Origin of the sequence: Aeromonas jandaei, from assembly GCF_037890695.1 — a bacterium.
Taxonomy (GTDB): Bacteria; Pseudomonadota; Gammaproteobacteria; order Enterobacterales; family Aeromonadaceae; genus Aeromonas; species Aeromonas jandaei.
In genome coordinates this window covers 3,132,801-3,363,486 of sequence record NZ_CP149571.1, presented here as the reverse complement: position 1 = coordinate 3,363,486, position 230,686 = coordinate 3,132,801, and the positions used below count along the sequence as shown (strand labels likewise).

Here is a 230,686-nt window from a genome sequence, read left to right as displayed (position 1 = left end):
GGCATTGACGATCTCATTCATCTACAACAACTCCTTTGTTGTTTTGTGTTGTACTTCCGGCGAGATCTCTGTCTCGCTCGCTGTCATTGTGTTACGCCAATTGTTAACAAATGAATTAACAGTTTGACGCTGTGGTGAAGTGTTCGGCAGGGCACGATAGTGCGCCATGCATGGGCTGTAACATATCGAGTTGTTCCGGCGCTTCCCAGCGAAAAATGTTGCGTTGTTGCAATTTTGTGAATTGACAACTGAGGTGCGATAATGGCATGCGCTATTTTCTGTGACCAGAGAGACCCGCTACCATGCTGATCTGCGTCTGCTGGAACAGCCAGGATCTCGTTAGCAAACAAAAGGCCAATCATGCAAATGTTCCCTGCTCCACTCGTTATCCGCGCTCCTTTACCATCGGATGCCACTGCCATGGCCCACCTCTTTACCCAACTAGGGTATGCTGCAGAGGCTGATGAGCTGCTGCCACGTCTGTTGGGGCTGGATGTGGCCACCCGCGTCTTGCTGGCCGAACAGGCTGAGAGGGTGGTTGGCGTGCTGGTATGGCACTGGCTGCAACCACTGCATGTTGCACCTGCATGGGGCCTGATCTCGGCGCTGGTCGTCGATGATGGTGCAAGGGGAGGTGGTATTGGTGCTGCGTTATTGTGCGAGGCCGAGCGTCAGGCTCGCGGAGCCGGATGCAGTCAGCTGGAGCTTTCCAGCAGCATCAAACGCGAAGCTGCCCACCGCTTCTATCTGGCACAGGCATATCAGGAGCGGCCAAAACGATTCGTCAAACTGTTGTAACAGAGAAGGAGTGTACGTGCTGGGATTGTTCAACTGGTTTCGTGGCCGTGGCACGGTGAAAATGAGCGAAGAAGAGGAAGATCAGTGGCTACGGGCGCTTGCTGTTGTGCCGATCTTGCAGGGGCTTACCGAGAGTGAGCAACAAACGCTGATAAGCCTGGGCCGTCAGCTGCTCAAGCGCAAAACCCTGACCCAGCTTGGGGTTACCTTAAGCGAGCGCCAGCAAGCTATTCTGGCACTGCAGGCGGCTCTGCCTATCCTGCATCTTGGCGTTGACTGGTATCGCGGTTTTCACGAGATCATCATCATTCCCGAGCCCGTGACCCGGCGCCAGGAGGTGCAGGATGAGTTTGGGCTGGTGAGGGAGGTGGAAGAGGAGAATGCCGGTGAGTCCTGGCCCCAGGGGCCGCTGGTACTGGCCTGGAGCGAGCTGCAGCTGGATGGTGACTGGGATGGCTTCAATCTGGTGATCCACGAGCTTGCCCACAAGATAGACATGCTGGGTGGCGAGGCGGATGGTGCACCGCCACTGCCGGGACATATGAGCCGGCAGGAGTGGCAGCAGGTATTCCAGGGGGCTTTTGATGCGCTCTGCCAGCAACTCGAGCAGGGCGAGGCTCCTGCAATCGACCCCTATGCGGCCGAGCATCCGGCCGAGTTCTTCGCGGTCTGCTGCGAGCACTTCTTTACCGACCCGTTGCGCCTGCGCAGTGTCTATCCCGAGGTTTACCGCCAACTGACACTGCTGTTTGGTCAGGATCCGGCGCGCCGTTTTCCGCCGACCCGCCTGCTGGCTGGGGATGGCGAGGGCATGCTGTTGTAAATCCCGATCAACAACATGGCAGATAGAAAAAAGGCACCCGAGGGTGCCTTGTTTCAAGCTTGAGCGTGCGCCAATCAGGCGGCGGCTTTCAGCTGGACTGCAGCGGCTTTCTTGTGATCGCCGATCGGCAGGATGGTGCGGCCATACTGTTCGTTCAGTACGGTAGCCATGGCCAGATAGATGGCGCTGGCGCCACAGATGATGCCTTCGAAACCGGCGATGGTGCCGATCAGGGTGCTGCCGGTGAAGTCACGGGCGGCCAGCAGGAAGAACAGCACGGTCAGGGAAGCGAACACGAACTGCTTCACGCGCGGGTAGTTGACGGTACCGATCAGCATGAACAGGGTGAACATACCCCACATCAGCAGGTACCAGCCCATGTAGGCGTGCGGAGTCGCTTCGGCCAGACCCATGGTCGGCATGACGAGCAGGACAACCAGGCTCAGCCAGAACAGGCCATAGGAGGTGAAGGCAGTCACACCGAAGGTGTTGCCGCGCTTGTACTCCATGATGCCAGCGATGATCTGGGCAATGCCGCCATAGCACAGGCCCATGGCCAGGATCATGGCACTGATGGGGAAGAAACCTGCGTTATGGATGTTCAGCAGAATGGTGGTCATACCGAAACCCATCAGACCCAGGGGGGCAGGGTTGGCCAATTTTTCGCTCACGTGGCGTTCTCCAAAAATAGAGGTGGGGTTAACAAAAAGACGCGCGATTTTAGGCAGCTTGTAAAACCGCCGCAAGGGGGGGAAGGGACTAAACCGTAAAAAAATTACGTATTTATTTGCACTGACGCCCAATTGTTCAGCAGGTCAGCCGGTTTCGTGAGCAAAAGGTGTCAAAATAGTTGAAGGCTTGTATTTTTATTACGCGCAGGCGAACCGGATGAGGAGAAGCTCACTCATCCAGTGTCAGTACCACTTTGGCCTCCTTGTCCTCTTCCTTGACCTGACTGTCCAGCACAAACAGCCGCTCTGGCGTGATCCCCTGGGCATCCACCAAAAACTCCTTGGTGTTTTGTGCCCGGCGCATGGCGAGATTGCGCAGGGACTTGGCGGTGATGAGTTGTTGCTCCTGCAGCAGGGCAACCGCCTGAGCCCGCAGCGCAGCGCTCTTTTCATCAAGATGCAGACGGTCGGCGAGATCTCCCAGATCTTCTCCGAAGCGATCTTTATAGGCTTGTGCCAGGGCGTCTTGCATATCCTTATCCTGCTCCAGCAGATCGAGATCGACCTGATTACCGGTGAGTTTGGCAAGGGCCCGCTCCAGTTTTTGCCGTTGCAGGATAGGGCGCTCTTCATTGAAGTTGACCTTGCCGCGGATATTCATGCTGAGCTTGGGGCGATCCTTGAGGGCCTGCGCCAGCTTGGTCAGCTTCTCTTGCTGGGTCTGGGTGAGATCCGGATCGCCCGGCAGAAAGGTGATCTCGTCGAGATCTTCACTGCCGCCAGCCAGAGAGGCGAGCAACGAGAAGGGTGAGGTGATCGCCTTGCTCAGGGTGTTGCCAAGCACATCCCAGAAGATGTTGCCGAGGCTGAAGTCAGGCTGGTCAAGATTGCCCTTCACCTTGAGGTTCATCTGGATGACACCGTTGGCATCGCTCAGCAGCGCGATGGCCAGACCGAGTGGCAGATCCTTGGCCTGTTCACTCTTGATCTTCTCACCCAGTTGCAATTTTTTGATGGTGATGTCGTTGTCTCCTTCCAGCCGTTTGCCTTCCAGCTTGTAGTGCAGTTTCACCGAGAGCTGCCCCTTGTCGATGGCGTAACCGGCATAGGTGCCCGAGTAAGGGGTAAAGGTGGTCAACTCCAGATTGTTGAAGGCGACAGCAATGTCGAGCACCGGGTCGGCGACCAGCAGGTTAGTACCGCCACGGATGGTCACCGGGGCGTAGCGATCCACCTTGCCATTGAAGGAGAGTTCGGAGCGCTGGCCCGGAATGTTGCTGATATGGCGGCTCTGACCGCCCAGCGAAGCGATATCAGCCACGAAATCCTGGCTCAGGCTGCGGTCGGCAAAGCGCAGGTTGCCCTGTTCGGTGCGCAGCTCATCGATGGTGAATTGAAATGCGGGTGCTGCTTTGTTGCTCTTGCTCTGGTGGGGGGCGGTTTTACCCTTGGCCGATGCAGGGGCGGTCAGCAGCAGTTGCTGGATATTGGTGACGCCATTTTCGTTGATCTCGATGCGGGCGAAGGGCTTGGTCAGCGCCACATCCTTGATCTTCATCTTCTGGCTGATGCCGTCGTAATCGAGGCCGGTCAGCTTCAGGTCATTGATCTCGAGCAGTCTCTGGTTATCGGCCCGATCGACCACCTTGAGGGTATGGACATCTAGCCCTCCTTGCAGAGTCAGCTTGCCCAGTTCCCCTTGCTCTGTGGTCGCCAGCGCCAGCTTGGTTTTGCTGCTGAGCTCGCCCTCTTTCACCTTGATCCGCACCAGATCGTTCAGATAGGGCTGGGCCAGCACAAGAGGAAGTGCCTGCTGGGTTATCTCGCCAGCGAGGGTAAAGGGGGCCAGGGTCAGCTGGCCATCAAAGGCGAGGGGACTCTTCTGGTTGAAACGGGTCGAGAGCGCCACTTTGCTCTGCTGTTCGCTCTTGCTGCCCAGCGGGCCTAATGCCAGCTGCAGGTCGGATAGCTGTCGTGCTAATGGTTTGCCACTGCTCGCTTCGGTGAGGGTGATATCCCCTTTGCTGATGGCAATCTGGTTGATCTGCCACTGCCATGGCTTGCTGGCGGGGGCCGGTTTCTCTTTTTTCTCTTTGCTCGGCTTGGCTGGTGGCTGATCGATCAATAGTTCGGCCAGATCCAGCTCCTGCCGCTCATTGAGGGTGGCCTTGAGATGTGGCTGTTGCAGGGTAATTTTGCCGATATGCAGGGATTGTTTGCTGCCATCCACAGCAAGTTCAGCGAGCGCTAGCTGGCTGAAGCGGGCAAACTCCTCACCCTTGTCGTGCTTCATTTGCCAGTTGTCTAGCGCCAGCTTGCCTTTGGACAATTGCCACTCGATCCCTTTCTTGCCGTTTTTCAGTTGATATTCAACCTCTGCACCGGCATTACCCCGGGTCAGCGCCAGCTTGAGATAGGGGGCCCAGAGTGGGGCAAAGGGCTTGATATCGAGTTGCTTGATGCTTGCCTTGCCCTGACCCATGCCGCTGGTGATATCCAGCTTGCCTTGGGCACTCAGCGGGCTCTTGCCGTTGAGAGTGGCAGCCAGCTGGTAGGCGGTGAGGTGTCCTGCGGATGTGCTCAGTCCCTCCAGTTGCAGCGCCAGTTTATCGAGCTTGAGCGAGGGCACCCAGCCAGGTTCGCTCTCCTTGCGCTTATCCAGATAGGCAAGCTGGCCATCGGTAAGCGCAATCCTTGCGATATCGACAATAACGGGAGCGGTTTCCGGTTCCGGCTCTGTTGCGGGTGTCGGTGCAAACAGAGTTGCCAGCGCATCGGTCAGGTTGAGCCGAACGTCCCCCTTTTTGTCACTCAGTCGCCGCACCAGCACCACCGGCCTGGTCAGCGCGACGTCGCTGAGTACCACGCGTTTTTGCTGCCAGCTTGCTTTGAGCTCGGGGATTACCTGCAGATGGTCAAAGCTGACCAATGGCTGCAGCTTGTCATCGAGCAGTGCACTGGGGCCGATGGCCAGAGCGGGGTGGCGCAAGCTGACATCGATCTCGCCAAGTGTGAGGTGAATGCCGTAGCGATCGGCCAGCCAGCCGGGCAGGTAGCGCTGGATCAGCCGCGGAGTTTGCCACAGCAACAGGGAAACGAGGATAAGGAGTAGCAGGAGTGCGTAGACCAGGTAGCGCAACCGGCGAGCTCGGGGGGATGCGGGCATGGTGGTCTCCATTTGATGCACTCCCATTCGGTTCCCGTCATGGTACCGAAAAGTCAGATAGTAATCATGGGGTTGCGTACTCTGATACGCCGTACTTTGTCCAAAGTCGATCCAGATCACCTGTTTGGCGCAGCTTGGCCAGCCACAGTTCCAGCTGGGCAGGGGTAATGCTGGACTCGGGATCAAAGATAGCGCGGTGCTGGTAGCGCTGGTCCCACTTTTGCGACACAAGCAGCTGCGCCTTTACCTCGGGGTTGCTGAGCAGATACTGGTTCAAATAGGAGATATTGAGGATGGCGATATCACCGCGTCCCTTGAGCAGGGCTTGCAGGGCACTGACATTGTCTTTGAACAGCGTGATGTCGAGATGGTTGTGCAAATAGACCGGATCTGCATTGAACTGGCCGATGCCGTAGTGATAACCGGTTACACCAATAAGGTGGTGGAGGGAAGGATCCTCGAAAAAACGCTGGTCTCGCCCGGGGGCCTTGAGGGCAACATACACTTCACCGCCGCCAAGAAATGGGGAGGTCATCTTGAACTTGTCGGTTTGCCAGCCCCACTTGCTGTCTTCAAACAGCATCAGCGAGAAACGGCCCAGATCGAGCGCCTTGTAACGATTGGCAGCCGAGGTGGGAACAAACACGAATCTTACCTCTTGCTGGATCTCGTTGAGCTTGGCGATGAGGTCCAGCGTCAGTCCTTCATAGTGGTCATCCGACACTTTGACCACGAACGGGGCATAAGGATAACCGCCGACCTTGATAAGGGGATGGCTCCAACCGGACAGACTGAACAGAAGTAAAAACCAGCACCAATATTTCATGGACGTCCCAGGGCAATTGCATAACCCCAGATTCGGTTAATCTGCTGCGCTTTTCAAGTTGTTAAGGGAATTAACACAGCGCTGTTCGGCAGCCTCCAGCTCGGCCATCACCATCTGGATATCCTCCAGTTGCTGGTACAGGGCACTGCGCTTGTTTTCGATCAGTCTGATCATGGAGTTGAGCTGGTTTTTGCTCGATTTGTCGGTGTCGTACATATCGAACAGCTCGCGGATCTCGGCCAGGCTAAACCCCAGCCGCTTGCCGCGCAGGGTCAGCTTGAGCCGGATCTTGTCCTTGTGGCTGTAGATGCGGGTCTGCCCCTCCCGCTGCGGGGTGAGCAGCCCCTCGTCCTCGTAGTAGCGGATAGTGCGCGGTGTGACATCGAACTCGTGGGCCAATTCCGAAATGCTGTAGGTGATCTCCTTGCCGGGCAGGGAACGAGACATGGTCATGACTCCTGTTGCTGGGCGTGTGGCTGGCAGAGGCGGGCGCGCAGCCGTTCGGCATTGGCGTGCAGGGCCTGACCGACCCGTGAGCCGTTGGGGCGGCCGAGCTGCTCGCTGACCCACTGGCCGGTTGCCGCCAGTTTGTCGAGATCCACCCCGGTCGTCATGCCTAGGCCGTGCAGCAGGTAGACCACCTCTTCAGATGCCACATTACCGGAGGCGCCCGGGGCATAGGGACAGCCGCCAAGGCCTGCTACCGAGCAGTCGATGGTGCGAATACCCCGCTCCAGCGCGGGCAGCAGGTTGGCCAAGCCCTGACCGTAGGTGTCGTGAAAATGGACCGCGAGCCGCCCCGCCGGGATCTCGTGCAGCACCGCATCCAGCATGGGCGCCACCGTGCCCGGGGTGCCGACGCCGATGGTGTCCCCCAGCGAAATTTCGTGGCAGCCGAGATCCAGCAACTGCTCGGCCATGGCGGCGACCCGTTTCGGGCGGGTCGGGCCATCGAACGGGCAGGCGATGACGGTGGATAGATAGCCGCGCACCTTGATGCCGAGGCGGCGTGCTTCCTGCACCAGCGGGGCGAAGCGCACCAGCGACTCCTCCACGCTGATGCCGATATTGGCGCGGGTAAAACCGTCGGAGCAGGCGGTAAAGAGGCCAATCTCGTCGGCGCGGGCGGCAATGGCAGCCTGCAAGCCTTGCAGATTGGGTACCAGAGCGCCGTAACGGGTCGGCCTCTTGCGTGGCAGTGCCTGAAAAAGTGCGGAGGAGTCTGCCATTTGCGGCACCTTTTTCGCAGAGACAAAGGCGCCGACCTCGATGCGCAGCAGACCGCTGTCTGCCAGTCGGGCGATGAGCTCTAGCCGCTGCACCAGCGAGAGGGTCGCAGCTTCATTTTGCAGGCCATCCCGCGGCCCCATCTCCACCAGACTGACCTTGTCATCCGGCATGGCTGCTCCTCTGTTCATGATCTACTCGCTTGTTGGTTGATGGCGTTCTCCTCTGGGGCTGCATCGGCAAAGCGCACCAGCACGGCCCCCTGGCTCACCTGATCACCCTGTTTGCACTGCAGGGCTTCAATTACTCCGTCCCGCTCTGCACGCAACTGGTGTTCCATCTTCATCGCCTCCAGCACCAGCAGGGGTTGCCCCTTGCTGACCGTTTGGCCGGGTTCGACCATTACGGCCACCACGATGCCGTGCATGGGGGCGATGGCGCCTTGTGCCTTCTCGTTTGCCTGATCATGGTGGTGGCTGTGCTGCTGATCATCGGCTGCGAAACGGATGCGCTGGCCCGCCATGGTCATGATGAAGGTTGCTTCCGAGCCTGCGACCGTCTGAATGGGGATCTGCTGCCAGCAGCCGCCATGCTGCAGCCGGATATGGTCATCGCCTTTTTGGTAGCAAAGAGTCTCCCCTTGCCACTCAAACTGGCCGCCATGATCGTCAAGGGTCAATACCCGGCGCTCATCACCGATGCGCACCGCCGCTGTCCAGCAGCGATCCGGCCCTAGCCGAAATCCACAGGCTTGCTGCCAGGGGGAGGTGCCCACAGGGCGGCTCGCCAGCCCGAGGGCAGCGAGCGGCCAGGCAAGTTCAGGAATGGGTTGCGCTGTGGTAGGGATGGGCCACTGGGTATGGTGGCCCATGGCCAGGACGTCAGGCTCTTCACACAGGCGCAGCAGCAGCGGGCCGTTGTGCACCAGCGGGCCGAGATCCAGCGCCGCCAGTGCATCGGCCAGTTTGGCGAACGCCTCGGCGCGGCTCTGGCCGTGGGCGATCAGCTTGGCGATCATGGGATCGTAATAGGGGCTGACCTCATCGCCAGCGGTGACGCCGGTGTCGATACGCACGCTATCCGGCCAGTGGAGCCAGTGGATGGGCCCACTGGCCGGTAGAAAACCGGCCGCCACATCCTCGGCGTAGAGGCGCGCCTCTACCGCATGTCCGCGCAGCACCACTTCCTCCTGAGTCAGTGGCAGCGGCTTGCCTTCGGCCACAGCCAACTGCCAGGCCACCAGATCCTGCCCGGTTACCGCTTCGGTGACCGGATGCTCCACCTGCAGCCGGGTGTTCATCTCCATAAAGAAGAACTCATCCTTGTAGAGCAGGAACTCGATGGTGCCAGCCCCCTGATAGTGGATGGCTTTGGCTGCGGCCACGGCCGCATCCCCCATGGCGCGGCGCAGAGCCGGAGAAATGTCTGGGGCGGGTGCCTCTTCGATCACCTTCTGATGGCGTCGCTGCAAGGAGCAGTCCCTGTCCCCCAAATAGATGGTGTTGCCGAGGCTATCGGCAAAGACCTGTACTTCCACATGGCGAGCCCGGGGCAGATAGCGCTCCAGCAGCACCAGATCGTCGCCAAAGGCGGCCTTGGCTTCACGTTTGACTGCCGCCAGCGACTCGTCAAAGTCAGCCAGCTGATCGACCCGGCGCATCCCCTTGCCACCACCGCCACTGGCCGCTTTGATAAGCAGCGGGAAGCCAATCAGGCTCGCCTGATCGCGCAAGAAGTCCGGTCGTTGATCCGTGCCGTGATAGCCGGGCAGCACAGGTACGCCGGCAGCCTGCATCAGCGCCTTGGCCCCCGATTTGTCGCCCATGGCGAGAATGGCGGCGCCGCTTGGGCCGACAAAGCGCAGGCCACGCTGCTCGCAGGTGGTGGCAAAATCGCTGTTTTCCGACAGAAAGCCGTAACCGGGATGGATGGCATCGGCGCGCGCCTCTTTGGCAATCTTCAGCACTTTGCCGGTGTCGAGATAGCTCTCTCTGGCCGGTGCGGGCCCCAGATGCCAGGCCTCATCGGCCAGACGGGTGTGCATGGCGTGGGCGTCGGCATCGGAGTAGAGGGCGATGGTGTGGATGCCGAGGCATTTCGCCGTCTTGATGATACGCACAGCAATTTCGCCGCGATTGGCAATCAGCAGGCGCTTAATCTGAGAGTGATGGGTCATGTCTCATCCTTGAAACGGGGACGCCAGGCGGGAGGACGTTTGTCGAAGAAGGCCTGCATCCCCTCTTGGGCTTCGAGCCCCACCCGAACCCGGGCGATGGTCTCGACAGTTTTCTCTTCGTGCAGGCGGGAAGGGTGGTCTTCTATCGCCGCCAGCAGCCGTTTGGTCTCTTTCATCGCTTCCGGCCCGTTGCGGCACAGACGCAGGGCCTGCGCCCGTCCCTCCGCCAGCAGTTGATCCGGTTGGCAGAGTTGATGCGCCACATTGAGCCGACATGCGGTGATTGCATCGAACGGCTCGGCACTGAGCATGTAGCGGCGCGCCTGACGCATTCCCATGGCACGTACCACGTAGGGGCTGATCACCGCAGGCACTAGCCCGAGGCTTACCTCTGATAGGCAAAAGCGGGCATTGTCGCTGGCCAGCACCAGATCGCAGGCACAGATCAGCCCCAGCGCCCCGCCATAGGCGGCCCCTTGCACCAGCGCCACCGTAGGGAAGGGGAGCTCGTCGAGGGTCTGCATCAGCCGCGCCAGTACCCGGGCGTCTTCGCGATTGTGCTCGAAATCGGCGTGGGCCAGATTACGCATCCAGTTGAGATCGGCGCCCGCGCAGAAGTGCTTGCCCTCGGCCCGCAGCAGCAGGGCGTGAGGACGTTCGGCGAGATCATGACCATGGAGATGGGCCAGATCATCGAGGCAGTCGAGCAGCCCCAGCATCAGGTCGGCATCAAAGGCGTTGTGGCGGGCCGGGCGCGACAGCACCAGCTCGGCCAGTGGGCCGTGCCGCTCCAGCCGAAACGGGTTCTGGGCTGAAGAGCTGAGTGCAGGGGAAGTGAGTGGATCGGACATATGCTTGCTCCTTACATCCGGAAGATGCCGTACTGCTCGGGTGCAATGCGGGCACCCTGACAGGCGGCCAGCGCCAGCGCCAGCACGGTGCGGCTCTGGGCCGGGTCGATGACGCCGTCATCCCACAGGCGAGCGCTTGCGTAGTAGGGGTGGCCCTGGCGCTCATACTGCTCTATCACCGGCGCGCGGATGGCGGCTGCTTCTTGCTCGTTAAGGCTCTTGCCCTCGGCAGCCAGCTTGTCCCGACGCACCTGCACCAGTACCCCGGCCGCTTGCTCGCCCCCCATGACGGAGATGCGGCTGTTGGGCCAGCTAAAGAGAAAATCGGGTTCATAGGCGCGGCCGCACATGCCGTAGTTGCCGGCACCAAAGCTGCCACCGACGATCAGAGTGATCTTGGGCACCCGGCTGCAGGCCACTGCGGTCACCAGCTTGGCGCCGTGCTTGGCGATCCCTTCGCGCTCTGCCGTGCTGCCCACCATAAAACCGGTGATGTTCTGTAAAAAGAGCAGCGGGATGGTGCGGCGGTTACAGAGCTGGATAAAGTGAGCGCCTTTCTGGGCGCTGTCGCTGTGCAGCACGCCGTTGTTGGCGAGGATCCCCACCTCCATGCCGCAAATACGGGCAAAGCCGGTTACCAGAGTGGTGCCGAACAGCGCCTTGAATTCGTCAAAGTCAGAGCCATCCACCAGTCGGGCGATCAGCTCCCGCGCATCGTAAGGGCGTTTGAGGCTGGTGCCCACCAGACCGTAGAGATCCTCTATGGGGTAGGTTGGCTCATCGTAGGTCGATGCCAAACCCGAGAGCGGAACATGGTCACTGCCCAGATGGGTGAGCAGGGTTCGGGCGATGGCTAGCGCGTGGGCATCGTCACGGGCCATATGATCAGCCACCCCAGAGTGGGCGCAGTGCACCTCGGCGCCGCCCAGTGCCTCGGCGCTGATCTCCTCACCGGTGGCGGCCTTGACCAGCGGCGGGCCGGCCAGAAAGATGGTGGCCTGCTCCCTGACCATGATCGACTCGTCCGCCATGGCGGGCACGTAGGCGCCGCCTGCGGTGCAGAGCCCCATCACCACCGCCAGCTGGGGGATGTTCTGGGCCGACATGCGGGCCTGGTTGTAGAAGATGCGACCAAAGTGATCCCGGTCGGGGAACACCTCATCCTGCATCGGCAGAAAGGCGCCGCCGGAATCCACCAGATAGAGGCAGGGGAGGCGCAGCCGCTCGGCGATGGCCTGGGCGCGCAGGTGCTTTTTCACCGTGAGCGGGTAGTAGGTGCCGCCCTTCACGGTGGCGTCGTTCACCACCAGCATACAGAGCCTGCCCGAGACCCGGCCGATGCCGGTGATGATGCCGGCGGCGGGCACCGGCTCGTCATAGACCTGCCAGCCAGCCAGCGCCGACAGTTCGAGAAACGGGGAGCCCGGGTCCAGCAGCTGATTGATGCGCTCGCGGGGCAGCAGCTTGCCACGGGCCTGATGGCGGGCGTTGTTGGCCGCGCCGCCTCCTTGGGCGATCTCGGCAATGCGGGCATGGAGATCGTCGACCAGCCCCTGCATGGCGGCCCGATTGGCTGCATATTCCGGGCTCGCCGTGTCGAGATGGGAGTGGATACGACTCATGCGTTCTCTCCCATCAGCTCGCGACCAATCAGCCAGCGGCGGATCTCCGAGGTGCCAGCACCTATCTCGTAGAGCTTGGCGTCCCGCAGCAGACGGCCGGTGGGGTATTCGTTGATGTAGCCGTTGCCGCCGAGCAGCTGGATGGCATCGAGCGCCATCTGGGTGGCATTTTCGGCGGCAAACAGGATAGCGGCGGCGCAATCTTTACGGCTGGTGCGGCCCTGATCGCAGGCGCTCGCCACCGAATAGACCAGCGCCCGGCTGCTGGCGAGGCGGGTATACATGTCGGCGAGCTTGCCCTGTACCAGCTGGAACTCGCCGATGGCCTGGCCAAACTGCTTGCGCTCGCGCACATAGGGCAGCACCACATCCATGCAAGCCTGCATGATGCCAAGGGGGCCTGCTGCCAGCACTACCCGTTCGTAATCGAGCCCGCTCATCAGCACCTTGACCCCGCCGTGCAAGGGGCCCAGCAGGTTCTCCTGCGGCACCCGGCAGTTGTCGAACACCAGCTCGCAGGTGCTGGAGCCGCGCATCCCCAGCTTGTCGAGTTTCTGGGCGGTGGAGAAACCGGGAGTGCCAGCCTCGACGATAAAGGCAGAAATCCCTTTGGGACCGGCACTGGCATCGGTCTTGGCATAGATGACGAAGGTGTCGGCATCCGGGCCGTTGGTGATCCACATCTTGTTGCCGTTCAGCACAAAGTGCTCCCCCTCGCGCACTGCGGTGAGGCGCATGCTGACCACATCGGAGCCTGCGCCCGGCTCGCTCATGGCCAGCGCCCCCACATGCTCGCCGCTCACCAGCGGGGGCAGGTAGCGCGCTTTCTGCTCCGGCGTGCCGTGGCGGTGGATCTGGTTGATGCAGAGATTGGAGTGGGCGCCGTAGGAGAGGCCGACCGAGGCGCTGGCGCGGCTCACTTGCTCCATCACCAGCACATGGGCCAGATAGCCGAGATTCACCCCGTCATACTCCTCCGCCACCGTGATGCCGTGCAGCCCCAGCTCACCCATCCGGGGCCAGAGATCACGGGGGAAGGTGTTGCTCTGATCGATCTCGCTGGCGCGCGGGGTGATCACTTTCTGGCAGAAAGCCGCGACCTGTTCGGTCAGGGCATTCAGGGTCTCATCCATCTGCATCCATGCTCTCCTTGCGGATATGACAGTCGGGTAGGAAGGTTGGTTCGACCTGCTAACCTAGCTTCACAGTTGGCAGTGGTCGGTCCATTTTTGTACTTCACTTCTGCCACAAGTTTACGTTAGCGTAAACGTAAATCAATTGTTAATCTGATGTGTGTCGATAAAGCGGTGGTAGTGAGATAGTCATCAGCTACCACGACAGCAGCGCCATAGTGGCAGATCCGAATGACCAGTGTGTGGGCGCCGCGTCATAAAGCACTAACTCAGGAAAATAAGCGCAGGGCAACAAGGGAGCGAACGACAAGATGGATTTTACCCTGACCGATGATCAACAGGCGTATGTGGAGGCGGCCGCCGCCTTTGCCGATGAGGCGCTCAAACCCCATGCCGCGCGCTGGGACAAGGAGCATGAGTTTCCGATCCCGACCATCAAGCAGGCGGCCGGGCTAGGTTTTTGTGGCCTCTATACCCCGGAGCAGTTTGGCGGATTGGGGCTGCCTCGCCTCGATGCGAGCCTCATCTTCGAGCGCCTCGCCATGGGCTGTACCTCGACCACGGCTTATCTGACCATTCACAACATGGTGAGCTGGATGCTGGGCAGCTGGCTGCCCACCGAGGTTGCCAAGGAGTGGGTGCCCAAACTGGCCTGCGGCGAGCTGTTGGGATCATATTGCCTTACCGAGCCGGGGGCGGGTTCCGATGCTGCGGCACTCAAGACCCGAGCGGTGCGCGAGGGTGACAATTATCTTATTGAGGGAACAAAGGTCTTTATCTCGGGAGCGGGCAGCAGCGATGTGCTGGTGGTGATGGCGCGCACCGGTGGTGAAGGTGCGAAGGGGATCTCAGCCTTTATGGTGCCGGCCAATGCCCCTGGCGTGAGCTATGGCAAGGCAGAAGAGAAGATGGGCTGGAATAGCCAGCCGACCCGGGAGGTTGTTTTCAATGAGGTTCGCATTCCTGCCTGCTATCGGTTGGGCGAAGAGGGGGAAGGGTTCAAGTTCGCCATGCAGGCGCTTGATGGGGGGAGAATCAATATTGCCACCTGCTCGGTGGGCACTGCCCAGCAGGCACTGGACGATGCGCTGGCCTATGTGCAGCAGCGCCAGCAATTTGGTCACCCGATCAGCGAATTCCAGAGCGTGCAATTTCGCCTGGCCGATATGGCGACCGAGCTGGCAGCTGCTCGTCTGCTGGTGCGTCAGGCGGCTGACAAGCTGGATCGCGGAGATCCCGACAAGAGTGCCTGGTGCGCCATGGCCAAACGGTTTGCCACCGATGTCGGTTATCGGGTCTGTGATGAGGCTCTGCAACTCTTTGGTGGCTATGGTTATACCCGCGACTATCCGCTCGAGCGCTACCTGCGCGATACCCGGGTGCATCGCATTCTGGAGGGAACCAACGAGGTGATGCGACTCATCATCGCTCGTCGGCTGCTGGCCGAGCAGGGGTTGGCGCTCATGTAGTGCTGGATGACACCTCAAGGGCACCAGCTTTGTGAGCCAGTCACAGGTTGGTTCCATGCAACTCTGTCATCATGGCTATCGCTCTACTGACAAGGACAAACGCAATGACAAGGATCAGGCTCGAATACAACGGCCACGTGGCCTACATCACCCTTGACCATCCGCCAGCCAATACCTGGACGCTTGCCAGTCTGCAAGCTTTCCTGCGGATGATGGAGGAGCTTGACAGCCGCCCCGATGTGGTGGCGCTGGTGATCCGCGGGGCTGGCGAGAAGTTCTTCTGCGCCGGTGCCGATCTCAACCTGTTTGCCGATGGCAATGTCGAACAGGCTCGTGATGTGGCCGACGCTTTTGGTCGTGCATTCGAAGCGCTGGCCCGTTTTCATGGCGTCACCATTGCGGCCATCAACGGTTATGCCATGGGTGGTGGGCTGGAAGTGGCGCTGGCCTGTGATATCCGCATCGCCGAACAGCAGGCGTTGCTGGGGCTACCGGAAGCATCTGTAGGCTTGCTCCCCTGTGCCGGTGGCACCCAGCGTCTCACCGAACTGGTAGGGCCGGGCTGGGCCAAGCGGCTGATCCTCTGTGGCGAGAAGGTGAGTGCATCCCTTGCCTATGAGATTGGGCTGGTCGAGGAGGTGGTGAAAACCGGGCAGGCGTGGGAGGCAGCCCATCAGATGGCCCATCTGGTGGAGCGCCAGAGTCCGAGTGCCCTGCGCGCCTGTAAGACCCTTATCAATCAGGGGCGCAGCGGCCCGCGCGATGCGGCATTGCCGCTCGAGCGAAGCCTCTTCCTCGAACTGTTTAATGATGCCAACCAGCGGGAAGGGGTGGCCGCGTTTCTCGAAAAGCGCGCCCCGCACTGGCAGTACCAAAAGCCGGATGGTGCAACCCATGAGTGAGCCAGTAAGTATTGCAACCCATCCAACGGCTGATGGCCACCAGATCGGGGTGTTGATTCTCGACAGCCCTGCGTCTCTCAACGCATTGAGCCTGCCAATGATCCAGATCCTGCAACAGACGCTAACCCGCTGGGAGCAGGATCCCGCCATCGTCTGCGTGTTGCTGCAGGGGGCAGGCGAGAAGGCGTTCTGTGCCGGTGGTGATATTCGCTCCTTTTATTACCGCAAGCAGGAGGTGAGCGGATCGGAACTGTTTGAATATGCCCGCGACTTTTTCGAGCAGGAGTATCGGCTCGATCACCACATCCACTGTTACCGCAAGCCCCTTGTCTGCGTGGCGGACGGCATCTGCATGGGGGGTGGGATAGGCCTGTTTGCCGGCGCCGATTTTCGGGTGGTGACCGAGAAGAGCCTGTTCGCCATGCCGGAGGTGACCATCGGCCTCTATCCCGATGTGGGGGCCAGCTGGTTTTTAAGCCGGATGCCGGGGCGACTCGGGCTCTGGCTTGGTCTGACCGGTGCCCGCTTCAACGGGAGTGATGCCATCGGCCTTGGGCTGGCGGATCACGCCATCGCCAGCAGCGAGCGAGCCGAGTTGTTGCACCGATTGGCGGCACTCGATTGGTCAGCCGGTTGTGAGCCCCGTGAGCAGATCGATCAGCTGCTGCGCGGCTTTCATAAAGGTGCCGCAGCGCAGTTGCCTGCGCCCATCCTGCTGCCCCATCAACCAAGAATCGATGACCTGCTGGCGGGGCGAACGTTGGCGGGAGTGTTGGCAAGACTGTTTGCTGCCCGATTTGACGAAACGGCGGGAGAGAAAGCATTTGCCCTGGCGCAGGAGAGCTGTCGCACCGGTAGCCCCATCAGCCGTGCCATCCTCTGGCGCCAATATTGGCAGGCTCGCCGTCAATCCCTTGCCGAGGTATTTGCCGACGAACTGACTCTCTCGGTCAACTGCGTGCTCAAGGGCGATTTTGTGGAAGGGGTGCGGGCGCTGCTTATCGACAAGGACAGGGAGCCCCACTGGCAGGAGCAGCCTGCCGAGGGGGATTGGCTGGACGAATTCTATCGCTGGCCCCATGGGCACAACCCGTTGGCACGCAAGGGCTAGGCTCTGCTCTGGCAGCTGCGGTGCTATCAAGAACGCAAGGAGCAAGCAGAATGACAAGGATCGGATTTATCGGGCTGGGCAACATGGGGGGACCCATGGCAGCCAATCTGGCCAAAGTCGGGCATACGGTGCAGGTATTTGATCTGGTTGCCCACAGTGTCGAGCGAGCCATTGCAGCGGGCTGCATTGCGGCAGGAGATGCCCGCGAAGCGGTGACCGACAGTGATGTCGTCATCAGCATGCTGCCTGCCGGTGAGCATGTGCGCAGCCTCTGGTTGGGCGAGAGTGATGGTGAACGGGACGGGCAGGATCTGCTGGCCGCTTTACCTGCCGGTGTGCTGGTGATCGACTGCTCCACCATCGATGTGGCCTCTGCCCGCCTGGTGGGGAGCGCGGCCCGTGCACGCGGCCTGCGCTTTATCGATGCCCCTGTCTCGGGCGGAGTTGCCGGCGCAGCGGCAGGCTCACTCACCTTTATTGTTGGTGGCGATGCTGCGGATTTTGATGCGGCCAAGCCCGTACTGGCCTGCATGGGGCTGAATCTGTTCCACGCCGGCCCCCTTGGCGCCGGGCAGATCGCCAAGATGTGCAACAACATGCTGCTTGCCATCCATATGGCGGGCACCGCCGAGGCGCTGGCGCTCGGAGTGAAGGAGGGGCTGGATCCGGCAGTGCTCTCCACCATCATGGGCAAGAGCTCGGGCAACAACTGGAGTCTGGATCGCTACAACCCCTGGCCCGGGGTGATGGAGAACGTACCGGCTGCCCGTAACTATCAGGGGGGATTTATGACCCGGCTGATGGTGAAAGACCTCGGGCTCGCCATGGCGCTGGCCGAGCATGCTCACAGCGCCGTGCCCATGGGAGCTCTTGCGCGCAACCTGTTTAATCTGCATGCGGCGAACGGAGAGGGAGAGCTGGATTTTTCCAGTATCGTCCGGCTTTATCTGGAAAAAGGCAGAGAGGGGTAGTGGTCGCCGGGCGCCATCTTGCGGCTTGCTGGGTTCAGACGATCATTACCGCTGGCATCACAAGGAGAGAGAATGGATATCAAGCAGAAAGTCATCGCTATTACCGGTGCCGGGCGGGGGCTGGGGCGGGCCATAGCGCTCAATCTTGCCGCTCAGGGGGCCGAGCTGGCGTTGATCGACCTGAATGCCAGCGATCTGGCCGTGACGCAGGCCGAGGTGCAAAGTCGTGGCGGACTGTGCTCCATTTTCGTCTGCAACGTGGCAAGCGAACCGGAGGTCGAGACCACCTTTGTCGCGATCAAGGCGCACTTTGGTCGGTTGCACGGGTTGATCAACTGCGCCGGCATTCTGCGTGATGGCATGCTGATCAAGGTGAAAGAGGGGGAAGTTGTAGAGAAGATGAGCCTGGCCCAGTGGCAGAGCGTCATCGACGTCAACCTCACCGGCACCTTCCTGTGCGGGCGCGAGGGGGCCGCACTGATGGCCACCGGCGGGGAGGGGGGGGTCATCATCAATATCTCCTCCATTGCCCGAGCCGGCAATATCGGCCAGAGCAACTATGCCGCCAGCAAGGCAGGGGTGGCTTCGCTGGTGGTGACCTGGGGGCGGGAGCTTGCCCGCCACGGTATCCGGGTGATGGGGATCGCCCCCGGGGTGTTCGCCACCGATATGACGGCCGCGATGAAGCCGGAGGCGATGACCCGGATGCAGCAGGCTATTCCGGTCGGCAAACTGGGTGAGGCGCAGCAGTTGGCCGAGACCGTTGCCTTCATCTTTGCCAACGATTACCTCACTGGCCGGATGATCGAGCTTGACGGCGGTCTGCGGCTGTAGACCTTTACCAAGATTTACATTGAGCCCTGACCTCGTGGTCAGGGCTTTTTTATGCACTCTTTTGAGTTCCAAAGGTACTGAATGGCGATGCATGGGCACCATCCGGGTCGCTCTGTGGCGGCAGAAATATGAGAAATATCAATGGGTCTCAGTTAATTTGAACCAGCTCACAGGCCCTTGAGGTCAGTGCTGTAAAATTGCGCGCGGTCAAGGTGGTGCATGTTTGACGATGCGAGGGATTGCGGTCGGAATAGTCATGCAATATAGTTGCCGCCTTTTTCACGGGTCCGGATTTTCAGCCCCTCCCATATCGCGCGCAGTATGAATACGGACGCTCTGCCGCCGCCTAATTAAACAGGATTGAGATGGACAAGAAACTAGGGCTTGGCGCCCTCATTTCGCTGGTGATCGGCTCCATGGTCGGCGCCGGGGTCTTCAGTCTCCCACAGAATATTGCTGCACATGCCAGCGCCGGGGCAGTCGCTCTGGGATGGGCCATCACCGGGGTCGGCATGATCTGCCTCGCGCTGGTCTATCAAAACCTCTCCATGCGTCGCCCGGATCTCGATGGCGGTATCTTCAGTTACGCCAAGGCCGGTTTTGGTGACTTCATCGGCTTCAACGCCGCCTGGGGTTACTGGCTCTGCCAACTGCTGGCCAACGTCTCTTACGCCATCGTGGTATTTAGCGCGCTCAGCTACTTCTTCGATACGCCGGGTCACGTCATCTTCGGCGACGGCAATACGCCGGTGGCCATCACGCTGGCCTCCATCCTGATCTGGTCGGTACACTCGCTGGTGCTACGCGGGGTGCAGGTGGCGGCTTTGGTTAACATCGTGACCACCATCGCCAAGATGGTGCCGCTCATCGTTTTCAGCGTGGCCATCCTGCTTGCCTTCAATATGAAGACCTTCACCCTGGACTTCTGGGGTCATGGCAACAGCGATCTCGGTTCCGTGATGGATCAGGTCAAGTCGACCATGAAGGTCACCCTCTGGGTCTTCATCGGTATTGAAGGGGCTGTGGTGGTCTCTGCCCGTGCCCGCCATCGCAAGGATGTCGGCCGTGCGACCGTGCTGGCCCTGCTGGGTGCGCTGGCGCTCTACGTGATGGTGACCCTCTTCTCGCTGGGGGTAATGACCCAGCCTGAACTGGCCCAGCTCAAGAACCCCTCTACCGCCATGATCCTGGAAGCGGTAGTCGGCCCCTGGGGCGCCTGGCTCATCAACATCGGTCTGGTGATCTCCGTGATGGGGGCTCTGCTGAGCTGGACCGTGCTGGCGGCCGAAGTGCCTTACATTGCGGGCAAGACCGGGGTCTTCCCGGCCTGGTTTGCCAAGGAGAACAAGAACGGCTCACCGCAGGTATCGCTCTGGTGCTCCACCTGTCTGGTGCAGACTTTCCTTATCATCATCTACTTCCAGAACAGTACCTATCTGGCGTTGGTCAACATCGCTACCTCGGCGGCGCTGGTGCCCTATGTCTTCTCCGGTGCCTATGGCCTCAAGCTGGCACTGAAAGGGGAGACCTATCAGGGTCAACCTCATCAGCGCAAGCGTGATCTGTTGCTGGCCCTGATGGCGACCATCTATGGCTGCTGGCTGGTTTATGCGGCTGGCGTCGAGTATCTGCTGCTGGTGGCGCTGCTCTACAGCCCGGGTATCTTCATCTACTGGAAGGCGCGTCAGCACCACGGTCTGCGTGGCCTCAACCGGCTGGAGCAGGGGATGACGGCGGCCTTGCTCGGTTGTGCCGTGCTGGCCTTCTACAAGGTGATGGACGGCACCATCCCCCTGAACTGACAGAGACAAGAGATGGCCCAAGGGCCATCTCTTCTTTTACACGCCGTCCGCGTCACAGGTGGTCGGCGTCGCCTCGGAAGGAATTTTTATGCTGTTTATGGGTTATCTGCTGCTGGGGGCTTTCGCCGGCATCCTGGCCGGACTGTTCGGGATCGGCGGCGGCCTTATCATAGTGCCGGTACTGGTGGTGAGCTTTCACGCGCAGGGGGTCGATCCCGATATCATCACCCATCTGGCACTTGGCACCTCGCTGCCGACCATGATCTTCACCGGTTTCAGTTCGCTGCGGGCCCATCAGGAGGCCGGAGCAGTCGACTGGGTGATGATCCGCAGGCTCGGTGCTGGCATGCTGCTTGGCGCCTGGCTCGGCGGCATGACCGCCAATCTGCTCAGTGCCAATACCCTCAACATCATCATTGGCTGCTTTGCCTGAACCATGGCGTTGCAGATGGGGCTCAACCTCAAGCCCAAAGCGGAGCGCCATCTGCCGGGAGCGCTCGGTACCGGTATCGCAGGTACCGTTATCGGCTGGATGTCGGCACTGTTTGGCATAGGTGGTGGTTCGCTCACCGTGCCCTATCTGAGCTGGAACAGCGTGCCGATGCGCAACGCGGTAGCGGCCTCTGCTGCCTGTAGCATGCCGATCGCGCTGGCGGGTAGCCTGAGCTATCTCTATGCAGGATGGGGGCATGCGGATCTGCCTGAGTGGAGTGTGGGCTACATCTATCTGCCAGCCCTGATTGGTATTGTGCTTACGAGTACCCAGTTTGCCCGGGTGGGGGCCAAACTGGCACACAGACTCTCTCCGCAGCGACTCAAGCAGGCGTTTGCCATGCTGATGCTGCTGGTGGGGGCGAAGTTCATGCTGTTTAGCTGAACCCTTGGCCAGTTTGTTGAAAAATAAGGCAAACGATCTGTTGAAAGGCAGAAAGCCATTGCATTGAACGCCCAGTTTGCCTATTCTCCTCGCCGGTGGTCCTATTGGTCCTCTCGCATTGATAACCCGTCGACCTGGTCAGGACCGGAAGGTAGCAGCCAAGGCGGGGGACTCGAGTGCCGGGATGTGGCTGGTAGGGCCACCACTTGTTTCTGCAATTCAATAAGTTAGCTTCCTAAAGCCCTTGGTCATCCACTTTGTGTGGACGATGAGGAGCTCATCAATGAATCTCTGGCTCAGTCCCCACGGCATCTGGTATTACCGGAAAGTCACCACGCTCCCCTGTGGTCGCCGCAAAGAGATCAAAAAATCCCTGCATACCCGAGACAAGCTGACGGCTTGCGCTGTTGTGGCGAAACCATGGCTTCTGTTGGTTCGACAGCACCTTGGCCTCTTGGTCAGGAGGGGCTAGGTTAATGGCTGCGTGATACCAAGTCGGAACAGCGTGGCTTCTGTCGTATCAGTCAGCTCACTGACCCCGACCACGCTCCATAGATCTTCCTCCAGCTTCTTCGCTTTGTGGATAGCAAATTTGGCTATGGTATCCAGCTCGTTGGCGACGAAATTGATGTCTGGTCGGCCGGTACGGGAGATGCCAACCAGCACTGAATAAAACTCACCCTGCTGTAATGCCTGCTCGATAAATTGCCGCTTTTCTTGCACGTTACCGAACGAGTTGGCGAGGCAGCTCTTGATTTGGGGCCAACCTGAGTTTGTTTGCTCGTACGATACGTAGACCTCTTCCTGCTTTGGTTTGTCATCTCGTTCCTGATGACGAAGCGGCGTCATCAGCACTTCTTTCAGCAAGTCCCCCTGAAACAGGGGATAGAGGTTGCCATGCTCCGGATTCGCAGTACAAACAGTGAGCACTCTTTGCAATGAACGTGGTTTGAGAGATTTGCCAATAGATGCCGGCTTCGGACTCCCATTGAGCTTGTTGACATAGAGTGGGGTGTTGAAAAGATGGCTGGTGTAAATATTGCGTAGAGCTCTGGCAAGTCCGCGATAGCGGCGGTGTTCCGGGGCTGTTTTCAGCTTTTTCTGGTTACTTTCGATAAGCAGAGTGAAGAACTGTCGGCCAATGTGGCGGGCTGTATCCCCTTCAACGCAAAGGTGCAACACAGTGCGTGTCATGTTGAGGCTGACCAACCGGTAAGGCAGATGCTGCAAGTCCATCGTTTTGGCCAGCTCCTGCAGCCGGGGCAGGGCAATGGTCACAACATCGTTTTTCTCACCGATAAAGGCCTCTTCCAGCTCAATTTGCATACCATGGGCGGAGATATCGCGGGTTAAGCCCTGCCAGGATCTGCCATTGTGGCTGATGGTTATCTCCGTTTTGTGGATGTAGCGTTGTTCTTTGCGTAGCTGAACATATTGCAGCAGCTCGATCTCGAAAGGCATGGGCTCTTGTTCATGACCAAATCGTTGCAGCTCGTTGGGATTGTTGATTGTCCCCCCTTCCTGACGGAACTCTTCTCGTTGTGCGTCGAGGCTGATCTCCTGCAATAAACCGCAATAACCTAGCTGTTTGATGCGCTCCAGCAACTGGATGTCATGTAATTGGGACTCTTCGAGCCCGACAATCTGGCCCAGATCCGCTTCTGCCAACTCACACAGTTCCAGTGAAAATTTATAGGCACGCCAGCTGGGGCGATGAGCACCCACCTGAAAGAACAGTTTGGTCAAACCACTTAGCCGTAACTCTTCTGATGTGGCCGAGAAGAAGTAGATTTTATTTTGTACTGTATGGGCAAAGCTGTAGATCAGCGTTTCTCTGGTGGCTCCCGGTGCCGGGCAGAGGCGTTTCATCCGGTCGGCCGAAAACAGTCCGGCCAGTGCGTCACGGTTTTTTTCGTCACGCCAGTACTCGAGAAGGTGCTGGTTGTTCTCGCTGCGCAGGGCTATCTCCAGCTTGGGGTTTGCACCCGAGCTAAAAAAGAGCGGTATGCCTGTCATGCGCGGTAGATAGAACTGCTCGTGCCCCTTGATGATCGCCGCGGAAAGCAGGTGATCGACGCTTATCCGATGATGGCCTTTATTGGCTTTGATAAACTCTTTGATAAAGGTATCAAAGGCCGGGTTGTCACCAGTTCGGATCAGTATTAGCCAGAATCGCCCCTCTTTATTCTCCTCACCCAGAATCTGGTACTGCACAGGTTGTTGTAATAGTGGATTGTTACTGTCGTGCTCCAAACCGGTAAAGATGACCTCTACCTGATCACCGGTTTGATAGGTCGGTAGATAAGGCACCGAGATACGAATGCCTTCAGGAGAAAGATCCGATGTTTTGGCCAGGAGTTTGGCACCCTCTTTGAGCCTGACCTCTACAGGTGAGCTGATATGCATACGCTCTTGGCGACGACCGTAATAACTGGCGAATGGGATAGTCTTGACTTCATATTGCTGGAAAGGGTTGGCCTGCGCCGTGGCTTTGCCTTTCACCCGGGCTTGCTGCCGCTGTTTTTGCCACAGCTGCATCACCTCGTAGACCCCCATCGTGTAGTCATCACGGTAAATGAAGCACTGGCTCTGGAACAGGCTGATCGCCTCAGCCGGCATGAAGTGGATCATGCCTTTAAATTCATATACTTGGCACTCATCTGCCAGGGCGTCCCGCATATCGATAACCCTGCGGCAGGAGGCGCATTTGCGCTGTAGCTCCATTTTGAGCAGAAAGCGTCCGTTATTGCTCTCAGACTCAGTGAGCTGTGCAAAAATGTCTGCGAAATTCTTTTTCCGCAGCTGGGGAATGAGTTGTTCAATCAACTTTTGTTGCTGTACTGGATCCATGTATTCCCACCGCAAAAGTCATTTTATGAACACAAATACAGATTATCTTGCCGTAAAAGTGAGGTGCAATCACGCTTGTTAGTATTGCATATCCTAACGACTCCTCATTATTCGCTAAAAGGCGTTAACAACACCGCCGGTATCTCATAAAGCTGCACTGTTCAACTTGTACATTTGGATACATATCGTCACCAACTACACACGGAAGTTCGTCGTACCCGGTCGTAGGATGAAGTCATGGAGAACGGCTCCATTACCCTAATAAGGAAAGTGACCATGAAAAAGATCATCCCCCTGGCAGTAGCTGCAGTTTTCGCCCTGACCTCTGGTTTCACCATGGCAGCTACCCCGACCAAGGCTGCAGCACCGCAAGCGACTCAAACCAAAGTCGTGAAAAAACAACATCATAAAACCAAGCATCATGCCAAAGCTCCGGCAGCCAAAGCAGCACCGGCAACCAAATAAGATTTTGGCTCCAGCAGAGTCACCAAGACCGCAAGCGCGAGTAAAGAGTTTGGTGGTAGTGAAGTAAGCGGAGAGTTGTAATAACAAGGGAGGCTGATGCCTCCCTTTCATATGTTTGTGCAACCGACAGAAGATCATGTCAGGCCGCTTTTCTGTATCTATCTCCACTCTGTAAAGCTCATGCATATCCTCTGATGTTTCATCATCTTCAATCAGTTCCACCTTTTTACTGCTACTTTCGCCAGCTTTAGGTTATCTCGCGCTTGCCGTCTCCTCCGGTTGCGTTGCAGGATTTCCTCAGCGCATTCGGGAGCAAACTGCCGCAGGAGCCGCCGCAAAATGGCTACATGGTCAACACCATGGCATAAATGAGCGCATTTTGATCAGCCAAGCCAGGGGCATCATTAACCTGGCTTTTCTTTTATCGACTTTTATCTTTCTTGATTCATCTCAAGTGAGCCCATGCAAACAAGAATAAATATCATTTTACAGTGTTGGTGCTCATATTTAAGTGCTGGTTAATTAACGTGGGTGACGTCAAGGTAAATATGGTGATGGATGTATTGTTAACAACTGCAACTATTTTTTGGTGTGTTCTATAAAAAAGGCATTGCCAAGCCGATGTCATTATCGAGACCAGTCGAATTGGTTCGGGTTTTTAAATGAATAGGAATGCATTATTGTGCGTAAAATGATCCAGTGAAGATATATTATCAAGTTGGGTCGGTGCAGTTTATAGAAATAGCCCTGTCGAAAAGGTATCACTCATGATGCAACCGATTAACCTGTTGCTGTGCTACTTGGAGAACCACTCCAAGCCGCCTCCGTGTTGGGCTCATGGGGCCTATGACAACTGGCGATGGCAAGGATGTATGCAAAATCGTGAGTAAAGGTATATGACATAAGGCATTTTTAACTTCGACTTCCCGCTTGTTGCATCCTCTTGTTATCTCTTCAGCTATTCATCTTGCTGCGGGGATTACATTAATCGAAAAATTCGACCTGGCTCGCTTCGCGATTAATTAAATTATATTCAATTAAAAACTTTAAATTTATGAAGGCATGATTATCCCTTTGGGGGTAAATGCGTTTGTTTGTGATATGACGCGCCCTGTAAATAGGTTCAATCCCTGTGGAATTGATAGAGATCAATACTGAGGAGTAGGTGAGTCCTTAGCATTTCCGCTGTTAAGCATTTATCAGACAAGTGCTCACTACGGGAATAAGAAGAATGGTCGAGGATAATTTTTTATCGGCTCATGGGATTAATCGCCGTGATTTTATGAAATTGTGCGCCGGGATGGCCGCAACCCTGGGATTAAGTCAGAATGCTGTCGCCAAGATGGCCACTGCGCTCACCAGCCCCGAGCGGCCGCCGGTGATCTGGATAGGGGCACAGGAGTGCACCGGCTGTACCGAGTCGCTGCTGCGGGCCACTCACCCCACCATCGAGAACCTGATCCTCAATACTATCTCCCTCGAATACCACGAGGTGCTCTCGGCAGCATTTGGCCATCAGGCTGAAGAGAACAAGCACAACGCCATGACCCGCTACAAGGGCAAGTATGTGCTGGTAGTAGATGGTTCCATTCCGCTCAAAGATGGCGGCATCTACTGCATGGTGGCCGGTGAGCCCATCGTCGACCATATTCGCCGCGCGGCTGCCGATGCGGCTGCCGTCATTGCCATCGGCTCCTGTGCCGCCTGGGGTGGCGTCCCTGCAAGTGGTGGTAACCCGACCGGCGCTGTCAGTCTTGAAGAGGCGCTCGGCAATATTGGCACTCCCATCATCAATATCCCGGGCTGTCCGCCCAATCCCCACAACTTTCTTACTACGGTCGCCTACTACATCACCTACGGCAAGCTGCCGGCGCTGGATGCCAAGAATCGCCCGCTGTTTGCCTATGAGCGGCTCATCCACGAAAACTGCGAGCGCCGTCCGCACTTCGACGCAGGTCGCTTTGCCAAGGAGTTCGGTGACGAGGGCCACCGTCAGGGCTGGTGTCTCTATCATCTGGGCTGCAAGGGGCCGGAGACCTACGGCAACTGCTCGACTCTGGAGTTCTGTGATATCGGTGGTGGCATCTGGCCCGTTGGTATCGGTCATCCCTGCTACGGCTGCAACGAACAGGGTGTCGGTTTCAGCAAGGGGATCTTCCAGCTTGCCAAGGTTGAGAATCCGACCCCGCGGGTCAACAAGCCCGATGTGGCCATTCAGGAGGGGGGTCATATCTCTCCCACTTCCACCGCGCTGATCGGCGGTGCCCTCGGGGTGCTGGTCGGGGTGAGTCTGATGACGGTGCGTGAACTCGGTCGCCAGCAGAAGCGCCATGAAGCCGGGCAGCATCCGTCACGGGAGGAGTAACCGTGAACAGACGCAACTTCCTCAAATTTGCCTCCGTCGGCGCGCTGGCAGCCGGGGCCACTGTGCCCGGCACAGCCCTGGCGGCTGCCAAAAACAAGCCACCCATTCCCGGTGCGCTTGGCATGCTCTACGACTCCACCCTCTGTGTCGGTTGTCAGGCCTGCGTGGCGGAGTGCCAGCGCCTTAACGGCAACCCGGCCAATCCGGCGGGCGAGCAGACCTGGTCCAACAACGACAAGCTGAGCCCCTACACCAACAACATCATTCAGGTGTGGAAGAGCGGCGCGGGCGAGCACAAGGATCAGCTGGTGGATGGCTATGCCTACATCAAGAAGCAGTGCATGCACTGCGTCGATCCCAACTGCGTCTCCGTCTGCCCGGTGCAGGCCCTTAAAAAAGATCCCAAGACCGGCATCGTTCACTACGACCCGAGCGTCTGTACCGGTTGCCGTTACTGCATGGTGGGCTGCCCGTTCGACGTGCCCAAATATGACTACGACAACCCGTTCGGGGCGATCCACAAATGCGAGCTCTGCAACCAGAAGGGGCTTGAGCGGATTGATCAGGGCAAATTGCCCGGCTGTGTCGAGGTATGCCCGACCGGTGCCGTTATCTTCGGCACCCGCGAGGAGCTGATGGCCGAGGCCAGGCGTCGCCTGCTGGCCACCCCGGGCAGCGAATATGCCTATCCGCGCCAGACTCTCAAGGCCAACGACCCCTACCTGCACGAGGTGCCCAACTACCAGCCTTACGTTTATGGCGAGAAGGAGGGGGGCGGTACCCAGGTGCTGGTGCTGGCCGGGGTGCCCTACACCAAGCTCGACATGCCCGATCTGCCGGAACTCTCCTCCGGTGCGCGCTCGGAGCATATCCAGCACACCCTCTACAAGGGGATGGTGCTGCCAATGGTGGTGCTGACCGGTCTCTCCGTCCTTATCCGTCGCAACACCAAGAACGGTCACGATGGTCACGATCAGGGCAAGGGGACGTCGGTCGATCAAGGCAAACAGCAAGGGGGCAAGGATCATGAGTAACCACAAGGCACATCCCCTTGGCGGCAAGCTGGTCAGCTGGCCTGTGCTGGTGCTGGCACCCTTTGCGGTGCTGTGCGGCATGCTTATCCTCAAGCGCCTGATCTTCGGGCTGGGCTCTGTGACCGATCTGAACGGGGGTTATCCCTGGGGTCTCTGGATCTCCTTTGACCTCTTGATAGGCACCGGTTTCGCCTGCGGTGGTTGGGCGCTGGCCTGGGCGGTTTACGTCTTCAACCGGGGCGAGTATCACCCGCTGGTGCGACCGGCCCTGCTGGCGAGCCTGTTCGGTTATTCGCTGGGCGGCCTCTCCATCACCATTGACGTCGGCCGTTACTGGAACCTGCCGTACTTCTACCTGCCCGGTCACTTCAACACCTCCTCGGTGCTGTTCGAGACGGCGGTCTGCATGACCATCTACATCGGGGTGATGGCGCTGGAGTTTGCGCCCGTGCTCTTGGAGAAGTTCGGCTGGAAAACCTCCATGGCGCGGCTCAACAAGATCATGTTCTTCATTCTGGCGCTGGGGGCACTGCTGCCCACCATGCACCAATCCTCGATGGGCTCGTTGATGATAGTGGCGGGGGAGAAGATCCATCCGCTCTGGCAAAGCTATGAGCTGCTGCCGGTCTTTTCGCTTCTGACCGCCTTCATCATGGGCTTTTCCATCGTGGTGTTTGAGGGCTCTCTGGTGCAGGCGGGGCTGGCGGGGCGTGGCCCCAACGAGAAGCCGCTCTTCTACAAACTGACCCAGGTGATCGACATCTTCCTGATCCTGTTTGTGGCGCTGCGCTTTGCCGAAATCGTCATCCATGACAAGTCGGAATACCTTTCCGAGTTCAACCGCTACTCCATTCTGTTCTGGAGCGAGATCGCGCTGATGATCTTCCCGCTGCTGGTGTTCCACTGGGACAAGAGCCGCCGGGACTCGCGCATGCTCTTTCTGGGAGCCCTCAGCATGCTGCTGGGTGCAGCCCTCTGGCGACTGGATTACTCCCTGATCGCCTTCAACCCCGGCAATGGCTACCACTACTTCCCCTCCGCGACGGAGGTGCTGATCTCCCTTGGCTTTGTTGCCATCGAAGTGTGTGCCTATTTGCTGCTGATCCGGCTGTTGCCGGTACTGCCATCACTTGAACGTGTTCACCAAGATTATCAGGCCCGAGGGAAAGCCAACGTATGAGCCAACGTATCACCATAGACCCCATCACCCGCATCGAGGGTCACCTGCGTATCGACTGTGAAATCGAAGGCGGCGTTGTCACCAAGGCCTGGTCGTCCGGCACCATGTGGCGCGGGATGGAGGAGATCGTCAAGGGCAACGACCCGCGCGATGCTTGGATGATAGTGCAGCGTATCTGCGGGGTGTGTACCTCCATTCACGCCATCGCCTCGGTGCGGGCGGTGGAGAACGCCATCGGCGCCAAGGTGCCGGTCAATGCCCAGTTCATTCGCAACCTGATCATCGCGGCCCACAACATCCACGATCACATCGTCCACTTCTACCAGCTCTCCGCGCTGGACTGGGTGGACATCACCGCGGCCCTTGAGGCCAATCCGCAAAAAGCGGCGGACATGCTCAAGGGGGTATCGACCTGGTCCCTCAACAGTGCCGACGAGCTGACCAAGGTGCAGGATAAAATTCGCGCGTTGGTAGCCAGCGGCCAGCTTGGCATCTTTGCCAACGGCTACTGGGGTCACAAGGCGATGAAGCTGAGCCCGGAGGTGAACCTCATCGCCGTGGCCCACTATCTGCAGGCACTGGAGTGCCAGCGCGATGCCAACCGCATCGTCGCCATCCTCGGTGGCAAGAGCCCGCACATCCAGAATCTGGCGGTGGGCGGCGTGGCCAACCCCATCAATCTGGATGCACCGAGTGTGCTCAACCTGGAGCGGCTGCTCTATGTGAAGAGCTTTATCGACCGGCTCGGCGAGTTCATCGAGCAGGTCTACAAGGTGGATGCCGCCATCATAGCCGCCCACTACCCCGAGTGGCTTAACCTGGGGCAGGGGGCCAAGCACTACCTGAGCGTGCCGGAGCTCCCCACCGACGCCAACGGCGGCAGCTTCCTGATGCCGGGCGGCTATATCGAGAATGGCAATCTGGCCGGCTATCGCCCCATCGAGAGCCATCAGGATGCTTGGCTGATGGATGGCATCGCCGAGAGCAACAAGCACTCATGGTACAAGGATGATGCCCCCCTCAAACCCTGGGAGGGCAAGACCGAGCCCGATTACACCGGCTGGCAGGATGACGGCAAATACTCCTGGGTCAAATCCCCCACCTTCTACGGCAAGGTGGTGGAGGTGGGGCCGCTCGCAGACCTCCTGGTCAAGCTGGCCGCCAAACACCCGGAGACGGTGGCGCACTTCGATCAGCTCAACGGCCTCTACAAGGCGCTCACCGGCTCTGCCATCAAGACTGAACAGCTGCACTCCACCATGGGTCGCATCATCGGTCGCGCGGTGCGCTGCTGCGTGCTCAAAGATACCCTGTCCCATCAATGGAAGGCGCTGGTGGACAACATCGGCAAGGGGGACACAACCGCCTACATCAAGGCAGAGATCCCGGCGGACAAAGAGTTTCGCGGGGTGGGCTTTGAAGAGGCGCCGCGCGGCATGCTCTCCCACTGGATCGTCATCAAGGGCGGCAAGATCGAGAACTATCAGGCGGTGGTGCCATCGACCTGGAACTCGGGCCCGCGCAACTTCAACGATGAACCCGGCCCCTACGAGCAATCTCTGGTAGGCACCCCGGTGGCGGATCCCGCCAAGCCGCTGGAAGTGGTGCGCACCGTCCACTCGTTCGACCCCTGCATGTCCTGCGCAGTACATGTGGTGGATACCCAGAGTGGTGAAACGACTCAGGTGAAGGTGCTGTGATGAACACCCTGATCCTGGGCGTGGGCAACCTGCTCTTGAGTGACGAGGCCGTCGGCGTGCGCATCGTTGAGGGGCTGGGGCGCGAATACCGTTTCGCCCCCGGCATCGAGCTGCTCGACGGTGGTACCGCCGGTATGGAGCTGCTCGAAGCGATGGCCAGTCGCGATCACATCATTCTGGTGGATGCGGTGCGCAGCGGTAATCCGCCGGGCACCGTCGTGACCCTGAAGGATGAGGAGATCCCGACCCTGTTTGGTCGCAAGATATCCCCGCACCAGCTGGGGCTGGCGGACGTACTCTCGGCGCTGCACATGACGGGGGAGTCGCCAAAGCGGCTCACCCTGATCGGGGTCGAGCCCGAATCCCTTGAGCCCCGTATCGGCCTCACCCCTGTGGTGGCGGCTGCCATGGGGGAGGCGACGGATCGGATTTTGACCCTGCTGGCCGCCGTTGGCGCGCCCGCCATTCCGCTCTCTGAGCAGGAGAAAGCTGAACAAGCACGGGAGGGCCTATGGCGCAGTCCCATTTAAGCGAGGTTGAGAGAGTGCTGGAGAGAGTACCGGAGACGGCGCAGGAATTTGCTGGTTTTGCCCGCGATCCCGCGCCCCTGCTGGTAGCCCAGTACGAGCGGATCGCTCGCGAAGAGATGCAGGCGTTGCCCTTCTATCACGCCACCATGCCCATTGTGGCGGAGTGCACGTTGTTTGAAGGTCAGTGGCTCGGTTGCGTGCTCACCCCCTGGATGCTGAGCGTGGTGGTGCTGCCGGGGCCGGATCAACTCTGGCCGGTGCGCAGCAGCAGCGATCGGATCGCCCTGCAACTCCCCTGCGGCAACATGACCTTTATGGTGGGTGAATTGCCCGAAAGTGGTCAGCTGTTGTCCTGTTCCCTGATGTCGCCGCTCGATCCCCATCTCGGGGCCGGGGAGGGGCGAGCACTGGTGAGCAGCACCCTCAAGATGCTGCTCTCCTTGCCGGTGCAGCAAGGGGCTGGCGGTGTGGACCTGGGCCGCAGACGGCTATTCGGTGCCCGGCGCGGTCAACCGGCATAGTCGCTAGGTTTCACGCGAAATCAAGTTTAGAATAGGGGGCCATTTTGGCCCCTCACTCCCATGTTAAATCACGCATTCCACCTCTTTTTTTGAGTGATGATCCGTGAGTGGTACAAAACAAGAAGGATCCCCATGACTGTTCCACGCAATTCCCTTCGCCATTACGCTAGATCCAGCGCTACCGCCCTGTTGACTCTGCTGCTGGGCACCGCCTCTCACGCGGCGCTGGCCGCTGCCCAACCTGTGCCTGCCGAGCTCAAGCTCGCCATCGGCGCTGAACCCACCGAAGGGTTTGACCCTCTGCTCGGCTGGAGCCACGGCAGCTACCTGCTGCTGCATAGCCCGCTGCTCAAGCAGAACGCAGATCTCAGTTGGCAGAATGTGCTCACCCAAGCGGTGACCCCGAGCAAGGATGGCAAGGGGTGGCTCATTACCCTCAAGCCGGATTTGAAATTCTCCAACGGTGCGCCGCTCACCGCCGAAGATGTGGCCTTTACCTACAACAGCGCAGCCAAGGGCGGCGGCAAGATCGACATGGGCAACTTTGTCTCGGCCAAGGTGCGCTCGCCCACCGAGGTTGCCATCACCTTGAGTGCCCCCCAGAGCACCTTTGTCAACGTGCTGGGATCTTTGGGGATAGTGTCGAAGCAGGATTACGACGCAAAAGCATATGCCCAAAAGCCGGTCGGCGCCGGCCCTTACCGGCTGGTAAGCTTCCTGCCCGGCCAGCAACTGGTGGTGGAGGCGAACCCCTATTACGCCGGCGGCAACAATGACTTCAAACGGCTGGTCTTTGTCTTTATCGATGAAGAGAGCGCCTATGCCGCGGCCCAGAGCAGCCAGCTCGATGTGGTGCGCATCGCCCCGTCGCTGGCGCCCACCGTGCCTGCTTCCCTCAAGCTGTGGGTGCGGCCGAGTGTCGAGAACCGCGGCATCGTCTTCCCCATTCCGCCTGCGGGCGGCAAGGATGCCAAGGGTTATCCCATCGGCAACGACGTGACCTCGGATGTAGCGGTGCGCCGCGCCATCAACTACGCCATTGACCGCAAGTTGCTGGCCGACCAGCTGCTGGAGGGGCACGCCATCCCCGCTTACAGCGCGGTAGAAGGCTTGCCCTGGCTGAACAAAGCCACCGCCTTCAAGGATGGCGATGCTGCCCACGCCAATGCCCTGCTCGACGAAGCGGGCTGGAAGATGGGCAGTGACGGCATTCGCCACAAGGGTTCCCTGCGCGCCGCCTTTACCCTCTGGTACACCAGTGGCGACAGCACCCGCCGGGATTTGGCGGAAGCGGTGCGTGCCATGCTCAAGCCCATCGGTCTTGAGGTGAGCCTCAAGTCCGGCAGCTGGGAGCAGGTGGAGCGGGAGATGCACGCCAATCCGGTGCTGATGGGGTGGGGGAGTCTGGATCCCATGGAGCTCTATCACCACTACCAGAGCGGCTCCGGTGGGGTGGAGTTCTACAACCCGGGCTACTACAGCAACCCTGTGGTGGATGGCCACCTCAAGCAGGCGCTGGATGCCCCGAACTGGCAGGCGGCCGTGCCGTTCTGGCAGCAGGTGGAGTGGGATGGCAAAACGGGCGCCGGAGTGCAGGGAGATGCCGCCTGGGCCTGGCTGCTCAATGTGCAGCACACCTATCTCGCCAACCGTTGCATTGACCTTGGCAAGGGGGCGCCGGAAATCCACGGTAGCTGGTCACTCCTCAACAACCTGCAGGATTGGCGGTGGACGTGCCGTTAAGTTCTCCCTTGAGTCACTCCGGTTATCTGTTGCTAAAAGCCCTGCTGCGTCTGGCAGGGCTGTTATGTCTGGTCTCGGTCGCCACCTTTGTGCTGCTGAGTTACTCCCCCATCGACCCCATCAAGGCCTATATCGGCAACGATCTGCTCCATGTGCCGCCGGAGCAGTACGCCCGCATCGCCGCCCGCTGGGGGCTGGATCAGCCGCTCTGGCTGCGCTACTGGCACTGGTTTACCCAGGTGCTGCGGGGGGATCTCGGTTACTCCATGCTCTACAACGCACCGGTGGGTGAAGTCATAGGCCAGCGCTTTGCCGCCTCCTTCCTGCTGCTGGCGGGCGCCTGGCTGCTATCCGGTTTTTTCGGGATTTTGCTGGGCCTCTGCGCCGGTCGCTATCTCAATCGCTGGCCCGATCGCCTTATCTGCCGCTTTGCCTACCTGCTCGCCTCCCTGCCCACCTTCTGGGTCGGCCTGTTGCTGCTCGCCCTGTTTGCGGTGCACTGGCCGCTGTTGCCGGTCTGCTGCGCCTGGACGCCGGGGCTTGCTGCTGATGAGGTGGACTGGGCCATGCGGCTGCGTCATCTATTGCTGCCGGTGACTACCCTGGCGCTGCTCGGGGTGGGCAACATTGCCCTGCATACCCGGGGGCGGGTGGCCGAGGTGCTGGATAGCGACTTTATCCGCTACGCCCGCGCTCAGGGCGATGGCGGCTGGCCCATGCTGCGTTTTCACGTGCTGCGCCACGCCCTGACCCCAGCGCTCTGCCTGCAGTTTGCCTCCCTTGGCGAACTGATTGGCGGATCGCTCTTGGCCGAAAAGGTCTTCTCCTACCCGGGGCTCGGCCAGGCCACTGTGGATGCGGGGCTGCGGGGCGATATCCCCTTGCTGATGGGCATAGTGCTCTTCTGCACCCTGCTGGTCTTTATTGGCAACACGGTGGCCAGTTTGCTGCTGGCGTGCATCAATCGGGGTTGGGAGGGTGAGCATGCTGTTTAACCCGCTTCCCTCCATACTGCGGCTGGTTTTTGCCCTGCTCGGATTGGCGCTGCTGGCCACTTACGGCTGGAGCCTCTCTCATCAGGATGTGCCAATGGATCTGCTGGCGCGCCAGCAGCCTCCCTCGCTGACCCACTGGTTCGGTACCGATCAGATGGGGCGTGATCTCTGGTTGCGGGCCTTTCAGGGCACCCTCACCAGTCTGGAACTCGGCATCAGCACGGCGCTCTGCAGTGGGCTGCTGGCCATGGTAGCGGCAAGCGTGTCGCTCATTCACCCCCGATGTGATGCGGCGGTGCGAATGGTGATCGACGCCATGCTGGCGCTGCCCCATATGCTGCTGCTGATCCTCATCTGCTTTACCGTGGGGGGCGGCATGCGCGGGGTGATCCTGGCGGTGGCGCTCACCCACTGGCCCAAGCTGGCGCTCATTCTCTGCGCAGAAGCGCGGCGGATCGTCTGCAGCGACTATGTGGTGCTGGCCCGCTGTCAGGGGATGGGGGCGCTGCGTCGCTGGCGCATCCACCTGCTGCCGGGGCTGTTGCCCCAGTGGTTTATCGGCACCTTGCTGATGTTTCCCCATGCGGTGCTGCACAGCGCGGCCTTGAGCTTTCTCGGTTTTGGGCTGGCTGCCCACGAGGCCTCGCTGGGCCTGCTGCTGGCCGATGCCCTGCGTTATCTGGCCGGTGGCGGCTGGTGGTTGGCCCTCTTCCCGGGGCTGATGTTGCTGACGTTGGTTTTACTGTTTGATCAGGCTACCCGCGCCTTGCAACAGCTGCTGTGGCATAGGAGTGAACCATGCTGAGTTTTGATCAGGTGACCATAGAGGCGGCCCACTACTCCTGGCTGGGGCGGCGCAGCTGGCAGCCTTTGCTGACCGATATCAGCCTGCAACTGGCGCCGGGGGAGATAGTGGCGCTGGTGGGGGGGAGCGGCGAGGGCAAGAGCCTGCTGCTGCAAAGCGCCCTGACCCTGCTACCGGACAACCTGCGGATGCACGGCTCCATCTCCCTCGATGGCACGCCTTTGTGCGATGCCAGCCGGGCCCGTCTGCGCGGGCACACCCTCTGCTATGTGCCACAGGGGGTAAGCGCCCTCAATCCATTGCTGACGGTGGAGCGTCAGCTGGGACGTGCGGCACGTCTCTGCGGCCAGAGCGGTTCTCGCGAGCGGCTCGGCGAGCAACTGCTGTGCTACCAGCTGCCCGCTGCCACTCTGGACCGCTATCCGCGCCAGCTCTCCGGCGGCATGGCCAAGCGCATTCTGGCCTGCACTGCGGCGCTCGGCGGTGCCCGCTACATTCTGGCAGACGAGATCACCGCCTGGCTCGACGAGGGGCTGGCCTGTCTGCTGCTCGGCCAGTTGCGTGAATTGGCCAATCAGGGCAGCGGTATCCTCTGGGTGACCCATGATCTGGCGCTGGCAGCCAGCTTTGCCGATCGCATAGTCGCGCTGCATCAGGGGCAGGTGAGCGATACCTTGAGCTGCCACCATCTGCGCCAGGGGCAGGGGAGCGAGATGCTCAGAGCCCACTGGCAGGCGCTGCCGGAGTTCAACGCGCTCTTCTCTGTGCCGGAGGTTTCCTGATGTTGGAAGTACAAAACCTCACCATCGCCCAGGGGGAACGTCCCCTTTGGCAGGGGTTATCGCTGACGGTGGAAGCGGGCGAACGGCTCGGCATTTCTGCGCCGAGTGGCCATGGCAAGACCACGCTGGGGCGGGTATTGGCCGGTTGGCAACCGGTTGGGGCCGGCGGGCAGATCCTGCTGGATGGGCTGCCGGTGCCTGAACAGGTAAAAGGCTATAACCCCATCCAGCTGGTGCCCCAGCACCCGGAACTCACCTTCAATCCCTATCGCACCACCGGGCAGGCGCTGTGGGATGTATGGCGCCCCGATGACGCCATGCTGGCCCGCTTTATGGTCAAGCCTGAATGGCTCGGTCGTAAACCCGGTCAGCTATCCGGCGGCGAGCTGGCCCGCATCGCGCTGTTGCGCGCCCTCGATCCCCGCACCCGGTTGCTGATTGCCGACGAGGTGACCGCCCAGCTGGATCCGCAAATTCAGCGCCAGCTCTGGCGGGAGTTGATGGTTGAGTGCGAGCAGCGCGGCCTCGCCATGCTTGTCTTCAGTCACCAGCAGGCACTGCTGCGTCAGATCTGTCATCGGGTGCTGCGCTTTGGTGAGATGCAGCCCGTGACTGGTGTATTGGCTGAAAATGCGGCCTGAGGGTTAGTTCCCCCTCATCCCCAGCCCTTCTCCCGCAAGGGGAGAAGGGAGCAGAAGGTGCCATTTCGCCAGGCTCGGGGTTTAGGGTTTGGAGAACCTTGGGGTTTGAAAATATGGCTGGTTGTTATGCTCGAAGCCCCCTGAGGGGTTTGAGGGCATCGTATAGCCGCGGCATCCACAAACCGATTCCCTTACCCTGGGGAGAGGGCCAGGGTGAGGGGAAGCGAGTGTGGGATGCTGGCCATTTTGGACGGATAGCATGACCGACAAGGTCTACAGATAAAAGAGAGGGAGGCATCAGCCTCCCTCTCTTGCTATCCGCCGTTGGTAACGGCATTTAACCGGTTCTGGTTCAGGCCGTGGCCAGCCAGTTGAGCCAGGCATCCATCCCTTCGCCTGTGGTGGCGCTGACCAGGATCACCTGAATATAGGGGTTGACCCGTTTGGCGTTTTCGATGCAGCGGGCCACGTCAAAGCTGACGTAGGGCAGCAGATCGATCTTGTTGATCACCATCAGCTGGGCGGCGGCGAACATGTCCGGGTATTTCAGCGGCTTCTCTTCCCCCTCGGTGACGGAGAGGATCGCCACCTTGTACTTCTCGCCGAGATCGAAGCTGGCGGGGCAGACCAGATTGCCGACGTTCTCGATAAAGAGGATGCCCCCTTGATTGTCAGGCAACTGATGGCAGGCATCGTGAACCATTTTGGCGTCCAGATGGCAGCCCTTGCCGGTGTTGATCTGCACGGCAGGCACGCCGGTGGCACGGATGCGATCCGCATCGGCGCTGGTCTGCTGATCCCCTTCGATCACGGCGCAGGGGCGTTTGTCGGCCAGTTGGCGCAGGGTTTCGCACAGCAGGGTGGTTTTGCCTGAACCCGGGCTAGATACCAGATTGAGCACCAGCTGGTCGGCGGTTGTGAAGTGCTCGCGGTTGTGGGCCGCCAGCGCATTGTTCTTTGCCAGCACATCCATCTCGATGGCGATCAGCTGGCGCTGCCCCATGCCCGGAACCGACAATCCCGCTTCCCCTTTGCCATAGTGCAGATCACCCTGCTGATGGTCATGGTCATGGTCATGGTCATGGTCATGGCTGTGATCATGGTGGTGCTCATGGGGGTGATCATGCCCCTCATGGCTTATGGGAGCCCGTACCCCGTGGTAGTGGTGATGGACATCCCCCTGATGGTGATAGTGGTGGTGAATGATCAGGGTGCGTGGCGCACTCTGCTCGTGATCATGATGGTGGTGGGCGTCATGACTATGATGGTGGTCGTGCTCATGACCATGTTCATGGTGATGTTCATGCTCGTGGTGATGCTCATGATCGTGCTCATGGCCGGCGATCCGCGCCTGGCCGCATCCGCATACGCTACACATATCAACTTACCTCGATGTCGGTGATGCGCAGGCTATCACCCTGCGCGACTCGTAATTTGTATCCGCCACACCCGGGGCAGGCCTGCCCGCGCTCGGTGAGGGTGACCGTCTGGTTGCAGTCGTAACACCAGGCCTCTGCCGCCTTGTGTTGAAAGTGAAGCTGGGCCCCTTCGACGGCAGTGCCCTTGGCGGCCGCCTCGAAACAGAACGCTATGGTGTCCGGGTCGACGCAGGAGAAGCTGCCGACCTCGAGCCAGAGGGCGGTCACCTTGTTAAAGCCCCGCTGGGTGGCCTGCTCGGCCGCCAGATCGATGGCGGCCATGGCCAGAGACATTTCGTGCATGGTGGCTCCTTAACCGATATGGGGAGGAGCAGTGACTCCTCCCTGTAATTGACGGAATGGCATGGCCGCTCAACAGATCCGCGGCAGCAGTTCTCCTTGCGGCAGCTCCAGATAACGGCGGCTGCCCCAGGGGTTGTTGAGGATCACCTTGTGGCGATCGCTCGCCTGCACCACGCCGATCTGGCTGGCGGCGGGGTTGAATTGCCGCAAGATGCCCAGTGCGTCCTGCGCCTGTTCGGCAGGCAGGGCCAGCACCATGGTTCCCTCGTTGGCGAGATCATGGGGCTCGAAACCGTAGAGCTCGCAGAGGCCGCGTACCGGATCGCACACCGGAATGGCGGACTCCTCCAGCTCGATGGCAACGCCGGAGGCGCTGCTCCACTCGTTGAGCACGGCGGCAAGGCCACCGCGGGTGGCGTCTCGCAGGGCGTGAGGGGTAATACCAGCTTTAAGCAGCGCTTCGACCTGTGGCCAGAGGGTGGTGCAGTCGCTCTTGAGATCGGAGCCCAGTTGCAGGGCGTCACGGGCCATCAGGATGCAGGCGCCGTGGCTGCCGATATCCCGCGACACCAGAATGGCGTCACCGGCCTTGAGGTTGCGTACCGAGATGCCCCGGCTCTGCTCAGGCAGCGGGAAGGTGCCGACCCCGCTGGTGTTGATAAAGATCTTGTCGGCTGCCCCCTTGGGCACCACCTTGGTGTCGCCGCAGACGATGCGGGCGCCGCTTTTGGCAAGCTCTGCTGCCATCGACTCGACGATGCGGGCGAGATCGGCGTAGGGGAACCCCTCCTCGATGATAAAGCTGGCGCTCAGATACTCGGGTTTGGCCCCCATCATGGCGAGATCATTGACCGTACCGGCGATGGCCAGCTTGCCAATATCCCCCCCCTCGAAGAACAGCGGCGAGACGGTAAAGCTGTCGGTGGTGAAGGCGATGGGGCCGCTCACCGGCAGCAGGGCGGCATCTTCACCGCGCAGCAGGATCTCGTTGCCAAAGTGGCGAAAGAAGAGCTGATTGATCAGCTGATTCATTTCGACACCGCCGCCGCCGTGGCTTAACTGAATTTCTCTCATTGGATCCCCATATATCGGTAGTAGGCATTGCAGGCCCCTTCGGAGCTGACCATGCAGCTGCCCATGGGCTGGGTCGGGGTGCAGCCCCGGCCAAAGACTTTGCACTGGTTCGGTTTGGCCAGACCGCGCAGGATATCGGCGCACTGGCACGCCTTGTGGTCATCGATGGGAGTCTGATTGAGCGCAAAGTGGCGCTCCGCATCGCGTTTGGCAAAGGCATCGCGCAGGCGCAGGGCGGAGGCGTTGATATCCCCCAGACCTCGCCAGCGAAAGTGCTCGCGGGTCTCGAAAAAGCGTTCGACCAGCCGCTGGGCGGCTTTGTTGCCGCTGGCGGTGACGGCGCGGCTGTACTGCACCTCCAACGCGTAGCGACCCTCCACCTTCTGGCGCACCATCATCAAGATCGCCTCCATCACGTCCACCGGCTCGAAACCACTCACCACCACCGGCACCTGATAGCGATCGACGATGGGCAGGTAGATATCGGCGCCTGTGATGACGCTGACGTGGGAGGGGCCGATAAAGGCGTTCACCTTGGCCACCCCGTCGGCCATCACCGCATGAATGGCGGGGGGCACCAGCACATGGTTGATATGAAACAGCAGGTTCTCAATCCCCTCAGCTTCAGCCGCTGCCAGCAAGGCGGCGGTCATCGGGGTGGATGTCTCGAAACCGATGGCGAAGAAGACCACGGTTTTCTCAGGGTTCTCACGGGCGATACGCAGGGCGTCTAGGGGGTCATAGACCGGGCGGATATCGCTCCCCTTGGCCCGCTGCTGGGCAAGCGTGCCCTTGGAGCCCGGCACCCGGATCATGTCCCCCAACGTCACCAGAATGACGCTGGGCTGGCTAGCCAGCTCGATGGCCTGATCGATGCGCTCTTTGGGCATGATGCAGACCGGGCAGCCGGGACCGTGGACAAACTCGATGCTGGCCGGCAGCAGCTGGTGCAGGCCGTACTTCATGATGGTGTGGGTATGGCCGCCGCACACCTCCATCACCCGCAGCGGTTCGGGCAGATCTTTGGCCAGTTCGGTGATCTGGGTTGCGAGGGCGCGGATAACGTCAGGCTGACGAAAGCCCTGAAACAGGTCATTCAAGGTCAGCATGGCAAGATATCCTGTTTGGGCATCAGGGCCACCATCTGGCGGAAGCTCTCGAGGCTGGCCTGCGCCTCCTCTTCGTCAATCTTGCTCATCACAAAGCCGATATGGAGCAGCACATAATCGCCCACCTGGAGAGGCTCTTCGAGCAGCATGCAGCTGACGCGCCGCTGCACCCCCAGGGTATCGACGGTGACGCAGTTATCTTCGGGGTGCAGCTGCACCACCTGAGAGGGGATGGATAGACACATGAATTTCAGGACTCCGACAAGGTGGCACAGCCGGTTGTAACAGGCTGATGCGTGGCAAGATGGTGGATGGCAAACCAGAGCTGACCGGCGGCGATGCCACCGTCATTGAGCGGCAGGGTTTCGCTGGTCAATACCTGCCGACCGGCGGCTTCGAGCGCGGGCACCAGCTGATCCATCAGCACCCGGTTTTGAAAGACGCCGCCCCCGAGCGCCACCGGATAGCCGGGGAAGCGCTCGGCCAGAGCGATGACCAGCTTGCTGATGGCGCGGATAAAACCGGCGGCCAGGCTGGCGGTGGAGGTGCCTTGGCGCCGCTCACTGACAAGGGTATTGATGAGCTCGGCCCACTCGATATGCAGTGGCCCCTCTGCTGATTGGCTGAGATCAAAGGCGAGGGGGAAGGGCTGTTCATCGGGGGCTAGCCGCGAGGCAGCCGCCTCTAGCAAGAGTCCCGCTTCGCCCTCGTAATCCGGGGTGTCGATCACCCCCAAGAGCGCCGCCACCGCATCGAACAGCCGCCCGATGGAACTGGTATGGGGGGCGTTGCGACCCAACTGCCAGAGCTGGTGCAGATTGCTGATCCGTTCAGCTGGCAACTTGTTGATCAGCGGAATATCGAGGGCGCTGATCTGCTCAGGAATGTGCGATTCAAACAGCAGCCCCAGTAGCTGGCGCACCGGCTCGCGAATGGCCGCCTCGCCGCCGATCAGCTTGAAAGGCTGGAGGCGGGCAACCCGCGTAAAGTCCTTCACATCGGCCAGCAGCAGCTCGCCACCCCAGAGGGTGCCGTCATCGCCAAGGCCGGTGCCATCGAAGGCAACACCCAGCACCGGGCCCGTGATGTTGTGCTCGGCCATCACCCCCAGCAGGTGGGCGTGATGGTGCTGCACCTCGAGGTGGGTTGCACCCTGATCCTGGCAATAGCGTTTGGCCCACTGGTGGCTGAGGTAGCCCGGGTGGCGATCCGAGACCAGAACTTCGGGTTTGAGATCGTAGAGATCGCGAAAGGTCGCCAGGGTCTGCTCGAAGTGCTCCTGCATCGGCAGGCTGTGCAGATCGCCGATATAGGGGCTGTAGATGCGCTGGCGGCCGAAGGCGAGCGCCAGCTGGTTTTTCTGTTGCGCCCCGACCGCCAGCAGCGGCGCCCTGACCGCCTCTTGCAGGCTGGGGGTGCAGGGGGCATAGCCCCGGGCGAGGCGCAACGTCTGGCGTCGCCCGCCTGCCCACTGCACCAGACTGTCGTCGCACGGGTGCAGGATGGGGCGGTTGTGATCCAGGATGCCGTCAATCTCGCTGCCGAGTTCCCTGACCACCGCCTCGCATTCGATCAGGATCGGGCTGCCGCGGCTGTTGGCGCTGGTGGCCACCAGCGGCATGGCGCAGGCATCCAGCAGCAGCTGATGGAGCGGGGTGTAGGGGAGCATGATGCCGAGGTAGGGGATGCCGGGGGCAATCCCCTCGGCCAGCGGCGCGGTTGTCAGTCGGGATTCTGAGAGCCGATCATCGTTAATGCGCTTGCGCAGCAAGGTGATGGGTCTGGCCTGAGAGGCGAGCAGTTGCCACTCGTCTTCGCTGCCGGTGACATGCAGTTTGGCCTCGGCAAGGGAGCCCATCATCACCGCTAGCGGCTTGCGTTCGCGCCGTTTGAGCATTCGTAATCTGGCAACACTCTGTTCATTGCGGGCATCACACATCAGGTGATAGCCCCCCATCCCCTTGACCGCAATCAGCGCCCCCGCTTGCAGGGCGCTTGCAGTGGCCTGCAGGGCATCCTCGCGCTCGGCCAAGGCATCGCCACGGCCATTTCGCCAACTGAGGTGGGGCCCGCACTCGGGGCAGCTCACCGGCTGGGCGTGGTAGCGTCTGTCCAGCGGGTTTTCATAGGCCGCAGCGCAGCGCTGGCACATGGCAAAGCCCGCCATGGCGGTATGGGGTCTGTCGTAGGGGAGGCGGCGGATGATGGTGTAGCGCGGGCCGCAGTGGGTGCAGTTGGTAAAGGGGTAGCGATGGTGGCGATCGTTGGGGTTGGCCACATCGTTGGCACATGCCTCGCACATTCCCTGATCCGGCGAGATGGCGACCGTGGCGGAGCTCTGCTGCTGGCTCGCTTTAATTCGAAACTGGCTATGAAATTGGCCATCGAAGTCGGGATCATGAGCAAGGGGCAGTTCCCGCTCGCTGAAATGATCGATGCGGCTAAGTGGCGGCGCCAGTTCCCGCAGTTCGCGGGCAAAGGCTGTGAGCTGCTCGGCTGAACCTTCTGCGCCTATGGTGACGCCGTTGGCATCGTTCAACACATAACCGGCAAGGCCGTGGCGCAGCGCCAGCCCATAGACGAAGGGGCGAAAGCCGACCCCCTGCACTATGCCGTCGATATGAAATTCGCGGCGCAGCCGGTTGGCCACCGGATTGGCAGAGCCAGATGGGGCGATGGTGGTGCTCATGCCGGCTCCATCTCATCTTGAGTCTGCGGCAGACGCAGCACCCGGCGCTCGTTCTCCTCGCGCCGCACCCAGCCATCCATCTCCATGCGCAGGCAGAACGGAATGGCGTATTTGCGCGACAAACCGGTGATCTCCTTGAGGGATGCCATGTCGATCAGATCTCCCACCTGCTGGCCCGCCAGCACGGCGGCGACCATCTGGTTGTAAAGCTCGGCGTCGTAGTAGATGGGGCCATCGAGCTGCACCAGATACTTGAGTCGCGCCAGATTGCGCAACTGCTTTTGCAACGCGCCTTTTTGTAGCAAGCCCTGCTGCAGGGCCGCGGGCAGCTTGCGGGTGATAAAGGGGTCCAGCTCCACGCCGCCGGGGCCCAGTTTACCGGGCTCATAACCCTCCTTGCCTTGATCTCGCACCACCTTGAGCACCAGCTGTGCCTCTTCCCCCAGATCATCTTCCGACTCTCCGCTGCCCTGCTGCCATTTGTCATGGTGCAGGCGAATGAGCTGCTCGCTTTTGAGCTGCTGGAGCAGGGCCTGAATGACCGGCAGGGCGATGCCAAAGCGGGTCGCCAGCTCGGCGGCGCTGAGCGGTTCGCTGGCCAGCGTGGCCAGCAGCTGGTCGCGGCTTTGGGCCAGCCAGCAGTTATCCAGCAGCCACTCACCGAGGGGGGTGACCTGCTCTGGCTGCTGGTCAAAGCGGCTGGCCAGCACATAGCCATTGAGGCCAAGCTGCAGGGTGGCGGGGTTGTAGCGCTCCAAGTCATCAGGTAGCTCACCCAGCAGGGTGTGCAGCGCCTTGCGTCTGGCGGGATGGATGTCGCCGCACCAGACGATGCGGGCGCCGTGCAGCAGTTCGCTGCTGCCGTGGCGAATGATGGCGAGCGGCTGGCCAAAGAAGCAGGGGATGGGGCTGGCAAAGATCAGCCGCGCCAGCCGGGTGTCCTTGATGGGGACAAAACGGGCCCGGCCATGCCAGCTGCCGAGGGCCACCTCCACCTCCTGCGTGCGCAGTATCTTGTTACTCAGGCTCTCGGCGTTGAGTCGCACGATAAGGTGGGTTGCCGCCTCGCACTGGCCAGCGGCGCTGGTCAGGCAGTGACCGCGGGCCACCTCCTTGTGGGGCACTTTTTTAAGGCCCACCGCTACCCGGCAGACGGCGCCGATCTCGTCGACGCTCTGGTGATAGGCCTGCAGGGAGCGCACCTGCACCTCACGATCGGCGGGGTAGAGGCGCAGCTTGTCCCCCACCTTGAGTCGGCCCTGTTGCAGGGTGCCGGTGAGCACGGTGCCGGTGCCGTTGGCGGTAAAGACCCTGTCTACATAGAGGCGCGGGGCGGTCTGTTCGCGGGCAGCTTGTGAGACTGGCAGATCGGCCAGCTGGCGCACGATGGCGGCGTGCAGGGCCGCCATATTGGCGCCGGTTTTGGCGCTGACGCTGACGATATCGGGCACCATGCCGCTCTCGTCCATTACCCGCTCCAGCAGGCTCTCTTCCAACAGCAAAAGCTCGTCGGGGGAGACCAGATCGCACTTGTTGATGCAGACCAAGAGGCGCGGCACCCCCATCGCCTTGAGCAGGCGCAGGTGATCGCCGGTCATCGGCATCCACCCCTCGTCGGCGGCGATGACCAGCAGCACCAGATCCAGACTCCAGAGCCCCGCCACCATGTTGCGGATATAGCGCTCGTGGCCGGGCACGTCGATGACGCCTATGGTGTTGCCCTGACCGTCGTCAAAGTGGGCAAAGCCGAGATCCTGGGTCATGCCGATGGCCTGCTCGTGGGCACGGGCCGTGGTGATGCCGGTAAGGGCCTTGATCAGCAGGGTCTTGCCGTGATCCACGTGGCCGGCAAGACCGATAACGGCGCGATAGGGGGTCATGGGATCAGGGCTCCTCGGTCGCTTTTGTTGCATTGAACGGGGCGGGCAGCAGCAACTCCCTGAGTTGGGCGATCAGCAGTTCCATCTCGGTCGGCAGCAGGGTCGCCATATTGAGCAGCACCTTCTGCTGGCGCACGGTGGCGATGACCGGTACCGGCAGGTCGCGCAAATCATCGAGCAGCAGCTGGGCCGGGCGCGGGTCGGTGCACTCCAGCGCTGGCGCCGGGTAAAACTCGTCCGGCAAGGTGCCACCGCCCACCACCAGCTGGGCTGGAACCGGCACAAAGCAGCCGGGCAGGGCGGCCATCAGCTGGGAGGCTCTCGCCTGCATGGCTGCCGGGTTGCTCAAGGTGCGCTGGGCGATGCCCTCGCCGACGGGGGATTTGTTGAGCTTGTGGATGAGCAGGCGTTCGAGCAGGGAGTAGACGATGCGGCTCGGGCGGAAGGTGCGCATCATGGGATGTTTTTCCAGCCGCTTGATAAGGTCGCTGCGGCCACTGATGATGCCCGATTGCGGGCCCCCCAAGAGCTTGTCGCCTGAGTAGCAGACCAGATCCGCCCCCGCCTTGATGTACTGGCGCACCGAGGTTTCATCCGGCGCAAACTCTTCGGTGGTCAAGCCGGAGCCCTGATCCACCGCCAGCACCACGTGCTCGGGCAGGGCGCGGGCCACCTCGCCGATATCGGGGGATTCGGTAAAGCCGCGAATGGCGAAATTGGATCTGTGCACCATCAGCACCAGCGCGGTCTGATCGGTGATGGCATCGAGGTAATCTTTGGCGGTAGTGATATTGGTGGTGCCCACCTCCACCAGTTTGGCGCCGGAGAGCGCCAGAATATCGGGAATGCGAAAGCCGCCGCCAATCTGGATCTGCTCGCCGCGCGAGACGATCACCTCGCGCCCCTTGGCCACCTCCTGCAGCAGCAAAAAGAGCGAGGCGGCGTTGTTGTTGACCACCAGCGAATCCTCGGCCTGGGTGAGGCAACGGAGCAGGGGGGCGATCAGCCCCTTGCGCCCGCCGCGCTTGCCGGTGGCGAGATCCAGCTCCAGATTGTTGTACCCGGTGTTGAGGTCACGCACCTCGTCCCACAGATCGGCACTTAACGGCGAACGCCCCAAATTGGTATGCACCAGGGTGCCGGTGGCATTGATCAGCCGGGTTTGACGCTGGCGCAGCTGCTGTCGGCAGCGTTTGGCAATCAGCGCCTCGATCTGCTCGGGGGCGACGCCATGCTGGCGAAAATCTTCGCTCTGGCGCAGCTCGCTCAGGGTATCGCGCACCGCCTGAGTCACCAGCGGGCGGCTCAGCGTCTCGATAAAACCGGCGAGAAAGGGTTGCTGCAGCAGCTGTTCCACTTGCGGCAGACAGCGCGTTTGTTGCTGGCCGGGCTGTTGCTGAGAATCTGGCTGTGAATCGTCGGCAGCCGTACCTGATGCGGGCTGGCGGTGGGGGATGGCTGACGCGTGAGACGAGTTCGGCATGGGATTACCAGTGCAGTGCGTGGGTTCGGGAGGCGCACCGGTTTGCCGATAGAGAGGCCGAGCTGACGGGTTATGGCACTGCTGGCGATTTGCGGATGACTGCAAACTGGGTGCATCAATGAGCGGGTATAAATTAATGCTGCATCGATGCTGATAAATTAATTTTTGGCCAGCGAGATAACCTGAGTTCGGATTATATTGGCAAGCGGCAAGCACCTTTTTTTAAGGTATTACTTCAAACATATTGAACAAACAATGGAAATAAAATCCAGGCCGAAAAATTCAGCGGGAGAGTATTTGTTCAATAGATAAATTTGGCGGAAGAGGCAGGAATCGAACCTGCCAAAGCCTTCTCGGCTCACATCGGTTTTGAAGACCGAGGAGGCCACCAGACCCCATCAACTTCCGTAACAGTCGCCATTTTGTGGCAAATTTCTGTGACTGGCAACGCTTTTTTTGTCATAAAAAAGCGAGAGTTAGCGATTTTTTGAAAAAATCAAAGAACCTTGTTTTATATCAAGTTCAGCACAATTAGCCCGATGTTTTTAATTTAACATCGGGCCTCGATCACATTGCCGGAACCGTCGGTCAATAACGGTCGTTAACAACTCGATAAATAATCACCGGTTGGCGTTGGCAATATTCCACTGATCCAGTTTATCTATTAACAGACTGGTGTCACTGGCGGCATCAAGATGCTGATAAAGATAATCCATCGCCTCGCTCACCATCTCGGTCATCGGGAAGGAGAACGCCACGATGGCCGGTTGTACCCCGACAAAGATCACCTCGGGGACAAAGGTCTTGAGCTCGTCGATCAGGAAATTGAGTGGCATATTGTGGGTCGAGAAGATAAACATCTCGGCGATGGTCTCGGGGGGGATCACCTGCAGGGTTCCCGCCTTCTCGCCGATCTCGGCGGCATCCACCAGCACCACCCGCTCAGGTTGCAGCTCCCGCACCTTGTAGACCACATTTTCCGGCGCGATGCCGCCGTCGATATGGATCCAGCCGGGCAGGGGGGCGGCCTGCAGCTTGTCGGCGAGATAGGGGCCGGCACCGTCGTCCCCCATCATGGCATTGCCCACGGTCAACACGAGATTGCAGCCCATCAGCGGCTCCTTACCATCAGGTACATATGGGGGTCGTTAAAGAGGGCAGTGAGCTGATCCATAAAGGTATTGGTCCAGCCCAGCTCCTGCTCATCGAGCACGCCTTCGGCTTTGCGCAGTCGGTCGAAGGCGCAGGCCAGCATATGGCAGTGCTCGCGATAGATGGTGATCTCGCCAAAGGTGAGAAACCCCTCCATCTTGCGGCGCGCTTCACTCACCTCTGGCAGCTTGGCTACCCAGTCGCGATAACCGGTCAGCGAGCAGACCAGGTCTGCTCGCAGGCAATCGACGATGCCGAGGTGGTGGCCGATGGCGAGGCTGTAGTACATCACCTCCCTGGCCTCTTCCGGCACGTCGAACTGCTCGTCGACGAACTTGCGCGAGAGGCGATAGAAGAAAACCTCGTCAGCCATGTACCGCCTCTCCCTTGCCGGCTGCCCGGTTGAGGCAGGCGTTGGCCAGGTTGTTGACGATCTCTGAGAGGCGCGGATCGTCGTGCTGATCGAGGTAGCTCTGGATGCGTAGATCCACATCCTGCTGGGTTGCCCCTTCGAGCAGGGCCATAAACTCGTCGGCGATGATCTGCCCCTGCCGGTAACCGGCCATGCGGCGCGCTTCGCGCTCGATCATCACCCGAATTTCATTGGGGATGCCGGTGTGGCGCAGCTCGACCCGTTCACCCGGTTGCACCTCGTGGCTGGTGGCTTTGAGTTTCTGCTCAAGCAGACCGAGCGCCACCGCAAAGCCGTAGATGGTGGCCGCCGGTGTCGGAGGGCAGCCCGGAATATAGACATCTACCGGTACGATTTTGTCGGTGCCGCCCCAGACGCAGTAGAGGTCGTGGAAGATGCCGCCGTCACAGCCGCAGGCGCCGTAGGCGATGCAGATCTTGGGATCGGGCGCCGCCTCGTAGGCGCGCAGTGCCGGTACCCGCATCGCCCGGGTCACCGCGCCGGTAAAGAGCAGGATGTCGGCGTGGCGGGGGGAGGCGACCACCTTGATGCCGAAACGCTCGGCATCGAACAGCGGGGTGATGGTGGCGAAGATCTCGATCTCGCAGGCGTTGCAGCCGCCGCAATCGACCCGATAGACATAGGCCGAGCGGCGAATGTCCTTGAGCAGGGTCTTCTTGAGTTTGGTGATCTCGGGATCCTGTGCCAGCGGCACGGCGCGGGTATGGGCATGGCCGACAACCGGTTCTATGCCTTTGATCTTGCTCATCACATCCACTCCTTTTGTGCGGCCATCGGTGTGGCTATCGGTGTGATCAGGGCCGAGTCAGGCTGGCTCAGCATGCTCTGTTTTCGTTTGCAGTCGGGGCAGTGGTGCAGTCGCTCCGGGGTGGCCAGCGGTGTGCCCGCCTGCTTGAGGGTGTCCTCCACCAGCGCCACCAGCTTGCTCGGGGCAAAGTAGGTGCCGCACAGGGTGCAGGGGGCCAGCGCGAAGCGGGCCTCCTCATAGAGATCCGCCTTGTTGGTCACCGCCAGCTCGAACTCGGGTGAGAGGGCGATGGCGCGGGTCGGGCAGACCTCCTCGCAGCGGCCGCAGAAGATGCAGCGTGCCATGGAGATCTCCCAGCGCCGTTCGCCGGTCTCCATGTCCACTTCCATCACCAGTGCATTGGCCGGGCAGGCCTTGGTGCAGGCGGCGCAGGCGATGCACTGATCCGCCTGATATTTCGGTTTGCCGCGAAAATCCCGGTTCACCTCGTAAGGGGCGAAGGGGTACTTGGCGGTCGGGGTGCCAGCCTTGAGGATGGTCTTGAACAGCTTGATCATGATGACCCCTTATTTCAGCGGAGAGTTTTTGCGATCGATGCCGTAGCGCTCGATCTCCTTGTAGGAGACCACGGTGGATTTGCCCTTCTTGGGGTCGACCAGGGTGACCCGGTCGGTACAGGAGTAGCAGGGATCCAGACTGCCGATGATGAGCGGCGCATCCGCCACGGTATTGCCGCGCAGCATGTAGCGCAGAGCAGGCCAGTTGGCGTAGGTGGCGGCGCGGCAGCGCCAGCGGAACAGCTTCTGGTTGTCCCCGGTCATGCTCCAGTGGACGTTCTCGCCGCGAGGCGCTTCGGTAAAGCCCAGCGCAAACTTGCCCGGCTGGTAGGTGAACCCTTCGGTCAAAAGCGGCCCTTCCGGCAGGTGCTCAAGGCCGAACTCAATCATGTCGAGGGAGTCGTAGAGCTCGTGGATCCGCACCAGCACCCGGGATTGCACGTCGCAACCCGCCTTGGTCTGGATCTCCATCGGCAGCTCGCGGTAGCCGGCAAAGTCGTGGACCCGACGCACGTCGCGCTTGAAGCCGCTCGCCCGCACCATGGGGCCGACGCAGCTGAAATCGCGGGCAATTTGCGGCTCGAGCTTGCCGATACCGATGAGGCGGGAGGAGATGTTGGCGGTATCCAGCAGCATGGCCACCAGGGGTTTGAGCTCATCACGGAGCTCCCGCACCAGCTGGGCACCCTTGATGCGATCCTCCTTGAAGATGTCGCGGCGTACCCCGCCAATCAGGTTGAGGCCATAGGTCTTGCGGGCACCGGTCAGCAGCTCGGCCAGGGTCATGGACTTTTCCCGCACCCGGAAGAACTGCATAAAGCCGGTGTCGAAACCGGTGAAGTGGCTCGACAGGCCGATGTTGAGGATATGGCTGTGCAGGCGCTCCACCTCCAGTAGCACGGCGCGGATCATCTTGGCCCGCTCGGGCACCGGAATACCCATGGCGTTCTCTACCGAGGTGGTGTAGGCGACGCTGTGGGTAAAGCCGCAGATGCCGCAGACCCGGTCGGTCAGAAACGCCACTTCGTTGTAGCCCATCCGGGTTTCGGCCAGCTTCTCCATGCCGCGATGGACATAGAAGAGGCGGTAGTCGGCATCGATGATATCTTCCCCATCGACGAACAGACGAAAGTGGCCCGGCTCGTCCGAGGTGATGTGCAGCGGGCCGACCGGCACGATGCGGTTGGCATCACTACCCAGCTCGTTGACGAAGGGGTAGGTCTCGGTGTCGGTGGTGGGCATCGGGCGCTGGCGGTAATCCATGGCGTCCTTGCGCAGGGGGTGGATATCCTCCGGCCAGTCATCCGGCAGTACCAGACGACGTTCGTCCGGCAGGCCGATGGCGCGCAGGCCGTACATGTCGCGGATCTCCCGCTCGCCCCACACCGCCGCCGGAATGGTCGGGGTGATGGAGGGGTACTCCTGGGTATCGGCATCCACCAGCACCTTGACGGTGATCCAGCTCTTGGTGTCGCCCTCCATGGAGAAGACGTGGTAGACGGCGAAGTGGCCGTTGAGGCTGCGCTCGTCATTGGCAAAGGAGAGGGGAAGCCAGCCCCCCAGCTGGTGGAAGATCAGGCTGGCGGTCTCGACCAGACTGGTGGGTTTGACGGTAATGGTGGCCTGATCGGCGGTTTGCCACTCCTCGTCGACGATGGCGTGGGGCAGTTGTGCTCGCACCTGCTGGATGTAGTCGCAGCCGATGCGATCCGAAATGGCGATGGTCATGCAGTTCTCACTTTAATGTTCGGGAATGAGCATTCACAAATGATGAAATCGGAAAAAGTTGCTGTGCTGGCGGGCATGGTTCAGACCCCGACCAGATAGGCGAGCAGCGCCAGCAGGGCCAGCCCCAACCCGTAGCGGGTGAGCTTGTGGGTGCGCACGAACTGGGTGCGGGCCATGGCGTTTTCGATGATGCCGGCCAGCAAAAAGGCCACCAGCAGCTTGCAGGCGAGGATCAGCGCCGCGCCGATGAGCGCAGGCAGACTCCAGTTGGCCGCCTTGCCGAAGGGCAGGAAAATGACCAGAAAGAGCTGCACCACCACCAGTTGCTTGAGGCCGATGGAGAGCTTGAGCAGGGCCAGGCCCGCACCGGAGTACTCGGTGAGCGGCCCCTCCTGCAACTCCTGCTCGGCTTCGGCGCAGTCAAAGGGCAGCTTGCCCATCTCGACAAACACCGCGAAGGCGCAGGCGGCGCCGGCCAGCAGGGTGGCGATGGGCGCGGCCAGCGGCTGGGTCGCCACATAGCTGCTGATATTGCCCAGATCCGAGCTGCCCACCATCATCGCCATGATGAAGCAGGCGAGCACCAGAATGGGCTCCACCAGAATGCCGAGGGTCAGTTCGCGGCGGGCACCGATCCCTGCAAACATGCTGCCGCTGTCGAGCCCCGAGAGGGAGAAGAAGAAGCGGAAGATGGCGAACAGATAGATATCGGTGATGAGATCCCCGGCGATGGGGAAGGGAGACTCATGAGTCAGGGTTGGCAGCGCCATCCCTACCAGCAAGAGGGCGGCGATGAGCAGCGCAGGCATCAGGTTGAAGATGATGCCGGCAGGCTCCGGGGTCACCTCCTGACGGCGCAGGAGCTTGGCGATATCCCGGTAATCCTGCAGCAGGCCCGGCCCCTGACGGGAGTGTATCTTGGCCCGCAGCACCCGGTTGAAACCGGTGGCGAGCGGCGCCAGCGCCAGCATGGCGATGGCCTGGGTCAGGGCGAGGGCAACCATGCCCCAGCTCGGCATTTCAAGAACAGGCATATCAGACTCCTACAGCCATCAGGATAAAGAGCGCCAGCACAACACCGTGCAGCAACCAGCCGGTTGTCCCGCTGGTATCGCTCACCCCGTGCAGGGCGCTGGCCAGATCGAGCTGCGGCTGCTTGCGATAGAGTGGCGCGCAGAGTTGGCGCAAGGTGTGGGTGACACCGCCGGAGGTGAGGCTCATGCGCTCCTCATAGGCGTAACCACAAGCCCACGGGGTGCCAGCGTGACGACGACCCAGCTTGGGCCCCTTGAAGATGGCGAGTACCAGCAGCGGAATCAGGAACAGCCCCAGTAAGGTGATGGCGATAACGGGCGGGGAGAGGATCGCCTGTGAGCTGTCGAGTGGCAGCAGGGTGGCGCCGGTGGCCACGTTCATTTGGCCGCTTACCAAGGCTTGGCCATAGCTGGCGATATGGGGGGCAATCCAGGGGGCGCCCAGACCCAGCACCAGACAGACCGCGGCCAGCAGCAGGGTGCCTGCCACCATGGCGCCCGGCACTTCGCGGGCGTGGCTCGCCTTCTCGCTGCGCGGGGCGCCGCAGAAGCAGATGCCGTAGACCTTGACGAAACACATCACCGCCATGGCGCCGGTTACCGCCAGCATCACTACCGCGAGCGGCGCGACGACAGAGGTGCCGAGTTTGGTCATGGAGAGCAGGGATTGGTAGATAAACCACTCGCTGACAAAGCCGTTGAGCGGCGGCAGCGCCGAGATGGCCATAGCGCCGATGAGGAACGCCAGCGCGGTCCAGGGCATCAGCTTGGCGAGGCCACCCATCTTGTCCATGTCGCGGGTGTGCAGGCGGAACATCACAGAGCCGGTGCCCATAAAGAGCAGGCTTTTGAAGATGGCGTGGTTGAGCAGGTGATAGAGGGCGCCGAGCAGCCCCAGCACTACCAGTGCCGGTTGCTGGTTGGCGATGCCGATCATGCCGATGCCCATCCCCATCAGGATGATGCCGATGTTCTCCACCGTGTGGTAGGCGAGCAGTCGCTTGAGATCGTGCTCGGCCAGCGCAAACAGCACCCCGAGCACTGCCGAGCAGGCACCGAAGATCAGCACCACATAGCCCCACCAGAGCTGGCTGGCGCCGAGAAAATCGATGCTGACCCGCAAGATGCCAAAGAGGCCCAGCTTCACCATCACGCCGGACATCAGCGCCGAGATATGGGACGGCGCAACGGGCTCGGCGACCGGCAGCCAGCCGTGCAGCGGCACGAAACCGGCGCGCAGGCCAAAGCCGCAGAAGCTGAGCAGGAACACCAGAGAAGCCAAGGCGCCCGCCAGATGGTGCTCGCGCAGCGCGGCGAACTCCAGCGAGCCAGATTCGCGGCAGAGCAGCCAGAAGGCGATCAGCACCAGTGCCATGCCGATATGGTTCATCACCAGATAGAGGCGGCTCTGTTTGGCGGCCTCGGGGTTGGTCTTGACCAGCCAGTAGGTGGTGAGGGTCACCAGCTCGTAGCAGAGCAAGAAACCGAGCGCGTTGTCGGCCAGTACCATACCTACCATGGCAAAGAGGAAGAGGTTCATCAGCGCGCCGATGGCCACATCCCCCTTGCCCTGATATTCGCGGATATAGGCAAAGGAGTAGAGGGCGACGGCGACGCCGACGGTGCTAATCACCAGCAGCATCAGCGCGGCCAGCATATCGAGGTGCACCGAGCCCAGCAGCCAGAGCTGGCCGTCGATGGGGGTGCCTTGAGCAAAGATCTGGATGGCGGCGACCAGACCCGCGAGCGAGCCCAGCAGGGCAAAACCGCTATTGAGACGGTTGGCCAGTGCGGGCAGCTTTTGCAGCAGCAAACCGGCGGCAGCGCCCAGCAAAAAGAGCAGGAGCGTAGCCATTACAAGGGGGGACAACATCAGCGAACTCCCTCTGTGGTGGATAAATCGGATGCAGGGAGCGCCGTGGCAGGCGCCGAGAAGGCTGAGGCCCCTTGCGGGTTGGTGTCGGCCGCTTGCTGGCGACGGATACGGGCGGCGCGTTCGGTGTCGCCGTCATTGACCAGCTTCAGTGCCTGGGAGGGGCAGGCTCCGACACAGGCCGGGCCATCGGCGCGAAACTCGCACAGATCGCACTTGACGGCGATGCTGCGCACGCCCGGCTCCCAGCTCAGCAGATCCTCGCCAAAGCAGCGCAGGCCGGCAGAGGTGGAGGGGTTGCTGGAGCGGATGGAGCAGGGGATATAGGTGTCGTAACTGGTGGCCACGGCCACCGGACGGCTGCCGCCGCTCTGGATGGCGCCAAAGGGGCAGGCCACGGCGCAGAGATTGCAGCCGATGCAGAGCGACTCGTTGAGTTGCACGCAATCGCCGGTTTGGCGAATTGCCTCGACCGGGCACACCTTGATGCAGGGGGCATCGTCACAGTGACGGCACTGAACCGGCATGGTCGCCTGCTCGTGTCGCATAACGGTTAAACGGGGGGCTTGCTGCAAACCTTGCGCCTTGTGTACCTCGCTGCAGGCCGCCATACAGGTGCCACAGCCGATACAAAGCTTGGGGTCAGCGATAACGAAGCGGTTCATAGCCTACCTTGTCGTGTCGCGAACGGAGAAAGTAGGGGCAGGTTGGCAAGATACGGGCCAAAATGGTTTTTACAGATAAATTGGTTTTAAGTAGCTGTTTTTAAATGAATAAAAATATTCTCGTGGTTGGGTGAAAGGGCTGGTGTGGCTGTCGAACTGTGACGTTCGTCACTTGTGACGAAGCCGCCAAGAGGGTTCGTCACCTTGGAAAACGCAGCATGAGTAGGGTGCAAAGAACGAAGTGAATTGCACCGCTATCAAATATGTTCGCGGTGCACGGCGCTGCGCTTGTTGCACCCTACGGCTGTTGTGTGAGGGGAAATGAGCTGGTTCGATTTGCCGTGGTTTGCCCCCTTCTCCCCTTGCGGGATAAGGGCTGGGGATGAGGGGGCGGTAATCGGGGTTAACGGAAAAGAAGAGGGAGGCCAATGCCTCCCTCTCTATTTGCTGAGGTTTTCTATGCCATCAAGAGGCCATCAACCCGCCATCAGATATCCACCTGGGATCCAAGTTCGATGACCCGGTTGGGCGGGATCTCGAACTGATCCGGGGCGCGCAGGGCGTTGCGCTGCAGCAGCATAAAGAGCTTGCCGCGCAGATAGAGATACCAGGGGCGGTCTTTCATGATGAGCGACTCGTGGGCCATAAAGAACGAGGTCTCCATCATCCGGCAGCTCAGCCCCTCGGCGTTGCAGCGGTGGAAGATCTCCTCCACGTTCGGGGTTTCGCGCCAGCCGTAGCTTGCCACCACCCGCCAGAAGGTGGGGGAGAGCTGCTCGATGCAGACCCGGCGCACATTGTGGACGTAGGGGACATCCTCCACCCGCAGGGTGAGCAGGATGATCCGCTCGTGCAGCACCTTGTTGTGCTTGAGGTTGTGCAGCAGCGCATGAGGGATCACATTGACCACCCGCGACATATAGACCGCAGTGCCGGCCACCCGGGTCGGCGGGGATTTTTCCAGCGAGGCGATCATCGGCTCCAGCGAGTTGCCGTGTTCGTTCAGGCGACGAATAAGCTGGAAACGCTCGCTCTTCCAGCTGGTCATCACGGTGAACATCACCGCGCCCAGAGTGAGCGGCAGCCAGCCACCGGAGAAGATCTTGGCGAGGTTGGCGGCAAAGAGCGGCACGTCGATACAGAGCAGCGCGGCAAACAGGATGGCCACCAGATACTTGTTCCAGTGCCAGCTGTTCTTGGCCACCGAGCAAGAGAGGATGGAGGTAAGCACCATGGTGCCGGTCACCGCGATGCCGTAGGCCGCCGCCAGATTGCTGGAGTGCTCGAAGCTCATGATGACGATCACCACCGAGATATAGAGCATCCAGTTGATGACCGGAATATAGATCTGGCCGGACTCCTGCTCGGAGGTGTGAACGATGCGGATGGGGGAGAGATAACCGAGGCGCACCGCCTGCCGGGTCAGCGAAAAGACCCCGGAGATCACCGCCTGGGAGGCGATCACCGTCGCCATGGTCGCCAGCAGCAGCAGCGGCACCAGCGCCCATTTCGGCGCGAGCAGGAAGAAGGGGTTGGCAATGGCGGCGGGGTTACTCAGCAGCAGCGCACCCTGACCGAAGTAGTTGAGCACCAGCGAGGGCAACACCACGATAAACCAGGCGAGGCGAATGGGATTTTTGCCAAAGTGGCCCATATCCGCGTAGAGCGCCTCTACCCCGGTGATGGCCAGCACCACGGCGCCGAGGGCAAAGAAGGAGGTGGTCTGGTACTGGACAAAGAAGCGCACCGCCCAGACGGGGTTGAGCGCACCCAGCACTTCGGGGTTGTGGATGATGCCGCGCAGTCCCAGCACCGCCAGCGTCATAAACCAGATCAGCATGATGGGGGCAAACAGCTTGCCCACCATGGCGGTGCCATGTTTCTGGATGGCAAACAGCATGGTCAGCACCAGCACCGAGAGGGTGACGATATAGGGGTCGAGGGCGGGGGTGAGAATGCTCAGACCCTCGATGGCCGACATCACCGACATCGCCGGTGTGATCACCACCTCGCCATAGAAGAAGCTGCCGCCAATCAGGCCGAGGATGATCAGCAGCGGCGTCCAGCGGGTAGAGGCGTTGCGGGTTGCCAGCGACATCAGGGTGAGAATGCCACCCTCGCCGGCGTTGTCGGCCCGCATCACAAAGGAGAGGTACTTGACCGACACCACCAGGATCAGCAGCCAGAAGATCAGCGAGAGAAAGCCGAGAATGGAGGCCGGCTCGACGCCGAACCCGAATTGACCTGACAGGCACTCGCGCAAGGTATAGAGCGGGCTGGTGCCGATATCGCCATAGACTACGCCAATCGCCGCCAGCATGACGCCGGACATGGCTTGTTGTTTATCACAGTTCATGAGTTCATCTTGTCAGTTTGATGTTTACACGTTTGCCACAGCAGATCGCCCCGAACACATCAGGTATGTGTGGATACAACATCGGGGGGAAATCAAAGGATTGCGATGGGAAGGGAGCTAATCGGATATAAAGATGCGTTTCATGGGACACAGTCTGTTCATCTGTCGTTAAGCTTATAATGACACACACTCTGCGGGTTCATGCTCAGGTATAAATAATCAAAACGCCCTTTTGAGTAAGGTTATTAATTGGCCGTTGATTGAAATATTCACCCGCTCTGCGGGCAACCGTTTGTTTTATCTGGGGAAGCGCTTTGGTCGCTATTTTTTATCGGGCTGAGTGAAAAGTAGACGATAAAATAGTGACTAATTAATTGCTGGCAGGATGGCAAAGGGGAGGGCGTTGGGTAGCAATGGAGTCTTTATTTGGAAGGAGAAAATGTAGGGTGCAATGAACGAAGTGAATTGCACCAAGTATTAAAATAGGCAAGAGGTGCAATGCGCTGCGCTTATTGCACCCTACGGTAATTATTACTCTCCATGATAGTGCTTCAATAAAAAGTAGCGGTCAGGACTATTTTTAACGCCGCTCACTTTACCGACTATTTTAAATCCCATTTTTTCATAAAATTTGGGTGCCTGAAATGAGAGGGTATCGACTTGAGCAGCAATACATCCCCGTTTTTGTGCCTCACGTTCAGCAATCTCCATTAATTGAATGCCGAGACCCTGTCCTCTCTTGTCATTGTGTACCCAAAGCACTTCGATCAACAGTTGATGATAAATAGTTCGTCCGGCAATGCCACCGACAACTTCGTCATTATCATCATGAATGGCAACAATTAAAGGTAGGGAGCGCTCCTCACCCATTTTATCAAAGTTAAATTGTCTAAGGTTATCAACAAGAACATTGAAAATGCCATCTTTATATTCATTGTATATCTTTATATTCATCAACTTTGACTCCATTCGAAATGCTATATGGCATGGCATGCTTTTCGGCAAGATAGTTTATTTTAATGATAGAACTAGCGCTATGAATTCGGATTTCTTTTGGCGGTATTCGCCCTGTGATAGCCCTTCACATGATTGTTTGAGTGCATTGTATTGATGTGCCAATTTGGTATTTTCTTTTAACTTATCACGGAAAGTCAAAAAGAACTCGAATTTGGAGCCATTGGCGACAACTTGTAATGCGACATTATCACCAGTAGTAGATTCTAACATGCACAGTTCTGGAGTTCTCAATGTGTCTATTTTTTCTTGGAGCTTCATTTTCGCCAATAACAAATCAACTGAAAAAGCAAGCTGGCTAGTCTCGACGCCGACGAATATATCTAAATCTCCTTTGGAAATCGCATTCGGGATAGAGGATGAGCCAACATGTTCAACTCTCGCGTTAGGAATAATTTTTTGTATATCTATCTTGTATCGGGAAAACAGCTCATTGCAAGACTGCTGGTATTTTTCTGCATTATAAAATATCATACCTTCTCCAAGGATACATTGTTATTAATATTCTGATTTTCTGCAGACTTGATAGTTGCTGATATCAATTTTTCGAAGATGTCTTGTTGACCAGCTGGGAGTAACTGATTTTGAATCATCCTTCGAGTATCCACATCAAATAATCTTTCTGCGAGCCAACCAATTAAATACATCAGAGAAAGACATCCTCCTGCAGTTGCAATATTACCATTAACAACTAGAGGTAAATCTAGTACATCACCACCAAGTGATTCCAAAGTAACTTTTGCATCAGGATTTGTTGTCATTTTTTTATTTTTAAGTAATCCCAGTTCATGCAAAATGAAGGAGCCTGCACATATTGAACCTATAAGCTGTTTGCTGGGGTCAAGTATTAATGAGGACATAAACTCATGATTCTTCATGGCTGCAGGGATACCACGTTTACCGCTAGTGATGAGTATGACATCTTGTTCAACAACCTCAGAAATCGCACCGTCAGTTTTCACTGCAATGCCAAGGTGAGATTGGTGAAATGGTTTGGTACCTAAAATTTTCACGGACACAACGGTCAGTTGTCCTGCCAAGCAAATCGTACATCAAGAAAAAATCTACATCTGTAAAATCATCAAATAAAACAATGCCTACCTTATACATATATCACCTATAAAATATTTGGCTCTTAATTTATCTGAGCAACGGTTAACCAGCCCTATATTATTTTTTATATGCATGGAGCTCGACCCTAATGGAGCTGGTTGCCAAGTGGCACATATTAACCGGAGGGATAGAAAACTGAAGGGGCAGGGGCCTAAAACCGGCTCTGGCTCAACAAATCAGTCAATAAGTGGCCTGTTTTTGTTCGGTTTTACTTGATGATGGCCTGCCAGCTCGATAGCAAAACCAAACAACTTGGCCGCCGCTCCAAGCCATTTTTGCATGCTGCACAGCCCATTTTTGGCCCTTGCTATGGTTTTTCTCCCCGGCTTTCCTTCCTCCGCTTGCCCGGTTTAGGGCGGCCGATCCTGGTTGCAAACGCCTTCGCACGGCTCCGTTATACGGCTGGGGCAGGGGCTGATCAGCCGGTGTCGAGCTCGTCACTTTTGTCGTGTCGATCACACTTCCCACCCCGTCGTCACCCTCGTCAGGGGTGGCATTCAGCACGTTTTTATTTCTGATTACTTCTTTATTTTCAGTCGCTTGTGAATTTTTATCGCGCCATTCGCCTGTTTTGGTCTGATAAATGCTTTGTGGGGGGCTGGCCGCCTCTTTGCCTGTCGGCGGGCGGCCCGGTGTAACGAACCATTTAGGATCCCTCTCTATGAACAGCTTCGTGATTGCAGATCCCAGTCTCTGTATTGGGTGTCGTACCTGTGAGGTGGCCTGCGCCGTTTCACACCAGTCAGGGTCTTGCAGCGGGACCCTTGAGCGGGAGGGCGGCCTGCATCTTGCCATCGAGGATGGACATCTGGTCTCCAAGGACAGCTACTTTCAGCCGCGCCTGAAGGTGATCGTGGGCAGCAAGGTGACCACGCCGGTGCTCTGCCGCCAGTGTGAAGACAAGCCGTGCGCCATGGCCTGCCCGAACAATGCCATCGTCAGCGAGGATGGTTGCGTCAAGGTGTTGCAGGAGCGCTGCATCGGCTGCAAGTCCTGCGTTGTGGCCTGTCCTTACGGCGCCATGGCGGTGGTACTCAAAGAGGTGGCACCCGCTGCCGATTCGCTCTTCAAGCGTCCGCAGACCAAGGCGCAGGCGCTCAAGTGCGATCTCTGCCGTCACCGCGAGGCGGGCCTGGCCTGTGTCGAGGTGTGTCCGACCCAGGCGCTGCGGCTGGTCACGCCGGAGCATCTTGAAAACCTGAACCGGCAGAAGCAGCTGGCCAGTGCCGAGGCACTGCTGGCGATGCCGGCGCGGGTATGAGCGGGCTTGCCGAGCCGTTTTTCGTTAACAAACAAGAGTGTGAGTCATGAAAAAAGTCATTACCGTGTGCCCCTATTGCGGCACCGGTTGCAAAATCAACCTGCTGGTTGAAAACGACAAGGTGGTGGGGGCCGAAGGCGCCAACGGCCGGACCAACGAGGGGCAGCTCTGCCTCAAGGGCTATTACGGTTGGGATTTTTTGAACGACACCAACCTGCTGACCCCCCGTCTCAAGAGCCCGATGATCCGCCGCGAGCGCGGTGGCAAGTTCGAGGCTGTCTCCTGGGATGAAGCGATCGAGTTCGCCAGCAGCCGTCTCTCTGCCATCAAGGCGAAATATGGCCCGGACGCCATCATGACCACCGGCTCTGCCCGTGGCCCGGGCAATGAAGCCAACTATGTGATGCAGAAATTTGCCCGTGCGGTGATTGGGACGAACAACGTCGACCACTGCGCGAGGGTGTGACACGCACCCTCAGTCTCCGGTCTGGAGACAACTGTAGGCAACGGCGCCATGAGCAACGCCATTCCCGAAATTCAAGAGACCAAGTGCCTGCTGGTATTTGGTTACAACGCTGCTGACTCTCACCCCATCGTCGCCCGCCATATCCTCAAGGCGAAGGCAAACGGGGCCAAGGTGATTGTGTGTGATCCCCGCATGGTGGAGACCGCCCGCATCGCCGATCAGTGGCTGCCGCTCAGAAACGGTTCCAATATGGCGCTGGTTAACGCTTTCGCCAACGTGTTGATCAATGAAGGGCTCTACAACAAGGCATTCGTCGCCAACTACACCGAAGGGTTCGAGACCTTCAAGGCGACGGTGGCCAAGTACACCCCGGAATATGTGGAGGGGATCACTGGCCTCAAAGCCGCCGATATCCGCGCCGCCATTCGCACCTATGCCGAGTCGCCTGCGTCCATGATCCTGTGGGGCATGGGGGTGACCCAGTACGGTCAGGCGGTGGATGTGGTCAAGGGGCTGGCGGGTCTGGCGCTGCTGACCGGCAACTTTGGTCGTCGCGGCACCGGCTGCGGGCCGGTGCGCGGTCAGAACAACGTGCAGGGCACCTGTGATATGGGGATGCTGCCGCACCAGTTCCCGGGTTATCAGTCGGTGGCCGATCCCGCCATCAGCGCCAAGTTCGCCAAGGCGTGGGGCGTGGAGTCTCTGTCCCAGAAACCCGGCTATCGCCTGACCGAGCTTGGCCACAAGGTGGAGGAGGGCAAGTGCAAGGCCTTCTACATCTTTGGTGAAGATCCGGCCCAGACCGAGGCAGATCTCGGTCAGTTCCGCCGGACTCTGGCGGGGATGGAGCTGGTGATCGTGCAGGATATCTTCATGACCCAGACCGCCGAGATGGCGGATGTCATTCTGCCCGCCACCAGCTGGGGCGAGCATGAAGGGGTCTACAGCTCGGCGGATCGCGGCTTCCAGCGCTTCTACAAGGCGGTGACGCCCCCTGAGAATGTGAAGCCGGACTGGGCCATCTTCTCGTTGATGGCGACCGCCATGGGTTACCCCATGGAGTACCACAACACCGAAGAGATCTGGGACGAGATGCGTGCGCTCTGCCCGCTCTACGCCGGGGTCAGCTACGACAAAATGGCCGATCTCAAGAGCGTGCAGTGGCCTTGCCCGACCGAGGATCACCCGGGCACCAGCACTCTGTTCGAGGGGAATGTGTTCACCACCCCGAGCGGCAAGGGTCAGCTGATTGCCTCCGAGTGGCGGCCGCCGCTGGAGCAGCCCTGTGCCGAGTACCCGCTGGTGCTCTCCACCGTGCGCGAGGTAGGTCACTACTCCTGCCGCTCCATGACCGGCAACTGTTCGGCGCTGCAGACCCTGGCCGATGAGCCGGGCTATGTGCAGATCCACCCGAGCGATGCCAAGAAGCTCGGGGTGAAGGATCAGGCGCTGGTCTGGATCTCGTCGCGCCGTGGCAAGGTGATCACCCGGGCCAACTACAACGACCGGGTCAACGCCGGGGTGGTCTACATGACCTACCAGTGGTGGATCGGGGCCTGTAACGAGCTCACCATCGAGCACGTCGATCCCGTCTCCCACACGCCGGAGTACAAGTACTGTGCGGTGAAGATTGAGCGCATTGACAATCAGCCTGAGGCGGAAGTGTACGTCCAGACTGAATACAGCGCGCTCAAGGCGAAATTGCGCAGCGCAGCCAAAGGCTGACCCGCCCTAAAAAAGGACGTTCTGCACAAATAAGGGAACCCGACTCGGATTTATCGAGTCGGGCACCCTTTTATTACCCAAAAACAGGGGATAAATGATGCAACATGAAATTGGTCGCTTATTCGGAATTTTCTATATTGGCACCTATCTGGCGGCGATATTGCTGGGAATAGGTTGCTATATTTGGCGCGACGAGATGATATTTCTGCTCGGCTTCGGTTTTTTCGGCTGTTTTATGGCTGCACGGCTCGCCATGGGCAGCGTATTTTCCGCCTTGAGTATTTCCAGTGCCTGGCTGATCGGGTTTATCTCCACCACCTTGATCAACTGCCTGCTGCTGGGGGTGATCACCCTGCTGGTCTACCTCACTCACCAGTGCGTCTCGGTTGAGCTTGCCGACAACGCCAGCTGGCTGCTGCTCGCCTTTCAGGGCTTCTCTGCGCTCTTTATTCTGGGCGGTTTGAAGTGCTGCCACACCCGCCTTGTCACCTCGTGAGTGGCCACCGGATCGTGTTTCGAATGATGCCTTTATTGCACGGCAAAGGGGAGGCAACAGCGAGATCTGACAGTTGACAATGGCCCCTCGCGCGGCCACCAATCCATTATTCAATCCGCGATGTAATTATTGCCTGAATATGGCAACCAGATATATTAAATCGGATTGTAATGAAATTTGAGCTCATCTATGATGAGTCGCCATTCCAATAATAATCACCCGATGACAATGTTATTTTTTGTTATCGTTCGTTAATAACAACGGTGGAATTGCAACATGCGACAAGTGTCGTCACCGCCTTCCTTTTGGCAGCGTGGATAGTGCGCTGCGGCTATTAATTCTGGTGAAACGCTTGTGTCGCGATGCGATGGCATGGACAGCCTGACTGGTGACTGAAATTGATATAACGTGAGGCCGCAATGCTTACTGTGAGTGCCATCCCCCTGGACGAGATCTCTCCCATCTGGGACGACGGTTTCCTCCTGCTCTCCAAATCCCTCCTGTCGGCCGTGACGCTCGATGACTTTATCCACAAACTCAACAAGATAGATGCCGGCTTTGGCGGCGTAACCCGGGTCAACCTGATCCTCAACCGGGGATCCGGCGAGGAGGCCACTTTCTGTTACATGGGAGAGAGCGGCCCAAAGCACCTTGTCTGCCGCAAGGCAGACCTGCACGCTCCCACTGATGGTACCGAGCAGGCGATCATCCTGCCTGCCGCCCGTTTTGCCAACCGCTGTGCCCCCCTCGCTGCCGAAGGGATTTATGAGGGGCTGCGCTCCTACTGCCAGCTCCCCATCACCACCGCCCGCAGCCATCTTGGCGGGGTTGAGTTCATCAACACCCGCCTCGACAGCTTCACTATGGAGACCTTGGCCAAGCTGACCCAGCTTGCCGCCATCATCGCCATTGCGCTGGAGAACGTGCAGGACAAGGAGCGCACTCTGGAGCAGGCCAACTCCCTGCGCCTTGAGCGCGACAGCTGCAAAATTCTGGTGGATGTGACCAACGCGGTGATTAAATTAGTGCGCATCGCCGAGCTGCCCAAGAGCCTGTTTGCCATCCTGCACCACCACTTTGGCATCAGCAGCCTCTGTCTGGCCGAGTACAACGCCACTTCCGACAGCTTCAAGAGCTATCTGGTCAACCAGCAGCAGAGCGAGCAGCCGGGGATCATCGATCACTCCTGCTTCGAGAAGAACTGCCTGCAGGGGGCGCTGCGCCACAGCGAGCCCTTCTTCGTTTACCGCGAGCAGGGCCACGGCTGCCAGTCGAGCTGCCGCTTTACCTCCCAGATCCTGCCGCCCGATGCCGACAGCTCCTGCATTTTGCCGCTGCGCTATCAGGGCAATCTGCTGGGAGTGCTGATCCTCTCTCACCCAGAGGCCAACTTCTTCGCCGATATCGACATCTCCCTGCTGGAGCAGGTGGCGGCGCGCACGGCCATTGCCATGAACAACGTGCAGGCGCAGCAGGAGATCTCCAACACCAACGGGGCCAAAGAGAAGACCATTCGCATCAACGAGCCGCAGATGCAGGGGGAGTTCCCCCACATCATCTACCAAAGCGCGGTGATGGCGAACGTGCTGGAGAAGGTGCGGCTGGTGGCCGAGAGCGACAGTACCGTGCTGATCCTCGGCGAGACCGGCACCGGCAAGGAGCTGATCGCCCAGGCTATTCACGCCCTGAGTGCCCGCCACGATCACGAGATGGTAAAGGTGAACTGCGCCGCCATCCCGACCGGCCTTATCGAGAGCGATCTGTTTGGCCATGAGAAGGGGGCCTTTACCGGCGCCCTGACCCAGCGTATCGGCCGCTTCGAACGGGCCCACAAGGGGACCCTGTTCCTCGACGAAGTGGGGGATATGCCGCTGGATTTGCAGCCCAAACTGTTGCGGGTATTGCAGGAGCACGAGCTGGAGCGGGTCGGCAACAGCAATCCTATCGCGGTGGATGTGCGGCTGGTGGCCGCCACCAACTGCGATCTGCTCTCCATGGTCAAGAACAAGCGCTTTCGCAGCGACCTCTACTACCGCCTCAATGTCTTTCCCATCGAGCTGCCGCCGCTGCGGGAGCGGCGCGAGGATATTCCGCTGCTGGTCAACTTCTTCGTCAGAAAGATTGCCAAGCGGATGCGCCGCACCATCACCGCCATCCCCGCCGATGCGATGAAGATGCTGGTGTCGCTGCCGTGGTACGGCAATATCCGCGAGCTGGAGAACGTCATCGAGCGCGCCGTGGTGATGACCCGCGGTCATGTACTCAACCTCTCGCCGGAGGAGCTGATGCCCCTCAAGGGCTATCACAAGATTGAGACCCTGGTTTATGACGAGCCCGCCACACCGCTCTTTGCCGAGGGGCAGGAGGATGAGCGCGAGGCGATCATCGCCGCCCTGCGCGACTGTAACGGCATCGTGGCCGGCGAGCGGGGGGCGGCCAACCGTCTCGGCATGAAGCGCACTACCTTGCTCTCCAAAATGAAGCGGCTCGGCATCTCGGCCCGGGATCCCGAAATCATTGACGGGGTAGCCCCATGAGAGAGGTCATAGAGCTTGAGGCGCGGAGCGAGCAGAACGAGCAGAGAGAACCGAGCGAACAGAACGAGCTGGCACGCTGCGCCATCCACCGCGAGGTGGTGCACTACCGTGCCGATACCTTGACCTGCGACAGCGAGATGGAGCTCCCCTCCGAGACGCCGGTGGCGCTGGTCTACAACGGCATCGCTCACAGCGTGATGATGTGCTCGGCCTCCGATCTGGAGGATTTTGCCATCGGCTTCTCGCTCTCCGAGGGGATCATCGACAGCCTGCTCGATATCCACGACATCGAGCAGATTGACGGCTGTCAGGGGATTGAGCTGCATATCACGTTGGCCAATCGCTGCGTCCATCGCCTCAAAGAGAAGCGGCGCACCATGGCGGGGCGCACCGGTTGCGGCATCTGCGGCAGCGAGAGTCTGGAGCAGGTGATCCGCACCCAGCCAAGCTTGCCCGACAGTCAGCGTCTGGCGGTGGGCCATATCGACAAGGTATTGAACGCGCTGCGCCCGCTCCAGCTGCTGGGCCAGCGCACCGGCGCTACCCATGCGGCAGTGCATCTGGATGGTGAGGGCAATATTCTTGCCATCCGCGAGGATGTGGGACGCCATATTGCGCTGGACAAGCTGGTAGGCCATCTGTGCCGCACTGGTCGCCGTGACGGTGCCATTCTGGTTACCAGCCGCGCCAGCTTCGAGATGGTGCAAAAGTGCGCCAGCGCCGGGGTCGAGATCTTGCTCGCCATCTCGGCTGCTACCGAGCTTGCGGTCGAGCGGGCCGAGCAGACCGGCCTGACGCTGGTGGGTTTTTGCCGCCCCGGGCGGGCCGAGATCTACAGTGGGTGCCAGCGTATCCTGCTCAAGTAATGGCAAGGCCGCAAACCCGCTAAACGGGTCACGAAAACCGGCAATAAAAAAGGGCGGGGAGTGTGGCTCCCCGCCCTTGTTGTATCTGCTGCTGTGGCGGATTAACGCGCCAGCAGGATACGCAGCATGCGGCGCAGCGGCTCGGCGGCGCCCCACAGCAGCTGGTCACCCACGGTAAAGGCGGCCAGATACTCCGGGCCCATATTGAGCTTGCGCAGACGGCCCACCGGAATGCTGAGGGTGCCGGTGACGGCCGCCGGGGTCAGCTCGCGGGCGGTGATATCGCGATCGTTGGGGATCACTTTTACCCAGTCGTTGTGGGCTGCCAGCAGGGCTTCGATCTCCGCCAGCGGCACATCCTTTTTCAGCTTGATGGTGAACGCCTGGCTGTGGCAGCGCAGGGCGCCGATCCGCACGCAGAGACCATCCACCGGAATGACGGCGTTCTCGATACCCAAAATCTTGTTGGTCTCGGCCTGACCCTTCCACTCTTCACGGCTCTGGCCGTTGTCGAGCTTGGTGTCGATCCAGGGGATAAGGCCACCGGCCAGCGGTACGCCGAAGTTGTCCACCGGCAGGGTGCCGGAGCGGGTCTTCTCGGTGATCTTGCGCTCGATGTCGAGAATGGCGGAGGCAGGGTCTGCCAGCTCGACCGCCACTTCGTCACGCAGCATCCCCATCTGGGTGACCAGCTCGCGCATATGGCGGGCACCGCCACCGGAGGCGGCTTGATAGGTGGCCACGCTGACCCACTCCACCAGATCGGCCTTGAACAGGCCGCCGAGGGCCAGCAGCATCAGGCTGACGGTGCAGTTGCCGCCAACGAAGGTCTTGATGCCGTTGTTCAGGGCCTGCTCGATGACATCGCCGTTGACCGGATCCAGAATGATGACGGCGTCTTTCTCCATCCGCAGAGCGGAGGCGGCGTCAATCCAGTAACCCTGCCAGCCGGCGGCTTTCAGGCGCGGATAGACATCCTTGGTGTAGTCGCCGCCCTGGGCGGTGATGATGATATCCTGCCTGGTCAGCGCCTCGATATCGAAGGCGTCCTGCAGAGTACCGGCATCGACGCCGAAGTTGGGGGCGGCCTCACCGGCCTGGGAGGTGGTGAAGAAGGTGGGTTGAATATGGGCGAAATCCTGCTCTTCCTGCATCCGGCTCATCAGAACCGATCCCACCATGCCACGCCAACCGACCAAACCTACTTTTTTCATAATGTCCTACCCTGGATTGCTGCTAATGAAAGGGGTGTTGCACGCCTGCGTCCCTGCTGGCGAAGGCCATTTACAAGGTCTTTACAAGCCATTTAAAAAATATGTGCTGCGAAAAATGCGTCTATCCACATTACGGATTGTGACGGCGGGTGCAAGTCGAATTGCGCAATATTCTGTGCCGTTCGCTGCAATAAGCGGCAACGGCGGAGCGAGGGACAAAACGGGACGCAGTAACGATGAAAAGGCCACCGCTTATGGCGGTGGCCTGTCAATAAAAGGTGTGAAACAGCCGGACAGCTTAGGCGCTTAGCCGTAACGGGCCAGGGTGAGCCCCTCATCGCTGATGGCGGGCTCGCTGCCGCTGATAAGATCGCACAACAGCTGACCCGAACCGGCCGCCATGGTCCAGCCCAGGGTGCCGTGGCCGGTATTGAGCCAGAGACCGGGAATGGGGCTGGGCCCTACCAGCGGGGTGCCATCCGGCGTCATGGGGCGCAGACCGGTCCAGAACTCGGCCTTGCTGATATCGCCCCCTTCGGGGAAGAGATCGCCGACCACCATCGCCAGAGTGTCGTGGCGCCTCGGATTAAGGGCGAGGTTGTAGCCCGACAGCTCCGCCATGCCGCCGACCCGGATCCGCTCGTCAAAACGGGTGATGGCCACCTTGTAGGTCTCGTCCAGCACGGTACTGCGCGGCGCGGCCTCGGCGTTGATCATCGGCAGGGTGAGGGAGTAGCCCTTGACCGGATAGACCGGCAGCTCCAGCCCGAGCGGGCGCAGCAGCGGCCGCAGAAAACCGGTGGCATAGCTGCCCAGCGCACAGACGATGGCATCGGCGCGATAGCGCTGCTCGCCCGCCCGCACCGCCACGGCGCGGCCGCGGGCTTGCTCAATCTCGTCGATGTCGCAGTTGAAGACGAACTTGACCCCGAGCTTCTCGGCTTCAACGGCAAGGGCCTTGGTGAAGCGGAAGCAGTCGCCGGTCTCGTCGCCGGGCAGGCGCAGGCCGCCGACGATTTTGCCGCGTACCCGCGCCAGCGCAGGCTCTGCCGCTTCGCAGCCGCTGGCATCAAGCGACTGGTAGGGGACGCCATACTCCTCCAGCACCTCGATATCGCGTTGACTGGCATCGAGCTGGGACTGGCTTCTGAACAGTTGCAGGGTGCCGAGCTGGCGCCCTTCGTAATCGATGTTGAGCTCGTCGCGCAGTGCCTTCATACAGTCGCGGCTGTATTCGGCCAGACGCACCATGCGCCCCTTGTTGGTGGCATAGGCGGTTGGAGTGCAGTTGGCGAGCATCTTCAGCATCCAGCGCAGCTGGAAGGGATCAGCAGTGGGGCGCACGGTGAAGGGGGCATGCTTTTGCAACATCCACTTGGCCGCCTTGAGGGGGATGCCGGGAGCTGCCCAGGGGGCTGCATAGCCCGGGGATATCTGCCCGGCGTTGGCATGGCTGGTTTCAAGGGCGACGCCCCCTTGTCGCTCCAGCAGGGTCACCTTGTGACCCGCTTTGGCCAGATACCAGGCGCTGGTTACCCCAATCACGCCGCCACCGAGAACCACTATCTCCATATCGTCTTTCCTTAGACTCGTTTTTATGATGCTTGGTTGATGGAAACCTTGATGTGGCCACCACCATAATCAGCCGCCACAGGATATTCAACCGCTCTGCGCAGGATTGGGATCTCCGTCTGCCTGCCAGTCACGGGGTGGTGTTTGGTGCGATGATGTGCCTGATTGCCAGCGTAAATCGCTGTGCTGCTGTCAGGGGTATGTGTCAGGGGGCATGGCCCGCTTACAGCTGCTCCAGCTGGATCAGGTACTGCTCCGCCGTCGCCAGAATGGCCTGCTGCTGTTCGGCGGCTTGGCCATCCCAGTTGGCATAGGGGAGGGCGAGGCGAGGATTGCTGCCAAGTTTGTCCCGATTGCGCCAAAGAAAGTGCCAGTAGAGGCTGTTGAAGGGGCAACTCCCATCGCCGTGGCGGGCTTTGACCTGATAATGGCACCCCTTGCAGTAGTGGCCCATCCGCTCGAGATAGGCGCCGCTGCTGGCGTAGGGCTTGCTGCCCATCAGGCCGCCATCGGCAAACTGGCTCATGCCGCGGGTGTTGGGCAGCTCCACCCACTCGATGGCATCTACATAGATACCGAGATACCAGGCATCCACCTCGTCAGGATCGATCCCCGCCAGCAGGGCAAAGTTGCCGGTCACCATCAGCCGCTGGATATGGTGGGCGTAACCGTGCTCAAGGGATTGGTTTATGGCGTGGCGCACACAGGCCATGTTTGTTTCACCGCTCCAGAAAAAGCCGGGCAGCGGCCGGTTAGCCCCGAGAAAATTGGTGCGCTGATAATCGGGCATCTTCTCCCAGTAGAGGGCGCGCACGAACTCGCGCCAACCGAGGATCTGGCGGATAAAACCCTCCACCTGCGCCAGCGTGATGGTGGCCTGATTGGCCTGCCAGTGGGCTTCGGCTGCGCGGATCACCTCAAGCGGATGAAGCATCTTGCTGTTGAGGGAAAACGACAGGCGGCTGTGAAACAGGCTCCAGCCGCGCTCGCTCAGGGCATCCTGATAGCGGCCAAAGTGGGGCAGGCAGTGCGCCAGAAAATGGGCCAGCAGCTCGCGACTCTGGCGCCTTGTGATAGGCCACGGTAGGGCGCTGGCATCCGCCTCGCCGATGGTGCTGACCCCGTGGCGGGTCAGCATGGTATCAATCTCGCTCACCTCGTTGGCAAAGGTGAGGGGGGCCGGGATCGGCTGACGCTCCGGCAGCTTGGCTCGGTTCTCGTCATCAAAATTCCAGCGCCCGCCAAGGGGTTGGCCGCGCTCATCGAGCAGCACTCGGTATTGCTTGCGCAAGGCGCGGTAGAAGAACTCCATCCGGCTATGGGGATAGCGCTGCCAGCCATCGCGGGGAGTGAGAAAATGCTCGCTCTCCACCTCGGTAGCAGGGATGGCAAGGCCCGCCGCCCAGCTTTTCAACTGGCTGGCGAGGCGCCATTCATCCGGGCTCTGCCAGGCAAAGCTGTCGGCCTGATGCGCCGCAATTTGGGCTGCCAGCAGGCTGGGCAAGTCGGGCCAGCGGGCGCTCTCATCAAGGGTCAGGTAACAGACGCAGTGGCCCGCTTGGGTGAGTGCCGCTGCGAAGGTGCGCATGGCGGCAAAGAAGGCCAGCACCTTCTGACGATGGTGGCGGCAGTAGTCGGTCTCCTGGCGCAGCTCCGCCATCAGATAGCAGATTGCCGGATCTAGGGTGCGAAACCAGCTGTGAGCGGCGTTCAGCTGATCGCCGAGAAGAAGGCGCAGCTCCATCACACTGGCTCCCCGTTATGTTGGCAGCTGCAGTGACGAGCGTGGCGACAACGCTCGCTGCAGTAGCGAACTTCCTCCCAGCTGCGCGCCCACTTGCGCCGCCAGCTGAAGGGGCGCTGGCAGACGGGGCAGATCTTCTCGGGCAGATGGGGTTTGCGATGCATGATGGCTTCCGGCCCTGGCTGATGGGGGATGTGGCGTGTGGGTAGGGAGAATAACGAACCGGGGGCGCGGGCGGATCAACCTCGCTGCCAGTTTGCCGCGCAGATGCGCACTTTGTGAGCGGGCGCACAGCCCGTCGGTGCACCCCTTGTTTGTCAATTAACCTGCCGTTAACGTGGCGAGGCTGCCTGTTGGCAGCATCCATCAATGGATCTTGTTGGCCACCGACTGTCTACAACCGATATGGAGGGGAGTGATGCCAATCATGACAGTTACGCCCCGGGCAGCTTGCCTGCTCGCCCACTGGTATACCCGGGATCCCATTCTCACCTTCGACTTTCCTCACCGCTGATTGGCGGCACCCGCCGTTTGAATTTGTCAGCCGGACGACCCTGATCGCCCCGGCCTCTTTGCCAATTCCAATCTCAAACACACTGGCCTTGCGCTGGTGAGGAGTCTTATATGCGTCGTATACCCGAGCCGTTTCGTATCAAGATGGTCGAGCCCATCAAACAGACCACTGGCGCCGAGCGCCGCGCCGCCCTCGAGGCCGCTGGCTGGAATCCCTTCCTGCTGCTGGCCGAGGATGTCTATATCGATCTGCTGACCGACAGTGGCACCGGTGCCATGTCCGACCGCCAGTGGGCCGGCATCATGATGGGAGATGAGGCCTATGCGGGCAGCCGCAACTTCGTCGAGCTGGAGCGCACGGTGCGCGAGATTTTTGGTTACCAGCATGTGATGCCCACCCACCAGGGGCGCGGGGCCGAGCAGATCCTCTTCCCCGAGCTGGTCAAGCGTTGCCGGGGCAAGGCGCCGGTCTTTATCTCAAACTACCACTTCGACACCACCAAAGCCCATGTGGAGTTGGCTGGCGCGCGGGCCATCAACCTGCTCACCCCGAAAGCCCTCGACACCACGGCCCCTTATGCCTGGAAGGGGGATTTTGATCTCCCTCGCCTGACCGACACCATCGAAACCCTGGGGGCCGACAACGTGGCGGGAGTCATCATTACGGTGACCTGCAACAGCGCCGGTGGCCAGCCGGTCTCCATGGCCAATATGGAGGCGGTTTCCGAACTGGCCCGTCGTCACCAGATTCCGGTGGTGATCGACGCCGCCCGCTTTGCCGAGAATGCCTGGTTTATCAAGGAGCGGGATCCGGCTTATGCGAAGTGCAGCATCAAGGAGATAGTGCGCCAGATGTTTGCGCTGGGGGACATCTTCACCATGTCGGCCAAGAAGGACGGGTTGGTCAATATCGGCGGGCTCTGCTGCTTTAAAGAGGATCTCGACCTGTTCCGTGCAGTGCAGGTGCGCTGTGTGGCGATGGAGGGGTTTGTCACCTACGGGGGCCTTGCCGGGCGGGACATGGCGGCGCTCGCCATTGGCCTGCGGGAGGGGATGGATGAGGAGTATCTCACCTACCGCATCAGTCAGGTGGCTTATCTCGGCGAGCGGCTGGCCGAGGCGGGTATCCCCATCCAGACCCCCACCGGCGGCCATGCGGTGTTTGTGGATGCCAAAAAGCTGCTGCCCCATATTCCGGCCGAGCAGTTCCCCGCTCATGCGCTCGCCTGCGAGCTCTATCTGGAAGGGGGCGTGCGCGGGGTAGAAATTGGCTCCCTGCTGCTGGGGCGTGATCCCGCCACCGGCAAGCAGGAGGCGGCGGACTTCGAGCTGTTGCGTCTCACCATTCCGCGCCGGGTCTACACCCGGGATCACATGGACTATGTGGCCGACTGCCTGATCGCGGTCAAAGCGCGGGCCAGCGACATTCGCGGGCTCACCTTTGACTACGAGCCGCCGCTGCTGCGCCACTTCACCGCGCGGCTAAAACCGGTCTGATCAGCAACCGGTTAGACGGGGTGATCAACCGCGTCAAGCAGTGAAGACCAAGAGCAGTTCCCGGTTAAACAGCCAAGTAAAAAGCCCCCGCACCAAGGTGCGGGGGCTTTCGTTTATCGAAGCAAACTGGGTCAGACCGCTTGATACTCCAGCTCGACCGAGCCCAGCGCCTTGAGGGTGGACTGGGCGGAGTCACGCTGGCTGATCTGGCCGTTTTTATTCTCCAGCAGTACGGCGCGGCGGATGGTGGCGAGATCTTCGCCGTTAAGCACCGCATGGGCGCAGGCCATCTGCATCGGCGGCAGGCTGGGGTTGAAGGCGGCGTTCTCGGCGTAGCGGCCAGAGAAGATGCGGCCATCGGCAAACTGCAGCGCCACCGCGGCATAGCCCTGGCTGTAGGGGGCGTAGCTTTGACGGGCGGCGGCCAGCGCGGCTTGCCACAGCGGGTCTTCGCTTTGAAGCTCAAGCTCTGCGTGATCCTGCGGGCTCATCAGCGCATCCGTGATGTCGAGATCCGCCGGGCCAAACGAGTGGGGCAGGAAGGATTGCAGGGCACTCAGATCATCGGGTAGAGAGACTTTCAGGATCTTGGCGGTGCTCAGCTCGTTCATGAACTGACGGCAGTGGCCGCAGGGGGTGTAGTTGACGGTGATTTCAGAGATCCCGGTCTCGCCACCCAGCCAGGCGTTGGAGATGGCGGACTGCTCGGCGTGAACCGAGTGGAACAGACCCTGGCCCGCGAACTCCATATTGGCGCCAAAGTACCAGCTGCCGCTCAGGCCGCAGGCGATGGCACCGACATAAAACTTGGAGATGGGCGCGACCGAGCAGGCGGCGGCCAGCGGCAACAGGGCGAGGCACAGGGCGCGATCATCGAGACCTGTGGCGGCTTTCAGGGTGGCGACTTGCTCCGGCGTGAAGCGGGCGTTGAAGTCGGCACTATCCAGCATGGGCTGCACGGCTGCTTTGAGCGGGGCAGAGAGGGTATCGAATGGCTTGGCAAAACGGGGATGCATAGTGTGTCCTCAAAGGCCAATTGGGCGGCCATTGTAGGGAGCAAGCTCGGGTAAATGTGTGAGCAGGCTCACGCCCTGACGGGCAAACGGAGGGGGATGGTAATGGAAACGTTTGTCTTGTGCAAATTGTGCGGCAGGTCGCACCCCGACAGCGCTGCAGAGCCGTCGGGGTGGTTAATCATCGGTCAGGTGAGCCAGTGATAGATGGCAAAGAGGAGGGGAGCGACGGCTGCGGTGAGGATACCGCACACCACCATGGCGAGCGACGCAAAGGCCCCCTGGGTGATGCCCTTCTCGGCGGAGGTGGCGGTGCCGATGGCGTGGGCACAGGCCCCCATGGCAAGCCCTTGGGCTTCCGGGTCGGTCACTTTCAGCAGTTTGAGCAGCGGGTAGCCGATCAGGGCACCGACAATCCCCACCACCACCACCACTGCGGCCGCAATGGCGGGAATGCCGCCGATGGACTGGCTGACGCTCATGGCGAGCGGGGTGGTGATGGATTTGGTCGCCAATGAGGCGAGCAGTGCCGGATCTGTGCCCATAAAATGACCGATCAGCAGAGTTGTGCACACCGAGATCAAGACGGAGGCGAGGGTACAGATTAGGATGGGCTTGAGCTTGGCCTGGATCTGGCGCGCCTGCTGATAGAGCGGCAGCGCCAGCGCCACCACGGCGGGCTCCAGCAGCATGGTAATGGGGCTGCTGCCGCGCTCGTACTGCTCAAGGGGCAGATCGAGCCAGAGCAGCAGGCCGATGATCACCGCGGTCGGCACCAGCACCGGATTGATGATGGGCCAGGGCAGGCGTCGATAGAGGGCGCGGGTGGCGAAATAGAGCGCCAGGGTCAGGGGAATGGCTAGCCAGAAGATCATTTGTTCATCCTCTGGTAGAGCCGACCGACGGTGGCGAGGATCAGCACGATCCCGAGCACGATGCAGAGCATGATGACGCCGAAGGATTGGCGCAGGGGCTCTAGCCAGGCCACCAGTCCGACCGCGACCGGCACGAACAAAACGCCCATGTGGCGCAGCAGCAAGCCTGCGCCCAGCTCGACCCAGTGCAGCTTGATCAGTTGCAGGGAGAGCAGCACAAACAGCAGCAGCATGCCGATGATGCTGCCGGGAAAGGCAAACGGCAGGATGGCTGCCACGGATTTGCCTGCCAGCAGGCAGGCGACGATGACCATAAAGTCACGAAAGTACAGCAAGGCGCGTTGCGCGATCACGTGAACCTCATCGACTGGGAAGAAAAATCGCAGTTTACCAGAGAGGCCGGGTCGCGGCATTAAAACAATAACAACTGAAATCAGTTCATTTGAAGCTGATTTGATTGGCATTTTTTGAAAAGTGCACGATAGAACCCTTTTCGAACTACAAGGAGTAGTGATGACATCCCTCTTGTCCCGAGTTCGCCAGCTGGCGAACGATACTGCGTTGCCACCCCATCTGTTGCAAACCCGTCAGTGGGAAGGTCCCCTGTGTCGGGTGCGACTCGACAACACCGGCGCTGATGCAACTCCGGTTGAGCGCTGGGTGCTGTTTGACGGCAAGCTTGGCCTGCCGGTGGAGAGCGCCATCTATGGCGAAGGATTCCAGATGCTGGCCCAGACCATGGGTAGCTGGCAATCACCGCAACATGTCGGCCGTTGCCCCGATGCCAGCGTCTATCGCATCACCGATGACAATGGCTACCACACCATTCACAACCTGTTGCTGGTGGAGCATAACAAGGGGTGGCTGCTGCTCGCCTTTGCCAGCTGTCACCGTTTTGGCGGGGAGTTTCGTCTCTACCCTGATGGTCGCTTGCAGATCCTGATGAACTGCGAAGGGCGAAAACTTGCGGCCGGTGAGCACTGGCAGAGCGAGGCGCTGATCTGCCTCGAAGGGCCGGAGCGCGAAGATCTGCTGGCTGATTTGGCGCGGATGATCGAGGTCGAGCACGGCTCGCTGATCGGCAAGGTGAGTGAGCGCCCGAGCGGTTGGTGCTCCTGGTATCACTACTACGCCGAGGTGAGTGCCGCCGATATTCGCGAGAACCTGCAGGTGCGTGCCGAGCGCTTCCCGGCCCTGCGCTATGTGCAGATCGACGACGGCTATCAGGCCAAGATGGGCGACTGGCTCACTCCGTCGGCCAAGTTCGAGCAAGGTGTAGCCTCACTGGCTGCCGAGATCAAACGGGCTGGCTGCGAGCCTGCCCTCTGGGTCGCTCCCTTTATTGCCGAACCCACTTCGCAGGTGTTTCAGGATCACCCCGACTGGTTTGTGAAGGGGGATGACGGTCTGCCGTTGCCCTCCGAGCGGGTCACCTATGGTGGTTGGCGTTGTACCCCTTGGTATGTGCTGGATGGTACCCACCCCGAGGTGCAGGCGCACCTTGAGCAGGTGTTCCGCACCCTGCGCGAACAGTGGGGCATCCACTACTTCAAGCTCGATGCCAACTTCTGGGGCGCCATCCACGGTGGTCGTTTCCACGATCCGGCAGCCACCCGGGTTGAAGCCTATCGGCGCGGCATGGCCGCCATCCTGCGTGGTGCAGGTGAAGGCGCTTTCCTGCTCGGTTGCAACGCGCCCATCTGGCCAAGCCTTGGCTTGGTGCACGGCATGCGGGTAAGCGATGACGTGGAGCGCAACGGCCACCGCTATCGCCAGATCGCTCGCGAAGCCTTCTGCCGTGCCTGGCAGAACGACAAGCTCTGGGCCCTCGACCCCGACTGTATCTGTCTGCGTGATCTACCGAGCCAGCAGGCAAGCAAGGCGGATTACAGCTTCCATCTGGCAGCGCTGGTGGCGAGTGGCGGCATGATGCTGGCGGGTGATCGACTGCAAGATCTCGATGAGGAGCAGGCGGCGCAACTGTGCAAGCTGCTGGGTCTTTGTGCTGTTCGTGCACCCTCTGCCCGTTTCGAATCGATGGACTTTGCCTGTGGCGAAGTAAGCCTGCCCGAGGGCGGCACTCTGCTCTGCCTCTTCAACTGGGAGGGGCAACCACAGGAGTTTCTGCTGCCGGAAGGGGGAACCGATTTTTGGCATGGGCAGGTAGTCGGTACGGCTGTGACCCTGCAAGGGGGCGAAGGGCGGGTGATCCACTACGTCTGATAAGGCTCGCCTCTCAAACAATTCAGGCTCCTTCGGGAGCCTGAATTGTTTGCTATTTAGGGGGCCTGTGTCAGTAACGCCACTCGACGCCAGCCGCGTATTTGGCTGAACCATAACCCGGGATATCGCTGCCCGAGGTGATGGCCTTGAGGGTGAGATTAGGGGTGATTGGCATACCAAAGCCAAAACCGATAGCCAGCCGATCGTTGGGGTTGCCCATCACGTCGACCCGCATCACCCGGTAAAGCGACATATCTTCGCTCAGGTGCATATAGGCCTGAGACGCGCGGTTATAGGCCTGACCAAACACCTCCAGCTGAAAACCGGATTGGGCGGAGATAACCAGCGGCACCCCGACAAATTTGTAGAGGTTGGAGTTGTTGAAGTAGCTGTTGGTGACCTGAGGCGTAAAGTCAGTCTGCTTGTACAGGGTGCTGAAGCTGTGCTCCACGATCCGGTAGGTTTGCTCCGGCAACAGCGCAAGGTAGTCCGGCACATCGAACCGGTATGCGGCGTTGGCTGCCAGCGGCAGCAGGGCCAGTAATCCCAGCAGAGCGTGGTGACGAGGCATCAGCAAATGGCTTCCGTTCGATAGAGGCATGACAAAGGGATGCAACACATTGGTTTTTGAGAAGATCCCCTTCGTCATTATGACCTGAAGAAGGGGATTGGCGAGGAGGATTTAGTGTGAAATCACTCACAACTCATAAATCTTCCAGATAGTGGTAGAGACTCTTAAGAATCGCAAAGTTTCGTTCGTTACCCTGATTCTGCTCGGCCAGCGCTTCCAGACGCGGTACATAGTCAGGCAGACGGCGGCTGAAGTAGTCGCTGCAATGCAGCCGCCAACGTTTCTGCTCCGCTTCGCTCAGAGTGTGCGGCCAGTTGCGGGCGCGATAGCGAAACAGCATCTCCGGCAGCCGTGAATCGGTAAAGGCGAACTCCCGCTCGCCCAGCAGGTCTGAGGGGGTGGCGCGCACCAGATCCATGGTGGACTTGTCGCCGTGACCGAAGAAGCCGGCGTAGAGCTGGGTATCAGGATCGCCGTCACTGCTGCCCGCAAACTCCTGATTGAACACTTCCACCAGTTTTTCCCGCACTTCGGGGTGGGCGCGCAGCAGATCCAGGCTCTTGCGGCACTGCTCCCGATCGATGCCCAGCTGGTCGGCCCGCTCTGCCGTCAGGGTGGCGGCCGGTGCAAGTACCGGACACTTGTTGATGTGCACCAGTTTGACCGGAATGCCCGCCAGATCCCCCAGCTCCTCTTTCTTGGTGTAGAGGCGCTCGCGGATCTCTTCGCTGGTGAGCTCGATAAGCGGGGTGGGGTCGCGGGTCAGATCTACCATGATCACCGCGTTCTGGTTGGCGGGGTGCCAGGCGAGCGGCGAGACCCAGCTTGCACACCCCTGCCACGGGGAGAACATGCCGGAGACGTGCACCAGCGGTTTCATGGTCACCACGTCGATCAGTGCCTTCACCTTGTTCTTGTTGCGAAGGTCAAACAGGTACCCGAACAGCTTGGGCTGGGCCTTTTTCACCAGCTTGGCCATCTCGATGGTGGCCAGCACGTCAGAGAGTGCATCGTGGGCATTGGCATGGGCGACGCCGTTGGCGATAGTCAGCTTCTCCAGCCGGAAAATCGGTTTGCCTTCATCATCAAAGGCCCACTCGATCCCCTCCGGGCGCAGGGCGTAGCAGGCCCGCAGCATGTCGAGAATGTCCCAGCGGGAGTTGCCGTTCTGCCAGCTGTAGGTATAGGGGTCATAGAAGTTGCGATAGAGGGTGTAGCGGGTCACTTCATCATCGAAGCGGATGCTGTTGTAGCCCAGCACACAGGTATTCGGAGTGGCGAACTGCTCGTGGATCTGGCGAATGAAATCCGCCTCGCACAGCCCATCCTTCATCGCCTTTTGTGGCGTGATTCCGGTGATAAGGCACGCTTCCGGATCCGGCAGGTAGTCCGCTGGCGGTTTGCAATAAATGACCAGCGGCTCGCCAATGATGTTGAAATCCGCATCGGTACGAATGCCGGCAAACTGCGATGGCCTGTCCTTGGCGGGGCTGATGCCGAAGGTCTCGTAGTCGTGGAAATAGAAGGTCGGCTCGCTGCCGGCGTGTGCTGTTTTGCTCATGTTGCTCGAGATGAGGTATCCGATGACGGCGGCTAGCGCCTGGGTGGGCGGTGCCATGCACCACAATTGTTTGCATGGTAAACCATAGCGCAGGCAGAGCGAAGGGCGAGCCGTGCAGGTGGTCGTTTATTGGGCGGTAAGTGCGGAGTGGTGGTGGGCGACAGTCTGCTTTGCGCTGACTTCTGCCTGAAAATGTGACATGTGAGTCTGTACAGTAGTTAAAATTCAGATTGCCAATCTATATAATCAGGCCATAACAAATTTGGCATGTTTGTTCGTTCAAGAGCGAACGCATAAGAAAATGCTACCAAAGTGTATTTTGGTACTAAAAATGAGCAAAACAAGGAAAAGTAATGCACGAGAATAATATCGAGTTGTTGTGTCATGAAGCTGAAAGATTGTTAGAGCTTAACATTGACTTGCTGCAAAAAATGTTAATAGAACCGACAGTTCTAGGTGACAGCAATGCTCAATTGTTTGATCGTATGAAAGCTGAAAAGAGAATTGAAGAGTTGCAGGGAGAGCAAAAAAAAATTCTCGGGAAAGAAATGGTCCTCGCAGTTGTGGGTACCATGAAAGCAGGTAAATCCACGACCATTAACGCGATTGTCGGCAAAGAGATCCTACCCAACCGCAATCGCCCAATGACATCGATTCCAACCTTGATTCGTCATGTGCCGGATAAAATAATACCAGAGTTGCGACTCGATAATATTGAGCCTATCCAGAAACTGTTCGTGACGTTGCAGAAAAAAATCGATACTGAAGATGGTAAAAAACTACTCACTGAGTTGAAAAAAGATCAGGCACAATGGAAGTTGCTGGATATTATTGCTGATAACACATGGCTTAAAGGCAATTACTATGGTGAAGATGATATATTTTCTTGTCTCGCTTCGCTTAATGATCTAGTTCGTTTAGCTACAGCGTTACGTGTGGATTTCCCTTTTTCCGCCTACGAAGAAGTCCATAAACTCCCAGTAATTGAGGTAGAGTTTAGCCACCTTGTCGGAATAGATGATTGCCAAGGTACGCTGACACTCTTAGATACACCTGGCCCGAATGAGGCAGGTCAACCTCAGCTACAAGCAATGATGCACGATCAGCTCCAAAAAGCTTCTGCTGTTCTTGCGGTGCTAGATTACACCCAACTGAAATCAGAGGCGGATCAGCAAGTACGTAAAGAATTAAACGCTATTGCGGAGGTTGCTGCTGGTCGTCTATTTGTACTGGTCAATAAATTCGATCAAAAAAATGCTAATAGCGACAACGCTGAGACTGTTAAACAGGCAATTCCCGCCATGCTAGATAGCGGTGCACTAAACAGTGGTCGTGTTTACCCTGGTTCATCTCTTCGAGCTTATTTGGCAAACCGAGCGCGCAGAGCAGTAGATCAAGCCGGTAAACTTTCTGACAGCGAAGAATGGGTTGATGATTTTGCCAAAATGGCATTTGGTCTCGACTGGAAAGAAGATGAAGATGATGTTCTTGCTGATGTGGGAGTTGTGCTCAAAAAGGCAAACACAATCTGGCGTACATCACTATTTGAAAAATTGATCACTGAAGTGATCCACGCTGCTCATGCCAAAGCCGCGGCGCTGGCGGTTGACTCTGCTGCGGCTAAGCTGGTACAGAATGCTGAAAATATCGACGAATATCTGTCGTTACGTCATCAGGGGTTGCAAGCTAGTATTCATACCTTACAGACACAAATTAAAAGCCTTATCAAAGATATTGAGGAGGTTGCGGCTTGTCAGCAAGAAGTTGATAAGGAGGTGAAGTGTGTCATGAGGAATATAACCAATGAAACTAAAAATTTGCTAGATAACACTGAAAGCGAGTTGGAAAAAGAACTGGATAAGTACTTCCAAGAAGGGAAACGCCAAGAAGAAGCTCTGAACAAGGAATTTGAACGTCATTCAAAACATGGCAAAAATAACAGTGAAGAAAGTGATAAACGTGGGGTTATCGGTACTATTTGGGGGACCTTAGTTGGAAGTACTGGGCAGCAAACTCGTGATTTTGATCCAGATAACCCAGAAGTTAAATTTTCTGAACATGCTGAAGCGACTCAGTTTATTAAAAAAATTGAAGAGTCAGTTATTGGTATTTTAGCTGAAAAAGAAAATGAAATTAAGCCAATGTTGACCGAGGTTGTGGGGGGGATTGAAGGAAGCTTTCATTCTAAAACAATGTTAGCAGTTGACAAAATTGCAAATCAAATTAACTCACGTCTGGAGGAAGATGGTTTTACTGTGAAAGTATCTTTCCCGAAGATCAGTGATTTGAAGACTCATCTTGCCACCGACACTCGTATAACCAATCTGCTAGAACAGAAAACATTTAGCGAAACAAGGCATCGTCGATCCAGTGGCATATGGGGAACGTTATGTGGTTGGTTTAACACTGATGATTGGGGCTGGGAAACCTATAAAGAAGATGTCACACGTAGTGTGGTAAATATTAATAAAATTAAGGATGCTGTCAGAAATCAGACCAAAGAACATTTTGAAAAGCTGAATAATGCTATTGATGAGCAAGTTAATATTCCAATTCTCAAAGAGATTGAATGCTTCTTCATTACATTCAAAGGCAAGGTAGAGCAACTTCGACATACTCTGATCCAGAGCACGGAGGATCATAAAAGTAGCCAGCAAGAACAAGAACAATTGACTGAGCGCCTTAGTGCACTGAGAAAGCTGACACCGGAGATGATCAGTGATAGCAAAATGCTCAAGAAAGATTTGGAGACGATGCTGTGAACACAATATTTCCTAAAACGTTTCCTAAGAGCGAGGCATGTCAAATCATGGCATGCTTGCCGGAGAAATTTATCGTTGACTTCGCCAACGGGATAGATGTAGTTCACGACCATGTGCGTCAACAAACGGATCGATCATTTTTCCGGCGTATTAAAGAAGGATTTAGCGGACGATCATCTCAGCGGCAACAAGCCATCAATGCTTCGTTGTTAGATGGTGTGGAGTCATCTCTCAATTGGCTTACAGAGTTAACGTCATCACTTGCCACTACTAATTATGCGCTTGCGCAGGTGAATGATAGAGTCACTTCATTGATCCAGGATACTGCTGCTATTGCGCACTATTCCGCAGACACGCGTGAACAATTGAACATGTTGGCGACGCAAGTTAATCAACAACTCAATCATCTGGAACTGCAGCTCCGTAGTGTCGATCGACTGCAACGTGGCCAACTGCATCTTGAACAAATATTTTCTACTTGGCAAGCCGGTCGATATTCGCTCCTACCGTTGGCCGGGCGTTGCTATGTTGCCCTAGAAGAACTGCGTTGGGGGGCATTTGGTGAAGTGATCCGCAATGGTGAACCGCAGCAGGCAAAGCAGTTGTTGGATATTCTCAAAAACCGAGCACTGGTTCAGCTTGCTGACGACCATAACAGCCAGTCATGGTCGCGTCATGACACGCGTAGTTGGCTGGCTTGGTCGGGTGATCATGAACAACATAGTGACTGGTTTTCCGCCGTTAACTGGTTAGCTGATTGGTGTAATCCAGATATTCATCCGATCATCTGGTCCACTACACAGAAATACGATGCTCTGCCTATACGTATGCCAAGGTTGTGTTCTGCAGAGCGTATTGCAGAGGCTATGGTCAATGAAATCTTCAGTAAGGAGTTAGTATGGAGCAGCCGATGAAAGTTGGGCTTGCGCTTTCCGGCGGCGGAGCCATCGGCGCTTATGAAGTGGGTGTTGTCAGAGCTTTAGCTGAATCTGGCACAGAAGTTCATGTTGTTGCCGGTGCCAGTATTGGTGCGCTCAATGGTGCGATTTTGGCTTCTTCACCGACCTTGGCACAGGCTGCAGAAAGGATGGCGGCTATTTGGTCGCATCTTGGCAGTAGCAAGGTGCTAGCGATCAACAAATCTGTCTATCTTTCACTGCTTACACAGTTTGGCTTGGGGTTCGGTACACCAGTACTGAGTAAAGCGGGAGGTATTATATGTGAGGCACTCCGTTGCGCAGCATTGGCAACCGGTGCGGTAGGGCCGCAAAATGACTCACTGCTTTCAGACCAGCCGCTGATCGATTTGATGAACAGCTATCTGGATATAGATGCTTTATCCTCAGGGTTGCCACTGTACGTTTCCTTATATCCCACTGAAGGTGGCATGACAGATATCCTTAAGTGCATAGCCGCAGAATTTGGGATCGGAGCGACTCGTATTTCGGAGTTCCATCACGTACAAAGTTTACCTGTCAATAAACAGAAAGAGGCGTTGCTAGCCTCTGCCGCGTTACCCTTATTGTTTAAATCACGTGAGATTAATGGTGTGCTTTACAGTGATGGTGGAATGGGAGGCTGGCATACAATGCAGGGCAACACACCAGTAAAACCTTTGATTGACGCTGGTTGCAATATGGTGATTGTCACCCACCTGAGCGATGGCTCGCCGTGGGATCGCCACAATATCTCAGACACTACTGTGTTGGAGATTCGCCCACAAAGATCCTTAAAACGTCATGATGGTTTATTTGGAGGTGGAAAGGATCTACTTGGCTTTACTGCCCAGCATATCGGTTCATGGATTGAGCAGGGCTACCATGACACAATGAGTGTAATAGGGCGAATCCAGAAACCTCTTCAAGCTCGACAGGCACTTCGTACTTCGGAAGTGATCGTTTCAGACAGCCAAGACAGGAATATTCAAACTGATATGGCGCTAAAAAACGCTATGGATAGGTTGAAGTAAACGAAAAAAATTAATATTTTTGAACTCAGGTAAATTGGGTCATAGTCCTGCGATATTAAGACTGTAAATGTGAGAGGCGTCATGCCTCTCTTTTTTGTCGTGGTTAACAATCTATATTTTTGAGCTTGAAGGTACAGCCTTGCTCGATGAGTTCCTCCCGGTTGGCCAGTACCAGCGGGTAGAGCAAGGGATGTTGTTGGTGTTCACCGTTATAGCTCACCTGCATCCGCTCCAATGCGTAGTGCATCAAAGGGATGCGCTGGTTAATCAACAGTTGGTCCCCTGTCATGGTATAGTCTCTGGCAATGATGGCCTGCTGTCCCTCGCTGAGGCTTTGATTCGGAACGACTACAGCGGTCACTTGGGTGTTCCACTCCAGATCTTGATCCCGGCCGTGAGGGGAGGCATCCAGCAGATCCGGTTCGCCGCGAAAACGACTCATCACAAAGTCCAGATATTCCCCCTTCTTCTCGCAGTAGGCGCGTACGTGCCAGCGGATTCCGTCATAGACCAGAGTGTGGGGCACGATATTGCGGCCACTCTGCTCCTCTGAACTGAGGGATACGTAATCGACATCGACCCGCAATTGGCCACGGGCCGCCTGCACCAAACCACGCACGATTTTCGGGTCGATATGGCGGTTTGGCACATCCAGGATCTCGATGTGGCCGTAGCGCAGATCCATCAGCGGCAGTGTCAACAGGCCCGCTTCATGTTGGCGCTGGTGCTGCTTTTCACGGTGTAGCAGCATCAGGTACTCATCCACTTTTCCCTCACTAAAGCGCGGGACAAAGTGCTCTGTGGGTTTGTATCCCTTCAGGCTTCTGTCATAGACCAGCCCTTCCGGTGAGTAGTGGGTCAGGTAGTGGTTGATATCCCGCGACGCCTGTTGGCGGCCGATATTGAAGGCGGTCATCAGATGGTTGGTGGTCAGCCGTCCCTCCCACTGCAAGACGATCTCCAGCAGACGAAAACGAAGGGTTTGATCCCAGGTGAGCTCTTTGGGTGCCATACGTGCTCCAAAATGCGACATGTTTATGTAACCAGTATCGGCATGAGTATACAGGCTACATATAATGAGTCCATCGAAATGAGCGCCAAAGGGGAATGCCATGAACGGGAAGCTGGATAGTGCGTACAGCCATCACGCCGCGTGCCGGATGCAGCAGCGCGGTATTGCTCCCGAGCTGGTAGAGCTGCTGCTGAGCATCGGACGTTCTTCTTATCACCAGGGACGCGAACTGGTTTATCTCGATCGCAAAGGCGTGACGATGCTGCAAGCCGAGTACGGAGTGCCAGCGGAATGCTGCCAGCGGCTGCGCGTTCACTATCTGGTACTGCAAGGCGGTGAGATTGTCACCGTCGGTCATAAAACCACCCACTTCAAACGCGATCGTCACTGAGGCGCTATGAACTCAAGTCTGTTATCAGGTCAGGCGGCCATGCCCCTGATCAAGGGGATATATTGCCTACTGCCAGCCGAGCGAGCTAGGGAGCTGACCGTTCTGCTTGCCAAAGGCACGTGTCACCAAGAGGGTGAGACTTCACCACTGGCGGTGGTGGTGGCATTGGCTATCCATGTCGAACAACATAGGCTGGATTGCACGTCACAGCCCATCTATCTGGGGCGTGAGCAACTGATGGTCGGTGCTGCTGATTTGCTGGGGGAGGATGCCTGCTTTGAAGATCAGGATGCGTTTCGTCTGTTGGCGCTGCTACTCGACAAATTGCTGCGAGGAGTGCGTGGCAGTCGCCAGGCCAAGCTGGATGGACTAACGGTAAGCGTCATGGAGCAGCGGGCGCTGGCAGCCACATCTCCGAATAGCGGCGCCGTGGTGCGCGGCAGCTGGCGGCGCAAGTCACGCAATCAGCTGGGCCATGCCAGCTGGCTGGATGTAGTGGAGGCAGCCCTCTGGTGCTTCTGGCATGGTGACGATTTGGCAAGCGGCGAAGTGCTACTCGGTGTGCTGCTGGGCAGGGATGAGCGGGTGCGGTTGGTCTATGGTCTGTTAACCGGGGCTTTCTATCTGTCAGATCGGACGGATTGAAGCCGAGGGGCCATCGCAGCCCGCCATCTTGCGACTGATTAACCAGCCAGCTCAACCACCGGATAGCAGGCATCTCCCCACAGGGTATCGGGATGGGCCATCATCAACTCGATGATCACCGGCACCAGTTTGCCGAGCAGGTTGGCGCAATCCTTCAGTTGTTTGCGATTGACCGAGCTGTTCCAGGTCGCACCGCCATGAATTAACTGGTTGCGCAGGGTATAGAGGCGGTTAAACACCACGCCCAGCAACTGTGGGGTGTTGCTGCTGGCGAGGGCCTGGGTTGCCATCTTCTTACCTTGTGCCAGCCGCTCCTTCCACTGAGCTTCGCTTATTTTGCCGCTGTGATAATCCCAGAAGCCTTGCAGCACAAACGGGGTGTCCAGCAGCATGCGGATACTGCCAGAGAATTCTTGCCAGACGAGTTGCTCGATCTGCTTATGCTCATCTAGGTCACACAGTTTCTCCAGAAAGCCTTTGAAGGTCTCCTGTTCCGAGAGGCGACGATCGTCATCGATTTCAGTGGCATAGGCCGCATTGAACGCAATCCAAAGAAAGATAAAGCGGCCATCTTCATCCTCGGCCATTTCGGCGCGTTGCAGCCAGCTTAATGCACGATGAACTCGTAGGTTGAGGTTGCTGGGAGCGTGTTCACGCAGCGTCCGGTGACGGTTTTTCAACTGTTCAAAATTCAACGACGATTTCCTTCTCAATCAGATGAATAGCCAGCTTTGATAACCAGACTCTCTGTCCTGCAGCTTGATCATCAGGTTGATGAAGAACTGGCTGGAATAGCAATGTGGCGATAGCAGCGGCTACTTGCGGATGACACCCTTCAGCGTTGCAATGGCTAGCTCCACCATGGTGGCCGACGATTGTTCCAGTGGGGCATGGTGGCACTCGGGACAGGCCTCAAACCAGGTGTGGCCACGTACCATAACATCGCTCTTGGGTACAACCGTCTTGTGCCAGCCACATGTTGGGCAGCGATAAGTAGAAGGGGGTGGTTGTATCGGCATGATATCCCTCAGGCAAGTTCCATTTGGCCTAGAGTAACACGGCTCAAATTATTGCAGTGAGCTCCTTGTTCACACTCTTTAGAGTCAAAGTTGTATCCGCCTGAAAACACGACATGTGCAAAACCCCAGTATCGAAGCTGTGCGGCTGGCCCGGTATAGTCAGCCGAGTTCACCTCAGAGGGGATATGCGATGAGTAACCAACCCGGCTTTTGGTTAGCGACACGCCTGTTGTCACTGATCGCTCTGTTGCTGGGCCTAACGCCGCAAATCGTGTTTGCCGCAGACTGCACCTATCGGGAGAATGCGCTGGGCAACACTATCTACCAGTGTGATGATGGCAAACAGGGCACTCTGCGTGAGGATGCACTGGGCAACATCAAAGACTCGGGTACCGGTATCACCTGGCGCACCGATCCGTTGGGCAACCTCAAGGGCAGCGATGGCACCACCTACCGCAAAGACGCACTGGGCCATGTGCGTGGCAGCAATGCCAAAACCGGCGAACGGGTGACGTGGCGTGAGGATAGTCTCGGTAACCTGCGTGCCTCTGATGGCACCGTCTGCCGAACCAACGCGCTGGGGCAACTCAAATGCCGTGGCGAGAGTACACCGCCAGCCTTGCTTGAAGGCAAATGATGGCTTTTGCAGCAAACGGTCGGCGCATCACCCTCTGATGTGATATCGGGCATGGTTGCAACAGGGCCAAGTGGGTAAACTCGTCGGCAATATTTGGCACCGCAACCGGTAAGGTTGTGAATCTCTGCCTCTTTTCGTTTTCCCTGCGCCCTTGGCGCAAACTGACTCTTATCGGAATACCTGACTCATGGCTATCAAGAAGAACGAACTCTACTCCTCCCTCCTGAAACAGGGGGTGATGCAGTGGTTGTTGACCGGCTGCATCTGCCTACCGCAGGAGGCATGATGGAGAGCATTCATAATCAGGTGCGGTCGGTACGCCAGTTGCTGGCCATTCCCCAACTTGCCATCCCAAACTATCAGCGACCGTACCGCTGGGGTGCCAAGAATATCTCGGATCTCTTTAGCGATCTTGCCGCACATCAGAGCAGGATTTCTGCTCTTTTTGGTGATGCCATTGCATATTCTGACAAGAGCGCCTACCGGCTGGGCTCAGTGGTGTTTCATCGGCACACTGATAAGGAGAGGCGCGAGATTCTTGATATCGTCGATGGTCAGCAACGTACCCTGACCCTGATGTTGGCCGTCAAGGCGCTGATCGAGGTGCTGGATGGCGAAAGTCGCAGTGGCAAAGAAAAGACTACCCGCTTCCAACGTCAGGATCTGCGTGAGCAATTGCTGGCCTTGCGGGGGCCTGTCGATGAATTTATGCAGCGCCAGCGCTTCCCAAGCCGGGATTCGGAGTACAACCTCAGACGCAACTATCTGGAGTTGCGTCGGCTGGTGGCCCGCCCTGAGTTTGACGAGCAACAAATCGACTTTCTGCTCAACCGCTGTCAGGTGGTCTGTTTTGTGCTGCAGGATATCTCGGAGGCGTTCCAGTTCTTCGATTCGCAAAATGCCCGGGGGCGCGATCTGGCCCCCCACGATCTGCTCAAGGCATTTCACCTGCGCGAGTTTGCCGAACATGAGGCCAACCTCAAGGCCGAAGCAGTTGCCCATTGGGAGCGTCTGCCAAGCGACGATCTGGCCAATCTGTTCGCCCTCTATCTCTATCGGGTACGCCAGTGGGCCGAGGGCAAGTCGGCTCGCTACTTTGGCAAGGGGGAGGTGGCTCTCTTCAAGGGGGTCAACCTAGATCGGGTGGGGCACTTCCCCTACGTGGAGTCGCTGCGCATCGCCCACCATTTTGTCGATGAGTACAACGGCCAGTATCAGCGCAAGATAGATGGCCAGCGCATGACGTTTCCCTTTCATCTCGACCAGATGATCATCAATGGCCGGCGCTTTTTCGAGATGGCCGAGTACTACCAGACGCGGGTGGCCGCCATCGTGGCCGAGGAGTCTGATTCCGGCAAGACGCAATCTGCCACCCTGCTTGGCGAAACGCTGACACCGATGGCCAGCAAAGTGCTCTCGACCCTGGCCAGCTACGAGCGCCGCCACCGCACCGGGGATCGTTATGTGCGGGCTATGTTCGACTGTGCCCTGATCTTCTATATCGACAAATTCGGCAGCCAGGGGCTATCACTGGCCATCGAGAAGAGCTTTATCTGGGCCTATCGCTGCCGCATTCGCCAGCAGGTGGTGCAACTGGCGACCATGGATAACTACGTGCTGGAGCACAATCTGATCCGTGCCATTCGTGATGCCCGCCTGCCGGGAGACTTGCACGGCTTCCCTTTACCTAGCATGAGCAGCCGAGAGAACAAGAACAATCGCAATGGCGCCGAAGATGAGCTGGTCGGGCTGTTTCGGGAGATGAAATATTATGAGTGATGCAGGCGTCCACCTCTTTTCCATTCGTGCACTGCTTGAAGATCGCGCCCGCTATCTGGTGCCCATGTACCAGCGCAACTACGCTTGGGGAGAGGGAGAGATCACCCAGCTGCTGCAGGATGTGCTGGATTATCAGGGTAAGCGAAACAGCGAAGATAAACACCAGCCCTACTACATCGGCACGTTGGTGGTATTTGCCCGAGGCGACGGTAGTTTCGAAGTGATCGATGGTCAGCAGCGCTTTACTACGCTCTCTCTGCTGGCTAATTGGCTCAAACATCGAGCGAAAGATGCGGTGGATATGAGCTGGTATAGCGCTATCAACCTCTCATTCGAAAGCCGCCCGGTATCGAGTCATACCTTCGAGCGCTTATGGAAGGGAGTTTCCCCACATCAAATAGTGGGAGATGACGTTAACGAAGGGCTGATCAATGGGTTCAAGCTCATCGGAGAGAAACTACCGGAGCTTTTGCGTCAGAAAGGGCTCGAGCTTTGCGACTTTTGCAATTATCTCTTTGATCATGTGCAGATCACGCGTGTCGAAGTGCCTGAGCATATCGACCTCAACCACTACTTTGAGGCGATGAACAATCGCGGTGAACAGCTGGAAAAGCATGAGGTGATCAAGGCGAAGCTGATGGCTGTGCTAAACGAGAAGATACCCGAGGAGGAGACTTGCCGCCAAAGCATTTATGCACTGACCCGGGTATGGGATACCTGCGCCAATATGGAGCGCTATATCCAGTACGGCTTTACCCCGCAAGAGCGTCACCGTCTGTTTGGTGAGAGCGACTGGGGCCAGTTTGTGCCCCGTGATTTTGCCCATCTGCTTGATCTGCTAGGGTCCCCTAACACGGCCGACACTGCCGATAAAAACGGGGCCGCTGCCGGTAGCCAGGGGCGCAACTTGTTGGCCATTTTGCAGGATGACAAGCTCGATGGAGAGCAGACGGTGGAGGAGGAGAGTGCAGGCTCCGAGCGCTTTAACAGCGTCATCAACTTCTCCAACTTCTTGCTCCATGTGCTGCGACTCGTTAGCCGCGACCCGGGTGATACGGAGGGGGTGCCGCTTGATGATAAACAACTGGTTGATCAGTTTGAGCTGCGAGTGATAAGACAACCGGATCCAGTAGCGGCAGTTCAGCGTTTTATCTATGGCCTGTTAAAGAGCAAGTATCTGTTTGATCAGTTCATCATCAAGCGTGAGTTTGCTGGTGGCAAAGATGGCTGGAGTCTAAAACGGCTACGTTGGCACGAGGAGAGCGCCAGCTACCCCAATACCTTTGGTAAGCACGAAGATGGCTTTGCCGGCGTCAACCGTCAGATTCTGATGTTGCTGTCGGCATTTCATGTGTCGACCCCGACCCTGGTTTACAAACATTGGCTGAATGGTGCACTGCGATATCTGTTCGACAATTGTCACCCTGATCAACCGGTGGAGGCCGGGGCTTATCTGTCCTATCTGGAAAGTCAGGCTCGCCGCTTTGTCTTCCAGCGCTTTTTGGCGCCGAGTGAAGGGGCTTCCTATTATCAGATGCTCTACCTAGATAACGCCCTGTTGCCCTCCATCAATGTGGATGAGAGCTGGCACGAGGTGATTACATCCAAACTTCGCTTCGGTCATATCGAGAACAACTTTGTCTTCAATTTTCTCGACTACCTGCTGTGGGTACGGGACCGAAATCGTGACAAAGTGGCCTATTCTTTTGAGTTCACGTTTCGCAGTTCAGTGGAGCATTTTGCCCCTCAGCACCCTATTCATAAAGTGCACAAGGTTTTGGATAAGTCACTCCATTCGTTTGGCAACCTTTGCCTTATCAGCCACAGCAAGAACTCGCGCTTGAGTAACTTCCAGCCTCAACAGAAGCAGGAGCACTTTGAAGCGAGCCTTGCCAACAACCAGATTGATAGCCTCAAGTTGCTCGCAATGATCAGGCTTATGAAAAAGAAGGGTCGCTGGCTGGAGGATGAGATAGCTGAGCATCAAAAGCAGATGTTGCAGGTGTTGTTATCCAGCCAGATTGTGCAATAAGAGGCTATTTGGCCTACTATCAACTAGTGATAGCTAAGCCGCTAGCATGATGGGTGTCTAGCGTTGAAATAGGTTTACACAATTTCAACTAGCATTTCTCCATTCAGAATCCCCGATGTTCCACATCGGGGATTCTGTATTTCAACATATGATATGCTCGCTCCACGTTGTATAGACTCACCGCCTCGCGCACCATCTCCCGCGTGACTAATAACATCCAGAGTCGCCAAGTTGAACTAGTCTGTATATTATAATTACCAGAGCTCGATATTAATGAAATTTTTTATACTCAATTTTTAGATGCAGGTTTATTCAATTCCCACTCTGGGCAATAATGCGTAATTTATTGTTTTTTTTCGCCAGCAGATAAATTTCATAGCCATATCACTTACCTTAATCCAATAATCAAATATATCATCACAGTGTGACACTAAGTGAGATAATATAAGTAGTCACTCAGTATTCATCTTGTTTAAGAAGGTTTTATATATAGATCGTATTTCATCTTGAAATACAGGGGATGCAAATGAAGGTCAGAATGAAAAGGTATAATTCTTGAGCATCTACAAGATAGCGTCGAAGACATACATGAAATGCATAATAACCCATCTCTTGGTTGGGATTCGATCGGGAGTGGCAAGACGGCTTGGTTATAATTAATGGTATCCCATTGTACTATCTTGGAACAAGATGCTGAGATGAGTATGGAGGGGTTGGTTATTGCATATCCAGTCGCTGCATCTTCATAATTTGATGATTTTTCTGAGTTGTCTGTATGGTGAACAGGCTCAGCAAGTCGTTGGGTGGGTAGAAGTGTCTGCCACCATATGGCAGCGCAAAATGTTCATTGCCATATAGTGGCACGGATTTTAGACATTGAGATAGTAGTGTCATTAGCTTAAGGCCTTGTTTTATAGGGCGCCATTTTTTAAAGATTAGGGTTTGTGTACATGATAAAACCATAACGATTTGCATGAAAAAATCTGGGGAAATTTTCGATAAAAATTGCCATAATATGGCAATTGACCCTTTATATGCCATCAAGCAAGGCTTGGAATTAACCTGCATGAAGAATGGTATTTTAATGGTGGTGGCTTGGTTTGTTGATGTCCCTTGCGGCATAAAAGCTTGTTGAACTAAATTGAACTAAATAGCTTTGCCGAATAGTAGAACACTGTACTCGTGCCGCTTCTACAGGTGGCATGGAGCACACATCTTCGCTGAACCTTGTCATTTCAGGCGTTGCTGTCAGATTGCACAAATTCCTTACGCGAAAGGCGTCCTGCAAGATGTAGCACTATCAAGAACAGTTGTTTAGGGCGTGACATTAAATTTTGCCATATAGGAACGGTCAATTTTTTTGTGGGTGATAAATGCTTAATGCTCAAGGAAATTGTGTTAAGTTTTAGAGGAAAAATGCTGTAGTATTGAGGGAAGGCTATTTTTATTAAGGTTTGAATGGTTTAATAATTGAGATCAGTTTATTTTAAAAGAAAGTGGCCGCGTTCTTTTTTTATTGAATACATCATATTGCCCTCCAATGAGGCTGAGCACCATCGATACGTTATTGATAATCCTAGACACATGTATGCTATTTATTGAAAACTAGCTTCTTTACTGACTACAATAAAAACTCAGTGCATGGCAATTTTGTCAGTTTTAAGCACTTGGCTTGCTCTAGCAAATTTTAAAGCAGTCAACATATCGCTGACCAATGTGAGATTTCGCGTCGCTCAGTGATCAGTCATATCGATGCGCTTTGCGCGGCGGGCCTTTTGATTAAGGAGGCCAGAAGAGGCCCCAATGGGAAGAGGTCAAATGTCTACATGCTAACACTTGATGGTGAATCTCCTGCACATCCAGATGTGCAAGAGATGCACATAGCATGTGCAGGAGTTGCGCATAGAATCAGTCACTCTTTAGATCCAGTCATTGATCCAAAGATCCCCCCTATATCCCCCCAGGGGGAGCGCGCTGCCGAGAGCTCAGCTCCACAACGAGGAACTCGTTTGCCGAATGACTGGTTCCTACCTGCAGAGTGGGGGAGGTGGGCCAGCCAAGAAACTGGATGGCCACGAGAGCGGATCCTCATCGAGGCCGCTACATTCGCCGATTACTGGCAGTCACTGCCCGGGGCCAAAGCAACCAAGTTGGATTGGGAGAAAACATGGCGAAACTGGGTTCGCCGGGCTGCCAGCTCGTTTAGGACGGCAGCACAGCGAAAGTCATTGGCAAATCTGCAGGCGGCCCAGAACGCAGCACAGGCACTCAGAGAGTCGGGGAGGGGGGTCTATGACGACAACACGCCCCTCTAACGTGACAGCCTTGCCTGGGATGCAGGAACGGCCATTGGTGAGCGACCGTATGGCTGCGTTTATGGCTGAGGAGCTGTTGCCGATGATGGCCGGTAGCTGGCCGGCAAGCGCAAACTACCTGGATGCCAATGCCCGCGGTGTAGTGTTGGCCTGGGGCTGCGTGGGTTTACACCAGCTCAGATCAGGGAGGTGGTGCTGGACATGGCTGCTGACATCGAGCGCCAGTTTGCACCGCGCCCGGCGGAAGTGAGGGCTGAGATACTGCGCAGATTACCTCCTGAGCCACGCCAGCTCCTGTTCTCCATGGGGGCGTGTGAGATGGAGGCGACTGTGGTCGTGCTAAAACGTGACGGTGAAGTTACTCGCGATGCAGTGAAGATGGAGATGGAGCGGATTCTCAACGACCGTCGAGAGCGTGGTTACACCATCACAGGGGGGCTTTGAGGATGTTCAACCAAGATGTGATCGCCGCGGTCAAGGCCGCGAAATTCTGCAGGGTGGTGGTCTACCCAGCAGTTCGGGGCTGGTGTGCCGAGCGTGTAGTGCTGGAGGTGGCAGATGAGGTTTCTGCATTGGGGCACACGGATTGCCTGCGCGGGGCAGGGCATTGGCTGGTTGTCGATACGCCTACCGAGCAAGTGGTGGAGGAAGTTGAGCTGTTGAGAAGATCGCCAGTGCAGGTGGTATTGGGGGCTGGTAGATAGAGACAAAAATGCGGGCGTATTCGCAGGAATAAACAAGCATATATATAAAGTGGCTAGGTAATTGCTGGAGGTCCTGAGAAGGCGCGGGTGCGCTATGACTGTTGCTAAAATTCACCATTAGGAGGCGAGGTGTCAGCAAAGTTCGGAATTATATCTGAATGAGAGCAAGGTAGACGTTGAAAGTGCAAGTACATTGTTCATGCAATAAGTTAGAGAGACACCGGCCTAGACCGGTGTCTGAAGGTTACTAGAACTGTAAATATGTGAACTAAAAAATTGGAACGTTATGATAGTGAAACTTTTCCTACAGGTATACACCCCCAAGATATAATCTCATCTCTGATTTCACCCCTGTGGGGTTTTAAAAAGTTGCATACATACTCCGTTAACTTTTGGTGGCTCATTTTATTGCATACATCAAATTGTACAGATCTAGTTATCACCTGACACCGGCCTCAAACCGGTGTCTTGTTTACGCTACTTTAGTGCGCACTTCCTTCGGTATCAATTTCAGACCCTTCCTGAACATGCTGTAGGGGGTTTGCCCCTCCATCATCCTGCCCTGATGTGGCCGCTGGGTGTTGTCGTGCTCTAGGTAGCTATCCAGGTCTGTCTGCATCTGCTCTACCGACTCATACCAGGTCGTTCTCCCCTTGATACGGAAGTGTTCATCCAACAAGGTTCGATGTAGCCGCTCGATAAAGCCGTTGCTCTGTGGCCTGCGTACCTTGGTTGTCCGGTGCTCAATCCCCTCCAGTTGCAGGAACAGCTCGTAGGGATGGTGGTCAGGTCGTCCACAGAACTCGCGCCCGTTGTCCGACAGGATGGTATAGACCCGTGCCTCGTGGGCCTCGAAAAACGGCAGCACCGTTTCATTGAGTACATGAACCGAGGTCACCGGCAGCTTGCTGGTGTAGAGCCGCCCCCAAGCGTGGCGACTGTAGCAGTCCAGCACGGTTTGCAGATACACCTTGCCAACCCCCTTGAGCGCGCCGACGAAGAAGGTGTCGACCGCCACCAGTTCTCCGGTGTAGTGAACCTCAATCTGGCGTTCGCGAAACTCGGGGCTGAAGCGCTCTAACAGGTGAATCTGCTCGTCATTGAGCTCAATGGTCTGCTCCCGGTGCGTTTTCTCGAGGCGCAATAAGCGGTCGTGTTTGGAGAGCAAGTCGTGACGTTGCCACACGCCACGCACACCACCCGCACTGACATTGATGCCTTGCAGAGCCAGTTCTTGGGCGACCCGCAGCGGGCCATGAGTTGGTCTGGTGAGGGAGTAATCGAGGATGGCCTGTTCAATCTCGGGAGCGACCAGATTGGGATGAGCCCCTTTACAGCCGGGCAGTTTATCGAGCAAGCCCTCGGCGCCATAGGTCTGGTAATTACGGCGAATTTCGTAGAACTGCTGACGACTATAGCCGATGAGCTTGCAGGCTTTGCTGACGTTATTGGGCTCTTTGGCAAGCTCTAGCAGGCTGAGTTTGCGACGTGCTACTTTCTCGTTGGTGGTCATACGGTGACTCCAGATAACACGGTAGGGGTACCGTTTTGTTATCCGGTTTGAAGCCGTATGACCACTCCCTTTTGTGGGCAACTGTCAGGTGAATACCATCTCCATACAGACAGTTGCCACGTCGGCTCATGCTGCAACTCAGGTTGTGGGCCTTCAGAAAGTCCTGCCATTCACCACCGGTAAACTGGCTGCCCTGATCCGAATGCACCAGTACCGGCTGCTTGGGCTTGCGCCGCCAGACGGCCATCAATAACGCATCCACCGCCAAGTCTGCCGTCATGCGTGATTTCATCGCCCAACCGACGATCTTGCGAGAGAACAGGTCGAGCACCATCGCCAGGTACAGCCACCCTTCTTGAGTGCGGATGTAGGTAATGTCAGTCACCCAGGAGATGTTGGGGGCTGGCACATTAAACTGACGAGCCAGTGTGTTTGGGGCCGCCTGTGGGTTCTTGCCGGCGTTGATAGCCTGTTTGCGAGCGCAGCCCTTCCCATCTCATTAAATTGGCCACACGGTGCTTGCTGCAGGCTTCCCCCCCGTCACGAAGGTCACGATGGATCTTGCGATAACCGTAGACAGCACCACTTTCCAGCCAGGATTGCTTGACCAATCCGGTCAGCCGTTCGTCCTCCTGCTGTCGTGGTGATACTGGCTGTTTCAGCCACGCGTAGAAGCCACTTCGGTGAATCCCCAAGGTCTGGCACAGGGGAACGACACTGTACCGGTCGAGTCGGGAGGTTATGAACGCGTACCTTTCCTTGACTCGCTGGCAAAGTACGCGGCATCCTTTAAAATGTTGCGCTCCTCGGTGACCTAGCGCAGTTCGGCTTTCAGACGGCGTATCTCGGCTTGCAAGGCAGACTCTTCGAGCAGCTGGTCAGCGGACTTACCGTACTGCTTGAGCCAGGCATACAGGCTGTGGCTGGATACCCCAAGGGCTCGTGCAACATCAGCTACCGGCCGCCCGCGCTGGGTAACTTGTTTAACCGCTTCGATTTTGAATGTTTCTGGATAACGCTGACGGGTCATAACACCTCCAATAGTTGCCTCATTTTAAGGCTGTGAGGTGTCTAGGGAACTGGGGGCGATTCATGTTGAACGTATTGCTGGGGTGGGATGAGCGAGTGCGGCTTGTTTATGGTCTGCTGGTGGGTGCTTTCTACATGAGGGAGCCTTTCAGGCTCGAGTGAGGTTGTTTGAATTCTTCAGCAAGTGATTTAAATATAAAAGTAAAATGAACTTCTGCAGTTTATGTCCACGAACTTCTGCATGTGGTGTTTCAAAAATGAAACAGCTGGACGGGTTTGGCTTGGTTCTATTACGGCAAAAACGGATGAAATCCTGTCGGTTAAGTTGCTCAGTCGAAGAGTGTTACTATCTGTAGCAATGTCTCTCAAATTTCACCACATCCCAATTGTGTACCACTCTCATCAGCCTTAGAACAATAAACCCTTATAAATCAATCCATTAAAAAGACATATTGAAAAACGTGGAAATAGAAAGTCGGCCGCTGCCGGCGTGTGCTGTTTTGCTCATGTTGCTCGAGATAAGGTGTCCGATGACGGTGGTTAGCGCCTAGGTGGATGGTGCCAGGCACCACAATGGCCAGCATGGTAAACCATAGCGCAGGTAGAACGAAGGGTTGGGCCCTCATTCGTCGTTTTATTAGACAATGGGGAACCTTTGTTCACCAGTAACAAAACGCAGATTCTCAAATGTTCCGGCGGGTAGGAGGCTGCATGGGTACTTTTCACGGTAATCCTTTGCCACATCACACTTTTTGTCTGTCCACCAAGGCCAAGAGGAGTGTTGTTGACTAAATTATTCATATGAGCGGAGTAAAACGGCTCTTTTTATAACAACATAGCTGCATGGGATAGTGATCATGGACAGAACGCCGACAGGGAAGAATTCGTTCTCGTTGCAGGTCGATATCAGACAGGTGGTATATGCCTTGTCTGCGTCGCTGGATCTGGTGGGTATTGGTGATGTTGCCCATGGTAAACGAGTCGGGATCATGGCAGCCGAGTGCAGTCGGGTACTGGGGATGGACGATGTGGAGCGCCGGCTGCTCTTCGAGTTGGGCGTCCTGCATGACATCGGCGTTTCCTCGACAGCTATCCACCACCACCTGGTCAGCGAGTTTGACTGGGAGTCGTCACAGCTCCACTGTGAAGTGGGATATCAGCTATTAAAGGATTTCCGGCTGCTCGCTCCTCTGGCGCTTCCCATCCGTTATCACCACACCCACTGGAAGTTGCTGCGCAATTTACCCGACGTGGACAAGAAAGTTGCCCGTCAGGCCAATCTCATCTTTCTGGTAGACCGTTGTGACGCGCTGGCGGCCCCTCACTATAGCGACGGGTCGCTCTTGTTGCATACCAACGAGATCCGCCAACGGCTACAGGGTTATAGTGGTGAGTTTTTTGACCCCGAGCTGGTGGCGGCATTCCTGCAAGCTTCTCGCTCGGAGGCTTTCTGGCTGCAGCTGGAAGCTCGTTCCATCAATGACTACATGCTTGAAATGCTGCAAGAGCGTGAGCCTTGCACGACGACCAATGGCGAACTGAAAGCATTGGCGCTGATTTTTTCGGGCATTGTCGATGCCAAAAGCTCGTTTACCATGGCTCACTCCTTCGGCGTTGCCCGTCTCTCGCGTCTGCTGGCCGAGCGTATGGGGGTCAGTGCCATCCATTGTGACATGCTGGAAATTGCCGGATTGTTGCACGATCTCGGCAAGCTGCGAGTGCCGGATGAAATTCTGGATAAACCGGGGCGATTAACCTCCGAGGAGCGGGCAATCATCAATACCCACAGTTTCGAGACCTATCAGATCTTGCGCCACATCGAGGGATTCGAAGAGATTGCGTGCTGGGCCTCCTATCACCATGAAGAACCGGACGGAGAGGGATACCCGTTTCATCTGCCAGCTTCGGCAATGGCACAGGAAGCGAGGATCTTGCGGGTGGCCGATATTTTTCAGGCCATGGTTCAGGACAGGCCTTATCGGCAGGGGCTCTCTGCTGGCGAGGCGCTCTCCTTTATGAAGCAGTTGGTACGAGAGGGGCGGGTTGATGGTGACGTTGTTGCCGTGCTGGCAGAGAATTTGCCACAGATGGTACAGGCCGCCATTCCAACGGTAGAGGAGGTGCATGCGTACTGCTGACCTGCTCTGGGTTCCAGCTATGCTTGGAATAAGCCGTGCATGGTGCTGATATCCACGTGCAATACGCAGGCTTGACTGACCACCATGGGGGAACAGATATGGAATCGCTAAAAGCCAAGGATTATATGCAGAGCAGACCCATCACCTTTAAAGCCGACATGATGGTACAAGCGGCAGTCGAGAAATTTTTAAACAGTCACCAGCTGGGTGGCCCGGTGACCGATGAGAAAGGACATCTGATCGGCTGGATCTCCGAGCAGGATTGCATCGCGGTAATGCTCAAGGAGGCGTATCACTGTGAACAGGTGGCACAGGTACGGGATGTGATGCGCAAAGAGGTGCTGACGGTGGGGCCAGATACCAGCATTCTGACTCTGGCTGAGATGATGATGGGACAGAAGCCCAAGATCTATCCGGTGGTGGAGGAGGGCCGGCTGCTCGGGGTGATCAATCGCCACAATGTGATGCAGGCGATCCACGCTCAGCTCACTACCTGTTTTGTCCATAGCCACGGTTGAGTGCTGCGTCTCTATGTTGGAGCAGGCCAATGGCCTGCTTCGTTATTTTGGGAGACTGCAAGTTCGCAGACCTGATGCTTTCAATGAAGTAAAGGGATCTACTCGTATGCCCCGAGCTTCATGTTAAGGCTTGCACCTCTCCTTCTCGCTCTTTAGGATCAGCCCCAGCTATCGATATGGCCCCTTGTCGGGCACTCTTTTAAGGAATTCGTACCTTGTCTCTCTCTATCGAGGCGCTGCGCCGCCGTCTCCCTGCCTGCATGAACCTTGACGCCCGCCGTCTCTCCAGCCGTCTGCACGGGGTCAAAAAGTTGCCTGAAGGCAAACAGGCTGCCGTGCTCGAGACCATCGCCGCCGATCTGGATGCGGCACAGGCGCGCTACCAATCCCGTCTGGCCGGAGTGCCCAAGGTCACCTATCCGGATAACCTGCCAGTCAGCCAGAAGCAGGCGGAGATCGCCAAGGCGATCCAAGAGCATCAAGTGGTGATCATCGCCGGCGAAACCGGCTCGGGCAAAACCACCCAGATCCCCAAGATCTGTCTGGCGCTCGGGCGCGGGGTGAAGGGCTTCATCGGCCACACCCAGCCGCGCCGTCTGGCGGCCCGCACCGTCGCGGCCCGTATTGCAGAAGAGATGGAGTCCGAACTCGGTCACTACGTGGGCTACAAGGTGCGCTTTACCGATCAGGTGAGCGAGCAGACCCATATCAAGCTGATGACCGACGGTATCCTGCTGGCGGAGATCCAGAACGACCGGATGTTAACCCAATACGACACCATCATCATCGATGAGGCCCACGAGCGCAGCCTCAACATCGACTTCATTCTGGGCTATCTCAAACAGCTGCTACCAAAACGCCCGGATCTCAAGGTGATCATCACCTCGGCCACCATAGACCCCCAGCGCTTCTCCCGCCATTTCAACAAGGCGCCGGTGATCGAAGTCTCCGGTCGCACTTATCCGGTGGAGGTGCGCTACCGCCCACTTACCAGTGACAAGAGCGAAGGGCTGGAAGAGCGAGACGAACTGCAGGGCATCTTCGATGCGGTGGAAGAGCTGGCCCGCGAAGGGCTGGGGGACATCCTCATCTTCATGAACGGCGAGCGGGAGATCCGCGATACCGCCGATGCCCTGCGCAAACTCAATCTGCGCGATACCGAGGTACTGCCGCTCTACGCCCGCCTTTCCAACGCCGAGCAGAACAAGGTATTCCAGCAACATGCCGGACGGCGCATCGTGCTGGCCACCAACGTTGCGGAGACCTCGCTGACGGTGCCGGGCATTCGCTACGTCATCGATCCGGGCACCGCCCGCATCAGCCGCTACTCCTGGCGCACCAAGGTGCAGCGCCTGCCCATCGAGCCGGTCTCCCAGGCCAGCGCCAACCAGCGCAAAGGGCGTTGCGGTCGGGTGGCAGACGGTATCTGTATCCGCCTCTACTCGGAGGAGGATTTCAATAGCCGTCCCGCCTTTACCGACCCCGAGATCCTGCGCACCAACCTGGCCTCGGTAATCCTGCAGATGCTGGCGCTCGGCCTTGGCAACATGGAGGCCTTCCCGTTCGTCGAGCCACCGGAGTCGCGCCATATCAAGGACGGTCTGACGCTCTTGAAAGAGCTGGAGGCGGTGCGCGAGCTGCCCGCCACCGGCGATCGCGAAGCGAAACTGCAGCTGACCGAGACCGGACGCCAGCTCTCGCGCATTCCTCTTGATCCGCGTCTGGCGAAGATGGTGATCAGCGCGGCGCAGACTGGCTGCCTGAGCGAGGTGATGGTGATCACCGCCGCCCTCAGCATTCAGGATCCCCGCGAGCGGCCCATGGAGAAGAAGCAGGCCGCCGACGAGCAGCACAGACGCTTTGAAGACAAGGATTCCGATTTCCTCGCTTTTGTTAACCTCTGGAACTATCTGAAAGAGCAGCAGGATGCCTTGGGCAGCAATCCGTTCCGCCGCATGTGCCAGAAGGAGTTTCTCTCCTACCTGCGGGTACGGGAGTGGCAGGACATCCATTTCCAGCTGCGTCAGACGGTGAAAGAGCTTGGTTTTAAAGCCAACCATGAACCGGCGGATTTCAAGACGGTGCACTGCGCGCTGCTGACCGGCCTCTTGAGCCATATCGGCAACAAGGATTTGGAAAAGCCCGAGTTTCTCGGTGCCCGCAACGGCCGTTTCCACCTGTTCCCAGCCTCGGGCTTGTTTAAAAAGCCACCCAAGTGGGTGATGGCCGCAGAATTGGTGGAAACCTCGCGTCTCTACGCCCGCATCAACGCCAAGATTGAACCCGAGTGGGTGGAACCGTTGGCAGGCCACCTCATCAAGCTGCACCACAGCGACCCCCACTGGTCGAAGAAAAACGGCGCCGTGATGGCCAAGGAGAAGGTGACCCTCTATGGTCTGACTCTGGTCAATGAGCGCACCATCAACTTCAGCCGTATCGATCCGGCGCTGTGCCGCGAGCTGTTTATCCGCCGCGCCTTGGTGGAAGGGGATTTCGAGACCCGCCACCGTTTCTTCAGCGATAACCGCAAGCTCCTGGCCGAGGTAGAGGCGCTGGAGCACAAATCCCGTCGTCGCGACATTCTGGTGGATGATGAGGACTTGTTCCGCTTCTACGATGCCCGCTTGCCGGAGGAGGTGATCTCCGCTCGCCATTTCGACAAGTGGTGGAAAGAGGCGCAAAAGCGGGACGCCGAGCTGCTCAACTTCGAAAAAGAGATGTTGATGAAGGGGGATGCTGCCCACATCAGCGATCTCGACTACCCCAACTTCTGGCAGCAGGGTCGCCTCAAGCTCAAGTTGACCTATCAGTTCGAGCCGGGGGAGGCCGCCGATGGCGTGACCCTGCATATTCCGTTGCCGCTCCTGAATCAGGTGGAGGTGAAGGGGTTCGAGTGGCTGATCCCGGGTCTGCGTCATGAGCTGTTGGTGGCCCTCATCAAGTCGATGCCAAAGCCGATGCGCAAGAACTTCGTGCCGGCACCCAACTATGCCGATGCACTGCTCGCCAGTATCAACCCCGAGCAGGGGCCGCTGCTGGACGAGATGGAACGCCAGCTGCGGCGGATGACTGGCGTGACCGTGCCCCGTGAATCCTGGGACTGGAATGCGGTACCCGATCACCTGAAACTCACCTTCCGGGTGGTGGACGACAAACACAAGAAGGTGGCGGAAGGCAAAGATCTGGAGGCCTTGAAAGAGTCGCTGCGCGGCAAGGTGCAGGAGACCCTGTCACAAGTGGCGGACGATGATATCGAGCAGTCCGGCCTGACCCTGTGGAGCTTTGGCGAGCTGCCCCAGGAGTACAGCCAGAAACGCGGCGGGTTCGAGGTGAAGGCCTATCCGGCCCTGGTAGATGAGAAGGACTCGGTCGCCATCCAGCTGGTGGAGAGCCCGGTGGTGCAGCAGCAGCTGATGTGGGCCGGTCAGCGTCGGCTGGTGCTGCTCAACGTACCATCACCCATCAAGTACCTGCAGGAGAAGCTGCCTAACAAGGCCAAGCTGGGGCTCTATTTCAACCCGTTTGGCAAGGTGGCCGAGCTTATCGATGACTGCATTGCCTGCGGTTGTGACAAGCTCATCGAGCAGCACGGGGGCATGGCTTGGGACGAGGCCGGTTTCGAGGCGCTCAAGGAGTATGTCCGCGCCGAGCTCAACGATGCGGTGGTGGAGGTGGCCAAGCAGGTGGAAGCCGTGCTGACCCTCTCCCACGAGATCAAGAAACGGCTCAAGGGCAAGATGCAGCTCGACACCGCCTTTGCCATGTCCGATATCCAGCAGCAGTTGGGCAACCTCATTCACAAGGGCTTTGTCACCGAGACCGGCTGGCAGCGGCTGCCTGACTTGCTGCGCTACCTGCGGGCCATCGAGCGTCGTCTTGAGAAGCTCGCCATCGATCCCAACCGGGATCGGGTCTACATGCTCAAGGTGCACAGCGTGGAGTCGGAGTACAAGGCGCTGCTCGCCAAGATCCCCAAATCCCAGCTTATTCCCACCGAAGTGGCCAATATCCGCTGGATGATAGAGGAGCTGCGAGTGTCGTTTTTTGCCCAGAATCTGGGAACCCCCTATCCGGTCTCCGATAAACGGGTGCTGAATGCTATCGCCCAGTGCTAAGCTGCTATCTGTCTGTTTTAACTGCGTGATATAGAGTGTGGGAAGGGGTTGTCAAGGTGGTGGGCCCTTTTAAACGGAAGTCAGGGAGGCAAGGATGCTGGGGATCTGGTTGAGTGTGGCGCAGGTGGTGATCAGCGGTTACCAGCCTATTGCAGAGCAAACCTGGGTGCAGTTGAACCCGGAGTATTACCCTTTAGCGCGCACGCCGCCCGCCATGTTTGTGGCATGGCACGGCAACCAGTTTCCGCCGCTGGCCCAGAAACAAAAAAATGGTCGCTGGCAGATCCTCTTTCCTGCCCGTCTGGTACCCCCTTTTGATCTGTTCGAGGGGGAGGCCGAGCTCTCCAAAGCTTATCTGGCAAGGTTGCGGCGCATCGACGAGATGGCTTATGGCGTCGCATCCGTTCAGGCTGTTGCTGCAGTGCAGCAGCAGGGTCTCTCTCCGTTGGATGAAAATGGGCCGCTTGCTCCCTTTATTGCCGAGTTCAGTGCCGCGCATACCATGCCGGTTCAGCGTGCGGTAACGCCTCGCTACGAGGCGGAGCCGTTGCTGGCGATGCTGGGGAGCGTTGCGCGTGAATCGGTAAACAATGCTGATATCCAGCTTGCTGCTGCTACCACCACCGATAGCGCCACCCTTACCCTATCGGCCCCGGCGGCAGGAGGTGAGCGTGCTGTGTGTCATCAGGTGGCGGCCGGTGAGACGCTGTGGCGCATAGCGAATCAGCTCTCCAGTGCTATGGGGGCCGATACGTACAGCTATTTGCTGGCGTTGGTGGCTGAAAATCAGGCGCGACTTGGCCATAGCATTCGGGTCAAAACCGGGGATGGCCTCTACTGTCCCCGCGCCGAGACGCTGGCGCAGTTTGATGCGCTGAGCCCGGCCCAGCGGCAGCAGCAATTTGCCCGCCTTGAGCAGGGGCGTTAAAGCGCGGGATGAGCCTTGTATCCGCTATTGGCCCATGGTAGTATTCGCGCTCGTTTTGCGAGGTGCTGACCGGTCGCAGTTAGCACCATAAATTCATCAAAAAGAGATACATACTATGTCTTTCGTATTCCAAGCTGAAGTCCGTTCTGACCTGGGGAAAGGTGCGAGCCGCCGCCTGCGTCAAGCTGACCAAGTTCCTGCCATCGTTTACGGTGCAGGCAAAGAAGCTCTGTCCGTAGCTGTTGACCACAAGAAAATGATCCTGGCTCAAGAGAAGCCGGAATTCTATGAGTCCGTACTGACTCTGGTCATCAACGGCGAAGAAGTTAACGTAAAAGTGAAAGCTATCCAGCGTCACCCGGTACGTTACAAGCTGGTTCACCTGGACTTCGTTCGCGTCTAATCGCGAGCCGTCAGGTTGAAGAAAAGCCACTCTCAGGAGTGGCTTTTTGCTATGTGACGTTTGGTTGTTTTCACTGTGTGAAAAGAGGGCATGTTTGCCCTCAGGCCTTATTACCCCAGCTGGTTCAGCGCCTGCTGACAACGCTGTTCGGCGGCATCCAGCTCCAGCAGCACCATCCTGATATCTTCCATCTGTTGCTGCAGTGTTTCACGTTTATCCGTTACCAGTCCCAGCATGGTTTGCAGCTGGGTGCGGCTGCTCTTGTCGGCATCATAGAGATCAAACAATTCGCGGATCTCGGCGAGGCTGAAACCAAGACGTTTGCCACGCAGGGTCAACTTGAGGCGAACCCGATCCTGCTTGCTGTAGATGCGGGTCTGGCCCTCTCGCGCGGGATTGAGCAATCCCTGATCCTCATAAAAGCGGATACTGCGCGTCGTAATATCAAATTCCCGAGCCAGCTCACTGATGCTGTAGCGCCGGGCTTCATCCCTGTTTTTGTTCATACAGACTTCTTGGCGAACTAAATCCTGCTGGCACCTTACCTAAACGTAAACTGCACTGCAACTCTTGTTCCCGTGACGCAGAAAACCTATGTTATGGCCATGTAACAAAAAGAGGTTGGCAAATGGATATTGCGATTGTGGCGGCAAAGCGGACCCCGATGGGGGCATTTCAGGGCGCATTGGCAGAGGTGACTGCGCCTGAGTTGGGGGCGTGTGTCATTGAGGCAGCGTTGCAGCAAAGCGGCCTGCATCCGGAGCAGGTTGACGAAGTGTTTATGGGCAACGTGCTGTCGGCCGGGGTGGGGCAGGCTCCCGCCAGGCAGGCGATGTTGAAGGCGGGTTTACCGCCATCCATACCCGCAACCACAGTCAACAAGGTGTGTGGTTCTGGTATGAAGGCTGTGATGCTGGCGGCAGATTCTATCCGGCTTGGCGACAACCGGGTTGTGGTTGCTGGTGGCATGGAGAGCATGAGTCGTGCCCCCTATCTGTTGGATAACGCCCGTAGCGGTTTTCGGATGGGACATCAGCGGGCGCTGGATCACCTCTTTCTCGACGGATTGCAGGATGCCTACGATGGCCAACTGATGGGAATCCATGCCCAGCGCAGCGCTGATCTGGCCGGTTTGACCCGCAGTGCCATGGATGAATTTGCCCTGGCATCGCTCCAGCGTGCCCTTGATGCCCAGCAGGCTGGCTCGTTTAGTTCGGAGCTGACGCCTTGCCATCATGAGGGGCGCTTGCTGCTGGCAGAGGATGAGCAACCTGGCCGAGGACGGCCGGAAAAGATACCAACACTAAAACCTGCGTTTGGTAAAGAGGGAACCATTACTGCAGCCAATGCTAGCTCCATCTCGGATGGTGCGGCGGCGCTGATATTGATGGATAGCGCTACGGCAGTTGCCCGGCAGGTGCCGGTATTGGCAAGGATCGTCGGTTATCAGAGCCATGCAGCCTTGCCAGCCGAGTTTACCTCAGCACCCATTGGCGCAATATCCAAATTGCTGGTGCGGCTTGACTGGTCAGTGGAGGAGGTGGATCTCTTCGAGATCAACGAGGCATTTGCCATGGTGACCATGTTGGCCATGACGGGGTGTGGTATTCCCCATGACAAGGTCAATGTATACGGTGGGGCCTGTGCACTGGGGCATCCGCTCGGAGCGAGTGGTGCCCGTATTCTGGTCACCCTGATCTCGGCCCTGCGTCAGCGGGGAGGAAAAAGAGGGGTCGCCTCTCTGTGTATCGGAGGGGGAGAGGCTACAGCGATTGCGGTGGAGATCGATTAGTCGGTTGCTTCCATCGCCTGCAGCTGCTCGTTGACCCAGGTGGTTGCAGCCAGATAGAGGTGGCTGACCTTCTCCTCGCTCAAGCCCAATTTGGCTGTTCTGGCTGTGACTCGTGACCAGTTGGCATTCTCGTAGTCTTCACAAAACGCGAGGTAGAAGCCGAGATTGCCCTTGCGCTCAAGCAGCGCCAGCCGGATGGCATCGATCAGCGGAATGGTGCCGAGCAGCTTGTCCATCGGCTGCTCCATCAACACATCCAGCAGGGAGAAGAGGCCGGTGATAAAGGCCTGTGGCGCCTGCTGGGTCGGTGCGTGAGCATGGGCCAGCAGTTCACAGAAGCGGGCCCTGATAAGCGACATCTGATAGAGCTCTGCACTCTTGCCCTTGCCTGCACTGGTGGCTGCCACCAGCGAGACAAAACGCTTTAGCTGGGTGTTGCCAAGGTAGATGGCGGCCTGGCGAAATGAAGAGATGGGATTGGTGTGTCCTTTAAGATGGTTGACGTAGCGCAGTAGCTTGAGGGAAAGGGAGATATCTTGGCTTAGCAGCTGCTCGATACGGTTGATGTCAGGTTCAGACTGATTGACCACGTTGAGCAGTTGCATCACGACGACCTGGGCTGGTTCCATGGTCGCTTGCTTGACCATCTCGGGGCGACTGAAGAAAAAGCCCTGAAATAGCTGGATCCCAAGCTGCTTGACCCGCTCGAATTCCGCCTTGTCCTCCACCTTTTCGGCCAGATAGGTGAGATTCATGCTTTGGTGGCGCTGGATGAACACCTTGATCTGCAGTAGCGGTGTTGCCCGCAGATCGAACTTGATGATCTTGATAAATGGGAGGAAACGCTCCCAGTCTGGCGACATGGTGAAGTCATCGAGCGCCAGCGTATAGCCCAGTTTATGGAGCTGTTTAACCTTCTCCAGCAGGGCATCGTCCGGTGCTGCATCCTCCAGAATTTCAATCACCACCTTCTCGGGTGGCAGACACTCTGCCAAGCCATCCAGCAACAGGGAGTGGGGGAAATTGATGAAGCAAGGGCGGCCGCCCAGTAGCTGATCGATGTTTTGTTGCAGGAACTGTTCAACGACAAGACTCGACGTTGCTTGCCGTGAGGAGATGCTCGGGAAGACATTATTCAGGCTATCGCGAAAGAGCAGCTCATAGGCGTAGGTATTAAGGTCTCTGTCGAGAATGGGCTGTCTTGCAACGTAGGAATACATGCCTGGCTCCGATATGGGTACTGGCTTGATTTTATGGTGTTGCAGAACACTATGCCAGTCCTGACCCTATTGAGTAAGGCAATAATTGGCATAGTGTTTTTCTGTCAGAGCCTAATTTAGAAGAGATAGCTCATTTGTAAGCCAGCCAGCCAGGCATCCCCTTCAGAAGTGCCTTGGAATGTAGAGGTTGCTACTTTGTTTGTTCCTGGGATAGGTAGCTGCATTGTTTCAGTGACATCGACCTTTTTACCGTCGATCAGGGTCAGGCCCAGATCCACAGTCAGGTTGGGGGTGAACTGATAACCCATGCCAAGGCTGTACCAGAGGCGGTCAGCATCGGGTATGGAGATGGTACGGCGATCTGCAGGTACTGGACTTGCATCATAAGCGACCCCGGAGCGCAGTTGCCATTGGGGGGTCAGCTGATAGGTCATGCCAATCGCATAGCGCCAGCTATCTTCCCAGTGTTCATCCTTGATATGCATGGCGCCTTGATGATCTAACGCGGCCTCAAGTTGGACAAATTTGCTCCAGTTGGTCCAGTTGACACTACTATGTAGTGCCAGTTTGCTAGTCAGTTGGTGAATTACGGCTAGTTCAGCGGATGCTGGCAAAGGGAGATCAAGGTGACCGGTATCTTCATAGGGTGTTATACCGTTTGCCCCTTGGGCATCCCCTTCAAGCCGTAGGGTCGTATCGTGACGGTATGAAAGTCCCAGCCGTGTATTTTCTGACGGGGTCACAAGTAGACCCAAATTCCAACCAAGTGCCCATCCATCACCTTCGAGGTGTTTAACTATTTTATACTGACCTGCCTTGAATATTCCCCCGACTTCCCCTTCACCTTTAATGGCTGAAATACCAGCGCCTACAGACCAGATTTCATTAATGCGATAGGCAATGGACGTACCCAGATCCATGGTCTTGATATCGGAGACATTGCCAAAGTGGCCAGCACTGTAGTTGTCCGGCATCTCGACGCCTAGGCCGTAATAGGAAGTGGCCGAGAAGCCCAAGCGCCACTGCTCATTGAGTGGAATGATGAGATAGGCGTTGGGAACCCAGGCATCTGCCGCGATATCTCGTGCCGTCGCATCGGCATGGGTCAGCAAGCCCGTCGTTTTTCCTTCGATATTGACGTCAGGGCTGACGTAAATTGCTCCGCCCGAAAATGCCATTTTGTCGAAGCGGGTCATGGCTGCCACGTTGCGGGATAGAACGCTGGCATTGTCTGCGATAGCCGCTTCTCCGGCAAAGGCTCGGCCAAGCCCGGTTGCCGATTGTTCAGCCAGCTGGAAACCGGCTGCATGGGCGTGACCAGCAATCACCAGCAGGGAAAGGGCGGATAGTTTGAGGGTTGAATGCATGAGTTATCCTTGCGTGAATACCGAATGTTCAGTCGGCCATATCATTGAGGGCGGGATTTTATATGGTACGACCAGCAAGGCAACGGTGAGGGAGTACATCAGGGAAAAACGGGATTAAATGCTGATGAAACTAGCTCTAATAGATTGATTAAAAAAGAAAAATAAACAGGTGTGTGCTACATGTGTGCGCTGAAAGCGAGATCTTGCATAAAAAAAGAGCGCCTGACGGCGCTCTTTCAATTCTATCAATAATCAGAACTTCATGTTGAACTGGGCAGAAGCCAAGAAGGCGTTGCCGTGGGAAGTACCTTTCCAACGCAGGCTGTCGGAGTGGCTACGCAGACCTTCGTTGACGTCAACTTCTTTACCGTCCAGATAAGCCATACCAAAGTCAACGCTCATATCGGTGCTGATATGGTAGGTGGCACCGGCGCTGTACCAGATACGGTCTGAGTCGGGAATGCTCAGGCTGCGGTAGTCAGCTTCGATCGGGGTGTTGTCATAGGCGAAGCCCATGCGAGCTTCCCATGCCGGGTTGATATACCAGGTACCGCCGATGGAGTAGCGAGTAGAATCTTTGAACTTCTCATCTTTTTGCAGACATACGCCGCCAGCACATTGGCTGCTGGTTGCTTTCAGCTCCTGGAAGGCGCTCCAGTCAGTCCAGTTTACAGAGTAATGAACAGCAAACTGAGGGCTCAGGCGATGGTAACCGGCGAACTCGGCTTGTGCAGGCAGATCCAGTTTCAGGTTGCCATCCACGGTGCGATTCAGTGAGCTTGCGCCTTGGAAATCACCGTCAAAGCTCATATCGACTTGTGAACGGTAGGTCAGTGCAAAGCGATGGTTTTCATTGACTTCATACAGGGTACCAACGTTCCAGCCAAAGCCCCAGGTGTCGCCTTTCAGGTGAGCCAGACGAGTATCTTTCGGCAGCGGGCCACCTTGGCTAGGTGGGTTCAGCGGGCCCAGCAGACCGGCATAGCGGTTGAGTTCGGCGGCACCGTAAACGGCGTTGATACCGGCACCGACACTGAAGTGTTCGTTGACACGATAGGCAATGTTCGGGTTGATATTGAAGGTCATCAACTCGGTATCACCTGCACCGGCACCAGCCGGGAAGGTTTTGGAGTATTCGGTGGAGAGACCGTAGTTGGAGAAGATGCCAATACCCCAAGCCCACTGGTCATTCAGTGGCTGAATAAAGTAGGAGGCGGGAACGAAGGCTGCCGGAGCAATGCCACTTTCGCTGGCTGGAGCCATTTTGTTCGCGCCAGCGTAAACAGCACCATCCACATCCACATCCGGTTTGATGTAGGTGCCGGAGACAGAAACTGCCATCTTGTCGAAGCTGGTCATGGCGGCCGGGTTACGGGCCAGAACGGAGGCGTTGTCGGCAATGGCTGCTTCACCAGCATAGGCGCGACCCAGACCGGAGGCTGAGTGCTCGTTCAACTGGAATGCCGCTGCATGGACTTGACCGGTGGCCAGCGCAATGGTGGCGGCAATCAGGCTCTTCTTAAACATAGTTGTCGTCATGGTGGTCTCTCTTGTAGGCAGATTTTTTTGTCGATATTGGCGGCATGTTCAATGCAAACCTCGACAAAATCCGTTTTTATTTCAGCTTCTTCCGAATCAATTCTGGCGTGATTCTATGTATCTGGTAGGAGGTAAGAAATCAGACCAGTGACAGCAGAATACATAAAAGTGATCGATCTGTTAATCATTTGTTTTAACTTGATGTTTAATTCATCATTTACGGGGCAGGACAGGGTGTTTTTTAGGCGAAACGGTTGATCCTGCTCACAAAAATAATTTTGCTGTTTTTCGCAATTTTGCGACAAAAAGCAGGTAATGGGTCGGGAAAGAGAGGGGAAACAGGCAGCTGGCCGGTGTCACTGCCTGTTTTTACCGATGGAATCGGTTCGTTAAATGTTCCAGTGAAGTCGGGATTGCAGGGCCGTAGCGACGGGGGCAAGCGGCTCCTTCATCTGGCCAATCAGTACCATATTTCCTCCTTTAAACTGGACGATCTCTCCTTTGAGGGTGCCATCTGCAAAACTGGGCTGCAGAGAGAGAGGAACATGCTTGGGAACCAGAAAGAGGGTAACGGGCCCCATCTTGCCCTGGATCACCATATGCAATGCCGGCCCCTGATAGAAGGCGCAGTGGTTGACATAGGTCACCCTGAGACCATCCATGCCACTCAGGGTCGCGCCATATTTCTCCATCTTGGCGTTGATGCTCTGCAAATTGACCCGCTCATCGATACCTTCGATAAACGGCTCCTCACCATAGACATGGGCCATCGCCACCTGAGCGAGGGAGAGTGTTTGATCGGAGCTGGCAGGCCAACTTATCCAGCGGGTACTCACTCCAAGTAGAAAAGTGACGGATGCAGCCATGGCCACGGCCCGCCAATGGGATTTCGGCACCGTGCTGCTGGCTACATGCCGTGTGTTCTCCTGTTTCTCTTCGCTCTGTTGCAGAGCTTGTTTGAGCAGGATCCGCTCTGCCAGCCCCGACGGCGGCTCGATACTCATGGTGCGCGCAATCTGTTGCTCGAGAGTTTTCATCTCGTCGAGATAGCGCAGGTTGGCAGGATTGGCACGGGCAGCCTCGAGGAAGTCGGGTTGCTGATCGCCGGGCTGGATCATGGCACGACGGCGAAATTCGAGTTCATCCATGTCCATCTCCTCTTGATAATTTCTTCTGCGCCATCGCCTCTTTCAGCTGGTTGCGGGCGCGAAACAGTCTTGTCATCACAGTGTTTTTGTTGAGCCCGAGCAGTTCGGCAATGTCCTCACCGCTAAATCCGCCCAGCACCTGCAGCATCAGGGGCTCCCGATACTCTTCGGGCAGGCGGGCAATGTGACGATGCAACCACTCGTTCTCCATCTCCTCTTCGCTGTGTAGCGCATCGGGCTGGGGTTGGGGATGGTCGTCCAGATCCACCAGATCAAACTGTTTACGCTCGAAACGGCGGGCATTCTCCCGGCGCAAGATAGTGATCAACCAGCCTTTGGCTGCCTGATCGTCCTGCAGGGCGTCGATACCCTTCCAGGCTCGCAGGAAAGTCTCCTGCACCAGATCTTCCGCGATGTGAGGATCCCTCACCAGCCAGTAGGCGTAGCGATAGATATCCTTGTGCAGCGCATGAACCAGCGCTTCGAATTTGGTTTGTTTGTCAGCCATAGGGTCATAGACCGGCAAAGTGGCCGGATCATTTCCACTTTTATGAGGCTGACCCCGCTTTTTTCTAAAAAAGAGCAATGGGAGTGTCTCCTGTTGTGGAGGCTGGGTTAACCCCGTAAGGGGAACCGGTGAGCAATCAGGGCAAGCAGCTGAGAAATCCCCGCTGTTTCAACATGGCAGAGATCACGGGAGATTGCGTGCCATTGCACGATCGGTGCCGAGGGGGCAAAGCAGGCGCGATCCAGCTCGGCTTGCCATCTTTGCAACTGCCCTGTATTGGCCGGTTTGGCCCAAACGGATGGGCCGGTAAGCGAGACCCAATGGCGCAGGGCCAGGCGGCTTTGCTCGCTCTGCTGGCTGGCAAGTGCTCGTTGCAGACGATAGAAGGCGAGCCAGCGCGGACTGTTGCGCCTTATGTCTCGCAGCAGCAGCGCCAGCAATACCCACCAGAGGCTCTCGTTGGCCAGTGGCAGTGACTCGCCCACACCTTGCCGGCTGGCCGGTTGGAAAACGAGGCGAGTGGCAGGCAGCTTCGCCTGTTCTATACGACCGCTTGCGGTATTGAACCAGGGCAGGGTGATCGCTGGTAGCTGATACTCTCCTGCCTCGCCGGCCAGCAGAGTTTGGCGCCACTCCCGTTCAAACAGCAGTTTGCCCGCCCGATAACGCTCCTGCTGCTGCTCGCCATCGGGGTGCGCTTGCAGCCCGGCGGGGAGCTGCTGCGCCATAAGAGGGGCAAGCTGCACCTGACTGCTGTCGCCATTTTCGAGCGTGATGGTAATGACCCGGATCAGCGGCTCCCCCGCGTGCCCCTCTGCCGAGGGCTCTATCCGCTGGGCCAGCAGCAAGCGACTGGCTACCGGCGTTGCGGGAGCTTGATCAACACGTACCTGAAGGGGGGCTGCTCGGGCGGCAAGGCGCTGCAGCTGGCCTCCGTTTTGGGGCAATTGTCCCTGTAGCCGCGGGGAGTCGATAAGCCAGAGGCCCGGTGCCTTGGCCTGGATCAGCCAGCTGCGGGTCAGTCTGCCAGGCAGCCCGCTCTGCACTGGGGGAAGCCACTCATCGCTACCAAGGCGGCGAATGATGAAATGGGGCGAGTTGAGTTCACTGAGCCCGGGTTGCTGCATGGTGGTGGGGAGCCAGAGTGTGAGCCGATAGATCACCGGCTGGCCGGGATAGAGGGGGCCCTGATGATCAAGTTGGGCTTCCATCTCCAGTACGGCTGGGGGTAAAGGCAGAGTCGGTTGTGGTGCTGGGGCCTTGAGTGTCAGCTCGGGTGTCCACTCGTTGCCAAGCTTGAGCGGAGCTATCACCATGCCGGCAGGATCATCTGGCTGCCTGGTCAGGTGCAGCGGGATCTGCCAGCGGGTCAACTGCTGCACCGGGGTGGATACCCGACTCATGGTGACTCTGCCCACAGCGAACTGGCGCAGCAGCGGTGTGATCTCGAGCTCGTTGCCCTGACGCACGCCATCCGCCTCGATCACCAGCAACCAGTCTGCCGGGGTGGCACCAGGCAGCAATTCGGCCCGTGGTTGTGCCCAGCCGGGGAGGCTCAACATCACAAGCAGTAGCCAGCAGAGCATGTGCTGCTTCACCATGGCTCTTCTACCTTGATGAGCTCACGGCGCAGCGCCTCTTTGCGCAGCCGCTGTTCCAGCAACAGCACTGGCGGCGCAGGGGGCAGTGGTACCACATCGACCTGTGTCTTTTCTGGTTTGCTGGATGCGCTGCTGGGCGTTGCTTCTGCAGGGGCTGCCGACTCACCGCCTTGCAGTAGCGAGAGGTTATAGAGGGCATCCTCATGGCGTGGTTCAAGGGCCAGTGCGGCCAGATAGGCCTCTTTGGCTGCGGCCAGTTCCCCCAATTGGATCAGCGCATTGCCCCGGTTGTAGTGGGCGGTCGCGCTTGTTTCCTGCTCGTAGGCCGCGACGGCTTGCCGATAATCGCCAGCGCGATACCAGGCGTTGCCGCGCCATACCGGGTTGCCGAATGTGCTGGCTGCCAGCCGGTACTCTCCCTTCAGATAGGCTTGCATGGCCTGCTCGTCTGGTGATGGTGGGAGGGGGGAGGCTTGCGTCGGGGCAGGCGCCAGCAGTGACCAGCCGATGGTTATTGCAATGAGCAGTTGGGTTCCCACCCGGGCAAGCAGCGCCAGGGGCAGTAGCGGCAACAACAGCCAGGGGCCGAGATCGCGCGGCGCCGGGGCGAGCGCCACGGTAGTGGTCGGCAGCGGGGCAAAACGGGGAGGCTCGCTACCCAGCCACTGCAGTTCGCCACCCAGCTTGCGCGCCAGGGTTGCCATGGCTTCGCTCTGTGGTGCGGCCAGCTGGGCTGGGGGGCGCGTGGCAAAACCCAGTTCATTGGCCGGAATGGGTGGCATGACCGCAGGTTCTGCACTGCTGGCAAGGAGAATATCGAGTCGCGGGCTATTGCTGTTGTGACAGAAAAGGCTCTCCTGACAGGGCCACTGCGCGGCAATCTCATCCATCTGTTTGTTACTCAGGCCGTCGGTGATGAGCAGCAGACGTGCCTGCTCACCGGGGGCGATCTGTTTCATGGCAAGGGCGATGGCCCGCGCGGGGTTACTGCCTTGCAACGGCATGATGTCGGGGCGCAGGTCGGGCAGCAGCAGGGCGATGGCTTGATGATCCCGGGTGGGGGGCATGGCGAGATAGGCGTCGCCAGCGTAGAGAACGAGTGCAATCCGGGCGTTGTTGGCAGTGCCAAGCAGTTGCTGAAGTTGCAGTCTGACCCGGGTAGCACGATCCGGTTTTAGGTCGGTGGCCTGCATCGAGCGGGAGAGATCCAGGAGCCAGATATCGAGTGGCGCGGCCGGTTGCGCTTGCCACTCACTGCGCAGGGCGGGGCCGCTGAGGGCCAGAATGACCGGCAGCGTCGCCAGCCAGAGCCAGGGACGAGCCGGTTTAGCTTCTGGCAACAGGTAGGCGCGCATGGCCGGAGCCAGCATGGGGGGATGGCGACGCCGCCGCCATCCCAGCAAGAGCCAGGGAATGAGCGCCAGTAGCCAGAGCGGTCTGAGCAGGATCAGATCCATCGTCTCACTCTCAGCAGCAGGGCGCGGGTAAATCGGTTATCTACCCCACCATGGCCTGCGGGCAGCAGTAACAGCGCACAGGCCAGCGCCAGCGGCCAGGGATAAAGCTCTGTCACCGGTTGATAGTGGGCGACGGGATGGGCGGTCGGTTCCAGCTGGTTGATGGCCTCGTTGATCGCCTCCAGATCGTTCTGGCTGCGGGCGCGAAAATAGCGCCCATTGCCAATCTGGGCCAGCTGCTTGAGCAGGGGCTCATCAAGCTCGCTGCTGGGATCGCTCTGATCTGCGCCAGCGTCATTGAAAGGCTGCACAAAGGTATCGGGATCGGCTCCGACCCCCAGGGTGTAGATACGTATCCCCTGCGCTGCGGCGAGTTTGGCCTCTTGCTCCGGATCGGCACTGCCTGCGGTATTGCGCCCATCGGTTACCAGCAGCAGCGCCGTCGGGCGACCCCGCTCGGCATGCTGGCGTACCAGCAGGATCGCTTCACCAAGGGCGGTGGTGCGGCCAACCAGATCAAAGTCGAGCTCGTCGCTCAATGTCAGCAGCGCAGGTATCTCCTGGGTCAGGGGAGAGAGCAGGTAGGCGTGATCGGCAAAGACGACCAGCGCGATCCGATCGCCGGCGCGCTGGGCGATCAATCTCTTGATTTGCTGGCGAACCGCAGTCAGGCGCGCCAGCTGCTCGCCGCTATCGAGCATATCCTGGGTGCGCATGCTATCGGAGAGATCGACCGCCAGCAGCAGATCACGGCTCCCCTGATAGCGCACCACCGGCTCTTCCCACCACTGGGGACGGCAGAGCGCCGCAATCAGGGCGCACCAGATAAGCCCTGCTCGCCACAAAGACATACCTGCATGGGCGCGCAGCAGGGGAAAGCCGGGGTGGGCAAGATAACCGTGGCGCAGGGGCGGCAGGCCGAAGCGCACCAGCAATGGTAGTACCAGCGCGAGAGCAAACCAGGGCCAGGCAAGGGTCATCGGTTTCCCCTTGTTCGGCTCTTGCTCGCCTGCCGTGGCTTGTACAGAAAATAGGTGCGTCCCCAGCGGTAATAGTTTTGTTTGAGCTGCTCGCTCTGTTCGTGGTCGGGTGCCTGATTGCCATAGAGCCAGCTGCTCCAGTTGTGGGCAAACTGGCTGAAGCGGGTACTGCCCTGACGATCCAGAAACGCGAGCCACTCCTCTCCCTGCAGCAGGCGAGACTCGGGCCAGCGATGCAGCGCCTCCTGGCGCAGGTTATCCTGGATGCGGTTGACCAGCAGTTGTGGATCGCCTTCCAGCTGCCTGCACCAGCGCCTGTATTGTTGTACTCGCATTGCCAATCTGATGATCAGCACCAGTAGCAAAACGAGGATCAAGAGCCATAGCAGGGCCTGCAAGCGGGGATCGAGGAGTTGCTCGCCAACCTCGGGGCCTGGATGAATGTCCCGGATCTTGTCTTTCAGCAGGGCGTTCAGGGGGGCGGTAATGGCCTCTGATGCAGGACTGCTGGTCAGGAGTGGCGCTATCCCTGATGACATAACCCCTCCTGCCACTGTTGTTGCAGTGTCCGACCGTTATCGAGCAGATAGAGCCGCTGTACCAGCGGCAGCAGCTGTTGCCTGCCCAGTTGCAGTTGCTGCTCGGCCGCCTGCTGGTAGCGATGGGAGAATCCACTGTGCTGACCATCGAGCCAACCCTGATAGGGGGCTGAAGCCCGGTTGATGGCCACCGGCAGCAAACCGCTTGGCGGCAGCGTGGCTTCCAGCGGATCACGGACCTGCCAGTAGTGAATATCGTGACGCAGCGAAAGTTGTTGCAGCCGTTGGCAGAGCGCTGATTCACAGGGGCGGTGATCGGTAATGACGGTCAATCTGGCGCCATGGGGGAGTGCCGTTTGTCCGAGAGTATCGGCCAGTGTCTGGGAAAGTGGCTGGCGGGCCAGCCCCTGCCGGTAGTGATGGCAAAGGGATTCGAGCAGCGGCAGCACGTTGCCCCGCTGGCTCTGGCGATGGGGGGCTATCCCATGGCAAATCAGGGTGTTGTGCTGTTTCTCATGTCGCCAGATAAGGGCGGCCGCCAGCTCGCAGCCAAGGCGAGCCTTGAGCTGCATGGTGGAGCCGAAATACATGGCGGGGGAGAGATCGAGCAACAGCCAGTGCGCCTGATCCTGCTCTTCACAATAGAGACGGGTGTAAGGGCGCCCAAGGCGCGCCGTCACCCGCCAGTCGATATGACGAACCTCGTCACCCGCCTGATAGGCGCGCAGCTCGCGAAAGGTGAGCCCGGGAGTGCGTCCCGGTTTGCCACGCTCGATGCTGCTTCTGCCCGCGCGCGCGGGGGCCTTGGCCTTGGCCCAGTAGCGGATCTTGAGCAACTGTGGTAGCGACAGGGCGATATCAGGATGGAGGTCCGGCGCTAGGGGCATGGCACCTGATCCAGTAGCTGGGCGATCAGGGTGTCGTTATCCAGATTGTCCGCCAGGGCCTGATAGCTTGGGATAAGGCGGTGACGCAGCACCGGATAGGTTTGCAGCTGGATATCTTCCGGCAGCACGAAATCCCGTCCCGCCAGCCAGGCGCGAGCACGGGCTGTACGGGCCAGTGCCAGCGTGGCTCTCGGGCTTGCCCCCACCGCGAGCAGTGGTTCAAGGGCAGGGCAGAGGCCGCTACCGGGGCGAGTTGCGCAGACCAGCTCCACCAGATAGTGTTCAAGCCTGCTCTGCATGTTGACCGCCAGCACTTCGCCGCGAGCACCTTGCAAGGCGGCCTGGCTCAGGGTCACTGGCGCTGCGCCAAGCTGTTCGCCACCGGCATTGAGCTGCAAGATGGCGAGCTCCATGGCCGGGCTCGGATAATCGACTATCAGCTTGAGCAAGAAACGGTCGAGCTGTGCTTCCGGCAGGGGATAGGTTCCCTCCTGCTCGATGGGGTTCTGGGTGGCGGCCACCATAAAGAGCGGCGGCAGGCGCCAGCTCTTTTTGCCCACGGTAATTTGGTGTTCTGCCATCGCCTCCAGCAGCGCAGATTGCACCTTGGCCGGCGCCCGGTTGATCTCGTCCGCCAGTATCAGATGATTGAACAGGGGGCCGGGCTGGAATACAAAACTGGCATCCTGCGGGTGAAACACCTCGCTGCCGGTCAGATCTGCCGGCAGCAGATCAGGGGTGAACTGGATGCGAGCGAAACGCCCCTCGACAGCGCCAGCAAGCGCCTTGACTGCACGGGTTTTGGCAAGGCCGGGAGCGCCTTCGATTAATACATGTCCTTCACATAACAGGGCGATCAACAGCCCTTCGATGAGCTCATCCTGTCCCAAAATTTGACTGGCAAGATAGTCTCTCAGTTGTTTGAACTCCGCCGCTGCCATGCGATAAACCCGTTGTTTTTATGGAAGTTGATCTTTTTATACTCCAGTTGAGCCACAAGGGCGAGTGAAGGGCGCCAGCCTTGCTGAATTTAGTTTCAATCAGCTGTATGAAACTTGTGATTGGATTGTTAAGATGTGGCGCAATGAGGTCAGACCTCTCCCTTATAAACCCAAGGAGCCAGGATGAAACAGCCATTGAAACTGACGACTCGCCAGGGCGAACGGATTGCCGTCGTGGCGGGGCTGCGCACCCCATTCGCCAAGCAGGCGACCGCCTATCATGGCGTCCCTGCGGTGGATCTCGGCAAGCTGGTGGTGAGCGAGATGCTCGCCCGCACCGATCTCGACCCCAAGCTTATCGACCAGCTGGTGTTTGGCCAGGTGGTTCAGATGCCGGAAGCCCCCAACATTGCCCGTGAAATCGTGCTTGGCACCGGCATGAGCGTCAACACTGATGCCTATAGCGTCTCTCGTGCCTGTGCCACCAGTTTTCAGGCGGTGGCCAACGTCACCGAATCCATCATGGCCGGTACGGTGGATATCGCCATTGCCGGTGGTGCTGACTCCTCATCCGTGCTGCCCATCGGGGTGAGCAAGAAGCTGGCACGCGCTCTGGTGGATCTCAACAAGGCGCGCAATCTGCAGCAGCGCTTCAATATTTTGCGCCAGTTGCGGGTCAAGGATCTGCTGCCGGTGCCGCCCGCTGTGGCGGAATATTCCACCGGCCTCTCCATGGGGCAGACCGCCGAGCAGATGGCCAAGAGCCACCAGATCAGCCGTGAAGCGCAAGATGCGCTGGCACACCGCTCCCATACCCTGGCTGCGCAAGCATGGGCCGAGGGCAAGCTCAGCGGCGAGGTGTTTACTGCCCATGTACCGCCCTACAAGTCGCCGCTCGAGCGGGACAACAATATCCGTGAAAGCTCGGACTTGGCGAGCTACGCCAAGCTCAAGCCGGTCTTTGATCGGATTCATGGCACAGTAACTGCCGCCAATGCCACCCCGCTTACCGACGGCGCCGCTGCCGTGCTGCTGATGCGGGAAGGGCGAGCCAAAGAGCTGGGTCTCGAGCCGCTTGGCTATATCCGTAGCTTCGCTTTCTCGGCCATCGATGTGTGGCAGGACATGCTGATGGGCCCCTCCTATGCCACGCCGCTGGCGCTGGACAGAGCCGGCATCACGCTCAGCAATCTCACCTTGATCGACATGCACGAAGCCTTTGCCGCCCAGACCCTGGCCAACCTCAAGATGTTTGCAAGCCACGAGTTTGCCCGTGACAAGCTGGGCCGCGATCAGGCCATCGGCGAGGTGGACATGGAGAAGTTCAACGTCCTCGGTGGTTCGCTGGCCTATGGCCACCCCTTTGCCGCGACCGGTGCGCGGATGATCACCCAGACCCTGCATGAGCTGCGTCGCCGTGGTGGGGGATTGGGACTCAACACTGCCTGTGCGGCGGGTGGATTGGGCGTGGCTATGGTGTTGGAGGTTGAATAATGAGCGCTAAGACTTTTTCCCTGGATGTTCGCCATGATGGCATTGGTATTCTCACCATGGATGTGCCGGGCGAGAGCATGAATACCCTGAAAGCCGCCTTTGTGGAGGAGATCCGCACCGTGCTGGCCGAGGTTAAACGCAACAAGGATTTGATCGGTCTGGTGATCGCCTCCGGCAAGAAGGATTCCTTCATCGCCGGAGCCGACATCACCATGCTGGCCGCCTGCACCAGTGCCAAGGATGCCGAGACCCTGTCGCGGGAAGGGCAGGTTATCTTTGCTGAGATCGAGTCATTGACCATTCCGGTGATCGCCGCTATTCACGGTCCTTGCCTCGGCGGCGGGCTGGAGCTGGCGCTGGCCTGTCATGGTCGGGTGGTGACCGATCACGGTAAAACCGTGCTGGGTCTGCCCGAGGTGCAACTTGGCTTGCTGCCGGGCTCCGGTGGTACCCAGCGCCTGCCGCGCCTCATCGGGGTGGCCAAGGCGCTCAATTTGATGCTGACTGGTAAGCAGGTGCGGGCCAAACAGGCCAAAAAATTGGGGCTGGTGGACGATGTGGTACCGCCTTCGATCCTGCTGGATGCCGCCATCAAGTTGGCCAAGAAGGGCAAGCCCCGCCACGAGTTGAAGCGGGATCTGCAGGGCAAGCTGCTGGAGACCAACAAGCTTGGCCGCAAGGTGCTGTTCGATCAGGCACGTAAAGGGGTGATGAGCAAGACGCGTGGTAACTACCCTGCGCCGGAGCGGATCCTGGATGTGGTGCGCATCGGTGTGGAGGAGGGGATGCAGGCTGGCCTCGCCGCCGAGTCCCGCCACTTCGGCGAGCTGGTGATGACGGCCGAGTCTGCTGCCCTGCGTTCTATCTTCTTTGCCACCACGGAAATGAAGAAAGAGGTCACCTATCAGGGGGCCGAGCCTCGTAAGGTGGGTCACGCGGCCGTGCTGGGTGGTGGTCTGATGGGGGGGGGCATCGCATTCGTCACCGCCACCAAGGCGGGCGTACCGGTCCGGATCAAGGATGTGGCAAGCGCCGGGATCGGCAATGCCATGCGCTACAGCTACGACATCCTGGCGAAGAAACTCAAGCGCCGTCATATCCTGCGCAGTGAGCTTGAGAAGCAGATGAGCTTGCTGACCGGTACTCTCGACTATTCCGGTTTCCACCGGGTCGACATGGTGGTGGAGGCGGTGTTTGAAGATCTCAATCTCAAACACCAGATGGTGAAGGATGTGGAGCGTGAGTGTGGTGAACACACAGTGTTTGCCTCCAATACCTCGTCACTGCCCATCAACCAGATAGCTTCTGTGGCGAGCCACCCCGAGCGGGTTATCGGTTTGCACTACTTCAGTCCGGTCGACAAGATGCCGCTGGCGGAGATCATCCCCCACGCCGGCACCAGTGCCGAGACCGTGGCCACCACTCTGGCCTTCGCCCGCGCACAGGGCAAAACGCCTATCGTGGTGAAGGACGAAGCCGGTTTCTACGTCAACCGTATCCTCGCTCCCTACATGAACGAAGCAGCACGTCTGGTGCTGGAAGGGGAGCCGGTAGAGGTGCTGGATAGCGCGTTGCTCGACTTCGGTTTCCCGGTTGGCCCCATCACATTGCTCGACGAAGTGGGCATCGATGTGGGGGCCAAGATCTCCCCCATCCTCGAAAAAGAGCTGGGTGGCGAGCAGTTCCTGGCACCCAAGGCGTTCGACAAGCTGCTGCAAAACGATCGCAAGGGGCGCAAGAACGGCAAGGGCTTCTACCTCTATGGCAAGGCAGCCAAAGGTAAGAAGACGGTGGATGAGAGCGTCTACGATGTGCTGGGGATCAAGCCGGTGGCCAAACTTGCCAAACAGGAGATTGCCGAGCGTTGTGTGCTGCTGATGCTCAATGAAGCGGCCATGACCCTTGACAGTGGCGTGGTGGCATCGGCCCGTGATGGCGATATCGGTGCCATCTTCGGTATCGGTTTCCCGCCCTTCCTCGGTGGCCCGTTCCTCTATATGGACAAGCTCGGTATCGACCATCTGGTTGGCCGTCTGGAGTATTACCAGAAGCGCCATGGTGATCGGTTCGCCCCTTGTGCCCGTCTCAAGGCGATGGCCGCGGAGCAGCAAACCTTCTACTGATCACCACTGCAGATTGATCGCAAGCCAGAGAGGCCCGCACACCATGCGGGCCTCTTTCTATGTTGTGGTTTGTTCGGGTTATTCAGGTGGTGCTGCGATGATGCAGGCAGAGGCGAAGGCCGAAAAAATGGCCCACCGAAGTGGGCCATTTGCGAGGTAGCATGGTTCAGATACCCGGCTTACGCTCCGGGCAGCGGCCGATGATATCTGCAGGCAGATCGCCGTTATCCTGTTCCAGCACCACGTCGAATCCCCACAGCTGATGCAGGTGTTTGAGCACCTCATGGCGTGAGTCGCCAAGGGGGATGCGGTTGTGGGGAACATAGCGCAGGGTAAGGGAACGATCCCCTTTTACTGCCACGTTGTAGACCTGAATATTGGGCTCCAGATTGCTGAGGTTGTACTGGGCCGACAAAGTATTGCGCACTTGACGATAGCCTTCGTCATTGTGAATGGCGGAGACCTTCAGATAGTTCTTCAGATCATCGTCATCAATGGCGAACAGCTTCATGTCGCGCATCACCTTCGGACTCAGGAACTGGCTGATAAAGCTCTCGTCCTTGAAGTTCTGCATGGCAAAATGCAGCGTCTCCACCCAGTTGCTGCCAGCGTAATCGGGGAACCAGTATCTGTCCTCCTCGGTCGGGTTCTCGCAGATGCGGCGCAGGTCGGTAAACATGGCAAATCCAAGCGCATAGGGGTTGATCCCCGAGTAGTAGCGACTGTTGTAAGCCGGTTGATAGACCACATTGGTGTGGCTGTGCAGCACCTCCATCATGAAGCGATCGCTCAGCTTGCCCTCGTCATAGAGGTGATTGAGGATGGTGTAGTGCCAGAAGGTGGCCCACCCCTCATTCATTACCTGAGTCTGCTTTTGCGGATAGAAGTACTGGCTGATCTTGCGCACGATGCGCACTATCTCGCGCTGCCAGGGCTCCAGCAAGGGGGCATTCTTCTCGATGAAGTAGAGAATGTTCTCCTGAGGTTCGGCGGGGTAGCGCCTGTCCTCGATACCGGCTGCTTTATGTTGCTTGGGCAGGGTGCGCCACAGCTCGTTGACCTGGGTTTGCAGATAATCTTCCCGCGCCTTCTGACGCCGTTTCTCCTCTGCCATCGAGATCTTCTGGGGACGCTTGTAGCGATCGACCCCGAAGTTCATCAGGGCATGGCAGGAGTCGAGCAACTGCTCCACCGCTTCGATACCATGCTTCTCTTCACACTGGGTGATGTAGTTCTTGGCGAACAGCAGGTAGTCGATGATGGAGGAGGCATCTGTCCATGCTTTGAACAGATAGTTGTTCTTGAAGAAGGAGTTGTGGCCGTAGCAGGCGTGGGCCATCACCAGTGCCTGCATCGGCATGGTGTTCTCCTCCATCAGGTAGGCGATGCAGGGATCCGAGTTGATGACGATCTCGTAGGCCAGCCCCATCTGGCCACGCTTGTAGTTGCGTTCGGTATGGATAAAGCGCTTGCCGAATGACCAGTGCTGATAGCCGATGGGCATGCCGACGCTGGAGTAGGCATCCATCATCTGCTCGGCGGTGATCACCTCGATCTGGTTGGGGTAGGTATCCAGCTTGTAGAAACGGGCGACCCGGGCGATCTCTTGGTGATAGGTCTCCAGCAGATCGAAGTTCCAGTCAGGCCCATCGTCCAGTGGCGCAACACGTTTTTCAGTTTCGATCATGTGACCTCCTCACGCCGCTTGCTTCTTGAACAGCTCCCGGAACACCGGATAGATATCCTCGACCTTGCGAATATGCTCCATCGCAAAGTGGGGGAACTGGCTGGCCACTGATTCATATTCGTGCCACAGGGTCTGGTGGGCACGGGTGGTGATTTCGATGTAGGAGTAGTAGCGCACCCTTGGCATGATGTCCCGCGCCAGAATTTCACGGCACTGCGGTGAGTCATCTGCCCAGTTGTCACCATCCGACGCCTGCGCCGCATAGATATTCCACTGGTTTGCCGGATAGCGTTCGTTAATGATGTCGTTCATCATCTTGAGCGCACTGGAGACGATGGTGCCGCCGGTTTCCTGGGAGTAGAAGAACTCGTGCTCGTCCACCTCCTTGGCCTGGGTGTGGTGGCGGATGTAGACCACCTCTACGTTCTTGTAGGTCCGGCTCAGAAACAGATAGAGCAGGATATAGAAACGCTTGGCCATCTCCTTGGTGGCCTGATCCATGGAGCCCGAGACGTCCATCAGGCAGAACATCACCGCCTGACTGGAAGGGACGGGACGTTTGACGAAATTGTTGAACTTGAGATCGAAGGTGTCGATAAATGGCACCGCATCGATCCGCCGTTTCAGCTCGCGGATCTCCTTCTCGAGCTGGGCAATTTCGGCAAAGTGTTCGTTGGGATCGGCGGCCAGCAGTGCCAGTCGCTCTTCCAGTTCATGCAACTGGCGCTTTTTGCCAGCTTGCAACGCCATGCGCCGTGCCAGCGAGTTTTGCAGCGAGCGCACCACGTTGATATTGGCGGGCACCCCGTTGGAGGTGTAGCCCGCCCGATAGGTTTTGACTTCCATCAGCTGATTGAGCTGGGTTTTCTGCAGCCTGGGCAGCTCCAGATCTTCAAACAGCAGATCGAGATACTCATCCTTGGAGATTTGGAACACGAAATCGTCCGCTCCTTCCCCCTGATTGGATGCCTGCCCCTCGCCGGAACCCTGTCCGCCGCCCCCTCCTTTGGGGCGGTCAATCTTGTCGCCGGAGACGAATTGATCATTGCCGGGATGCACCATCTCCCGTTTACCGCCTTGCCCCTGATGAAAATGGGGCTCGCCGATGTCCTTGGTCGGGATGCTGATACTCTCGCCCTTGTCTACGTCCTGAATGCTGCGCTTGGAGACAGCATCAGAGACCGCTTGTTTTATCTGCTTCTTGTAACGGCGGATGAAGCGCTGCCGATTGACAGCGCTTTTGTTTTTGCCGTTGAGCCTGCGGTCGATAAAATGCGCCATAACTCCCCCTTGAACAGTCAGGGTCAGGATGACTTGCGTACCCTGAGATACCATTCGGAGAGCAGTCGCACCTGTTTACGGGTGTAGCCTTTCTCCATCATCCGTTCGACAAAGTTATCGTGCTTCTTCTGCTCCTCGGCCGAGGTTTTGCTGTTGAAGGAGATAACCGGCAGCAGCTCTTCCGTGTTGGAGAACATCTTCTTCTCGATCACGGTGCGCAGCTTCTCGTAACTGGTCCAGTTGGGGTTACGGCCTGCATTGTTGGCCCGGGCACGCAGCACGAAGTTGACGATTTCGTTACGGAAATCTTTCGGGTTGCTGATCCCGGCGGGTTTTTCAATTTTCTCCAGCTCGCTGTTGAGGGACGCTCTGTCAAACAGCTGGCCGGTTTCGGGGTCACGGTACTCCTGATCCTGGATCCAGAAGTCGGCGTAGGTGACGTAGCGATCGAAGATGTTCTGGCCGTACTCTGAGTAGGACTCGAGATAGGCGGTCTGGATCTCCTTGCCGATGAACTCCACATAGCGCGGGGTCAGATAGCCCTTGATGAACTCAAGGTAGCGATCGTGCAGCTCTTGCGGGAACTGCTCGCGCTCGATCTGCTGCTCCAGCACATAGAAGAGGTGCACCGGGTTGGCGGCCACTTCCGCGTGGTCGAAGTTGAAGACGCGGGAGAGGATCTTGAACGCAAAGCGGGTAGAGAGACCATTCATCCCCTCGTCCACACCGGCGTAGTCGCGATACTCCTGATAGCTCTTCGCCTTCGGATCGGTGTCTTTGAGGCTTTCGCCATCATAGACCCGCATCTTGGAGTAGATGCTGGAGTTTTCGGGCTCTTTCAGCCGTGACAACACCGAGAACTGGCCCAGCAACTCGAGGGTACCCGGGGCGCATTTAGCCTCGGTGAGCTCGCTGTTAACCAGCAGCTTCTCGTAGATTTTCACCTCTTCCGACACGCGCAGGCAGTAAGGCACCTTGACGATGTAGACCCGGTCGAGGAAGGCCTCGTTGTTCTTGTTGTTGCGGAACTGCTGCCACTCGGATTCGTTGGAGTGAGCCAGCAAGATGCCGTCAAAGGGGAGGGCTGAGAGCCCTTCGGTACCGTTGTAGTTCCCCTCCTGAGTTGCAGTAAGCAGCGGGTGCAGCACCTTGATGGGCGCTTTGAACATCTCCACAAACTCCATCACCCCCTGGTTCGCCTTGCACAGCGCACCGGAGTAGGAGTAGGCATCGGCATCATCCTGGGCGAAGTGCTCCAGCATGCGGATATCGACCTTGCCGACCAGAGAGGAGATATCCTGGTTGTTGTCATCACCGGGTTCAGTCTTGGCGATGGCAATCTGATCGAGGATGGAGGGGTTGACCTTCTCCACCTTGAACTTGGTGATGTCGCCGCCAAACTCGTGCAGGCGTTTGGCAACCCAGGGCGACATGATGGGGCGCAGATAACGGCGCGGAATGCCGTACTCTTTTTCCAGAATTTCGCCATCCTCTTCGATGTCAAACAGACAGAAGGGGTGATCGTTGACCGGTGAGCCCTTGATGCGATAGATAGGCACCTTCTGCATCAGGGATTTGAGTTTTTCTGCCAGCGAGGATTTACCGCCGCCAACGGGGCCCAACAGATAGAGGATCTGTTTCTTCTCCTCCAGCCCCTGGGCGGAGTGTTTTAGGTAGGAGACAATCTGCTCGATCGCCTCTTCCATACCGTAGAAATCTTTGAATGCCGGATAGCGTGCCACGACGCGGTTGGAGAAAAGCCGGCTCAGTCTGGGGTTGGCAGAGGTGTCTACCATCTCAGGTTCACCGATGGCGGTCAGCAGACGTTCGGCCGCAGAGGCGTAGCAGGCTTTGTCCTGCTTGCACATATCCAGAAACTCCTGGATGGTGTACTCCTCTTCCCTTGCCTTTTCGTATCGCTGTTGGTAGTGCTCGAAGATGCCCATAACTTTGCCCTCGTTATAGTCGCTTGCCCTGAAAAAGTTGGATGACTGCTTTTGTGTTGTTTGCAATGTTAAGCCTAGTCAACAGCCCCCAGTAATCCATCAAGGTCGATTGGTTAAATGCGGAGGAAACCTGCCCGATCCTTGTGCGGGAGGGTCAGTCAACAACACACCTATGTTACTGACTGTTAAATTATTTTTGCCACGATAGTGAGGTAAATGTCAAAGACATAAAAAATAAATGTTTATTGGAAAGTGGAAACTGCCAGTGTTGCCTGAAAGGTGAACAGTAAAAGATGAGGCGGGGGTTGGCTTGCACAGATATGGATAAAAATATCATTACGTTCACGTCAACGTAAACTCAATGGGTTAGACTATTGGCTCTAATTTTTACATTGACGCTACATTATTGCTGCCCTAGATTGGCCATGTGTGAGCAGCGAGACGCTTTAGCAAGAGAGTGTATCGTGATCTCACCAAGCTCTGTTTAAGCACGTTTCCGTTGGCTTGACCCTCGCAATAGCGAGGGTCTTCTTTTTTCAGCTTGTGTGAGCCGTTGCGGGATGTAAGAGGTGTACGAATGGTCAGGCGTAGGCTTGCTCGACCGCCAGCAGCACGTCAGCAAATGGATGTTGGGCTAGCTGGCCGAAGCCGGCCAACGATCTTGCCTTGATTTTGCTGGTGAGCGGCGTGGTGATGCCGCACAGAAAGCGGGTGAGCATGCGAGCATCCTGTGAGCCAGCCTTGGCGATGAGTGGATCGCACCAGGCGCGGATCCCCGCATCATTTGGCATAGTCTGCAGGGGCAGGGGAGGCAGTACAGCAACCTCGCTACGACAAACCGAGCAGTGACCACACTGGGCTGGCGCCGCCTCATCTGCGAAATAACGGGCGAGACGGTGGCTCAGGCACTCATCCGAGGTGAAAAAGTCGAGCATGGCTTGCAGTCTGGCCAGCTCGCTCTGCTCTTTTTGCAGGAATAGAACGTGCAGTGCGCTGGCCTGTGCAGCGGGTTCCCAGTCATGGCGGTTGATCCGGTAGACCTCGGTCATCTGCTTGCTCTCAAGCTCGATCCAGCCCTGTTGCTGCAAATAGTCGAGGGCAGCGACCGCCCGTTGCCGCTCTCCTTGGTAACTCTGCCAGAGGGCATCGAAATCCATGGTGCACCAGCTGCGTGCCAGTGGCGCGCAGGCGAACAGCTGCTCCAGAAACTGACGTCGTTCCGGGTTGAAGCGGGCAAGAATGTCGCGCTTCTCCAGCACGAATTTGAAACGGTAGTCAGCGTAGTAGCTGTAGGCCGGGGTGATGATGCCCGCCATCTCCAGATAGACCAGCAGGGTTTTAAGCGGCAACTGGCGGATATTGGTATCGTTCGAGAGGCGCAGCAGGGGGAACTCCCACTCGGGTCCGCTTTGGCGGATCTGGCCGAGGAGTTGAACAATGGCGTTCAGATCGGGCGTATCGCCATAGACAAAGTTTTCCAGCACCGGCAGCTGGCTCTGGTTGGCCAGCACAATGCAGCGTGATGGCTGGCCATCTCGCCCGGCGCGGCCAATCTCCTGGCTGTAGTTCTCGATGGACTTGGGCAGGTCATAGTGGATCACCTGGCGGATATCGGCCTTGTCGATCCCCATGCCAAACGCGATGGTGGCGACGATGCAATCCACCTTGCTGCTCATGAAGTCGAGCTGGATCTGGCTGCGCAGCGCCGCATCGAGCCCGGCATGGTAGGCTCGGGCGTTGATCCCCCGTCTGGCCAGCACCTCGGCGCACTCCTCTGCCGTATGTTGCAGGGTGACATAGACGATGGTCGGTGCCCCTTGAGAGTGTGCCAGCGTCTGACAGAGCCATTCGCTGCGCGCCTCCGGTAGCATCGGGATGACGGACAAGTCGAGGTTGGGCCGGTAGAAGCCGGTGACAACCACCCCTTGCGGTTCAATGGCGAATTTGGCTTGCATGTCGTCAATAACGGCTGGAGTCGCGGTGGCTGTCAGCAGCAACACCTGCGGGATCTGCAACTCTTGGCGGTAGTCCGGTAGTTTGAGGTAGTCGGGGCGAAAGTTGTGTCCCCACTCCGAGATACAGTGCGCCTCATCGACGACCAGCAGCGAGAGCGGCACCTGCTGGATGAAGCGGCGAAAGCGCTCGTTCTTGAGGCGTTCCACCGAGATCATCAGGATCTTGAGCTGGCCAGCCAGCGCCTGTTGCATCACCTGTCGGCTCTCTTCCGGACTCTGGCTCGAGTCGAGAGTGGCGGCGCTGATCCCCTTGCTTTTAAGGAAGGCGAGCTGATCGTGCATCAACGCAATCAGGGGCGAGATCACCAGCGTCAGGTGGGGTAGGGCAAGGGCGGGCAGCTGATAGCAGAGGGATTTGCCAGAGCCGGTGGGGAAGATGGCGATAGCACTCTGGCCAGCCATGATCCGGTTGATGACCGCCTCCTGGCCAGGCCGGAGACTGGAGAAACCGAAGTGTCGGGTCAGAAGGGAGGGGATCATGGCAAGGCTCCGCAGCAAATGGTGGATGATACCACAGTTGGCCATCCGCCCGGGTGTTGATAAAACGAACAAAAATGGATGGTTACTCTGTTGTTGTGTTTTTGTTGCGGTTATTTGTGCCGGATACTGGATATTTTTTGGTAGGTCTCTGGAAAAAAGCGGTGGTGAATGGGATATTCCGTCATGCAATCCGGTGACCGGCGGATCGGCCCGACAGAAGGCTGGCCGCAGGCAACCCGTCAGAACGGAATCATGCTGGCGGGAGGGTTGCAGACAGGACTCATGAATCGAGCACTACGGTGCCTAGGGACTTTTTTGATGACACAACAACACCCCCTCCTTCGGCTGGTCAATAGCACCAGTCTGGTCAGCCAGATCCTGGTTGGTCTGGTTTTCGGTATCTTGCTGGCGATGTTTGCCCCCGAGTGGGCCAAAACGGCAGGTCTGCTTGGCAGCCTGTTTGTGGGCGCACTGAAAGCGGTGGCCCCGCTGCTGGTATTCGTACTGGTCATGGCAGCCATCATTGGTCACAAGCAGGGTCAGAAGACCAACATGCGACCGATTTTGCTGCTCTATCTGTTTGGCACCTTCTCTGCGGCCGTGGTCGCGGTGATTGCCAGCTTCCTCTTTCCCTCCGATCTGCATCTGGTGGCCAATACGGCCGAGATCACTCCACCTGGCGGCATCACCGAGGTGTTGCAGACCCTGCTGTTCAACGTGGTAACCAACCCGGTGAAGGCGCTGATGGATGCCAACTATATCGGTATTCTGGCGTGGGCCATTGGTCTGGGCATCGCCATGCGCCATGCCAACGAGAGCACCAAGGCGCTGATCACCGATTTGTCCCACGGCGTCTCGGCCATCGTGAAAGCGGTGATCCGCTGCGCGCCGCTCGGGATCCTGGGTCTGGTCGCCTCCACCCTGGCGGAAACCGGCTTTGACGCCCTGTTTGGTTATGCCCAACTGCTGATGGTGCTGATCGGTTCCATGCTCTTTATCGCCTTCGTGGTCAACCCGCTGATCGTGTTCTGGAAGATCAAGCGCAACCCTTATCCGCTGGTGCTGACTTGCCTCAAAGAGAGCGGTGTGACCGCCTTCTTTACCCGCAGCTCTGCGGCCAATATCCCGGTCAACATGGCGCTGTGTGAAAAGTTGCGTCTGCCGGAGGATACCTATGCGGTCTCCATTCCGCTGGGCGCCACCATCAACATGGCGGGTGCAGCCATCACCATTACAGTGCTCTCCATGGCGGCGGTGCATACCCTGGGTATGGAAGTGGATCTTGCAACGGCGGTGCTGCTCTCCGTGGTCGCAACCATTAGTGCTTGTGGCGCGTCCGGCGTAGCCGGTGGCTCCCTGCTGCTGATCCCGCTCGCCTGCAGCCTGTTTGGTATCGGCAACGATATCGCCATGCAAGTGGTTGCCGTCGGCTTTATCATCGGCGTGCTGCAAGATTCGGCGGAAACGGCGCTTAACAGCTCCACCGACGTGCTCTTCACCGCAGCGGCCTGCATGGCCGAAGATGAAACCCTGCTGGAACCTGCCGCGCTGCCCAGTAGCGAAGCCTGATTTCAGCCTCACTGGCTAATGCGTTTTTTTGGCGCCCTCTTCGGAGGGCGCTTTTTATTGCCTCAATTTTGCCTGGTTTCGTGGGTTTGCCACAACTATGTGGGGCTTGGCAAATGGATAGACAGACAGTCAGAAGGCTGTTGCGTAGTGACGGGTGGGGATGTGTTTACCCCACAGGGCGAGATAAAAACGGGTTCTTATGATGTGGGAGGAGGGCTGTGATGGCACAGATATGCAGTAGTGCAGGGAGCTTGGTTAACCGGGGCAACTGAGTAAAGGAGCTGGGATTTCCAGAGAAGAACGCAGAATGACGCAATAAAAAAACCAGCCGTTGCCGGCTGGTTTTTGACTATCGGAGGCGGGATTAACCGACCAGCTGATAGAGGATGGCGGAGATGGCTGTCAGGCCCATCACGGTCACGAAGACGTTGCTGATGTGGCCCTGATACTTCGCCATGGCCGGGACGCGCTTGATGGCGTACATCGGCATGATGAACAGGATGGTCGCTATGATGGGGCCGCCCAGCGATTCAATCATGCCCAGGATGGAGGGGTTGGCAATGGCAGTGCCCCACAGGGTCAGGATGAAGAAGGCGATGATGAACATCTCGACTTTCTTGGCGTTCGGCTCTTTGCCGGATTTGCGCATGTTCTGCACGATCATCCCTTTCAGACCTTCACGGGCACCCAGATAGTGGCCGAAGAAGGAGGAGACGATGGCGACGAACGCAACTAGCGGACCGAAGTAGGAGATGATGGGGCTCGCATGCTGGTTGGCCAGATAGGAGAGCACGGCGATGTTCTGGGCTTTGGCTTCAGCCAGCTGAGCCGGTGTCAGGCTCATCACGCAGGAGAAGACGAAGAACATCACGAAGCCCAGCAGCACCATGGCGGTACGCTTGAGGATGGCATCGGCTTTCTCGACGGCCTGATCACCGTGGTCGCGGCGCTGGGCCAGCGAAAAGCTGGAGATGGCCGGGCTGTGGTTGAAGGAGAAGACCAGTACCGGGATGGTCAGCCACAGAGTGACGGCGAAATCCTTGGCAGAAGGCACTTGCTCCAGAGCGGCGCCAGTCCAGTCCGGGATCAGGTAGAGGGAGATACCGGCCAGGATGGCGATCAGCGGGTAGACCAGTACTTCGGTCACTTTCAGCATCAACTTTTCGCCTGCCAGCATCACGGACATCATGCCCATGATCAGCACAATGGAGAGGATCCAGCGCGGCGGTGCACTCATCTGCAGCTGGTTGACCATGAAGCTTTCCACGGTGTTGGTGATACCCACGCCGTAGATCAGCACGATAGGGTAGATCGCGAAGAAGTAGAGCAGGGTGATCAGCTTGCCTGCACCGGCACCAAAGTGCTCTTCTACCACCTCCGTGATATCCGCATTGGGCTTTTTGGAGGAGAGAACGAAACGGGCCAGACCACGGTGAGCCAGGTAGGTCATCGGGCCAACCAGCAGCGCCATCACCACCAGTGGCCAGAAGCCGCCCATGCCTGCGTTGATCGGCAGGAACAGGATGCCTGCGCCAACAGCAGTACCAAACAGGCTGATAACCCAGGTTGAATCTTGTTTTGTCCAGCCTTTACTCTGGACGAAGCTCGTGCCTTGCTTCTTTACGGTCGCGACATCCTGTGCGCCAGTGACAGTATTTGACATCTATCTCACCCCGAATTGTGGTTCTTATTAAGTCGGCGGCAAGGATACGGTTTTTTTAATCAAAAATGTTGATCAAATTCATCTTTAACAGACGAAAACCCCGAGTTTCTTATAGAAACGTGATCAAAACAGTAAAAAATCAATTTTTGTTTATCATTTGGCACGTTAGTTTAATGTTAATGATTAAATTCCGCTCTGCCAGAAGTTGTCAAATTGTTATCGCTCGAGGTGCTGGGCCAGCTGGCAGATCATGCTGGCTGTGGCTCCCCAGATGTAGTGCTGTTGCCAAGGGATCCAGTAGACGGTGTGCTGTTTACCCGCCCGAACAAAGGTGAGGGCGATATGATTGCGGCGATCGAGCAGGTGGTTTAACGGTACCTCAAAGGCATGCTCCACCTCATCTGCACTCAATTCGAGGGGGTAGTCGGCATCGAGCAGAGCCAGTACCGGCAGCACCTCGAAGCGCGAGATGGTATTGAGCGGATTGAGGGTGCCGATCACCTGCACGAGATGAGAGGGGATGCCGAGCTCCTCTCTGGTCTCCCGCAGCGCGGTGGCGATGAGATCCTGATCATCGGGGTCCTGACGCCCGCCCGGAAAGCTTATTTGCCCGGCATGATGGCGCAGCCGGGCACTGCGGCGGGTGAGCAGCAGGTGAAGGCCATCGCAGCGCTCCACGACAGGCACCAGCACCGCCGCCGGGCTGAGGCCGGCGATGGCAAGGCGATGTGCAGGCGCCGGCCGTTGCAGGGAGAAACGGGTCAGCAGTTCGTGGCGATCCATGGCGTAACGTGGTTCCGTGGCAGTTTATCCGGGGCTCAAGCTCACAGTGCGGTGAGCAGTGGCAGAATGCGGGCGACCTTGTCATAGGTCTCCTGATATTCGCTGTCGGCATCGGAGTCGGCGATGATGCCACCTCCAGCCCAGCAGTGCAGACGGCCCGCTTCGGCAATCAGGGTGCGAATGCAGATGCTGGTGTCCATCCGGCCATGCTGGCTGAGGTAGCCGATGCTGCCGCAGTAGGCGTTGCGTCGCTGGGGCTCCAGCTCCTCGATGATCTCCATGGCGCGGATCTTGGGCGCACCTGTGATGGAGCCACCCGGGAAGCAGGCGCGCAGCAGATCGACCCCTTGCCAGCGGCTATCGAGTTCGCCATGAATGGTGGAGACCAGATGGTGCACTGCCGGAAAGGACTCTACCGCAAAGAGGTGAGGGACGCTGACCGAGCCCGGCCTGCTCACCCGCCCGATATCATTGCGCAGCAGATCCACGATCATCAGATTCTCTGATCTGTCCTTGTCCGCCTGTGACAGCTCTTGGGCTATATCCAGATCGATGGCTGGATCAGGATGGCGCGGGCGGGTGCCCTTGATGGGCTTGGTCTCGATATGGCGACCATCGAGCAGCAAGAATCGCTCGGGGGAGAGGCTTAAAATGGCGCTGTCCGGCAAGCGCAAAAAGGCAGAGAACGGCGCCTTGTTGGCTGCCGCCAGCGTGCAGTAAGCCTGCCACTCATCGCCCTGATAGGGGGCACTGAAGCGCTGGGTCAGGTTGATTTGGTAGCAATCTCCCGCCGCGAGGTACTCCTGAATGCGGGCAAACTTCTCGCCATAAGCTTCCCGGCTCATGTTGCTTTGCCAGCTGCCTTGCAGGTGGAATGGCGGTGCCGGCTCGGCCACTTGCTGCTCGAGCCAGGCGATACGTCTGGCAAGACCCGCTTCATCTCCCCAGTGCACCAGTTGCCAGGCGCCGGTCTCGACGCTGCGCAGCAGCGCCCAGTCATAGATCCCCACCGCCATGTCGGGCACCTTGATATCGGCGGCAGCCTGACTTGGCAGCTGTTCAAAGTGGCGGCCCAGATCGTAGCCAAACAGCCCGAGTGCGCCGCCTATAAAAGGCAGTTTACTGTCGTGTGCGACCGGTTGGCCAAGCAGTTGCTGCTGAAGTTCGGCCAGCAGGGTGAGGGGGTCGCCATGATGCTCTTTTTCTATATTGCTGCTGCGCACCGTGGTGAGCTGGCCGCAGGTTTGGAGAGTGGCCAGCGGATCGGCGGTGATGATGTCGAAGCCATTGTCGGCACCAAGTGGCCCGGCTGACTCCAGCAGCATGGCCCACGGCTGATGTTGCAGCCGTGCAAATAGCGCGTGGAGAGGAGTGTGATGATCTGGATAATGGATATGCAGTGATGGCGTCATTTTATGTTACACAGGCAACAGTTTGATTCCCGAACCCTAGTCGGTGCTGGTGGGCAAGCGTATCATAGGTGTCGGTGACTAAAGAAAAAACTGCTGTGCTTCAGGTTTTTTGCTGACCGATAGTGTTTGGTTTGCGCCTCTGTACAGCCATCATATGGAAGCCCTTGTCCATCGCACCCGTGCGACGCAAGGACCAGTGAGGATGATATGAGCATTATAAAAAAACAGGATTTTATCGATTCCATCGCAGATGCCCTCCAGTACATCTCCTATTACCACCCGCTGGATTTTGTCCAGGCCGCCAAAGCTGCTTATGATCGGGAAGCCAACCCCGCAGCCAAGGATGCGCTGGCTCAGATCCTGATCAACTCCCGCATGTCTGCCGAAGGCCACCGTCCGCTCTGTCAGGATACCGGCATCGTCACCTGCTTTGTGAAGATCGGCATGCAGGTGCAGTGGGACAGTGACATGACGGTGCAGGAGATGGTGGATGAAGGTACCCGCCGTGCCTACACCAATCCGGACAACCCGCTGCGCGCCTCGGTGCTGGCCGACCCGGCCGGCAGTCGCAAAAACACCAAAGACAACGCTCCTGCGGTCGTCCATATCGACATGATCCCGGGTGACAAGGTCGAGGTGAGCATCGCCGCCAAGGGCGGTGGTTCCGAGAACAAATCCAAAATGGTCATGCTCAATCCCTCCGATGATATCGTCGAGTGGGTGCTCAAAACCGTGCCGACCATGGGCGCAGGCTGGTGCCCGCCCGGCATGCTCGGCATCGGCATCGGCGGTACTGCCGAGAAGGCCGCCGTGCTGGCCAAAGAGGCGCTGATGGAGCACATCGACATTCAGGAGTTGATGGCCCGTGGCCCGCAAACCACTGAAGAGAAACTGCGCGTCGAGCTCTACGACAAGGTCAACAAGCTGGGGATCGGTGCCCAGGGTCTGGGCGGCCTCACTACCGTGCTGGATGTGAAGGTGAAATCCGCGCCGACTCACGCTGCCTCCAAGCCGGTAGTGATGATCCCCAACTGCGCCGCGACCCGTCACGTTCACTTTGAACTCGATGGTTCAGGCCCCGCCGAGCTGACTCCGCCGAAACTGAGCGACTGGCCGGAGATCACCCGTGAAGCGGGTGGCAACGTGCGTCGTGTCAACGTCGATGGCATCACCAAGGCCGAGCTGGCCAGCTGGAAGAGCGGTGATACCGTGCTGCTCTCCGGCAAGATCCTCACCGGCCGCGATGCTGCCCACAAGCGTATCGCCGATATGCTGGCCCGTGGCGAAGGGCTGCCGGAAGGGGTCGATTTCACCAACCGCTTTATCTATTACGTTGGCCCGGTCGATGCGGTGCGCGACGAAGTGGTCGGCCCGGCAGGTCCCACCACCTCCACCCGGATGGACAAGTTCACCGATATGATGCTGGGTGAAACCGGCCTGATCGGCATGATCGGCAAATCCGAGCGCGGCCCGAAAACCGTCGAGAGCATCAAGCAGCACAAGGCTGTTTATCTGATGGCCGTTGGTGGCGCCGCCTATCTGGTGGCCAAGGCGATCAAGAAAGCCCGCGTGGTGGCCTTTGCCGATCTCGGCATGGAAGCGATCTACGAGTTTGAAGTGGAAGATATGCCGGTGACCGTTGCGGTCGATTCCGAAGGCAACAATATCCACGAAACCGGCCCGGCCTACTGGTCTGCCAAGATTGCCGAACTGGATGGCAAACTCTCCTCCTGATCCGGCGTGCGGTCATAGTGCCGTGATTGGTTGGATAGCGCAGATAAAAAAGATGGCCCACAAGGCCATCCTTTTTGTTATCCACTCTTCCAGTGATGAAGTGCCGGAACCGGTAAAAAGAAAAAAGGCGGGATAACCCGCCTTTTGTCGTCATGCCAGTGGCTGCTTAGTCGCAGGCAACCTGCATCACCTTGATGGCCAGACCGCCACGGGAGGTTTCACGGTACTTGGAGTCCATGTCCTTGCCGGTGACGTACATGGTGTCGATCACCTTGTCCAGCGAGACGCGCGGCTTGGAGGTACGACGCAGGGCCATACGGGAGGCGTTGACCGCCTTCATGGCTGCGATGGCGTTACGCTCGATGCAGGGCACCTGAACCTGGCCGGCAACCGGGTCACAGGTCAGACCCAGGTTGTGCTCCATACCGATTTCAGCGGCTTCGCAGACGTGCTCCGGGCTACCGCCCATCAGCTCGGTCAGGCCGGCAGCGGCCATGGAGCAGGAGACACCCACTTCACCCTGACAGCCCACTTCGGCGCCGGAAATGGAGGCGTTCATCTTGTAGAGGATGCCGACGGCACCGGCAGCCAGATAGAAACGGGTGTACTCGTCGCGGCCAACCGGCTGGATGAACTTGTCGTAGTAGGCCAGTACGGCCGGGATGATGCCGGCAGCGCCGTTGGTCGGAGCGGTGACCACGCGGCCACCGGCAGCGTTCTCTTCACTCACGGCCAGAGCGAACATGTTGACCCAGTCAACGATGTTCATCGGGTCGCTCGAGAGATTCTCGTTGGTGTTGAGCTGACGGTAGAGCGGAGCCGCACGACGGGGCACGCGCAGCGGGCCGGAGAGAACGCCTTCGGTACGGCAGCCGCGCTCGATACCTTCACGCATGGTGTTCCAGATCTTGCCGAACTTCTTGTAGATCTCTTCCGGAGTGTTGAAGCATTTCTCGTTTTCCATCATCAGGGCAGAGATGGAGAGACCGGTCTGGCTGCAGTGGGCAACCAGTTCAGCGGCGCTCTTGAACGGGTAACGTACGGACATGTCGCCGCTGTCAGCCTTGCCGAAGTTCTCTTCGTCAACGATGAAACCGCCACCGATGGAGTAGTAGGTCTTGCTGTAGACCACTTCATCTTCGATCAGCGCAGTCAGCTTCATGCCGTTTTCGTGCAGCGGCAGGGCTTCGTCGTGGAATACCATGGCATCGCGCGGGAAGCTGACGGTGTGGCAGTGCAGGCCGATCGGCAGGCGCTCGGTCTGTTCTACGCGGGAGATAAATTCAGGGATGGCATCGATATCGACGTTTTCCGGCAGGTTGCCGGCCAGGCCCATGATGATGGCGGTGTCGGTGTGGTGGCCTTTACCGGTTCAGGAGAGGGAGCCGTAGACATCGACATTGATGCGGGTGATATCGCGGATCTTGCCGCCTGCGCGCAGTTCGTCAACAAACTGTTTGGCTGCTTTCATCGGGCCAACAGTGTGGGAAGAAGAGGGGCCTACACCGATTTTGAAGATATCAAAAACGCTGATCATGTCACTATTACCTCAGGGTAGAAGGGGGCGGCATGCCCACTCACAGAAATTTGGGAGATCCATGGAACGCGCTGGTTTGCGCAGGTCACTTAACCAGATAACCGTAGTGTAACGGCTCGCGACCTAAAAAAAGTTGAAATAGATCTATTTTTGTTGAGTTTGAGGCGCGAGTATAAAATTTATTTTGGTGCTTATCCATTTTGTTAAGCGTTTACCCATAAAAATACCCGGCGATGCCGGGCATTTCGGAACCAAATGGAGTCAATTGCCGTTTTTTAACATTCGGTAATGTTAACGGCGAGGCCACCCCGGGCCGTCTCCTTGTATTTTGTCTTCATGTCGTTGCCGGTCTCCCACATGGTTTTGATCACCTTGTCCAGCGACACCTTGTGCTCCCCAGTGCCGCGCAGGGCAAGACGGGCTGCATTGATCGCTTTCACTGCGCCCATGGCGTTGCGCTCGATGCAGGGCACCTGTACCAGCCCGCCGATGGGATCGCAGGTGAGCCCGAGGTTGTGCTCCATGCCGATCTCGGCGGCGTTCTCCACCATGGCCGGACTGCCACCCAAGAGTTCGGTCAGCGCGCCGGCCGCCATGGAGCAGGCCACGCCCACTTCACCCTGACAGCCCACTTCCGCTCCCGAGAGGGAGGCGTTCTTCTTATATAAGATGCCGATCGCTGCCGCAGTGAGGAAAAAGCGCACCAGCTCGTCGTCATCGACCTTGTGGACGAAGCGATCATAGTAGTGAAGCACCGCCGGAATGATGCCGGAGGCGCCGTTGGTGGGGGCTGTGACCACCCGGCCGCCTGCCGCATTCTCTTCGTTGACGGCCAGCGCAAACAGATCGACCCACTCCATCACCATCAGTGGATCCTTGTTGAAGTTGGTCTCGCAGCTGAGCTGGCGAAACAGCCCCGGAGCACGGCGCCGTACCTTGAGCCCACCCGGCAGTACCCCTTCACTCTTGCAACCCCGCTCGACGCAACCCTGCATCGCCTGCCAGATCTTGCGAAGGCCGCTCTTTATCTGTTCGTCGCTGCGAAAGACCCGCTCGTTGGCCAGAATGATGCCGGAGATGGAGAGACCGCTCTCCTGACAGTGGGCCAGCAGCTGGGCGCCGCTCTCGAAGGGGTAGGGGATGGGATGCTCGCTATCCGTTCTGGCGGCCTCCTCCTTGGCGGTAGCGAAGTGGCTCTCTTCAATGATGAAGCCGCCGCCAATCGAGTAGTAGGTCTGGCTGAAGCGCAGGTTCTCATCTTCGCCAAAGGCGCGCAGAGTCATGCCGTTGGTGTGGGCCGGCAGGGTTTTGCGGCGGTTGAAGATGATGGCACCGGTGCGGGGAAAATGGCTTGGTTGCTCGCCTGCCAGTTGCAGGCTCTGCTCCTTTTCCACTCGCGCCAGAATGGCGGGGATGGCATCGATATCGACCGATTCCGGTTCAAAGCCCGACAGCCCCAGAATGATCGCCTTGCCGGTACCGTGTCCCTTGCCGGTTTGGCCCAGCGAGCCGTAACACTCCACTTCGACCCGCGCAGTATGAGACAGATGACCATGGAGCTTGAGCTGCTGCACAAAAGCATAAGAGGCGCGCATGGGACCGACTGTATGGGAAGAGGAGGGGCCGATACCGATAGAGAAAAGGTCAAACACACTGATCATGACACCACTCCGATGATGGTTTATGTCTGTTTATTCTAGGATTTTTGCCATGGATGAAAAGCGGGGATGTGCCGCGCTGTGACATGGGTATAGATATGAAGAGCAGGAGGGGAGAGAGGGCTGAAGGGATGAGCCCCTTCAGCCGGGCTGATCAGTCGAGAAATTCACACAGGTAGGCGGTGGGGGTAGTCACTTCCAGTTTGAAGGAGGAGTGGCCCGCAACCAGGAAGGATTCACCCTGGCTGTAGGTGTGCCACTCATCTTCATCCGCCAGCTGGATGGTCAGGGCGCCCTTGATCACCGTCATACGCTCGGGGGCGGCGGTATTGAACAGGTATTCACCGACGTTCATGACGCCGACAGTAGATTTCTCGCCTTTTTGCTCAAAACCGATGGATTTTACATTTCCGTCAAAATATTCGTTAACTTTCAGCATCTTTACATCCTTGTATATTCGGTTGTGCAGCCAAGCTAGCACAATATTTTGCCAGTTGTCATTGGGCTGACTGCAAAAAAACGCAACCAAAGGGTGGGAAATGCGCTTTTTAGAAAATTATTAATAGCTTCTGTTAACGATTTGTCGATTTCAAACAGCAATGAAATATGCGATAACACGCCGCAGCAGGGGAATGTGCAGGAGCTCATTCCCCTGTCTGGTTTATTGCACTGGGAAAGTGCGAATGTAGCTACATAAAGGAAAGTACTGTGTTGACTAAAGGACTCATAAAAAATATTGGCTTCCAGGTTGTGGTGGCCATGGTACTGGGGGCTGTGGTCGGGGTGCTCATGGGTGAGCAGGCCACCATCTTTGCCCCACTCGGTACTCTCTTTATCCAGTTGATCAAGATGCTGGTGATCCCGCTGGTGGCGGTTGCCATCCTCTCCGGTGCCGCCAATCTGGGGGCAAGCCCGGCAGCGGGCAAGATAGGGGTGGCCACGCTGGCCTTCTTCCTTGTCACTTCGGCACTGGCCGTGTTGCTGGCACTGGTGATGGGACAGATCTTCAAGCCGGGTGTCGGTGTCGATTTTGGCTCTGTCTCCTCCATGTTTGGCGGTGATTATGCCGATAAAGGGGCGCTGCCGGATGCCGTCGCAACCCTGCTTGGCATGATCCCGACCAACGTGTTCCAGTCCCTCAACGAGGCGAACATTCTGCAGATCCTGGTGTTCTGCATGTTCCTCGGCATTGCGCTGGCCAAACAGCCGCGCGAGCGGGCCAAGCCGCTGGTCGATGGCCTCAATACGTTGGTGGATGCCTTTGTCTGGATGATCAACAAGGTGATGATCATCGCGCCGCTCGGGGTATTCGGTCTGATGGCTGATGCCATCGGCACCTATGGCTTCGATGTGCTGACGCTGGTGCTCAAGCTGTTCGTGGTCTATGTTGCCGCGATTTTGATCTTCGGCTTTGTGGTCTATCCGCTGCTGGTGGCGCTCTTCTCCAACACGCCGGTGATGACCTATATCTCGGCGATGAAGAAGCCGCAGATCGTGGCCTTCTCTACCGCCTCCTCCATGGCGACCCTACCGGTCAATATGGAGACCTGCGAGCAGGATCTGAAGGTGACCAATGCAACGGCCTCTTTCGTGTTGCCGCTGGGGGCCACCATTAATATGAGCGGCAACGCCATCTATTACGGGCTGGTCGCCATCTTCTTTGCGCAGGTTTACAACATTGATCTGAGCGTTGGTGCCTGGGCCGCCATCATAGTGACGGCCACCCTGGGCGCGATTGGCCAAGCCGGTGTGCCGGGCCCGAGCTTCCTGGTGGTGGCGGTGCTGCTGGCGGCAGGGATCCCCATCGAAGGGTTGCCGCTGCTGTTCGCGCTGGATCGTCTGTTCGACATGATCCGGACTTCCCTCAATATCACCGGCGACGCAGCCTGCGCCGTGATCGTTGATCGCTTTAGCCCGGAGTATGACCCGCAGCGCTGGAACAAGGTATAAGCGGGATTACCCTTCTGGTTATGCCACAAGCCTCCACCTTCGGGTGGGGGCTTTTTTGTGCCCGCTGGTTACTGGAAAAATGGATTGGTCAGAACAAACAGCAAAGCGGTAGAAGAGGAGGAAAGGATAAGGAGAGAGCAAAGGTGTTGTCAGACGGCAGGTAGCAAAAAGGGGAGCTTGGCTCCCCCGAGGATGGTCTGACGTTGGCTCAGTCAGAAGTGTGATTAAACAAGCAACCACAATAGCTTGAAATCATATCCATGTTGACCATTTCGGCGCTGATGGCTGAAAACACCAGTTTGTGGCGATTAAAGCGTCATGCCAGAGAGGCTCGTTCCCGATTGATGCCTCTCTATCCGACTCAGAGCTGTGACAGCGAGGGCAGAGAGACAGCAACCAGGGTGAAAAACACGGTAAAAACAGCGGTAACAACAAACTCTTTCATCTTTTTTCTCCCCAGGTTGTTGGTTGATGAGGTCAAGATACCATAACAGGAGCTTAAAACAAGGGTTTAATTGATAAAAGTGAGCTTTGTATTCTTCGTGGTAATGAAAGCTCTGTTTTTGCAATCCTTTGGCTGTTTTATCCTCTATGTTTGAGGTGCTGGTTGTTTTAATGGGGTTGTCATATTAAAAGCCCTTTATTTTCAGTGCTTTAGTTAAGTGCATGGAATCTGGATTCGGGGGGGGGAATGGAGCCATTAATTGGTTTTATATTTTTTGTTGGGCTAAGCAGCCATTTTTAGCGTCAAAAAATGGCTGTGAATCTGGTTTTACCGCTTCTGGCGAAGATAATCCCCTTCTAAAAGAGAGTAATGCCGGTATCGGCATGCAATCCAGCGCCATGGTTAGGGTTTTATCACGATCTTCTGTTCATGGATCTGCATAAATAGCCCTGCTTTTAGCGATGTAGCCGGATCTGAGAGAGGAAAAATGCAGAGGTAGCCCATTTTTTAACCTCTGACTATGGAGGAGATAGCGGGATTGATATTGGTTGGTGCAATAGTGGCTTGGGAAGCGGTTTTTCCCTCAAGGGGAGAAGTTGCAACCTGCAGGGGGGGGGAGCGAGATAGGCCCCCGATCTGCGACTGCCTGTATCTGTAGCCAATGTTGAGCCCCGTCGGTGCGGATTAGAGATAACGCATCGCCTAACAGGAGCACCAGAGGACAATAAGTAACAGTGGGGGAATAAGATAGAGCGGAAGAGATGATGCAGAGAGGAGGCTGGGCAAACTGTCGGTAGCGACTGCAACGGTGGGGTAATTGGCCGAGCTGAAGCGCAACCTCAATCCCAACCTCAAGCCGGTCATATAGGTATTGTTGTTATTTCACAGTTGGCAGACCTGCCTGATGACATTGCCAAGTGTATTGGCACCAATCCATTTTCTGAGCAGCACGGTGATCTGCGGCTAGAAATAGAAAAACCCTCCGGATGGAGGGTTTTTGCATAACCAGCTTGTTCCTGCGGTGCTTAGAACAGGGTAGTGGAGAGGTTGTAAAGCTCCTGATCGAATGGACGCTTCATGTTCTCGATGCAGTCGATGATGTCGTGGTGTACCAGCTCGTTGCGCTGGATACCGACGCAGCGACCACCGTGGCCAGCCAGCAGCTGCTCAACGGCGTAAGCACCCATACGGCTGGACATGATGCGGTCACGGGCAGTCGGGGCACCGCCACGCTGGATATGACCCAGGATGGTGGCGCGGGTTTCACGACCGGTCAGGGCTTCGATGTCCTTGGCCAGCGCGTTCACGTCGGTAACGTGCTCGCAGATAGTGATGATGGCGTGCTTCTTGCCCTTGGCTTCGCCTTCCTTGATCTGCTTGAGCAGCTTCTCTTTGTCGAAGGCCACTTCCGGCACGATCACATACTCGGCACCACCGGCAACGGCGGCAGACATGGCCAGATCGCCACAGTGGCGGCCCATGATCTCGACCACAGAGATACGGTGGTGGGAACTGCAGGTATCGCGCAGACGGTCGATGGCGTCAACTACCACGTTCAGAGCGGTATCAAAACCGATGGTGAAGTCGGTACCGGCGATATCGTTGTCGATGGTGCCCGGCAGGCCGATGCAGGGGAAGCCCTCTTCGGTCAGCTTCTTGGCACCCATGTAGGAGCCGTCACCACCGATGACGACCAGCGCATCGATACCGTGCTTTTTCAGGTTCTCGATCGCTTCGGCGCGCACTGCGGGGTCTTTGAAGGCAGGGAAACGGGCGGAGCCGAGGAAAGTACCACCACGGTTGACCACATCGGAGACGCTGTGACGCTCCAGCTTGACGATGCGATCCTGGTGCAGACCGAGGTAGCCATCATAAATACCGTAAACTTCCAGGCCGTAATGCAAACCGGCGCGAACCACAGCGCGGATGGCTGCGTTCATACCCGGCGCGTCGCCACCACTGGTCAGAACACCAATACGTTTGATTTGTTTGGTCATGAGTGCCTCTGGATCTGAGTTGTCAAATACGAATGTTTGGAAATAGACAAGCCACTTTTACTATATCGGCTTTCGTATGGGATGCGGGGGCCACCATAGGAAAAGCGATACAAGAGAGGGAACCAGCCCCTCTCTTTGCCGTAATCAGCGATTACTTGGCTGCACCAGCGATGATCTGGGAGAAGTCGTCCACTTTCAGGGACGCACCACCGACCAGGCCACCGTCGATGTCCGGCTGACCGAACAGGTCGGCAGCAGTGGCGCCAGTGACGGAACCGCCGTACAGGATCTGTACTTTGGCAGCAACGGCGGCATCAAAACCGGCCAGGTACTGACGGATGTGAGCGTGAACGGACTGAGCGATCTCCGGAGTGGCAGTCTTGCCAGTACCGATGGCCCATACCGGCTCGTAAGCGATAACGGCGTTGTTGAAGGAGGCGATACCGCAACGGTCGATAACAGCTTTCAGCTGGGTCTCAACCACGTTCTTGGTCACGCCGGCTTCGAACTGCTCCAGAGTTTCACCGATGCACAGAACCGGCACCAGGCCGCCTTTCTGGATCGCTTCGTACTTGGCAGCAACCACGTCGTCACTCTCTGCGTGCAGGGTACGACGCTCGCTGTGGCCGACCAGGGAGTAGGTGCAACCGAAGGCTTTCAGCATGGAGGGGGCGTTTTCACCGGTGAAGGCGCCGGACTCGTGTACGTCAGCGTTCTGGGCACCGTAGGCGATTTTGGTGCCAGCGGTCAGCTGCTCAACCAGACCCAAAAAGATAACCGGCGGGCAGACGGCAACTTGCACAGAAGGATGAGCGGCAGCAGCCGGGGTCAGTCCTTTGATCAGAGCTTCTACAGAAGCCTTGGTGCCGTTCAGTTTCCAGTTACCCATTACCAGGTGCTGTCTCATCTTCTTAATCTCCTAGGCATTTGATTGCGCAACATTATATGAATTGAACCGAGCCCAAGATAGCTGACCCGGCGGCAAATGACGTAATTTTTTTTCGCTTTCCTGATCCAAATCAGGAATGAAACGCTTGATTGCTCATTCGTTAACCTGCCCCCGCAAGCGAGCCCACCATACCCCAATCCATTCGTGGATGGCAGCTTCGGAATACATCAGATAGCGCCCTTTGGGTAAATAACTGTAGAGCGGTTGGGCCACCTGGCTCTGCTTGGCGGTGTAATCGGTGGGGGCCGGCACGGCGTTGAGCCCCTGACCCTGATAGAGGGCCATGGCGCGCGGCAGGTGGGTGGCAGAGCTGACCAGTGCCACCTCTTTTCCTTTCAGATGGCGGCTGATACTGACCGCCTCATCATGAGTGTCTTTGTTGTTTTCAAACAACGTCATTCGCGAACGGGGTATGCCGAGGCTCTCGGCCATCCGGGCATTGACCTCGGCATTGGAGAGGGTATCCCCCGACACATAGCCGGAGAAAACCAGCTCGGCTTCGGGATAGGCCTGGGCGAGGCGAACCCCCTCCAGAGTTCGTGCCAGCGAGATATTGTTCTGCCAACTGCGCATCGGCACCGCCGGATCGCTGACATGGCCGTTGCCGAGCACCACGATGGCGTCGATTTTGGGATGCTGGCTCACCTCGAACGGCGGGAAGGTTTGCTCCAGCCCGCGGGCCAGTTCGTAGCTCACCGGTCGCATTCCCAGCAGGGCGACCAGCAACAGCGAGAGAGTCGCCAGCAGCTTGCCGGTTTTCTGAAAACGGGTGAACCAGAGCAGCAGCAGGGCGACCAGCAGCAGGGAGAGGGAGAAGGGGAGCGGCATCAACAGCTGACCCAGCCACTTTTTGAGCACAAACACGGCAGACACTTCCTTGAGTTTTCAGCAAATTCGGGATGTGACAGAATACCTCTCTTTTTTGGGATGGCCACAACCCTGTGGCGCTAATGTTGAGTTTCTCCTTGAAGCACGATCAGAGTTTTGACGGGCGCGCTGACAAGTTCGCCCGCAACATTTACGACTCCACCAAGGGGCGCATCCGCACCACCATTGTCTGGAGCGACATCGAAGCCTGCCTGGCCCGCCTTGGCAACCGACCGCTGCGCATCCTCGATGCGGGGGGCGGTTTTGGCTATTTCGCCCAGAAGCTGGCGGCCATGGGTCATCAGGTGGAGCTGTGCGATCTGTCAGCAGAAATGCTGGAACTGGCCCGCAGCCAGATCGCCGAGAAGGGGCTGGAAGACAAAATTCGTCTCATCCATTGCCCCATCCAAGATCTGAAGCAACACGTGACCGGTACCTTTGATCTGGTGCTCTGCCATGCGGTGCTGGAGTGGCTTGCCGAGCCGCGTCAGACCTTGCTGGGTCTGTTCCCTTTCGTCAATGCCGGGGGCATACTGTCGCTGCTTTTTTACAACCGTCATGGCTTGCTGTTCCAGAGCCTGGTGGTGGGCAATTTTGACTATGTGCGCCTTGGTCTTCGCAAGAAGCGCCAGACTGCGCTTACGCCCACCAATCCCCAGCTGCCGGAGCAGGTCTATGACTGGATTGGTCGCGGGGGGCTGCGCATCATCGGCAAGACCGGGGTGCGGGTGATCCACGACTATATGCGTCACAAGCAGGATCAGGTGGAGAAGTTCGACGATCTGCTGGCCATGGAGCAGCAATATTGCCGTCAGGAGCCTTTTGTCTCCCTCGGCCGCTATATCCATGTGATGGCCCAGAAGCCGGCCAGTTGATTGCTCGCGGTTCACGTCGATGTGAACCATGTTTTCGATGCTACCGGATGTAGCCGCGCGCACGATTTTGCGCCCAATACAACAACGAGATGACAACATCATGATGAGTACATCCCGTACCCTGCCAGAGATGGTGGGATGGGTCAGGCAGGAGGGGTTGGCGTTGAGCCTGCCGACCGACCGGCTGGCCTTTCTGATTGCAATCAAGACCCTGTCCGAAGATGAGTCGGACCTGTCGGAAGCAGCGCTGCACGACGCCTTTGGCTATGTCAGCAGCGCTTTCGGCCAGATGGACGAGACCCTCACCGGTCGCGCCAACAACGCCATCAACGATCTCATTCGCCAGCAGCTGCTGTCGCGCTTTAACACCGACATGGTGGCGGGGGAGAGCCTCTACCGCCTGTCTCGACTTGGCGTGAGCATCGTCGACTTCTTTATGGATCAGCGTCAGGTTGACTCCATCAAGCTCTCCATTCTGCTCGAGCACCTGGCTTCCGAGCTCGACACCGCCCGCAAGGCGGCGCTCGAGACCAACACCCGCGAGCAGTGGGATGCCGAGGTGCTGCCGCGCCTCACCTTCTCGCTGGAAGAGACCCTGGGGCGCATCGATCTCACCCAGCGCGCCATGGATGAGCAGCAGAATCAGGTCAAGAGCGAGATTGCGGCCCTGCTGACCCAGAACTGGGTCGATGCCATTCACAGCTGCGAAAAGCTGCTGCACGAGACTGGCCAGACCCTGCGCGAGCTGCAGGATACCCTGGACGCTGCCGGCCACCGCCTGCAGGCGGGGCTGCTCAACATTCAGGAAGCGGCGCAGGGGCGCGACGATCTGTTCCACGTCGAGGAGCTGACTCACGCCTTGCAGGGGCGCCTTGACGTCATCACCAGCTGGGGTCAGCAGTGCATCGAGCTCTGGTCCCGCTACGACAGGCACGTCCACAAATTTATCCGCAACGCCATCGACATGGACAAGAACCGCGCCTTCAGCCAGCGGCTGCGCGAGTCCATCCGCAATTTCGAGCAGCACAACTGGCAGCTGCGGGTGGCCGAAGAGCCCCGTCTGCTGGAGCTGCGCGACGAAACCATCGCCATCCACGACGAGGAGGTGACCGGCGAGGTGCCCCTCGAGATGGAGTACGTCGAGATGGTGGACATCAACCAGGAGCTGGCCGAGCGTATCGAGCGCTATCTGGCCCGCTACCCCGAGCAGGGCCAGCAGCTGGACTTGGCCGATGTGCTGCGGGAATATCTGCTGGACTACCCGGCTCATGCCCACTTCGATGTGGCGCGTCTTCTGATCGACCAGGCCGTGCGCCTGGGCCATGCCAGCGGCGAGCGCGAACTGCATCGCCAACCCGCATGGAAACCCATTAACCAAGCTGGATCCAAGGTTCAGGCCTATGTCATTGATCAATTCTGAGTTTCCCTTGCCGCTGCGCCTCGCAGAGGCGATTGCCAACCCCTTGTTTCCGCGCATCGACACCGCCTTGCGCTCCGGCCGTCACATCAGTGCCGACGAGTTCGAGCAGCATTCGGCGCTGGTCGAATATCACAGCGAGCTGGAGATCTTCTACGGCCGCTATCAGGTGGAGCTGATCAAGGCGCCGGAAGGCTTCTTCTACCTGCGCCCGCGCCCGAGCTCCGACATCGGCACCACTGTGCTCTCCGAGCTCGATATGCTGGTGGGCAAGGTGCTCTGTTACCTCTACCTGAGCCCGGACCGTCTCGCCTCGGAAGGGGTATTCGCCATGGCCGAGCTGCAAGAAGAGGTGCTGAGCCTCGCCGACGAGAAGCAGCTGCTGCGGATGGTCAACAGCCGCTCCGGCGGTACCGATCTCGACAAGAAGAAGCTGCTCGAAAAGATCCGTACCTCCATGCGCCGTCTGCGTCGCCTTGGCATGATCACAGCCCTTGGCAACGGGGATAAATTCCGGGTCAACGAATCGGTGTTCCGTTTCGCCGCCGATGTGCGTTCCGATGAAGATCCGCGCGCCGTTCAGCTGCGGATGATCCAGGAGGGTGAAGCCATCTTCCACGACGACGAAATGCCGAGCAGCGACTCACTCTTTGATGACATCGAGGCGGATCTCGATGAAGAACAACTGGATCTGGAGGTATAACCGGTGCGAGGCAAGTTCAAATCCCTGACCATGGTCAACTGGAACGGCTTCTTTGCCCGAACCTTCGATCTCGACCAACTGGTCACTACCCTTTCCGGCGGCAACGGCGCGGGCAAGTCCACCACCATGGCGGCCTTTATCGCGGCGCTCATCCCCGACCAGTCACTGCTCCATTTCCGCAACACCACGGAAGCGGGATCGAGCAGCGCCTCCCGTGACAAGGGGCTCTACGGCAAGCTGCAGCGCGGCCACTGCTATTCCCTGCTGGAAGTGATGAACAGCCGCGAACAGCGGATCTGGGTCGGCGTCCACCTCGAGCAGGTGGCCAACCGTGACAACAAGGTCAACATCACCCCGTTCGCGCTGGTGGATGTGCCGGAGAATCTGGCTCCGACCGATCTGCTGCTGGAGAAGCTCGATGGCGGCAAGGGGCGGGTACGCGCCTTTACCGATCTGAAAGGGGCGGCCGCCGAGCTGGGGGCGCTGAAAGTCGCCAAATTCAATACGGTGACCGATTATCACAACTTCATGTTCGAGTTCGGCATCACCCCGAAGAAGCTGCGTGATCAAAAAGATCGCGGCAAGTTCTATCGCCTGATCGAAGCCTCCCTCTACGGCGGCATCTCCTCGTCCATCAGCCGTTCCCTGCGTGAATACCTGCTGCCGGAGAACTCCGGGGTGCGCAAGGCGTTTGCAGATATGGAGGCGGCCATCTATGAAAACCGCCGCACGCTGGAGGCGATCAAGGAGACCCAGGGTCAGCGGGATCTGTTCAAGAACCTGATCACCGAGACCACCCACTATGTGGCGGCGGACTATGTGCGCAACGCCGCCGAGAAGAGCCGCCTCTCCGAGCTGGCCCTCAAGGCGCGCCAGGAGCTGGCCGACAAGCGCCGCATTCTGGCCGAAGAGAAGCAGCGCGCCATCTATCTGGCCGACGAGGTGGAGCAGCTCACCAACCGCGAAAAATTGCTGACCGACGAGCTGGAGTCTGCCTCCGAGCATCTGGCCAAGGTGATGGCGGCTGTCAGCTTGCAGAAGAAGATCGAGATGTATCGCGCCGATCTGGCGGATCTCTCTGACAAACTCGAACAGCAGCAGGCGGTGGTGGAAGAGATCCACGGCCAGCTGCTGGAAGTAGAAGAGCGCAAGGAGCTGGCACAGGCAGAAGTCGACAGCCTCAAGACCCAGCTGGCCGACTACCAGCAGGCGCTCGATATCCAGCAGACCCGCGCCATCCAGTACCGTCAGGCGGTGCAGGCCCTCGATGCTGCCCGCGAGCAGTGCGAGCTGCCGGGGCTGATCGCCGAACAGGCGAGCGACACCCTGCATCAGTTCCGCGCAGCCGAGCAGAGCCTTACCAGCCGGGTGCTGGGGGCCGAACAGCAATTGGCGCTGGCCAAGGCGGCAGTGGCCGAGCACGAAGCGGCGCTGGCGCTGCTTTTGAGCATCGCCCCGGAGACAGTGCGCGAGGCCGCCTGGCCCACAGCCCAAGCGCTGCTCAAGCGTCATATCGAAGACAAGGCTCGCATTGCCCAGGGGCAGGGGCTGCGCGCCGCGCTGGCTCGCCTCGAGAAAGAGAGCGAAAGCCAGAAGAGTCTCTTCAAGCTGCGTGACGAGCTGCAGCAGGCCTGTGGCCAGCTGATTGCCAGCAGCGATGAGCTGGAGATCTTCCTCGAAGCCCAACGCACCCGTCAGGAGGAGCTCTCCGAGCAGCAGGCGGAGGTGAACCAGCGCCGCGCCAGCCTCGAGCATCAGGGCACCCAGCTCGGCCGCGATATTGCGGAGCTCACCAAGCTGGCGCCGCGCTGGCTCAAATCCTTTGAAAAGCTCGAGCAGCTGCGCGAGCAGAGCGGTTTGCCGCTCGCCACCGCCGAAGAGCTTTCGGCCGGTATGCAGACAGTGCTCGACAAAGAGCGCGAGTTCGAGCAGGAGAGCAATCGCATCGCGGCGCAGAAACAGGCGCTGGAGCTGCAAATTCGCAACCTGCAGCTGGGGGCAGGCGAAGCGGATCCACGTCTTGCCCGTATCGCCGAGCAGGTGGGGGGCGTGCTGCTCTCCGATGTCTACGACGACATCTCCATCGACGATGCCCCTTACTACTCCGCGCTCTACGGCCCGGCTCGCAGCGCCCTGGTGGTGCTCGACCTCGAAGGCGCCATCGAGCGGTTGAAAAAGCTGGAAGATTGCCCGGAAGATATCTACCTCATTCAGGGCAACCCCGACTCCTTTGACGAGGATCTGGTGGAAGCGGACGAGCTGGGGGACGCCGTGCTGGTGCGCACCAGCAAGCGTCAGGTGCGCTTCTCCCGCTACCCCGAGCTGCCGCTGTTTGGTCGCGCCGCCCGGGAAAAACGGATCGAGCAGCTCGACCTTGAGCGCGAAGGGCTCATCGAGGGTTACGCCAAGGCCGCTTTCGAGCAGCAGAAGTACCACCGTCTCTACGGCCACTTCCGCGACTTTATCGGTCAGCATCTGGATATCGCCTTCCGCCCCGACCCCGAAGCCGAAGTGCAGGCCAAACAGGCCGAACTGCGCGCGCTGCAAGGATCCATCGGCGAGTGCGACAAGCAGCTGGCCGAGGCCAAAGCGGCCGCCGCCCAGCTGACTCGCCATATCCAGCTGGTGCAGGGGATGCTGCCCTTTGCCCACCTGTTTGCCGAAGCCGATTTGGCGGCTCGCCTCGAGGCGGCCCACGCCGACGTTGAGGCGCTGAAACAGGCCGAAGCCTTTATCGCCAAACACGGCAAGTCGCTGGAAAAACTGGAAACCATGGTACAGGTGCTGCGTCAGGATCCGCAGGATCTGGCTGCGCTACAGGCAGCTTACGATGAGGTGAGCGACCTGCTGGCCGAGCAGAAACGCCGGTGCTACGCCCTCGATCAGCTGGTGGCCCGTCTGCCGCACTTTGCCTATCAGGATGCGCAAGATCTGCTGGGCAAAGCGTCCGAGATGAGCGAACGACTCAAAGAGAAGCTTAAAGCGGCCGAGCTGGCAGCCCGCACCGCCGGTGAACAGCACAAGCAGATAGCCCAGCGTCACACCGAGGCGCTGCAGCTGCGCACCGCGCTCAACTCCAGCGTCGAGGCCAAGCGCCAGACCCTGACCGAATTCGAGCAGGAGCTGGCGGCCATGGGGCTGACCCTCTCTGACGATATGGAAGAGAAGGCGCGCGCCCACAAGAAAGAGATCGAAGAGCTGCTGATCCGCACCCGTTCCCGTCGCACCAGCGCCGAGGCCCAGTTGCAGGTCACCAAGCGCGAGATCGAATCCCTCGGTGGTCGTCTCAAGCTCGAAGGCAAGGATTACTACAGCGCCCGTAAATCCCTGGTGGGTCATAAGGCGAGCTGGTCGCGGGTGGTGCGTCTGGCGCGGGAGACCGACGTCGAGAAGCGCCTCAACAAGCGCGAGCTGGCGTACCTCGACAGCGACGAGCTGCGTTCCATGTCGGACAAGGCCCTCGGCGCCCTGCGGGTGGCGGTGGCCCACGACGAGGCCCTGCGCGATGCGCTGCGTCTCTCCGAGGGCAACCGTAGCACCGAGCAGAAGGTGGCCTTCTATGTGCAGGTCTACCGTTACCTCAAAGATCGCATTCGCAACGACATCATCCGCTCCGATGATCCGGTCGAAGCGATCGAGGAGATGGAGATCGAGCTGGCCCGTCTGGCTGACGAGCTCAAGCAGCGGGAAACCCATCTGTCCCTCTCCTCTCACGAGGTGGCGGCCAAGATCACCAACATCATCCGCCGCGAGCAGAACCGCATCCGGGTGCTCAACCAGGGCTTGCAGAACATCGCCTTCGGTCTGGTGCGCGGGGTGCGCCTCAACGTCAATATCCGCGAGGCCCACACCCGTCTGCTGACGGCGCTGGCCGACCAAACTGCCATGCACAACGATCTGTTCGCCGACAAGGAGCTCAGCTTCTCCGAGGCGATGGCCAAGCTGTTCCAGCGCCTCAATCCGCAGATCGAGCAGGGCGATCGCAGCTATCAGGTGATGGGCGATGTGCTGCTCGACTATCGCAACTATCTGGAGCTGGAGATCGAGGTGCAGCGCGGGGCCGATGGCTGGCTGCGTGCCGAGAGCGGTGCGCTCTCTACCGGTGAGGCGATCGGTACCGGTCAGGCCATCCTGCTGATGGTGCTGATCAGCTGGGAGGAGGAGTCCCGCCGTCTGCGCGGCAAGGATATCGCCCCCTGCCGTCTGCTGTTCCTCGACGAAGCGGCCCGTCTGGATGGCAAATCCATCGCCACCCTGTTCGAGCTGTGCGAGCGGCAGGATATGCAGCTGCTTATCGCAGCGCCCGAGAACATCAGCCCCGAGAAGGGCACCACCTACAAGCTCATCCGCAAGGTGCAAGGCAAGCACGAGCATGTGCATGTGGTGGGTCTGCGCGGCTTCGGCTTTGCCGACGACAAGCTGATCGCCTGACTCTGATGGGCAAATAGCAAGAGAAAAGGGAGGCAGTCGCCTCCCTTTTTATTGGGAAAGTATGGCAAAGTAGCGGCGCTGCCCCTGATGGGATAAGGCTGCGGATGAACGGGCTTGCCCGGTTCTGGTTAAGTATCCCTCTTGTTGTGCTGCATTGCGGACGCAGATCGGAGGGTGTTTGCGTGCTCTTGTTGGCAAACGCGAGCAGGGAAGTGGCCCCTTGATTGTCTCTTGGGTGCAACAGTGGTGATTTAAAGCCAGTAATTATTGCAACAATCGCGGTGGCCACGGCGTTGGCAACAGGGCTGGGCGCCATGATGGCAAGGGGCCGCCTACATTGCAGTAGCTTGCCGGTATGGGGAGAATCTCCCCGTTACTGCGACGCGATATGATCAGCCGGGCTATCTATCCGGCAAGGTGAGCGAGGAGAAGTAGATGCGCGGCATCGGGAGAGAAGGAGTGGTGCAATCGGCCTGCAAAGGGGGGCTGCTGTTTGTCTGCCTGCTGCTGGCCGCCTGTAGCAGCCGTTATGATGAGAGCCACGGCGGCAGCTGGCGCGGCTATAGCGAGACCGGTTACGCCAGCTATTATGGCGACCGCTATCACGGTAAAAAGACCGCCAGCGGCGAGCTCTATCGCAACAACCTCAATAGCGCCGCCCATATGGAATTGCCCTTTGGCTCCATGGTGCGGGTGACCAACCTCGCCAATGGCAAGAGCGTGGTGGTCAAGGTCAATGATCGCGGCGCCTTTAAAAGCGGGCGTATTATCGATCTCTCCAAATCCGCCTTCGGCTCCATCGCCAATATTCGAGATGGGATTATCAAGGTGAAGGTTGAGGTGTTGTGACCGCTCGTGATGCTTCAGAATCTGCAGTCGTTTGGAAAAATCGTAATAGGGTAATTGTGCGCTAACAGCGTCTCCAATATGGCTTGAGCAGGGAAAGAGATGGATATTGAGCTGATTAATGTGCCGCAAAGTGAATTGGAGCAGGTCTTTACTGCCGTCAAAGAGGGAATATTTCCCTATGTTGAGGCGCTCTTTGGCTGGGATGACCAATTTCAACGCGAGCGACTAACCAGCTCATATCTGCCGCAATGGTTTTCGTGGATCCTGCATGGGGGAGAGCGCATTGGTCTGTTATGTAGCAAGCCATATGAGGATGCCCAGCATGTTCATCTGCTGATCATTTTCCCTCAGTATCAGGGGCGGCAGCTTGGTGCTGCCGTGATGGAACGGCTTCATCAGGAGGCTGAGCGTGAGGGCAAATGCCGGGTCACCCTGTCCAGCTTCACAGAGAACCATGGGGCGATACGGTTTTATGAGCGCCTTGGTTACAACGTGGTCGAAGAGGAGCAGGCGTTTGTCTCCATGTCCCGGCCGTTGGGCTGTGACCTCGGATTGAAAAAAGTGGTTAATGGAGAGTTGTGATGGCGATTTTGAATATTTTGACGGCTCCCGATCCCAGGTTGAGGCTCAAGGCCGAGCGAGTTGAGGATATCGCTGCCGTACAGGGGCTGATCGATGACATGCTGGCAACCCTGTATGCGACGGAAAACGGGATTGGTTTGGCCGCGACTCAAGTCGGGCGTAAAGAGGCAGTCGTTATTATCGACTTGTCCGAGAGCAGGGATCAGCCGCTGGTTTTGATTAATCCACAAGTGATAAGCGGTACTGAAAAGGTGCTTGGACAAGAGGGCTGTCTCTCCGTGCCGGATTACTACGCGGATGTCGAGCGTTACAGCTCGGTGGTGGTATCTGCTCTGGATCGAAAAGGCAATCCGATCACCATCGAGAGCAGCGATTTTTTGGCCATTGTCATGCAGCATGAAATTGATCATCTGGATGGCAACTTGTTCATTGATTACCTGTCACCGCTCAAGCGGCAGATGGCACTCAAACGCGTTAAAAAATCGCTCAAGTCCGCCAGCTAATGTCTGCGGATAGTGGCTGGCCGTTTTAGTTATGTGGAGAGCAGGCAGAATGAAAGTGGCAAGATGGAATGTCAGGGCGCTGTTTAGCCGCAATAGCAATGAGGTGCGGGGACGTTATGGGCTGAAGGCTCTGCTGTTGCTGGGAACCTTGTGGGTCGCACTCCCCGTATCAGCCGATGAAGAGCAGCTGCCGGCCGAATATCGCCCCTTTGTGCAGCAGTTGGTCGATGCGGCAGAAGCCCGTGATCATCAGGCCCTTGCCAACCAGATGAAGTACCCCTTCAAGCAGGAGTATCCCATTCCCGCCATCAAAACCCCGGCGGAGATGCTGACCCGTTTTGGCGAGGTGTTTGATGACGCCATATTAAAAAGCATCGCTACATCCCGGGTCGTGCAGGATTGGCAGACCATGGGCTGGCGCGGCATCATGCTGGGCAGTGGCGAGGTCTGGATGGACTTTGATGGCAAGGTGATCGGTATCAATCATCAGACGGCGCAGGCCGCCAAATTGAAAGCCGAGCTTATCGCCAGGCAGAAGAGCGGTCTGCATCCCAGTGTGCGAGAGTACAAGAGCCCCGCGCTGATGTGGCAGACCGAGAAATTTACCATCCGCATCGACGAGCTGGACGATGGCCACTATCGCTACGCCTCCTGGGCCAGGGGCAAGACGCTCGCTGACAAGCCGGATCTGGTGCTGAAAAATGGCACCGTCAGGGTGGAGGGGACGGGGGGAAATCATACATACCTCTTCACGAGCGGCCCCTATCGCTACGAGTGCGTCGTCACCGTATTGGGTGAGCGAGGCATGCCACCGGGTGAGCTGGTGGTCTATAAAGACGACGTCGAGATAGTGCACCAACCGGTGATCAAGGTGCTGTGACAGCAAATCCACATAAAGAGAGAGCAAAGAGCGGCCAGGTGCCGCTCTTTTGCTTTCGCTAACTGACAGATGATTCGCTAGCTTTGCGGCACCCTGACCCCTTTATCGAGATAGAGGCTGCTGTAGTTGGCCCTGTGGGTGACAAACATCACCTGATGGCGGCTGCCGTCGGAGAGGATAATAAAATCACCCGCCTGGGCAGGGCTTTGCAAGGAGACCTCCTGCTCGGGGGCGGTCAGGCGGTCGACATCATCCTTGAAGGTGAGGGTGTAAGAGAACATATGGCGCTCCACTGCTGGCTCATATCAAACACTGCCTCCAAGGCTAGTTGCTGCGAGCACAGCATGCGGCGCCCGATTGGCGCTGTTCGACCAAATTTTTGAAACGGCATGCAAAGAGAAGCGGGATCACCTGGCATCGTCAAGCCAGTCCAGCAGTTGTGCACCGACCTCCGGGCTGCCGAGCAGGGCCATATGAGTGGTGCGATAGGCGATCAGGGTATGTTCGGGAGGAAAGTCGAGTTGATGTGCGCGCTCCCGGTGCAGTCCCAGCGCACTGCGCAGGGGGACCAGGCCATCGCCAATCAGCCGCTCTGCCAGCAGGGTGCGTTTGGCGGATGTGGTGCCGGCGATGGCAAAGCAGGCTACGCCGCTTGGAAGCGGGAGCGGTTGGCGGGGATCGCGCCCTATGGTGCGCTCCCTGTTATTGCGGGAGGCGTCGATGACCTTGCCGTGGCGCAGATCCCGAATGCCCTGGCTGCGTATGCGGGTCAGCTTCACAAAGGGCATGCTGTAAGGGGTGACTGGCAGCAGTTGCTCCAGCCAGTGGCCGGCCGACTCGAGCGGCGCGCCGTGGTGCGGGGTGCCAAGAAAGATCAGATGCCGCAGTCGCTCGGGCCAGCGCAGTGAGTGGGTTTGGGCGTAATGGCAGGCACTTCGGATAACCAGTCCCCCCATGCTGTAGGCCAGTACGCTGAGCTGCTTGATGGCCCCCGGCCATCGGTCACACAGATCCTCCAGCTGCAGCGCCAGCGCCTGCCCGTTGCTGGCAATGGAGAGCCCTGAGTTGTAGCGCAGATAGAGAGGCAGATAGCCAAGCTTTCTGGCCACCGCTTCGCCATGATTGACGGACTTCCCCTGATAGCTGGTGTGCCACTGCAGATCGTTCATGCAGAGGCCATGGATCATCAGCAGCACTCGCCCCGCGTGGGGAAGGTCGGCTGGCATGGTCTGCCAATCGAGCGGTTTGCCCTGATAGCGCAGAGTCATCGGGGTGGCGAGGGCGTTTTGCTGCTCGACCAGCTTATCCCCCAGCACGCCATTGAGGGTGGCAAGCAGAGCGGCGCGCTTGGGCGTCTCTGCCACAGAAGGTTGCGTCGGGAGTGGCAGGCGGGCCAGCAGGCCATTGATACCACTGCCGAGGCTATTGGCGGCTCCGTGAACGCCCTTGTAAATAAGCCCGGTGAGCCCCGCCGTTTTACCTTTCTCTCGCCCCTTGATACCCATACCGCCCAGCACCGCCTGATGCACCGCTTCCGTTATCTGCACGGTAGCGGGCAGTGCCTGGGTCAGCAGTTGCGCCAGCTCGCGGATATCCGAAAGCTGCCAGGAGGAGGGCGACTTGTCGGCGGCATCGGTCATAAGCACTCCTTGCTGTGGTGGGTAAAGTGGATGGGCCATGCTGCGAATGGTCTGCAGGCCAAACCAGCTTGCGCCCTTTGGTTTGTGTTTACCAGTCTCGGAAAGGCGCTCGGGTATTCGGACAGATGTGGCATATATAGCTCAATGCCCTTTGCAAGGCGGCATGGAGGAGGGTGGGGCTGTCACCTCCCGGCTGCTTATCATAATGATAAAGTTGGTCTGCTTTATATCATTTCAGCCCTGAGCGATGTGTCCGGGTGATAATTATCTCTACCGTTACTCGGTTTTATCACCCCATGAGATGTGGTCGTAGCAGGATAAATTCAGTGAACGCATAACCTCATCAGCCAAATAGGGCTAATCGCTGCTATTTTTGTGGCGCTCATCACATACTTTTGCCATTTCTTATTATTCCGCCGCAAATCTTTACCTTGGCACGCTTATTGATTGCCCTATATCGACGCTAACCGATGAGCTCACCCATAACCGGGATGCTGGTGACATCGTGAGTGACTGGGGAGCTATTCATATATCATCCAACGAATTGGGGCGAACGATGAAAGCAGTGAACGAGTTAATCAAAGAGATCAAAGCACTCAAATCCAACCTGCATGAAAAAGATTTTCTGCTGACCTGGGAGCAAACACCTCAGGAGCTTGAACTGGTATTGAAACTGGCCGAATCCCTCAAGACACTGCGTGCCGAAAATATTGCTACCAAACTGTTTAACAGCGGGCTCGGTATCTCGGTTTTCCGCGATAACTCCACCCGAACCCGCTTCTCTTATGCCTCTGCACTGAACCTGCTCGGTCTGGCCCAGCAGGACCTGGATGAAGGCAAATCCCAGATTGCCCACGGTGAAACCGTCCGTGAAACCGCCAACATGATCTCCTTCTGCGCCGATGCCATCGGTATCCGCGATGACATGTATCTGGGCGCTGGTAACGCCTACATGCGCGAAGTGGGTGCCGCACTGGATGAAGGGTTCGAGAAGGGGGTGCTGCCCCAGCGTCCGGCGCTGGTCAACCTGCAGTGCGACATTGATCACCCGACCCAGTCCATGGCTGATCTGGCCTGGTTGCAGGAGCACTTCGGCAGCCTGGAAAACCTCAAGGGCAAGAAGATTGCGATGACCTGGGCCTACTCCCCGAGCTACGGCAAGCCGCTCTCCGTGCCGCAGGGCATCATCGGTCTGATGACCCGCTTTGGCATGGATGTGACCCTGGCCCACCCGGAAGGGTATGACCTGATCCCGGACGTGATCGAAGTGGCCAAGGAGAATGCCAAGGCATCCGGCGGCAGCTTCCGTCAGGTCACCTCCATGGAAGAGGCGTTCAAGGATGCCGATATCGTTTATCCCAAGTCCTGGGCCCCCTACAAGGTGATGGAGCAGCGCACCGAACTGCTGCGTGCCAATGACCATGCCGGCCTCAAAGAGCTGGAGAAACACTGCCTTGAGCAGAACGCCAAGCACAAGGATTGGCACTGCACCGAAGATATGATGAAGCTCACCAAGGGTGGCGAAGCGCTCTATATGCACTGCCTGCCGGCCGATATTTCCGGTGTCTCCTGCAAGGAAGGGGAAGTAACCGAAGGGGTATTCGAGAAATATCGTATCGCCACTTATAAAGAGGCGAGCTGGAAGCCCTATATTATCGCCGCCATGATCATGGCTCGTAAATTCTCCGCCCCGGGAGAGACCCTCGAAACGCTGCTGAAAGAGGCCCAGAAGCGGGTTAAATAAGTCGCGTTGGCTGAAATAAATAAAAGAAAGGGCAGGGGTAATCATTCCCCTGCCTGCTACAACAGCGGAATTGTCGTGAGTTTTCTCCCCGTGGTATCTGAATATCGGATTTCTCGGTGAGATGGCTCCCGACCCCATAATCTGGATGAGGTACGCATGTCCCAATTTTCTCTGAAGATGGATATTGCCGATAACCGTTTTTTTACCGGTGAACCATCTCCCCTGTTTTCTCGCGCCGAAGCACAAAAGGCCCGTGCCTTTCATAAAAAACTGGCCGGTTATGAGCCAACCCCCTTGTGTGATTTGAAAGATCTGGCCGCCTATATCGGGGTAAAAAATATTCTGGTCAAGGATGAGTCAAAACGCTTTGGTCTCAATGCCTTCAAGATGCTCGGTGGCGTCTATGCCATCGCCAACCTGCTCTGTGAAAAATACGGGGTGGCCATCGAGGATTTCTCCTTCGATCTCATCAAACGCACCATCAAGGAGCCGATGACCTTCGCCACCACCACAGATGGCAACCACGGTCGTGGCGTCGCCTGGGCCGCCAAGCAGGTGGGTCAGCATGCGGTGGTCTACATGCCCAAGGGCTCTGCCCAGGAGCGGGTTGACCACATTCTCAATCTCGGTGCCGAGTGCATCGTCACCGACATGAACTATGACGACACCGTGCGCCTGACCATGAAGATGGCCGAAGAGCGCGGTTGGCACATAGTGCAGGACACCGCCTGGGAGGGCTACACCAAGATCCCGACCTGGATCATGCAGGGTTACTCCACTCTGGCCGACGAAGCGGTCGAGCAGATGCGGGATCTGGGCATCAAGCAGCCGAGCCACGTGCTGCTGCAGGCAGGGGTAGGGGCGCTGGCGGGTGGAGTGCTCGGTTATCTGGTGGACTGCTTCGGGGCGAAAAACCTGCACAGCATCGTGGTCGAGCCGGATCAGGCCGACTGCATCTATCGCTCCGGCGTGGCGGGGGAGATGGTCAACGTGGGGGGCGATATGCGCACCATCATGGCCGGTCTCGCCTGCGGTGAACCCAACCCGCTTGGCTGGCCGCTGCTCAGGGGCTGCACCACCCAGTTCATCTCCTGCCACGACAAGGTGTCGGCATTAGGGATGAGAGTGCTCGGCAACCCTCTTGGCAATGACCCCCGCATCATCTCCGGTGAGTCCGGCTCGGTCGGTACCGGCGTGCTGGCGGCCGTGCGTCACCACCCGGATCGCGCGGCACTGATGGAACGTCTGGGGCTGGATAGCAACTCGGTCGTACTCATCATCAACACCGAAGGGGACACCGATGTTAAGCACTACCGGGAAGTGGTGTGGGAAGGCAAACATCCTGCCTGCGATTAACCCCGGCTGTGAATAATCCCTGCGAGAGCAGAGAGACGAATTGAAGCATTGATCGCGCCTCGCCAACGGGGCGCGGTAACGGGCACAGGGCGCTGCCGACGAACAGGCCGCGCACTCTCAGTTGTTATGGAGAATCACAATGAGCAAGCAAATTCCGTTTGAAATGGTGTTGGAGAAGGCCTACCAGTACAAGGCCGAGATGAGTCAGTTCCTGCGCGACATGATCGCCATCCCGAGCGAGAGCTGCGATGAAGAGCGCGTCGTGCTGCGCATCAAGCAGGAGATGGAGAAGGTTGGCTTTGACAAGGTCGAGATCGACCCTATGGGCAACGTGCTGGGCTATATCGGCCACGGCCCGCACCTGATCGCCATGGATGCCCACATCGATACCGTGGGCGTCGGCAACATGGCCAACTGGAAGTTCGACCCCTATGAGGGGATGGAAGATCACGAGATCATCGGTGGCCGCGGCGCATCTGACCAAGAAGGCGGCATGGCCTCCATGGTCTATGCGGGCAAGATCATCAAGGATTTGGGGCTGGAAGATCAGTACACCCTACTGGTGACCGGTACCGTACAGGAGGAGGACTGCGATGGCCTCTGCTGGCAGTACATCATCGAGCAGAGCAAGATCCGCCCCGAGTTTGTAGTCAGTACCGAACCCACCGACTGCCAGATCTACCGTGGCCAGCGTGGCCGCATGGAGATCCGCATCGATGTGCAGGGGGTCAGCTGCCACGGCTCCGCACCGGAGCGCGGTGACAACGCCATCTTCAAGATGGGCCCCATCCTTGGCGAGCTGCAGGAGCTGAGCCACAACCTCGGCAATGACGACTTCCTCGGCAAGGGGACCCTGACCGTCTCCGAGATCTTCTTCACTTCGCCAAGCCGCTGCGCCGTGGCCGATAGCTGCGCCGTCTCCATCGACCGCCGCCTCACCTGGGGCGAGACCTGGCAAGGTGCGCTCGACGAGATCCGTGCCCTGCCTGCGGTGCAAGCCGCCGGTGCCGAGGTCTCCATGTACCAGTACGACCGTCCGGCCTATACCGGTCTGGTCTACCCGACCGAGTGCTACTTCCCGACCTGGAAGGTGGAAGAGGATCACATCACCGTCAAAACCCTCTCCAAGGCTTATCGCGAGCTGTTCAACAAGGAGCCGGTGGTGGACAAGTGGACCTTCTCGACCAACGGGGTCTCCATCATGGGTCGCCACGGTATTCCGGTGATCGGTTTTGGCCCGGGTAAAGAGCCGGAGGCCCACGCCCCGAACGAGAAGACCTGGAAAGAGCATCTGGTCAAGTGCGCCGCCATGTACGCCGTGATCCCCATGCTCTATCTGGCCGAGCTGGACAAGTAAGGGGGCTGCCGGGTGGTGACTGCCATCGCCGCCCAGCTGTCGCAAGTGCCCCGTCTCCATTGAGGCGGGGCTTTGCTGTTTGAAGTGATGTTCGAGGTGGTGGGGATGAAACGGCTGATCAAAAACGGTGTGCTGGTCGATGCACAGGGTGAATATCGTCAGGATCTGCTGATCGATAACGGGGTGATCCGCGCGCGAGCCGCCGCTATCCAGCCCGATGACGAGACCGACGTGATCGATGCCAGCGGCTGCTACGTGATGCCGGGCGGTATCGACGTCCATACCCACTTCAACATCGATGTGGGCATTGCCCGCAGTTGCGATGACTTTTTCAGCGGTACCCGTGCCGCCGCCTGTGGTGGCACCACCACCATCGTCGATCACATGGGATTTGGCCCGGCGGGGTGCAATCTGCATCACCAGCTGGCCCGCTATCACGACTATGCGGCCGATCAGGCGGTGATCGATTACGGCTTTCACGGCGTTGTCCAGCATGTGGATGACGCCATCCTCCACGAGATGGCCGCCATGGTGCAGGAGGAGGGGATCAGCAGCTTCAAGCTCTATCTCACCTACCAGTACAAGCTCGGAGATCACGATGTGTTGCGCGCGCTGGCCCGCCTCAAGGAGGTGGGGGCGCTCGCCACCGTCCATCCCGAGAACGATGCAGCCATCGCGGCGCGCCGGGCTGCCCTATTGGCCGCAGGCCACTGTGAGCCCTGGTATCACCCGCAAAGCCGACCGCTGGAGTGCGAGGCAGAGGCGATCGCCCGGATGATCAATCTGGCGGGGCTCGCTGGCAATGCGCCGCTCTATATCGTCCATCTCTCCAACGGCTTGGGGCTGGAGTATCTGAAACTGGCGCGCCGTCAGGGCCAACCAGTCTGGGTGGAGACCTGCCCGCAATATCTGCTGCTCGATGAGCAGTGTTATTACAAGGAGAACGGGGTCGATTACCTGTTGAGTCCGCCGCTGCGCTCGCGCCGCGAGCAGGACAAGCTGTGGGTCGGCATCGCTGCGGGCGACATCGATACGGTGGCGACCGATCACTGCAACTTCTCCCACGCCCAGCGCATGACCCTCTCGGGCGGCGATTTCAGCCGCTGCCCCAACGGCTTGCCCGGGGTCGAAAACCGGATGCTGCTGCTCTTTGCCCACGGGGTGCTGGGGGGGCGCATCTCGCCGTCCCGCTTCGTAGCTCTCACCAGCGCCAACCCGGCGCGCCTGTTTGGCCTCTGGCCGTGCAAGGGCAACTTGCAACCGGGATCTGACGCCGATCTGGTGATCATGGATCCCCGTGGTGACACCCTGATTTCCCATCAACAGTTGCACGACAACGGCGACTACAGCCCCTACGAGGGGATGCATTGCCCCGGCCGGATCAGGCTGACCCTGAGCCGTGGCGAGATAGTCGCCCGCGACGGCGAGTTCCTGGGGCGGCGTGGTCACGGCCGGTTTTTGGCCAGAGCGCCCTTTGATCCGGCCTTGGCGCCGGATCTGCACTCGCCTTGCCCCACAGTGGCCGGCTGACAATCAGTTCGAAACACGCAGAGCAGCAAGGTTATGTGAACAACGAAAGGTGGGCCGGTATTGCGCCGGCTTGTCCCCTCACTGGAGATAACAAGATGAAACAGAGAATCGTACTGGCCCTTGGTGGCAATGCGCTGGGCAACAACCTGCCCGAGCAGATGAAGGCGGTGCAGAGCACCGCGCACACTATCGCCGACCTGATCGCCCAGGGGCACGAGGTGGTGGTCACCCACGGCAACGGGCCGCAGGTGGGGATGATCCAGCAGGCGTTCGAAGTGGCGGCACGCCACGAGCCAAAATCCCCCCATCTGCCCATGTCGGTCTGCGTGGCCCTGAGTCAGGGCTACATCGGTTATGACCTGCAAAATGCTCTGCGCGAGGCACTGCTTGAACGCGGCATCCACAAGCCGGTTGCTACTCTGGTGACCCAGGTGGAGGTGGATAAAAACGATCCCGCCTTCCTTGACCCGAGCAAGCCCATCGGCGGCTTCTTCAGCAAGGAGGAGGCCGAGGCGCTGATGGCCAAGGGCGAGCGGCTCAAAGAGGATGCCGGCCGTGGCTATCGCCGGGTAGTGGCATCCCCCAAACCCGTCGATATCATCGAGAAAGAGACCGTCTCTGCCATGCTGGCTGCCGGTCAGGTGGTGATCACCGTCGGTGGCGGCGGCATTCCGGTGCTGCGGGAGGGCAATCACCTGCGCGGCGCCAGCGCAGTGATCGACAAGGATTGGGCCAGTGCCAAGCTGGCGGAGCTTATCGACGCCGACATGCTGATCATCCTTACCGCGGTAGAGAAAGTGGCCATCAACTTCGGCAAGCCCGAGGTGCAGTGGCTCGATCAGCTGAGCGTGGGAGATGCCAACAGCTTTATTGCACAGGGGCAGTTTGCCAAGGGTTCCATGCTTCCCAAGGTGGAGGCGGCGCTCTCGTTCGCGACCTCCATGCCGGGGCGTAAATCCCTGATCACCTTGCTGGAGAAGGCCGCCGACGGCATTGCCGGCAAGACGGGAACCCTTATCAGCCGCTAGGTGTTCCAGCTCGGGTTGAGTGTGATTGCGGGGGCCATCGGCCCCCTTGTTCATTTCGGGGCAGTCATGGTCAGCGGAGGATGAGCGGCGTAAGATGGCCGCCTTCAAGCGCGGGCAAGACGCCGAGAGCAGACCCGGCGCAATGAGTGATAAGAGGTGAGTGACAAACAAATGAGCGGAAAGATCAATATGGCGGCGCTGGGGGGATTGATCCTGCTCACCGCCATCTGGAGTTACAGCTGGATCGTGATGAAGCAGGTGATGCTCTACGCGGGGGCCTTCGAGTTCACCGCCCTGCGCTGCCTGTGCGGCTCTCTGGTTCTGCTGCTGGTGTTGGCCCTGCGCGGGCGCCGTTATCTCAAGCCCACCCCGTTTCGCTATACCCTCGCCATCGCCCTGTTCCAGACCTGCGGCATGGTGGGGTTGGCCCAGTGGGCGCTCATCAGCGGCGGGGCGGGCAAGGTGGCTATTCTGAGCTACACCATGCCGTTCTGGGTGGTGATCTTCGCGGCGCTCTTTCTCGGCGAGCGGATGCGCAAGCTCCACTATCTGGCGGTCGGGGTGGCCGCCTGCGGCCTGCTGCTGGTGATCGAGCCCTGGCAGCTGCATTTGGATTCCATGAAGAGTGCGCTGCTGGGGATTGCCTCCGGTATCTGCTGGGGGATCAGCGCCATCATCGCCAAGCGGATGTATGCCCGCCACCCCGGGGTGGATCTGATGTCCCTTACCACTTGGCAGATGATCTACGCCACCATGGTGATGGCCGTGGTGGCGGCGCTGGTGCCGGAGCGACCCATCGACTGGCAGCCCTATGTGTTTGGCGCGCTCGCCTACAGCGCCATCTTTGCCACGGCGCTGGCCTGGAGCCTCTGGTTGTTCGTGCTGAAAAAGCTGCCTGCCGGGATCGCCAGCCTCAGTACCCTGGCGGTGCCTGTAAGCGGCGTGCTGCTCTCCTGGTGGCTGCTGGGCGAAAATCCGGGGCTGGTGGAGGGGAGCGGCATCGCCCTTATCGTGCTGGCGCTTATCGTCATCAGCCGCAAGGGCAAGCGTTCTGTGGTGTCGGTGGCGGGGGAGACCCGCATCAAGCACGGCTGAGTTGATTGTCGGCAACGAAATAAAAAGGGCCCGCCATCATGGCGGGCCCTTTGTGTTGGTGGCTGCCTTATCTGCGCTGGGCCAGATGCATCATGGCTTCCAGCACGGCGCCGCCGATGGCGCGTGCCTTGTCCGATACCGTGGTGGCGTCGGCCCGCTCGCCTCTGGGGTCGATGTCACCGATCTTGAAGCCGACGGTCACCTCTATACCATCGCTGAGCAGACCTCGCACCATGCCGGAGAGCGGCGCGATAATGGGGGCATCCCCCACATGGGCGATCACATCCCCCTCCTGCACCAGATCACCTAGCCTGATAATGCTCTTCATCACCCCGGCGACAGGGGCGCGCACCACCCGGCGGGCGGAGTGTCCCTCGATCACCCCGGGAATGCCGGTATTGGGCTGGGCAGGGCCCTGATAGATGACCCGGCCCAGATGATGGCCGCGGTTGGTCTCGATCACCGCATCGCAGTCGCGCCCCGCCTCAAAACCCGGGCCAAGGGCCACCGTAATGGGGGCCATCTCCTTGTGGGTGCCGAGATTCTGCTTGGCGAGGATGGCATCCACCAGATAGCGGGGCTTGAGCTCGGCAAGGGTGGCACAGTCGGGGTCAACCAGCAGCGGAATGACGCCCCGATCCAGCTGCTCGAACGCCTGCTCGACGCTCTCGACCCGCTTGGCACGCACTCCCTCGACACTTGTTTCACCGTCGAACATCCCCTGAGCGAAGGCGACAGTGCGGCGGATCACCGTGGGCTTGTCGAGATCCAGCATCACCACCTTGAAACCGGCATTGTGCAGGCGCAGCGCCACCCCGGTGGCGATATCGCCGGAGCCGCGCATCACCACCAGCTGATCCCGCTTGAGGCGCACATCATCCTGCATCAGACCGCCTGCCTTGCCGTTTTTCACCTGCAACAACTCGGCGAGAATGCTGATGGCGATCTCCTCGGGGGTCTCGGCGCCGATGTTGTAGCCGATGGGGGCGTGCAGCTGCTGCAGTTGCTCCTGGCTCACCCCTTGCTGGCGCAGCGCCTGGGTGAAGGTCTGCACCTTGCGCTTGCTGGCGAGCAGCCCCAGATAGGCGAGGGGACGGCTGATGAGCCGATCCAGCGCCTCCTTGTCCTGATGGTTGGTGGCGATGATGACGAAGTTGGCGGGCTCGATGGCCAGTTTCTCGATCACCGCGCTGATGGTATCGGCCTGCACCAGATGGGTACCGGCCGGGAAGAGGTCAGGGTTGAGGCTCCCCTCGAAGCAATCCCCGACATGGACATCAAAGCCGAGCGGCGCCGCAGCATGGGCCACAGCCCGGTTGACGTGGCCTGCACCAATGAGCACCAGCCGTGGTCGCAGGCCATAGACATCGATATAGACCGACATGGCACCACCGCAATCCGACCCGACCGCATGCTCACCGTTGCGTGCCATCCGGCCGTGGAAGATACGCGGCTTGCGTTCGGCAATGGCAGCCATCGCTTCCTCGATCACCAGCCGCTCGATCATGCCGCCGCCGATGGTACCGAGGATCTGGCCATCGGCCATTACCAGCATCTGGGCTTGATGGCGCGGGGTGGAGCCCCGGCTCTCGATGATCTGGGCCATGGCAAACGGAGTGTTCTCCTGTTCCAGTCGGGCTGCGTGTGCAAACAGATTCATAAGGTACCTCTTTTCATCCTTAAAACGTCAGGGGCGAGGCTAAAGCGCCTCCCCGTGCGGAGCTGTGCAGATCAGGTGACGGATGGGGGGGGATTCGCGCACGGCCCCCTGCCAGATGGCGTGGATCTCGGGGTGGCGGCTCTGCAGCTTTATCAATTCCGCCAGCCACGACGCCTCATTTTGATAATCGCCATTGATAAACCAGATCCGGCGCGCCCCGGGCGGGGTGCCCTTGAACACCCCCTCGGGGTGGGAGAGCAGCCTGTCAAACAGTGCCCAATCCAGTGGCTCACCGGTCGCAATCCCGCACAGGGCCTGCAATTCAGTCCAGCGGTGGATCTGCGCCGGTTCGGCATTGGCTCCCACCATGGCACCGCCCAGCAGGGCGATCACCCAGTCACTCTGGTGTGGAATGCAAGGTTCATGCAAAGCGGGCACTTTCAATAACTTGTGATGGGCGCCATCCGCTTCGACCAGGATGAGATCGAAGCGCTGCTGTCCTTTGAGCAGGTCGATTTGGCGCAGATCCGGCCCTGCAACCTTGCCGGTGCGCTCGTCGAGATGGCTGAACAGGGCAACCAGGGTCGGGCCATCCGGCAGAGCCTGACAGCGGGTAAGTTGACGAACGGGATCCGTCTCGATAATCAATTCCCGATAGTGTGACGGGGCTGGCAGAAACATCCGGGTGGTGGTGGTAATTAGCACCCTTTTACCCTGCTTATAAAAATATTCCGCCAGCCAGAACAGGGTGCTGGTTTTTCCGCCGGCACCACAAAGGCTAATTAGCGTGGTATGGTTGTCACTATTTTCAAGCAGTGGATTTAAAAGCGAACCAATATCCGGAAACGCGTGAATAACAGATTGTGGCAAGGACATGGCAATGACCGAAGTAAATAGCGAGGTGAATGAAAAGGTGCAGGCTCGGGGGCGTGAACAGTGTGACTGTATAATTACCGCAGCAGGTTTGTCATCCCGCATGGGGGCATGGAAAATGATGCTACCTTATGGCTCGGGGACAATTCTTGATGCAAGTCTCAAAAATGCCCTGGCCTTCTGTTCCCGGATTATTTTGGTCGTGGGCCATCGCGGGGCCGAGCTCGCTGCCTGTTATGGGAATCTCCCCGACATCCTCATCGTCCACAACCCGGACTATGAGCAGGGGTTGGGCAGTTCCATCCGCTGCGCTCTGGCGGCCAGTGATGCTGACTACCTCTTTATCAGCCACGGAGATCTGCCCTGTATCCCGCGCGAGGTCTATCAACAGTTGTGGCAGGCGCGCGGAGATCTCGCCCTGTTCCCGAGCTTTGAGGGGGAGGCGGGTCATCCGGTCTTGCTGCCAAAATCCCTCGCAAGGGAGCTGGCTGCCGCGCCGGCACAGGGTTCGGTGCGCCGCTGGCTGCTGCAACGCCCCCATCGCACCATACCGGTCGAGAGTCCTGCCATCCTCTTTGATATCGATACCCCCGAGCGCTATCAGGCGCTGATCCGCGGCGAGCTGGAGCTGCGTTCTGCCGACGAGTTTACGACCGAGCAGGGCTGAGTCGTATCGTTGGAGCACCACCACCCTCTGCATACAATGGCAGCCAGAGGGGGCGGTAACGCGAGTCATCTCGCAGCCTTTGGATAAACCGAAATAGCGACGACTGCCTTTTATATGGCTGTGACTTTTAAGCCAGCCCCGGCCATATTGGCCGGGGCTGGCTTGCGATAATGCTGGATGATTTTCACCCTATCAAAGTGATATTTATCGCTGCCGATTTGATACTTCTCTTTTTTCTCTGGCATTGCCTTGAATAAAATTTCAAGTGAGTGATAACCACTCTCATCAATCATAATGGCGACATGCCAAACAGCCTTCATTAATTCGAGCCATCTCACGCTTTTACCCTAAAAAATAGTTTTGCCGATGGAGTGGCCTGATAGTTGCTCCTCTCCTTACCAAGGGGTAATGCCCGTGCGGGATACCCCATTTATTCATGCTGCCAATGCGCAGAACAGCTGCAAGGAGATAGCCATGGGCGATATTATGCGACCCGTTCCCTTCAAGAACCTTCTGACCCGTATTTTTGCGGAATATAAAGAGAGTCAGACTATTTTCGGTATTCCCGCCGCACAATTTTATCGCAAGCAGGACGAGCGCAAGATCAAGGTGTTCGGTGAAACCTGCGAGACCCCCATTGGCCCGGCAGCCGGCCCCCATACCCAGTTGGCCCAGAACATCGTCACCTCCTGGCTGACTGGCGGGCGCTTTATCGAGCTCAAGACGGTGCAGATCCTGGACCGTCTCGAACTGGAAAAGCCCTGCATCGATGCCGAAGACGAGTGCTTCAATACCGAGTGGTCTACCGAGTTCACGCTGCCCAAGGCGTTTGACGAGTATCTGAAAGCCTGGTTTGCCCTCTACCTGCTGGAGGAGGTGTTCGACCCGCGTCTCGACGGAGAGGCCAAGTCCTTCATCTTCAACATGAGCGTGGGTTACAACCTCGATGGCATCAAACAGCCACCGATGCAGCAGTTTATCCACAGCCTGATGGATGCAAGCCAAAGTCCGAAATTTGCCGAGTACCAGCAGGTGCTGCGCGAGCTGGTTGCCGACGAGCAGTTTATCGCCGAGCTGGGACTGGGGGCGCGGCGCGATCGCCTGCAACAGCTGGTGGAGCGCATCCCGGCTGAGCTGGTGCACGGCGTTACCCTCTCCACCATGCACGGCTGCCCGCCCAACGAGATTGAGGCCATCTGCCGTTACATGCTGGAAGAGAAGGGGCTCAACACCTTCGTCAAACTCAACCCGACCCTGCTGGGTTACCCGCGGGTGCGCGAGATCCTCGATACCTGTGGCTTTGATTACATTGGTCTGAGCGAAGAGTCGTTCGATCACGACCTCAAGCTGGATCAGGCCAAGGCGATGCTGACCCGTCTGATGGCGCTGGGCGCCGAGAAGGGGCTCACCTTCGGGGTCAAGCTCACCAACACTCTCGGCACCATCAACCGCAAAGGGGCGCTGCCGGGGGATGAGATGTATATGTCCGGCCGGGCGCTGTTCCCGCTCTCCATCAACGTGGCGGCCGTGCTGTCCCGCGCCTTCGATGGCAAGCTGCCCATCTCCTACTCGGGCGGTGCCAGCAAGTTCAACATCGCCGAGATCTTCGAGACCGGTATCCGTCCCATCACCATGGCCACCGATCTGCTCAAGCCGGGTGGCTACCTGCGCCAGATTGAGTGCCTCAAAGAGATCGACGCCTCTGACAGCTGGCGCATGAGTCAGGTAGATGTGGCCAAGCTGGAAGCGCTGGCCGCCAAGGCCCTCACCATGGATTACACCCAGAAGGAGTGGAAGTCCGAGGATCGCATCGAAGTGGGTGGCGGCCTGCCGCTGACCGATTGCTACGTGGCGCCCTGTGTCACTGCCTGCGCCGTGCATCAGGATATCCCCGAGTACATTCGTCTGATGGGCGAGGGAGAGTATGTGGCAGCCCTTGAGCTGATTTATCAGCGCAACGCCTTGCCTGCCATCACCAGCCATATCTGCGATCACCAGTGCCAGTACAACTGCACCCGTCTCGACTACGACAGCGCGCTCAATATCCGCGAACTGAAAAAAGTGGCGCTGGAGCGCGGCTGGGAAGGGTACAAGGCCCGCTGGCACAAACCGGCCGGCAGTGGTGACAAGCACCCGGTGGCGGTCATTGGCGCCGGTCCGGCCGGTCTCTCCGCCGGTTACTTCCTGGCCCGTGCCGGTCACCCGGTCACCGTGTTCGAGCGCGAAGCGGATGCCGGTGGCGTGGTCAAGCACATCATCCCCGAGTTCCGCATTCCGGCCGAGCTTATCCAGCACGATATCGACTTTGTTGCAGCCCACGGGGTCAAGTTCGAGTTTGGCTGCGATCCGGCGCTCACCGTCGACAAGCTGCACGCCCAGGGCTTTAGCTATGTCTTCGTCGGCATCGGCGCCGACAAGAATGGCGGCATGCGCCTTGAGGGGGGTCACGAGCGGATTTACAAATCCTTCCATTTCCTGCGCAGTTTCAATCAGGGCAAACCGCTGCCGCTGGGCCGCCATGTAGCGGTGATCGGTGCCGGCAACACCGCCATGGACTGCGCCCGCGCCGCCCTCAAGGTGCCCGGTGTCAGCGATGTGACCGTGATCTACCGTCGCAGCGAAAAAGAGATGCCCGCCTATCGCGAGGAGTATCTGGAAGCGGTGGAGGATGGGGTGCGTTTCTGCTTCCTCACTAATCCGGAGCGTTTTGAGAAAGATGGCAAGCTTGTCGTGCGGATGATGGCGCTGGGGGAACCTGACGAGCAGGGCCGCCGCCGTCCGGTGCCCACCGAGCAGACCGAAGTGATGCAGATGGATGCCCTGATCACCGCCATTGGCGAGCAGCCTGATTGCGAAGTATTGAAAGCGATGGGCATTCCTCTTGGCAGCGATGGCTGGCCCGAGGTGGATGGCCAGACCGGCGAAACCAGCCGTCGCAACGTCTTCCTCATCGGTGACGTGCAGAGCGGCCCGTCCTCCATCGTCGGTGCCATCGGTGGTGCCCGCCGCGCCACGGATCTGGTGCTCTCTCGTGAGCATATCGCCAGCCAGCAGCGTGAAGTGACCATCCTGCCGTCGGGCAAGGATGAGATCTACCGCCGCAAGGGGAGCATCGCCGTCACCCTGGTTGACAAGAATGAGCGCGATGCCTTTGTGGCGCAGGAGGCGCACCGTTGCCTCGAGTGCAACTACCTCTGCAGCAAGTGCGTGGATGTCTGCCCCAACCGGGCCAACGTCGCCATCGCGGTGCCGGGCTTCAAGGATCAGTTCCAGACCCTGCACCTGGATGCCTACTGCAACGAATGTGGCAACTGCGCCCAGTTCTGCCCGTGGCAGGGCAAGCCCTATCAGGACAAGGTCACCATCTTCAGCCTGGCCGAGGACTTCGACAACAGCCGCAACCCCGGGTTCTATCTGGCTGACGGTGGTGAACTGCGGGTGCGTCAGGATGGCGAAACCTATCGCTTGACCATAGACGCCCAGAGCCGGATCAAGGACGCGCCAGCAGCCCTTGGCGACATGTGCCGGATCATCAGCCATGTCCATGCTCATCACCACTACCTGCTGGGGGCCGTCGAGGCCTGAGCGAACCACGAATAAGCGAAGGAGCAAACCATGTTTATTCTGAAGAACGTCACCGCTGTCCAGCTGGAGCCAACCCGGGTGCTGGAAGGGGTGGATATCGCCATCGAAGGATCGCTTATCAAAGCGGTGGGGCCCAATTTGCGGGCCCTCTACCCGGAGGCCAACTATCGGGAGATGGGGGGCAAGCTGGTGATGCCGGGCATCGTCTGTGCCCACAACCACTTCTACTCCGGCCTGTCGCGGGGGATCATGGCCAATATCGCCCCCTGCCCGGACTTTATCTCCACCCTGAAAAACCTCTGGTGGCGGCTCGATCGGGCGCTCGATGAAGAGTCCCTCTACTACAGCGGTCTCATCTGCTCGCTGGAAGCGATCAAGAGCGGTTGCAGCGCGGTGATCGACCACCACGCTTCGCCCAACTTCATCAAGGGCTCCCTGAACGTACTGCGCAAAGGGTTTATGGAGGCGGGTCTGCGTGGCATGACCTGCTTCGAGACTACGGATCGCAACGGCGGCCTCGCCGAGCTGCAGGCCGGGGTGGAGGAGAACATCCTGTTCGCGCAGGCCATTGATGCCGCCAAGGCCAAGGGCAGCGAACCCTATCTGGTGGAAGCCCATATCGGTGCCCACGCACCCTTCACCGTGCCCGACGAGGGGCTCGCCATGCTGCGCGAAGCGGTGCAGGTCACCGGTCGCGGGCTGCATATCCATGTGGCGGAAGACCGTTACGACATGGCCCATGGTCACCACCACTATGGCAAGGAGCCCATCGCCCGGTTGGATGCGTTTGGCCTGATCGACAGCAAGACCCTGATCGCCCACGGCATCTACCTGAGCCCGGCTGACATCGAGCTGCTCAACAGCCGTGATGCCTTCCTGGTGCATAACGCCCGCTCCAACATGAACAACCACGTGGGCTACAACATGCACCTGCCGGAGTATCGCAATCTTGCGCTGGGCACCGATGGTATCGGCTCCGACATGCTCGAAGAGCTCAAGTTCGCCTACTTCAAACACAAGGATGCCGGCGGAGCGCTCTGGCCCGATAGCTTTGCCCGCTTCCTCTGGAACGGCAACACCCTGCTGGAGCGCAACTTCGGCGCCAAATTTGGCCGCCTGGAGCCGGGTTACAAGGCCGATCTCACCATCTGTGACTACGCCGCACCGACCCCGCTGGCGCCGCGCAACCTCGGCGGCCATCTCGCCTTCGGTATGGGCTCATCCTCGGTCAACAGCGTGATGGTAGAGGGGCGTATGGTCTATCAGGATCGCGAGTTCGCCTTTGACGTCGAGCCCATTTATCAACAGGCCAGCAAGGTGGCGAGCCGCCTGTGGCAACGGATGGATCAGCTGGCCTGAGGCCACCCTCCGCACGTTTGGACTGGATTGCCCGCCCTGTGGATTTGCCCGGCGGCGGGCTGCAAGAGTAAGGACGACACATGATTGAGCAATTCTTCCGACCCGAGCAACTGGGTCAGGCTTTGGAACTCAAGGCCCGCTTTGGCAACGACGCCGTCTACATGGGGGGCGGCAGCAAGCTCAACGCCGCCCCGACCCGCACCGACAAGAAGGTCGCCATCTCGCTGGACAAGCTCGGACTTGGCCAGATTGAGCAGCAGCACGGCCAGCTCCATATCGGTGCCACCGTCACCCTGCAAGCCCTCAAAGACGACCCTCGTACCCCGACCGCCCTGTGCGAGGCGCTGGGGTTTGTCTACTCCCGCCATGTGCGCAATCAGGCCACCCTCGGCGGCGAGATTGCCTGCCAACAGCAGGACTCCCCGCTGCTGCCGGTACTGCTGGTACTCGAAGCCGTGGTAGTGCTGGAGAACAATCAGTTGCAACCCATCGATACCTATCTGGCGGGCCAGCGTAAGGAGTTGGTGTTGGGGGTGGTGCTGCCGGAGCCCGCGCTGCGCTGCGCCACTCGTCGCATCAGCCGTAACGCCGATGGTCTGGCGGTGATGACTGCCGCCGTGGCCCTTGATGCCCTTGGCGAGATGCGGGTCGCCGTTGCTGGCGTTACGCCGCAGCCGATGCGCCTGCGTGATGTGGAGCGCCGCGATCTGCACGATGCCGCGCTGGAAGCGGCCGTGAGCGAGCTGGTTGCACCGCGCGAGGATCTCGGCGGCAGCGTGACCTACAAGCGCTATATCAGCGGGGTAGTGGTGGCGGATCTGCTGGTCGAGTGCCAGCAGCAGGAGGTACAGGCATGATGGAACTCAACTTCACACTGAACGGTGCCCTGCGCACCGTTATCACCCTGGCTGGCGAGAATGCCCAGCGGGTGCTGTTCAACCAGTGCCGGATGCACTCGGTGCGCAACAGCGACGACGGCTTTGGCTTTGCCGGCTCCGACGCCATTCTCTTCAACGGCAAGGTGATCAACGCCTCCCTGCTGATCGCCGCACAACTGGATGGAGCAGAGGTGCGCACCGCCGAGTCGCTGGGCAGCTGGAACCAGCTTAGTCTGGTACAGCAGGCGATGGTGGACGTGGGCGTGGTGCAGTCCGGCTACAACGATCCGGCTGCGGCGCTCATCGTCACCGACCTGCTTGATCGCCATCCCAACCCCACTCGTGATCAAATCGACGACGCCCTCTCGGGTCTCTTTCACCGGGACGGCGGCTACCAGCAGTTCTATCAGGCTATCGAGCTTGCCAGTTCACGGATGAAGGATCCCGATTACCTGTGCCAGATTGCCCCCGAGTTTCGCGACGATCTGCGCCATATCGGCAAGAGTTGCCCGAAAGTGGACGCAGCCAAGATGGTGCAGGCCAAGCCCTGCTACGTGGAGGATCGGGTCACCGAGGATGCGCTGGTCATCAAGATGCTGCGCAGCCCCCATCCCCATGCGGTGATCACCAAACTCGACGTGAGCCGCGCCGAAGCCATGCCGGGCGTTGTGCATGTGATCACCCACCTCAACTGCCCCGATATCTACTACACCCCGGGTGGCCAGAGCGCGCCCGAGCCGTCACCGCTGGATCGCCGCATGTTTGGCCGCAAGCTGCGTCACGTAGGTGACCGGGTGGCCGCCGTGGTGGCCGAGAGCGAAGCCATCGCATTGGCCGCGCTCAAGCTCATCGAGGTCGAGTATCAAGTGCTGCCGGCGGTCATGAGCATCGATGAGGCGATGGCCCCCAATGCACCGCTGGCTCACGACGAGCCCATCGTCTATATGGCCGGGGCGCCGGCGGATCTGGAGCAGCAGAACGCCTGCTCGGTGCGTCGCGGCGACGAGCACATGATCATAAACTTCCCCATCGGTTCCCGTCCGCACGAGAACCTGGCTGCCAGCGTCCATGGCCAGATCGGCGATGTGGCCAAAGGCTTTGCCGAGGCGGACGAGATTGTCGAGCGCACCTACGAATCGACCCAGGCCCAGCAGTGCCCGACTGAGCCGCACATCTGCTTCACCTACATGGATGGCGATCGTCTGGTGATCCACGCCTCCACTCAGGTGCCGTGGCACGTGCGCCGTCAGGTGGCGCGCATCGTCGGCATGAAGCAGCATCAGGTGCATGTGATTAAGGAGCGGGTAGGGGGCGGCTTTGGCTCCAAGCAGGATATCCTGCTGGAAGAAGTGTGCGCCTGGGCGACCAGGGTCACCGGCCGTCCCGTCACCTTCCGCTACACCCGTGAAGAGGAGTTCATCAGCAACACCTCCCGCCATGTGGCCAAGGTGAAGGTGAAAGTGGGGGCCAAGAAAGATGGCACCATCACAGCCATCGAAATGGATTTTCGGGCCAACACCGGTCCTTACGGCAACCACTCTCTGACGGTGCCGAGCAACGGCCCGGCGCTCTCCCTGCCGCTCTATCCGTGCGACAACGTGCGCTTTACCGTCAACACCTACTACAGCAACATCTGCCCGACTGGCGCCTATCAGGGTTATGGCGCGCCCAAGGGCAACTTCGCGCTGACCATGGCCATTGCCGAACTTGCCGAGAAACTGGGCATCGATCAACTCGACATGGTGGAGCACAACCGGGTGCATGAAGGGGACATCCTCAAGGTGCTGGGTGCAATCGGCGAGGGCAAGATGCCGACTTCTGTGCCCCACGCAGCCAGTTGTGCCCTCGAACCCATCCTCAAACAGGGTCGCGAGTTGATCGCCTGGGACAGCCCCAAACCCGCCGACGGGGATTGGCGCATCGGTCGTGGCGTCGCCATCATCATGCAAAAATCGGGGATCCCGGATATCGATCAGGCCAACTGCATGGTCAAGCTGGAATCGGACGGCACCTTTATCGTCCACTCCGGTGGCGCCGATATCGGTACCGGCCTCGATACCGTGGTGGCCAAGCTGACCGCCGAGGTGCTGCACTGCCCGCTTGGGGATGTGCACGTCATCTCCGGTGATACCGACCACGCCCTGTTTGACAAGGGGGCCTACGCCTCGTCAGGTACCTGCTTCTCCGGCAACGCGGCCAAGAAGGCGGCCGAGAACCTCAAGGAGAAGATCCTGTTCCACGGCGCCGCCATGCTGGGCGAGCCGGTAGCAGATGTTGAACTGGCGTTCCCGGGCGTGGTGCGCGGCAAGCTGGGGGAGGTGAGCCTCGCCAAGTTGGCCCACAAGGCCGAGACCGGTACCGGCTTCGGTATCCTGGTGGGCACTGCCAGCTACATCACCTCTGAGCTCGCCTTCCCGTACGGCGCCAACTTCGCCGAGGTGGCGGTCAACGTCAGAACCGGCGAGATCCGGCTCGACAAGTTCTACGCCCTGCTCGACTGCGGCACCCCCATCAACCCGGAGCTGGCGCTCGGCCAGATCTACGGGGCGACCATGCGGGCCATCGGCCACTCCCTGACCGAGGAGATCTGCTACGACGGCAAGGGCATTCCGCTGACCCGGGATCTGAAGAGCTATGGCGCGCCCAAGATTGGCGACATTCCGCGCGATTTTAGGGCCTTCCTGGTACCGAGTGATGACAAGGTCGGCCCTTACGGCGCCAAGTCCATCTCGGAGATCGGGGTCAACGGCGCGGCGCCCGCCATCGCCACCGCCATCCACGACGCCTGCGGTGTCTGGTTGCGCAAGTGGCACTTCACGCCGGAGCAGATCCTGCGCGAGCTGGGCAAGCTGGAGCAAAAAGTGTCGGCATAACAAAAAAAAGGTGAGGGGCGGGCGCCAGCTCGCCCCCAGCGCCTGACGGCGGAATGAGTACTCCGCCTACATTCTGTGTGATGGGACAAACACGATGTCTAAAACAACACGCAAGCACTCGGATCTCATTTACGAGCTGGAAGACAAACCCCCGTTTTATCAAACCCTGATGGGTGCAGTGACCCATCTGCTGGCCATTTTTGTCCCCATGGTGACCCCGGCGCTGATCGTCGGCGGTGCCCTGGGTCTATCCACCGAGATCACCGCCTATCTGGTCTCCATGGCGATGATCGCCTCCGGTATCGGCACCTGGCTGCAGGTGAACCGTTATGGCCCCATCGGTTCGGGGCTGCTCTCCATCCAGTCGGTCAACTTCTCCTTCGTGACCGTGATGATCGCCCTCGGCGGCGCCATGAAAAAAGATGGTATCCATGAGGAGCTGATCGTCTCGACCCTGCTCGGGGTCTCCTTTGTCGGTGCCTTTCTGGTGATGGGCTCCTCCTTCGTGCTGCCATACCTCAAGCGGGTGATCACCCCGACCGTGAGCGGGGTAGTGGTACTGATGATTGGCCTGAGCCTTATCAAGGTGGGGATCATCGACTTTGGCGGCGGCTTTTCCGCCATGAGCAGTGGCACCTTTGGCAAATACGAGCACATCGGGCTGGGGCTCTTGGTGCTCTGCGTTATCGTCGCCTTCAACTGCAGCCGAAGCCCGCTGCTGCGGATGAGCGGCATCGCCATCGGCCTGATGGTGGGCTATGCGGTGGCCCTGATGCTTGGCATGGTGGATTTCTCCGCCCTTGAGGACCTGCCGCTTATTACGGTGCCTATCCCGTTCAAGTACGGTTTTTCCTTCGATTTTCACGCCTTTATGTTGGCGGGCACCATCTATCTGTTGAGCGTGCTGGAGGCGGTGGGGGACATCACCGCCACCGCCATGGTCTCCCACCGGGATATTCAGGGCCCCGAGTTTCAAAAACGGCTCTCCGGCGGAGTGTTGGCTGATGGGTTGGTCTCGGTGATCGCCTCGGCGCTCGGTTCCCTGCCGCTCACCACCTTTGCCCAGAACAACGGGGTGATCCAGATGACAGGGGTGGCCTCGCGTCACGTGGGCAAGTTTATTGCCGTCATTCTGGTGCTGCTGGGGCTCTTCCCGGTGGTGGGGCGCTTCTTTACCACCATACCGTCACCTGTGATGGGGGGAGCCATGGTCATCATGTTCTCCATGATCGCCATCGCTGGTGGTCGCATCATCATCAGCCACGGCTTCGATCGGCGGGAGACCCTGATTGTCGCCACCTCCCTGGGGCTTGGGCTTGGTGTCTCCTATGACCCGAACGTCTTCAAGGTGCTGCCGGCGGGTATCTACATGCTGGTGGAGAACCCCATCTGCGCCGGCGGCATCACCGCCATCATCATGAATCTGGTATTGCCCCAGAGCCGCACCCGCAAGGCAAAGGCTGCTGCCAAAGCGCTCAAGACGGCCGATGCGGTAGAGGTGATCCAGCTGAGCGACAAACCGGATGTGACCTTCACGGCCCGTCCTGTCAGCACCGCGAATCGCCGCGATGAAGAGGCGCTGGCCGATGCCAAACCGGTCGCAGCCGTCCAGGTCGAACGGGTTTGATGGTCACAACAGAACAATAAAAAGTAGGGGAACGAGGTATGAAATACGACAACTCCGTCAAAGCCGTGCGCGGCAGCTTCTTCGACATCACCCGGGTGGTGGATCAGCCCGAGGAGATTGAGTCCAACGCCCGTCTTATCGAGGATGGTCTGCTGATCATTCGCAACGGCTGCATCGACTGGTTCGGTGAGTGGGAGGAGGGGAAAGATCGCATTCCGGCCGAGGTGCGGGTGCGCGATTATCGCGGCAAGATGATAGTGCCGGGCTTTGTCGACACCCACATTCACTATCCTCAGAGCGAGATGGTGGGTGCCTATGGCGAGCAGCTGCTGGAGTGGCTCAACCGCCACACCTTCCCGGCCGAGCGGCGCTACAACGATCTCGAGTATGCCCGCGAGATGTCCACCTTCTTTATCAAGCAGTTGCTGCGTAACGGCACTACCACGGCGCTGGTGTTCGGCACCGTTCACCCCGAGTCGGTTGATGCTTTGTTCGAGGCGGCCAGTCGCATCAACATGCGGATGATCGCCGGCAAGGTGATGATGGATCGCAACGCCCCCGACTATCTGCTCGATACCGCCGAGAGCAGCTATGAACAGAGCAAGCAGCTTATCGAACGCTGGCATGGTAACGGTCGACTTCTATATGCCATCACACCAAGATTTGCACCCACTTCGACATCCGAGCAGCTGACGATGGCGCGGCGGCTGCGCGAAGAGTTTCCCACCACCTATCTGCACACCCATCTGTGCGAGAACAAGGACGAGATCGCCTGGGTAAAATCCCTCTTCCCGGCGCACAAGGGATATCTCGACGTCTATCACCAGCACGGCCTCACCGGCCACAACTGCGTGTTTGCTCACTGCGTCCATCTGGAAGAGCAGGAGTGGGATTGCCTGAAAGAGACCAATTCCACCATCGCGTTTTGTCCCACCTCCAACCTTTATCTCGGCAGTGGTCTCTTCAAGTTGCACAAGGCGTGGCGCAAGCAGGTGAAAGTGGGGATGGGCACCGACATCGGCGCCGGTACCACCTTCAACATGCTGCAGACCCTCAACGAGGCCTACAAGGTGATGCAGTTGCAGGGCGAGCGCCTTTCGGCCTATCAGGCCTTCTATCTGGCGACCCTGGGCGGCGCCCATTCGCTCGGGCTGGACGAGAAGATCGGCAGCTTTGCGGTGGGCAAGGAGGCTGATTTCGTGGTGCTCGACCCGGTCGCCACCCCGCTGCAGCAACTGCGTTATGACAACTCCACCACTTTGCGCGACAAGCTCTTTGTGCTGCTGACGTTGGGTGATGACAGAGCCATTTACCGTACCTATGTGGATGGTCAACTGGTCCACGAACGGGGCTAGCGAGGAAATGGGGTAACAGGCAGAGCTGTAGAACGGCAGCTCTGCTAGGAATACGGAGGCTGGCGTGCCCGCTCGGGGGGCCAGCACCGCAACAGATCAGGGGAAACCCCTTGATTGATAACTTGAAATGGCCCGGTTTTTTGATCAGTCAGGCAAACGTTTGAGTCAATTGCTGCCTCCTTGGTCAGTCGGTCTCTCTACACCAGCACACAGTGTGTTGGCGTGAGACTTGAAGATCCTGTTGCCATTTCATCATGGAACACTCAGGCGCTTGTGAAGGAGTTGGGTATGACCCAAGCAAACAGCAGGACAAACAGCGTGGAAGGGCTGGCCAGTCAAGACACCGGCAAGACCGTATCACAACAGCAACCGCTCACCGCTCTCGATCGCTATTTCATGATCAGCGAGCGGGGCAGCAACGTCAGACAGGAGGTGCTGGCCGGCCTCACCACTTTTCTCGCCATGGTCTATTCGGTGATCGTGGTGCCCAGCCTGCTCGGCAAGGCAGGGTTTCCACCGGGCGCCGTCTTTGTTGCCACCTGTCTGGTGGCGGGGTGTGGTTCATTGTTGATGGGGCTCTGGGCCAAGCTGCCGATGGCTATCGGTTGTGCCATCTCGCTCACCGCCTTTACCGCTTTCAGTCTGGTGCTGGGGCAGCAGATCCCCATTCCGGTCGCGCTCGGTGCCGTCTTCCTGATGGGGGTGCTGTTTACCGCCATCTCGGTGACCGGGGTGCGTAGCTGGATCCTCGACAACCTGCCGATGGGGATTGCCCATGGCACCGGCATCGGTATCGGCCTCTTCCTGTTGCTGATTGCGGCCAACGGGGTAGGGCTGGTCATCAAGAACCCGCTCGAGGGGCTGCCGGTCGCGCTGGGGGCCTTTACCTCTATGCCGGTCATCATGACCCTGCTCGGTCTTGCAGTGATCTTCGGCCTGGAGAAGCTCAAAGTCCCGGGCGGGATCCTGCTGGTGATCATCGCCATCTCCATCTTTGGCCTTATTTTTGACCCGGCGGTGAAGTATCAGGGCTTGTTCGCTCTGCCGAGTCTCTCCGACGATCAGGGCAAGTCTCTCATATTCAGCCTGGACATCATGGGCGCCCTCTCGCCGCTGGTGCTGCCCAGCGTGCTGGCACTGGTGATGACCGCAGTGTTTGATGCCACCGGCACCATTCGTGCCGTGGCGGGGCAGGCCAATCTGCTGGATAAGGATGGCCACATCATCAACAGCGGCAAGGCGCTGAGCGCCGACTCGGTGAGCAGCATCTTCTCCGGTCTGGTGGGGGCATCTCCGGCCGCCGTCTATATCGAATCGGCGGCGGGCACGGCGGCGGGGGGCAAGACCGGCCTCACTGCCACCGTGGTGGGCGGCCTCTTCCTGCTGATGCTGTTTCTGGCGCCGCTCTCCTATCTGGTGCCTGCCTATGCCACCGCACCGGCACTGATGTATGTGGGTCTCCTGATGCTGAGCAACGTCACCAAGCTCGATTTCAGTGACTTCGTCGGGGCCATGTCCGGTCTGCTGTGCGCGGTCTTTATCGTGCTCACCTGCAACATCGTCACCGGCATCATGCTGGGCTTCAGTGCGCTGGTGATTGGCCGCATCTGCTCCAAGGAGTGGCACAAGCTCAACACGGGCACCGTCATCATCGCCCTGGCGCTGGTGATTTTCTATGCTGGGGGGTGGGCTATTTAGGGATAACCCGCCCGTTTCGGGGCTGCCATCGGCAGCCCCGCTTTTCTTTGCCAAACCTGCATGTTTCTTTGATTTTCACCCCGTACCATTTTGATAAATCCCCTTACCAGATTGATAGCGCTGCGGGCACTGGCTGCATCGGGGGCTGCTGCTTCGTCTTCGGCAGGCACCTTGCCGGCCAGAAAAAGGGAGACAGATGGGATCCTCTTCACACTTCTTCCCATCGCCGGGGAGAGAGGGGGAAACAGGCGCATATCTTGCTGTTTTTTATCCCGGTTCTGGATTTTTCTTCCCTGAAAAAGGACTTGATCATGTCCATAGGATTACCGCTCAAGCGGGTGGATGCCGAGGCCAAGGTGACCGGCAGTGCCCGTTATACCGATGACAACATCATGCTCGGCATGCGCCACGCCAAGTATGTGCGAAGCTCCATCGCCCACGGCAAGGTGCTTGCCATCGACGCCAGCGAGGCGCTGGCGCTGCACGGGGTCGAAGCCGTGTTTACCCACGAGGATGTGCCCACCACCTGTTTTCGCACTGCCGGCCACGCCTGGTTCCTCGATGAGGCCAAGCGGGATGTGAAAGACCGCCGTCTGCTCACCGACCATGTGCGCCACTTCGGCGATGGCGTCGCCATCGTGGTGGCGCGCGATCCGCTGGTCGCCGAGAAGGCTGCCGCCCTGGTCAAGGTCACCTACGAGCCGCTGCCGGTGATGACGGATGCCCAAAGTGCGCTGGCCGAGGATGCTTATCCCATCCATCCGAATGGCAACCTGCTGCGGCAAAGCCAGATCCGGGCGTGTGAGCCGGAACAGGCAATCGCAACAGCGGATCTGCAGTTCCAGGCGCACTATCAGACGCCGGTGGTACAGCATTGCCATCTGGAGACGGTGACCTGCTACGCCTACATGGATCAGCCGGACCACATCATAGTGGTCAGCAGTACCCAGATCCCCCAGATCGTGCGCAGCCGGGTGGCCAAATCCCTCGGTCTGCCCTGGTCGAGCGTGCGGGTGATCAAGCCCTACATGGGCGGCGGCTTTGGCAACAAGCAGGATGTGCTGGAAGAGCCGATGGCGGCATTTTTGAGCTACAAGCTCGGCGGCGTGCCGGTCAAGGTGACCTTGAGCCGGGAGGAGTGCTTCTTTGCTTCCCGCACCCGCCACGGCTTTGCCATCGACGGCACCCTCGGTATCAACCGGGATGGCACCCTCAAGGGCTATCAACTCGACGTGCTCTCCAACACCGGCGGGTATGCCTCCCACGGCCACTCCATCGCCAGCGCCGGCGCCAACAAGATCAGCTACCTCTATCCGCGCAGCGCCTTTGGCTACGACGCCAAAACCTTCTACAGCAACCTGCCCACCGCCGGTGCCATGCGTGGTTACGGCGCGCCGCAGGTGGTGTTTGCCCTTGAATGCATGCTGGATGATGCCAGCGCCGAGTTGGGTCTGGATCCGCTCGAAGTACGCATCGCCAACGTGGCGCGCGAGGGGGATGTCAATCAGGTCAACCAGAAGACAATCTACAGCGCAGGGCTCCCTGAGTGTCTGCGCCGGGGCGGCGAGCAGTTCGAGTGGGAACGGCTCAAGGCCGAGTGCCTGGCGCAGGATCCGGCAAGTCGGGTGCGCCGTGGCATCGGGGTGGCGTGTTTTAGCTACGGCTCCAACACCTATCCGGTGGGGGTCGAAATTGCCGGTGCCCGCATGCTGCTCAATCAGGATGGCACCGTCAATCTGCAGATCGGCGCCACCGAGATAGGGCAGGGGTCGGATACCGTCTTTGCCCAGATGGCGGCCCAAACGTTAGGCATTCCGTTTGATCAGATCCGGGTCATCTCGACCCAGGATACCGACATTACCGCCTACGACCCGGGCTCGTTCGCCTCGCGCCAGAGCTATGTGGCAGCCCCTGCCATTCATCAGGCGGCGCTGCAGTTGCGGGCCCGCATTTTGTCGCTGGCAGCCCAGCTCTGCCATCAGGATGTGGGGTCGCTCACCCTGATCGACGGCTACGTGGTGCTGGCCGGCGCACCGGACAAGGTGCTGATCAGCGTCGCCGAGGTGTCGGTCAACGCCTATTACCATCTCACCATCGGCGGCCAGATCACTTCGGAAGTCTCCCACAAGACCACCACCAATCCGCCGAGTTTTGGCTGCACCTTTGTCGATCTCAGCGTCGATATCGATCTCTGCAAGGTGACCATCAATCGTATCCTCAACTTGCACGATGCGGGCAAGATCCTCAACCCGCAGCTGGCGGAGGGGCAGGTGCACGGCGGCATGGGGATGGGGATCGGCTGGTCGCTGTTCGAGGAGATGATCATCGACGCAAAGACCGGCGTGGTGCGCAACCCCAACCTGCTCGACTACAAGTTCCCCACCATGCTGGATTTGCCAGAGCTTGAGTGCGACTTCGTACAGACCTACGAGCCCCAGTCGGTCTATGGCCACAAATCCCTGGGGGAACCGCCCATCATCTCGCCGGGTCCGGCGATCCGTAACGCCATCCGCATGGCGACCGGGGTGGCCATCAACGAGCTGCCCATCACCCCCAAGACCCTGTACCGGGAGTTTGTCGCGGCGGGTTTGATTGGCGAGGGAGCAGGGGAGGAGCAACACCATGTTTGATATTGCCCGTTACTACAAGGCGCACAGTGTGGCCGAGGCGGTTGCCCTGCGTCAGGCCGACCCCGAGGCGCGCCTCCTGGCCGGTGGCACCGATGTGATGATCCAGCTCCATCACCTCAACGCCGCCTATCGCCATATCGTCGATATTCACGACTTGCCCGAACTCAAAGGGGTGAGCGAGTTGCCTGATGGGTCGATCCGCATCGGCTCCGGCACCACATTTACCGAGCTCATCGAAAACGAGCTGGTGCAGCGCCGTCTGCCGATGCTGGCCGAAGCGGCTGCCACCATCGCCGGCCCGCAGATCCGCAACGTCGCCACCTATGGCGGCAACATCTGCAACGGCGCCACCAGTGCCGACTCGGCGGCGCCTACCGTCGCGCTGGAAGCTGAGCTGGAAATCGCCGGGCCCAATGGTACGCGCCGCATCCCCATCGCTGGATTTCATACCGGCCCCGGCAAGGTGGCGCTGCAACCGGCGGAGATCCTGGTGGCGTTTCACTTTGCCCCAGACGCGCACCCCCAGGTGGGCTCCCACTACTTCAAATACGCCATGCGCGATGCCATGGATATCGCCACCATCGGCTGTGCCGCCTACTGCCAGATTGAGGATGGTCACTTCAAGAGTCTGCGGCTGGCCTATGGTGTGGCGGCCCCGACACCGGTGCGCACCCCCCACGCGGAAGCGGCAGCCGAAGGGCAACCGCTGACTCGCGCCACACTGGCAGCGATTGCCGAGGCGGTGGTGGCCGATGTGGCGCCGCGATCCTCCTGGCGGGCAGAGAAGGAGTTTCGCCTGCACCTTATCAAAACCCTGGCGCAGCGGGTGGTCGCCTGCGCAGTCGAACGTGCCGGAGGCAAGATCCTATGATGCAACCGCAAAGCTGTCCTGCAGTGGAGATCCAGTGCGAGATCAACGGCAAACCTTACTCCTATGCTGTGCCGCCCACCATGTCGCTGCTCCACTTCCTGCGCGGGCAGGGGCTTATCAGTGTGAAAGAGGGGTGTAGCGTCGGTGAGTGCGGCGCCTGTACCGTGCGGGTGAATGGCACGGCTATCGACAGCTGCCTCTATCTGGCGGTCTGGGCTGATGGCAAATCCATTCGTACCGTGGAGGGAGAACGTAAGGGGAATGAGCTCTCCGACGTGCAGCAGGCCTTTATCGACGAGGGGGCGGTGCAGTGCGGTTTTTGCACCCCGGGCCTCGTGATGGCGAGCGCCGCCCTGCTCGACAAGACCGAGCGCCGCCCTTTGACTGATGCGGAGATCCGCCGCGGCCTTTCAGGCAACCTCTGCCGCTGCACCGGTTATCAGAACGTGGTGCGGGCGGTGAAGAAGTGCTGCAAGGGTTGATCAGCCGTTTGTCCCTTCGGTGACGAAAGCCGCGTAACCGCGTAAAAAGTCATAAAACCAAAGGCCCGTCTCGCAAGAGGCGGGCCTTCTCTCTTTGTCTGTAACCGGGGCGATTACTCTTTTTGCGGCTCGATCACCAGTTTGCCATCCTTGACCGGAATTGTGGGGCCGGGCGCCTGTTTCATCCGGATCACCCCCTCCTGACCGGCAAGGCGGTAGGTCACGTCATAGCCGATGGTGCGGGTGCTGCTATCCTGCACCATCTTGCAGCGCTGCTCGGTAGTGGTATAGGTGTCGCCCGCCTGCATATTGCCCTGCACCTGATTGCCAGCGTAGCCACCCGCAACCGCTCCGGCGGCTGTCGCAACCTTCTTGCCGCTGCCACCGCCAAACTGGTGGCCGAGCACACCACCCAGCGCGGCGCCAACCACGGTGCCGAGGATCTTGTTCTCATCCTGCACCGGTTTGCGGTGGGTGAGCGTGACGTTACGACACTCCTGACGTGGAGTCTGGATGGTCTCTGTGACCGGCTTGCTGGCAATCACCTCGGCAAAGGTGGGGGTTGGTGTAAAGAGCGAGCCACTGGCCGCCGCCGACAGCGCCAGTGCGGAAGCGACGCCAATACCGATACCTGCCATCATGGATCTGTTCATTTTGTTGTTCTCCTGCAATGTCCATTCGAGCTGTTCCAATCTGGCGCCATCTTGTCATAGCCGCTACAGCGGACAAGGCGAGAGGGACGAGGGTGCGACAGCCGGTGACAAGGTCAAAAAACAGCCACCATGAAAAAGTGTCTGACTTTGGCGACAGCGCCGTAAAAATGACCATTTTGGCGATATTGAAAAGGAGGTGAGGGGGTGAACGGCCCATTATGAGTCGCAATTTGCAATGAAAAAATGACGGTTGTCTGGCACGTGGCAAACTGCTTCCGCCCGCGAGGTCAAGTGGAGAGTGTGAGTCCCCATATGCTGCCGCCAACTCATTGATAAAACACTGCAGCCAGATCGTCTTTGTGCCGATAAGAGAATACGGCAAGCCTTTTGCTTGGATTGGGGTAAGGAGAGTGGGGCGTTAGGCACCAAGGGGTCGCGCCAGACAGGAGACCACCTCCGAACCGGAGCAATGAGGGGGGAGATATGTCAATGTTACCCAGGTGGATCACCCCGGCCATTCAGGCCAACATCATCACGGTGCAGCAAGCGGAGCGCCTGCTCGCCTCTCTCTATCAGCCACTTGCCGAGCAGGGTGAAGAGTTGCCTGCTGAGCTGGCCGACATCAGTCTCAAACTCTACTGCTTCCGTCAACAGGGGCGGGTACGTCATTAAGGCTGACAAGAGAACACCCCGCGCCTAGCACGGGGTGTTTTGTTGGGGAAGCACAAAGCTATCCAATCAGGCCATCATCACCTGCGCCACCAGCATCAGGGCGCCAAATCCCAGCACAAAGCCCACCATGGGCAGCACGAACTTGACCCACTTGTTGAACTGGATGCCGAGCATCTGCAGAGTGACCAGCACCAGTCCGGTGGGGGCCAGGAACAGCATGGCGTATTGCCCCCAGTTGTAGGCTGATACCACGATATAGCGGGGGATCATCACGGTATCTGCCAGCGGCGCCATGATGGGCATGGAGAGCACTGCGAGCCCCGAGGAGGAGGGCACCACCAGCCCCAACAGGGTGAACACCAGCATCTGCGCCACCGCAAACACGGCGCCGTGCATGCCGGCCACCAGACTGGAGGCATAGGCCAGGATGGTGTCCGAGATCATCCCCTGATCCAGCACCAGATTTACCCCCCGCGCCAACCCGATGATAAGCGATACCGCCACCAGTTCCGACGCCCCTTGGGTGAAGGCTTCGACCGCCTCTTTCTCTTTCAGGCCCGAAATGAAAATAATTATGATGGCGACGGCAAGGAAGGAGGCCGCCATCTGTGGGAACCACCAGCCAGCCATAGATACGCCCCATACCATGAGCGGAAAGGCGAGGATAAACAGGGTCAGGATGATCTTGCGGCGCAGGGTGAAGGGGACCCTTCATCAAGAGAGCCCTCTTTCAGGAAGCGGGCCCGGAAGCTCTCTTTATCTTCATAGGTGTAGGAGAAGGCCGGGTTGGCCTTGATCTTCTTGCAGTACCAGTAGAGATAACCGATTACCACCAGGGTGCCCACTAGACAGCCGACGGCGCGAAAGATCAGCCCCTCGGTAAAAGGGATGCCGGCGGCGTTGGAGGCGATCACCACCGAGAAGGGGTTGATGGTAGAGAAGGTGGTGCCCATGGAGGCGGCAAGGAAGATGGCCCCCACACAGACAATGGAGTCATAGCCGAGCGCCAGAAAGATGGGCACCAGGATGGGATAGAAGGCGACAGCCTCTTCCTCCAGCCCACAGGTGGTGCCCCCCAACGCCATCACAAAGCAGACCAGCGCCACAAACAGGAACTCATTGCCCCGGGTCTTGCGCGAGAGGGCGACCAGCCCGGAATTGAAGGCGCCGGTCTTGTTGATGACGCCGATCAGTCCCCCCAGTACCAGGATGAAGACAATGATGTCGGCCCCCTCTATGGTGCCCTTGACCATGCTCACCGCCACGTCGGAGAGCCCCTTCGGTGCTTGGGCCAGCCGCTCATAGGTACCGGGGATAGCGATGGGCTTGCGGATGGTGCCGTTGACGAACTGCTCCACCCCGATATTGATGTCGAGTCTGGTCAGTTCATCCTGAGTGGCGGGCACTCGCCGGATTTCCCCTTGCGGCGTATTGATGGTCAGCATATGGCTGGCGGCATTATAAGAGAGCTTGGCATAGGCTCCCGCCGGAATTATCCAGGTCAGCCCGATGGCCAACAACATGATCAAAAACAAAATGGTAAACGCGGTGGGAAATTGTCTGCGGGTCTGGGTATTCGGCTCGACACACATAAAATGCTCCTCGATAAAGCAGGTTCGGGCTCGGCGGAATATCGGGTCGATAGGGTTCCTTCGTCATGCAGCGGGAGTGCGTAAACTCACTGGTTGTGGTGCATCGTATGGCGAGAAATCTGGCCTGATATTGAACATCCGGTAGATTGTTTCACCAAGAAACCATAACCCGCCAAGGGGACGCATGAACAGCGCTGCGGGCCTGCTTTATGGAAGCCGTCACAAAATATATTTAATGGGAGGTTTGTTATTAATTCATTGGCAATAAATAGACACGCTTGTTTATGCCATAAATATCCGTGCAAGCGATCTTGGTTAATATGTCAATATTAATCCTCCTGCAACCTAATATGGTTTGGTTGCATGCCAATATCAGCGTATTCATTATTTGGCGGGTTTTATGCTGAGGATATTGGCCGTCGACATTTGTCGTTGAAAAAACAGGCACCAGAATGCAGTTCGGTCAGATTAGCGTCGTCGGCGCAGCGCCTCTAAGACGTTTTGCTAATACCTGTGGCCATCACCTCGCGGTAGGCTGTGATCCCCGATACGAGCACCATCTGGCAGGATGCCAGACGATGGTTGCCGGCGCTCCCTGGAGCGCACCGCTTTTGCTACCTGCGAGGAAGGAACCCGATGACAGAGCAGAACATCTATCAGCGCGATCTGGAAAAAAATCCCGCCAATTACGAGGCGCTGACCCCCATCAGCTTTCTGGGACGGGCTGAGCGGGTCTACCCCGACTATCCGGCGCTGATCCACGGCCCGTTGCGCCAGAGCTGGGCTCAGACAGCCCGCCGTTGCCGCCAGCTGGCCTCTGCCCTGCGGCTTCACGGTATCGGGGAGGGGGATACCGTCTCCATCGTCGCGCCCAATATCCCGGCGATGTTTGAGGCTCACTTCGGGGTGCCCATGAGCGGCGCCGTGCTCAACACCATCAATACCCGGCTCGATGCCGAGTCGATGGCCTTTATCTTCCAGCATGCCCAGAGCAAGGTGGTGCTGGTGGACAGGGAGTTTGGCCCTGTGGTGCGCAAGGCATTGGATCTGCTGGAGAGCCAACCGCTGGTCATCGCCATCGACGATCCCCTCTACCGGGAGGGGGCGCTGATCAGTGACCTCGACTATGAGGCGTTTCTTGCAGAGGGGAATGGGGATGAGCCTGGCTGGCTGCCGCAAGATGAGTGGCAGGCCATCTCCCTTAACTACACCTCCGGCACTACCGGCAATCCCAAGGGGGTGGTCTATCACCACCGTGGCGCCCACCTCAATGCCATCAACAATGTGCTCTCCTGGGAGCTACCCAAACACCCCGTCTATCTCTGGACCTTGCCGATGTTTCACTGCAACGGCTGGTGTTTCCCCTGGACGCTGGCGGCCACTGCCGGGGTGAGTATCTGCCTGCGTCATGTGCAGGCGGCCGCCATTTATGAGGCGTTGCACGAGCACAAGGTGAGCCACTTCTGCGCTGCGCCCATCGTGCTCAATATGCTCAACAATGCCGATCCGGCGCTCAAGCAGGGGCTGGATCACCCCATCAAGGTGATGACCGCTGGCGCAGCGCCTCCCGCCACCGTGATCGCCGGTATGGAAGCGATGGGGATCGCCGTGACCCACGTCTATGGTCTCACCGAAACCTATGGCCCCTGCGTGTTGTGCGAACCGCAAAGAAGTTGGCAAGGTCAGGATGCCACCATGCTGTCGCGTCTCAAGGCACGGCAGGGGGTAGCATCCCCCCTGCAGGGGGAGATGCGGGTGGTCCATCCGGTCAGTGGTGAGCCGGTGGCCAAAGATGGCAAAACCATGGGCGAAATCGTGCTGCGCGGCAATGTGGTGATGAAGGGCTATCTCAAGAACCCTTCTGCCAGCGCCGAGGCGATGGCGGAGGGGTGGTTTCGCAGTGGCGATCTGGCGGTGTGGCACCCGGACGGTTATGTGGAGATCAAGGACAGATCCAAGGACATCATCATCTCCGGAGGGGAAAACATCTCCAGTCTGGAGGTGGAAGATGTGCTCTATCGCCATCCCGATGTGGACGAAGCGGCAGTGATCGCCATGCCCGATGAGAAGTGGGGGGAGGTGCCCTGCGCCTTCGTGAAATTGAAAGAGGGGCGAGAGACCACCCAGGCGGAGCTTATCGCCTTTTGTCGCGAGCAGATGGCCCACTTCAAGGCGCCCAAGCGCATCATCTTCACCCCGTTGCCGAAGACCTCCACCGGCAAGGTGCAAAAGTTTGTGCTGCGCAAACAGCTGGGCTAGGCGCTAATCGGGCGTGAGTAAAAGCAGCGTGCAATAGGGTGGATAAGCTGTCGGGATAAATGCAGCAAGGGAAGTGGGAGAGCCTGACTGGCCGCCAGCTATCGCACCTTGCACGCGACGCAGTTGCGGCCGCTCTGTTTGGCCTGATAGAGCATCTGATCGGCGCGGGCGTAGAGGCTCTCCATCAGTTCCCCCTCGCCATTTTCCACCAGTCCGGCGCTGATGGTGATGACCAGCTCATCCCCATCGGGCAGGGGCAGTGGGCTTTGCATCACCTGCAGGCGCAGTCGCTCGGCTAGAGATGCGGCGGCCTGGAGGGTGGTATTGGGCAGTAAAATGGCGAATTCGTCGCCGCCGATACGAGCCAGCACATCTTCGCTGCGCAGCACCGATTGCATCACCCTGCCCAGATGCATCAGCGCGCTATCCCCAAGGGGATGGCCGAAGCGATCGTTGATGCACTTGAACTGATCCACGTCCAGCACCATCAGCACCGAGGTGAGGTGGTGGCGCATGTCCAGACTGAGGTTCTTCTCGCACATCTCGAAAAAGAAGCGGCGGTTGTAGAGGCCGGTGAGGCCATCGCGTACCGACTGCTGGTGCAGCTGCTCCTTGAGCTGGTGCAGTTCGGTGATATCTGAGGAGATACCGATCAGGGTCGGGGTGCCATCCCCCAGCAGAAAGGGTACCTTGACCGACCAGTAGTAGTGCTGATTGCCCTCGATATCGGTCAGCGTCTCTTCGCCGGCTTGCAGTTCTCCCGTTTCGAATACCCGGTTGTCCAGCCGCCACAGCTGGCAGGCGCTGGCAGCCGGGAACACCTCATCATCGCGCCGGTTGATGATCTGCTCGGCAGGAAGGCCAAGCAGCTCGGCGACCTTTTGATTGACGTAAAGAAAGCGGTGCTGACTGTCCTTCATGTAGATATGGGCATCGACATTGGCGAGGATGATCTCCAGCAACTGGTGCTGCTCGGCCAGCCGCGCTTCTATCAGTTTTTGCTCTGTGATGTCGGTGGAGATGCCGCATAGTCCGATAAGTTGTCCCTCACCGTCGTAGAGCGGTTTCTTTACACTCCAGTAAACCCGCTTTTCTCCGGTGAGTTTGAGGTAGTTCACCTCTTCTCTGGCGATCGCAACCTGTTGTTCCAGTACCAGCCGGTCGTTGCGGGAGATGGAATCCGAAATATGCAGATCGAAGAAGGCACTGTCATCCTGCCCCTGCAACTCGCTCAGTGAGCAACCAAACAGGTCGAGGACTGCCTGATTGGCATAGGTGTAGCGCCCCTCCAGATCCTTGGTAAACATGTAGGCGCCCGTCTCGTTAAAGATGGATTTAAGGTGATCCAGCTCATGCTGCAATCGGGTAGAGAAGGAGGGAGCCTTCATGTTTGTCTGGTCATCCTTGAGCAGAAACGATGGAGTTCGAACAGTGACGAACATTTCCATCAACTGCTTTAAATTAAGCACTATCCCCCTCAATTTTCGCGGATTTTGTGAGGGATCTGCGGTATATCACACAGTTATTGTCATGTTCTGATATCGAAGGAAATCAGCTGAGTCCTGCCTTCTGTGAATGATGGAAGCTGAATGACAACGTGCGTGGGAAGGAGTGGCAAACAAGTAAGAAAGCCGGGGTTTTAATCCCAGCTTTGCTGATGAACACTATTTTTGATGCCGCTCATAAAGCCGCTGCACGACATCTTGTAATCCCAGCCCTTCATTTTGCAGCAGCACGGTCAGGTGGTAGAGCAGATCGGCGGATTCGTTGATGAGCTCCTCCCGATCCTTGGCCATAGCGGCCAGTGCCACTTCAACACCTTCCTCACCTACCTTCTGGGCGATGCGCTTGGTGCCTTTGCCGTAGAGGCTGGCGGTGTAGCTGGTGGCCGGATCGGCCCCTTTGCGAGAAGCCAGCACCTGCTCCAGCTCCGCCAGAAAGCCGAGCGGCGGCAGTGGGTGACCATGGAAGCAGGAAGTTGTGCCCTTGTGGCAGGTGGGGCCGACGGGGTTGGCGGCGATCAGCAGAGAGTCCTGATCGCAGTCGGTGCTGATGGCCACAAGTTGGAGCACATTGCCCGAGCTTTCACCCTTGGTTCACAGTCGCTGTTTGCTGCGGCTAAAGAAGGTGACCTGACCGGTGGTCTGGGTCTTTTCCAGCGCCTCGCGTGTCATAAAGCCCTGCATCAGCACCTCGCCGCTGGCGGCGTGTTGGACGATGGCAGGGATCATGCCGTCACATTTTGCCCAATCGAGTTGTTCGGCAAGGGGGCGCGCACTGGCGGTTGTTTGTATGTTATCAGAGAAGTTATTCACGGATGGCGACTCCTTCGGTTTTCAGCCAGCGTTTCAATTCGGGAATGGGGATAAGGCCCTTGTGGAACACAGAGGCGGCCAGCGCCCCGTCCACATCGGCGAGGGTAAAGGCATCGCGAAAGTGCGCCATGGCACCGGCGCCGCCGGAGGCAATCAGCGGCACCTTGCAGACACTGCGCACCAGCTTGAGCTGGTCGAGATCATAACCTTGGCGCATGCCGTCCTGATTCATCACGTTCAGCACGATTTCGCCCGCGCCGCGCTTTTGCACCTCCTGCACCCAATCGAGAGTGTGCCAGGCGGTGGTGCGGGTGCGACTCTCGTCACCGGTAAACTGTTTGACCTGATAGTGGCCCGTTTCGGCGTCGAAGTAGGAGTCAATGCCCACCACCACGCACTGCACGCCAAAGCGCTCGGCCAGTCGGCTGATGAGGGTGGGATCGGCAAGGGCCGGGGAGTTGATGGAGACCTTGTCGGCGCCAAATTCGAGGATCTGGCGGGCATCTTCCACGCTTTTGATGCCACCGGCGACGCAGAAGGGGATATCGATCACCTCCGCTACCCGGCTCACCCAGCTCTTGTCCACCACCCGGGCATCGCTGGAGGCGGTGATGTCATAGAACACCAGTTCGTCAGCGCCCTCTTCGGCGTAGCGGCGGGCCAACTCGACAATGCCGCCCATCACCTCGTGGTTGCGAAACTGCACCCCTTTGACCACCACGCCATCTTTCACGTCGAGGCAGGGGATAATACGTCTTGCCAGCATCAGTTGCCTCCTGTGGTATCGGCTGCGGGAGCTTGCCAGCAGGCGATGGCGTCACCTACCGAGAACTTACCCTCCAGCAGGGCGCGGCCAAGGATGATCCCCTTGACGCCGGAGCCCTTGAGTGCCTCGATATCCGCGATGCCGCCAATGCCGCCGGAGGCCTGAAAGGCGACGCTCGGGTAGCGGGCGCAGAGATCACGATAGAGCTCGACGTTGGTGCCAGCCAAGGTGCCGTCACGGCTGATATCGGTGCAGAGCACATGCTTGAGCCCGGCGGGGAGGAAGCGCTCGATCAGCGCCTCGATGGTCACACCGCTGTTCTCCTGCCAGCCTGCTACCGCGATATGGCGATTGCCCTGCTCATCGATATTGACGTCCAGCGCCAGCACGATCTGCTCGGGGCCATATTTCTCCATCCAGCTCGCCACCAGATCCGGGGATTTGACGGCGGTGGAGCCAATCACCACCCGGCTGGCACCGGCGGCCAAGAGGTCTGCCACATCCTGTTCGGTGCGCACGCCGCCACCGACCTGCACCGGTGCTTCGGTGGCCGACAGCAGTTGGGTCAGCAGGGGCAGCTGGCGCGCCTTGGCATCCTTGGCACCGTCCAGATCCACCAGATGGAGCTGCACCGCCCCCTGGGAGACATATTCATCGAAGCGGGCCTGCGGGCTGCTGCTGTATTCGGTCTTCTGCTCGTAGTCCCCCTGATAGAGGCGAACTACTTGACCGTTGATAAGGTCAATTGCGGGAATGATCATTCAAAGCTCCAGAAAATTTTGCAGCAAACGGGCACCGGCTGCGCCTGAGCGCTCCGGGTGGAATTGAGCGCCGAAGAAGTTGCTGTGCTCTGCAACCCCACCGACGATGGCGGTAAACGGCTGGCCGTAGTCACAGGTCGCCAGCGTCGCCTCGGTCACCTCCAGCGCATAGGAGTGGACGAAGTAGAAGTAGCTGCCGCTCGGGATCCCCTTGAGCAGAGGATGGGTCTCGTCGTGCTCAATCTGGTTCCAGCCCATATGGGGCAGGCGCAGATTGCCGACCTCCATCAGCCGGATCTTGCCCGGCACTATGCCAAGGCAGTCGATGAGATCGCCTTCACTGCCATCGGCACTCATGCTCTCTTCGGAGGCCTCAGCCAGCATCTGCATGCCGAGGCAAAAGCCCAGCAGCGGCTGTTTGGCGGCGCGAATGAGCGGCACCAGCCCGCGCTCATTGAGGTTCTTCATGGCGGCTACCGCGGTGCCGACACCGGGCAGGATCAGCTTGTCCGCTTGCTCGATATCGGCGGCCAGGCTGGAGACCAGTGGCTGTACGCCGAGGCGCTCGAACGCCATTCTGACCGAGGCCAGATTGGCGCAGCCGGTGTCGATGATGACAAGTTTTTGATTGTTCATCGTCTGCCCTTACTCATATCGATTGGCGAGATTCGCACCATCAATGCGGTGTCGATAATGGCCAGCTTCTGCTTGCTCACATCCATCACAGCACTCCCTTGCTGGAGGGAAGCTCGCTCCCTTCCACCCGAATGGCCTGACGCAGGGCACGGCCAAAGCCTTTGAACAGCGCCTCCACCTGATGGTGGGTGTTGCCGCTGCCCACCTTCATCTGAAGGGTGATGGCCATGGCGTCCGACAGCGAGCGGAAGAAGTGGGGCACCATCTCGGTGGCCATCTCGCCCACGTTGTCGCGGCCAAAGCCGCTCGGGCAGTCGAACACGAAGTAGGGGCGACCGCTCAAGTCCAGCGCCGTGCTCACCTCCTGCTCGGTCAGCGGACGCGCATCGATCACTGCCTGCACCTCGTCCATCGCCAGCACAAAGCCGAAGCGGCCGATGCCGCGCTTGTTGCCAAGGGCCTGACGCAGCGCCTGACCCAGCGCCAGCCCCACATCCTCTACCGTGTGGTGATCGTCGATATGCAGATCACCGCTGACGTTCAGCTTGAGCTGGAAACCGGCGTGGGTGGCGATCTGATCCAGCATGTGATCAAAGAAGCCGATGCCGGTGGCGATCTGGTTGCCGCCGCTCTTGTTTGTGGCAGAAGGGTCCAAATCCACCGCAACCTGGATGCGGGTCTCTTTGGTGTAGCGCTCCACCGAGGCTACGCGCCCCTTGGATAACAGCTGATCACGGATGGCGAGCCAGTCGTGATCTTGCGGGTGGTAGCGAATACCGCCAATGCCCATGTTCTCGGCAAGCTGCAGATCGGTCTGGCGATCGCCAATCACGAAGGAGTTGGCAAAGTCGATACGACCGGAGGCGAGATACTCCTTCACCAGCCCGAGGTGGGGCTTGCGGCAGCTGCAGCCGTCGGTGGGGAAGTGGGGGCAGATCAGCACCTGTTCCCACTTCACCCCTTGCGATTCAAACAGGTGCATCATCAGGTCGTGGGGCGGCTGGAAGTTCTCCAACGGCAGGCTGGCGGTGCCCAGTCCATCCTGGTTGGTCACCATCACCAGCACGTAGCCAGCGGCCTGCAACTCGCGCAGCACAGGAATGACCATGGGTTCGAAGCGCAGCTTGGCGAGGCTATCCACCTGCTTGTCGGTCACCGGCTCTTCAATCAGGGTGCCGTCGCGGTCGATAAACAAAAACGGGGTCTTCATCGCTACATCCTTGTCTTACAAAGTGGGAGAGGGCAGATCACGCAGTACCGCCAGCACGGCATCCATCTCGCTCTGATAGCCGATGGTGACGCGAATGCTGTTGTCCAGACCCGGCTTGCTGGAGAAATCCCGTAGAATGATGCCGGCGGCCTTCATGGCGGCAAAGACGGCGGCGCCATCCACAAAGCGCACCAGCACGAAGTTGCCCTTGTCCTCGAATACTTCCTTCACGCAGGCAAGCTTGGTCAGCTCTGCCTTGAAGGCGGCTTTTTGCTTGTTGAGCTCTATCACTCGCTCTTGCATCAGCTCCAGTCCCATGGGGGAGAGGGCTTGTGCCGCGATCTGGGCGATGGGCTCGGGGATGGGATAGGGGGCGATCACCTTGGCCAGCATGGCGATCACCTCGGGGCTTGCCAGTGTAAAGCCGCAGCGGATCCCCGCCAGAGCAAAGGCTTTGGAGAGGGTGCGGGTCACCACCAGATTGGGGAAGCGGGCCAGCAGGTCCACCACGGACGCCTCGGGGCAGAACTCGATATAGGCCTCGTCCACCACCACGATGGCGCGATCCCGCGCTTTTTCCAGCAGGGCGATGAGGCCGTCGCGACCCACCAGATCCCCTGTGGGGTTGTTGGGGGAGCAGAGAAACACCAGTTTCACATCACTGAGGCGATCGGCGATGGCGGGCCAGTCCGGTTGGCGGCTGGCGGTCAGCGGCTGCTCGACGATGCCAACGCCACAGGTTTCGGCGCTGATGGCGTACATGCCGTAGGTGGGCGGGCAGATGAGGATCTGATCTTCACCCGTTTCGCAGAAGGTGCGGATCAAGAGCTCGATGGCCTCGTCGGCACCGCGGCTCACCAGCACCTGATCCGGATTAACCCCGGTATAGGCGGCATAGCTATTCACCACCTCGGCCGGTTGACACTCGGGGTAGCGGTTGAGGCGGCTCCCCTCGATGGTGAAGGGATAGGCCTGCGGTGCCTCGTTGGCGTTGAGCCAGACGTGGCCCTTGCCGCCAATGCGGCGAGCAGATTGATAGGGGGTGAGGGCCCGCACCACGCGGCGCGCCAGATTGGCAATGCTCATGACAAATCCTTCTGCTGTGCTGTTGGTTGGGGCGCGGCGGCCAGGGCGTTCAACCTGAGGGTGACGGCGTTCTTGTGGCCATCGAGCCCTTCGGCCTCGGCTATGCGCTCGACGATAGGGCCAAGGCCGCGAATACCTTCGGCGCTCAGCTCCTGCACCGTGTAGCGGCGCTGATAATCGGCGAGGCCAAGGCTGGAGCAGGTGCGGGCATAGCCATAGGTGGGCAGGGTGTGATTGGTGCCGCTGGCGTAATCGCCGACCGACTCGGGGGTCCATGCTCCCAGAAAGATGGAGCCGGCGTTCTCGAGTTTATCCAGCAGGTCACGAGGCGCTTGGGTCTGCACAATCAGGTGTTCCGGCGCATAGGCGTTGGAGATGGCGCAGGCTTCTGCCAGATCGTCACAGAGGATCACCAGACTGCTGCCGAGCGCCTGCGCGGCGATATCGCGGCGGCTCAGCTTGGTTAGCTGGCTCTTGATTTCCCCTGCGATGGTGTCGGCCAGTAGCGGCGAGGTGGTGACCAGCACCACCTGGCTGTCGGGGCCGTGCTCGGCCTGGGAGAGCAGATCCGCCGCCACGAAGGCGGGGTTGGCGCTCTCGTCGGCGATCACCAGCACCTCGGAGGGGCCGGCCGGCATGTCGATAGCGGCGCCGCGCCAGTCGCGGGATACCTGCCCCTTGGCTTCGGTCACATAGGCGTTACCCGGTCCGAAGATCTTGTCCACCTTGGGAATGCTCTCTGTGCCGTACGCCATTGCCGCGATGGCCTGGGCGCCGCCGATGGCGAACACCTTCTCGACGCCGCAGGCGCGGGCGGCAAACAGGATCTCGTCGCTCGCCGGAGACGGGGTGCAGAGCACCACTTCACGGCAACCGGCGATAGCAGCCGGAATAGCCAGCATCATCACGGTGGAGGGGAGCGGTGCGCTGCCTCCCGGCACATACAGGCCGACCCGGCTGATGGGCTGGGTGCGCAGCTCGCACACCACCCCTGGCTGGGTCTCGACTCGTACCACCGGCTGCAGTTGTGCGGCGTGGAAGGTGCGAATATTGGCAATCGCCGCTTCGATGGCGCTTTTTATCTCGCCATCCAGCCGTGCGCAGGCGGCTTCAATCTCATCCTCGCTGACGCGCAACTGTTCACGGGGGGCACGCTCGAAGCGCTGGCTCAGCTCGCGCAGGGCCTCGTCGCCACGGCTTCGCACCGCTGCGATGATCTCTTTGACCACGGCGCCGATATCGGCCTCGTCATTGAGAGCGGGCCGGGTCAGTACATCGGCCTGCTGGGCGGGGGAGAGGGTCTTCCAGATCAGGGTCTGCATGATGTCCCTTCCTTATTCCATCATTTTTTCGATGGGCAGCACCAGAATGGAGCTGGCACCGAGCGCCTTGAGCTGCTCCATGGTTTCCCAGAACAGGGTCTCGCTGGAGACGACGTGCAGGGCCACCTGATTGGTGTCACCGGCCAGTTGCATGATGGTGGGGCGCTCGGCACCCGGCAGCAGATCGGTGATGGCATCGAGCTTGTCTTTGGGGGCGTGCAGCATGATGTATTTGCTCTCGCGCGCCTGCTGCATCCCCTGAATACGGGGCAGCAGTTTGTCGATGAGTTTCTGCTTGGCATCGGACAAGGGGTTGGGGGACTGTACCAGTACCGCCTTGGAGCGGTAGATCACCTCTACTTCTTTCAGGCCATTAGCTTCCAGGGTTGCACCGGTGGAGACCAGATCGCAGATGGCATCGGCGAGACCCGCGCGGGGCGCCACTTCCACCGAGCCGCCCAGCATCACGCTCTTGAAGCCGAGACCCTTTTCGTCGAAGAAGCGCTTGAGCAGCCCGGGATAGGAGGTGGCGATGCGTTTGCCAGCCAAGCTCTCTGGCCCTGTGTAGGTTACGTCTTCCGGCACCGCGAGCGAGAGGCGGCAGCCGCCAAAATCGAGCTGCTTGAGAGTCTTGACCGCAAAGGGCTGACCCTGAGAAGCGCGGATCAGCTGCACCTCTTCCAGCACGTTCTCGCCGATGATGCCAAGGTCGACCACCCCTTCCATTACCAGCCCCGGGATGTCGTCATCGCGCACCCGCAGGATATCGATGGGCATGTTCTCGACATGGGCGATAAGGCGCTGCTCGCGCAGGTTGATCTTGAGGCCACAGCTCTTGAACAGGGCCTGAGAGTCCTGGCTAAGACGACCGGACTTTTGCATGGCGATACGCAGACGTTGTGTTTCCATTGCTCGATTTCCTTCTAGTCAAAAACGAAAAAACCCTCGGAAGTGGGTGCTTCCGAGGGTTTATGAATCTTGCGGTCCTTTTGGAAGTCACCAGTAACGTGTCTTCCAGCTGTCAACCTCCTGAAAGACTATTCGGGATGATGATGGTGGTGATGAGTCTTCAGGCTGGTGAACTGCATGTAATCAATCCTTTACAAATAAGATGTCGTTGTTGACGCCCGATTTAAACTACCTGCCTTGACGGAAAAAGCAACCGGAAAATGTGATTTGGTCGATTAAAGTTGAGAAAACGGTTTTCTGGTCGATAACTAGACAATAACCCCTTGCAGGAGTTCGTATCATGCCGAGCCAAGACCTGTTGTTCCCCATTTTGCCCCGGGCCCCCGCCACCCCCGGTAGCGAAGAGATCAAGCGGGAAGTGAACCAGATCAGCAAGAAGCATCAGCTGCGCAAGACCAGCACTGACAACAGTGACTCCCAGCAGCGCGAGCAGGCTTATAGCCAGAAAAAGAACGATCAGCAGAAGGTGGAGGATAGTGATCACAAGCCGGATCCCGACCACCAGATCGATCTCTTCGTCTAAGCAGATTATCTGTCCCGCTTTTGCCGCACTTTTGGCATAATGGCCGCTTTGACCGCGGGACGCCCCTTTGACCATCCAGACCCTGTTCAAGCCAGATGGCCCTCTGGCCAGCCATATCGACGGTTTCAAAGCTCGCGCTCCCCAGCTGGAGATGGCCGAGGCGGTCGCCCGCACCATCAAGAATCATGGTCGCTTGCTGGTGGAGGCGGGGACAGGTACCGGCAAGACTTACGCCTATCTGGTGCCTGCGCTGGAGTCCGGCAAACGGATCGTGATCAGCACCGGCTCCAAAAACCTGCAGGAGCAGCTCTTCTATCGGGATCTCCCGACCATCACAGGCGCACTCTCCTACACCCCGCCGGTTGCCCTGCTCAAGGGGCGCAGCAACTATCTCTGCATCGAGCGGATGAACCGGCTCTTGAGCGAATCCCATCTGCAAAAACCGGAAGTGCTCAATGATCTGGTCAAGGTGAAGTCCTGGTTCACCGCCACCGACAACGGCGACGTGGGGGATATTCCGGGGCTGCAGGAGAGCGCCGAGATCCTGGCTCATGTCACCAGCACCAATGAAAACTGCCTCGGTCGGGATTGCCCCTATTACGACGACTGCCATCTGGTGGTGGCCCGCCGCCGCGCCATGGACGCCCAGGTGGTGGTGATCAACCATCACCTCTTCTTCGCCGATATGGCGGTCAAAGACACCGGATTTGGCGAGCTGGTACCGGAAGCTCAGGTCTATGTCTTTGATGAGGCACATCAGCTGCCGGAGATCGCCACCAGCTACTTTGGCAAGTCGGTGGGCAGCCGTACCATTCTGGATTTGGCACAGGATATCCAGCTTGCCTATCGGGCCGAGGCCCACGACATGGCCCAGCTCGGCAAGGCTGCCGACCGGCTTGCCATTGCCAGTCAGGATCTGCGGCTCGCTTTTGGGGTGGATGGTGGTCGCGGCAATACCCGTGACATGCTGCGTCAGCCGCTTTGGGGCCAGGCACTGGCTCGTCTTAACGATGCCATCGGGCTCTGCTATGAAGTGCTGAAGCTGGCGCTGGGACGGGGTGAACAGCTGGATCACGCCTTCGAGCGGATCAGTGAGCTGCGCACCCGCCTTGGCGAGGTGCTGGCGGTCAATCAGACCGGATTCTCCTACTGGTATGACTGCTCACGGCTGCACTTTACCCTCAACCTGACTCCGCTCTCGGTAGCCGAGCGCTTTGGCTCAGAGGTGCTGCGCCCCGAGGTGGCTTGGGTCTTTACCTCTGCCACCCTGACTGTCGATCAACGTTTCGATCACTTCAAGGCCGAGCTGGGACTGACGGGCAGCGCCGAACTAATCCTCGACAGTCCGTTTGACTATGGCGAGCAGGCACGGCTCTGCGTGCCGCGTTTCCTGCCCGAGCCCAACGCCTTTGGCCGCGGTGAGCAGCTGGCCAATCTGATGATCCCGCTGATCAACAAAACGCCGGGGGGCTGTTTCTTCCTCTGCACCAGCCATCAGGTGATGCGTCAGGTGGCAGAGGTGCTGCGTCGGGAGATTGGCCGTACCGTCTTGCTGCAGGGAGAGGACAACAAGCAGCGGCTGCTCAAGGAGTTTGTCGAGAATGGCCGTGCCGTGCTGGTGGCGACCAGCAGCTTCTGGGAGGGGATCGACGTGCGAGGCGCAGCGCTCTCCTGTGTTATCATCGACAAGCTTCCCTTTGCGAGCCCCGATGACCCTCAGCTCAAGGCACGGGTAGAGGATTGCAAGTTAAAGGGCGGTGATCCCTTCGCCGAGCTGCAGCTGCCCAAGGCGGTGATTGCGCTCAAACAGGGGGTAGGGCGGCTTATTCGTGATCGCAGTGATCACGGCGTACTGGTTATCTGTGATCCGCGCATGGTCAACAAACCCTACGGCGCCACCTTCATCAAGAGTTTGCCCGCCATTCCGCGAACCCGCGAGCTGGCGACGCTGGGCAATTTTTTTGACCGCAGTTGAATATACCCGCCTGACATGTGGCCTGTCGCAGCCGTTCAGGCGGGGGATTGTCGCTAACAAACGATTTGAACAACGGGCGAGCATCTCTCGCTTGCTCGTTATGTAATTGACTGATTTTATAGAGATTGGAAAGCATGAACGAGTTGAAGATCCTGGCCGTTGATACCGCCACCGAAGCCTGCTCCGCCGCCTTGCTGGTGGGTGACAAGGTATTCTCCCGTTGGGAGGAGGCGCCACGGGATCATACCCGCAAGATCCTGCCGATGGTTCAGGCTCTGTTGGATGAAGCGGGGATAACCTTGGACAAGCTCGATGCCATCGCTTTTGGCCGTGGCCCGGGCTCTTTTACCGGCGTGCGGATCGGTATCGGCGTCGCACAAGGGCTGGCGTTTGGTGCTGGCGTGCCGCTGATTGGCATCTCCACTCTGGCGGCCATGGCGCAAGGGGCTCATCGGTTGGAAGGGGCCGAGCGGGTGCTGACCGCCATCGATGCGCGCATGGACGAGGTCTATTTCGGTCACTACGAGCTGATCGATGGTCGTATCCAGCTGGTGGGTGAAGAGGTGGTGAGTGGCCCGGCCGCGCTGGTGGAAGCCCGTGGCAAGCACTCTGGCTGCTTTACCTGTGTCGGCACCGGTTTTGAGACCTACGGTGAGACCCTCAAGGGCCTTGCCGACGAACTGGTGGTCAGCCAGGTGCGTTTCCCGGCCGCAGAAGACATGTTGCCGCTGGCCCGCACCGCCTGGCTGGCGGGTGAAGCTGTAGCGGTCGAGCAGGCGACCCCGGTATATTTGCGTGACAAGGTGACCTGGAAAAAGCTGCCGGGTCGCGAATAAGGGCAAAGGCGCCATGGCTTTCATGTCGCCTCTGCCACCGAGACTCGCCCTGTCATGGGTTGTGTCGTGGCCTTGGGGCCGTTCGGCGAGAGGAGAGTGACATGTTGAAACGTGCGATGGTGATTGGGGCGACAGCCCTGCTGCTCGGGGCCTGCAGTACGGTGCCCAAGGAGCTGGTCTATCAACCGGAGAACCAGCTGGTGGCCTATCAGCCGGCCCTCGGCGGTATGGAAGGCAAGCCTGCCCGCTGGAGCGGGATCATTTCCGCGGTGCACAACAAGGCGGATCAGAGCGTCATCGAGGTGGTCTATCTGCCGCTGCAGGCCAACGGCGTGCCGGAGCAGACCGAGCAGAGCCCCGGCCGTTTTCTGGCCATCATGAAGGGTTTTGTCGACCCGACCCTCTATGCCAAGGGGCGCAGCCTGACGGTGCTCGGCACCATAGGTAAACCGGTGGACAGCCAGATTGGCGAGCACAACTATCGCTTCTCGGTGCTCAATGTAACGGGGAGCAAGTTGTGGCCGCCGGTCAAGGAGGTGGAGGTTCGCTATGTGGATCCCTACTTCTACGACCCCTTTTACGATCCCTTCTGGCCAAGACGGCCACTGCATCGCTAGGAGCACGCTTTGAGTACCCCGATGCAAGAGCGTTTCGTCACCCTGGCGGATGGCCGCCGGGTGGCCTTGCTCGAGAACCGGCAAGTGGCTCCCGAGTTGCCACAAAAGCCCCTGTTGATAGCCCTGCATGGCTGGCTCGACAATGGCGCCAGCTTTCTGCCTCTTGTCCCGTATCTTGATGATTTTCATCTGGTGTGTGTCGATCTGCCGGGGCATGGTCACTCCGATCACAAAACCACGCCCTATGTCTTTGTCGACTGGCTCGACGATCTCTACCAGATCACTCAGGCTGCAGGCTGGCCCCGTTTTGTCCTGCTGGGCCACTCCCTTGGCGCCCTCATCGCTTCTGCCTATGCCGGCGTGTTCCCCGAACAGATAGAGCGGCTCATTCTGCTGGAGGGGCTCGGGCCGCTCACGCAGCCTGACGAGGACGTTCCCGCCCAGATAAGGAGAGCGATCCTCAATCGCAGCCGCACCCGCGAGCGAAGTGCGGCTGGCTTTGCCTCCATCGATGAAGCTGTCGCGGCGCGCTGCAAGGTGGCAGATATCACGCCTGAGGCGGCGCGCCTTATCTGCGAGCGGCAGCTCGAGGAGCGGGCAGGGCGCTGGCACTGGCGCAGCGATCCCCGCTTGCGGGATCTCTCGCCGCTTCGGATGAGCGAGGGACAGGCGCAGGCGCTGATCAAGGCAATCTGCTGCCCGGTGCTCTTTATCCGCGGTGAACAGGGATTTGCCGAGCTGGAGGCACAGTGGCAGTTGCGACAGGGGGCCTTCAGGCAGATAGAGCAGGTGATTTTGCCGGGAAATCACCATTTTCATATGGAAAATGGCGCAGCAACCGCCGTTTGTATCGTAAATTTTTGTCAAGTTCGGTAGAATCACCGGCTTTCTATAATTCCAGGTTTGTCATCCCCCTCACATTTTTCCGTTGTTAATTTGCTGTTAATTGATGTTGCGCTGTGTAAATATGGGCGGCATTAGAGTACGTGCTTAAAACAGTTGATTGAAATCGATGTGAACAGGGACGGAGGCAACAGAGTGAGCGCACAGGTGCTAGTTATGCAGGAGAAGTTCGTGGAAAAAGTTTGGCTCAAGCGTTATCCACAAGGGTCCCCGCCGAGATCAATCCGGAGCAGTTCAGCTCGCTGGTCGAGATGTTTGAATCCTCAGTGAGCCAGTTCGCCGACCAGCCCGCTTTCGTCAACATGGGGCAGACCATCACCTACCGCCGACTGGAAGAGCAGTCCCGCGCCTTTGCTGCCTACCTGCAAAACGAGCTGAAGCTGGAGAAGGGTGATCGGGTCGCGGTGATGATGCCGAACCTGCTGCAATACCCCATCGCCGTGTTTGGCATCCTGCGTGCCGGCATGATAGTGGTCAACGTCAACCCGCTCTATACCCCGCGTGAGCTGGAGCACCAGCTCAAGGACTCCGGTGCCAAGGCCATCGTCATCGTCTCCAACTTCGCCCATACCCTGGAAAAAGTGGTCTACGACACCCCGGTCAAGCACGTCATCCTGACCCGCATGGGTGACAACCTGGGTCTGGCCAAGGGCACCCTGGTCAACTTCGTGGTGAAATACGTCAAGAAGCTGGTACCCAAATACAACTTGCCGCACGCCACCACCATGCGCCAGGCGCTGGCCAAAGGGCGTTATCAGCAGTACATCAAGCCGGAGATTGCCTGCGAAGATCTCGCCTTCCTGCAGTACACCGGCGGTACTACCGGTCTCTCCAAGGGGGCCATGCTGACTCACCGCAACATGATTGCCAACGTCGAGCAGTGCCTCGGCGTATATGGCCCCATGTTGGAGCGGGGCAAGGAGTTTGTGGTTACCGCCTTGCCGCTCTACCACGTTTTCGCGTTGACCGTGAACTGCCTGCTCTTTATGCGCCTTGGTGGTTACAACCTGCTGATCAGCAACCCGCGCGATATCCCGGGTTTTGTCAAAGAGATCAAGAAATACCCCTTCACCTGCATCACCGGCGTCAACACCCTGTTCAACGCCCTGGTCAACAATGCCGAGTTCCAGAGCATCGCCTTTGACAAGCTCAAGCTCACCATAGGTGGCGGCATGGCGGTGCAACGGGCTGTGGCGGAGCAGTGGAAGAAGCTGACCGGCACCCCGCTGCTGGAAGGTTACGGCCTGACCGAGTGCTCGCCGCTGGTGAGCGTCTGCCCCTACGATCTGAGCGATTACAACGGCTCCATCGGCCTGCCGGTCTGCTCCACCGATATCCGTCTGGTGGATGACAACGGTCAGGTGATCCACGAATTCGGTACCCCGGGCGAGATGCAGGTACGTGGCCCGCAGGTGATGGTCGGCTACTGGCAGCGCCCCGAGGCCACTGCCGAAGTGATGCAGGATGGCTGGCTCTGTACCGGTGATATCGCTGTGTGCGACGAGCAGGGCTTCTTCAAGATCGTCGATCGCAAGAAGGACATGATCCTGGTCTCCGGTTTTAACGTCTATCCGAACGAGATCGAAGATGTGGTGGCGCTCCATCCGAAAGTGCTGGAAGTAGCCGCAGTCGGCGTGCCGCACAAGGTCTCCGGCGAGCTGGTGAAGATCTTTGTGGTCAAAAAAGATCCAAAGCTGCAGGAGGACGAGATTATTGCCCACTGCCGCAAACATCTGACTGCCTATAAGGTGCCGAAACTGGTAGAATTTCGTGACGAACTTCCCAAGACCAATGTGGGCAAGATCCTGCGCCGCGTACTGCGTGACGAGGAGATTGCCAAGCAGTAAGGCGCTACACCGGGCTTTCTGGTGTGTCGCAGTGATGCAAAACCGTGGGTCATCCCACGGTTTTTTCTTTTTGGCCCTGATCAACCGCGCAGGCACAGATGCAATATCAACTTATCACTCAGCAAGCCGAACTTGAGCAGTATCTCGCTTCTCTGGCCGACGTTCCCCTGGCTATCGATACTGAATTCGTTCGCACCCGCACCTATTATCCCCAGCTTGGCCTGTTTCAGATCTACGACGGCCAGCAACTGGCGCTGCTCGACCCGCTTACTCTCGATCTGGCTCCGCTCTGGCAGCGGCTTGGCCGGGCAGGGCAGATCGCCATTTTGCACGCCTCCGGTGAAGATCTGGAGCTGATCCAGCATCAGGCTGGCCATCTGCCCAACCAGATGCACGACACCCAGCTGGCTGCCGCATTCCTCGGCCACGGTGTATCGGTCGGTTTCGGTGCGCTGGTCAAGGAGTTCCTCGGCGTGGAGCTGGAGAAGGATCAGGCCCGTACCGACTGGCTGGCCCGCCCGCTGACCCCGCGCCAGCTTGAATACGCCGCGGCTGACGTCTTCTACCTGATGCCGCTCTACGAGAAGGTGATGGCTAAATTGCGTGAAAGCGGCAAGTTTGCCTGGTTCGAGCAGGAGTGCCACAGCCACTCCGCCCGCAAGACCCAGGGCAGCGATCCCCGCCAGGCCTATCTCGATATCGTCAACGCCTGGCAACTGGGGCGTCGTGAGCTGGCCATCCTGCGTGAACTGGCCGCCTGGCGCCAGCAGGAGGCGGTACGCCGCGATCTGGCTCTGAACTTTGTGGTCAAAGAGCTGCACCTGTTCAAGGTAGCGGAGCGCCGTGCCGCTTCCCTGCGCGATCTCAACGAGCTCGGCCTCTCGCCCATCGAAATCAAGATCCACGGCAAGCGGATGCTCGATATCGTTGCCAGGGCGCAGCAGAGCGATCCCGACAGCTGGCCCGAGCCCATTCGCCGGCTGGTGGACTATCCCCAGTACAAGGGCGAGCTCAAGCGGATCAAGGCACTGGTGGAGGAGAAGGCCAAGGCGAGCAACATTCCGCCCGAGCTGATTGCCAGCAAGAAGATCATCCACCAGTACTTCACCTGGAGCTGGCGGATGGGAGATGCGGAGCGTGCCCGTGCCGACAAACCCATGCTGCTGCAAGGGTGGCGCCATGAGCTGGTCGGTCACCTTTTGGAACAATAAGTGCACTGATTGTTGCACCTATGAATCAATCCTCACCCTCGGGTGGGGATTTTTTATTGGACGACATTCAGAGAGAGGCAATGATGGGGTGGCCGATCTGGCCACGCGATCAATTTGGCATGTATCAGCGGGAATAGCGGAAGAGTGAAAAAGGCAGCGGAACACCGCTGCCTTTTTTGATCACCAGATAGGCTGGGTCAGGTAGGGGTTGCTCGCCTTCTCGCGGCCGAAGGTGGAGCTGGGGCCGTGGCCCGGGATAAAGACGATCTCGTCACCCAGTGGCAGCAGGGTCTCGGTGATCGACTTTATCAGCGTGCCGTGATCGCCACGGGGGAAGTCGGTGCGGCCGATGCTGCCGGCAAACAGCACATCCCCAACCCAGGCGAGCTGCTCGGCTTGGGAGAGCAGCACGATATGGCCCGGGGTGTGGCCGGGGCAGAAGTAGACATCCAGCTCGCACTGGCCAAGCTGCACCTTGTCACCCTGCTCAAGCCAGCGATCCGGCGTGAACGCGGGGGTATGGGCGAAGCCGAACATCTGGCTCTGCTGGGGTAGCATGTCGAGCCAGAAGGCGTCTTCCTTATGGGGGCCGGTGATGGCGACGCCAGTTTTTTCCCGCAGCTCGGCGGCTGCACCGACGTGATCCAGATGACCGTGGGTCAGCAGGATGTGGGTCAGGGTCAGGCCGCGCTTGGCGATGGCGGCCAGCAGTTTGTCCGCTTCGCCGCCCGGATCGATCAGGGCCGCCTGATGGGTCTCGTCACACCAGATGAGGGAGCAGTTCTGGGCGAACTGGGTGACCGGGATCACCTCGAATTTCAACATAGAGTTCCTCTCTTGGAATGGGTCAGCCGCGCAGCGCGTTGGCATGCTGCTCGGCGAAATAGTCGAGGCAGGCCTGCTTGTCACCGCGAAACACGATGCGCTCCTGCTTGTTGCCAAGCTGGTAGAGATACATGGGGTCGTAGTAGCGGGTCAGCAGCAAGGTGATCCAGGCCAGATGCAGCGCGGTATCGCCGCTCTTCTCCTGCTCGGTGAGAGCGGTCTGCATCAGGGCATCCAGCTCACGGTGGGCCTGATCGCCAAGACGGCGCTTGAGGCGGGCCAGCGCATCGGTGAGGTAGGCGGCAAACAGCGGCCATCCCCCTTCTTGGCCATACATGGCTTGATAGCGCAGCCAGAGATCGTGTACGTAATCTTCACGGATCTGCTCGGCCCGATCGATTTGCGGAACATCCACCACCACCAGCGGTGCCTGACTCATGGCCTCATGGAGGGAGAGGGGCAGGCAGCAGCGGCCAATCAGGCGGCTCTCATCCTCGACCACGAAGGTCTGCTCGCCGCGATGGCGGCGCTTGAGCAGTTCGATGGCGAGGTTGTTTTCAAAGTTGATGTTGCTGGGTTGGCCGCCGGGCAGTTGACCAAAAGAGGAGCCCCTGTGATGGGCGTGTCCTTCCAGATCCACCGCCTGGGTCACCTGATCGAGCATATGGGTCTTGCCGGAGCCGGTCATGCCGGTCAGCACGCTCCAGTGACACTCGGCAGAAGCCTTGTCCTGGGTGTCGATCAGAAAACGGCGCAGCTCCTTGTAGCCACCGGCGACGCGGGGGCGAGTCATCCCCGCTTCAGCCAGCCACTGTTGTACGGTTTGCGAGCGCAGGCCGCCGCGAAAGCAGTAGAGCACGGCATCGGGCTGCTGGCGCAACTGCGCCAGCCAGCCTTCGAGTCGCTCGGCACGTACTGCCCCCCCCACCAGCTTGTGTCCAAGCTCAATGGCGGCGGCCTGACCCTGCTTCTTGAAGCAGGTCCCCACCTGGGCGCGCTCATCGTCTGTCATCAAGGGCAGATTGGTCGAGCAGGGGAAGGCCCCCTCCTTGAACTCGATGGGGGCGCGCACATCAATCAACGGCACATCGTCCAAAAAGAGTTGGGCGTAATCCGTGGCCAGTGGCAATTCACTCATTGGACAATCTCGATAAAGCGGGAGCCCTCAAGGGGCTTGATCTGGCCGATGGGCGAGAGCGCAAGGCCTGCTTCGCGCGCGATGGCGAGCAGCTCGGCTTCGCTCTCTTTCCCCACGGCGACCAGCAGGCCGCCGCTGGTTTGCGGATCGCACATGATGTTGCGGGTGCGATCGTCCATGGCATCGAGCTTGTGGCCGTAGGAGTCGTGATTGCGCAGGGTGCCACCCGGTACGCAGCCCTCGGTGAGGTAGTAATCCACCTCGTCCAGCAGCGGCAACGCCTTGAAGTCGAGGCGGGCGCTGACATTGGATCCTTCGCACATCTCCAGCAGATGGCCCGCCAGACCAAAACCGGTGACATCGGTCATGGCGTGGACACCCGGCAGCTCGGCAAAGCGTTGACCGATCTTGTTGAGGGTGCACATGGCGTTGGGGGCCAGTTGCTCGTGTTCAGGCTTGAGCTTGCCCTTCTTCTGGGCGGTAGTGAGGATACCGATACCGAGGGGCTTGGTCAGATAGAGGGTGTCACCTACCTTGGCGGTGTCGTTCTGCTTGATGGCATCCAGAGGCACGATACCGGTGACCGCGAGGCCGAAGATGGGCTCGGGGGCATCGATACTGTGACCACCGGCCAGCGAAATCCCCGCTTCGTGGCACACCTGACGGCCGCCGTCGATCACCTGCTGGGCCACTTCCGGCGCTAGGGTATTGATGGGCCAGCCGAGGATGGCGATGGCAACGATAGGCTTGCCGCCCATGGCGTAGATATCGCTGATGGCGTTGGTGGCGGCGATGCGGCCAAAGGTGAAGGGGTCATCGACGATGGGCATGAAGAAGTCGGTGGTGGAGACAATGCCCTGACCGTTGCCGATATCGACCACGGCCGCGTCATCCTTGCTGCTGTTGCCAACGATCAGGGTCGAGTCGTTGAAGCCCGGGATCTGGCTCTTGAGAATGGTGTCGAGCACCTTGGGAGAGATTTTGCAGCCACAGCCAGCGCCGTGGCTGTATTGGGTCAGACGAATGGAAGACATACTTACCCCTTGTTTGTGCACCGTGTGCAAAGGCTCTGCGGGAGCCATCTTGGTCAATGCGCGGCCATCTACCGTCATGTAAAGAGCCGCAAAAATAGGTGGCCTTGGCTGCTTCTGGAAGCAGTGATGTCAGGCAGTCACGCAGGGCTGCCGGGTAGGACGGGGAAGAAGAGGCGACAGATGCGCCAACACAGCCCCGCCAAGGGCCACAGGACAGGGCATTATGCCACAAATGCCCCCTCTGGTTCGAACAGGAATTCACACAAAGCGAAGGGGATTGGCGGGTGAAGGGTTAGGGAGGAGGGCTCTGGCATGAGCCGCTCAGTTATCGGCAGGGGGAGAGCTCTCGTGGATTTGCCCCGCAGAGGTTGGCTTAACCTCTGCGGGGCTATCAGTTGGCGAAAAAGGGTTAGCCGGCTTGCTCCAGCACCGGCTGGCGAGCCTTGCCCCAGCAGCGCAGGCGCCGTTGCAGTGGTCGCTCCAGCAGGTTGTAGCTCAACGCCGAGAGCCCGATCAGTACCGCCATCATCAGCAAGGTGGCCACTACCCCCAGCAGCGGGTTGGTTTGGCCATACCACCACTCGGTGAGCCCCGGTGCCAGATAGTGGATGAGCTCGCAGCCGGTGAGCAGCACCAGCGCATGGAGCAGGTAGATGGAGTAGGAGAGATCCCCCAGCCAGTTGGTGAAGCGGTTATCCAGGAGGTGCAGCAGCGGGCTTTGGCGATCGCCCTGGCAGGCGGCAATCCAGATCAGCAGCACGTAGGAGGCGATCAGCAGCAGTGTCAGCTGCGGCGTCATGGTGAACTGCATCAGCGCAAAGGGCAGCACAAAGGCGACCAGCAGCGGCAGATCTCGCTGCATCATGGGCAAGCCTTTTGCGGCCTTGACCCTCGGCAGCAGCCAGAGGCCAAGCACAAATTCACTCACCCCGCGCCCCACCGCCAAGGCGCCGCTGGTGACATCCAGGGTGCCCCGACTGTGCACGATAAAGGCCAGCACCGTCAGCGCCAGCAGAGGGGCGAGATGGCTCCAGCGACTGCGGGTGACCGCCAGCGGAATCAGCAGCGGGAACAGCAGGTAGCTGATCCACTCCACGCTGAGCGACCAGGCGGCGAAGTTCCAGGTCAGCCCGTGATCGGTCACCACCTGCAGCAGCAGGAAGGCGCTCGGCAGCGCCTCGGCCGGGGTGAAGGGGGAGCCGAAGGGGGGCATCCCTTCCCACTCCCACATCTTGAACAAGGGGCCGGCGTAGAAGCCCACCCCGTGCTGCGCCTTGTAAAGCTCCCAGCCGACCAGCAGCAGCAGGGTCACCAGATAGAGGGGATAGACGCGGGTCAGCCGCAGCCAGAGAAAACGGCCATAGCTGACGGTGCGAGGTGTGCGGGTGAAGGCCTCGCCATAGACATGGGCCAGCACCACGCCGCTCAAAATAAAGAACAGGTCGACCCAGAGGTAGCCATTCTCGATGAGTTGGGTGTGGCCTGCGATCGACTCCATCCACTGGGGAAAGAGCAGCAAGCGGGCATGGAACAGCACCACCATCAGGGCAGCGATGCCCCGCAGCGGCGTTAACAGCGGCAATGATTGATTCATAACGGGATCCCTTGTGATGTTCAGCTTGGCCTGACATCGATTTTTGTTGTTGTACCGTCCATCACTCCTGATGGGACGGTTGCCCCGGCTTGGCTGCCGCAGGCGGGATCACACTACGGAAAAGAGAGTCATACGGGTGTGATTTAAATCATAAATGTGCAGTTATTGTGCAAAAAAATTTAAACAGATAAAGACGTGGGACGCAGGCAGGAAAAGAGGAGGAGAGAGAATCCCCATAAAGCAGAGAGGGTGGTCAACGGGGCGAGGGGCAGGTCTATAGGGGTTAAGCAAAACAATCAGGCCCACAAGGGGCCTGATTGATCACAAGGGGAGGGTAGTTGCCGATCAGCGGGCGCGTACCACCAGACCCTTGAGGTAGAAGCCTTCCGGATAGGCAGTACCGATGGGGTGATCGGAGGCCTGGGAGAGCAGCTCCAGGATCTGGGCATCGCGACCGGCATCGAGCGCCGCATCGGCAACGATCTTCTGGAACAGGCTCTGCTCCATCAGGCCGGAGCAGGAGTAGGTCAAGAGCACGCCACCCGGTGCCAGCAGCTGGAACGCCAGCATGTTGATATCCTTGTAGCCGCGGCAGGCACCCAGCAGCTGCGCCTTGCTCTCGGCGAACTTGGGCGGATCCAGTACGATGACGTCGAACTTCTCGCCCTTCTCGCGATATTCCCGCAGCAACTTGAACACGTCGTGACGGACAAACTGGGTGTTGCTGGTATCCAGCCCGTTCAGCTCGGCGTTCTGACGGGCGATATCCAGTGCATTCTGGGAGAGATCGACGTTGACCACTTCCTTGGCGCCGCCCTTGAGGGCATAGACGCCAAACCCACCGGTGTAGCAGAAGCAGTTGAGCACCCGCTTGCCTTCGGTGTACTTGGCGGCAGCCTGACGGTTATCTCGCTGATCCAGATAGAAACCGGTTTTGTGACCGTTGCGAATATCCACCAGTATCTTGACGCCGCCATTCTCCTCGATGACCACGGGCTCGTTCGGGGTTTCGCCATAGATGACGCCGGTGCGCTCTTTCAGCCCTTCCTTCTTGCGCACTGCCACATCGGAGCGCTCATAGATGCTGCACTCTGGGTAGAGGGTACGCAGTGCTTGCGTTATCAGCTCGCGCTGGAACTCGGCACCGGCAGAGAGAATTTGGCACACCAGAAAATCGGCGTAACGATCGATGGTCAGACCCGGCAGACCGTCGGATTCGGCGGCGCAGAGGCGATAACCGGTGAGGCCCTGACGCTTGATGAGCCCGTCGCGGGACTCTTGTGCGTATTTGAGACGACGGATAAAGAAGTCGAGATCGACTGTCTCATCCTTGTCGAAGGTCCAGACCCGGGCACGGATCTGGGAGCTGCCCGACCAGGCGCCACGAGCAAGCCATTTGCCGTCATGGGTAAGGATCTCGACGGTATCGCCGTCAATGGGGTTGCCCTGAACCCGCTCGATCCCCTTGGAGAAGATCCAGGGGTGGCGACGCAGCAGGGATTTTTCGCGGCCTTTGACGAGATAGATGGAAGCGCTCATGGATGTTTGCCAGATGGTCAAAAGAAAAGGGGCCACATTCTATGTGGCCCGCAGGTAAAACTCAAACGGCCCGGTGCATCAGCGTGCCCGAACCGGATGTGACTGACAGATCAGATCCTGATCCCCTTGAGTGCCCGGGCCAGCTCGCTGGCGGTGGCTTTCAGCCCCTGCGTGCCAGCCACCGAGGCGCTGGCAGACTCCTCCACCTGCGCTGCTTCATGGCGTACCTGATCCAGATTGTGGGTGATCTCGGCGGCCACCGAGCTCTGCTCTTCGCTGGAAGTGGCGATCTGGGTGCTCATCTCCAGTACCGCATCGCTGTGATTGCTCAGCTTCTCGATATCGAGCCCCACCTCGCTGATGAGTTGCTGGCTGCTGGCCGCGCGACCCACGGTTTTCTCCATGATGTCGTTAAGGGCGCCGGTGCCGGCTTGCAGCTCTTCGATCATCTTCTGGATCTCGACCGTTGCCTGCTGGGTGCGGCTGGCGAGGGTACGCACTTCGTCGGCCACTACTGCAAAGCCGCGTCCCTGCTCACCGGCGCGGGCCGCTTCGATGGCGGCGTTAAGGGCCAAGAGGTTGGTTTGCTGGGAGATGGCGTTGATGACGCTGACCACCTCGTTGATGCGGTTGGCATTGTGGGTCAGACGCTCGACTGCGCCGGAGGCGTTGCCAATCTCGTCGGCCAGAGTGCGGATCGCCTCTATGGTACGGGCCACCCGGTTGGCGCCATTGGCCGCCTCTTCGCTCGATTGACGGGTCTGCTGCAGGGTGTCGTTGGCATTGCGCGCCACTTCGCGAATGGCGGCTGACATCTGTTCCATGGCGGTGGCCAGCGAATCCATGTGCTGGCGCTGGGCGCTCGCCATGTTTTCGCCTTCACTGGCGTGGTCGCGAAACTCGTCGGCGGCCATGGTCAGCGCTTCGGCGGACTCTTCGACCAGCTTGACGATCTGATGCTGGCGGTCGGTAAAGCGGTCGATGCTGCCCGCCAGGGTAGAGAACTCGTCGCGTACCGGGAAGAAGTTGAGGCGGAAGGTGAGATCGCCGTCGGCCACGGTTTGCAGCGCCTTGTTGGTGGAGTACAGGGCACCGGATACAAAGGTCATCATGTAGTGGATCACCAGTGCCATCAGGGCAGCCAGCGCGCCAATCATAGTGAGCGTGGTGCCCTGATCATCCCACATTGAGGAGGTACTGGTGTCGAGCTCGCCGGTCACATAGCCAGCCTGACCCGCTGGTGCGGTGAAGCGGTAGCGATCGCCCTGCTGTTCGAGCCCGCTCACCCCTTGTGGCTGGATGCGCAGATCGGCTGGCAGAGTGAGCGTTGGCTGCTGGCTGACCAGTTGCGCCGTGGTCTCGACCCGCTGCTGCAACTGCTCAACCTTGAGTTTTATCTCCTGATCGTGGTTGTTTGCCAGCAGATACCAGCTGAGAAAGGCGATGATCAGCAGGGGAAGCCAGAAGGCGATGTGGAATTTTTCACTGATGGTGAGGTGAATGAGATAGCGGTCAACCCAGCGGAATTTAACTTCTTTCATAATGGAGCTGCATCCTGCAGAAGAGGGAGTGTCGCGCTCATTATCGTCTCGGGAATTTTTTTCTTAAGCAGAAGGTGTGAGAAATGGGAGAGCAATCGTTTGTCATTCGGGTGTGGGGGCAGGTACAAGGGGTCGGATTTCGCTACTTCACCTGCGAGCGTGCCTTGCAGCTGGGGCTGCGCGGCCATGCCTACAACCTGGAGGATGGGTCGGTGGAAATCCTCATCAGCGGGCCGACGCAGGGGGTACAGATGATGCTGGGCTGGCTGGAACATGGCCCGCGCACCGCCCGGGTGACCCGGATGGAGTATGAAGAGGCGCTGCCGCCGAGCGGCCAGGGCTTTCATACCAACTGATCTGCCGGGAACATCATGACTGCCGATACGCGTGATCCCTTGCTGGCGCAGGCCCGGGTGCTGGTTGCCAGCTACCGCCATGCTGCTCGCGCGGTGCGCCGTGAAGCGAGCGAAACCCATGTCCATGGTTACCGCATTGCTGCGCGCCGCATGCAGGCGCTGCTCGCATTGTGGCGACCCGTTCTTTGTCATCCAAAACTGGAACGACGGCTGCAGCGGGCCATTGGCCGACTCTCGGCTCTGCGCGATGCACAGGTTTACGCCGCGCGCTTTGGCGCGTCATCCACAATCGTCTTGCCCAGGGTGACGGTTCCCCTTTTTTCGGGCCTGCTTGCCAGCTGGCTGGATGCATTGGAGCAAATTCGCGATACCTCGGGGCTGGCTCGTCACTACCGGCGCCACCTTGCCCGTCGCCTCGATGGGGCATTGAGCCGACTTGATGAGCACCCGGCTGGCAATGTCTCCCATCGCCAGCAGCTGCGCCGCTGGCATCATCTGCGGCTGGAGATAAAACAGGCTCGTTATGGCGCAGAGTTACTGCTGGAGCTGGGGGCGGGTGAGGCACAGTGGATCAGCGCCTTTAGTCATTGGCAGGAGCGGCTCGGGCAGTTGCAGGATTGGCGGCAGTGGCGGCGCGCACTGAAAGGAAACCAACGGCAGCGCAGGGTGAGGCGCAAACTCAAGCGCAAGACAGTGACGCGATTGCGCCGCCTCGATTGCCAGCAGGCAGAACTGGTGGGGCTCAAGGTGGCGATGCTGGATAGCCCGCTCTAACCATCTTGCCGGATGCTCAACGGGAGTAATCCGCAGAGTTGCAGAGACGAAAAGAGTGCAGAGACAAAAAAAGAGGCCCGCAGGCCTCTTTTTTATCGGGTTGATGTGCTTACTTGACGCGCATACCCGGCTGGGCGCCTTCCTGCGGCTCCAGGATCCAGAGATCCTTGCCGCCCGGGCCTGCAGCCAGCACCATGCCTTCGGACATGCCGAAACGCATCTTGCGTGGTGCCAGGTTGGCCACCATCACGGTCAGCTTGCCTTCCAGATCTTCCGGGTTATAGGCGGACTTGATACCGGCAAACACCTGACGGGTTTCGCCGCCGATATCCAGTTGCAGCTTGAGCAGCTTCTCGGCTTCCGGTACCGCTTCGGCCTTCTTGATCAGCGCTACGCGCAGGTCAATCTTGGCAAAGTCGTCATAGGTGATGGTTTCGCTGATGGGGTCATCAGCCAGCGGGCCGCTCACTTTCGGTGCCTGCTCTTTGGCCAGGTCTTCCTTGGATGCGTCGATCATGGCTTCAATCTTCGCCGGCTCGATGCGGGAGAAGAGGGCCTTGAACGGCGCAACGGTATGGTCGACCAGCGGCATTTCGATGCCATCCCAGCTGAGGGTTTCGGCCAGGAAGGCTTCGGCACGTTCGGCCAGGAGCGGCATGACGGGCTTGAGGTAGGCCATCAGCACGCGGAACAGGTTGATACCGACGGAGCAAACGGCTTGCAGCTCGGCGTCAGCGCCTTCCTGCTTGGCGATAACCCAGGGAGCCTTGTCATCCACGTAGCGGTTGGCCTTGTCGGCCAGCGCCATGATTTCACGGATGGCGCGGCTGAACTCGCGGCTCTCATACGCTTCGGCAATGGCGGTACGGGCATTGGCAAACTCGGCGTAGAGCTCGGGTTCGGCGCAGGTTGCCGCCAGCTTGCCGCCAAAACGCTTGGCGATAAAGCCGGCGTTGCGGGAGGCGAGGTTAACCAGCTTGTTGACCACGTCAGCGTTGACGCGCTGCACGAAATCTTCGAGGTTCAGATCCAGATCGTCGATGCGGCTGTTGAGCTTGGCGGCGTAGTAGTAACGCAGGCACTCCGGATCCAGGTGGTTCAGGTAGGTAGATGCCTTGATGAAGGTGCCCTTGGACTTGGACATCTTGGCGCCGTTGACGGTCACATAACCGTGCACGTTGACCTTGGTCGGCTTGCGGAAGTTGGCACCTTCCAGCATGGACGGCCAGAACAGACAGTGGAAGTAGGCGATGTCCTTGCCGATGAAGTGATAGAGCTCGGCGTCGGAGTCCGCTTTCCAGTAGCTGTCAAAGTCGATGTCGCCACGCTTGTTGCACAGGTTCTTGAACGACGCCATGTAACCGATGGGTGCATCCAGCCAGACGTAGAAGTACTTGCCCGGGGCGCCGGGGATTTCGAACCCGAAGTAGGGGGCGTCACGGGTGATGTCCCACTGCTGCAGGCCGCTTTCGAACCACTCCTGCATCTTGTTGGCCATCTCTTCCTGAATGGCGCCGGAGCCACGTACCCACTCTGCCAGCCATTTTTCAAACTGCGGCAAATCGAAGAAGAAGTGCTCGGAGTCCTTCATCACCGGAGTGGCACCGGAGACGGCAGATTTCGGATCGATAAGCTCAGTCGGGCTGTAGGTGGCGCCGCAGCTGTCACAGTTGTCGCCATACTGCTCCGGAGACTTGCACTTGGGGCAGGTTCCCTTGACGAAACGGTCCGGCAGGAACATCGATTTTTCCGGATCGAACAGCTGGGAGATGGTGCGGCTCTTGATAAAGCCACCATTTTTCAGGCGGCCGTAGATCAACTCCGCCAGCTCGCGGTTCTCGTCGCTGTGGGTGGAGTGATAGTTGTCAAAGCTGATGTTGAACCCGGCGAAGTCGGCCTGGTGCTCCTTGGAGACCGCAGCGATCATCTCTTCCGGGGTGATCCCCATCTGCTGTGCCTTGAGCATGATCGGGGTGCCGTGGGCATCATCGGCACAGATAAAGTGCACCTGATGACCGCGCATTCGCTGATAACGAACCCAGATATCGGCCTGGATATGTTCCAGCATGTGGCCAAGGTGAATGGAGCCATTGGCATAGGGGAGGGCGCAGGTTACCAGCATTTTACGAGGATCAGTTGCCATATTACGTTCTTGATGTGCTTGTTGGGATGATAGAGTGCCGTGCATGTTACCCGAATTGGGGGTAGCCTGCCTAGGGTTGTGGCTGTGCCGGGCTTGGCCGGATACACCATCAGCACCGCAGGCAAGCCACTGATTTGTGTGCGGTAACCGTTCACCTCAAGATAATGACAACATAATGAGGAGTTAATGGTGATTGATTCAGTAAAACAGATCCTCGCCGAATTTAAGCCGGCAGGCTGGAGCAAGGATCTGGTCGGTGCCGGATTTGTGCGCGACGTCATCAGCAAGGATCAAAGTCTCTCTATCCGCCTGGTGCTGCCCTTTGCCGCGCTGTCGCTGCTCGATACCCTCAAGGAGGAGTTCGACGCCAGATTGCGCGCAGCCACCGGCGCCTCCTGCATCGATTGGGCATTGGAGATCGATGTGGCCAGCATGCCGCGGGCGCAGGGGCTCAACGCAGTGCAGGGGATCCGCAACATCATCGTGGTTGCTTCCGGCAAGGGCGGGGTGGGTAAGTCCACCACCGCGGTCAACCTGGCGCTGGCCCTGAAAAAGGAGGGGGCGCGGGTCGCCATTCTCGATGCCGATATCTATGGCCCCTCCATCCCTACCATGATGGGCACCCTCAAGGAGCGCCCGGTCAGTCATGACGGCAAGTTGATGGAGCCGGTGATGGCCTGTGGCCTCAAGAGCAACAGCATCGGCTATCTGGTCTCCGAGCAGGATGCCACCATCTGGCGCGGCCCGATGGCGAGCAAGGCGCTGGCGCAGATCCTCCATGAGACCCGCTGGGGCGAGGTGGATTATCTGGTGGTCGACATGCCGCCGGGCACTGGCGATATCCAGCTCACCATGGCCCAGCAGGTACCCACCTCGGCGGCGGTGATCGTCACCACCCCGCAGGATGTGGCGCTGGCCGATGCCCGCAAGGGGATCGCCATGTTCCACAAGGTCAATGTGCCGGTGCTCGGCATCATCGAGAACATGAGCTACCACGTCTGCAGCGCCTGTGGCCACCATGAGCCGCTATTCGGTACCGGTGGCGGCCAGAAGATGGCTGAGCAGTATCAAGTGGCGCTGCTTGGTCAGCTGCCGCTGCACATCGACATCCGCCAGCACATGGATGATGGCTGTCCGACCGTCTTCAGTTCGCCGGAAGGAAGCCTGGCTCAGGCTTATTTGAAGCTGGCGCGCAGGGTGGGAGCTGAACTCTTTTTCAGCGCAAAACCGATTGCGACCCCGCTTTATACTGTCGCGCTGGATGAATAATCAGCTGTCGGTCACCTGATGGGGATTTGAGGGTGGGCATGGCCCACCCTTTTTCATATAATGGATCGGTTTAAACAATCCCCACTGCTCTTCTCTTTTAGGTATTTGTCATGTCTGATACTCAACATTCGTGTGTGATCATCGGTATTGCCGGCGCGTCCGCGTCTGGCAAAAGTCTTATAGCCCAGACCATTTATGAAGAGCTGGTGGCAGAACTGGGTGCAGGTCAGATTGGTGTGATCACCGAAGATTGCTACTACCGTGATCAGACCCACCTGACCATGGAAGAGCGGGTAAAAACCAACTATGACCACCCCAATGCGCTGGATCACGACCTGCTGGTTCAGCACCTGAGTCAATTGCTGAAAGGGGATGCGGTAGACATTCCCCAGTACTCCTACACCGAGCACACCCGGATGAGCGAGGTGACTCCGTTCGCCCCGCGCCGTGTCATCATTCTGGAAGGTATTCTGCTGTTGACCGACAGCCGTCTGCGCGACCTGATGGATGCCTCTATCTTTATGGATACCCCGCTGGACATCTGTCTGTTGCGCCGACTGGTGCGTGACGTGCAGGAGCGTGGCCGAACCATGGACTCCGTGCTCAAGCAGTATCAAAAGACCGTACGCCCCATGTTCCTGCAGTTCATCGAGCCTTCCAAGCAGTATGCCGATGTGATTGTGCCCCGTGGTGGCAAGAACCGTATCGCGATCGACATGCTCAAGGCGCGTATTCGCCACATGTTGATTGGTTAAGTTGAAACAAGCCGGGTGATGCCCGGCTTTTTTAAAGCACAAAGTAGTCAGGAGAGTCGCCCAATGCGTCTGTGTGATACCGATATCGAACGCCATCTGGATGAGGGCAAGATCGTCATTGAGCCACGGCCCGGTGTAGAACGGATCAGTGGCGTCAGCGTCGATGTGCTGCTGGGTAACGAGTTTCGGGTGTTTCGCGATCATACCGCTCCCTATATCGATCTGAGCGGCCCGAGCAGCGAGATGGCCGATGCCATCGATCGGGTGATGAGCGATGAGATCCATATCCCGGATGGCGAAGCCTTCTATTTGCACCCGGGTCAGCTGGCGTTGGCCGTGACCTATGAATCAGTCACTCTGCCGGCAGATATCGTCGGCTGGCTCGATGGCCGCTCTTCGCTGGCCCGTCTCGGTCTGATGGTACATGTCACGGCACACCGTATCGATCCGGGCTGGTCTGGCCGTATCGTGCTGGAGTTCTACAATGGCGGCAAATTGCCGCTGGCGTTGCGTCCCAAGATGAAGATCGGCGCGTTGAACTTCGAGATGCTCTCAGGCACCGCAGCCCGTCCGTACAACAAGCGGGAAAATGCCAAGTACAAGAGTCAGCAGGGTGCTGTCGCCAGCCGTATCAACCAGGATTGATGCAGCCTGCAGGCATGATTGGAAAAGAGGAGCACAATGTGGCTCCTCTTTTTTTGGCTAGGATGCAGGCGAGCTGGTGCTGCGAAGATACGGATGGCTCCTTGCTGGTCGGATGAGAATGGTTGGCAAACGATATTTTTATGCTTTTTTATGCCTGATGGAGGTGAAAGAGAGGGCTGAAATGGGCGTTTGTTGGCTTAATTGTCAGCAACTTTGTTGTTTGCTGGCAACAACTGCTCGCTTTAATTAATCTCTGGCAAGCCGCATGGTTACTGGCTGTAAGATATTTTTTACCAAAAAGCTCTTTTTTTTTATGGCTGAAATATTTCACGGATAGCTATGGTGTTGGCCGCCATCTGGCATAATCCGCCGCAACTCATAAACAGGCTTTTTTTTATGTTTGAAATGTTTAGTGGTTTGGGTTTGTGGTGGTCAATCGGTTTGGTATTGGCCGTTTTTTTTGTGCTTGCCTATGAATTTATCAATGGCTTTCACGATACCGCCAACGCGGTAGCAACGGTTATCTACACCAAAGCGATGCCCGCTCACCTGGCGGTTGTGGCATCAGGGATCTTCAACTTTTTCGGCGTCATGTTTGGCGGTCTGGGTGTGGCTTATGCCATCGTCCATCTGCTGCCCATCGACCTGCTGCTTGGGATGGACTCCACCCAAGGGTTGATCATGGTCTTCTCGCTGCTCTTTTCCGCTATCGTGTGGAATCTGGGTACCTGGTTTTTCGGGATCCCGGCCTCCAGCTCACATACCTTGATCGGCTCCATTCTGGGGGTAGGCGGTGCCTATGCCTGGATCAGTCACAAGCCGGTGACCGAGGGGATCAACGTGAGCAAGGCGATCGACATCATGCTCTCCCTGATCATCTCTCCCACCATCGGTTTCATCGTGGCAGCGCTGCTGCTGCTGGTTATGAAACGCATCTGGACCAGTAACAAGATCCACAAGACCCCGGAAGAGCGTCAACTTGTTGATGGCAAGAAGCACCCGCCATTCTGGGCTCGCCTCACGCTGGTTGCTTCTGCGATGGGGGTGAGCTTTGTGCACGGCTCCAACGATGGCCAGAAGGGCATCGGTCTGGTTATGCTGGTACTGATCTGCATGGCGCCAGCCTACTTCGCGCTGGACATGAATAGCCGCTCTTACGATCTGGACCGCACCCAGGATGCCAACCAGCGCATCATGGAAATCTACAAGCGCAATCAGGATGCGGTAAGTGGTGTTATCAACTTCAACTCAGCTTCTGCTGTGCAAGAAGAGCTGATGACTCACTGTTCAGCAGACAGCGTGCTGCAGGCAATGAACACTCTGGACGCCCGTCTTGGTGCTGTTCGTACCTATGAAGAGATGAGCCTGACCGATCGCCGTGAAGTGCGTCGTCTGCTGCTCTGTATCGATGACACCGCACGCAAGGTTTCCAAACTCTCTCTGCCGGCCAAGGAGCTGACCGATCTGGCCAAATGGCGCAAGGATCTGACTGCGACTGCCGAATACGCTCCGACCTGGGTGATCGTCTCCATTGCGATGGCGCTGGGTTGCGGCACCATGGTGGGCTGGCGTCGTATCGTGCACACCGTTGGTGAGAAGATCGGTTCTACCGGTATGACCTATAGCCAGGGCATTGCTGCCCAAATCACGGCGGCCAGCTCCATCGGTATTGCCAGTCTGACCGGTATGCCGGTATCGACCACCCACATTCTCTCCTCTGCGGTGGCGGGTACCATGGTGGCCAACAAGTCAGGCCTGCAAAGCCAGACCATCAAGACCATCCTGATGGCCTGGGTGCTGACCCTGCCGCTGACCATGCTGCTCTCTGGTGGCCTGTTTATCATCAGCCACCATCTGTTCGCATAATGTCTTCAAGCATTTGTATATCAAAGGGCCTTCGGGCCCTTTTTTATTTCAACATGAGTTCCATCCCCCTTTTTTCCTATCGATGAGAGCCTGCAGCACCTTGCTAATTCGGATTGATATTATGTAGAGCGACGACTAACAAGTAGGGTGGGGGAGGGATATCTCGTTCTTGGCACAAGCAAAAGCCACACAGTGTGGCTTGTTGTTTTTTATATACAACCCTGATCGGTGTTTATCGCAGCTCGCGTTATTCTGCGATACCCGGTCAATAGATAGTATTTCACCCATAGACATGAGCAAGAGCGCCGTAGCCAAGCGCTTTCCAATCAGCTTCAGTGATCTTGATTCACTGGAGCCTAGGTTATTTGGTTAGTACATGTAATTAACGGAGGGGAGGGATAACTGTAACCTCCAACCAGAAAGTTACCGCAACAAAATATACGGTTACATGAGGCTGCATTTGCAGCATTGTGTACCTGGGCATAGTATTTGGCTCAATCTATAACATTGTTCCAGATGTAAGTCGGATTGTGGTTTTATATGGAGCTGACTTAATCTGGATAGTGGATTGATTCCTGAGATCTAAATTACATTGACAGTCCAAGCTGTAATCAGCGATTCGGCAAAAATGAATCGGAGCTAGGATGAGGAATGTACTATTGGATGCATGAATAATGAGTTTTATATGCCAACAAACAAGTTTGTGACTTAAGCTTTTATGGCCATTATTTCGAATAAATAGAATTCAGGTAGAAAACTTAGTACGCCTTTAGTTTTACCAAGGACGCCACTGATCCGCTCTACACCGGGCCGTGGCTCAATGACGATCTTGCCCTCAGCCGAATGGTCTCCGATATCGGTATTACACAGACGCATTGGCAACGGATAACTAGGTGAATGTCACCCATAAAAAAAGAGCCACACATTGTGTGGCTCTTTGCTTGTTTTAACAAGAACTATTAAGGACGACCTGCCGGGCAAGAAGCCACATTGACAGCTGCGGTGCTACCACCGTGACGGCCAGAGCTAACCACTTCGCCACGAACCAGAGGCGGATAGTCCACCGGTTCACGAGCTGGCAGGGCAGGAGCTGCGGCAGGGGTCGCCATTGGCGCAGATGCCTTGCGAGCTCGGGCCAACAGACCGGCACCGTGCTTAACCTGTTTGGTTACGGCTACGGGAGTCTCTTCAGCTACAACGTTTACCGGCTCTTCAGCAACAGGAGCAGTAGTTACAGCTTCGGTGACCTCAACTGCTTCAACAGCGGCTACCGGAGCTTCGGCGACAACTTCAGCCGGCTGTTCAGCTTGTGCAATCTCAACCTGAGTTGCTTCAACTACTGCGACTACAGGGGCCTCTACTTCAACAGTGTCAACAACAGATGTTGCGGCCACTTCGGTCTGTACTGCATGAACCTGTTCAGCAGACTCCTCAGCAACAGCTTCGACAACCACGTGTTCGGTCAGTGCAGCAGAAGCTTGCAGGGCTGCCGCGACAGCTTCAGCGCTCGGGATGGTGACAACAGGCACTACCGGCTCTTCAACCTGCGCTTTGGCGATATCGGCCTGGGCGGCGGTAGTCAGAGTAGGCTCGGCTTGTTGCTCTTCATCACGCTGGCTACGAGCTTCTTCATTAATGCGCTTGCGACGTTGGCCTTCGATACGCTGGCTGCGCGGAGTACGGCGGGAACGGCGCTGACCTTCGGCCTGCTCATCCTGGTCGCCAGTCTCAACAGCTGCAACCTGAACCTCTTCTACGACAGGCAGGGCAGGGGTGTCGCTCGCAGCAACATCAACGCGGATCTGCTTGCGCAGCTGGCGACGTTCGCGGCGCTCAGCCACTTTCTGCTCTTTTTCCTGACGTGGTTCGATGGCATCAACGGTTTCCACCGCGTCAACGACAACCTCGGCACGAGGCTCACGGGGAGCGCGTGGCTCACGAGCAGGGCGTGGAGCACGGGGCTCACGTTCTTGACGCGCTTCGCGTGGTTCACGTTCCATCCGCTGTTCAGTACGAACTTCACGCTCTTGACGGGGCTCGCGCTCTTTACGAGGACGACGATTGCGGTTTTCACCACCTTCGCGATTGCCATTTTCACGTTTCTCGCCAGCTTCCGCATTGTTGCGGTTGCCACGGTTGTCGTCACGACGAGGACGCTGACCACGGCCACGACCTTCTTCGCGCTGATGACGCTGACCCTCTTCCTTGCGTGCTTCGCGAGCAGCCGGTTTCTCGGCGGGCGCTTTAACTTCGGCAGGGGCTGCATCGCTGCTGAACAGGCCGGTAATGCCTTTGATCAGCTTGCTGAAGAAACCTGCTTCGGCAGGTACAGCGGCAACGGCCGGGGCTGTCTGCTGCTGAGCTGCAACCGGCGCGGGTTGAGTCGGCTGGGCAAATCCTTGCAGCAGCGGTTGTTCACGCTCGATCACCTGAGCTTGCTTCGGCTGGTAGACCGGCTTGGCAATCTCGGTTTTCAGCTCATAGCTGGCCGCTTCCGGGATCTCGTTCTGACGAATGCGGGTCACTTCGTAGTGCGGGGTTTCCAGATGCTGGTTCGGAATGATGTAAACACGCACATCATTTCGCTGTTCCAGACTAGCGATGGCAGCACGCTTCTCGTTAAGCAGATAGGCTGCAACATCCACCGGCACCTGACCGTGAACCTGCTCGGTGTTGTCCTTCATGGCCTCTTCTTCGATGAGACGCAGGATGGACAGGGCGAGGGATTCGTTGTCACGGATCACGCCTTGGCCCTGGCAACGGGGGCAGATATGGCTGCTGGACTCGTTGAGGGAGGGGCGCAGACGCTGGCGAGACATCTCCAGCAGACCGAAACGGGAGATCCGGCCCAGCTGGATGCGGGCACGATCCTGATGAACCGCTTCACGCAGACGGTTTTCCACTTCGCGCTGATGGCGAACCGGGGTCATGTCGATGAAGTCGATTACGATCAGGCCACCCAGGTCGCGAAGACGCAATTGACGGGCAATTTCGTCGGCCGCTTCAAGGTTGGTTTGCAGCGCCGTCTCTTCGATATCGCCGCCCTTGGTGGCGCGGGAGGAGTTGATATCGATGGAGGTCAGGGCTTCGGTCGGATCGATAACGATGCTGCCGCCGGAGGGGAGGCGCACTTCACGCTGGAAGGCTGATTCAATCTGGCTCTCAATCTGGAAGTGGTTGAACAGGGCAACTTCACCCTTGTACAGCTTCACACGGTTGAGGAAATCGGGACGTACCAGCTCGATATGGGCCTTGGCACGTTCGAAAATCACCGGATTGTCGATCAGGATCTCGCCCACATCGCGACGCAGATAGTCACGGATGGCACGCACGATGACGTTGCTTTCCTGGTGGATCAGCACCGGCGCAGCGCGCTCCTGAGAGGCCTTGTGGATAGAGTCCCAGTGGTTGAGCAGGACGTTCAGATCCCACTCCAGCTCTTCTGGCGACTTGCCCACACCGGCGGTACGCACGATCAGACCCATGCCTTCCGGCACGGTCAATCCGCTCAGGGCTTCTTTCAGTTCGGTCCGCTCATCACCCTCAATGCGGCGGGAGATACCACCTGCACGGGGGTTGTTGGGCATCAGTACCAGGTAGCTACCTGCCAGGCTGATAAAGGTGGTGAGGGCTGCACCCTTGGTGCCACGCTCTTCCTTGTCGATCTGGACGATAACTTCCTGACCTTCGCGGACCACTTCTTTGATGTTGGGACGACCCTGATAGGAGTAACCGGAGGGGAAGTAATTGCGGGCGATCTCCTTCAACGGCAGGAAACCGTGGCGCTCGGCGCCGTAGTCGACAAAAGCAGCTTCAAGGCTGGGTTCTACGCGGGTGATCTTACCCTTGTAAATGTTCGCTTTCTTCTGCTCGTGTCCCGGACTTTCAATATCCAAATCGTAGAGCTGTTGTCCGTCAACCAGCGCTACGCGCAACTCTTCTTCTTGAGTCGCGTTGATAAGCATTCTTTTCATTGAGTTCTCATTATTGTGTCATTTTGATTTCCTCCATCTGGGTCCTGCCAGCGCCGGCCTCGGGTCTTCAGCATACTGGGGCAACCTCCCGGTTGGGGTATGCATGAGGCGCAAACTAAGGGCGTTCTGGTCATCTTTTCTCGAGAAGAGATGAATAAGGATGCCGAAATGGAGACAAATAAACGGTGATGTTTGTGTTCTCCATGCGTTGTACCTCGCACCCGGGAACCGTCATGTTCTTCTAGACACGGTGTATCGGGATTGGGTGGCATACTTTTTGGCCACTTAGTACAAGGCTTGAACACAATGACAAAACCTTGTTTATTATCCCATTTAAACCTCTTTTATAGCAAGGCGCCATTTTTCAACAAACCAGCAGCCAAGGGGCGCTGGCAGTGGTAAAATCCGCGCCATGACACAGATACATCAACAAGTGCAGCTGCTCACCATCGAAGCTGAGCATGACGGGCAGCGCATCGACAATTTTCTCAAGACTCAGCTAAAGGGCGTCCCCAAGAGCCTGATCTATCGCATCCTTCGCAAAGGTGAAGTGCGAGTAAACAAAAAGCGCATCAAACCGGAGTACAAACTCTGCGCAGGTGACGAGGTGCGGGTTCCTCCCGTACGCGTTGCCGAGAAGAATGAGCTGCCTTCAGCAAATCTGGGCGTTATACAGCGTCTGGAGAGTCAGATCCTGTTCGAAGACGATGCCATGATCGTGCTGAACAAGCCCTCCGGCATGGCCGTACATGGCGGCAGCGGCCTGAGCTTTGGCGTGATTGAAGGGCTGCGCGCCCTGCGTCCGGAAGCCCGTTTCCTCGAACTGGTTCACCGTCTCGATCGCGATACCTCAGGCGTACTGCTGGTTGCTAAAAAACGCAGCGCCCTGCGCAGCCTGCATGAGCAGTTGCGCGTCAAGACCATGCGCAAGCAGTATCTGGCGCTGGTGCGCGGCAAATGGCAGGCTCACGTCAAGGTTGTCAACGCACCGCTACGCAAGAACGATCTGCAATCCGGTGAGCGGGTGGTGCGGGTCAGCGCCGATGGCAAGCCATCGGAAACCCGGTTCCGTATCGTGCGTCAATTTGCCGAAGCGACCCTGGTCGAGTGCAGCCCCATCACAGGTCGTACTCACCAGATCCGCGTGCACACCCTGCATGCCGGCCATCCGATCGCCTGTGATGATAAGTACGGTGAAGCGGCGTTTGACGAGAAAATGCGCAGCCAAGGGCTGAAACGGCTCTTTTTGCATGCCTGGAAGCTCAGCTTCACCCATCCGGCCGATGGTCGCGAGATGCAGGTAGAAGCGCCGCTGGCACCTGAACTCGACAACTTCCTCAACGGCTTGCCACGCTGATGCAGGATATCCGGCTCGCCATTTTCGATTGGGACGGTACCCTGATGGATTCGGTGGGCCGGAT

General features: G+C 58.5%; 184 protein-coding genes, 1 tRNA gene, 1 other RNA gene, 6 pseudogenes and 1 other annotated feature (2 of these 193 only partly in view). Of the genes and pseudogenes, 95 read left to right on the top strand and 97 right to left on the bottom strand.

All coding sequences use genetic code 11. The features are described 5' to 3' along the window. Nucleotides 1–21, bottom strand: partial view of an alanine/glycine:cation symporter family protein gene (locus WE862_RS15745; RefSeq protein ID WP_042032374.1) — the beginning only. Its footprint begins 1,479 nt before the window's first position; the window shows 21 of its 1,500 coding nt (coding positions 1–21); the start codon lies at nt 19–21; its stop codon lies beyond the left edge, outside the window. Nucleotides 22–360: 339 nt separating this feature from the next. On the opposite strand from WE862_RS15745, the gene WE862_RS15740 reads away from it, so the two are divergent. Together WE862_RS15740 and WE862_RS15735 are read left to right on the top strand one after the other, a co-directional pair. Then, complete coding sequence (locus WE862_RS15740; RefSeq protein ID WP_042032375.1) at nt 361–798, top strand: GNAT family N-acetyltransferase; 438 nt, start codon at nt 361–363, stop codon at nt 796–798. Between the two features lie 16 nt (nt 799–814). Beyond that, nucleotides 815–1,621, top strand: coding sequence for a zinc-dependent peptidase (locus WE862_RS15735; RefSeq protein WP_082035502.1), 807 nt, complete (start codon nt 815–817; stop codon nt 1,619–1,621). Nucleotides 1,622–1,695: 74 nt separating this feature from the next. Here the strand turns inward: WE862_RS15735 and WE862_RS15730 are convergent, their stop codons facing one another. From WE862_RS15730 to WE862_RS15690, 9 genes are all read right to left on the bottom strand, one after another. Further along, complete coding sequence (locus WE862_RS15730) at nt 1,696–2,292, bottom strand: acetate uptake transporter (protein ID WP_042032376.1); 597 nt, start codon at nt 2,290–2,292, stop codon at nt 1,696–1,698. 229 nt (nt 2,293–2,521) lie between these two features. Beyond that, nucleotides 2,522–5,470 carry a DUF748 domain-containing protein gene (locus WE862_RS15725; protein WP_082035503.1) on the bottom strand — a complete coding sequence of 983 codons (2,949 nt, stop codon included), beginning with the start codon at nt 5,468–5,470 and terminating at the stop codon, nt 2,522–2,524. Between the two features lie 52 nt (nt 5,471–5,522). Further along, nucleotides 5,523–6,284 (bottom strand): substrate-binding periplasmic protein, encoded by a 762-nt coding sequence (locus WE862_RS15720; protein WP_042032378.1) that lies wholly within the window; start codon nt 6,282–6,284, stop codon nt 5,523–5,525. Between the two features lie 36 nt (nt 6,285–6,320). Continuing rightward, nucleotides 6,321–6,731, bottom strand: a complete 411-nt coding sequence (locus WE862_RS15715; RefSeq protein ID WP_042032379.1) for a MerR family transcriptional regulator — start codon at nt 6,729–6,731, stop codon at nt 6,321–6,323. Nucleotides 6,732–6,733: 2 nt separating this feature from the next. Further along, nucleotides 6,734–7,684: a hydroxymethylglutaryl-CoA lyase gene (locus WE862_RS15710; protein ID WP_156128785.1), complete on the bottom strand. Its 951-nt coding sequence runs from the start codon at nt 7,682–7,684 to the stop codon at nt 6,734–6,736. Nucleotides 7,685–7,698: 14 nt separating this feature from the next. Further along, on the bottom strand, nt 7,699–9,687 hold the full coding sequence (locus tag WE862_RS15705) for an acetyl/propionyl/methylcrotonyl-CoA carboxylase subunit alpha (protein WP_042032382.1): 1,989 nt from the start codon (nt 9,685–9,687) through the stop codon (nt 7,699–7,701). Beyond that, complete coding sequence (locus WE862_RS15700) at nt 9,684–10,538, bottom strand: enoyl-CoA hydratase-related protein (RefSeq protein ID WP_042032384.1); 855 nt, start codon at nt 10,536–10,538, stop codon at nt 9,684–9,686. Before WE862_RS15700 ends, WE862_RS15705 begins: the two co-directional genes overlap by 4 nt. Nucleotides 10,539–10,549: 11 nt before the next feature. After that, the gene (locus WE862_RS15695; protein WP_042032385.1) at nt 10,550–12,160 is read right to left on the bottom strand and encodes a carboxyl transferase domain-containing protein; all 1,611 of its coding nucleotides are present in this window, start codon (nt 12,158–12,160) and stop codon (nt 10,550–10,552) included. Continuing rightward, complete coding sequence (locus WE862_RS15690; RefSeq protein ID WP_042032386.1) at nt 12,157–13,299, bottom strand: isovaleryl-CoA dehydrogenase; 1,143 nt, start codon at nt 13,297–13,299, stop codon at nt 12,157–12,159. Before WE862_RS15690 ends, WE862_RS15695 begins: the two co-directional genes overlap by 4 nt. Nucleotides 13,300–13,604: 305 nt before the next feature. Here WE862_RS15690 and WE862_RS15685 point away from each other — a divergent pair, with 305 nt between their 5' ends. The 8 genes and pseudogenes from WE862_RS15685 to ffs all read left to right on the top strand — a co-directional run bounded on the left by WE862_RS15685 (nt 13,605) and on the right by ffs (nt 21,458). After that, on the top strand, nt 13,605–14,762 hold the full coding sequence (locus WE862_RS15685) for an acyl-CoA dehydrogenase family protein (RefSeq protein WP_042032388.1): 1,158 nt from the start codon (nt 13,605–13,607) through the stop codon (nt 14,760–14,762). Nucleotides 14,763–14,866: 104 nt separating this feature from the next. Next, complete coding sequence (locus WE862_RS15680; protein ID WP_042032389.1) at nt 14,867–15,664, top strand: enoyl-CoA hydratase; 798 nt, start codon at nt 14,867–14,869, stop codon at nt 15,662–15,664. Beyond that, nucleotides 15,657–16,775 carry an enoyl-CoA hydratase/isomerase family protein gene (locus WE862_RS15675; RefSeq protein ID WP_042032390.1) on the top strand — a complete coding sequence of 373 codons (1,119 nt, stop codon included), beginning with the start codon at nt 15,657–15,659 and terminating at the stop codon, nt 16,773–16,775. Before WE862_RS15680 ends, WE862_RS15675 begins: the two co-directional genes overlap by 8 nt. Before the next feature lie 50 nt (nt 16,776–16,825). Then, on the top strand, nt 16,826–17,746 hold the full coding sequence (mmsB, locus tag WE862_RS15670) for a 3-hydroxyisobutyrate dehydrogenase (RefSeq protein ID WP_042032391.1): 921 nt from the start codon (nt 16,826–16,828) through the stop codon (nt 17,744–17,746). Between the two features lie 72 nt (nt 17,747–17,818). After that, nucleotides 17,819–18,580: an SDR family oxidoreductase gene (locus WE862_RS15665; RefSeq protein ID WP_198493497.1), complete on the top strand. Its 762-nt coding sequence runs from the start codon at nt 17,819–17,821 to the stop codon at nt 18,578–18,580. Between the two features lie 365 nt (nt 18,581–18,945). Then, nucleotides 18,946–20,382, top strand: coding sequence for an arginine-ornithine antiporter (gene arcD / locus WE862_RS15660; protein WP_042029463.1), 1,437 nt, complete (start codon nt 18,946–18,948; stop codon nt 20,380–20,382). An 88-nt stretch (nt 20,383–20,470) separates the two neighbouring features. Further along, nucleotides 20,471–21,259, top strand: a pseudogene (locus WE862_RS15655) (sulfite exporter TauE/SafE family protein). Nucleotides 21,260–21,361: 102 nt separating this feature from the next. After that, an RNA gene (ffs, locus tag WE862_RS15650) (signal recognition particle sRNA small type) lies at nt 21,362–21,458 on the top strand. 269 nt (nt 21,459–21,727) lie between these two features. Here ffs and WE862_RS15645 read toward each other — a convergent pair. After that, nucleotides 21,728–24,109, bottom strand: coding sequence for a PilZ domain-containing protein (locus tag WE862_RS15645; RefSeq protein WP_042029464.1), 2,382 nt, complete (start codon nt 24,107–24,109; stop codon nt 21,728–21,730). 276 nt (nt 24,110–24,385) lie between these two features. Here WE862_RS15645 and WE862_RS15640 point away from each other — a divergent pair, with 276 nt between their 5' ends. The 12 genes from WE862_RS15640 (at nt 24,386) to WE862_RS15585 (ending at nt 36,870) form a co-directional block, all read left to right on the top strand. Next, entirely contained in the window at nt 24,386–24,574 is a 189-nt protein-coding gene (locus WE862_RS15640; protein WP_033113872.1) for a hypothetical protein, read from the top strand. Nucleotides 24,575–25,805: 1,231 nt separating this feature from the next. After that, nucleotides 25,806–26,939 carry a hydrogenase 2 small subunit gene (gene hybO / locus WE862_RS15635; RefSeq protein WP_041207557.1) on the top strand — a complete coding sequence of 378 codons (1,134 nt, stop codon included), beginning with the start codon at nt 25,806–25,808 and terminating at the stop codon, nt 26,937–26,939. A 2-nt stretch (nt 26,940–26,941) separates the two neighbouring features. Next, nucleotides 26,942–27,973: a hydrogenase 2 operon protein HybA gene (gene hybA, locus WE862_RS15630; protein ID WP_042029457.1), complete on the top strand. Its 1,032-nt coding sequence runs from the start codon at nt 26,942–26,944 to the stop codon at nt 27,971–27,973. Beyond that, on the top strand, nt 27,966–29,153 hold the full coding sequence (gene hybB, locus WE862_RS15625; protein WP_033115848.1) for a Ni/Fe-hydrogenase cytochrome b subunit: 1,188 nt from the start codon (nt 27,966–27,968) through the stop codon (nt 29,151–29,153). The genes hybA and hybB overlap by 8 nt, the downstream gene beginning before the upstream one ends. Beyond that, nucleotides 29,150–30,853 carry a hydrogenase 2 large subunit gene (hybC, locus tag WE862_RS15620; protein WP_042029455.1) on the top strand — a complete coding sequence of 568 codons (1,704 nt, stop codon included), beginning with the start codon at nt 29,150–29,152 and terminating at the stop codon, nt 30,851–30,853. The genes hybB and hybC overlap by 4 nt, the downstream gene beginning before the upstream one ends. After that, a complete protein-coding gene (locus WE862_RS15615) occupies nt 30,853–31,383 on the top strand; it encodes a HyaD/HybD family hydrogenase maturation endopeptidase (protein WP_042029454.1) in 531 nt (176 codons plus the stop codon). Before hybC ends, WE862_RS15615 begins: the two co-directional genes overlap by 1 nt. Next, nucleotides 31,365–31,904: a hydrogenase-2 assembly chaperone gene (gene hybE, locus WE862_RS15610; RefSeq protein WP_042029453.1), complete on the top strand. Its 540-nt coding sequence runs from the start codon at nt 31,365–31,367 to the stop codon at nt 31,902–31,904. The genes WE862_RS15615 and hybE overlap by 19 nt, the downstream gene beginning before the upstream one ends. Before the next feature lie 132 nt (nt 31,905–32,036). After that, nucleotides 32,037–33,647, top strand: a complete 1,611-nt coding sequence (locus tag WE862_RS15605) for an ABC transporter substrate-binding protein (protein WP_042029451.1) — start codon at nt 32,037–32,039, stop codon at nt 33,645–33,647. After that, nucleotides 33,632–34,642, top strand: a complete 1,011-nt coding sequence (locus WE862_RS15600) for an ABC transporter permease (RefSeq protein WP_042029450.1) — start codon at nt 33,632–33,634, stop codon at nt 34,640–34,642. Before WE862_RS15605 ends, WE862_RS15600 begins: the two co-directional genes overlap by 16 nt. Next, nucleotides 34,632–35,447, top strand: coding sequence for an ABC transporter permease (locus tag WE862_RS15595; RefSeq protein WP_042029448.1), 816 nt, complete (start codon nt 34,632–34,634; stop codon nt 35,445–35,447). Before WE862_RS15600 ends, WE862_RS15595 begins: the two co-directional genes overlap by 11 nt. Beyond that, nucleotides 35,441–36,229, top strand: a complete 789-nt coding sequence (locus WE862_RS15590; RefSeq protein WP_042029446.1) for an ATP-binding cassette domain-containing protein — start codon at nt 35,441–35,443, stop codon at nt 36,227–36,229. The genes WE862_RS15595 and WE862_RS15590 overlap by 7 nt, the downstream gene beginning before the upstream one ends. Further along, nucleotides 36,229–36,870, top strand: coding sequence for an ATP-binding cassette domain-containing protein (locus WE862_RS15585; RefSeq protein WP_042029444.1), 642 nt, complete (start codon nt 36,229–36,231; stop codon nt 36,868–36,870). Before WE862_RS15590 ends, WE862_RS15585 begins: the two co-directional genes overlap by 1 nt. A gap of 352 nt (nt 36,871–37,222) precedes the next feature. On the opposite strand, the gene hypB is transcribed toward WE862_RS15585, so the two are convergent. Continuing rightward, complete coding sequence (hypB, locus tag WE862_RS15580; protein ID WP_244463198.1) at nt 37,223–38,011, bottom strand: hydrogenase nickel incorporation protein HypB; 789 nt, start codon at nt 38,009–38,011, stop codon at nt 37,223–37,225. Between hypB and WE862_RS15575 the strand changes: the two genes are divergently transcribed. Continuing rightward, nucleotides 37,910–38,272 (top strand): hypothetical protein, encoded by a 363-nt coding sequence (locus WE862_RS15575; RefSeq protein WP_244463197.1) that lies wholly within the window; start codon nt 37,910–37,912, stop codon nt 38,270–38,272. The two genes, hypB and WE862_RS15575, sit on opposite strands and share 102 nt — an antisense overlap. Here WE862_RS15575 and hypA read toward each other — a convergent pair. From hypA to WE862_RS15475, 20 genes and pseudogenes are all read right to left on the bottom strand, one after another. Further along, nucleotides 38,250–38,591: a hydrogenase maturation nickel metallochaperone HypA gene (hypA, locus tag WE862_RS15570; RefSeq protein ID WP_042029441.1), complete on the bottom strand. Its 342-nt coding sequence runs from the start codon at nt 38,589–38,591 to the stop codon at nt 38,250–38,252. The genes WE862_RS15575 and hypA overlap by 23 nt on opposite strands. Before the next feature lie 69 nt (nt 38,592–38,660). Continuing rightward, nucleotides 38,661–39,665, bottom strand: coding sequence for a hydrogenase expression/formation protein HypE (gene hypE / locus WE862_RS15565; protein ID WP_042029440.1), 1,005 nt, complete (start codon nt 39,663–39,665; stop codon nt 38,661–38,663). Then, nucleotides 39,662–40,774 (bottom strand): hydrogenase formation protein HypD, encoded by a 1,113-nt coding sequence (gene hypD / locus WE862_RS15560; protein WP_042029438.1) that lies wholly within the window; start codon nt 40,772–40,774, stop codon nt 39,662–39,664. The genes hypE and hypD overlap by 4 nt, the downstream gene beginning before the upstream one ends. After that, nucleotides 40,768–41,019 (bottom strand): HypC/HybG/HupF family hydrogenase formation chaperone, encoded by a 252-nt coding sequence (locus tag WE862_RS15555; RefSeq protein ID WP_040065728.1) that lies wholly within the window; start codon nt 41,017–41,019, stop codon nt 40,768–40,770. The genes hypD and WE862_RS15555 overlap by 7 nt, the downstream gene beginning before the upstream one ends. Before the next feature lie 5 nt (nt 41,020–41,024). Beyond that, a complete protein-coding gene (hypF, locus tag WE862_RS15550; protein ID WP_042029436.1) occupies nt 41,025–43,463 on the bottom strand; it encodes a carbamoyltransferase HypF in 2,439 nt (812 codons plus the stop codon). Beyond that, nucleotides 43,460–45,343, bottom strand: coding sequence for a selenocysteine-specific translation elongation factor (gene selB / locus WE862_RS15545; protein WP_042029434.1), 1,884 nt, complete (start codon nt 45,341–45,343; stop codon nt 43,460–43,462). The genes hypF and selB overlap by 4 nt, the downstream gene beginning before the upstream one ends. Before the next feature lie 4 nt (nt 45,344–45,347). Beyond that, nucleotides 45,348–46,826, bottom strand: a complete 1,479-nt coding sequence (selA, locus tag WE862_RS15540) for an L-seryl-tRNA(Sec) selenium transferase (RefSeq protein WP_042029433.1) — start codon at nt 46,824–46,826, stop codon at nt 45,348–45,350. A 315-nt stretch (nt 46,827–47,141) separates the two neighbouring features. Beyond that, nucleotides 47,142–47,233: transfer RNA gene (locus WE862_RS15535), tRNA-Sec, on the bottom strand. A 213-nt stretch (nt 47,234–47,446) separates the two neighbouring features. Beyond that, on the bottom strand, nt 47,447–47,938 hold the full coding sequence (hycI, locus tag WE862_RS15530; RefSeq protein WP_042029432.1) for a hydrogenase maturation peptidase HycI: 492 nt from the start codon (nt 47,936–47,938) through the stop codon (nt 47,447–47,449). After that, the gene (locus tag WE862_RS15525) at nt 47,938–48,351 is read right to left on the bottom strand and encodes a formate hydrogenlyase maturation HycH family protein (protein WP_042029431.1); all 414 of its coding nucleotides are present in this window, start codon (nt 48,349–48,351) and stop codon (nt 47,938–47,940) included. Before WE862_RS15525 ends, hycI begins: the two co-directional genes overlap by 1 nt. Next, complete coding sequence (locus tag WE862_RS15520; protein WP_042029429.1) at nt 48,344–49,159, bottom strand: NADH-quinone oxidoreductase subunit B family protein; 816 nt, start codon at nt 49,157–49,159, stop codon at nt 48,344–48,346. The genes WE862_RS15525 and WE862_RS15520 overlap by 8 nt, the downstream gene beginning before the upstream one ends. Beyond that, nucleotides 49,159–49,716, bottom strand: a complete 558-nt coding sequence (locus WE862_RS15515) for a formate hydrogenlyase complex iron-sulfur subunit (RefSeq protein WP_005345227.1) — start codon at nt 49,714–49,716, stop codon at nt 49,159–49,161. The genes WE862_RS15520 and WE862_RS15515 overlap by 1 nt, the downstream gene beginning before the upstream one ends. A gap of 9 nt (nt 49,717–49,725) precedes the next feature. Then, a complete protein-coding gene (locus WE862_RS15510; RefSeq protein WP_042029427.1) occupies nt 49,726–51,444 on the bottom strand; it encodes an NADH-quinone oxidoreductase subunit C in 1,719 nt (572 codons plus the stop codon). Nucleotides 51,445–51,524: 80 nt separating this feature from the next. Beyond that, complete coding sequence (locus WE862_RS15505; RefSeq protein WP_042029426.1) at nt 51,525–52,478, bottom strand: respiratory chain complex I subunit 1 family protein; 954 nt, start codon at nt 52,476–52,478, stop codon at nt 51,525–51,527. Between the two features lies 1 nt (nt 52,479). Next, nucleotides 52,480–54,351, bottom strand: a complete 1,872-nt coding sequence (gene hyfB / locus WE862_RS15500) for a hydrogenase 4 subunit B (protein ID WP_042029425.1) — start codon at nt 54,349–54,351, stop codon at nt 52,480–52,482. Next, nucleotides 54,351–55,016 (bottom strand): 4Fe-4S dicluster domain-containing protein, encoded by a 666-nt coding sequence (locus WE862_RS15495; RefSeq protein WP_005351526.1) that lies wholly within the window; start codon nt 55,014–55,016, stop codon nt 54,351–54,353. Before WE862_RS15495 ends, hyfB begins: the two co-directional genes overlap by 1 nt. Nucleotides 55,017–55,503: 487 nt before the next feature. Then, a complete protein-coding gene (kup, locus tag WE862_RS15490) occupies nt 55,504–57,372 on the bottom strand; it encodes a low affinity potassium transporter Kup (RefSeq protein WP_042029424.1) in 1,869 nt (622 codons plus the stop codon). A gap of 531 nt (nt 57,373–57,903) precedes the next feature. After that, the gene (locus tag WE862_RS15485) at nt 57,904–58,326 is read right to left on the bottom strand and encodes a GNAT family N-acetyltransferase (protein WP_042029422.1); all 423 of its coding nucleotides are present in this window, start codon (nt 58,324–58,326) and stop codon (nt 57,904–57,906) included. A 57-nt stretch (nt 58,327–58,383) separates the two neighbouring features. Then, nucleotides 58,384–58,860: a GrpB family protein gene (locus tag WE862_RS15480; protein WP_042029421.1), complete on the bottom strand. Its 477-nt coding sequence runs from the start codon at nt 58,858–58,860 to the stop codon at nt 58,384–58,386. Continuing rightward, nucleotides 58,857–59,496, bottom strand: a pseudogene (locus WE862_RS15475) (DJ-1/PfpI family protein). Before WE862_RS15475 ends, WE862_RS15480 begins: the two are co-directional and overlap by 4 nt. Before the next feature lie 664 nt (nt 59,497–60,160). Here WE862_RS15475 and WE862_RS15470 point away from each other — a divergent pair. The 5 genes from WE862_RS15470 to fdhD all read left to right on the top strand — a co-directional run bounded on the left by WE862_RS15470 (nt 60,161) and on the right by fdhD (nt 66,850). Next, complete coding sequence (locus WE862_RS15470) at nt 60,161–60,760, top strand: 4Fe-4S binding protein (protein WP_042029418.1); 600 nt, start codon at nt 60,161–60,163, stop codon at nt 60,758–60,760. Nucleotides 60,761–60,806: 46 nt separating this feature from the next. Further along, nucleotides 60,807–62,951 (top strand): formate dehydrogenase subunit alpha, encoded by a 2,145-nt coding sequence (fdhF, locus tag WE862_RS15465; RefSeq protein WP_082035404.1) that lies wholly within the window; start codon nt 60,807–60,809, stop codon nt 62,949–62,951. Between the two features lie 196 nt (nt 62,952–63,147). After that, nucleotides 63,148–63,447 (top strand): hypothetical protein, encoded by a 300-nt coding sequence (locus WE862_RS15460; RefSeq protein ID WP_225628382.1) that lies wholly within the window; start codon nt 63,148–63,150, stop codon nt 63,445–63,447. 419 nt (nt 63,448–63,866) lie between these two features. Then, complete coding sequence (locus WE862_RS15455) at nt 63,867–65,984, top strand: sigma 54-interacting transcriptional regulator (RefSeq protein ID WP_198493498.1); 2,118 nt, start codon at nt 63,867–63,869, stop codon at nt 65,982–65,984. Next, nucleotides 65,981–66,850: a formate dehydrogenase accessory sulfurtransferase FdhD gene (gene fdhD, locus WE862_RS15450; RefSeq protein ID WP_225628384.1), complete on the top strand. Its 870-nt coding sequence runs from the start codon at nt 65,981–65,983 to the stop codon at nt 66,848–66,850. Before WE862_RS15455 ends, fdhD begins: the two co-directional genes overlap by 4 nt. Before the next feature lie 101 nt (nt 66,851–66,951). Here the strand turns inward: fdhD and asd are convergent, their stop codons facing one another. Continuing rightward, nucleotides 66,952–68,064 carry an aspartate-semialdehyde dehydrogenase gene (gene asd, locus WE862_RS15445; protein ID WP_042029660.1) on the bottom strand — a complete coding sequence of 371 codons (1,113 nt, stop codon included), beginning with the start codon at nt 68,062–68,064 and terminating at the stop codon, nt 66,952–66,954. A gap of 25 nt (nt 68,065–68,089) precedes the next feature. On the opposite strand from asd, the gene WE862_RS15440 reads away from it, so the two are divergent. After that, a complete protein-coding gene (locus tag WE862_RS15440; RefSeq protein ID WP_156128640.1) occupies nt 68,090–68,374 on the top strand; it encodes a hypothetical protein in 285 nt (94 codons plus the stop codon). On the opposite strand, the gene WE862_RS15435 is transcribed toward WE862_RS15440, so the two are convergent. From WE862_RS15435 to WE862_RS15425, 3 genes are all read right to left on the bottom strand, one after another. Beyond that, nucleotides 68,371–69,663, bottom strand: coding sequence for a D-amino acid dehydrogenase (locus WE862_RS15435; protein WP_225628423.1), 1,293 nt, complete (start codon nt 69,661–69,663; stop codon nt 68,371–68,373). The two genes, WE862_RS15440 and WE862_RS15435, sit on opposite strands and share 4 nt — an antisense overlap. Nucleotides 69,664–69,859: 196 nt before the next feature. Further along, the gene (locus WE862_RS15430; RefSeq protein ID WP_042029657.1) at nt 69,860–71,380 is read right to left on the bottom strand and encodes a cryptochrome/photolyase family protein; all 1,521 of its coding nucleotides are present in this window, start codon (nt 71,378–71,380) and stop codon (nt 69,860–69,862) included. Then, nucleotides 71,380–71,544, bottom strand: coding sequence for a DUF2256 domain-containing protein (locus WE862_RS15425; RefSeq protein ID WP_082035409.1), 165 nt, complete (start codon nt 71,542–71,544; stop codon nt 71,380–71,382). Before WE862_RS15425 ends, WE862_RS15430 begins: the two co-directional genes overlap by 1 nt. A 460-nt stretch (nt 71,545–72,004) precedes the next feature. Between WE862_RS15425 and WE862_RS15420 the strand changes: the two genes are divergently transcribed. Further along, nucleotides 72,005–73,390 (top strand): tryptophanase, encoded by a 1,386-nt coding sequence (locus WE862_RS15420; protein WP_042029654.1) that lies wholly within the window; start codon nt 72,005–72,007, stop codon nt 73,388–73,390. A gap of 131 nt (nt 73,391–73,521) precedes the next feature. On the opposite strand, the gene cdd is transcribed toward WE862_RS15420, so the two are convergent. From cdd to WE862_RS15405, 3 genes are all read right to left on the bottom strand, one after another. After that, on the bottom strand, nt 73,522–74,406 hold the full coding sequence (cdd, locus tag WE862_RS15415) for a cytidine deaminase (protein WP_042029652.1): 885 nt from the start codon (nt 74,404–74,406) through the stop codon (nt 73,522–73,524). A gap of 185 nt (nt 74,407–74,591) precedes the next feature. Further along, on the bottom strand, nt 74,592–75,278 hold the full coding sequence (locus WE862_RS15410) for an LrgB family protein (RefSeq protein ID WP_033112624.1): 687 nt from the start codon (nt 75,276–75,278) through the stop codon (nt 74,592–74,594). Beyond that, nucleotides 75,275–75,631 (bottom strand): CidA/LrgA family protein, encoded by a 357-nt coding sequence (locus WE862_RS15405; protein ID WP_005333279.1) that lies wholly within the window; start codon nt 75,629–75,631, stop codon nt 75,275–75,277. Before WE862_RS15405 ends, WE862_RS15410 begins: the two co-directional genes overlap by 4 nt. A 160-nt stretch (nt 75,632–75,791) precedes the next feature. Between WE862_RS15405 and WE862_RS15400 the strand changes: the two genes are divergently transcribed. Continuing rightward, nucleotides 75,792–77,501, top strand: a complete 1,710-nt coding sequence (locus WE862_RS15400) for a glycoside hydrolase family 36 protein (protein WP_042029651.1) — start codon at nt 75,792–75,794, stop codon at nt 77,499–77,501. 70 nt (nt 77,502–77,571) lie between these two features. Here the strand turns inward: WE862_RS15400 and WE862_RS15395 are convergent, their stop codons facing one another. Together WE862_RS15395 and sbcB are read right to left on the bottom strand one after the other, a co-directional pair. Then, the gene (locus WE862_RS15395; RefSeq protein WP_042029667.1) at nt 77,572–78,072 is read right to left on the bottom strand and encodes a hypothetical protein; all 501 of its coding nucleotides are present in this window, start codon (nt 78,070–78,072) and stop codon (nt 77,572–77,574) included. A 133-nt stretch (nt 78,073–78,205) separates the two neighbouring features. After that, the gene (gene sbcB, locus WE862_RS15390; protein ID WP_042029665.1) at nt 78,206–79,633 is read right to left on the bottom strand and encodes an exodeoxyribonuclease I; all 1,428 of its coding nucleotides are present in this window, start codon (nt 79,631–79,633) and stop codon (nt 78,206–78,208) included. Between the two features lie 353 nt (nt 79,634–79,986). On the opposite strand from sbcB, the gene WE862_RS15385 reads away from it, so the two are divergent. Genes WE862_RS15385 through WE862_RS15375 form a run of 3 tightly spaced genes read left to right on the top strand, consistent with a single transcriptional unit; the run spans nt 79,987 to nt 84,364 of the window. After that, nucleotides 79,987–82,395, top strand: a complete 2,409-nt coding sequence (locus WE862_RS15385) for a dynamin family protein (RefSeq protein ID WP_042029649.1) — start codon at nt 79,987–79,989, stop codon at nt 82,393–82,395. Further along, the gene (locus WE862_RS15380; RefSeq protein WP_198493499.1) at nt 82,392–83,309 is read left to right on the top strand and encodes a diguanylate cyclase regulator RdcB family protein; all 918 of its coding nucleotides are present in this window, start codon (nt 82,392–82,394) and stop codon (nt 83,307–83,309) included. Before WE862_RS15385 ends, WE862_RS15380 begins: the two co-directional genes overlap by 4 nt. Beyond that, nucleotides 83,294–84,364, top strand: coding sequence for a patatin-like phospholipase family protein (locus WE862_RS15375; RefSeq protein WP_042029648.1), 1,071 nt, complete (start codon nt 83,294–83,296; stop codon nt 84,362–84,364). The genes WE862_RS15380 and WE862_RS15375 overlap by 16 nt, the downstream gene beginning before the upstream one ends. Nucleotides 84,365–84,467: 103 nt before the next feature. Here WE862_RS15375 and WE862_RS15370 read toward each other — a convergent pair whose 3' ends face one another. Further along, nucleotides 84,468–85,376 (bottom strand): WYL domain-containing protein, encoded by a 909-nt coding sequence (locus WE862_RS15370; protein ID WP_042029647.1) that lies wholly within the window; start codon nt 85,374–85,376, stop codon nt 84,468–84,470. Between the two features lie 100 nt (nt 85,377–85,476). Between WE862_RS15370 and WE862_RS15365 the strand changes: the two genes are divergently transcribed. Both WE862_RS15365 and WE862_RS15360 read left to right on the top strand, forming a co-directional pair. Beyond that, nucleotides 85,477–85,767, top strand: a complete 291-nt coding sequence (locus WE862_RS15365; protein ID WP_029303229.1) for a DUF4258 domain-containing protein — start codon at nt 85,477–85,479, stop codon at nt 85,765–85,767. A 6-nt stretch (nt 85,768–85,773) separates the two neighbouring features. Beyond that, nucleotides 85,774–86,412: an ADP-ribosylglycohydrolase gene (locus tag WE862_RS15360; protein WP_225628386.1), complete on the top strand. Its 639-nt coding sequence runs from the start codon at nt 85,774–85,776 to the stop codon at nt 86,410–86,412. 38 nt (nt 86,413–86,450) lie between these two features. On the opposite strand, the gene WE862_RS15355 is transcribed toward WE862_RS15360, so the two are convergent. Continuing rightward, nucleotides 86,451–87,107, bottom strand: coding sequence for a HEPN domain-containing protein (locus WE862_RS15355; RefSeq protein WP_042029646.1), 657 nt, complete (start codon nt 87,105–87,107; stop codon nt 86,451–86,453). A gap of 514 nt (nt 87,108–87,621) precedes the next feature. Between WE862_RS15355 and WE862_RS15350 the strand changes: the two genes are divergently transcribed. The 6 genes from WE862_RS15350 (at nt 87,622) to WE862_RS15325 (ending at nt 94,898) form a co-directional block, all read left to right on the top strand. Next, nucleotides 87,622–88,068 carry a hypothetical protein gene (locus tag WE862_RS15350; RefSeq protein ID WP_198493500.1) on the top strand — a complete coding sequence of 149 codons (447 nt, stop codon included), beginning with the start codon at nt 87,622–87,624 and terminating at the stop codon, nt 88,066–88,068. 282 nt (nt 88,069–88,350) lie between these two features. Beyond that, entirely contained in the window at nt 88,351–89,847 is a 1,497-nt protein-coding gene (locus tag WE862_RS15345; RefSeq protein ID WP_042029643.1) for a DUF262 domain-containing protein, read from the top strand. Continuing rightward, nucleotides 89,840–91,879, top strand: a complete 2,040-nt coding sequence (locus tag WE862_RS15340) for a DUF262 domain-containing protein (RefSeq protein WP_042029641.1) — start codon at nt 89,840–89,842, stop codon at nt 91,877–91,879. Before WE862_RS15345 ends, WE862_RS15340 begins: the two co-directional genes overlap by 8 nt. Nucleotides 91,880–92,852: 973 nt before the next feature. After that, nucleotides 92,853–93,014, top strand: coding sequence for a hypothetical protein (locus WE862_RS15335; RefSeq protein ID WP_156128639.1), 162 nt, complete (start codon nt 92,853–92,855; stop codon nt 93,012–93,014). A gap of 1,381 nt (nt 93,015–94,395) precedes the next feature. After that, a complete protein-coding gene (locus tag WE862_RS15330; protein ID WP_225628388.1) occupies nt 94,396–94,638 on the top strand; it encodes a hypothetical protein in 243 nt (80 codons plus the stop codon). A gap of 2 nt (nt 94,639–94,640) precedes the next feature. After that, nucleotides 94,641–94,898 (top strand): hypothetical protein, encoded by a 258-nt coding sequence (locus tag WE862_RS15325; RefSeq protein ID WP_042029640.1) that lies wholly within the window; start codon nt 94,641–94,643, stop codon nt 94,896–94,898. Between the two features lie 472 nt (nt 94,899–95,370). Here WE862_RS15325 and WE862_RS15320 read toward each other — a convergent pair whose 3' ends face one another. The 4 genes from WE862_RS15320 to WE862_RS15305 all read right to left on the bottom strand — a co-directional run bounded on the left by WE862_RS15320 (nt 95,371) and on the right by WE862_RS15305 (nt 97,441). After that, nucleotides 95,371–96,411 carry an IS481 family transposase gene (locus tag WE862_RS15320; RefSeq protein WP_198493501.1) on the bottom strand — a complete coding sequence of 347 codons (1,041 nt, stop codon included), beginning with the start codon at nt 96,409–96,411 and terminating at the stop codon, nt 95,371–95,373. Further along, nucleotides 96,344–96,877: an IS3 family transposase gene (locus tag WE862_RS15315; RefSeq protein WP_263975066.1), complete on the bottom strand. Its 534-nt coding sequence runs from the start codon at nt 96,875–96,877 to the stop codon at nt 96,344–96,346. Before WE862_RS15315 ends, WE862_RS15320 begins: the two co-directional genes overlap by 68 nt. Next, nucleotides 96,822–97,022, bottom strand: coding sequence for an IS3 family transposase (locus WE862_RS15310; protein ID WP_263975060.1), 201 nt, complete (start codon nt 97,020–97,022; stop codon nt 96,822–96,824). The genes WE862_RS15315 and WE862_RS15310 overlap by 56 nt, the downstream gene beginning before the upstream one ends. Nucleotides 97,023–97,225: 203 nt before the next feature. Beyond that, a complete protein-coding gene (locus tag WE862_RS15305) occupies nt 97,226–97,441 on the bottom strand; it encodes a transposase (protein ID WP_042030861.1) in 216 nt (71 codons plus the stop codon). An 856-nt stretch (nt 97,442–98,297) separates the two neighbouring features. On the opposite strand from WE862_RS15305, the gene WE862_RS15300 reads away from it, so the two are divergent. The 5 genes from WE862_RS15300 (at nt 98,298) to rplY (ending at nt 105,542) form a co-directional block, all read left to right on the top strand. Continuing rightward, the gene (locus WE862_RS15300) at nt 98,298–99,578 is read left to right on the top strand and encodes an HD domain-containing phosphohydrolase (RefSeq protein WP_042030862.1); all 1,281 of its coding nucleotides are present in this window, start codon (nt 98,298–98,300) and stop codon (nt 99,576–99,578) included. A gap of 98 nt (nt 99,579–99,676) precedes the next feature. After that, entirely contained in the window at nt 99,677–100,096 is a 420-nt protein-coding gene (locus WE862_RS15295) for a CBS domain-containing protein (protein WP_042030863.1), read from the top strand. Between the two features lie 215 nt (nt 100,097–100,311). Next, the gene (gene hrpA, locus WE862_RS15290; RefSeq protein WP_042030864.1) at nt 100,312–104,211 is read left to right on the top strand and encodes an ATP-dependent RNA helicase HrpA; all 3,900 of its coding nucleotides are present in this window, start codon (nt 100,312–100,314) and stop codon (nt 104,209–104,211) included. Nucleotides 104,212–104,305: 94 nt separating this feature from the next. Then, on the top strand, nt 104,306–105,139 hold the full coding sequence (locus tag WE862_RS15285) for a hypothetical protein (protein ID WP_042030865.1): 834 nt from the start codon (nt 104,306–104,308) through the stop codon (nt 105,137–105,139). Nucleotides 105,140–105,254: 115 nt separating this feature from the next. Next, nucleotides 105,255–105,542 carry a 50S ribosomal protein L25 gene (rplY, locus tag WE862_RS15280; protein WP_042030867.1) on the top strand — a complete coding sequence of 96 codons (288 nt, stop codon included), beginning with the start codon at nt 105,255–105,257 and terminating at the stop codon, nt 105,540–105,542. Nucleotides 105,543–105,652: 110 nt separating this feature from the next. On the opposite strand, the gene WE862_RS15275 is transcribed toward rplY, so the two are convergent. After that, the gene (locus tag WE862_RS15275) at nt 105,653–106,048 is read right to left on the bottom strand and encodes a MerR family transcriptional regulator (RefSeq protein ID WP_033112630.1); all 396 of its coding nucleotides are present in this window, start codon (nt 106,046–106,048) and stop codon (nt 105,653–105,655) included. Nucleotides 106,049–106,170: 122 nt separating this feature from the next. Here WE862_RS15275 and WE862_RS15270 point away from each other — a divergent pair, with 122 nt between their 5' ends. Further along, nucleotides 106,171–107,334, top strand: a complete 1,164-nt coding sequence (locus tag WE862_RS15270) for a thiolase family protein (RefSeq protein WP_042030868.1) — start codon at nt 106,171–106,173, stop codon at nt 107,332–107,334. Here the strand turns inward: WE862_RS15270 and WE862_RS15265 are convergent. The 11 genes from WE862_RS15265 to WE862_RS15215 form a co-directional block, all read right to left on the bottom strand. Beyond that, nucleotides 107,331–108,554, bottom strand: coding sequence for an EAL and HDOD domain-containing protein (locus WE862_RS15265; RefSeq protein ID WP_033112632.1), 1,224 nt, complete (start codon nt 108,552–108,554; stop codon nt 107,331–107,333). The two genes, WE862_RS15270 and WE862_RS15265, sit on opposite strands and share 4 nt — an antisense overlap. 116 nt (nt 108,555–108,670) lie before the next feature. Continuing rightward, complete coding sequence (locus WE862_RS15260) at nt 108,671–109,921, bottom strand: outer membrane protein transport protein (RefSeq protein ID WP_042030870.1); 1,251 nt, start codon at nt 109,919–109,921, stop codon at nt 108,671–108,673. A gap of 252 nt (nt 109,922–110,173) precedes the next feature. Then, the gene (locus WE862_RS15255) at nt 110,174–111,460 is read right to left on the bottom strand and encodes an outer membrane protein transport protein (protein WP_042030871.1); all 1,287 of its coding nucleotides are present in this window, start codon (nt 111,458–111,460) and stop codon (nt 110,174–110,176) included. Between the two features lie 389 nt (nt 111,461–111,849). Continuing rightward, nucleotides 111,850–112,608, bottom strand: coding sequence for a DUF3379 domain-containing protein (locus WE862_RS15250; protein ID WP_042030872.1), 759 nt, complete (start codon nt 112,606–112,608; stop codon nt 111,850–111,852). Further along, complete coding sequence (locus tag WE862_RS15245) at nt 112,601–113,116, bottom strand: sigma-70 family RNA polymerase sigma factor (RefSeq protein ID WP_182927970.1); 516 nt, start codon at nt 113,114–113,116, stop codon at nt 112,601–112,603. Before WE862_RS15245 ends, WE862_RS15250 begins: the two co-directional genes overlap by 8 nt. Before the next feature lie 107 nt (nt 113,117–113,223). After that, nucleotides 113,224–114,717, bottom strand: coding sequence for a BatD family protein (locus WE862_RS15240; RefSeq protein WP_042030874.1), 1,494 nt, complete (start codon nt 114,715–114,717; stop codon nt 113,224–113,226). Then, nucleotides 114,711–116,174: a VWA domain-containing protein gene (locus tag WE862_RS15235; RefSeq protein WP_042030875.1), complete on the bottom strand. Its 1,464-nt coding sequence runs from the start codon at nt 116,172–116,174 to the stop codon at nt 114,711–114,713. The genes WE862_RS15240 and WE862_RS15235 overlap by 7 nt, the downstream gene beginning before the upstream one ends. Then, complete coding sequence (locus WE862_RS15230; protein ID WP_042030876.1) at nt 116,165–117,154, bottom strand: VWA domain-containing protein; 990 nt, start codon at nt 117,152–117,154, stop codon at nt 116,165–116,167. The genes WE862_RS15235 and WE862_RS15230 overlap by 10 nt, the downstream gene beginning before the upstream one ends. Further along, nucleotides 117,151–117,693, bottom strand: a complete 543-nt coding sequence (locus tag WE862_RS15225) for a DUF4381 domain-containing protein (RefSeq protein ID WP_042030877.1) — start codon at nt 117,691–117,693, stop codon at nt 117,151–117,153. The genes WE862_RS15230 and WE862_RS15225 overlap by 4 nt, the downstream gene beginning before the upstream one ends. Continuing rightward, nucleotides 117,678–118,580, bottom strand: coding sequence for a DUF58 domain-containing protein (locus WE862_RS15220; RefSeq protein ID WP_042030878.1), 903 nt, complete (start codon nt 118,578–118,580; stop codon nt 117,678–117,680). Before WE862_RS15220 ends, WE862_RS15225 begins: the two co-directional genes overlap by 16 nt. After that, complete coding sequence (locus WE862_RS15215) at nt 118,571–119,521, bottom strand: AAA family ATPase (RefSeq protein ID WP_042030879.1); 951 nt, start codon at nt 119,519–119,521, stop codon at nt 118,571–118,573. Before WE862_RS15215 ends, WE862_RS15220 begins: the two co-directional genes overlap by 10 nt. Nucleotides 119,522–119,704: 183 nt before the next feature. On the opposite strand from WE862_RS15215, the gene fadI reads away from it, so the two are divergent. Beyond that, nucleotides 119,705–121,015, top strand: a complete 1,311-nt coding sequence (fadI, locus tag WE862_RS15210) for an acetyl-CoA C-acyltransferase FadI (RefSeq protein ID WP_042030880.1) — start codon at nt 119,705–119,707, stop codon at nt 121,013–121,015. Further along, nucleotides 121,015–123,138 carry a fatty acid oxidation complex subunit alpha FadJ gene (gene fadJ / locus WE862_RS15205; RefSeq protein WP_042030881.1) on the top strand — a complete coding sequence of 708 codons (2,124 nt, stop codon included), beginning with the start codon at nt 121,015–121,017 and terminating at the stop codon, nt 123,136–123,138. Before fadI ends, fadJ begins: the two co-directional genes overlap by 1 nt. 166 nt (nt 123,139–123,304) lie before the next feature. Here the strand turns inward: fadJ and WE862_RS15200 are convergent, their stop codons facing one another. The 4 genes from WE862_RS15200 to WE862_RS15185 all read right to left on the bottom strand — a co-directional run bounded on the left by WE862_RS15200 (nt 123,305) and on the right by WE862_RS15185 (nt 130,547). Next, nucleotides 123,305–124,825: a SpoVR family protein gene (locus tag WE862_RS15200; RefSeq protein ID WP_042030882.1), complete on the bottom strand. Its 1,521-nt coding sequence runs from the start codon at nt 124,823–124,825 to the stop codon at nt 123,305–123,307. A 9-nt stretch (nt 124,826–124,834) separates the two neighbouring features. Further along, nucleotides 124,835–126,106 carry a YeaH/YhbH family protein gene (locus tag WE862_RS15195; RefSeq protein WP_042030883.1) on the bottom strand — a complete coding sequence of 424 codons (1,272 nt, stop codon included), beginning with the start codon at nt 126,104–126,106 and terminating at the stop codon, nt 124,835–124,837. A 23-nt stretch (nt 126,107–126,129) separates the two neighbouring features. Then, nucleotides 126,130–128,052 (bottom strand): PrkA family serine protein kinase, encoded by a 1,923-nt coding sequence (locus WE862_RS15190; protein WP_033113275.1) that lies wholly within the window; start codon nt 128,050–128,052, stop codon nt 126,130–126,132. Nucleotides 128,053–128,633: 581 nt separating this feature from the next. Beyond that, nucleotides 128,634–130,547, bottom strand: coding sequence for a RecQ family ATP-dependent DNA helicase (locus tag WE862_RS15185; protein WP_042031055.1), 1,914 nt, complete (start codon nt 130,545–130,547; stop codon nt 128,634–128,636). 318 nt (nt 130,548–130,865) lie between these two features. On the opposite strand from WE862_RS15185, the gene sstT reads away from it, so the two are divergent. Beyond that, nucleotides 130,866–132,116 (top strand): serine/threonine transporter SstT, encoded by a 1,251-nt coding sequence (gene sstT / locus WE862_RS15180; RefSeq protein ID WP_042030884.1) that lies wholly within the window; start codon nt 130,866–130,868, stop codon nt 132,114–132,116. Between the two features lie 364 nt (nt 132,117–132,480). Here the strand turns inward: sstT and WE862_RS15175 are convergent, their stop codons facing one another. From WE862_RS15175 to pabB, 3 genes are all read right to left on the bottom strand, one after another. Beyond that, entirely contained in the window at nt 132,481–133,779 is a 1,299-nt protein-coding gene (locus WE862_RS15175) for a serine/threonine transporter (protein ID WP_042030885.1), read from the bottom strand. 216 nt (nt 133,780–133,995) lie between these two features. After that, nucleotides 133,996–134,562, bottom strand: a complete 567-nt coding sequence (locus WE862_RS15170; RefSeq protein ID WP_042030886.1) for a CoA pyrophosphatase — start codon at nt 134,560–134,562, stop codon at nt 133,996–133,998. A 41-nt stretch (nt 134,563–134,603) separates the two neighbouring features. Next, a complete protein-coding gene (gene pabB, locus WE862_RS15165; protein ID WP_042030887.1) occupies nt 134,604–135,887 on the bottom strand; it encodes an aminodeoxychorismate synthase component I in 1,284 nt (427 codons plus the stop codon). A gap of 294 nt (nt 135,888–136,181) precedes the next feature. Here pabB and WE862_RS15160 point away from each other — a divergent pair, with 294 nt between their 5' ends. Further along, nucleotides 136,182–137,708 carry a fumarate hydratase gene (locus tag WE862_RS15160; RefSeq protein WP_042030888.1) on the top strand — a complete coding sequence of 509 codons (1,527 nt, stop codon included), beginning with the start codon at nt 136,182–136,184 and terminating at the stop codon, nt 137,706–137,708. 166 nt (nt 137,709–137,874) lie between these two features. Here WE862_RS15160 and WE862_RS15155 read toward each other — a convergent pair. The 3 genes and pseudogenes from WE862_RS15155 to WE862_RS15145 form a co-directional block, all read right to left on the bottom strand. Then, a pseudogene (locus WE862_RS15155) lies at nt 137,875–139,245 on the bottom strand (L-serine ammonia-lyase). 275 nt (nt 139,246–139,520) lie between these two features. Further along, the gene (locus WE862_RS15150; protein ID WP_042030889.1) at nt 139,521–140,906 is read right to left on the bottom strand and encodes an L-serine ammonia-lyase; all 1,386 of its coding nucleotides are present in this window, start codon (nt 140,904–140,906) and stop codon (nt 139,521–139,523) included. Nucleotides 140,907–141,057: 151 nt separating this feature from the next. Then, complete coding sequence (locus tag WE862_RS15145; RefSeq protein ID WP_042030890.1) at nt 141,058–141,342, bottom strand: pyrimidine/purine nucleoside phosphorylase; 285 nt, start codon at nt 141,340–141,342, stop codon at nt 141,058–141,060. Between the two features lie 269 nt (nt 141,343–141,611). Here WE862_RS15145 and WE862_RS15140 point away from each other — a divergent pair, with 269 nt between their 5' ends. Further along, nucleotides 141,612–142,853, top strand: coding sequence for a dicarboxylate/amino acid:cation symporter (locus WE862_RS15140; RefSeq protein ID WP_042030891.1), 1,242 nt, complete (start codon nt 141,612–141,614; stop codon nt 142,851–142,853). Nucleotides 142,854–144,323: 1,470 nt separating this feature from the next. Here the strand turns inward: WE862_RS15140 and pfkA are convergent. The 3 genes from pfkA to elyC form a co-directional block, all read right to left on the bottom strand. Next, entirely contained in the window at nt 144,324–145,295 is a 972-nt protein-coding gene (gene pfkA, locus WE862_RS15135; RefSeq protein WP_041207654.1) for a 6-phosphofructokinase, read from the bottom strand. 151 nt (nt 145,296–145,446) lie between these two features. Then, a complete protein-coding gene (gene tpiA / locus WE862_RS15130; protein WP_041207655.1) occupies nt 145,447–146,202 on the bottom strand; it encodes a triose-phosphate isomerase in 756 nt (251 codons plus the stop codon). A gap of 135 nt (nt 146,203–146,337) precedes the next feature. After that, on the bottom strand, nt 146,338–147,108 hold the full coding sequence (elyC, locus tag WE862_RS15125; RefSeq protein ID WP_041207657.1) for an envelope biogenesis factor ElyC: 771 nt from the start codon (nt 147,106–147,108) through the stop codon (nt 146,338–146,340). A gap of 101 nt (nt 147,109–147,209) precedes the next feature. Here elyC and cmoM point away from each other — a divergent pair, with 101 nt between their 5' ends. The 8 genes from cmoM (at nt 147,210) to WE862_RS15085 (ending at nt 157,351) form a co-directional block, all read left to right on the top strand. Beyond that, entirely contained in the window at nt 147,210–147,986 is a 777-nt protein-coding gene (gene cmoM / locus WE862_RS15120; RefSeq protein ID WP_033113262.1) for a tRNA uridine 5-oxyacetic acid(34) methyltransferase CmoM, read from the top strand. Nucleotides 147,987–148,086: 100 nt separating this feature from the next. Beyond that, nucleotides 148,087–149,406: a chromosome partition protein MukF gene (gene mukF / locus WE862_RS15115; RefSeq protein ID WP_042030892.1), complete on the top strand. Its 1,320-nt coding sequence runs from the start codon at nt 148,087–148,089 to the stop codon at nt 149,404–149,406. Beyond that, nucleotides 149,387–150,106, top strand: a complete 720-nt coding sequence (gene mukE, locus WE862_RS15110; protein ID WP_005336835.1) for a chromosome partition protein MukE — start codon at nt 149,387–149,389, stop codon at nt 150,104–150,106. The genes mukF and mukE overlap by 20 nt, the downstream gene beginning before the upstream one ends. Before the next feature lie 3 nt (nt 150,107–150,109). Then, nucleotides 150,110–154,537, top strand: coding sequence for a chromosome partition protein MukB (gene mukB, locus WE862_RS15105; protein ID WP_042030893.1), 4,428 nt, complete (start codon nt 150,110–150,112; stop codon nt 154,535–154,537). 435 nt (nt 154,538–154,972) lie between these two features. Then, complete coding sequence (locus tag WE862_RS15100; RefSeq protein WP_042030894.1) at nt 154,973–155,386, top strand: septal ring lytic transglycosylase RlpA family protein; 414 nt, start codon at nt 154,973–154,975, stop codon at nt 155,384–155,386. A gap of 99 nt (nt 155,387–155,485) precedes the next feature. Then, complete coding sequence (locus tag WE862_RS15095; RefSeq protein ID WP_042030895.1) at nt 155,486–155,968, top strand: GNAT family N-acetyltransferase; 483 nt, start codon at nt 155,486–155,488, stop codon at nt 155,966–155,968. Next, entirely contained in the window at nt 155,968–156,471 is a 504-nt protein-coding gene (gene def, locus WE862_RS15090) for a peptide deformylase (protein ID WP_042030896.1), read from the top strand. The genes WE862_RS15095 and def overlap by 1 nt, the downstream gene beginning before the upstream one ends. Before the next feature lie 49 nt (nt 156,472–156,520). Further along, nucleotides 156,521–157,351 carry a hypothetical protein gene (locus tag WE862_RS15085; protein WP_082035443.1) on the top strand — a complete coding sequence of 277 codons (831 nt, stop codon included), beginning with the start codon at nt 156,521–156,523 and terminating at the stop codon, nt 157,349–157,351. Between the two features lie 77 nt (nt 157,352–157,428). On the opposite strand, the gene WE862_RS15080 is transcribed toward WE862_RS15085, so the two are convergent. Next, entirely contained in the window at nt 157,429–157,632 is a 204-nt protein-coding gene (locus WE862_RS15080; protein WP_042030899.1) for a hypothetical protein, read from the bottom strand. A 126-nt stretch (nt 157,633–157,758) separates the two neighbouring features. After that, nucleotides 157,759–158,991, bottom strand: coding sequence for an esterase/lipase family protein (locus WE862_RS15075; RefSeq protein ID WP_042030900.1), 1,233 nt, complete (start codon nt 158,989–158,991; stop codon nt 157,759–157,761). Nucleotides 158,992–159,547: 556 nt separating this feature from the next. Here WE862_RS15075 and ygeW point away from each other — a divergent pair. The 6 genes from ygeW to WE862_RS15045 all read left to right on the top strand — a co-directional run bounded on the left by ygeW (nt 159,548) and on the right by WE862_RS15045 (nt 167,101). Beyond that, a complete protein-coding gene (gene ygeW, locus WE862_RS15070; protein ID WP_042030901.1) occupies nt 159,548–160,735 on the top strand; it encodes a knotted carbamoyltransferase YgeW in 1,188 nt (395 codons plus the stop codon). A 156-nt stretch (nt 160,736–160,891) separates the two neighbouring features. Continuing rightward, complete coding sequence (dpaL, locus tag WE862_RS15065) at nt 160,892–162,091, top strand: diaminopropionate ammonia-lyase (RefSeq protein WP_042030902.1); 1,200 nt, start codon at nt 160,892–160,894, stop codon at nt 162,089–162,091. 139 nt (nt 162,092–162,230) lie between these two features. After that, complete coding sequence (locus WE862_RS15060) at nt 162,231–163,448, top strand: YgeY family selenium metabolism-linked hydrolase (protein WP_040070003.1); 1,218 nt, start codon at nt 162,231–162,233, stop codon at nt 163,446–163,448. A 105-nt stretch (nt 163,449–163,553) separates the two neighbouring features. Continuing rightward, a complete protein-coding gene (gene hydA, locus WE862_RS15055; RefSeq protein ID WP_042031056.1) occupies nt 163,554–164,978 on the top strand; it encodes a dihydropyrimidinase in 1,425 nt (474 codons plus the stop codon). Between the two features lie 95 nt (nt 164,979–165,073). Further along, nucleotides 165,074–166,006 (top strand): carbamate kinase, encoded by a 933-nt coding sequence (gene arcC / locus WE862_RS15050; RefSeq protein ID WP_042030904.1) that lies wholly within the window; start codon nt 165,074–165,076, stop codon nt 166,004–166,006. A gap of 171 nt (nt 166,007–166,177) precedes the next feature. Beyond that, entirely contained in the window at nt 166,178–167,101 is a 924-nt protein-coding gene (locus tag WE862_RS15045) for a DMT family transporter (protein ID WP_042030905.1), read from the top strand. Nucleotides 167,102–167,168: 67 nt separating this feature from the next. Here WE862_RS15045 and yqeB read toward each other — a convergent pair whose 3' ends face one another. After that, entirely contained in the window at nt 167,169–168,761 is a 1,593-nt protein-coding gene (gene yqeB / locus WE862_RS15040) for a selenium-dependent molybdenum cofactor biosynthesis protein YqeB (protein WP_042030906.1), read from the bottom strand. 39 nt (nt 168,762–168,800) lie between these two features. Then, nucleotides 168,801–169,637 carry a selenium cofactor biosynthesis protein YqeC gene (gene yqeC / locus WE862_RS15035; protein WP_042030907.1) on the bottom strand — a complete coding sequence of 279 codons (837 nt, stop codon included), beginning with the start codon at nt 169,635–169,637 and terminating at the stop codon, nt 168,801–168,803. Between yqeC and mocA the strand changes: the two genes are divergently transcribed. After that, nucleotides 169,636–170,301, top strand: coding sequence for a molybdenum cofactor cytidylyltransferase (gene mocA, locus WE862_RS15030; RefSeq protein ID WP_339058643.1), 666 nt, complete (start codon nt 169,636–169,638; stop codon nt 170,299–170,301). The genes yqeC and mocA overlap by 2 nt on opposite strands. Nucleotides 170,302–170,411: 110 nt before the next feature. Here mocA and WE862_RS15025 read toward each other — a convergent pair whose 3' ends face one another. Next, nucleotides 170,412–170,639, bottom strand: a complete 228-nt coding sequence (locus WE862_RS15025; protein ID WP_156128701.1) for a hypothetical protein — start codon at nt 170,637–170,639, stop codon at nt 170,412–170,414. Between the two features lie 136 nt (nt 170,640–170,775). On the opposite strand from WE862_RS15025, the gene ygfK reads away from it, so the two are divergent. From ygfK to xdhC, 10 genes are all read left to right on the top strand, one after another. Then, entirely contained in the window at nt 170,776–173,886 is a 3,111-nt protein-coding gene (gene ygfK / locus WE862_RS15020) for a putative selenate reductase subunit YgfK (protein WP_042030910.1), read from the top strand. A 30-nt stretch (nt 173,887–173,916) separates the two neighbouring features. Next, nucleotides 173,917–175,245, top strand: coding sequence for a putative aminohydrolase SsnA (gene ssnA / locus WE862_RS15015; protein WP_042030911.1), 1,329 nt, complete (start codon nt 173,917–173,919; stop codon nt 175,243–175,245). 80 nt (nt 175,246–175,325) lie between these two features. Beyond that, entirely contained in the window at nt 175,326–176,102 is a 777-nt protein-coding gene (ygfM, locus tag WE862_RS15010; protein WP_042030912.1) for a molybdopterin-dependent oxidoreductase FAD-binding subunit, read from the top strand. Next, the gene (locus WE862_RS15005; RefSeq protein WP_339058642.1) at nt 176,099–178,996 is read left to right on the top strand and encodes a molybdopterin-dependent oxidoreductase Mo/Fe-S-binding subunit; all 2,898 of its coding nucleotides are present in this window, start codon (nt 176,099–176,101) and stop codon (nt 178,994–178,996) included. Before ygfM ends, WE862_RS15005 begins: the two co-directional genes overlap by 4 nt. A gap of 94 nt (nt 178,997–179,090) precedes the next feature. After that, nucleotides 179,091–180,623, top strand: a complete 1,533-nt coding sequence (locus tag WE862_RS15000) for a nucleobase:cation symporter-2 family protein (RefSeq protein WP_042030913.1) — start codon at nt 179,091–179,093, stop codon at nt 180,621–180,623. 38 nt (nt 180,624–180,661) lie between these two features. Next, nucleotides 180,662–181,978 (top strand): guanine deaminase, encoded by a 1,317-nt coding sequence (gene guaD / locus WE862_RS14995; RefSeq protein ID WP_042030914.1) that lies wholly within the window; start codon nt 180,662–180,664, stop codon nt 181,976–181,978. Nucleotides 181,979–182,374: 396 nt separating this feature from the next. Further along, nucleotides 182,375–183,676 (top strand): NCS2 family permease, encoded by a 1,302-nt coding sequence (locus tag WE862_RS14990; protein WP_225628425.1) that lies wholly within the window; start codon nt 182,375–182,377, stop codon nt 183,674–183,676. 311 nt (nt 183,677–183,987) lie between these two features. Next, nucleotides 183,988–186,306: a xanthine dehydrogenase molybdenum-binding subunit XdhA gene (gene xdhA, locus WE862_RS14985; RefSeq protein ID WP_339058641.1), complete on the top strand. Its 2,319-nt coding sequence runs from the start codon at nt 183,988–183,990 to the stop codon at nt 186,304–186,306. Next, nucleotides 186,299–187,177 (top strand): xanthine dehydrogenase FAD-binding subunit XdhB, encoded by an 879-nt coding sequence (gene xdhB / locus WE862_RS14980; protein WP_042030916.1) that lies wholly within the window; start codon nt 186,299–186,301, stop codon nt 187,175–187,177. Before xdhA ends, xdhB begins: the two co-directional genes overlap by 8 nt. Continuing rightward, nucleotides 187,174–187,659 (top strand): xanthine dehydrogenase iron sulfur-binding subunit XdhC, encoded by a 486-nt coding sequence (gene xdhC, locus WE862_RS14975; protein WP_021230037.1) that lies wholly within the window; start codon nt 187,174–187,176, stop codon nt 187,657–187,659. The genes xdhB and xdhC overlap by 4 nt, the downstream gene beginning before the upstream one ends. Before the next feature lie 113 nt (nt 187,660–187,772). Here xdhC and WE862_RS14970 read toward each other — a convergent pair whose 3' ends face one another. Then, on the bottom strand, nt 187,773–188,312 hold the full coding sequence (locus tag WE862_RS14970) for a glycine zipper 2TM domain-containing protein (protein ID WP_042030917.1): 540 nt from the start codon (nt 188,310–188,312) through the stop codon (nt 187,773–187,775). 483 nt (nt 188,313–188,795) lie between these two features. Between WE862_RS14970 and WE862_RS14965 the strand changes: the two genes are divergently transcribed. Continuing rightward, nucleotides 188,796–188,984 (top strand): hypothetical protein, encoded by a 189-nt coding sequence (locus WE862_RS14965; protein ID WP_041207688.1) that lies wholly within the window; start codon nt 188,796–188,798, stop codon nt 188,982–188,984. Nucleotides 188,985–189,050: 66 nt separating this feature from the next. Here the strand turns inward: WE862_RS14965 and WE862_RS14960 are convergent. Next, nucleotides 189,051–190,576, bottom strand: a pseudogene (locus WE862_RS14960) (YfcC family protein). A 636-nt stretch (nt 190,577–191,212) separates the two neighbouring features. Here WE862_RS14960 and WE862_RS14955 point away from each other — a divergent pair. Then, nucleotides 191,213–192,835: an acyl-CoA synthetase gene (locus WE862_RS14955; protein WP_042030919.1), complete on the top strand. Its 1,623-nt coding sequence runs from the start codon at nt 191,213–191,215 to the stop codon at nt 192,833–192,835. 98 nt (nt 192,836–192,933) lie between these two features. On the opposite strand, the gene WE862_RS14950 is transcribed toward WE862_RS14955, so the two are convergent. The 9 genes and pseudogenes from WE862_RS14950 to hisG form a co-directional block, all read right to left on the bottom strand. After that, complete coding sequence (locus WE862_RS14950; RefSeq protein WP_225628390.1) at nt 192,934–194,277, bottom strand: sensor domain-containing diguanylate cyclase; 1,344 nt, start codon at nt 194,275–194,277, stop codon at nt 192,934–192,936. 222 nt (nt 194,278–194,499) lie between these two features. Next, nucleotides 194,500–195,150, bottom strand: a pseudogene (gene hisIE / locus WE862_RS14945) (bifunctional phosphoribosyl-AMP cyclohydrolase/phosphoribosyl-ATP diphosphatase HisIE). Next, entirely contained in the window at nt 195,143–195,916 is a 774-nt protein-coding gene (gene hisF, locus WE862_RS14940) for an imidazole glycerol phosphate synthase subunit HisF (protein WP_019446757.1), read from the bottom strand. The pseudogene hisIE and the gene hisF overlap by 8 nt, the downstream one beginning before the upstream one ends. Next, nucleotides 195,916–196,677: a 1-(5-phosphoribosyl)-5-[(5-phosphoribosylamino)methylideneamino]imidazole-4-carboxamide isomerase gene (hisA, locus tag WE862_RS14935; protein ID WP_042030922.1), complete on the bottom strand. Its 762-nt coding sequence runs from the start codon at nt 196,675–196,677 to the stop codon at nt 195,916–195,918. The genes hisF and hisA overlap by 1 nt, the downstream gene beginning before the upstream one ends. Further along, complete coding sequence (gene hisH / locus WE862_RS14930) at nt 196,678–197,313, bottom strand: imidazole glycerol phosphate synthase subunit HisH (RefSeq protein ID WP_042030923.1); 636 nt, start codon at nt 197,311–197,313, stop codon at nt 196,678–196,680. 85 nt (nt 197,314–197,398) lie between these two features. Then, nucleotides 197,399–198,523, bottom strand: coding sequence for a bifunctional histidinol-phosphatase/imidazoleglycerol-phosphate dehydratase HisB (hisB, locus tag WE862_RS14925; protein WP_042030924.1), 1,125 nt, complete (start codon nt 198,521–198,523; stop codon nt 197,399–197,401). Between the two features lie 15 nt (nt 198,524–198,538). Beyond that, nucleotides 198,539–199,609, bottom strand: coding sequence for a histidinol-phosphate transaminase (gene hisC, locus WE862_RS14920; protein WP_042030926.1), 1,071 nt, complete (start codon nt 199,607–199,609; stop codon nt 198,539–198,541). Then, on the bottom strand, nt 199,606–200,931 hold the full coding sequence (gene hisD, locus WE862_RS14915) for a histidinol dehydrogenase (RefSeq protein ID WP_042030927.1): 1,326 nt from the start codon (nt 200,929–200,931) through the stop codon (nt 199,606–199,608). The genes hisC and hisD overlap by 4 nt, the downstream gene beginning before the upstream one ends. A gap of 12 nt (nt 200,932–200,943) precedes the next feature. After that, entirely contained in the window at nt 200,944–201,840 is an 897-nt protein-coding gene (gene hisG / locus WE862_RS14910; protein WP_042030928.1) for an ATP phosphoribosyltransferase, read from the bottom strand. A gap of 24 nt (nt 201,841–201,864) precedes the next feature. Continuing rightward, nucleotides 201,865–201,993, bottom strand: a sequence feature (His leader region). 187 nt (nt 201,994–202,180) lie between these two features. Here hisG and WE862_RS14905 point away from each other — a divergent pair. The 7 genes from WE862_RS14905 (at nt 202,181) to rnd (ending at nt 209,812) form a co-directional block, all read left to right on the top strand. Then, nucleotides 202,181–202,423, top strand: a complete 243-nt coding sequence (locus WE862_RS14905) for a hypothetical protein (protein WP_042030929.1) — start codon at nt 202,181–202,183, stop codon at nt 202,421–202,423. A gap of 67 nt (nt 202,424–202,490) precedes the next feature. Beyond that, on the top strand, nt 202,491–204,398 hold the full coding sequence (locus tag WE862_RS14900; RefSeq protein WP_339058640.1) for an ATP-dependent DNA helicase: 1,908 nt from the start codon (nt 202,491–202,493) through the stop codon (nt 204,396–204,398). 134 nt (nt 204,399–204,532) lie between these two features. Further along, nucleotides 204,533–205,234 (top strand): tRNA (adenosine(37)-N6)-threonylcarbamoyltransferase complex dimerization subunit type 1 TsaB, encoded by a 702-nt coding sequence (gene tsaB, locus WE862_RS14895; RefSeq protein ID WP_042030932.1) that lies wholly within the window; start codon nt 204,533–204,535, stop codon nt 205,232–205,234. Nucleotides 205,235–205,335: 101 nt separating this feature from the next. Further along, nucleotides 205,336–205,851: a Slp family lipoprotein gene (locus WE862_RS14890; RefSeq protein ID WP_041207704.1), complete on the top strand. Its 516-nt coding sequence runs from the start codon at nt 205,336–205,338 to the stop codon at nt 205,849–205,851. Between the two features lie 9 nt (nt 205,852–205,860). Then, entirely contained in the window at nt 205,861–206,727 is an 867-nt protein-coding gene (locus WE862_RS14885; RefSeq protein WP_042030933.1) for an alpha/beta fold hydrolase, read from the top strand. Between the two features lie 209 nt (nt 206,728–206,936). Continuing rightward, entirely contained in the window at nt 206,937–208,601 is a 1,665-nt protein-coding gene (gene fadD, locus WE862_RS14880; RefSeq protein ID WP_422388481.1) for a long-chain-fatty-acid--CoA ligase FadD, read from the top strand. 98 nt (nt 208,602–208,699) lie between these two features. After that, nucleotides 208,700–209,812, top strand: a complete 1,113-nt coding sequence (rnd, locus tag WE862_RS14875) for a ribonuclease D (protein WP_042030934.1) — start codon at nt 208,700–208,702, stop codon at nt 209,810–209,812. Between the two features lie 180 nt (nt 209,813–209,992). On the opposite strand, the gene WE862_RS14870 is transcribed toward rnd, so the two are convergent. From WE862_RS14870 to WE862_RS14845, 6 genes are all read right to left on the bottom strand, one after another. Then, nucleotides 209,993–210,637, bottom strand: a complete 645-nt coding sequence (locus WE862_RS14870; protein WP_042030935.1) for an MBL fold metallo-hydrolase — start codon at nt 210,635–210,637, stop codon at nt 209,993–209,995. Nucleotides 210,638–210,659: 22 nt separating this feature from the next. Then, nucleotides 210,660–211,775: a tRNA 2-selenouridine(34) synthase MnmH gene (mnmH, locus tag WE862_RS14865; protein WP_042030936.1), complete on the bottom strand. Its 1,116-nt coding sequence runs from the start codon at nt 211,773–211,775 to the stop codon at nt 210,660–210,662. After that, entirely contained in the window at nt 211,772–212,809 is a 1,038-nt protein-coding gene (selD, locus tag WE862_RS14860) for a selenide, water dikinase SelD (protein WP_042030937.1), read from the bottom strand. Before selD ends, mnmH begins: the two co-directional genes overlap by 4 nt. A 409-nt stretch (nt 212,810–213,218) precedes the next feature. Then, nucleotides 213,219–214,403 (bottom strand): acyltransferase family protein, encoded by a 1,185-nt coding sequence (locus WE862_RS14855; protein WP_042030938.1) that lies wholly within the window; start codon nt 214,401–214,403, stop codon nt 213,219–213,221. 345 nt (nt 214,404–214,748) lie between these two features. Further along, on the bottom strand, nt 214,749–215,942 hold the full coding sequence (locus WE862_RS14850; RefSeq protein WP_025201720.1) for a class I SAM-dependent methyltransferase: 1,194 nt from the start codon (nt 215,940–215,942) through the stop codon (nt 214,749–214,751). Nucleotides 215,943–216,052: 110 nt separating this feature from the next. After that, nucleotides 216,053–217,483 (bottom strand): methyl-accepting chemotaxis protein, encoded by a 1,431-nt coding sequence (locus tag WE862_RS14845; protein ID WP_042030939.1) that lies wholly within the window; start codon nt 217,481–217,483, stop codon nt 216,053–216,055. An 83-nt stretch (nt 217,484–217,566) separates the two neighbouring features. On the opposite strand from WE862_RS14845, the gene WE862_RS14840 reads away from it, so the two are divergent. Next, nucleotides 217,567–217,839: an acylphosphatase gene (locus WE862_RS14840; RefSeq protein WP_042030940.1), complete on the top strand. Its 273-nt coding sequence runs from the start codon at nt 217,567–217,569 to the stop codon at nt 217,837–217,839. Nucleotides 217,840–217,854: 15 nt separating this feature from the next. Then, on the top strand, nt 217,855–218,613 hold the full coding sequence (locus WE862_RS14835; RefSeq protein WP_042030941.1) for a CHAD domain-containing protein: 759 nt from the start codon (nt 217,855–217,857) through the stop codon (nt 218,611–218,613). A 109-nt stretch (nt 218,614–218,722) separates the two neighbouring features. Here the strand turns inward: WE862_RS14835 and metG are convergent, their stop codons facing one another. Beyond that, complete coding sequence (gene metG, locus WE862_RS14830; RefSeq protein WP_031227580.1) at nt 218,723–220,756, bottom strand: methionine--tRNA ligase; 2,034 nt, start codon at nt 220,754–220,756, stop codon at nt 218,723–218,725. Nucleotides 220,757–220,942: 186 nt separating this feature from the next. Here metG and apbC point away from each other — a divergent pair, with 186 nt between their 5' ends. The 4 genes from apbC to WE862_RS14810 all read left to right on the top strand — a co-directional run bounded on the left by apbC (nt 220,943) and on the right by WE862_RS14810 (nt 225,291). After that, complete coding sequence (apbC, locus tag WE862_RS14825; protein ID WP_042030943.1) at nt 220,943–222,025, top strand: iron-sulfur cluster carrier protein ApbC; 1,083 nt, start codon at nt 220,943–220,945, stop codon at nt 222,023–222,025. Nucleotides 222,026–222,135: 110 nt separating this feature from the next. After that, complete coding sequence (udk, locus tag WE862_RS14820; RefSeq protein WP_041207717.1) at nt 222,136–222,780, top strand: uridine kinase; 645 nt, start codon at nt 222,136–222,138, stop codon at nt 222,778–222,780. A 63-nt stretch (nt 222,781–222,843) separates the two neighbouring features. Beyond that, the gene (gene dcd / locus WE862_RS14815; protein WP_041207718.1) at nt 222,844–223,425 is read left to right on the top strand and encodes a dCTP deaminase; all 582 of its coding nucleotides are present in this window, start codon (nt 222,844–222,846) and stop codon (nt 223,423–223,425) included. Nucleotides 223,426–223,821: 396 nt separating this feature from the next. Next, a complete protein-coding gene (locus WE862_RS14810) occupies nt 223,822–225,291 on the top strand; it encodes an inorganic phosphate transporter (protein WP_041207908.1) in 1,470 nt (489 codons plus the stop codon). A 783-nt stretch (nt 225,292–226,074) separates the two neighbouring features. On the opposite strand, the pseudogene WE862_RS14805 reads toward WE862_RS14810, so the two are convergent. Both WE862_RS14805 and rne read right to left on the bottom strand, forming a co-directional pair. Further along, a pseudogene (locus WE862_RS14805) lies at nt 226,075–226,167 on the bottom strand (dCTP deaminase); the annotation flags it as partial. Between the two features lie 83 nt (nt 226,168–226,250). Further along, nucleotides 226,251–229,265 carry a ribonuclease E gene (gene rne, locus WE862_RS14800; RefSeq protein WP_042030944.1) on the bottom strand — a complete coding sequence of 1,005 codons (3,015 nt, stop codon included), beginning with the start codon at nt 229,263–229,265 and terminating at the stop codon, nt 226,251–226,253. Nucleotides 229,266–229,677: 412 nt separating this feature from the next. Between rne and rluC the strand changes: the two genes are divergently transcribed. Together rluC and WE862_RS14790 are read left to right on the top strand one after the other, a co-directional pair. Next, nucleotides 229,678–230,622, top strand: coding sequence for a 23S rRNA pseudouridine(955/2504/2580) synthase RluC (rluC, locus tag WE862_RS14795; protein ID WP_042030945.1), 945 nt, complete (start codon nt 229,678–229,680; stop codon nt 230,620–230,622). After that, nucleotides 230,622–230,686, top strand: partial view of an HAD-IA family hydrolase gene (locus WE862_RS14790; protein WP_042030946.1) — the 5' portion only. Its footprint extends 598 nt past the window's final position; the window shows 65 of its 663 coding nt (coding positions 1–65); it begins with the start codon at nt 230,622–230,624; its stop codon lies off the right edge, out of view. The genes rluC and WE862_RS14790 overlap by 1 nt, the downstream gene beginning before the upstream one ends.

Coding starts and splice junctions, on each gene's coding strand:
- WE862_RS15740 (WP_042032375.1), top strand. CDS start 361: ATGCAAATGTTCCCTGCTCCACTCGTTATCCGCGCTCCTTTACCATCG.
- WE862_RS15725 (WP_082035503.1), bottom strand. CDS start 5,470: ATGGAGACCACCATGCCCGCATCCCCCCGAGCTCGCCGGTTGCGCTAC.
- WE862_RS15720 (WP_042032378.1), bottom strand. CDS start 6,284: ATGAAATATTGGTGCTGGTTTTTACTTCTGTTCAGTCTGTCCGGTTGG.
- WE862_RS15715 (WP_042032379.1), bottom strand. CDS start 6,731: ATGTCTCGTTCCCTGCCCGGCAAGGAGATCACCTACAGCATTTCGGAA.
- WE862_RS15710 (WP_156128785.1), bottom strand. CDS start 7,684: ATGCCGGATGACAAGGTCAGTCTGGTGGAGATGGGGCCGCGGGATGGC.
- WE862_RS15705 (WP_042032382.1), bottom strand. CDS start 9,687: ATGACCCATCACTCTCAGATTAAGCGCCTGCTGATTGCCAATCGCGGC.
- WE862_RS15700 (WP_042032384.1), bottom strand. CDS start 10,538: ATGTCCGATCCACTCACTTCCCCTGCACTCAGCTCTTCAGCCCAGAAC.
- WE862_RS15695 (WP_042032385.1), bottom strand. CDS start 12,160: ATGAGTCGTATCCACTCCCATCTCGACACGGCGAGCCCGGAATATGCA.
- WE862_RS15690 (WP_042032386.1), bottom strand. CDS start 13,299: ATGCAGATGGATGAGACCCTGAATGCCCTGACCGAACAGGTCGCGGCT.
- WE862_RS15685 (WP_042032388.1), top strand. CDS start 13,605: ATGGATTTTACCCTGACCGATGATCAACAGGCGTATGTGGAGGCGGCC.
- WE862_RS15680 (WP_042032389.1), top strand. CDS start 14,867: ATGACAAGGATCAGGCTCGAATACAACGGCCACGTGGCCTACATCACC.
- WE862_RS15675 (WP_042032390.1), top strand. CDS start 15,657: ATGAGTGAGCCAGTAAGTATTGCAACCCATCCAACGGCTGATGGCCAC.
- mmsB (WP_042032391.1), top strand. CDS start 16,826: ATGACAAGGATCGGATTTATCGGGCTGGGCAACATGGGGGGACCCATG.
- WE862_RS15665 (WP_198493497.1), top strand. CDS start 17,819: ATGGATATCAAGCAGAAAGTCATCGCTATTACCGGTGCCGGGCGGGGG.
- arcD (WP_042029463.1), top strand. CDS start 18,946: ATGGACAAGAAACTAGGGCTTGGCGCCCTCATTTCGCTGGTGATCGGC.
- WE862_RS15645 (WP_042029464.1), bottom strand. CDS start 24,109: ATGGATCCAGTACAGCAACAAAAGTTGATTGAACAACTCATTCCCCAG.
- WE862_RS15640 (WP_033113872.1), top strand. CDS start 24,386: ATGAAAAAGATCATCCCCCTGGCAGTAGCTGCAGTTTTCGCCCTGACC.
- hybO (WP_041207557.1), top strand. CDS start 25,806: ATGGTCGAGGATAATTTTTTATCGGCTCATGGGATTAATCGCCGTGAT.
- hybB (WP_033115848.1), top strand. CDS start 27,966: ATGAGTAACCACAAGGCACATCCCCTTGGCGGCAAGCTGGTCAGCTGG.
- hybC (WP_042029455.1), top strand. CDS start 29,150: ATGAGCCAACGTATCACCATAGACCCCATCACCCGCATCGAGGGTCAC.
- WE862_RS15615 (WP_042029454.1), top strand. CDS start 30,853: ATGAACACCCTGATCCTGGGCGTGGGCAACCTGCTCTTGAGTGACGAG.
- hybE (WP_042029453.1), top strand. CDS start 31,365: ATGGCGCAGTCCCATTTAAGCGAGGTTGAGAGAGTGCTGGAGAGAGTA.
- WE862_RS15605 (WP_042029451.1), top strand. CDS start 32,037: ATGACTGTTCCACGCAATTCCCTTCGCCATTACGCTAGATCCAGCGCT.
- WE862_RS15595 (WP_042029448.1), top strand. CDS start 34,632: ATGCTGTTTAACCCGCTTCCCTCCATACTGCGGCTGGTTTTTGCCCTG.
- WE862_RS15590 (WP_042029446.1), top strand. CDS start 35,441: ATGCTGAGTTTTGATCAGGTGACCATAGAGGCGGCCCACTACTCCTGG.
- WE862_RS15585 (WP_042029444.1), top strand. CDS start 36,229: ATGTTGGAAGTACAAAACCTCACCATCGCCCAGGGGGAACGTCCCCTT.
- hypA (WP_042029441.1), bottom strand. CDS start 38,591: ATGCACGAAATGTCTCTGGCCATGGCCGCCATCGATCTGGCGGCCGAG.
- hypE (WP_042029440.1), bottom strand. CDS start 39,665: ATGAGAGAAATTCAGTTAAGCCACGGCGGCGGCGGTGTCGAAATGAAT.
- hypD (WP_042029438.1), bottom strand. CDS start 40,774: ATGCTGACCTTGAATGACCTGTTTCAGGGCTTTCGTCAGCCTGACGTT.
- WE862_RS15555 (WP_040065728.1), bottom strand. CDS start 41,019: ATGTGTCTATCCATCCCCTCTCAGGTGGTGCAGCTGCACCCCGAAGAT.
- hypF (WP_042029436.1), bottom strand. CDS start 43,463: ATGAGCACCACCATCGCCCCATCTGGCTCTGCCAATCCGGTGGCCAAC.
- selB (WP_042029434.1), bottom strand. CDS start 45,343: ATGACCCCCTATCGCGCCGTTATCGGTCTTGCCGGCCACGTGGATCAC.
- selA (WP_042029433.1), bottom strand. CDS start 46,826: ATGCCGAACTCGTCTCACGCGTCAGCCATCCCCCACCGCCAGCCCGCA.
- hycI (WP_042029432.1), bottom strand. CDS start 47,938: ATGGGCTGCAATCTCGTGTTGACCGTGGGCAATGCCATGATGGGGGAC.
- WE862_RS15525 (WP_042029431.1), bottom strand. CDS start 48,351: ATGGCTGACGAGGTTTTCTTCTATCGCCTCTCGCGCAAGTTCGTCGAC.
- WE862_RS15520 (WP_042029429.1), bottom strand. CDS start 49,159: ATGAGCAAGATCAAAGGCATAGAACCGGTTGTCGGCCATGCCCATACC.
- WE862_RS15515 (WP_005345227.1), bottom strand. CDS start 49,716: ATGATCAAGCTGTTCAAGACCATCCTCAAGGCTGGCACCCCGACCGCC.
- WE862_RS15510 (WP_042029427.1), bottom strand. CDS start 51,444: ATGACCATCGCCATTTCGGATCGCATCGGCTGCGACTACATCCAGCAG.
- WE862_RS15505 (WP_042029426.1), bottom strand. CDS start 52,478: ATGCCTGTTCTTGAAATGCCGAGCTGGGGCATGGTTGCCCTCGCCCTG.
- hyfB (WP_042029425.1), bottom strand. CDS start 54,351: ATGTTGTCCCCCCTTGTAATGGCTACGCTCCTGCTCTTTTTGCTGGGC.
- WE862_RS15495 (WP_005351526.1), bottom strand. CDS start 55,016: ATGAACCGCTTCGTTATCGCTGACCCCAAGCTTTGTATCGGCTGTGGC.
- kup (WP_042029424.1), bottom strand. CDS start 57,372: ATGAACTGTGATAAACAACAAGCCATGTCCGGCGTCATGCTGGCGGCG.
- WE862_RS15485 (WP_042029422.1), bottom strand. CDS start 58,326: ATGAATATAAAGATATACAATGAATATAAAGATGGCATTTTCAATGTT.
- WE862_RS15480 (WP_042029421.1), bottom strand. CDS start 58,860: ATGATATTTTATAATGCAGAAAAATACCAGCAGTCTTGCAATGAGCTG.
- WE862_RS15470 (WP_042029418.1), top strand. CDS start 60,161: ATGAACAGCTTCGTGATTGCAGATCCCAGTCTCTGTATTGGGTGTCGT.
- WE862_RS15460 (WP_225628382.1), top strand. CDS start 63,148: ATGATATTTCTGCTCGGCTTCGGTTTTTTCGGCTGTTTTATGGCTGCA.
- WE862_RS15455 (WP_198493498.1), top strand. CDS start 63,867: ATGCTTACTGTGAGTGCCATCCCCCTGGACGAGATCTCTCCCATCTGG.
- fdhD (WP_225628384.1), top strand. CDS start 65,981: ATGAGAGAGGTCATAGAGCTTGAGGCGCGGAGCGAGCAGAACGAGCAG.
- asd (WP_042029660.1), bottom strand. CDS start 68,064: ATGAAAAAAGTAGGTTTGGTCGGTTGGCGTGGCATGGTGGGATCGGTT.
- WE862_RS15440 (WP_156128640.1), top strand. CDS start 68,090: ATGAAAGGGGTGTTGCACGCCTGCGTCCCTGCTGGCGAAGGCCATTTA.
- WE862_RS15430 (WP_042029657.1), bottom strand. CDS start 71,380: ATGGAGCTGCGCCTTCTTCTCGGCGATCAGCTGAACGCCGCTCACAGC.
- WE862_RS15425 (WP_082035409.1), bottom strand. CDS start 71,544: ATGCATCGCAAACCCCATCTGCCCGAGAAGATCTGCCCCGTCTGCCAG.
- WE862_RS15420 (WP_042029654.1), top strand. CDS start 72,005: ATGCGTCGTATACCCGAGCCGTTTCGTATCAAGATGGTCGAGCCCATC.
- cdd (WP_042029652.1), bottom strand. CDS start 74,406: ATGCATCCCCGTTTTGCCAAGCCATTCGATACCCTCTCTGCCCCGCTC.
- WE862_RS15410 (WP_033112624.1), bottom strand. CDS start 75,278: ATGATCTTCTGGCTAGCCATTCCCCTGACCCTGGCGCTCTATTTCGCC.
- WE862_RS15400 (WP_042029651.1), top strand. CDS start 75,792: ATGACATCCCTCTTGTCCCGAGTTCGCCAGCTGGCGAACGATACTGCG.
- WE862_RS15395 (WP_042029667.1), bottom strand. CDS start 78,072: ATGCCTCGTCACCACGCTCTGCTGGGATTACTGGCCCTGCTGCCGCTG.
- sbcB (WP_042029665.1), bottom strand. CDS start 79,633: ATGAGCAAAACAGCACACGCCGGCAGCGAGCCGACCTTCTATTTCCAC.
- WE862_RS15385 (WP_042029649.1), top strand. CDS start 79,987: ATGCACGAGAATAATATCGAGTTGTTGTGTCATGAAGCTGAAAGATTG.
- WE862_RS15375 (WP_042029648.1), top strand. CDS start 83,294: ATGGAGCAGCCGATGAAAGTTGGGCTTGCGCTTTCCGGCGGCGGAGCC.
- WE862_RS15370 (WP_042029647.1), bottom strand. CDS start 85,376: ATGGCACCCAAAGAGCTCACCTGGGATCAAACCCTTCGTTTTCGTCTG.
- WE862_RS15365 (WP_029303229.1), top strand. CDS start 85,477: ATGAACGGGAAGCTGGATAGTGCGTACAGCCATCACGCCGCGTGCCGG.
- WE862_RS15360 (WP_225628386.1), top strand. CDS start 85,774: ATGAACTCAAGTCTGTTATCAGGTCAGGCGGCCATGCCCCTGATCAAG.
- WE862_RS15350 (WP_198493500.1), top strand. CDS start 87,622: ATGAGTAACCAACCCGGCTTTTGGTTAGCGACACGCCTGTTGTCACTG.
- WE862_RS15345 (WP_042029643.1), top strand. CDS start 88,351: ATGATGGAGAGCATTCATAATCAGGTGCGGTCGGTACGCCAGTTGCTG.
- WE862_RS15340 (WP_042029641.1), top strand. CDS start 89,840: ATGAGTGATGCAGGCGTCCACCTCTTTTCCATTCGTGCACTGCTTGAA.
- WE862_RS15335 (WP_156128639.1), top strand. CDS start 92,853: ATGAAAAAATCTGGGGAAATTTTCGATAAAAATTGCCATAATATGGCA.
- WE862_RS15330 (WP_225628388.1), top strand. CDS start 94,396: ATGGCTGCTGACATCGAGCGCCAGTTTGCACCGCGCCCGGCGGAAGTG.
- WE862_RS15325 (WP_042029640.1), top strand. CDS start 94,641: ATGTTCAACCAAGATGTGATCGCCGCGGTCAAGGCCGCGAAATTCTGC.
- WE862_RS15320 (WP_198493501.1), bottom strand. CDS start 96,411: ATGACCACCAACGAGAAAGTAGCACGTCGCAAACTCAGCCTGCTAGAG.
- WE862_RS15305 (WP_042030861.1), bottom strand. CDS start 97,441: ATGACCCGTCAGCGTTATCCAGAAACATTCAAAATCGAAGCGGTTAAA.
- WE862_RS15300 (WP_042030862.1), top strand. CDS start 98,298: ATGGACAGAACGCCGACAGGGAAGAATTCGTTCTCGTTGCAGGTCGAT.
- WE862_RS15295 (WP_042030863.1), top strand. CDS start 99,677: ATGGAATCGCTAAAAGCCAAGGATTATATGCAGAGCAGACCCATCACC.
- WE862_RS15285 (WP_042030865.1), top strand. CDS start 104,306: ATGCTGGGGATCTGGTTGAGTGTGGCGCAGGTGGTGATCAGCGGTTAC.
- rplY (WP_042030867.1), top strand. CDS start 105,255: ATGTCTTTCGTATTCCAAGCTGAAGTCCGTTCTGACCTGGGGAAAGGT.
- WE862_RS15275 (WP_033112630.1), bottom strand. CDS start 106,048: ATGAACAAAAACAGGGATGAAGCCCGGCGCTACAGCATCAGTGAGCTG.
- WE862_RS15270 (WP_042030868.1), top strand. CDS start 106,171: ATGGATATTGCGATTGTGGCGGCAAAGCGGACCCCGATGGGGGCATTT.
- WE862_RS15265 (WP_033112632.1), bottom strand. CDS start 108,554: ATGTATTCCTACGTTGCAAGACAGCCCATTCTCGACAGAGACCTTAAT.
- WE862_RS15260 (WP_042030870.1), bottom strand. CDS start 109,921: ATGCATTCAACCCTCAAACTATCCGCCCTTTCCCTGCTGGTGATTGCT.
- WE862_RS15255 (WP_042030871.1), bottom strand. CDS start 111,460: ATGACGACAACTATGTTTAAGAAGAGCCTGATTGCCGCCACCATTGCG.
- WE862_RS15250 (WP_042030872.1), bottom strand. CDS start 112,608: ATGGATGAACTCGAATTTCGCCGTCGTGCCATGATCCAGCCCGGCGAT.
- WE862_RS15245 (WP_182927970.1), bottom strand. CDS start 113,116: ATGGCTGACAAACAAACCAAATTCGAAGCGCTGGTTCATGCGCTGCAC.
- WE862_RS15240 (WP_042030874.1), bottom strand. CDS start 114,717: ATGGTGAAGCAGCACATGCTCTGCTGGCTACTGCTTGTGATGTTGAGC.
- WE862_RS15235 (WP_042030875.1), bottom strand. CDS start 116,174: ATGGATCTGATCCTGCTCAGACCGCTCTGGCTACTGGCGCTCATTCCC.
- WE862_RS15230 (WP_042030876.1), bottom strand. CDS start 117,154: ATGACCCTTGCCTGGCCCTGGTTTGCTCTCGCGCTGGTACTACCATTG.
- WE862_RS15225 (WP_042030877.1), bottom strand. CDS start 117,693: ATGTCATCAGGGATAGCGCCACTCCTGACCAGCAGTCCTGCATCAGAG.
- WE862_RS15220 (WP_042030878.1), bottom strand. CDS start 118,580: ATGCCCCTAGCGCCGGACCTCCATCCTGATATCGCCCTGTCGCTACCA.
- WE862_RS15215 (WP_042030879.1), bottom strand. CDS start 119,521: ATGGCAGCGGCGGAGTTCAAACAACTGAGAGACTATCTTGCCAGTCAA.
- fadI (WP_042030880.1), top strand. CDS start 119,705: ATGAAACAGCCATTGAAACTGACGACTCGCCAGGGCGAACGGATTGCC.
- fadJ (WP_042030881.1), top strand. CDS start 121,015: ATGAGCGCTAAGACTTTTTCCCTGGATGTTCGCCATGATGGCATTGGT.
- WE862_RS15200 (WP_042030882.1), bottom strand. CDS start 124,825: ATGATCGAAACTGAAAAACGTGTTGCGCCACTGGACGATGGGCCTGAC.
- WE862_RS15195 (WP_042030883.1), bottom strand. CDS start 126,106: ATGGCGCATTTTATCGACCGCAGGCTCAACGGCAAAAACAAAAGCGCT.
- WE862_RS15190 (WP_033113275.1), bottom strand. CDS start 128,052: ATGGGCATCTTCGAGCACTACCAACAGCGATACGAAAAGGCAAGGGAA.
- WE862_RS15185 (WP_042031055.1), bottom strand. CDS start 130,547: ATGATCCCCTCCCTTCTGACCCGACACTTCGGTTTCTCCAGTCTCCGG.
- sstT (WP_042030884.1), top strand. CDS start 130,866: ATGACACAACAACACCCCCTCCTTCGGCTGGTCAATAGCACCAGTCTG.
- WE862_RS15175 (WP_042030885.1), bottom strand. CDS start 133,779: ATGTCAAATACTGTCACTGGCGCACAGGATGTCGCGACCGTAAAGAAG.
- WE862_RS15170 (WP_042030886.1), bottom strand. CDS start 134,562: ATGGATCGCCACGAACTGCTGACCCGTTTCTCCCTGCAACGGCCGGCG.
- pabB (WP_042030887.1), bottom strand. CDS start 135,887: ATGCTGCTGGAGTCAGCCGGGCCACTTGGTGCCGACAATGGCTTCGAC.
- WE862_RS15160 (WP_042030888.1), top strand. CDS start 136,182: ATGAGCATTATAAAAAAACAGGATTTTATCGATTCCATCGCAGATGCC.
- WE862_RS15150 (WP_042030889.1), bottom strand. CDS start 140,906: ATGATCAGTGTGTTTGACCTTTTCTCTATCGGTATCGGCCCCTCCTCT.
- WE862_RS15145 (WP_042030890.1), bottom strand. CDS start 141,342: ATGCTGAAAGTTAACGAATATTTTGACGGAAATGTAAAATCCATCGGT.
- pfkA (WP_041207654.1), bottom strand. CDS start 145,295: ATGACCAAACAAATCAAACGTATTGGTGTTCTGACCAGTGGTGGCGAC.
- tpiA (WP_041207655.1), bottom strand. CDS start 146,202: ATGAGACAGCACCTGGTAATGGGTAACTGGAAACTGAACGGCACCAAG.
- mukF (WP_042030892.1), top strand. CDS start 148,087: ATGATGAGTACATCCCGTACCCTGCCAGAGATGGTGGGATGGGTCAGG.
- mukE (WP_005336835.1), top strand. CDS start 149,387: ATGTCATTGATCAATTCTGAGTTTCCCTTGCCGCTGCGCCTCGCAGAG.
- WE862_RS15100 (WP_042030894.1), top strand. CDS start 154,973: ATGCGCGGCATCGGGAGAGAAGGAGTGGTGCAATCGGCCTGCAAAGGG.
- WE862_RS15095 (WP_042030895.1), top strand. CDS start 155,486: ATGGATATTGAGCTGATTAATGTGCCGCAAAGTGAATTGGAGCAGGTC.
- def (WP_042030896.1), top strand. CDS start 155,968: ATGGCGATTTTGAATATTTTGACGGCTCCCGATCCCAGGTTGAGGCTC.
- WE862_RS15085 (WP_082035443.1), top strand. CDS start 156,521: ATGAAAGTGGCAAGATGGAATGTCAGGGCGCTGTTTAGCCGCAATAGC.
- WE862_RS15080 (WP_042030899.1), bottom strand. CDS start 157,632: ATGTTCTCTTACACCCTCACCTTCAAGGATGATGTCGACCGCCTGACC.
- WE862_RS15075 (WP_042030900.1), bottom strand. CDS start 158,991: ATGACCGATGCCGCCGACAAGTCGCCCTCCTCCTGGCAGCTTTCGGAT.
- ygeW (WP_042030901.1), top strand. CDS start 159,548: ATGAAAGCAGTGAACGAGTTAATCAAAGAGATCAAAGCACTCAAATCC.
- dpaL (WP_042030902.1), top strand. CDS start 160,892: ATGTCCCAATTTTCTCTGAAGATGGATATTGCCGATAACCGTTTTTTT.
- WE862_RS15060 (WP_040070003.1), top strand. CDS start 162,231: ATGAGCAAGCAAATTCCGTTTGAAATGGTGTTGGAGAAGGCCTACCAG.
- hydA (WP_042031056.1), top strand. CDS start 163,554: ATGAAACGGCTGATCAAAAACGGTGTGCTGGTCGATGCACAGGGTGAA.
- arcC (WP_042030904.1), top strand. CDS start 165,074: ATGAAACAGAGAATCGTACTGGCCCTTGGTGGCAATGCGCTGGGCAAC.
- WE862_RS15045 (WP_042030905.1), top strand. CDS start 166,178: ATGAGCGGAAAGATCAATATGGCGGCGCTGGGGGGATTGATCCTGCTC.
- yqeB (WP_042030906.1), bottom strand. CDS start 168,761: ATGAATCTGTTTGCACACGCAGCCCGACTGGAACAGGAGAACACTCCG.
- mocA (WP_339058643.1), top strand. CDS start 169,636: ATGGCAATGACCGAAGTAAATAGCGAGGTGAATGAAAAGGTGCAGGCT.
- yqeC (WP_042030907.1), bottom strand. CDS start 169,637: ATGTCCTTGCCACAATCTGTTATTCACGCGTTTCCGGATATTGGTTCG.
- ygfK (WP_042030910.1), top strand. CDS start 170,776: ATGGGCGATATTATGCGACCCGTTCCCTTCAAGAACCTTCTGACCCGT.
- ssnA (WP_042030911.1), top strand. CDS start 173,917: ATGTTTATTCTGAAGAACGTCACCGCTGTCCAGCTGGAGCCAACCCGG.
- ygfM (WP_042030912.1), top strand. CDS start 175,326: ATGATTGAGCAATTCTTCCGACCCGAGCAACTGGGTCAGGCTTTGGAA.
- WE862_RS15005 (WP_339058642.1), top strand. CDS start 176,099: ATGATGGAACTCAACTTCACACTGAACGGTGCCCTGCGCACCGTTATC.
- WE862_RS15000 (WP_042030913.1), top strand. CDS start 179,091: ATGTCTAAAACAACACGCAAGCACTCGGATCTCATTTACGAGCTGGAA.
- guaD (WP_042030914.1), top strand. CDS start 180,662: ATGAAATACGACAACTCCGTCAAAGCCGTGCGCGGCAGCTTCTTCGAC.
- WE862_RS14990 (WP_225628425.1), top strand. CDS start 182,375: ATGATCAGCGAGCGGGGCAGCAACGTCAGACAGGAGGTGCTGGCCGGC.
- xdhA (WP_339058641.1), top strand. CDS start 183,988: ATGTCCATAGGATTACCGCTCAAGCGGGTGGATGCCGAGGCCAAGGTG.
- xdhB (WP_042030916.1), top strand. CDS start 186,299: ATGTTTGATATTGCCCGTTACTACAAGGCGCACAGTGTGGCCGAGGCG.
- xdhC (WP_021230037.1), top strand. CDS start 187,174: ATGATGCAACCGCAAAGCTGTCCTGCAGTGGAGATCCAGTGCGAGATC.
- WE862_RS14970 (WP_042030917.1), bottom strand. CDS start 188,312: ATGAACAGATCCATGATGGCAGGTATCGGTATTGGCGTCGCTTCCGCA.
- WE862_RS14965 (WP_041207688.1), top strand. CDS start 188,796: ATGTCAATGTTACCCAGGTGGATCACCCCGGCCATTCAGGCCAACATC.
- WE862_RS14955 (WP_042030919.1), top strand. CDS start 191,213: ATGACAGAGCAGAACATCTATCAGCGCGATCTGGAAAAAAATCCCGCC.
- WE862_RS14950 (WP_225628390.1), bottom strand. CDS start 194,277: ATGTTCGTCACTGTTCGAACTCCATCGTTTCTGCTCAAGGATGACCAG.
- hisF (WP_019446757.1), bottom strand. CDS start 195,916: ATGCTGGCAAGACGTATTATCCCCTGCCTCGACGTGAAAGATGGCGTG.
- hisA (WP_042030922.1), bottom strand. CDS start 196,677: ATGATCATTCCCGCAATTGACCTTATCAACGGTCAAGTAGTTCGCCTC.
- hisH (WP_042030923.1), bottom strand. CDS start 197,313: ATGAACAATCAAAAACTTGTCATCATCGACACCGGCTGCGCCAATCTG.
- hisB (WP_042030924.1), bottom strand. CDS start 198,523: ATGAAGACCCCGTTTTTGTTTATCGACCGCGACGGCACCCTGATTGAA.
- hisC (WP_042030926.1), bottom strand. CDS start 199,609: ATGAGCATTGCCAATCTGGCGCGCCGCGTGGTGCGGGCCCTCACCCCC.
- hisD (WP_042030927.1), bottom strand. CDS start 200,931: ATGCAGACCCTGATCTGGAAGACCCTCTCCCCCGCCCAGCAGGCCGAT.
- hisG (WP_042030928.1), bottom strand. CDS start 201,840: ATGGAAACACAACGTCTGCGTATCGCCATGCAAAAGTCCGGTCGTCTT.
- WE862_RS14905 (WP_042030929.1), top strand. CDS start 202,181: ATGCCGAGCCAAGACCTGTTGTTCCCCATTTTGCCCCGGGCCCCCGCC.
- tsaB (WP_042030932.1), top strand. CDS start 204,533: ATGAACGAGTTGAAGATCCTGGCCGTTGATACCGCCACCGAAGCCTGC.
- WE862_RS14890 (WP_041207704.1), top strand. CDS start 205,336: ATGTTGAAACGTGCGATGGTGATTGGGGCGACAGCCCTGCTGCTCGGG.
- rnd (WP_042030934.1), top strand. CDS start 208,700: ATGCAATATCAACTTATCACTCAGCAAGCCGAACTTGAGCAGTATCTC.
- WE862_RS14870 (WP_042030935.1), bottom strand. CDS start 210,637: ATGTTGAAATTCGAGGTGATCCCGGTCACCCAGTTCGCCCAGAACTGC.
- mnmH (WP_042030936.1), bottom strand. CDS start 211,775: ATGAGTGAATTGCCACTGGCCACGGATTACGCCCAACTCTTTTTGGAC.
- selD (WP_042030937.1), bottom strand. CDS start 212,809: ATGTCTTCCATTCGTCTGACCCAATACAGCCACGGCGCTGGCTGTGGC.
- WE862_RS14855 (WP_042030938.1), bottom strand. CDS start 214,403: ATGAATCAATCATTGCCGCTGTTAACGCCGCTGCGGGGCATCGCTGCC.
- WE862_RS14850 (WP_025201720.1), bottom strand. CDS start 215,942: ATGAGCGCTTCCATCTATCTCGTCAAAGGCCGCGAAAAATCCCTGCTG.
- WE862_RS14845 (WP_042030939.1), bottom strand. CDS start 217,483: ATGAAAGAAGTTAAATTCCGCTGGGTTGACCGCTATCTCATTCACCTC.
- WE862_RS14840 (WP_042030940.1), top strand. CDS start 217,567: ATGGGAGAGCAATCGTTTGTCATTCGGGTGTGGGGGCAGGTACAAGGG.
- WE862_RS14835 (WP_042030941.1), top strand. CDS start 217,855: ATGACTGCCGATACGCGTGATCCCTTGCTGGCGCAGGCCCGGGTGCTG.
- metG (WP_031227580.1), bottom strand. CDS start 220,756: ATGGCAACTGATCCTCGTAAAATGCTGGTAACCTGCGCCCTCCCCTAT.
- apbC (WP_042030943.1), top strand. CDS start 220,943: ATGGTGATTGATTCAGTAAAACAGATCCTCGCCGAATTTAAGCCGGCA.
- udk (WP_041207717.1), top strand. CDS start 222,136: ATGTCTGATACTCAACATTCGTGTGTGATCATCGGTATTGCCGGCGCG.
- dcd (WP_041207718.1), top strand. CDS start 222,844: ATGCGTCTGTGTGATACCGATATCGAACGCCATCTGGATGAGGGCAAG.
- WE862_RS14810 (WP_041207908.1), top strand. CDS start 223,822: ATGTTTGAAATGTTTAGTGGTTTGGGTTTGTGGTGGTCAATCGGTTTG.
- rne (WP_042030944.1), bottom strand. CDS start 229,265: ATGAAAAGAATGCTTATCAACGCGACTCAAGAAGAAGAGTTGCGCGTA.
- rluC (WP_042030945.1), top strand. CDS start 229,678: ATGACACAGATACATCAACAAGTGCAGCTGCTCACCATCGAAGCTGAG.